Source organism: Kitasatospora sp. NPDC057015 (assembly GCF_042673745.1).
Taxonomy (GTDB): domain Bacteria; phylum Actinomycetota; class Actinomycetes; order Streptomycetales; family Streptomycetaceae; genus Kitasatospora.
The window spans coordinates 57,672-285,525 of record NZ_JBHUSG010000003.1 but is presented as its reverse complement, the minus strand read 5'-3'; the positions used below and the strand labels follow the sequence as shown (position 1 = coordinate 285,525).

General features: G+C 73.9%; 192 protein-coding genes, 2 tRNA genes and 1 riboswitch (2 of these 195 only partly in view). Of the genes, 117 read left to right on the top strand and 77 right to left on the bottom strand.

Annotated elements, in window-relative coordinates:
• From ACFTWP_RS04520 to ACFTWP_RS04510, 3 genes are all read left to right on the top strand, one after another.
• Positions 1-139: the 3' portion of an ATP-binding protein gene (locus ACFTWP_RS04520; protein ID WP_380262592.1), read on the top strand. Its footprint begins 320 nt before the window's first position; 139 of the gene's 459 nt are visible here — the last part of the coding sequence; the start codon falls outside the window, past its left edge; it ends in the stop codon at positions 137-139.
• A 259-nt stretch (positions 140-398) separates the two neighbouring features.
• Positions 399-1,355, top strand: coding sequence for an oxidoreductase (locus tag ACFTWP_RS04515; protein WP_380262590.1), 957 nt, complete (start codon positions 399-401; stop codon positions 1,353-1,355).
• Positions 1,356-1,592: 237 nt separating this feature from the next.
• On the top strand, positions 1,593-2,504 hold the full coding sequence (locus ACFTWP_RS04510) for a hypothetical protein (protein WP_380262588.1): 912 nt from the start codon (positions 1,593-1,595) through the stop codon (positions 2,502-2,504).
• Positions 2,505-2,594: 90 nt separating this feature from the next.
• On the opposite strand, the gene ACFTWP_RS04505 is transcribed toward ACFTWP_RS04510, so the two are convergent.
• Positions 2,595-3,317, bottom strand: coding sequence for a DUF998 domain-containing protein (locus tag ACFTWP_RS04505; RefSeq protein ID WP_380262586.1), 723 nt, complete (start codon positions 3,315-3,317; stop codon positions 2,595-2,597).
• Positions 3,318-4,583: 1,266 nt separating this feature from the next.
• On the opposite strand from ACFTWP_RS04505, the gene ACFTWP_RS04500 reads away from it, so the two are divergent.
• Together ACFTWP_RS04500 and ACFTWP_RS04495 are read left to right on the top strand one after the other, a co-directional pair.
• Entirely contained in the window at positions 4,584-5,804 is a 1,221-nt protein-coding gene (locus tag ACFTWP_RS04500; protein WP_380262584.1) for a hypothetical protein, read from the top strand.
• A gap of 137 nt (positions 5,805-5,941) precedes the next feature.
• Positions 5,942-8,032 (top strand): tetratricopeptide repeat protein, encoded by a 2,091-nt coding sequence (locus ACFTWP_RS04495; RefSeq protein WP_380262582.1) that lies wholly within the window; start codon positions 5,942-5,944, stop codon positions 8,030-8,032.
• A 138-nt stretch (positions 8,033-8,170) separates the two neighbouring features.
• On the opposite strand, the gene ACFTWP_RS04490 is transcribed toward ACFTWP_RS04495, so the two are convergent.
• The 4 genes from ACFTWP_RS04490 to ACFTWP_RS04475 all read right to left on the bottom strand — a co-directional run bounded on the left by ACFTWP_RS04490 (position 8,171) and on the right by ACFTWP_RS04475 (position 12,492).
• A complete protein-coding gene (locus ACFTWP_RS04490) occupies positions 8,171-9,217 on the bottom strand; it encodes a LacI family DNA-binding transcriptional regulator (protein ID WP_380262580.1) in 1,047 nt (348 codons plus the stop codon).
• Between the two features lie 55 nt (positions 9,218-9,272).
• Positions 9,273-10,178 carry a carbohydrate ABC transporter permease gene (locus tag ACFTWP_RS04485; RefSeq protein WP_380262578.1) on the bottom strand — a complete coding sequence of 302 codons (906 nt, stop codon included), beginning with the start codon at positions 10,176-10,178 and terminating at the stop codon, positions 9,273-9,275.
• Positions 10,179-10,181: 3 nt separating this feature from the next.
• Positions 10,182-11,096 carry a carbohydrate ABC transporter permease gene (locus ACFTWP_RS04480; RefSeq protein ID WP_380262576.1) on the bottom strand — a complete coding sequence of 305 codons (915 nt, stop codon included), beginning with the start codon at positions 11,094-11,096 and terminating at the stop codon, positions 10,182-10,184.
• A gap of 79 nt (positions 11,097-11,175) precedes the next feature.
• Positions 11,176-12,492, bottom strand: a complete 1,317-nt coding sequence (locus ACFTWP_RS04475; protein WP_380262574.1) for an extracellular solute-binding protein — start codon at positions 12,490-12,492, stop codon at positions 11,176-11,178.
• Between the two features lie 271 nt (positions 12,493-12,763).
• Here ACFTWP_RS04475 and ACFTWP_RS04470 point away from each other — a divergent pair, with 271 nt between their 5' ends.
• A complete protein-coding gene (locus ACFTWP_RS04470; RefSeq protein WP_380262572.1) occupies positions 12,764-14,827 on the top strand; it encodes a beta-galactosidase in 2,064 nt (687 codons plus the stop codon).
• A gap of 137 nt (positions 14,828-14,964) precedes the next feature.
• Positions 14,965-16,542 (top strand): arabinogalactan endo-beta-1,4-galactanase, encoded by a 1,578-nt coding sequence (locus tag ACFTWP_RS04465; protein WP_380262570.1) that lies wholly within the window; start codon positions 14,965-14,967, stop codon positions 16,540-16,542.
• A 95-nt stretch (positions 16,543-16,637) separates the two neighbouring features.
• Here the strand turns inward: ACFTWP_RS04465 and ACFTWP_RS04460 are convergent, their stop codons facing one another.
• Entirely contained in the window at positions 16,638-17,804 is a 1,167-nt protein-coding gene (locus ACFTWP_RS04460) for a damage-control phosphatase ARMT1 family protein (RefSeq protein ID WP_380262568.1), read from the bottom strand.
• A gap of 437 nt (positions 17,805-18,241) precedes the next feature.
• Complete coding sequence (locus tag ACFTWP_RS04455) at positions 18,242-21,439, bottom strand: M28 family peptidase (protein ID WP_380262566.1); 3,198 nt, start codon at positions 21,437-21,439, stop codon at positions 18,242-18,244.
• A 305-nt stretch (positions 21,440-21,744) separates the two neighbouring features.
• Between ACFTWP_RS04455 and ACFTWP_RS04450 the strand changes: the two genes are divergently transcribed.
• From ACFTWP_RS04450 to ACFTWP_RS04420, 7 genes are all read left to right on the top strand, one after another.
• Positions 21,745-23,286 carry a helix-turn-helix domain-containing protein gene (locus ACFTWP_RS04450; RefSeq protein WP_380262564.1) on the top strand — a complete coding sequence of 514 codons (1,542 nt, stop codon included), beginning with the start codon at positions 21,745-21,747 and terminating at the stop codon, positions 23,284-23,286.
• A 397-nt stretch (positions 23,287-23,683) separates the two neighbouring features.
• A complete protein-coding gene (gene folP, locus ACFTWP_RS04445) occupies positions 23,684-24,556 on the top strand; it encodes a dihydropteroate synthase (RefSeq protein WP_380262562.1) in 873 nt (290 codons plus the stop codon).
• A gap of 11 nt (positions 24,557-24,567) precedes the next feature.
• Entirely contained in the window at positions 24,568-25,080 is a 513-nt protein-coding gene (locus ACFTWP_RS04440; protein ID WP_380262560.1) for a nuclear transport factor 2 family protein, read from the top strand.
• A 220-nt stretch (positions 25,081-25,300) separates the two neighbouring features.
• On the top strand, positions 25,301-25,660 hold the full coding sequence (gene folB, locus ACFTWP_RS04435) for a dihydroneopterin aldolase (RefSeq protein ID WP_266327261.1): 360 nt from the start codon (positions 25,301-25,303) through the stop codon (positions 25,658-25,660).
• A gap of 42 nt (positions 25,661-25,702) precedes the next feature.
• Positions 25,703-26,302 carry a 2-amino-4-hydroxy-6-hydroxymethyldihydropteridine diphosphokinase gene (folK, locus tag ACFTWP_RS04430; RefSeq protein ID WP_380262558.1) on the top strand — a complete coding sequence of 200 codons (600 nt, stop codon included), beginning with the start codon at positions 25,703-25,705 and terminating at the stop codon, positions 26,300-26,302.
• A gap of 211 nt (positions 26,303-26,513) precedes the next feature.
• Entirely contained in the window at positions 26,514-27,002 is a 489-nt protein-coding gene (locus ACFTWP_RS04425) for a DUF3180 domain-containing protein (RefSeq protein WP_380262557.1), read from the top strand.
• Positions 27,003-27,130: 128 nt separating this feature from the next.
• Positions 27,131-28,417, top strand: a complete 1,287-nt coding sequence (locus tag ACFTWP_RS04420; RefSeq protein WP_380262555.1) for a hypothetical protein — start codon at positions 27,131-27,133, stop codon at positions 28,415-28,417.
• 88 nt (positions 28,418-28,505) lie between these two features.
• Here ACFTWP_RS04420 and ACFTWP_RS04415 read toward each other — a convergent pair whose 3' ends face one another.
• Complete coding sequence (locus ACFTWP_RS04415; protein ID WP_266321858.1) at positions 28,506-29,081, bottom strand: TerD family protein; 576 nt, start codon at positions 29,079-29,081, stop codon at positions 28,506-28,508.
• A gap of 188 nt (positions 29,082-29,269) precedes the next feature.
• Complete coding sequence (locus ACFTWP_RS04410) at positions 29,270-29,767, bottom strand: hypothetical protein (protein WP_380262553.1); 498 nt, start codon at positions 29,765-29,767, stop codon at positions 29,270-29,272.
• A gap of 180 nt (positions 29,768-29,947) precedes the next feature.
• Here ACFTWP_RS04410 and arfB point away from each other — a divergent pair, with 180 nt between their 5' ends.
• Positions 29,948-30,379 carry an alternative ribosome rescue aminoacyl-tRNA hydrolase ArfB gene (gene arfB, locus ACFTWP_RS04405; RefSeq protein ID WP_380262551.1) on the top strand — a complete coding sequence of 144 codons (432 nt, stop codon included), beginning with the start codon at positions 29,948-29,950 and terminating at the stop codon, positions 30,377-30,379.
• 30 nt (positions 30,380-30,409) lie between these two features.
• Here the strand turns inward: arfB and ACFTWP_RS04400 are convergent, their stop codons facing one another.
• Positions 30,410-30,946, bottom strand: a complete 537-nt coding sequence (locus tag ACFTWP_RS04400; RefSeq protein WP_380262549.1) for a flavin reductase family protein — start codon at positions 30,944-30,946, stop codon at positions 30,410-30,412.
• A 385-nt stretch (positions 30,947-31,331) separates the two neighbouring features.
• Here ACFTWP_RS04400 and ACFTWP_RS04395 point away from each other — a divergent pair, with 385 nt between their 5' ends.
• Positions 31,332-33,167, top strand: a complete 1,836-nt coding sequence (locus tag ACFTWP_RS04395) for a diguanylate cyclase domain-containing protein (RefSeq protein ID WP_380262547.1) — start codon at positions 31,332-31,334, stop codon at positions 33,165-33,167.
• Positions 33,168-33,395: 228 nt separating this feature from the next.
• Entirely contained in the window at positions 33,396-34,346 is a 951-nt protein-coding gene (locus ACFTWP_RS04390) for a carbohydrate-binding protein (RefSeq protein ID WP_380262545.1), read from the top strand.
• 141 nt (positions 34,347-34,487) lie between these two features.
• On the opposite strand, the gene nagA is transcribed toward ACFTWP_RS04390, so the two are convergent.
• A complete protein-coding gene (gene nagA / locus ACFTWP_RS04385) occupies positions 34,488-35,663 on the bottom strand; it encodes an N-acetylglucosamine-6-phosphate deacetylase (protein WP_380262543.1) in 1,176 nt (391 codons plus the stop codon).
• Positions 35,664-35,805: 142 nt separating this feature from the next.
• Positions 35,806-36,759, bottom strand: a complete 954-nt coding sequence (locus ACFTWP_RS04380; RefSeq protein ID WP_380262541.1) for an ROK family protein — start codon at positions 36,757-36,759, stop codon at positions 35,806-35,808.
• A 315-nt stretch (positions 36,760-37,074) separates the two neighbouring features.
• Between ACFTWP_RS04380 and ACFTWP_RS04375 the strand changes: the two genes are divergently transcribed.
• Positions 37,075-37,869: a DeoR/GlpR family DNA-binding transcription regulator gene (locus tag ACFTWP_RS04375; protein ID WP_380262539.1), complete on the top strand. Its 795-nt coding sequence runs from the start codon at positions 37,075-37,077 to the stop codon at positions 37,867-37,869.
• 167 nt (positions 37,870-38,036) lie between these two features.
• Positions 38,037-39,305, top strand: a complete 1,269-nt coding sequence (locus tag ACFTWP_RS04370; RefSeq protein WP_380262537.1) for an extracellular solute-binding protein — start codon at positions 38,037-38,039, stop codon at positions 39,303-39,305.
• Positions 39,306-39,408: 103 nt separating this feature from the next.
• Here ACFTWP_RS04370 and ACFTWP_RS04365 read toward each other — a convergent pair whose 3' ends face one another.
• Positions 39,409-39,756 carry a cupin domain-containing protein gene (locus ACFTWP_RS04365; RefSeq protein ID WP_380262535.1) on the bottom strand — a complete coding sequence of 116 codons (348 nt, stop codon included), beginning with the start codon at positions 39,754-39,756 and terminating at the stop codon, positions 39,409-39,411.
• A 119-nt stretch (positions 39,757-39,875) separates the two neighbouring features.
• Here ACFTWP_RS04365 and ACFTWP_RS04360 point away from each other — a divergent pair, with 119 nt between their 5' ends.
• Entirely contained in the window at positions 39,876-40,103 is a 228-nt protein-coding gene (locus tag ACFTWP_RS04360) for a DUF3263 domain-containing protein (protein ID WP_380262533.1), read from the top strand.
• Positions 40,104-40,180: 77 nt separating this feature from the next.
• The gene (otsB, locus tag ACFTWP_RS04355) at positions 40,181-41,041 is read left to right on the top strand and encodes a trehalose-phosphatase (protein WP_380262531.1); all 861 of its coding nucleotides are present in this window, start codon (positions 40,181-40,183) and stop codon (positions 41,039-41,041) included.
• Here the strand turns inward: otsB and ACFTWP_RS04350 are convergent.
• Together ACFTWP_RS04350 and ACFTWP_RS04345 are read right to left on the bottom strand one after the other, a co-directional pair.
• Complete coding sequence (locus ACFTWP_RS04350) at positions 41,025-42,494, bottom strand: trehalose-6-phosphate synthase (RefSeq protein WP_380262529.1); 1,470 nt, start codon at positions 42,492-42,494, stop codon at positions 41,025-41,027. The two genes, otsB and ACFTWP_RS04350, sit on opposite strands and share 17 nt — an antisense overlap.
• Positions 42,495-42,535: 41 nt before the next feature.
• Positions 42,536-43,555: a glucosyl-3-phosphoglycerate synthase gene (locus tag ACFTWP_RS04345; RefSeq protein WP_380262527.1), complete on the bottom strand. Its 1,020-nt coding sequence runs from the start codon at positions 43,553-43,555 to the stop codon at positions 42,536-42,538.
• A gap of 179 nt (positions 43,556-43,734) precedes the next feature.
• Positions 43,735-43,866, top strand: a riboswitch (SAM riboswitch).
• A gap of 17 nt (positions 43,867-43,883) precedes the next feature.
• On the opposite strand from ACFTWP_RS04345, the gene thrC reads away from it, so the two are divergent.
• The 5 genes from thrC to ACFTWP_RS04320 all read left to right on the top strand — a co-directional run bounded on the left by thrC (position 43,884) and on the right by ACFTWP_RS04320 (position 48,842).
• Entirely contained in the window at positions 43,884-45,185 is a 1,302-nt protein-coding gene (gene thrC, locus ACFTWP_RS04340) for a threonine synthase (RefSeq protein WP_380262525.1), read from the top strand.
• A gap of 29 nt (positions 45,186-45,214) precedes the next feature.
• The gene (locus ACFTWP_RS04335) at positions 45,215-45,493 is read left to right on the top strand and encodes a MoaD/ThiS family protein (RefSeq protein WP_073924017.1); all 279 of its coding nucleotides are present in this window, start codon (positions 45,215-45,217) and stop codon (positions 45,491-45,493) included.
• Between the two features lie 672 nt (positions 45,494-46,165).
• Complete coding sequence (locus ACFTWP_RS04330; RefSeq protein WP_030289665.1) at positions 46,166-46,369, top strand: cold-shock protein; 204 nt, start codon at positions 46,166-46,168, stop codon at positions 46,367-46,369.
• Between the two features lie 391 nt (positions 46,370-46,760).
• Entirely contained in the window at positions 46,761-48,383 is a 1,623-nt protein-coding gene (gene groL, locus ACFTWP_RS04325; RefSeq protein ID WP_380262523.1) for a chaperonin GroEL, read from the top strand.
• Between the two features lie 102 nt (positions 48,384-48,485).
• Positions 48,486-48,842, top strand: coding sequence for a hypothetical protein (locus ACFTWP_RS04320; RefSeq protein ID WP_380262521.1), 357 nt, complete (start codon positions 48,486-48,488; stop codon positions 48,840-48,842).
• A 43-nt stretch (positions 48,843-48,885) separates the two neighbouring features.
• Here ACFTWP_RS04320 and ACFTWP_RS04315 read toward each other — a convergent pair whose 3' ends face one another.
• Complete coding sequence (locus ACFTWP_RS04315) at positions 48,886-49,521, bottom strand: hypothetical protein (RefSeq protein WP_380262519.1); 636 nt, start codon at positions 49,519-49,521, stop codon at positions 48,886-48,888.
• 122 nt (positions 49,522-49,643) lie between these two features.
• On the opposite strand from ACFTWP_RS04315, the gene ACFTWP_RS04310 reads away from it, so the two are divergent.
• From ACFTWP_RS04310 to ACFTWP_RS04300, 3 genes are all read left to right on the top strand, one after another.
• Positions 49,644-49,991: a PadR family transcriptional regulator gene (locus ACFTWP_RS04310; RefSeq protein WP_380262517.1), complete on the top strand. Its 348-nt coding sequence runs from the start codon at positions 49,644-49,646 to the stop codon at positions 49,989-49,991.
• The gene (locus tag ACFTWP_RS04305; protein ID WP_380262515.1) at positions 49,988-50,929 is read left to right on the top strand and encodes a hypothetical protein; all 942 of its coding nucleotides are present in this window, start codon (positions 49,988-49,990) and stop codon (positions 50,927-50,929) included. The genes ACFTWP_RS04310 and ACFTWP_RS04305 overlap by 4 nt, the downstream gene beginning before the upstream one ends.
• Positions 50,930-51,047: 118 nt before the next feature.
• The gene (locus ACFTWP_RS04300) at positions 51,048-51,734 is read left to right on the top strand and encodes a copper homeostasis protein CutC (protein WP_380262513.1); all 687 of its coding nucleotides are present in this window, start codon (positions 51,048-51,050) and stop codon (positions 51,732-51,734) included.
• 157 nt (positions 51,735-51,891) lie between these two features.
• Here the strand turns inward: ACFTWP_RS04300 and ACFTWP_RS04295 are convergent, their stop codons facing one another.
• Positions 51,892-53,970, bottom strand: a complete 2,079-nt coding sequence (locus tag ACFTWP_RS04295; RefSeq protein WP_380262511.1) for a HelD family protein — start codon at positions 53,968-53,970, stop codon at positions 51,892-51,894.
• Positions 53,971-54,271: 301 nt separating this feature from the next.
• Here ACFTWP_RS04295 and ACFTWP_RS04290 point away from each other — a divergent pair, with 301 nt between their 5' ends.
• Positions 54,272-54,484 (top strand): hypothetical protein, encoded by a 213-nt coding sequence (locus tag ACFTWP_RS04290; RefSeq protein WP_380262509.1) that lies wholly within the window; start codon positions 54,272-54,274, stop codon positions 54,482-54,484.
• Between the two features lie 61 nt (positions 54,485-54,545).
• Here the strand turns inward: ACFTWP_RS04290 and ACFTWP_RS04285 are convergent, their stop codons facing one another.
• Positions 54,546-56,183, bottom strand: coding sequence for a DNA repair helicase XPB (locus ACFTWP_RS04285; protein WP_380262507.1), 1,638 nt, complete (start codon positions 56,181-56,183; stop codon positions 54,546-54,548).
• 125 nt (positions 56,184-56,308) lie between these two features.
• Here ACFTWP_RS04285 and ACFTWP_RS04280 point away from each other — a divergent pair, with 125 nt between their 5' ends.
• A complete protein-coding gene (locus tag ACFTWP_RS04280) occupies positions 56,309-56,575 on the top strand; it encodes a hypothetical protein (RefSeq protein WP_073924028.1) in 267 nt (88 codons plus the stop codon).
• A gap of 48 nt (positions 56,576-56,623) precedes the next feature.
• Here the strand turns inward: ACFTWP_RS04280 and ACFTWP_RS04275 are convergent, their stop codons facing one another.
• Positions 56,624-57,022, bottom strand: a complete 399-nt coding sequence (locus ACFTWP_RS04275) for a hypothetical protein (protein ID WP_380262505.1) — start codon at positions 57,020-57,022, stop codon at positions 56,624-56,626.
• Between the two features lie 107 nt (positions 57,023-57,129).
• Complete coding sequence (locus ACFTWP_RS04270) at positions 57,130-59,676, bottom strand: helicase-associated domain-containing protein (protein ID WP_380262503.1); 2,547 nt, start codon at positions 59,674-59,676, stop codon at positions 57,130-57,132.
• A gap of 178 nt (positions 59,677-59,854) precedes the next feature.
• Between ACFTWP_RS04270 and ACFTWP_RS04265 the strand changes: the two genes are divergently transcribed.
• Both ACFTWP_RS04265 and ACFTWP_RS04260 read left to right on the top strand, forming a co-directional pair.
• The gene (locus ACFTWP_RS04265; protein WP_380262501.1) at positions 59,855-60,721 is read left to right on the top strand and encodes a hypothetical protein; all 867 of its coding nucleotides are present in this window, start codon (positions 59,855-59,857) and stop codon (positions 60,719-60,721) included.
• A 130-nt stretch (positions 60,722-60,851) separates the two neighbouring features.
• On the top strand, positions 60,852-61,358 hold the full coding sequence (locus ACFTWP_RS04260; protein ID WP_380262499.1) for a hypothetical protein: 507 nt from the start codon (positions 60,852-60,854) through the stop codon (positions 61,356-61,358).
• A gap of 118 nt (positions 61,359-61,476) precedes the next feature.
• Here the strand turns inward: ACFTWP_RS04260 and ACFTWP_RS04255 are convergent, their stop codons facing one another.
• The 5 genes from ACFTWP_RS04255 to ACFTWP_RS04235 all read right to left on the bottom strand — a co-directional run bounded on the left by ACFTWP_RS04255 (position 61,477) and on the right by ACFTWP_RS04235 (position 65,637).
• Positions 61,477-61,641: a DUF397 domain-containing protein gene (locus ACFTWP_RS04255; RefSeq protein ID WP_380262497.1), complete on the bottom strand. Its 165-nt coding sequence runs from the start codon at positions 61,639-61,641 to the stop codon at positions 61,477-61,479.
• Positions 61,642-61,739: 98 nt separating this feature from the next.
• Positions 61,740-62,663, bottom strand: coding sequence for an ABC transporter substrate-binding protein (locus ACFTWP_RS04250; RefSeq protein ID WP_380262495.1), 924 nt, complete (start codon positions 62,661-62,663; stop codon positions 61,740-61,742).
• A 51-nt stretch (positions 62,664-62,714) separates the two neighbouring features.
• Positions 62,715-63,536, bottom strand: a complete 822-nt coding sequence (locus ACFTWP_RS04245) for an ABC transporter ATP-binding protein (protein WP_380262493.1) — start codon at positions 63,534-63,536, stop codon at positions 62,715-62,717.
• Positions 63,533-64,612 (bottom strand): FecCD family ABC transporter permease, encoded by a 1,080-nt coding sequence (locus tag ACFTWP_RS04240; RefSeq protein WP_380262491.1) that lies wholly within the window; start codon positions 64,610-64,612, stop codon positions 63,533-63,535. The genes ACFTWP_RS04245 and ACFTWP_RS04240 overlap by 4 nt, the downstream gene beginning before the upstream one ends.
• Positions 64,609-65,637, bottom strand: a complete 1,029-nt coding sequence (locus ACFTWP_RS04235; protein WP_380262489.1) for a FecCD family ABC transporter permease — start codon at positions 65,635-65,637, stop codon at positions 64,609-64,611. The genes ACFTWP_RS04240 and ACFTWP_RS04235 overlap by 4 nt, the downstream gene beginning before the upstream one ends.
• A gap of 176 nt (positions 65,638-65,813) precedes the next feature.
• On the opposite strand from ACFTWP_RS04235, the gene ACFTWP_RS04230 reads away from it, so the two are divergent.
• Positions 65,814-66,488 (top strand): HAD family hydrolase, encoded by a 675-nt coding sequence (locus ACFTWP_RS04230; RefSeq protein ID WP_380262487.1) that lies wholly within the window; start codon positions 65,814-65,816, stop codon positions 66,486-66,488.
• Between the two features lie 58 nt (positions 66,489-66,546).
• Here ACFTWP_RS04230 and ACFTWP_RS04225 read toward each other — a convergent pair whose 3' ends face one another.
• The gene (locus ACFTWP_RS04225; protein WP_380262485.1) at positions 66,547-66,783 is read right to left on the bottom strand and encodes a hypothetical protein; all 237 of its coding nucleotides are present in this window, start codon (positions 66,781-66,783) and stop codon (positions 66,547-66,549) included.
• A gap of 573 nt (positions 66,784-67,356) precedes the next feature.
• Here ACFTWP_RS04225 and ACFTWP_RS04220 point away from each other — a divergent pair.
• Positions 67,357-67,740, top strand: a complete 384-nt coding sequence (locus ACFTWP_RS04220; protein ID WP_380262483.1) for a cold-shock protein — start codon at positions 67,357-67,359, stop codon at positions 67,738-67,740.
• Positions 67,741-67,800: 60 nt separating this feature from the next.
• Here ACFTWP_RS04220 and ACFTWP_RS04215 read toward each other — a convergent pair whose 3' ends face one another.
• From ACFTWP_RS04215 to ACFTWP_RS04200, 4 genes are all read right to left on the bottom strand, one after another.
• A complete protein-coding gene (locus tag ACFTWP_RS04215) occupies positions 67,801-68,646 on the bottom strand; it encodes a 1,4-dihydroxy-6-naphthoate synthase (RefSeq protein WP_380262481.1) in 846 nt (281 codons plus the stop codon).
• Positions 68,639-69,400 (bottom strand): futalosine hydrolase, encoded by a 762-nt coding sequence (locus ACFTWP_RS04210; protein WP_380262479.1) that lies wholly within the window; start codon positions 69,398-69,400, stop codon positions 68,639-68,641. The genes ACFTWP_RS04215 and ACFTWP_RS04210 overlap by 8 nt, the downstream gene beginning before the upstream one ends.
• A gap of 11 nt (positions 69,401-69,411) precedes the next feature.
• Positions 69,412-69,936: a hypothetical protein gene (locus ACFTWP_RS04205; protein ID WP_380262477.1), complete on the bottom strand. Its 525-nt coding sequence runs from the start codon at positions 69,934-69,936 to the stop codon at positions 69,412-69,414.
• An 84-nt stretch (positions 69,937-70,020) separates the two neighbouring features.
• On the bottom strand, positions 70,021-71,403 hold the full coding sequence (locus ACFTWP_RS04200) for an MFS transporter (protein WP_380262733.1): 1,383 nt from the start codon (positions 71,401-71,403) through the stop codon (positions 70,021-70,023).
• A 710-nt stretch (positions 71,404-72,113) separates the two neighbouring features.
• Here ACFTWP_RS04200 and ACFTWP_RS04195 point away from each other — a divergent pair.
• Entirely contained in the window at positions 72,114-72,995 is an 882-nt protein-coding gene (locus ACFTWP_RS04195) for a DUF3027 domain-containing protein (protein ID WP_380262731.1), read from the top strand.
• Between the two features lie 234 nt (positions 72,996-73,229).
• A complete protein-coding gene (locus tag ACFTWP_RS04190; protein WP_380262475.1) occupies positions 73,230-76,535 on the top strand; it encodes a sacsin N-terminal ATP-binding-like domain-containing protein in 3,306 nt (1,101 codons plus the stop codon).
• 13 nt (positions 76,536-76,548) lie between these two features.
• Here the strand turns inward: ACFTWP_RS04190 and ACFTWP_RS04185 are convergent, their stop codons facing one another.
• Entirely contained in the window at positions 76,549-76,947 is a 399-nt protein-coding gene (locus tag ACFTWP_RS04185; RefSeq protein ID WP_380262473.1) for a MerR family transcriptional regulator, read from the bottom strand.
• Between the two features lie 65 nt (positions 76,948-77,012).
• Here ACFTWP_RS04185 and ACFTWP_RS04180 point away from each other — a divergent pair, with 65 nt between their 5' ends.
• A complete protein-coding gene (locus ACFTWP_RS04180; RefSeq protein WP_380262471.1) occupies positions 77,013-78,233 on the top strand; it encodes an MFS transporter in 1,221 nt (406 codons plus the stop codon).
• A gap of 73 nt (positions 78,234-78,306) precedes the next feature.
• On the opposite strand, the gene ACFTWP_RS04175 is transcribed toward ACFTWP_RS04180, so the two are convergent.
• Both ACFTWP_RS04175 and ACFTWP_RS04170 read right to left on the bottom strand, forming a co-directional pair.
• A complete protein-coding gene (locus ACFTWP_RS04175) occupies positions 78,307-80,811 on the bottom strand; it encodes an HAD-IC family P-type ATPase (protein ID WP_380262468.1) in 2,505 nt (834 codons plus the stop codon).
• Positions 80,812-80,975: 164 nt separating this feature from the next.
• On the bottom strand, positions 80,976-81,278 hold the full coding sequence (locus ACFTWP_RS04170) for a DUF2530 domain-containing protein (protein WP_380262466.1): 303 nt from the start codon (positions 81,276-81,278) through the stop codon (positions 80,976-80,978).
• Positions 81,279-81,590: 312 nt separating this feature from the next.
• Here ACFTWP_RS04170 and ACFTWP_RS04165 point away from each other — a divergent pair, with 312 nt between their 5' ends.
• Positions 81,591-83,006: an NCS2 family permease gene (locus tag ACFTWP_RS04165; protein WP_380262729.1), complete on the top strand. Its 1,416-nt coding sequence runs from the start codon at positions 81,591-81,593 to the stop codon at positions 83,004-83,006.
• A 218-nt stretch (positions 83,007-83,224) separates the two neighbouring features.
• Entirely contained in the window at positions 83,225-84,109 is an 885-nt protein-coding gene (gene sigJ / locus ACFTWP_RS04160; protein ID WP_380262464.1) for an RNA polymerase sigma factor SigJ, read from the top strand.
• Between the two features lie 86 nt (positions 84,110-84,195).
• Here sigJ and ACFTWP_RS04155 read toward each other — a convergent pair whose 3' ends face one another.
• Positions 84,196-84,960: a CDP-alcohol phosphatidyltransferase family protein gene (locus tag ACFTWP_RS04155; RefSeq protein WP_380262462.1), complete on the bottom strand. Its 765-nt coding sequence runs from the start codon at positions 84,958-84,960 to the stop codon at positions 84,196-84,198.
• 297 nt (positions 84,961-85,257) lie between these two features.
• Here ACFTWP_RS04155 and ACFTWP_RS04150 point away from each other — a divergent pair, with 297 nt between their 5' ends.
• Positions 85,258-86,181 carry a DUF4231 domain-containing protein gene (locus ACFTWP_RS04150; protein WP_380262460.1) on the top strand — a complete coding sequence of 308 codons (924 nt, stop codon included), beginning with the start codon at positions 85,258-85,260 and terminating at the stop codon, positions 86,179-86,181.
• Positions 86,182-86,689: 508 nt separating this feature from the next.
• On the top strand, positions 86,690-88,408 hold the full coding sequence (locus ACFTWP_RS04145; RefSeq protein ID WP_380262458.1) for an enoyl-CoA hydratase-related protein: 1,719 nt from the start codon (positions 86,690-86,692) through the stop codon (positions 88,406-88,408).
• Positions 88,409-88,539: 131 nt separating this feature from the next.
• Here the strand turns inward: ACFTWP_RS04145 and ACFTWP_RS04140 are convergent, their stop codons facing one another.
• Positions 88,540-89,361, bottom strand: a complete 822-nt coding sequence (locus ACFTWP_RS04140) for an MHYT domain-containing protein (protein ID WP_380262456.1) — start codon at positions 89,359-89,361, stop codon at positions 88,540-88,542.
• Between the two features lie 422 nt (positions 89,362-89,783).
• Positions 89,784-90,182: a VOC family protein gene (locus ACFTWP_RS04135; protein WP_380262454.1), complete on the bottom strand. Its 399-nt coding sequence runs from the start codon at positions 90,180-90,182 to the stop codon at positions 89,784-89,786.
• A 302-nt stretch (positions 90,183-90,484) separates the two neighbouring features.
• Here ACFTWP_RS04135 and ACFTWP_RS04130 point away from each other — a divergent pair, with 302 nt between their 5' ends.
• The 3 genes from ACFTWP_RS04130 to thpR all read left to right on the top strand — a co-directional run bounded on the left by ACFTWP_RS04130 (position 90,485) and on the right by thpR (position 93,516).
• On the top strand, positions 90,485-90,919 hold the full coding sequence (locus tag ACFTWP_RS04130) for a MarR family winged helix-turn-helix transcriptional regulator (RefSeq protein WP_380262452.1): 435 nt from the start codon (positions 90,485-90,487) through the stop codon (positions 90,917-90,919).
• 117 nt (positions 90,920-91,036) lie between these two features.
• Positions 91,037-92,620, top strand: a complete 1,584-nt coding sequence (locus ACFTWP_RS04125; protein ID WP_380262450.1) for an MFS transporter — start codon at positions 91,037-91,039, stop codon at positions 92,618-92,620.
• Positions 92,621-92,925: 305 nt separating this feature from the next.
• Positions 92,926-93,516 (top strand): RNA 2',3'-cyclic phosphodiesterase, encoded by a 591-nt coding sequence (gene thpR, locus ACFTWP_RS04120; RefSeq protein ID WP_380262448.1) that lies wholly within the window; start codon positions 92,926-92,928, stop codon positions 93,514-93,516.
• A 96-nt stretch (positions 93,517-93,612) separates the two neighbouring features.
• Here thpR and ACFTWP_RS04115 read toward each other — a convergent pair whose 3' ends face one another.
• Positions 93,613-94,236: a TetR/AcrR family transcriptional regulator gene (locus ACFTWP_RS04115; RefSeq protein WP_380262446.1), complete on the bottom strand. Its 624-nt coding sequence runs from the start codon at positions 94,234-94,236 to the stop codon at positions 93,613-93,615.
• 115 nt (positions 94,237-94,351) lie between these two features.
• On the opposite strand from ACFTWP_RS04115, the gene ACFTWP_RS04110 reads away from it, so the two are divergent.
• Positions 94,352-95,122 carry an SDR family oxidoreductase gene (locus ACFTWP_RS04110; RefSeq protein ID WP_380262444.1) on the top strand — a complete coding sequence of 257 codons (771 nt, stop codon included), beginning with the start codon at positions 94,352-94,354 and terminating at the stop codon, positions 95,120-95,122.
• A gap of 39 nt (positions 95,123-95,161) precedes the next feature.
• On the opposite strand, the gene ACFTWP_RS04105 is transcribed toward ACFTWP_RS04110, so the two are convergent.
• The 3 genes from ACFTWP_RS04105 to ACFTWP_RS04095 all read right to left on the bottom strand — a co-directional run bounded on the left by ACFTWP_RS04105 (position 95,162) and on the right by ACFTWP_RS04095 (position 99,825).
• On the bottom strand, positions 95,162-97,003 hold the full coding sequence (locus tag ACFTWP_RS04105; RefSeq protein WP_380262442.1) for a beta-galactosidase family protein: 1,842 nt from the start codon (positions 97,001-97,003) through the stop codon (positions 95,162-95,164).
• A 371-nt stretch (positions 97,004-97,374) separates the two neighbouring features.
• Positions 97,375-98,493 (bottom strand): phosphoserine transaminase, encoded by a 1,119-nt coding sequence (gene serC / locus ACFTWP_RS04100; protein WP_380262440.1) that lies wholly within the window; start codon positions 98,491-98,493, stop codon positions 97,375-97,377.
• 231 nt (positions 98,494-98,724) lie between these two features.
• Positions 98,725-99,825, bottom strand: coding sequence for a citrate synthase 2 (locus ACFTWP_RS04095; protein WP_380262438.1), 1,101 nt, complete (start codon positions 99,823-99,825; stop codon positions 98,725-98,727).
• Between the two features lie 387 nt (positions 99,826-100,212).
• Here ACFTWP_RS04095 and pdxH point away from each other — a divergent pair, with 387 nt between their 5' ends.
• The 14 genes from pdxH to ACFTWP_RS04025 all read left to right on the top strand — a co-directional run bounded on the left by pdxH (position 100,213) and on the right by ACFTWP_RS04025 (position 121,864).
• The gene (pdxH, locus tag ACFTWP_RS04090) at positions 100,213-100,836 is read left to right on the top strand and encodes a pyridoxamine 5'-phosphate oxidase (RefSeq protein WP_380262728.1); all 624 of its coding nucleotides are present in this window, start codon (positions 100,213-100,215) and stop codon (positions 100,834-100,836) included.
• Positions 100,837-101,025: 189 nt separating this feature from the next.
• Positions 101,026-101,211: an FxSxx-COOH cyclophane-containing RiPP peptide gene (gene fxsA, locus ACFTWP_RS04085; RefSeq protein WP_380262436.1), complete on the top strand. Its 186-nt coding sequence runs from the start codon at positions 101,026-101,028 to the stop codon at positions 101,209-101,211.
• A 328-nt stretch (positions 101,212-101,539) separates the two neighbouring features.
• Positions 101,540-102,916, top strand: a complete 1,377-nt coding sequence (locus ACFTWP_RS04080; protein ID WP_380262434.1) for a TIR-like protein FxsC — start codon at positions 101,540-101,542, stop codon at positions 102,914-102,916.
• The gene (gene fxsT, locus ACFTWP_RS04075) at positions 102,906-106,916 is read left to right on the top strand and encodes an FxSxx-COOH system tetratricopeptide repeat protein (protein WP_380262432.1); all 4,011 of its coding nucleotides are present in this window, start codon (positions 102,906-102,908) and stop codon (positions 106,914-106,916) included. The genes ACFTWP_RS04080 and fxsT (ACFTWP_RS04075) overlap by 11 nt, the downstream gene beginning before the upstream one ends.
• A gap of 42 nt (positions 106,917-106,958) precedes the next feature.
• Positions 106,959-108,218 carry an FxsB family cyclophane-forming radical SAM/SPASM peptide maturase gene (locus tag ACFTWP_RS04070; protein ID WP_380262430.1) on the top strand — a complete coding sequence of 420 codons (1,260 nt, stop codon included), beginning with the start codon at positions 106,959-106,961 and terminating at the stop codon, positions 108,216-108,218.
• Between the two features lie 134 nt (positions 108,219-108,352).
• The gene (locus ACFTWP_RS04065) at positions 108,353-109,552 is read left to right on the top strand and encodes an aKG-HExxH-type peptide beta-hydroxylase (RefSeq protein ID WP_380262428.1); all 1,200 of its coding nucleotides are present in this window, start codon (positions 108,353-108,355) and stop codon (positions 109,550-109,552) included.
• Between the two features lie 110 nt (positions 109,553-109,662).
• Positions 109,663-109,848, top strand: coding sequence for an FxSxx-COOH cyclophane-containing RiPP peptide (fxsA, locus tag ACFTWP_RS04060; protein ID WP_380262426.1), 186 nt, complete (start codon positions 109,663-109,665; stop codon positions 109,846-109,848).
• Between the two features lie 34 nt (positions 109,849-109,882).
• Positions 109,883-112,294, top strand: coding sequence for an FxsB family cyclophane-forming radical SAM/SPASM peptide maturase (locus tag ACFTWP_RS04055; protein WP_380262424.1), 2,412 nt, complete (start codon positions 109,883-109,885; stop codon positions 112,292-112,294).
• Positions 112,295-112,432: 138 nt separating this feature from the next.
• Positions 112,433-113,278: an aminoglycoside N(3)-acetyltransferase gene (locus ACFTWP_RS04050; protein ID WP_380262727.1), complete on the top strand. Its 846-nt coding sequence runs from the start codon at positions 112,433-112,435 to the stop codon at positions 113,276-113,278.
• Positions 113,279-113,431: 153 nt separating this feature from the next.
• The gene (locus ACFTWP_RS04045) at positions 113,432-114,799 is read left to right on the top strand and encodes a TIR-like protein FxsC (protein WP_380262422.1); all 1,368 of its coding nucleotides are present in this window, start codon (positions 113,432-113,434) and stop codon (positions 114,797-114,799) included.
• Positions 114,796-118,785 (top strand): FxSxx-COOH system tetratricopeptide repeat protein, encoded by a 3,990-nt coding sequence (gene fxsT / locus ACFTWP_RS04040; protein WP_380262420.1) that lies wholly within the window; start codon positions 114,796-114,798, stop codon positions 118,783-118,785. The genes ACFTWP_RS04045 and fxsT (ACFTWP_RS04040) overlap by 4 nt, the downstream gene beginning before the upstream one ends.
• Positions 118,786-118,883: 98 nt before the next feature.
• A complete protein-coding gene (locus ACFTWP_RS04035; protein WP_380262418.1) occupies positions 118,884-119,858 on the top strand; it encodes a 2-hydroxyacid dehydrogenase in 975 nt (324 codons plus the stop codon).
• Positions 119,859-120,183: 325 nt separating this feature from the next.
• A complete protein-coding gene (locus ACFTWP_RS04030) occupies positions 120,184-120,975 on the top strand; it encodes an aldolase (RefSeq protein ID WP_380262416.1) in 792 nt (263 codons plus the stop codon).
• A gap of 1 nt (position 120,976) precedes the next feature.
• Positions 120,977-121,864: a dihydrodipicolinate synthase family protein gene (locus ACFTWP_RS04025; RefSeq protein ID WP_380262414.1), complete on the top strand. Its 888-nt coding sequence runs from the start codon at positions 120,977-120,979 to the stop codon at positions 121,862-121,864.
• Positions 121,865-121,922: 58 nt separating this feature from the next.
• On the opposite strand, the gene ACFTWP_RS04020 is transcribed toward ACFTWP_RS04025, so the two are convergent.
• From ACFTWP_RS04020 to ACFTWP_RS04005, 4 genes are all read right to left on the bottom strand, one after another.
• A complete protein-coding gene (locus ACFTWP_RS04020) occupies positions 121,923-122,495 on the bottom strand; it encodes a helix-turn-helix domain-containing protein (RefSeq protein ID WP_380262412.1) in 573 nt (190 codons plus the stop codon).
• Between the two features lie 89 nt (positions 122,496-122,584).
• Complete coding sequence (locus ACFTWP_RS04015) at positions 122,585-123,451, bottom strand: alpha/beta fold hydrolase (protein WP_380262410.1); 867 nt, start codon at positions 123,449-123,451, stop codon at positions 122,585-122,587.
• A gap of 94 nt (positions 123,452-123,545) precedes the next feature.
• Positions 123,546-124,466 carry a DUF4231 domain-containing protein gene (locus tag ACFTWP_RS04010; protein WP_380262408.1) on the bottom strand — a complete coding sequence of 307 codons (921 nt, stop codon included), beginning with the start codon at positions 124,464-124,466 and terminating at the stop codon, positions 123,546-123,548.
• A 188-nt stretch (positions 124,467-124,654) separates the two neighbouring features.
• On the bottom strand, positions 124,655-125,404 hold the full coding sequence (locus ACFTWP_RS04005) for a sugar isomerase domain-containing protein (RefSeq protein WP_380262406.1): 750 nt from the start codon (positions 125,402-125,404) through the stop codon (positions 124,655-124,657).
• Between the two features lie 220 nt (positions 125,405-125,624).
• Here ACFTWP_RS04005 and ACFTWP_RS04000 point away from each other — a divergent pair, with 220 nt between their 5' ends.
• Positions 125,625-126,317 carry a metal-dependent transcriptional regulator gene (locus ACFTWP_RS04000; protein WP_380262404.1) on the top strand — a complete coding sequence of 231 codons (693 nt, stop codon included), beginning with the start codon at positions 125,625-125,627 and terminating at the stop codon, positions 126,315-126,317.
• A 710-nt stretch (positions 126,318-127,027) separates the two neighbouring features.
• Here ACFTWP_RS04000 and ACFTWP_RS03995 read toward each other — a convergent pair.
• Positions 127,028-127,744, bottom strand: a complete 717-nt coding sequence (locus ACFTWP_RS03995; RefSeq protein ID WP_380262402.1) for a bifunctional DNA primase/polymerase — start codon at positions 127,742-127,744, stop codon at positions 127,028-127,030.
• 307 nt (positions 127,745-128,051) lie between these two features.
• Here ACFTWP_RS03995 and ACFTWP_RS03990 point away from each other — a divergent pair, with 307 nt between their 5' ends.
• Positions 128,052-129,428, top strand: a complete 1,377-nt coding sequence (locus ACFTWP_RS03990; protein WP_380262400.1) for a transcriptional regulator — start codon at positions 128,052-128,054, stop codon at positions 129,426-129,428.
• A gap of 480 nt (positions 129,429-129,908) precedes the next feature.
• Entirely contained in the window at positions 129,909-131,108 is a 1,200-nt protein-coding gene (locus ACFTWP_RS03985; protein ID WP_380262398.1) for a hypothetical protein, read from the top strand.
• Positions 131,109-131,205: 97 nt separating this feature from the next.
• On the opposite strand, the gene ACFTWP_RS03980 is transcribed toward ACFTWP_RS03985, so the two are convergent.
• Positions 131,206-132,558, bottom strand: coding sequence for an ABC transporter substrate-binding protein (locus tag ACFTWP_RS03980; protein WP_380262396.1), 1,353 nt, complete (start codon positions 132,556-132,558; stop codon positions 131,206-131,208).
• 244 nt (positions 132,559-132,802) lie between these two features.
• Between ACFTWP_RS03980 and ACFTWP_RS03975 the strand changes: the two genes are divergently transcribed.
• Positions 132,803-133,246, top strand: coding sequence for a hypothetical protein (locus ACFTWP_RS03975; RefSeq protein ID WP_380262394.1), 444 nt, complete (start codon positions 132,803-132,805; stop codon positions 133,244-133,246).
• Positions 133,247-133,365: 119 nt separating this feature from the next.
• Entirely contained in the window at positions 133,366-134,232 is an 867-nt protein-coding gene (gene purU, locus ACFTWP_RS03970) for a formyltetrahydrofolate deformylase (protein WP_380262392.1), read from the top strand.
• A gap of 104 nt (positions 134,233-134,336) precedes the next feature.
• Here the strand turns inward: purU and ACFTWP_RS03965 are convergent, their stop codons facing one another.
• Positions 134,337-135,713: a sigma factor gene (locus tag ACFTWP_RS03965; RefSeq protein WP_380262390.1), complete on the bottom strand. Its 1,377-nt coding sequence runs from the start codon at positions 135,711-135,713 to the stop codon at positions 134,337-134,339.
• A gap of 563 nt (positions 135,714-136,276) precedes the next feature.
• Between ACFTWP_RS03965 and ACFTWP_RS03960 the strand changes: the two genes are divergently transcribed.
• Complete coding sequence (locus ACFTWP_RS03960; RefSeq protein ID WP_380262388.1) at positions 136,277-136,807, top strand: ATP-binding protein; 531 nt, start codon at positions 136,277-136,279, stop codon at positions 136,805-136,807.
• A 374-nt stretch (positions 136,808-137,181) separates the two neighbouring features.
• On the opposite strand, the gene ACFTWP_RS03955 is transcribed toward ACFTWP_RS03960, so the two are convergent.
• Positions 137,182-138,204 (bottom strand): GlxA family transcriptional regulator, encoded by a 1,023-nt coding sequence (locus ACFTWP_RS03955; protein WP_380262386.1) that lies wholly within the window; start codon positions 138,202-138,204, stop codon positions 137,182-137,184.
• Between the two features lie 146 nt (positions 138,205-138,350).
• On the opposite strand from ACFTWP_RS03955, the gene ACFTWP_RS03950 reads away from it, so the two are divergent.
• From ACFTWP_RS03950 to ACFTWP_RS03935, 4 genes are all read left to right on the top strand, one after another.
• The gene (locus ACFTWP_RS03950) at positions 138,351-139,730 is read left to right on the top strand and encodes an MFS transporter (RefSeq protein ID WP_380262384.1); all 1,380 of its coding nucleotides are present in this window, start codon (positions 138,351-138,353) and stop codon (positions 139,728-139,730) included.
• A 115-nt stretch (positions 139,731-139,845) separates the two neighbouring features.
• Complete coding sequence (locus ACFTWP_RS03945; RefSeq protein WP_380262382.1) at positions 139,846-140,373, top strand: GNAT family N-acetyltransferase; 528 nt, start codon at positions 139,846-139,848, stop codon at positions 140,371-140,373.
• A 124-nt stretch (positions 140,374-140,497) separates the two neighbouring features.
• Positions 140,498-140,923: a DUF4229 domain-containing protein gene (locus ACFTWP_RS03940; protein ID WP_380262380.1), complete on the top strand. Its 426-nt coding sequence runs from the start codon at positions 140,498-140,500 to the stop codon at positions 140,921-140,923.
• Between the two features lie 7 nt (positions 140,924-140,930).
• Complete coding sequence (locus ACFTWP_RS03935; RefSeq protein WP_380262378.1) at positions 140,931-141,971, top strand: LacI family DNA-binding transcriptional regulator; 1,041 nt, start codon at positions 140,931-140,933, stop codon at positions 141,969-141,971.
• A 10-nt stretch (positions 141,972-141,981) separates the two neighbouring features.
• On the opposite strand, the gene ACFTWP_RS03930 is transcribed toward ACFTWP_RS03935, so the two are convergent.
• The gene (locus ACFTWP_RS03930) at positions 141,982-144,243 is read right to left on the bottom strand and encodes a transglycosylase domain-containing protein (RefSeq protein WP_380262376.1); all 2,262 of its coding nucleotides are present in this window, start codon (positions 144,241-144,243) and stop codon (positions 141,982-141,984) included.
• A gap of 154 nt (positions 144,244-144,397) precedes the next feature.
• On the bottom strand, positions 144,398-145,603 hold the full coding sequence (locus ACFTWP_RS03925) for an MFS transporter (protein WP_380262374.1): 1,206 nt from the start codon (positions 145,601-145,603) through the stop codon (positions 144,398-144,400).
• Between the two features lie 383 nt (positions 145,604-145,986).
• Here ACFTWP_RS03925 and ACFTWP_RS03920 point away from each other — a divergent pair, with 383 nt between their 5' ends.
• The gene (locus ACFTWP_RS03920) at positions 145,987-147,330 is read left to right on the top strand and encodes a dicarboxylate/amino acid:cation symporter (RefSeq protein ID WP_380262372.1); all 1,344 of its coding nucleotides are present in this window, start codon (positions 145,987-145,989) and stop codon (positions 147,328-147,330) included.
• Between the two features lie 234 nt (positions 147,331-147,564).
• Here ACFTWP_RS03920 and ACFTWP_RS03915 read toward each other — a convergent pair whose 3' ends face one another.
• On the bottom strand, positions 147,565-147,768 hold the full coding sequence (locus ACFTWP_RS03915) for a cold-shock protein (RefSeq protein ID WP_057227626.1): 204 nt from the start codon (positions 147,766-147,768) through the stop codon (positions 147,565-147,567).
• A gap of 321 nt (positions 147,769-148,089) precedes the next feature.
• Between ACFTWP_RS03915 and ACFTWP_RS03910 the strand changes: the two genes are divergently transcribed.
• The 7 genes from ACFTWP_RS03910 (at position 148,090) to ACFTWP_RS03880 (ending at position 156,285) form a co-directional block, all read left to right on the top strand.
• Positions 148,090-148,983 (top strand): menaquinone biosynthetic enzyme MqnA/MqnD family protein, encoded by an 894-nt coding sequence (locus tag ACFTWP_RS03910; RefSeq protein ID WP_380262369.1) that lies wholly within the window; start codon positions 148,090-148,092, stop codon positions 148,981-148,983.
• A gap of 131 nt (positions 148,984-149,114) precedes the next feature.
• Entirely contained in the window at positions 149,115-150,833 is a 1,719-nt protein-coding gene (locus ACFTWP_RS03905) for a serine/threonine-protein kinase (protein WP_380262367.1), read from the top strand.
• A gap of 127 nt (positions 150,834-150,960) precedes the next feature.
• Positions 150,961-152,181: a cyclic dehypoxanthinyl futalosine synthase gene (mqnC, locus tag ACFTWP_RS03900; RefSeq protein WP_229928034.1), complete on the top strand. Its 1,221-nt coding sequence runs from the start codon at positions 150,961-150,963 to the stop codon at positions 152,179-152,181.
• Between the two features lie 15 nt (positions 152,182-152,196).
• On the top strand, positions 152,197-152,826 hold the full coding sequence (locus tag ACFTWP_RS03895) for a hypothetical protein (RefSeq protein ID WP_380262365.1): 630 nt from the start codon (positions 152,197-152,199) through the stop codon (positions 152,824-152,826).
• A gap of 571 nt (positions 152,827-153,397) precedes the next feature.
• Positions 153,398-153,991, top strand: a complete 594-nt coding sequence (locus tag ACFTWP_RS03890) for a hypothetical protein (RefSeq protein ID WP_380262363.1) — start codon at positions 153,398-153,400, stop codon at positions 153,989-153,991.
• A gap of 88 nt (positions 153,992-154,079) precedes the next feature.
• Positions 154,080-154,772 (top strand): demethylmenaquinone methyltransferase, encoded by a 693-nt coding sequence (locus tag ACFTWP_RS03885; RefSeq protein WP_380262361.1) that lies wholly within the window; start codon positions 154,080-154,082, stop codon positions 154,770-154,772.
• Positions 154,773-154,995: 223 nt separating this feature from the next.
• Positions 154,996-156,285 (top strand): geranylgeranyl reductase family protein, encoded by a 1,290-nt coding sequence (locus ACFTWP_RS03880; RefSeq protein WP_380262726.1) that lies wholly within the window; start codon positions 154,996-154,998, stop codon positions 156,283-156,285.
• 98 nt (positions 156,286-156,383) lie between these two features.
• On the opposite strand, the gene ACFTWP_RS03875 is transcribed toward ACFTWP_RS03880, so the two are convergent.
• The 3 genes from ACFTWP_RS03875 to ACFTWP_RS03865 all read right to left on the bottom strand — a co-directional run bounded on the left by ACFTWP_RS03875 (position 156,384) and on the right by ACFTWP_RS03865 (position 159,331).
• On the bottom strand, positions 156,384-157,022 hold the full coding sequence (locus ACFTWP_RS03875; protein ID WP_380262359.1) for a GNAT family N-acetyltransferase: 639 nt from the start codon (positions 157,020-157,022) through the stop codon (positions 156,384-156,386).
• Between the two features lie 119 nt (positions 157,023-157,141).
• The gene (locus ACFTWP_RS03870) at positions 157,142-157,531 is read right to left on the bottom strand and encodes a hypothetical protein (RefSeq protein WP_380262357.1); all 390 of its coding nucleotides are present in this window, start codon (positions 157,529-157,531) and stop codon (positions 157,142-157,144) included.
• Between the two features lie 264 nt (positions 157,532-157,795).
• Positions 157,796-159,331, bottom strand: a complete 1,536-nt coding sequence (locus tag ACFTWP_RS03865) for a DHA2 family efflux MFS transporter permease subunit (protein WP_380262355.1) — start codon at positions 159,329-159,331, stop codon at positions 157,796-157,798.
• A 134-nt stretch (positions 159,332-159,465) separates the two neighbouring features.
• Between ACFTWP_RS03865 and ACFTWP_RS03860 the strand changes: the two genes are divergently transcribed.
• A complete protein-coding gene (locus ACFTWP_RS03860; RefSeq protein ID WP_380262353.1) occupies positions 159,466-160,494 on the top strand; it encodes an Lrp/AsnC family transcriptional regulator in 1,029 nt (342 codons plus the stop codon).
• Positions 160,495-160,635: 141 nt separating this feature from the next.
• Here ACFTWP_RS03860 and ACFTWP_RS03855 read toward each other — a convergent pair whose 3' ends face one another.
• Complete coding sequence (locus tag ACFTWP_RS03855; protein ID WP_380262351.1) at positions 160,636-161,334, bottom strand: peptidylprolyl isomerase; 699 nt, start codon at positions 161,332-161,334, stop codon at positions 160,636-160,638.
• 147 nt (positions 161,335-161,481) lie between these two features.
• Positions 161,482-162,219 (bottom strand): DUF2278 family protein, encoded by a 738-nt coding sequence (locus ACFTWP_RS03850; RefSeq protein ID WP_380262349.1) that lies wholly within the window; start codon positions 162,217-162,219, stop codon positions 161,482-161,484.
• Positions 162,220-162,436: 217 nt separating this feature from the next.
• On the opposite strand from ACFTWP_RS03850, the gene ACFTWP_RS03845 reads away from it, so the two are divergent.
• The 20 genes from ACFTWP_RS03845 to ACFTWP_RS03750 all read left to right on the top strand — a co-directional run bounded on the left by ACFTWP_RS03845 (position 162,437) and on the right by ACFTWP_RS03750 (position 185,386).
• A complete protein-coding gene (locus ACFTWP_RS03845; RefSeq protein WP_380262347.1) occupies positions 162,437-162,571 on the top strand; it encodes a hypothetical protein in 135 nt (44 codons plus the stop codon).
• The gene (locus ACFTWP_RS03840) at positions 162,543-163,469 is read left to right on the top strand and encodes a DMT family transporter (RefSeq protein WP_380262345.1); all 927 of its coding nucleotides are present in this window, start codon (positions 162,543-162,545) and stop codon (positions 163,467-163,469) included. Before ACFTWP_RS03845 ends, ACFTWP_RS03840 begins: the two co-directional genes overlap by 29 nt.
• A 630-nt stretch (positions 163,470-164,099) precedes the next feature.
• Positions 164,100-164,459 (top strand): NADH-quinone oxidoreductase subunit A, encoded by a 360-nt coding sequence (locus ACFTWP_RS03835; protein WP_014137597.1) that lies wholly within the window; start codon positions 164,100-164,102, stop codon positions 164,457-164,459.
• 57 nt (positions 164,460-164,516) lie between these two features.
• On the top strand, positions 164,517-165,071 hold the full coding sequence (locus tag ACFTWP_RS03830; RefSeq protein ID WP_380262343.1) for a NuoB/complex I 20 kDa subunit family protein: 555 nt from the start codon (positions 164,517-164,519) through the stop codon (positions 165,069-165,071).
• Entirely contained in the window at positions 165,068-165,802 is a 735-nt protein-coding gene (locus tag ACFTWP_RS03825; RefSeq protein ID WP_380262341.1) for an NADH-quinone oxidoreductase subunit C, read from the top strand. The genes ACFTWP_RS03830 and ACFTWP_RS03825 overlap by 4 nt, the downstream gene beginning before the upstream one ends.
• A complete protein-coding gene (locus tag ACFTWP_RS03820) occupies positions 165,802-167,130 on the top strand; it encodes an NADH-quinone oxidoreductase subunit D (RefSeq protein WP_380262339.1) in 1,329 nt (442 codons plus the stop codon). Before ACFTWP_RS03825 ends, ACFTWP_RS03820 begins: the two co-directional genes overlap by 1 nt.
• Positions 167,131-167,162: 32 nt before the next feature.
• Entirely contained in the window at positions 167,163-167,882 is a 720-nt protein-coding gene (gene nuoE, locus ACFTWP_RS03815) for an NADH-quinone oxidoreductase subunit NuoE (protein WP_380262725.1), read from the top strand.
• Positions 167,882-169,243, top strand: coding sequence for an NADH-quinone oxidoreductase subunit NuoF (gene nuoF, locus ACFTWP_RS03810; protein WP_380262337.1), 1,362 nt, complete (start codon positions 167,882-167,884; stop codon positions 169,241-169,243). Before nuoE ends, nuoF begins: the two co-directional genes overlap by 1 nt.
• Positions 169,240-171,777 (top strand): NADH-quinone oxidoreductase subunit G, encoded by a 2,538-nt coding sequence (locus ACFTWP_RS03805; RefSeq protein WP_380262335.1) that lies wholly within the window; start codon positions 169,240-169,242, stop codon positions 171,775-171,777. Before nuoF ends, ACFTWP_RS03805 begins: the two co-directional genes overlap by 4 nt.
• Positions 171,774-173,111 carry an NADH-quinone oxidoreductase subunit NuoH gene (gene nuoH / locus ACFTWP_RS03800; RefSeq protein WP_380262333.1) on the top strand — a complete coding sequence of 446 codons (1,338 nt, stop codon included), beginning with the start codon at positions 171,774-171,776 and terminating at the stop codon, positions 173,109-173,111. Before ACFTWP_RS03805 ends, nuoH begins: the two co-directional genes overlap by 4 nt.
• 6 nt (positions 173,112-173,117) lie before the next feature.
• The gene (gene nuoI, locus ACFTWP_RS03795) at positions 173,118-173,708 is read left to right on the top strand and encodes an NADH-quinone oxidoreductase subunit NuoI (protein ID WP_380262331.1); all 591 of its coding nucleotides are present in this window, start codon (positions 173,118-173,120) and stop codon (positions 173,706-173,708) included.
• Positions 173,705-174,598 carry an NADH-quinone oxidoreductase subunit J gene (locus tag ACFTWP_RS03790; RefSeq protein WP_380262329.1) on the top strand — a complete coding sequence of 298 codons (894 nt, stop codon included), beginning with the start codon at positions 173,705-173,707 and terminating at the stop codon, positions 174,596-174,598. The genes nuoI and ACFTWP_RS03790 overlap by 4 nt, the downstream gene beginning before the upstream one ends.
• Complete coding sequence (nuoK, locus tag ACFTWP_RS03785) at positions 174,595-174,894, top strand: NADH-quinone oxidoreductase subunit NuoK (RefSeq protein WP_073924119.1); 300 nt, start codon at positions 174,595-174,597, stop codon at positions 174,892-174,894. Before ACFTWP_RS03790 ends, nuoK begins: the two co-directional genes overlap by 4 nt.
• A gap of 14 nt (positions 174,895-174,908) precedes the next feature.
• Positions 174,909-176,822 carry an NADH-quinone oxidoreductase subunit L gene (nuoL, locus tag ACFTWP_RS03780; protein ID WP_380262326.1) on the top strand — a complete coding sequence of 638 codons (1,914 nt, stop codon included), beginning with the start codon at positions 174,909-174,911 and terminating at the stop codon, positions 176,820-176,822.
• 40 nt (positions 176,823-176,862) lie between these two features.
• On the top strand, positions 176,863-178,500 hold the full coding sequence (locus ACFTWP_RS03775; protein ID WP_380262324.1) for an NADH-quinone oxidoreductase subunit M: 1,638 nt from the start codon (positions 176,863-176,865) through the stop codon (positions 178,498-178,500).
• Positions 178,500-180,131 carry an NADH-quinone oxidoreductase subunit NuoN gene (gene nuoN, locus ACFTWP_RS03770; RefSeq protein ID WP_380262322.1) on the top strand — a complete coding sequence of 544 codons (1,632 nt, stop codon included), beginning with the start codon at positions 178,500-178,502 and terminating at the stop codon, positions 180,129-180,131. Before ACFTWP_RS03775 ends, nuoN begins: the two co-directional genes overlap by 1 nt.
• Positions 180,132-180,348: 217 nt before the next feature.
• Positions 180,349-181,359, top strand: coding sequence for a polyprenyl synthetase family protein (locus ACFTWP_RS03765; RefSeq protein ID WP_380262320.1), 1,011 nt, complete (start codon positions 180,349-180,351; stop codon positions 181,357-181,359).
• A 107-nt stretch (positions 181,360-181,466) separates the two neighbouring features.
• Positions 181,467-182,129: a response regulator gene (locus ACFTWP_RS03760; RefSeq protein ID WP_380262318.1), complete on the top strand. Its 663-nt coding sequence runs from the start codon at positions 181,467-181,469 to the stop codon at positions 182,127-182,129.
• 225 nt (positions 182,130-182,354) lie between these two features.
• Complete coding sequence (locus tag ACFTWP_RS03755; RefSeq protein WP_380262316.1) at positions 182,355-184,346, top strand: 2-oxoacid:acceptor oxidoreductase subunit alpha; 1,992 nt, start codon at positions 182,355-182,357, stop codon at positions 184,344-184,346.
• Positions 184,343-185,386, top strand: a complete 1,044-nt coding sequence (locus ACFTWP_RS03750) for a 2-oxoacid:ferredoxin oxidoreductase subunit beta (RefSeq protein ID WP_380262314.1) — start codon at positions 184,343-184,345, stop codon at positions 185,384-185,386. Before ACFTWP_RS03755 ends, ACFTWP_RS03750 begins: the two co-directional genes overlap by 4 nt.
• Positions 185,387-185,494: 108 nt before the next feature.
• Here ACFTWP_RS03750 and ACFTWP_RS03745 read toward each other — a convergent pair whose 3' ends face one another.
• On the bottom strand, positions 185,495-185,887 hold the full coding sequence (locus ACFTWP_RS03745) for a winged helix-turn-helix transcriptional regulator (RefSeq protein WP_380262724.1): 393 nt from the start codon (positions 185,885-185,887) through the stop codon (positions 185,495-185,497).
• A gap of 105 nt (positions 185,888-185,992) precedes the next feature.
• Here ACFTWP_RS03745 and ACFTWP_RS03740 point away from each other — a divergent pair, with 105 nt between their 5' ends.
• On the top strand, positions 185,993-186,847 hold the full coding sequence (locus ACFTWP_RS03740; RefSeq protein WP_380262723.1) for an NAD(P)H-binding protein: 855 nt from the start codon (positions 185,993-185,995) through the stop codon (positions 186,845-186,847).
• 109 nt (positions 186,848-186,956) lie between these two features.
• Positions 186,957-187,958, top strand: coding sequence for an EamA family transporter RarD (gene rarD / locus ACFTWP_RS03735; RefSeq protein WP_380262312.1), 1,002 nt, complete (start codon positions 186,957-186,959; stop codon positions 187,956-187,958).
• A gap of 91 nt (positions 187,959-188,049) precedes the next feature.
• On the opposite strand, the gene ACFTWP_RS03730 is transcribed toward rarD, so the two are convergent.
• The 3 genes from ACFTWP_RS03730 to ACFTWP_RS03720 are packed head-to-tail and all read right to left on the bottom strand — an operon-like array spanning position 188,050 to position 191,295.
• Positions 188,050-188,970, bottom strand: a complete 921-nt coding sequence (locus tag ACFTWP_RS03730) for an ABC transporter permease (protein WP_380262310.1) — start codon at positions 188,968-188,970, stop codon at positions 188,050-188,052.
• Positions 188,957-190,042 (bottom strand): ABC transporter ATP-binding protein, encoded by a 1,086-nt coding sequence (locus ACFTWP_RS03725; RefSeq protein WP_380262308.1) that lies wholly within the window; start codon positions 190,040-190,042, stop codon positions 188,957-188,959. The genes ACFTWP_RS03730 and ACFTWP_RS03725 overlap by 14 nt, the downstream gene beginning before the upstream one ends.
• The gene (locus ACFTWP_RS03720; protein WP_380262306.1) at positions 190,042-191,295 is read right to left on the bottom strand and encodes an outer membrane lipoprotein carrier protein LolA; all 1,254 of its coding nucleotides are present in this window, start codon (positions 191,293-191,295) and stop codon (positions 190,042-190,044) included. The genes ACFTWP_RS03725 and ACFTWP_RS03720 overlap by 1 nt, the downstream gene beginning before the upstream one ends.
• Positions 191,296-191,488: 193 nt before the next feature.
• Here ACFTWP_RS03720 and ACFTWP_RS03715 point away from each other — a divergent pair, with 193 nt between their 5' ends.
• Together ACFTWP_RS03715 and ACFTWP_RS03710 are read left to right on the top strand one after the other, a co-directional pair.
• Complete coding sequence (locus tag ACFTWP_RS03715; protein WP_380262304.1) at positions 191,489-194,077, top strand: bifunctional FO biosynthesis protein CofGH; 2,589 nt, start codon at positions 191,489-191,491, stop codon at positions 194,075-194,077.
• A 482-nt stretch (positions 194,078-194,559) separates the two neighbouring features.
• Positions 194,560-195,063 carry a beta-class carbonic anhydrase gene (locus ACFTWP_RS03710; protein ID WP_380262302.1) on the top strand — a complete coding sequence of 168 codons (504 nt, stop codon included), beginning with the start codon at positions 194,560-194,562 and terminating at the stop codon, positions 195,061-195,063.
• A gap of 80 nt (positions 195,064-195,143) precedes the next feature.
• Here the strand turns inward: ACFTWP_RS03710 and ACFTWP_RS03705 are convergent, their stop codons facing one another.
• Complete coding sequence (locus ACFTWP_RS03705; protein WP_380262300.1) at positions 195,144-196,265, bottom strand: tyrosine-protein phosphatase; 1,122 nt, start codon at positions 196,263-196,265, stop codon at positions 195,144-195,146.
• A 243-nt stretch (positions 196,266-196,508) separates the two neighbouring features.
• Here ACFTWP_RS03705 and ACFTWP_RS03700 point away from each other — a divergent pair, with 243 nt between their 5' ends.
• Positions 196,509-197,624 carry an ADP-ribosylglycohydrolase family protein gene (locus ACFTWP_RS03700; RefSeq protein WP_380262298.1) on the top strand — a complete coding sequence of 372 codons (1,116 nt, stop codon included), beginning with the start codon at positions 196,509-196,511 and terminating at the stop codon, positions 197,622-197,624.
• 138 nt (positions 197,625-197,762) lie between these two features.
• Here ACFTWP_RS03700 and ACFTWP_RS03695 read toward each other — a convergent pair whose 3' ends face one another.
• The 3 genes from ACFTWP_RS03695 to ACFTWP_RS03685 form a co-directional block, all read right to left on the bottom strand.
• The gene (locus tag ACFTWP_RS03695; protein WP_380262296.1) at positions 197,763-197,972 is read right to left on the bottom strand and encodes a DUF397 domain-containing protein; all 210 of its coding nucleotides are present in this window, start codon (positions 197,970-197,972) and stop codon (positions 197,763-197,765) included.
• Complete coding sequence (locus tag ACFTWP_RS03690) at positions 197,969-198,826, bottom strand: helix-turn-helix domain-containing protein (RefSeq protein WP_380262294.1); 858 nt, start codon at positions 198,824-198,826, stop codon at positions 197,969-197,971. Before ACFTWP_RS03690 ends, ACFTWP_RS03695 begins: the two co-directional genes overlap by 4 nt.
• 338 nt (positions 198,827-199,164) lie before the next feature.
• Positions 199,165-199,920, bottom strand: coding sequence for a GPP34 family phosphoprotein (locus ACFTWP_RS03685; RefSeq protein ID WP_380262292.1), 756 nt, complete (start codon positions 199,918-199,920; stop codon positions 199,165-199,167).
• A gap of 300 nt (positions 199,921-200,220) precedes the next feature.
• On the opposite strand from ACFTWP_RS03685, the gene ACFTWP_RS03680 reads away from it, so the two are divergent.
• The gene (locus tag ACFTWP_RS03680; protein ID WP_380262290.1) at positions 200,221-202,692 is read left to right on the top strand and encodes a hypothetical protein; all 2,472 of its coding nucleotides are present in this window, start codon (positions 200,221-200,223) and stop codon (positions 202,690-202,692) included.
• Positions 202,693-202,900: 208 nt separating this feature from the next.
• Here the strand turns inward: ACFTWP_RS03680 and ACFTWP_RS03675 are convergent, their stop codons facing one another.
• From ACFTWP_RS03675 to ACFTWP_RS03650, 6 genes are all read right to left on the bottom strand, one after another.
• Positions 202,901-204,412: a glycosyltransferase family 39 protein gene (locus ACFTWP_RS03675; protein WP_380262288.1), complete on the bottom strand. Its 1,512-nt coding sequence runs from the start codon at positions 204,410-204,412 to the stop codon at positions 202,901-202,903.
• Between the two features lie 519 nt (positions 204,413-204,931).
• Positions 204,932-205,004, bottom strand: a tRNA-Arg gene (locus ACFTWP_RS03670).
• 463 nt (positions 205,005-205,467) lie between these two features.
• A complete protein-coding gene (locus ACFTWP_RS03665; protein ID WP_380262286.1) occupies positions 205,468-205,680 on the bottom strand; it encodes a hypothetical protein in 213 nt (70 codons plus the stop codon).
• Between the two features lie 77 nt (positions 205,681-205,757).
• On the bottom strand, positions 205,758-206,291 hold the full coding sequence (locus ACFTWP_RS03660) for a GNAT family N-acetyltransferase (RefSeq protein ID WP_380262284.1): 534 nt from the start codon (positions 206,289-206,291) through the stop codon (positions 205,758-205,760).
• A gap of 60 nt (positions 206,292-206,351) precedes the next feature.
• Positions 206,352-207,248, bottom strand: a complete 897-nt coding sequence (locus ACFTWP_RS03655) for a carbon-nitrogen hydrolase family protein (protein WP_380262282.1) — start codon at positions 207,246-207,248, stop codon at positions 206,352-206,354.
• Between the two features lie 184 nt (positions 207,249-207,432).
• On the bottom strand, positions 207,433-208,197 hold the full coding sequence (locus ACFTWP_RS03650) for a phosphatase PAP2 family protein (protein ID WP_380262280.1): 765 nt from the start codon (positions 208,195-208,197) through the stop codon (positions 207,433-207,435).
• 508 nt (positions 208,198-208,705) lie between these two features.
• On the opposite strand from ACFTWP_RS03650, the gene ACFTWP_RS03645 reads away from it, so the two are divergent.
• Together ACFTWP_RS03645 and ACFTWP_RS03640 are read left to right on the top strand one after the other, a co-directional pair.
• On the top strand, positions 208,706-209,677 hold the full coding sequence (locus ACFTWP_RS03645) for a sigma-70 family RNA polymerase sigma factor (protein WP_380262278.1): 972 nt from the start codon (positions 208,706-208,708) through the stop codon (positions 209,675-209,677).
• A gap of 158 nt (positions 209,678-209,835) precedes the next feature.
• Positions 209,836-210,153: a hypothetical protein gene (locus ACFTWP_RS03640; protein ID WP_380262276.1), complete on the top strand. Its 318-nt coding sequence runs from the start codon at positions 209,836-209,838 to the stop codon at positions 210,151-210,153.
• Positions 210,154-210,393: 240 nt separating this feature from the next.
• Here the strand turns inward: ACFTWP_RS03640 and mscL are convergent, their stop codons facing one another.
• From mscL to ACFTWP_RS03620, 4 genes are all read right to left on the bottom strand, one after another.
• Positions 210,394-210,810: a large conductance mechanosensitive channel protein MscL gene (gene mscL / locus ACFTWP_RS03635; protein ID WP_380262274.1), complete on the bottom strand. Its 417-nt coding sequence runs from the start codon at positions 210,808-210,810 to the stop codon at positions 210,394-210,396.
• Between the two features lie 1,023 nt (positions 210,811-211,833).
• Entirely contained in the window at positions 211,834-212,178 is a 345-nt protein-coding gene (locus ACFTWP_RS03630; protein ID WP_380262272.1) for an FmdB family zinc ribbon protein, read from the bottom strand.
• Positions 212,179-212,382: 204 nt separating this feature from the next.
• On the bottom strand, positions 212,383-213,786 hold the full coding sequence (locus ACFTWP_RS03625) for an MFS transporter (protein ID WP_380262270.1): 1,404 nt from the start codon (positions 213,784-213,786) through the stop codon (positions 212,383-212,385).
• Between the two features lie 419 nt (positions 213,787-214,205).
• The gene (locus ACFTWP_RS03620; protein WP_380262268.1) at positions 214,206-215,690 is read right to left on the bottom strand and encodes a potassium/proton antiporter; all 1,485 of its coding nucleotides are present in this window, start codon (positions 215,688-215,690) and stop codon (positions 214,206-214,208) included.
• Positions 215,691-216,100: 410 nt separating this feature from the next.
• On the opposite strand from ACFTWP_RS03620, the gene ACFTWP_RS03615 reads away from it, so the two are divergent.
• The gene (locus tag ACFTWP_RS03615; RefSeq protein ID WP_380262266.1) at positions 216,101-218,812 is read left to right on the top strand and encodes a penicillin acylase family protein; all 2,712 of its coding nucleotides are present in this window, start codon (positions 216,101-216,103) and stop codon (positions 218,810-218,812) included.
• Between the two features lie 58 nt (positions 218,813-218,870).
• Here ACFTWP_RS03615 and ACFTWP_RS03610 read toward each other — a convergent pair whose 3' ends face one another.
• Positions 218,871-219,467, bottom strand: coding sequence for a 5-formyltetrahydrofolate cyclo-ligase (locus ACFTWP_RS03610; RefSeq protein ID WP_380262264.1), 597 nt, complete (start codon positions 219,465-219,467; stop codon positions 218,871-218,873).
• 62 nt (positions 219,468-219,529) lie between these two features.
• Here ACFTWP_RS03610 and ACFTWP_RS03605 point away from each other — a divergent pair, with 62 nt between their 5' ends.
• From ACFTWP_RS03605 to ACFTWP_RS03570, 8 genes are all read left to right on the top strand, one after another.
• Complete coding sequence (locus ACFTWP_RS03605) at positions 219,530-220,588, top strand: GGDEF domain-containing protein (RefSeq protein ID WP_380262262.1); 1,059 nt, start codon at positions 219,530-219,532, stop codon at positions 220,586-220,588.
• Positions 220,589-220,641: 53 nt separating this feature from the next.
• The gene (gene galU, locus ACFTWP_RS03600) at positions 220,642-221,559 is read left to right on the top strand and encodes a UTP--glucose-1-phosphate uridylyltransferase GalU (protein ID WP_380262260.1); all 918 of its coding nucleotides are present in this window, start codon (positions 220,642-220,644) and stop codon (positions 221,557-221,559) included.
• A 111-nt stretch (positions 221,560-221,670) separates the two neighbouring features.
• On the top strand, positions 221,671-222,939 hold the full coding sequence (gene glp / locus ACFTWP_RS03595; protein WP_380262721.1) for a gephyrin-like molybdotransferase Glp: 1,269 nt from the start codon (positions 221,671-221,673) through the stop codon (positions 222,937-222,939).
• 150 nt (positions 222,940-223,089) lie between these two features.
• Complete coding sequence (gene moaC, locus ACFTWP_RS03590; protein ID WP_380262258.1) at positions 223,090-223,602, top strand: cyclic pyranopterin monophosphate synthase MoaC; 513 nt, start codon at positions 223,090-223,092, stop codon at positions 223,600-223,602.
• Positions 223,599-224,168 (top strand): molybdenum cofactor biosynthesis protein B, encoded by a 570-nt coding sequence (locus ACFTWP_RS03585; RefSeq protein ID WP_380262256.1) that lies wholly within the window; start codon positions 223,599-223,601, stop codon positions 224,166-224,168. Before moaC ends, ACFTWP_RS03585 begins: the two co-directional genes overlap by 4 nt.
• On the top strand, positions 224,165-224,791 hold the full coding sequence (locus ACFTWP_RS03580) for a GNAT family N-acetyltransferase (RefSeq protein WP_380262719.1): 627 nt from the start codon (positions 224,165-224,167) through the stop codon (positions 224,789-224,791). Before ACFTWP_RS03585 ends, ACFTWP_RS03580 begins: the two co-directional genes overlap by 4 nt.
• A 150-nt stretch (positions 224,792-224,941) precedes the next feature.
• Entirely contained in the window at positions 224,942-226,285 is a 1,344-nt protein-coding gene (gene glpR, locus ACFTWP_RS03575; protein ID WP_380262254.1) for a gephyrin-like molybdotransferase receptor GlpR, read from the top strand.
• 91 nt (positions 226,286-226,376) lie between these two features.
• Positions 226,377-226,450 (top strand) — tRNA-Ala (locus tag ACFTWP_RS03570).
• Positions 226,451-226,620: 170 nt separating this feature from the next.
• Here ACFTWP_RS03570 and ACFTWP_RS03565 read toward each other — a convergent pair.
• Both ACFTWP_RS03565 and ACFTWP_RS03560 read right to left on the bottom strand, forming a co-directional pair.
• Positions 226,621-227,130 (bottom strand): hypothetical protein, encoded by a 510-nt coding sequence (locus ACFTWP_RS03565; protein ID WP_380262252.1) that lies wholly within the window; start codon positions 227,128-227,130, stop codon positions 226,621-226,623.
• A gap of 158 nt (positions 227,131-227,288) precedes the next feature.
• On the bottom strand, positions 227,289-227,786 hold the full coding sequence (locus ACFTWP_RS03560) for a MarR family winged helix-turn-helix transcriptional regulator (protein WP_380262250.1): 498 nt from the start codon (positions 227,784-227,786) through the stop codon (positions 227,289-227,291).
• A gap of 45 nt (positions 227,787-227,831) precedes the next feature.
• Between ACFTWP_RS03560 and ACFTWP_RS03555 the strand changes: the two genes are divergently transcribed.
• On the top strand, positions 227,832-227,854 hold the start of the coding sequence (locus ACFTWP_RS03555) for an EamA family transporter (RefSeq protein ID WP_380262248.1). The gene runs 1,072 nt beyond the window's last position; the window shows 23 of its 1,095 coding nt (coding positions 1-23); the start codon lies at positions 227,832-227,834; its stop codon lies beyond the right edge, outside the window.

Below are 227,854 nucleotides of genomic sequence, written 5' to 3'. Positions count from 1 at the left end.
CGACGACTGGGAGGTCCGGGCCCAGGCGAGGGGCAAGACCGTCTCCGCCTGCTTCCGCCCGCCGGGCCGGTACGGCGAGGCGGATCCGGAGTCGACCCCGAGCGCGGACGGACGAGGGGAGACGCCCGACATGAGGTGATGTGCGGCCGGTGGCCCGCACCGCGTTCTCATCGTGTCCAACGGTGCTGCGGTGACCGGTCGTTCCCGTCCCCGGTGTGATCCTTCCCCGGCCGCTCACCCCTTCCCAGCCGGCCGACCCGGGCTCGATACTCCGTGGTCGGACCTGGTGGCGGTGACGTGGCGGGGCATCGGAGTCCGGTATCGGCGTCCTCGACCGGCACCGGTACGGCGCTTCGCACCGCAGGCCCGGGGACAGGTCCGCGGGCAGGTCGCCAGGCATGGCGGAGACGACGGAGACGACGGGAAGTGGTGCGGTAGTGGAGTCGGCGACGGTCACGGCAGCGGCAGCGGGTACGTGGATGCTGGGGGACCGGCAGGTGAACCGCCTCGGGTTCGGGGCGATGCGGCTCACCGGGAACGGGATGGGCGGCAACTCGGACGGTGCGCCGATCGACCGTGACCGGGCGGTCGGGATCCTGCGGAGCGCGGTCGAGCAGGGAGTGAACCACATCGACACCGCGGCGTTCTACTTCGCACCGCTGCGCTCCGCGAACGAGCTCATCAGTCGGGCCCTGACGCCCTACCCCGACGACCTGGTCATCGTCACCAAGGTCGGCCCCGGGCGCGATCCGTCGGGTGAGTGGCTGCCGATGGCCAGGCCCGACCAGTTGCGCGGGCAGGTCGAGGAGAACCTGCGCGAGCTCGGCCGGGACCACCTCGATGTCGTCAACCTGCGCAGGAACGGCATCAGTTCGATCGCCGAGCACGTCGGCGCCCTCGCGGACCTTCGTGCCGCCGGGCTGATCCGGCACCTGGGCCTCTCCAGCGTCACCCCGGATCAGCTCGCCGAGGCCCAGGCGGTCGCGCCGGTGGTCTGTGTGCAGAACTGGTACGGGCTGGACCGCCGACTCGCGGACGCCAACGGCCTGCTGGACAGCTGCCGGGACCAGGGCATCGCCTTCGTGCCGTTCTTCGCCATCTCCGGGGACCGGCGCGAGGCGGCCGCCGGGGACACCCACGACGAGCGGGTGCTCGCGGTCGCGCGCAGGCACGGGGCGTCACCGGCACAGGTACGGCTGGCCTGGACGCTGCACCGCGGGCCGCACATGCTGGCGATTCCGGGCACCTCCGACCCCGGCCACCTGACCGAGAACATCGCGGCAGGCGCGCTGCGGTTGTCGCCGGAGGACCTGGACCTGCTCGAACTCCGCCCGGAGAGCGCCGCCGTGGACTGACGGTACCCGCACCGGCGGCGGCCCCTCGGCCTCGGCCTCGCCCTCGCGCTTGGTGACGGGGACGGTTCGGCCGGCGGCACCGGCGCCGGTACTCCGCCGCCGCCACCTCCGGGGCGGCCGAATCCCTGGCGGACAAATGCGGTTGTCCGTCGCGCCGCCCGCTGCCAGACTTCGGGCGGCCCGCGTGGCAGGACGCCGCGGAGCCGACACCCGAATCGTCGACCACGGGGGAGACCTATGCATTCGACCGCGCCCACACGTGCCCTGGCACGCATCACCGCCGGCCTCGGGCCGGTGCTGGCCCTGACCGCGGCAACCGTCCTCGCCGGACCGGCCGCCCACGCCCAGCCCGTCGGCAACGGGACCCTCGCCTTCAGCGGCGATCCCGCCGACTGGATCACCGGAGGGCGCTCCTACAGCTACGCCGACGGCGCGCAGGACCACTTCGAGATCGGCGCGGACCCCGAGCACCGGCACGTCGTCCTCTGGGTCGAGGCCGCCGGCAACGTCAGCTGGACGCTCGACCTCACCGCGCCGGCCGGCCAGGAACTCACCGTGGGGCACTACACCGAACCGGCGGCCGAGCCGTCCGACGGTGGTGCCGACGTCTCCCTCTACGGCGACGGGCGCGGGTGCAACTCGCTGGGCGGGTCCTTCACCGTCTCCAAGCTCGTGTTCGGTCCGTACGGCTACGTACAGGCCTTCGACGCGAGCTTCGAGCAGCGCTGCCAGGGGAGTTCGGCGGCGCTGCGGGGCGAGGTCCACATCGTCAACCCGCCACCGCCGGCCCAACTCGCCCTCGGCGTCCGTACGGCGGTGCACGGCAGTGCGGGCACGGAGAGCGGCAAGGCGGCCGTGCACGGCACGGTGAAGTGCAACAAGCCCGCCACGGTGGCCGTTTCGGGTGAGGTCGTGCAGAGCGTGAACCGGGTCGAGGTCCGCGGGTCGTACCACACCTCGGTGCCGTGCGTCCCCGGTGCCCCGGTCGCGTGGCAGGCGCAGGCCGCCCCTGACGGGAGCGTGCCGTTCCAGCGGGGCCGGGCCGCGGTCACGACGCGGGTGGAGGCGTCCGACCTCGACTACGAGAACGCGCCGCAGGTCGTCGTCACGGGAACGGCCACCGTCCGGCTGGACCGCACCGCCGGCTGACACCGCCTGCGACCGCCCGCCCGGTGGACGCCCGCCACGACCCAGGTCGGGGCGGGCGTCCACCGGCGTGTGCGTCAGGTGGTGACGGTCTCAGGGGGTGAGGCCGACCGGTGCCGGGTGCGGGGTCTGCCGCGCGAGGCCGGCGGCGGACTCGCTCTTGACCAGCCAGGCGAGGCCGAAGGCGAGCACCGCCAGGGACTCGCCGAGGTACGGCAGTGTCAGGGGCGAGTCCCAGACGAGGTGGAGGGCCTCGGCGACGGCGATCAGCGCGATGCAGCCGACGATCACCCAGCCGCAGACGAGGTAGACCCAGTCCCGGCCGCGGCGCGGCCCGTCGGAGGGCCGGGAGTCGGCGAACAGTCGCAGGCAGAAGAACGCCAGGACGCCGAACAGGGCCGCGGCGAAGCAGAGATGAAGCACGCCGACGACCACCTGGACCCGGCTCGGGTCCGGTACCAGCGAATGCGGCGGTTCGGTGGGGAAGAGGGCGACCAGGACGGCGAACACGCCCGCGACGGTGCTCAGCCGGTCCTCGCGCCGATCGTAGCGGTAGCAGATCAGGAAGACGCCGATGGCGCACAGCCCGCCCACGAAGATGTTGCGCATGTGCGTGTAGTACGACGCGCTCATCGAGGCGAGCAGCGCCACCCGGGCGGAGGTGATGCTGTTGCCGATCGGCAGGACGATCGGCAACAGCGAGCCGATCACGCCGACGCCGAGGCGCAGGCGCTGCACCGTCCGCCGGTCCTGGTCGGGTGTCAGGTCGGATGTGACCCGACGCTGCGGGGTGTGGGGGGAAACCTGGTCGGCCATGTGCGGGCCCCTTCAACGAGCTGCGGCGTCGCCCCGCGTCGTCGGCCGAGTGGTGCGGCGGCACTGGTCGCGCCGTCAGAACGGTCGCTGACCTGCGATTTACCCTCGCCCGACGAGCGCGAAACCGCCCGGCCCCGGGCCGCTCCGGCCCGCCGCGCAGCACCGGGCCGCCCGGCCGGCGCTTCGTCCCCTCCGGTGCGGCGGCGGCCGGATCGCGATGGGCTCCGCCCGCCCGCCCGGTCGGGTCCCGATCCGGGTGCCTGGTCCGGGCGGGTGGTGTCGGTCGGCCCCGCCGCACGGGTGGTCGATCGACTGCTCGGGGTGGGGTGCCGGCGGAGCCGGTGGCGGACCACGGGCCCGCGGGACGGGGGCCCGCAGGGCACCCTCCGCGGCGGGGGTGGTTGTGAGCGGCGCGAATTTCGGCTCGACCGGTCGGCTCGGCCATTCCCGCCGACTTCCTGGCGAGTTCCTCCGACATGTCGTGACGGCCGCCTCGGTGGATGAGAAATGACACCTCCACACAGAGGAATGACGACATCATGCGGTATCGGGAATCGCTGTCGTACCACGCATCACAGTGACAACATCGGGGTGGTGCATCGCGCGAGCGGAGCGGTGCCCCGGAGCATGTCGGTGGGGGCGGAGGACTCCTGCGCGCACCGCTCGACGGGCTCTCACCAGCCAACTCGTCCGTGCCGGTGCGCCCGTCGTCTCGAACGCGGGGGGCGAACGGCCGCGGAGGGGCGCCCTCGACGATGTCGGAGCGCCGGGCGGCTGCGGATTCGGGTGGATCGCTGCGTCTGTTCCACCAGTTCGTATTCGGCCACTTTTAGCGGCCGGGCGCGGGTCCCTGGAAGAACACCTCGGGAACGGAAAATATTTTACCGTCAGTTCGCCGGAGAATTGCAGCAGCTCAGACGGATCGTGGCGGTCGGTTGGATCTCGTCGAACGAGCCGTGGCCGTGGCCCGGTGTCTTGACGTGCTCGACTCACGACGGGAGGTTTGGTCCCGCTCGGCCGCCGGCCGGGCTGCCATCGAACCCGGGAGGACCCATGAAGTCGACCGTCGCCATGAAGAAGGCCACCAAGAAGATCACCGTTCGCCGCACCGGCGACGTGCGTCTCACGTCGGCCGCTTGCCAGTGTCCGTACACCGCCGCCGCCTGACGGTGACGCGCTAGACCACTGCCCGGGTGCGCCGAGTATCGGCGCACCCGGGCAGTGCCGGGTGCCCACCGAATCAGGTCAGAGGATGCTGGGAGCGCTGTGAGCGGATCGACCCTTGCGGTACACGAGTTGAGCTTCGTCCCCGAGGGCGACGAGGTCGTGGTCGGCCGGCTGGACACCGGCTCCTACGCCGTCTTCCCCTCCGACGGAGCGGAGTTGCTCAAGCGGCTCACGGAGGGAATGCCGCTGGACGAGGCGGCGGCCTGGTACGAGGACACCTTCAGCGAACCCGTCGACGTCGAGGACTTCGTTGCCACGTTGCACGAGTTGGGCTTCCTCCGGGAGGACGACGCGGTGCCGGAGGCGCCCGCCGCGCCGGTCCGGTTCCGCCGGCTGGGGCGGGCGGCGTTCTCCCCGGTCGCCTGGGTCTGCTATCTCGCGGTGTTCGCAGGCTGGTCGGTCGCCGTCGGCATGAACCAGGACCTGCGCCCCGCCCCCTCGCAGATCTTCTTCGTCAAGTCACTGCTGATCGTCCAGCTCGTGATCACCTTCGGTCAGGTGCCGCTGCTGCTGGCCCACGAGGGATTCCACATCCTGGCCGGGCGGCGGCTGGGCCTGCCGACCAAACTGCGACTGAGCAACCGGCTCACCTACATCGTCGCCGAGACGCAGACCAACGGCCTGATGAGCGTGGAGCGGCGCAGGCGCTACCTGCCCTTCCTGGCGGGAATGGTCTGCGACGGCGTGGTGCTGGGAGCGCTCGGCCTGATCGCCGCGGCCGGCCGGCAGGGCGACGGCGGCCTCTCGCTGACCGGCCGGGTCTGTCTGGCGCTGGCCTTCACCGTGGTGATGCGGATCCTCTGGCAGTTCCAGCTGTACCTGCGGACCGACCTGTACTACGTCTTCGCCACCGCGCTGCGCTGCTACGACCTGCACGACGCGAGCAAGGCCGTCCTGCGGAACCGGGTCTGGCGCGTGCTGCGGCGCCCGGAACGCCAGGTCGACGAGGGGCAGTGGACCGAACAGGACCGCAGGGTCGGCGCGTTCTACGGGCCGTTCATCCTGCTGGGCTTCTGCGTCCTGGCCGGGATCACGATCTTCGCCAGCATCCCGGTCAGCGTCAGCTACTTCCGCATCGCCGGCCGCGCGATCGGATCCGGGCACCTCGACTCCCACTTCTGGGACTCGCTGCTCTCGCTCTGCCTGAACGCCGCCCAGGCGGTCGCGCTGATCGTGCTCGCCCGGCGCAAGCGGCGGGAGCAGCGGCCCACGGCTTCCCTCGCGCCGTCCGGCCCGACGGCCGCGCCGTCCACCTCCTGACCCCGCCCGTGTCGCGGGTCCGATCTCCCCGCTCCGAACTCCGCGCCCGTGACGCTGGTCCGGCCTCCCGCCTGAACTCCCCGCTCCCAGATCCCGAACTCCCCTCCCCGACCTACCCGAACGAAGGGTGAACTGACATGGCCGGTCATCACACGATCGTGGGCGCGAGCCCGGCGGCCCGGCTGCGGCCGGCCGGCGCCGACGGGGACCTCGCGGTGGTGGCCCGCTGCCATCGGCGGCTGCGCGGCCCCTACACCGGCGTCGACACGGTGCTGCGGGCCGTGCTGCCCGAGGCGGCCCGCCGGTGGCCGGCGCTGGTGGAACACCACCGAGTCGAACTCCTCTACGGAATACCCGAGTTGGAGGAGCTGATCGGTCCCGCGCCGCGGACCCTGGCGACCGAGGCCTCGTACCAGGAGCGCACCCGCTTCTTCGGCGCCGGCATGATCCGATGTATGAGTCAGGGGATCGTCTCGTTCCTGCTCGACTACGCCCGCCGGGTCCGGGCCTGCGGCGAGCTGCCGCCCTACCTGGTCTTCGACGAGGTGGACCAGGCGGAGCCCACCGCACAGGAGTTCATCGCCCTGCTGGTGCGCCGCGCCGACCCCGCGCTGTTGCGGGTGGTGGTCTGCACCGGGCCGGGTGAGCTCCCCGAGGAACTGGCCCGGGTGCTGGCCCGCTGCACCGAGCGGATCGAGACGGACGACACCGACGACGCGGCCGGCACCGGGCACGAGGGCGGCGCGCCGCGCAGCGCGTCCGAACTGGTGCAGGCGTACGTCCTCGGTGACGGCACCGGCCGCAGCCGGGCCGAGACGGCCGCCTACCGGGAGGCGGACCCCGCACTGCGGGCGCGCCTGCACGACCGCCGTGCCGAGGAGTTGGAGCGGAGCGCCCCGAGCTGGGGCGTCAGGGTCGGCGCCCTCGCCTACCACCGCGAGCACGGCAGTGACCCCGCCGGCGCCGGTCGGCTCGCCCTGATGGCGGCCCAGCGCCACTGCGTCCGGGTCGGGTTCTCGGCGGCGGTGATCGACCTCGGCCTGCGCGGCCGGGCCGTCACCGACCCGGTCGCGGAGCAGCACGACTTCTGGGAGTTCAGCCACCAGGCGGCGTCCGCCTGCATCCCGGTCGGCCTGACCGAGCAGTCGATGGAGCTGTACCTGGACGTCATCCAGCGTTTCACGGACCCCAAGGTCCACATGATGACCAGCTACTCGATCGCGATGCTGCACACCCGGTTCCTGCGGCCCCGCGACCACGACCTGGCGCTGCGCTGGCAGAACAACGCGGTGGCCATCGCGGGCATCCTGCCCGACCCGGCCGAGCGGCTCACCTTCAGCGTCTTCCACGACAACGGCCTGGCCCTGGTGGAGATGCACCGGGGCAACCTGACCCGGGCGCTGGAGCTCGTCCAGTCCTGCATGGCCCGACTGGACGCCGAACTGTCCGACGGGCAGTGGCAGTTGCACCGCTCGCAGCTGCTCTACAACCGGGCGCGGCTGCTGACGGCCACCGGCCGGCTGGACGAGGCGTTCGCCGACTACTCCACGCTGGTCGAGCTCGACCCGTACTACACCGACTACCTGTCCGAGCGGGCCCGGATCCACCGCTCCCGCGGGGACTTCGAGGCCACCCTCGCGGACTATGACCACGCCGTGCGGCTGGCTCCGCCGTTCCCCGAGCTGTACTACAACCGCGGAACGGCCCGGGTGGAGGTGGGGGACACCGCGGGAGCCCTGGCGGACTTCGGCTACGTCCTGGAGATGGAGCCCGACGACGTCGACACCCGCCTCGCGCGCGCCGAACTGCTGCTGGACTGCGAGGAGTTCGACGCCGCCGAGGCCGACGTCGCGGCCGGCCTGGCGCTGCGGCCCGAGGAGCCGCAGCTGCTCTGCATGCGCGGCACCATCGCGCTCCAGCGCGGGGCGCTCACCGAGGCGTACCAGGCGCTCAGTTCGGCCCTCGACCTGGATCCCGGCTACCCGGCCGCGCTGCTCAACCGTGCGGTGGTGCACTACCAGCAGGCCCAGTACCAGGCCGCCGTGCAGGACCTGACCGCCACCCTGGAGTTGGTCGGCGACGACCCCGACGTCCTGCTCAACCGGGGCATCGCCTACCAGGCGGAGGGCCGACTCGACCTGGCGCTCGCCGACTTCGACCACGCGCTCACCCTGCCGGGGGCGGACCAGGACGAGCTGCGGGAGCAGCGCGAGCGCTGCCTGGTCTAGGGCCTGTCCGGCGTCGCGCGCCCGGCAAGATCCGCCGGACAGGCCCTAGCGCCCGACGGGCCGGCCCGACGGACCCCGCCGCCCGGACCCGGTCCGGGCGGCGGGGCGGCTTCGGGTCGAACCGGACCGCGCGCCCGGCTACGCCGAGTCGCGGATCACCAGCTCGGTGGGGAGGATCACGGTCGGCTGGGTCTCGCCGGCGATCTGGGCGAGCAGCAGGCGCACCATCTCGTGGCTGATCCGGTCCCAGGGCTGGCGGACGGTGGTGAGGGCCGGGCGGGTGGTGAGGGCGGCGGGCGAGTCGTCGAAGCCGCCGAGCGCGACGTCCCCGGGGACGCTTCGACCGGCCCGGTCCAGGGCGGCCAGGGCGCCGTCCGCCATCAGGTCGGAGGCGACGAACAGGGCGTCGAGGTCGGGTGCGGTGGCCAGCAGCCGGTCGGCGGCCTGCTCGCCGCCGGCCCGGCTGTAGTCGCCGTACGCCACCAGGCGCTCGTCGAAGGGGATGCCGTACTCGTCGAGGACCTCGCGGTAGCCCAGCAGTCGCTCCACTCCGCCGGGGGTGTCCTGCGGGCCGGCCACGGTGGCGACCCGGCCCCGACCGGACTCGATGAGGTGGCGGACCATGTCCTTCGCCCCCTCGCGGTCGTCGGCCGCGACGTAGGTGACGCGGCCGCGCTGGCCGAGCGGCTTGCCGCAGGAGACCATCGGGATCTCGGCCTCCCGCAGGTGCTCGATCATCGGGTTGCCGCGGTGCGAGGAGACCAGCAGCACGCCGTCCACGTGCCCGGCGGCGAGGTAGCGGACGACCCGGCGCCGCTCGGCCTCGTCGCCGGCCGTCATCAGCAGCAGCGGGATGTCGTGCTCGCCCAGTGCTGCGGTGCAACCGCGCAGCAGGGTGGTGAAGTTGGGATCCTCGAAGAAGCGCTCCTGCGGTTCGGTCAGCAGGAAGGCCACCGAGTTGGAGCGCTGGGTGACCAGGTTCCGGGCGTGCCGGTTGACCACGTAGCCCAGTTTGGCGATGGCCGCGTTCACGGCCTCCAGGGAGGCGGGGCTGACGTTGTGGCCGCCCTGCAGCACCCGCGACACCGTGCCGCGCGAGACACCGGCCACCGCGGCGACGTCGTGGATGGTCGGCGCCCGCCTGGGCTTGGCGGCGGGCCGTCCGTGGGGTGCTGGTTCGGTCATGGTGCCAAGGGTTCCTTGAGGAGGGGCTGCCGACAAGCGCGGCAGCGGTGGTCGGTCAGGACTTTACGGCCCCGGAGAGCAGATCGATGCGCCAGAACCGCTGGAGTCCCACGAACAGCAGGATCAGCGGGATCACCGAGAGCAGCGCGCCGGTGATCACCAGGGTGTAGAGCGCGGGCGCGTTGGCGCCCTGCTGGAGCAGCGAGTACAGGCCGACCGTGACGGGGAACTTGTGGTCGTCGCCGAGCATGATGTACGGCAGCAGGAAGTTGTTCCAGATCGCCACGAACTGGAACAGGAAGACGGTGACCAGGCCGGGCACCATCATCGGCAGGGCCACGCTGCGGAACAGCCGGAACTCCTTCGCGCCGTCCACCCGGGCGGCCTCGACGACCTCGTCGGGGATCGCGGCGGCCGCGTAGATCCGGGCCAGGTAGATGCCGTACGGGCTGACGATGCTGGGCAGCAGGACCGACCAGTAGCTGTCCGCCAGGCCGGCCTGCGCCATCAGCAGGTACTGCGGGACGGCCAGCGTGATCGGCGGCATCAGCACGCCGGCGAGCAGGATGTTGAAGATCGCGGTGCGACCGCGGAACCGGTACTTGGCCAGGGCGTAGCCGGTGACTCCGGAGAGCGCGGCGGACAGCAGCGCGCCGACGCCGGCGTAGAGCGCGGAGTTGGCCATCCACTGCCAGTAGACGCCGTCGCGGTAGTGCGACAGCTCGGCGAGGTTGTCGAGCAGGCCGCTGCCCGGGGCGAAGGTGAAGGTGGTGAACAGTTCGCCGCTGCTCTTGGTGGAGGCCATCACCACCCAGAGGATCGGGATCAGGCAGTAGACCGCGCCCAGCAGCAGGACGAGGGTGGGGATCCACGCGGTGCGCCGGGGCGGTGCGACGGCGTTGCCGGGGGTGGTGCCCGGTGCGGGGGCGGTGCGGCGGCGGTCGGTGAGGGTGGTGCTCATGGCTCAGCTGCCTCCGTCGGAGCGGTTGTTGACCAGCTTGAGGAAGCTGAAGGACAGGACGAGGGTGGCGGCCGCGATGACCACCGAGGTGGCGGCGGCCGAGTGGATGTCGCCCTGGACGAAGGCGTCGCGGTAGACCTTCATCAGCGGGCTCCAGGTGGAGCTCATGCTGTTGGTCAGCGGCTTGAGGGTCATCGGCTCGCTGAACACCTGGAGGGTGGCGATCATCGAGAAGAAGAAGGTCAGCACCAGCGAGGGCAGCACCATCGGGATCTTGATCCGCAGGGCGATCTGCAGTTCGGAGGCGCCGTCGAGGCGGGCGGCCTCGTACAGCTCGGTCGGGACGGCCCGCAGCGAGGTGTAGATCACGATCATGTTGAAGCCGGTGCCGCCCCAGACCGCGATGTTGGCGAGCGCGACGAACAGCCCGTTGCCGTGCAGCAGGTCCGGGCCGCCGATGCCGGCGCGGTCGAGCAGGAAGTAGCCGGGGCTGACGGTCGGCAGGTAGAGGAAGCCCCAGAGCAGCGAGGCGACGATGCCGGGCACGGCGTACGGCAGGAAGATCGCCAGCCGGGACACGGCGCCGAGCCGCACCCGGGGGGTGTCCAGCAGCAGGGCGAGGAGCAGGGCCGCGCCGAGCATGGCCGGCACCAGCAGTGCGCCGTACAGCAGGGTCCGTCCGGATCCGGCCAGCAGCTCCGGGTCGCTGATCGCGGAGGTGTAGTTGGACAGGCCCGCCCAGATCTCGGTGCGGGCGTGCGAGCCGAGGCCCAGGCCCTTGACCTGGACGGCGCGGAAGCTCAGGTACAGCGCGTAGCCGATCGGCAGCGCGAAGAACAGCGCGAACAGGGCGACGGCGGGGGAGAGGAAGGCGTACGGGGCGAGGCGCCTGGAGGGGCGGGACTGGTGGGACGCCATGGCGGTCCTAGTCGGTGGGGTCGGCGCCCGGGGGCCGCGCCGTGCGGCGGCGGCCCCCGGGCCTGGGCTGGCGGGCGGGTCAGCCCTCGGTCTTGAAGCCGTTCTTCTTGAGGTCGGCGACGGTGGCCTGCTGCATCGCGGTCAGGGCGGCGGAGAAGTCGCCCTTGTCCTGGGCGGCCTTGCCGAAGGCGTCCTTGAAGGTGGAGTAGGCGACGTTGACGTTGGGACCCCAGGCGGCGGGGGCGGTGTTCTTCGCGATGGCGGCGGCCTGGGTGTAGAAGTCCGCCTGGTTGGCGAAGAACTCCGGCGCGGTGGCGAGCGCGCCGCCGCTCTGGGCGGCGGTCGCGGCCGGGTAGATGCCGGCCTCCTTGACCAGGGCGGCGACGGCCTCCGGGTCGGTGTTCAGCCAGGTGGCGAACTGCGCGGCGGCGTCGGCGTGGCCGGCCTTGGCGGCGCCGGTGGTGACTCCCGTGGTGGAGCCGCCCCAGCTGCCGGTCACGGACTCGCCGGCGTTCCACTGCGGCAGCGGGGCGATGGCCCACTTGCCCTTGGTGTCCGGGGCGGAGGAGGTGAAGACGCCGGGTGCCCAGACGGCGGAGACCCAGGCGATCTGGCTGCCGTCGTTCAGCGCCTTGCTCCAGGCCGGGGTGTACATCGGCTGGTTGTCGATCGCGCCCTCCTTCACCAGGCCGCCCCAGAAGTCGGCGACCTTCTTGCTGGCCGCGTCGTCGATGCCGACCTTCCAGGTCTCGCCGGAGGCGGTCCACCACTTGGCGCCGGCCTGCTGGGCGAGGCCCGCGAACAGGCCGGAGTCGTTCGCGGAGAAGGTGGTGAGCGCCTTGGCCGGGTCCTTCTGCTTGAGCTGGCGGGCGGCGTCGGCGAACTCGGCCCAGGTGGTGGGCACCTTGAGCCCGTACTGCTGGAAGAGGTCCTGCCGGTAGTAGAGGGCGAGCGGCGCGGTGTCCTCGGGCACGGCGTACACGGCGTCGGAGCCGAGGGTCACCTGCTGCCAGACGCCGGCGGCGAACTTGTCCTTGGCGCCGGCGGTCTGCTTGGCGATGTCGGCGAGCACGTCGTTGCTGACCAGGGTGGGCAGCGCCTGGTACTCGGCCTGGAGCAGGTCGGGGGCGTTGCCGGCCTTGGCGGCGGTGATGGTCTTGGTGACCAGGTCGTCTCCGGAGGCCTGCTTCTGGACGCTGACCTGGATGTCCGGGTGGGCGGCGTTCCAGATCGCGGCGACCTTGTCCATGTTCGGCGTCCAGGACCAGAAGGTCAGCTTGACCGGTCCGGATGCGGGCTTGGCGGCGTCGGAGGCGCTGCCGCTGCTGCCGCAGGCGGTCAGTGCCAGCGCGCCGCAGAGCGCGGCGGCCGAGGCGAGGGCAAGGCGACGGTGCATGGATCCTCCCGGGGATCACTGCTGGGGAGCGGGGGTGGGGGTGGGGGCGGACAGCGACGGCCGGCGGCGGGCTCTCCCCGGCGCGGGCCGGGGTGCACGACCGGCGCCGGGCGGTGCCGGGGGCTCCCGGAACCGTGGACCGTCGCTGTGCACGTTCACAGTACGGAAATCCGCCGGACACTTGTCAATCCCCAGCCTCATACGGTTATCTTGCCGAAACACAACGCCCTGGATGCTGTGTACGTTCACAGTCCTGCCCGATGGAGCATCGATGGATCACCCGCTGACTCGCGACAACACCCCGGACCCGGCCGCCGGCCCGGCCGACCAGGGCCGCAGGCCGGTCGGGCTGCCGGCGCTCGCCTTCGGCGGGGACTACAACCCCGAGCAGTGGCCCGAGGAGGTCTGGCAGGAGGACGTCCGGCTGATGCGCGAGGCCGGCGTCACCATGGTCAGCGTCGGGATCTTCTCCTGGGCGCTGCTGGAGACCGAGCGCGGCAGCTACGACTTCGGCTGGCTCGACCGGCTGCTCGACCTGCTGCACGCGAACGGCATCCGCGTCGACCTCGCCACCCCCACCGTCGTACCGCCCGCCTGGTTCTACCGCGAGCACCCCGAGGCGCTGCCCGTCACCCGCGAGGGCGTCCGGTACGAGTTCGGCTCCCGCGGCGCGATCTGCCACAGCTCCGCCGCCTACCGGCAGGCCGCCGCCGCCATCACCGAACAGCTCGGCCGGCGCTACGGCCGCCACCCCGCCGTCGCCCTGTGGCACGTCCACAACGAGTACGGGGTGCCGGTCAGCGCCTGCTACTGCGAGGCGTCCGCCGCGCACTTCCGCCGCTGGCTCGGCGAGCGCTACACCACCCTCAAGGAGCTCAACGAGGCCTGGGGGACGACCTTCTGGGGCCAGCAGTACACCACCTGGGAGGACGTCCGCCCGCCCCGGCTCACCCCCACCGCGGGCAACCCCGCCCAGCAGCTCGACTGGGCGCGGTTCACCAGCGACGCCCTGCTGGAGAACTTCGTCAGCGAACGCGACATCCTGCACCGCCTCTCGCCCGGCATCCCGGTCACCACCAACTTCATGACCGCGCTCTCGCAGTGCGAGTCGCTCGACTACTGGGCCTGGGGGCGCGAGGTCGACCTGGTCGCCAACGACCACTACCTGGTCGCCGAGGGCGAGCGGAACCACATCAACCTGGCGATGTCCGCCGACCTCACCCGCTCCGTCGCCGGCGGCCGGCCCTGGCTGCTGCTGGAGCACTCCACCGGCGCCGTCAACTGGCAGCCGCGCAACCTCGTCAAGCAGCCCGGCGAGATGGCCCGCAACAGCCTCGCGCACGTCGCCCGCGGCTCGGACGGCGCGATGTTCTTCCAGTGGCGGGCCTCGCGGCACGGCGCCGAGAAGTTCCACTCCGCGATGCTCCCGCACGCCGGCACGGAGAGCCGGATCTGGCGCGAGGTGGTCGAACTCGGCGCCGCCCTCGGCTCGCTGGGCTCCGTCCGGGGCAGCCGGGTGGTCGCGGACGCCGCCGTCCTCTGGGACTGGCAGTCCTGGTGGGCGCAGAAGCTCGAGTGGCGCCCCAGCGTCGACCTGGACGCCCGCGAGCGCGCCGACAGCTGGTACGCCGCCGCGTACGACCGCCACCTCACCGTGGACTTCGCCCACCCCGGGGCCGAACTGGACCGGTACCCGCTGGTGCTCGTCCCCGCGCTGTACCTGATGACCGAGGCCGCCGCCCGCAACCTGCGCCGCTACGTGGAGAACGGCGGCACCCTCGTCGTGTCCTGCTTCTCCGGCATCGTCGACGAGCACGACGCCGTGCACCCCGGCCCGCACCCCGGCGCCCTGCGCGACGTGCTCGGCCTCACCGTCGAGGAGTTCGCACCGCTGCGCGCCGGTCAGCAGGTCCGGCTGACCGGCGGCGAGGCGGAGCTCACCGGCGACGTGTGGTCCGAGTTCGTCGTGCCGCACGGCGCCGAGACCCTCTGGCGGTACGCCGACGGACCGGCCGCCGGACACCCCGCCGTCACCCGCCACGCACTCGGCGCCGGCTCGGCCTGGTACGTCTCCAGCCGCCTGGACGCCGCCGGCCTGGACACCGTGCTCGCCCGGGCGGCCGCCGAGGCCGGCCTGCCGGAGCGTGAACTGCCGCGCGACGTCGAGGTGGTGGAGCGGGCGGGAGAACACGGCCGCTACCTCTTCGCGGTCAACCACAGCGGCGCCGACGCCCGTGTCCCGCTGCCCGGCGACGGCGTCGAGCTGCTCACCGGCGCACCCGTGTCCGGCACCCTGGACGTCCCCGCGGGCACCACCCGCGTCGTCCTGCACTGACTCCTGCCCGGCCCGCCGAGGGTCGGTCCGGGCAGGTGCCCCGCCCCGGCCCGGCGGCCGTGTCCCCAGCGCACGGCCGCCGGGCCGCACCCCCACGGCTCCACCTCCCCCACCCCACCTCATCGCCAAGGACGACGATGCCCCAGGGAACCAGGCGCCTGCTCGCCAGCAGCGCCGCCTCGCTCGTGATCGCCGCCGCCACCACGGTCGCGCTCCCCACCACCGCCGCCCAGGCGGCCGTCACGGTCGCCAACCCCGGTTTCGAGACCGGCGGAGCCGGCACCGCGACCCCCGGCGGATGGTCCACCTACTCCGCCGGCGGCCAGAACGCCGCCTCCTACACCGAGGCCGGCGGCCACAGCGGCTCCTACCGGCTCACCCACTGGGCGGCCTCCGCCTACAAGGTGGAGACCTACCAGTACCTCTCCGGCCTCACCAACGGCAGCTACACGCTGACCGCCTGGGTCCGCTCCAGCGGCGGACAGAACGCCGCCTACCTCGCACTGAAGGGCTGCGGCGGCGCCGAACAGCGCACCGACCTCCCGGTCACCCCGAACGGCGGCTGGATCCGACTGGTCACCCCGGTCTCGGTCACCAACGGCCAGTGCACCATCAGCATCAACTCCGACGCCAACGCCGGGAACTGGCTCAACGTCGACGACGTCACCCTGACCTCGGGCAGCACCGGCGTGGCCGCCCGCGGCGTCGACGTCTCCACCCTGAAGAAGAGCGAGGACAAGGGCGGCACCTACGCGTACGCCGACGGCACCGCCGCCGACGCCCTGACCGTCCTGCACGCGGCCGGCGCCAACTACGCGCGGCTGAAGGTCTGGGTCAACCCCGCCGACGGCTACAACTCCAAGGCCAGGGTGCTGACCATGGCCGCCCGCGCCAAGGCGCTCGGCATGAAGGTCCTGATCGACTTCCACTACTCCGACGTCTGGGCCGACCCGGGCACCCAGAGCAAGCCCTCGCCCTGGGCCTCCTACACCGCGGCCCAGCTCGGCACCGCCGTCTACAACCACACCTACGACGTGCTCAACGCCCTGAAGGCGCAGGGCACCACCGCCGACATGGTGCAGATCGGCAACGAGATCAACGGCGGCATGCTCTGGCCGGAGGGCTCCACCGCCAACTGGACCAACCTCGCCGCCTTCCTCACCCAGGGCGCCACGGCGGCGAAGGCCGTCAGCTCCTCCACCCAGGTCATGCTGCACCTCGCCAAGGGCGGGGACGACGCGGGTGCCCGCACCTTCTTCGACAACGCGGTGTCGCGCGGCGTGCCGTTCGACGTCATCGGGCTCTCCTACTACAGCTACTGGCACGGCCCGCTGAACGACCTGCAGACGACCCTGGACGACATGGCCGCCCGGTACGGCAAGAAGGTCGCCGTCGCCGAGACGGCCTACGCCTTCACCCTGGCGAACAACGACTCGCTGGAGAACAACCTCGCCACCACCGCCCAGCTCACCACCGGCTACCCGGCCACCCAGGCCGGCCAGGCCGCCGCCCTGCGCGACGTGCTCAACGTGGTCGAGGCCGTGCCGGGCGGCAAGGGGCTCGGCGCCTTCTACTGGGAGCCGGCCTGGACGGCGGTACCCGGCAACGGCTGGGACCCGGCCGATCCCGCCTCCGGCAACGCCTGGGAGAACCAGGCCCTGTTCGACTACACCAACAGGCCGACCGCCGCGATGAGTTGGCTGAACCACCGCTGACCCTTCGGTGCTCACCCGCTGGTGCCCGGCCCCCGTTCGGGCCGGGCGCCAGCGGGCTGCGGATCCGCTCCGGGGCCGCGCGCGGCCCCGGCGGGCTACCCGGAGTGCACCTGGATCAGCGCGTGCGTCCCGGTGGTGCGCCACGGCAGCCCGCCGGCGTCCAGCTCGGCGACCACCCGGGCCTCCAGGCCGACCACCACGTCCGACTTCAGGGTGCGCAACGCCGCCACGGGGGAGGGGAAGTGACCGACCGCCCCGCCGAACGAGGTGGTGGCCGGCCACTGCCGGTCCCCGACCAGCCGGCGGTAGTTGAGGTCGCCCTTGAAGACGGTCAACGCGGCGCCGGCGAACTCGGCCCGCAGCCCGGCGGGCAGCTCGTGGTACAGCAGCGGCGCGCAGAAGAACGGGTCGGTGCGCAGCACGAGCCGCCCGGCGCCCAGCGCCTCCCAGAGCCGGTCGCCGATCCGCCCGGCCACCGGCTCGGCGGAGGTGCGCAGCCGCCGCAGGGCGGACAGGACGTCGGCGGTGGTCGCGTCCGACACGAAGTACGGGTACGGCTTGACGTAGAGGAGGACCTCGGCGGCCGGCCGGGTGGTGAGCAGGTGGTCGATCAGGACGAGGTCGGGCAGCAGTTCGCGGCCGGCGTTGTCCGCGACCAGGCAGACCGGGGCGTCCGGGGCCCCGGCGAGCACGGCCCACAGCAGGGCTCCGTCGTCCGCCACCAGCCCGGTCACCGGGGCCGCACCGGCCTCGGCGGTCATCCCGAAGCTGAGGTCCGCCCGGTTGCCCCAGAGGGCGGAGGAGAGCAGCGCCCGCTCCCGCTGCTCCGCGGGCAGGGCCGGCAGCCCGCCGAGTGCGGCGAGCTCGCCGTCGACGGCCGGGCCGGCCAACTCGGCGTCCTTGAAGGGCGCGAAGGGGTCCACGCCCTGCCAGGCCCCGGGCCCGAAGAAGCCGGTGGCCGCGAGCAGTCGGCGGTAGAACCAGTTCTCGGCCCAGAGGAAGGGGGCCTCGCTCCACGGCCGGCCCCACAGGCCCCGGCCCCACTCCAGCCACTGCCGGTGGTCGTGGGCCCCGGGGTCCGGCGGCTGCAGCACGCCGGTCGTGCTCTCGGCGAGCAGCGCCTCGACCGCCGCCCGCCGCGCGGGTTCGTACGGCAGCGCGTCCAGCACCTGCCGGACGAGCTGCGGGTGACGCTCGTGGAAGACGCTCCAGGGGAAGGATCCGGGGGCGTCGATGCGGATGACGGGCGGTGCGGGGAGCACGGGCGTGAGGGTCCTTCGGTACGTGGCCTGGGCCGCCGGCCGGGCAGCGGCGACCGCGCCCAGTCTCGCACCGACCGGCGCGCGAACGCCGGACCGTCCGCCGTCCGCCGGTCGGACCGTGCGCCGTGCCCGCCCGGGGCCCGGCGGAAGAGCGACGGGCGGGGGCGCCGCGTGTCGCCACGCCGCACCCCCGCCCGCCGCCTCCCCGGGACCGCCGCAGCGGCCGCTCACCCGTCCGTCCCCCTGAGGGCGGACGGGGCCGGGCCGCGGGCCTGCCCTCCCCTCCCCGGTGTGCCGCGGGGTCGCCGCGGGGCACCGGGGCCCTTGTCCGGCCCGCACCCGGTCGTCGGTCCCGGTCACCCGCCCACTGAACCCCTCTGGGGCGGGCGCCGTGCCGCGGCTCGTCCCCCAACGGGCCGCGGCACGCGCTCGGTCGGTCAGATCCGCTGCCAGAGGGCCGGCACGATGGGCGGCTCCCAGCCGGTCTGGGCCTGGTGGCCCTGGAGGCAGCGGTAGCTGAGCCCGCCGTAGGTCACGACGTCGCCCGCCTGGTAGACCGTGCCGGCCGCCCAGGTGCCGCCGCCCTGGCCGCCGCCGACGACCAGCGAGTAGGTCGTGCTGTGGGTGGCGGATCCGGTGCCGGTCACGGTGATGGTGTACGTGCCGGCGGCGGTGCCCGCGCCGACCGAGACGGTCATCGTGGCCGAGGAGCCGGACTGGACCGAGGACGGGCTGAACGACACCGTGGTGCCGCTCGGCTGGCCGGCGGCGGTGAGGTTCACCGTCTGGGCGCTGCCGCTGGTGGTGCTGGTGCCGACCGTGGCGGTGGTCGAGCCCCCGGCGGTGGTGCTGCCGGTCGCCGGGTTCACCGAGAGGGAGAAGTCGTTGGCCGGGGTGGTGCCGCCGACCGAGGTCTTCCACAGGGTGTACGCGACGCCGTCGGCGCTGCGGTCCAGCACGGTGGCGTTGATGTTGCTGCTGGTGTCGCAGGCCGAGTGGTAGCAGGAGTCGTAGGCCCGGTTGGCGGTGCCGCCCCACTTGGCCGCCTGGGCGCTGGTCTTGACGGCGCTGGCGCCGGCCGCGTAGCCGGAGGTGGGGATGCCCGCCTGCTGGAACGAGTAGTCGTCGGAGCGGCCCTGGCCCTCGACGTTCTCCTCGGGCTGGACGCCCAGCGAGTCCCAGTACGCCTTCATCGGCGTCGAGGCCGCGGAGTTGATGTTGTTGATGAAGTAGCCGGCGTTGGGCGAGCCGACCATGTCGAAGTTGTAGTACCCCTTGATGGCACTGCGCTGAGTGGAACTCAGCTGGCTCACGTAGTGGTTGGAGCCCTGCAGGCCCTGCTCCTCGCCCGTCCACCAGGCGAACCGGACATGCCGGGTGAGGGTCGGGTTCTGCTGCGCCAGGGCGAGCGCGTTCTCCAGCAGGACGGCCGATCCGGAGCCGTTGTCGTTGATGCCGGGCCCGGCGGAGACGCTGTCCAGGTGGGCGCCGAACATGGTCACCTGGTCGGCGGGGCCGCCCGGCCAGTCGGCGATCAGGTTGTTGGAGACGTAGGTGCAGCTGGTGCAGGACTGCTCGGTGACGGTGTAACCGGCCGCCTGCAGCTTGGCCTTGACGTAGGCGACGGACTGGGTGTGCCCGGCGGTGCCGGCCCGGCGGTTGCCGCCGTTCTGCGAGCCGATGGTGTTGAGCTGGCCGAGGTGCGCCTGCACGTTCGCGACGCTGATGTCCGGCGCGTTGCCACCGGGGTTGCCGCCGCCCACCGTCAGGGCGTACTGCGCGGTGTGGGTCGCGGTGCCGCTGCCGGTCACCGTGACGGTGTAGCTGCCGGCCACCGCCGCGGCGGACGCCGAGACGGTCATCGTGGCGGACGAACCCGCTTGGACGGAGGCCGGGTTGAAGGTGACGGTGACCCCGCCGGGCTGGCCGGAGGCGGTCAGGTTCACCGTCTGCGCGCTGCCCGAGGTGACGGCGGTGCTCACCGTGGACGTGGCCGAGCTGCCGGGCTGCACCGAGCCGGCGGCCGGGGCGAGGGTCAGCGAGAAGTCGTTGGTGCCGGAGGGCGTGCAGGTCGGGTCGCCGGCCTGGGCCGGCACGCTGACGGCGTCCCAGGCGGCCTTGGCGCGGGTGAACATGGTGCAGCCCGGGTCGAGGTTTTTGGCCGCCGTCAGGGTGGCCGTCCGGTACCGCTTGTACGTCATGCCGCTGGTCTTGAGCAGCATGCCGCCGTAGAAGACCCGACCGGCGTCGCGGATGCCGATCCCGGTCACCGAGGAGCTGTTGCAGGTCGGGCTGGAGGGCTTGCCGCCACCCGGGGCCGAGCCCTCGGCGAGGAGGTAGAACCAGTGGTTGAGCGGGCCCGCCGCGGCGTGCTCCTCCGTGTTGGGGATCGAGGCGGAGTAGCAGTTCGGGTTGTTGCCGACCAGCGAGGGGTTGTACATGTTCCGGATCGGCCCGCTGCCGACCAGGTTGATCATCTCGCCGACGGTGTAGTCCGGACTGTCGTACGGGGAGGGCTCGTTGGCGTACGCCTCGGTCAGCGCGCCCATGATGTCGCCGGTCGCCTCGCCGAGGCCCGCCTCGTTGTTGGCGCCGCCGGGCGTGTACTGGTCGATGCCGTGGCCGAACTCGTGGCCGACCACGTCGATCGAGGCGATCCACTCGTTGGCGTTGTTGTGCCCGATCGAGATGGAGGAGCCGTCCCAGTAGGCGTTGACGTCGTTCAGGCCGACCTTGACCGGCCAGCTGCCGCCGTTGCCGTTGTGCCCGCTGCGGCCGAGCCAGTCGCGGAGCATGTCCCACTCCTTCTGCGCCGCGAACATCACGTCGGCGCAGCCGGTCTCCTTGCTGGTCGGGCTGCCGTTGCCCCAGGAGTCGCTGGACTTGGAGAACACCTGGCCGGTGCCGTAGTCGGCGCAGCTCAGCCCGGAGCGGCTCGGGTCGCGCAGGGAGTAGGAACTCCCGGACCCGGTGGTGCTGATGGTCACCGGTGCGGGGCCGTTCCACTTGCTGTTGGCGGTGCCCGCCTTGACGTCGTCGTAGCTGTCGATCAGCGCGCCCGTCCGGGCGTCGACGAAGACGTGCTGGTGGCTGGGGGCGCTCGCGGTCCGGCCGCTGAGCACGGTCTCCCAGGCGAGCCGCCCCTTGCCGTCCTTGACCCGGACCACCAGGCGGTGCGAGTCGACGGAGTCGACCGCCGCCAGCCCGGCCCGGGAGGCGCGCTCGGCCTCCGCCGCGGTGACCACCGGGATGGTGGGGACCCCGACCGGCCCGGTGGAGGCCGACTGCGAGCCGCGTATCCGGCCCTGGCCGTCGGCTATCACGACGGCGTCCCCGCCGACCACCGGCAGCCCGCGGTAGGTGCGCTCGTAGGCCACCGAGTAGAGCCCGTTGAGCCACGGGGTCACGGTGTGCCGCTCGTAGCTCTCGCCCGGCCCCTTGGCGAGCGAGTCCAGTCCGGCTGCGGCCGCCTGGTCGGCGGCGGAGACGGCGGCGGCCAGTGCGCTGGGCGGGGTGGGGGTGGGCCCGCCGGGGGCTGCGGACACCGGTCCGGCGGTGGCTGCCGTGAGACCTGCCAGGAGGGCCAGGGTCGTTCCGGCCGTCAGCAGTCTTCCCTTGGTCAATCTGCGTTGCATCGAGGCTCCTCGAACGTGGGGGTCCTCGAACGCGGACGGCGCTCTGGTGGTGCGGTCGGCACGCCGCCGGGTAGGCGGTCGGGCCGGGAGTGTCCGCGCTCGGGTGCCGGAACCCTCACATGTCGTCATGTCCGGAGCAATGGTCTAGTCATGTCGGGCGGGCCATCGGCAAGTTCTGTCAAGCGACCGGCGCTGCAAAGTGGTTGAGACCACCTCATGTACGGGCCGCCGTTCCTCCAGTACCGTCCTGGCACGGAGGGCGTCGCCGGCGGCGCCCGTCGACCGAGCGACCGGGGAGGTCCGCCGTGCACCGGAGCCATGCCGCACCGACCCCCGCGGAGCCCGCCGGGACCGCGCCGCCCACCGCACCGGGTGCCCTTTCCGCGGCGGTCCCCGCACCCCGTGCCCCTGAGACCGTCCCCGCCCCTGGGGCGGTCCGCCCGCCGCGGCCGACCGCCGCTCCCGCCGGCCCGCGGCCGGCCTTCGGCACCCGGCTGCGGCACTGGCGCCGGCTCGCGGGCCTCACCCAGGCCCGGCTCGCCGCCGCCGTCGGCTACGACCACACGGCCATCAGCAAACTCGAACACGGCACCCGCCGGGCCACCCCGCGCCTCGCCACCCGACTCGACGGCCTGCTCGGCGCGAACGGCGACCTGCTCGCGGCCTTCCACGCGGCCGAGGAGTCCGTCGAGGGCGGTACGCCGGCCCCGGTGGTGTCCGTCCGGCCGCCGCTCCCCGGCAGTGCGACGGCCGAGCGGTCGCCCGTCGCACTGCCGCCCATGGACGGACTGCTGCCAGCCCGCCTGCCCGACTACGGACTGCTCTGCCCCCTGCACGGCGCCGCCGGCTGCGCCGTGCCCCGGGCCGCCGACATCTCCGCCCTGCACGCCGCGTTCTGCGCCGCCGACCCCGACGGGCCGCCCCGGCCGGACGGCGACACCGTGCACGCCCTGACCGGGCTCCTCGCCGTTCACCTGCGGGCCGGCGAGGAGGGCGCCTACCCGGGCATCGAGGCCGGGGTGGAGCACACCCTGCGGGTGATCGTCCGGCGCCTCGCCCTCGCCGCCGGCGACCCCGGCGGCCCGCTGGCCCGGCTCGCGGCCGAGTACGCGCACGCCGCGGGCGTCCTGCGGATGCAGCACGGTCGCAACGCCACCGCGATGGCCTGCTTCGACCGCGCGCTCACCTGGGCGGAACAGGCCGGCGACGCCGCGACCCAGGTGGCCGCGCTCAGCGACATGAGCACCCTGGCCCGGCTGGAGGGGGACGCCGCCTCGGCGCTCGGCTACGCCCGCGAGATCACCCGCGCTGCGCCCGGCCGCCACTGGGCCGGCGCGATGGGGCAGGCCTGCCAGGCTCGTGCGTACGCCCTGGCCGGGGACGTCCGCGAGACGGTCCGGCATGTCGGCAGGGCCCGGCTGCACCTGGACCACATCGGCGTGCGGGACGAGTCGGACGCGCCCTGGCTGACCATCGCTTCGATGCACCTGCGGGTGGAGTCCGCCGCGGCGGCGGCGCTGCGCGACCTCGCGGCCACCGTCGAGGACCCGAGGCTCGCCCTGCGTGCCGTCGACGCGGCCGAGACCTCGCTACGACTGCTGGCCCCCGATCAACTGCCTTCCACACGACTGTTGTTCACCCTACGGGTGGCTGACTGCCACCTGTGCGCGGGCGACCCGCAGGCCGCCGTCTCGCTGCTGAACCCGGCACTGGAGGAGGCCGTCGGGAGCATGCCGGCGCTGGTCGGCCACGAGCTGCGCGGGCTGCGGCGCAGGCTCGCGGCCCGCCGCGGCGGGCCGCCGGAGCTCGCCGCCACCGCCCGCCGGCTGGACGAACTCACCCGCTGAGCCGCCCCCGTGGCCCGCCGCGCCGCCGCCGGCCGGCTCCGGCAATCCCTGCGGCCCCTCCGGCCGTCCGGCGGTCCGGCCGAGGCCGGTGTGGGGGCGGGGGGGCCCCCCCCCGCCCCCCCCCCGGCCGGGGGGGCCCCCGCCGCCGTACCCGGCCCCGGCGGCCGGCACAAGCCACGGACCCCCACCCCGCCGCCACCCGTGCCACCGGCCCCCGCACCCGTACCCGTATCCCGTGCCCGGTGGTCCTGAGCGCACCCCCACCGGCGCCCCGAGCCGAAGGGCGCGCCGGTGCCGAAAGGGAGAGAGCGAGGAAGCGACGAAGGAGCGCGGGAGCGATGACCGTCGGCGCCGGGTCAAGCGCCACGGAGGCGAGGGGCGCCCGATAATAGACCCCATGAACAACCCGCTCCCCCGCTCCCTCCCGGCCGGCCTCCCGGACCTCGACCGCTGCGCCGTGATGGGCGTGGTCAACGTGACTCCCGACTCCTTCTCCGACGGCGGGCTGTGGCACGACCCGGCGCGGGCCATCGCGCACGGGCTCGCGCTGCGCGCCATGGGCGCGGACCTGATCGACGTCGGCGGTGAGTCCACCCGCCCCGGCGCCGACCGGGTGACCGAGGCGGAGGAGCTGGGCCGGGTCCTCCCGGTGGTGCGGGAGCTCGCCGAGGCGGGGGTGGTGGTCAGCATCGACACCATGCGGGCGACCGTCGCCGAGCAGGCCGTCGCGGCGGGTGCCCGGCTGGTCAACGACGTCTCCGGCGGCCTGGCCGACCCGGCGATGGCCGGTGTGGTGGCCGCCACCGGCGCCCCCTTCGTGGTGATGCACTGGCGGGGCCAGTCCGCGGACATGGAGAGCCTGGCGGTGTACGACGACGTGGTCGCGGACGTGGTGGCCGAGCTGACCGGGCGGGTGGAGGCCCTGCTGGCGGCCGGCGTCAAGGAGGAGCAGCTGATCCTCGACCCGGGCCTCGGCTTCGCGAAGACGGCCGAGCACAACTGGGCCCTGCTGGGCCGCCTGGACGCCCTGACCGCGCTCGGCAGGCCGGTGCTGGTGGCCGCTTCGCGCAAGCGGTTCCTGGGTACGCTGCTCGCCAACCCGGAAACCGGGGAGCTGCGCCCGGCCCGGCAGCGCGACGACGCGACCGCCGCGGTGTCGGTACTGTCGGCCCGGGCCGGAGCCTGGGCGGTGCGGGTGCACGACGTGGTCGGGACGGCGGACGCCGTGCGGGTGGTCGCGGCCTGGCAGCGCGCGGCCCGGCAGGGGTGAGGCCGGCATGAATGGGAGGGTCTGTGGCAGGTGACGGCAGGTTGAGCGGCGGAACATCGGGCCGGCAGGCGTCGGAGGCCGACCGGGAGGCCGTCCTGGCGGCGAACCAGGCACTCTACGAGGCGCTGGAGAACGGTGACCTGGAGGCGGTCGAACGGGCCTGGCTCGGCGCCGGAGAGGCGGACGACAAGGGCGGAGTGGTGTGCGTGCACCCCGGCTGGCCGGTGCTGCGCGGACGGGCCCAGGTCACCCGCTCGTACATGCTGATCATGATGAACACGGAGTACATCCAGTTCTTCCTGACCGACGTCGAGGCCGAGGTGCAGGGCGATGTGGCCCTTGTCACCTGTACGGAGAACATCCTCTCCGGCGGCGAGGCGGAGGAGGAGGGCGAGCTCGGTCCGCTGGTCGGGGGCAAGGTCGTCTCGACGAACCTGTTCCGCCGTACCGAGGGCGGCTGGAAGCTCTGGTCGCACCATGGTTCACCCGTGCTGACCAGCGGGGACGACGAGGACGAGGACTGAGGTCGGCGGGCCGCCGCGGCGCGGCCCGGGAATTGCGGGACCGGCACGGAACGTTCACGTCAATCGCCGGATCGGCGTGCGTGACGCCGTGCCGTGCCGGGTAGGACGGTCAGGCGTTGTCAGTGCTCGCGGGTAGATTCGATGACCGGCGGGCGACGATGCCCGCCTTCGCCCTGCCCAGGCAGGGCGGCCCGTCCGACTGGGAGCAGTGATTCGTTTGCTGGACCGCGTCACCCTTCGGGGTCTGCGTGCTCGGGGCCACCACGGGGTCTTCGAGCGTGAGCGCGTCGAGGGCCAGACCTTCGTGGTCGACCTCGTGCTGTTCCTGGACACCCGTCCGGCCGCGTCCGGCGACGACCTCACCCGCACGGCCCACTACGGCGTCATCGCCGAGGAGGTCACCGCGGTGATCGCCGGCGAGCCCGTCGACCTGATCGAGACGCTCGCGCAGCGCATCGCCGACCAGTGCCTCAAGCACGAACCGGTCGAGGAGGTCGAGGTGACGGTGCACAAGCCCGACGCCCCGATCACCGTCCCGTTCGACGACGTCACCGTCACCATCCACCGGGGCCGCGCATGACCTGCGCGCCTAGTCCCGCCGCCCAGCCGCAGAGGGAATCCGATGAGCACCAGTGACCCGACCGCCTCGCCGACCACGTTCGACCTGGAGCGCAGGGTCGACTCGGCGGACACCACCCTGCACAACCCGCGCTACGCCGTGATCGCCCTCGGCAGCAACCTGGGCAACCGGCTGGAGACCCTCCAGGGGGCCGTGGACGCGCTCGCGGACACCCCCGGGCTGCGGATCAAGGCCGTCTCCTCCGTCTACGAGACCGAGGCCCTGGGCGGCCCCGAGGAGCAGCCCAACTACTACAACGCCGTGGTCGTGCTCCGCACCACCCTGCCGCCGCACTCCCTGCTGGAGCGGGGCAACGCGGTGGAGGACGCCTTCGGCCGGGTCCGCACCGTCCGCTGGGGTCCGCGCACGCTGGACGTCGACATCCTCGCGTACGAGGGCGTCACCAGCGACGACCCCGAGCTGCTCCTGCCGCACCCGCGCTCGCACGAGCGGGCCTTCGTGCTCGCCCCGTGGCTGGACGCGGACCCGAAGGCCGAGCTGCCCGGCCTGGGCATGGTCGCCGACCTGCTGGACGACCTCGGCGGCGAGCAGGCCCAGGGCGTGCGTCGGCGCGAGGACATCCGCCTGCGGCTGCCGGAGTAGGCCGCCCGCCCGCCGCCCCCGCCGGGGCGCGGCGGGGCGGCGCCGACCCGGGCCGCGGCGAACGGCTTCGGTCCGGCAGGAACTAGGGCGGGCTCCCGGCCGTACGAGTAGGTGTCCGTACGGCCGGGCCCGATACGGTGGCCTGGCGCCGCCGCCGCGCCCTCCGGCGCGGCCGACCCTCTCTCCGGCATCCGGGAAGGACTCCGTCCGAGTGAAGCTGCTCCGCATCCGTCTGCTGGTCGCCATCACCGCCGTCACGACGGCGCTGTCCTGGGCCGGTGCGAGGTTGTGGGCCTCGCTGGACACCCTGCCGGGTGTGCCCACCGCGGCGCCCGTGGTGCTCGCGGCGGTCGCGGTGGTGCTGCTGGCCACCGCGATCTCGCTGCGGGGCCGGCTGAAGGCGGCCCGCGAGCGGCAGCCCGGTGCGAAGGGCGTCGACCCGCTGGGCGCCGCCCGGGCGCTGGTCCTGGGCCAGGCGAGCGCGCTGGTCTCGGCCGTGGTGACGGGCGTCTACGCGGGCATGGGCATCGAGTTGCTGACCGAGCTGGACGTCGCGGCCCGCCGCGGGCAGGCCGTCACGGCGGGCTTCGCGGTGCTCGCCGGGGTCGCCGTGATGGCCGCGGCGCTCTGGCTGCAGCACGTCTGCCGGCTGCCCGAGGACCACGACGACACGACCGGCACGGCGCCCTCGCCGCGCTGAGCCCGGCCGCCGCGGGAGGGCCGGCTCCGAGCACCCGGCCCCCGCGGCGCGGTGCGCGCGGGGGTACGCGCGGCCGTTAATGGCACCCTGGGCTGACACGGCCCCAATTCGCACGCTAGTTTCTTGGCATGTCTCGCGGACGTCATCGTCATTCCTCCGTCCTCGGCCGGGCCGTTCCCCCCACCGCCGCCACCGCTCTCGTCGTGGCCGCGGTGACCGCCCTGGTGTTCAGTCAGGACCCTCTCCTGGTCAGGTCGGTGGGCGTCGCCGCCGTGCTGGCCGCGCTGGGGATCGCCCTCCTGCTGCGCCAGCGCGACCGCGGGGCCCGGGCCGCCGCCGACGTCGCCGCCGCGCAGCGGCTGCGCGCCGAGGAGCGGTTCGAGGAGCAGCTCGCCGAGACCGAGTACGCGGCCGAGGTCGCCGAGGAGCGGGCCACCCGCTTCGGCCGCCGGCTCACCGCGGAGAAGTCGCGGCTGGCGAAGGCCGAGACCGAGATCGCCCGGCTGCTGCGCGAGCGTGCCGTGATGGTCGCCGAGCAGGCCCTCAAGGAGGCCGAGGCGACCCGGCGGGCGCTCGCGGCGGCGCGTCCCCGGCACCCGGTGAGCCCGGCGGCGTACGTCCGCGCGGCGGCCGTCCTGCGGCACCTGGAGCGGCGGGCGGCGGTGGCGGAGGCGCAGCGCGAGCAGGTGGCGGGCGCCCAGCTGTCGCTGCGGGCCCGCAACGTCCCGGCGGCTCCGGCCGCCCCGGTACCGGCCGCCCCCGTACCCGGCGCGCCCGCGGGACCGGCTGCGCCCGCCGTGACGGTCGCGCCCGCCGCGCCCTCGCTGGCCCGTACCGTCGCCGCGGCCGCCGTCGCGAAGCAGGCCCAGACGCCGGCGCCGATCGTGCCGGCGCAGGCCGTCCCCGGCACCTCGGTGCCCGCGGGCGACCCGGCGCGGCCCGCGGAGCCGGCTGCGGCCTCCGCGGGGGAGCGCCCCGCCCCCGGTGCCCGGGCGGTCGGTGCGGCGCCCGTACGGCCGGTCCTGACGGCCACCGTGGAGCAGCTGGGCGGAGCCCCGACCACCGCGGTGGTCCGCTCCGAGCGCCAGCGTCCGCGGCCGCCGCAGGCGGGTCGCGGGCAGAACTTCAGCTTCTTCGGTCGCGGCGGGGCCGCCGTCCGTGCGGCGGCCCCGGCGCCGGCCGTGGGCAGCGTCTCGGAGCTGGGCGACCGGGCGGACCTGGCGGACGTGCTGGGCGACGAGGCGGTGGCCGAGACCACCGGCTTCGGCCCGGCCGCCGCCGCGGCGCCCGCGCCGGCACCCGGGGCCGAGCCGGCCGGGCCGCAGCAGCGGCCGGGCGGGCCCGCGGTGGTCGACCTGTCGGCGGAGGACGAGACGGAGTGCATCGAGCTGCCCGAGCTGCGCGCCAGCCGCTGAGCGCGGGCGCGGTCATGCCGGAGGCCCGGCCCCGAGGGGGCCGGGCCTCCGGCATGACGTGCCTGTGCGGACAGGCCCTAGGGGCGGGTCAGAGCTGGACGCCGAAGTCCTGGGCGATGCCGGCGAGGCCCGAGGCGTAGCCCTGGCCGACGGCGCGGAACTTCCACTCGGCGCCGTTGCGGTAGAGCTCGCCGAAGATCATGGCGGTCTCGGTGGCCGCGTCCTCGGAGAGGTCGTAGCGGGCGATCTCGGCGCCGCCGGCCGCGTTGAGCACGCGGATGTAGGCGTTGCGGACCTGGCCGAAGCTCTGCGAGCGGGCGACCGCGTCGTAGATCGAGACCGGGAAGGTGATCTTCGTCGCCTCGGCGGGCAGGCCCGCGAGGTTCACGTTGATCGCCTCGTCGTCGCCGGCGCCCTCGCCGGTGCGGTTGTCACCGGTGTGCACCACGGTGCTGTCCGGGGTGCTGGTGTTGTTGAAGAACACGAAGTGGCTGTTGGACAGGACCTTGCCGTCCGCGTTCAGCACGATGGCGCTGGCGTCGAGGTCGAATTCCGCGCCGGTCGTGGTCCGGACGTCCCAGCCGAGGCCGACGGTGACCGCGGACAGGCCGGGGGCCTCCTTGGTCAGCGAGACGTTGCCACCCTTGGAGAGGCTCACTGGCATGGTGATTGCTGTCCCTTCGTTGCTTTTGCCGGAGATAACGCGAGAGTAGCGGGGCTTGGTTCCGCCACCGGAGCGTTGAATTCTTTTGGTCGAATGAAGTTTGAGCAATGGGCAGGGCAAAACCCGGTGCCGGCGGGTGGCCGGGCCGGGGTGTCCGGGCGAATTCCTTCGTGTCCGGGCCGTTCTGGTCAGACCCGGGGGAAGCGCCCCTGGACGGTCCAGATGTTCGGATTGTCGGCCAGTTCGGGGTGCATGTCGAAGAGGTCGGCCAGGGTGTCCTGGAGGAAGTCCCTGGCCTCGCGCCGGAGGTCGGAGTGGCGGATCACCGCCGGCGCCTCGTCGGGCAGCCAGGTCGCGCCGACCTCGACCCAGTTGAACCGGCGGGCGAACCGGAGCAGCTCGGTGTTCTGGGTGAAGTCCAGGTCGGCGGTCTGCACCCGGGCGGCCCTGCTGCCGTCGGGGTCGCGGTCGAGCTCCTCGGCGATGTCGCACAGGGCCCACGCGAAGTCGAGCACCGGCACCCATCCCCAGGCTGTGGACAACTCCGCGCCGTCTGCGTCGAGGTAGACGTCGCCGCAGAACAGGTCGTACCGCAGGGTGCGCACGGAGGCGTTGCGGTAGTCCGTCTGCGGGGGGTCGGGGAAGCGGTTGGACAGGGAGTAGCCGAGCTCGATCACGTACGCCATTGTCGGGGCTGCGGACGGCTGTGGATAACCGGCACCCGCCGGCCCGGGCCACCGGCCCGTCCGCGGTCCGTCGACGGCCCGTCCGCGGGCGGGTGAGCGGCCCGGCGGGCAGCGCGGTCGGGGTGCGCCCGGACCGGATAACCGCGTGACCGGGGGCGCCGGTCACGCGATGATGGGGCCATGCCTGAGCCCATCCGCGTACGGGGATCGGTGGTCGTCCCCGACGCCGAGCTCGTCTGGCGCTTCTCCCGTTCCTCCGGTCCCGGCGGACAGCACGTCAACACCTCGGACACCCAGGTCGAGCTGCGCTTCGACCTGGCCGCCACGGCGGCCCTGCCGGAGGTGTGGAAGCAGCGCGCCCTGGAGCGGCTGGCGAGCCGGCTGGTGGACGGCCGGGTGCTGGTGGTGAAGGCCTCCGAGCACCGTTCGCAGTGGCGCAACCGGGAGGTCGCGGCGGCCCGGCTGGCCTCGCTGCTGGGGGAGGCCACGGCCCCGCCGCCGAAGACCCGGCGGGCGACGAAGCCCAGCAAGGGCATGGTCGAGCGGCGCCTGTCCAACAAGCGGCACCGCGCGGAGCTCAAGCAGGGGCGGCGGCTGCAGCGCGGCGAGTAGCGCGCCGGCCGGCGGCCCGCGCCGGGCGGCTCAGCCGAGCCGGTGGTAGCCGCCGCGGAAGTACAGCAGCGGCCTGCCCCCGGGCTCGGCCACCCGCGCCTCCAGGACCCGGCCGAGCAGCAGGGTGTGGTCGCCGGCGGCTATCCGCTGCTCGGTGCGGCACTCGACGGTGGCCAGCGCCCGGTCGACCAGCGGTGCGCCGCTGAGCGGGCCGCGGTGGTGCGGGGTGTCCGCGAACAGCAGCCGGTCGCTGAGCCGGCCCTTCATCGCGAACCGCGAGCCGAGGGTCTTGTGCTCCTCGCCGAGCAGCGAGACGGCCCAGGTGTCGACCCGGGACAGCACCTCGTCCATCCGGGAGTCCTCGCGGACGGAGATCAGGACGAGCGGCGGCTCCAGCGACACGGACAGGAAGGACGTCGCGGTCATGCCGACGTCCTCGCCCCGCGCCCCTTCCTCCGGGTCGTGGGCGGTCACCAGCGTCACGCCGGAGGCGAGCTGGGACAGGGCGGCCCGGAACTCGTCGGGCGTCGCGAGGGGGGCAGCGGCGGGCTGCGGGGACGGGTACACGTACCGCACGGTAGCCGCCGGGCGGCCCCGGCGGCATCGGGCCCTGGTCGTAGGACCGCAGGACCGGGCCGCCGGCTGCCGCGCGCACCGGCCCGCAGGGGCCCGGCTCACTCCCAGGGGTGAACCGCAGGGCCTGCCGGAGGCGCCGGGGCTTCAGCGGGGGAGCGAAGCGGCCGACCATCTGAAAGGCCGCGATGTAGCGATATGTCCGGTTATTGGATGGATGAGCTGAATAAGGCCGCATAACGATCGTGTGATTTGGGTCACAAGTGGTGCCCTATTGCTGACCGAGAGTGCCGATCGTTGTGCTCCCTGTGATTCAGTTCTTCTGGCAATCGGACGATAACCAATCAAGAACTATCCGAAGCAGCCGGGGAGCCCCCGCATGGAAGCCGAGTCGGAGCCGTACGTCCGCCTGGCGACCCTCCGCACCTTGCACCGGGTCGTGGCGGACCTCAATGCTGCCCGCAGCCTGGCGGGCACCTTGCAGGCCGTGGTCGAGGGCGCGGTGCACGGACTCGGCTTCGACGCGGCCGCGGTGAGCCTGGTGCGCCCCGACGGCGACCTGGTGGTGGCGGCCGTCTGGGAGCTGGAGGAGAGCGCCCTCGGCGGCCCGGCCGTGCTGCTCGGCCAGGTCGGCTCCCGGGAGTCCTGGGACCGGCTGCTCGGCGTCAGCGACCACTGGGGCACCCTGCGCTTCCTGCCCTACGACCGGGGCTGGGCGGTCGGCAGTGACATCCCGCGCTGGACGGGCGACGGCCCGCTGCCCGTCTACACCAACGACTGGCACCCCAGCGACGGCCTGCTCGCCCCGATGTACAGCGCTGGCGGCGACCTGCTCGGCGTGCTCTCCGTCGACCGGCCGCGCAGCGGCAAGCGGCCCGGCGCGTGGACCCGCGAGGCCCTGGAGATGTTCTCCCTGCAGGCCTCCATCGCGATCGGCAACGCCCGTCTGCGGGCCGAGATGCAGCGGGCCCTGGCCCGGCTGGAGAAGGAGCAGCAGGCGCTGAGAGCCAGCGAGGAGAGCTTCCGGCAGGCCTTCGAGTACGCCCCCAGCGGCATGGCCATCACCGAGCTGCACGGTGTCGGCCGGGGCCAGCTGACCCGGGTCAACGACGCGCTCTGTCGGCTGCTCGGCCGCCCCCGCGCCGTCCTGCGCCAGCAGAGCTTCGCCGACCTGGTGCACCCCGAGGACCGCGGCCTGCTGGAGCGCACCAGCGCCGAGAGCGGCCGCGCCGAGCTGCGGCTGTCCCGGCGCGACGGCGGCTACCAGTGGGTCTGCCTGCGCAACTCGGTGGTCGCCGACGCGGCCGAGGGGCCGAGCTTCCTGCTCACGCACGTCGAGGACATCGAGGAGCGCAAGCGGCACGAGTTCCAGCTCGCGCACCGGGCCAGCCACGACGCCCTGACCGGCCTGCCCAACGGCGCCGAGCTCAAGGCCAGGCTGGGCCGCCGGCTGTGCGCCCAGCCGCAGGGGCCGGAGGCGCCGGCCCCGCACGAGGCGGTGGCGTACAGCGGCGCCGGCGCGATCGAGTCGGGGTACGCCGGGGTGATGGGCGCCGGTTCGTACAGCGCGCACAGTGCGTTCGACGGTCTGGAGGGGCTGGAGGGCCTGGGCTCCGGCGCCGCGCCGGCGCACGGCTACGGGCTGCCCGAGGGCCGCGGCGAGCACGCCGCGCACCGCGCCCCCGGCCGCGGCGGGCCCGAGCACGCGCACGCGGTGGTGCCGGCCGACGCGGGCTCCTCCAACGAGATGTGGGTCGGGGCCCTGCGCTCCGGCGGCGCGGCGCAGGGCGACAAGGGCCTCGCGGTGCTCTTCTGCGACCTGGACGGCTTCAAGTCGATCAACGACCGGTTCGGCCACAACGCGGGCGACGCGGTGCTGGTCGAGGTGGCCCGCCGGCTCCAGCAGGTCGTCCGGGAGGGCGACACGGTGGCCCGGCTCGGCGGCGACGAGTTCGTGGTGCTGGCCGACGGCATCGGCCGCGAGGAGGCCAAGGACCTCTCCAACCGGCTGCGGACCGCGATCATCCCGCCGATGCGGATCGACGGCCGGGCGATGCGGGTGGGGGTCAGCCTGGGGATCGGCTGGGCGGGCTGCGGGATGAGCATCGAAGAGGTGCTGCACACCGCAGACGAGCGGATGTACGACGAGAAGCGGGCGCGCGGCGGCGCCGTCCGCGGCGCCCGCGGGGAGCGCTCGCACCGCCGGGCGGGCTGACGCGGCCGGCTCCGTGGACCCGGCCGCACCCCGGCTCGGAGCGCGGCCCGGAGCGCGGCCGGCGGGGTGCCGCTCGGACCGGCCGGCTGCCCGGCCCCGATACCCGGTCGAGGGGCCGCCGTCCAGGGCCTTTTCCCCGCGTCACCTGCGGCAGGTAGGGTTCCCGGGTACGAGCGTCCAACTTTGCGCGCACGGCGTGCCTGCCGTGCGAGGCACTGCGATGGGGAGTTGACCACCGTGACGAGCGCCGGCAACAACGGTTTGCCCGAGGGCCCTGACAGCGGCGCCCCGCAGGACGACGACCCGTTCGGGTACCTCTACCGCCCTGCCGACGGCGCGCCCGCCCAGCAGAACGGCCAGCAGCCCGGTGTCCCGCGCACCTCGTACAACCGGCCGGTCGAGGTCGGTCGCACCCAGTACGGCCAGCCCGCGCACCGCCCGCAGCCGCAGTCCCGCCCGCAGCCCGAGCCGGCCCCGCAGGGCCAGTACCCGGGGCAGCAGCAGTACGGCGGCGAGCTGCCGACCCAGCAGAACCGCTACGCCGAGCGCTCCCGCCCGCAGCCGGGCGAGGAGCGGCCGAGCGGCGGCCGCAGCAAGGGCGCGGTGATCGGCGCGGTGGCCGTGGTCGCGGCGATCGCCGTCGGCGCCGGGATCGCCCTGTCCTCGGGTGATCCGGACGGGAAGGACAAGGCCAAGGGCGCCCAGACCTCGGCGCCGGCGAGCCCGGTGAGCACCGCCACCGCGAGCGCCTCGCCGACCGCCCCGGCGACGGTGGCCGGCGGCCCCACCACCACGGACGCCGGCCAGCTGCAGGGGCAGAACGCCCCGCTGGCCAGCACGGTGAAGGGCGCGAAGTCCGCGGACGGCAGCTACCTGACGCTCCAGCCCGGTGCCTCGGTGACCTGGAAGGGCGAGGTCCCGACCGCGGGCACCTACAAGTTCCTGGTGCACTTCAACAACCCGGGCTCCGACCTCAAGGGGACGGTGAACGTCAACGGCAAGGACCGCGACGGCGGGCTGGACTTCAAGAACTACGCGCCGGGCAACGACCCGACGCAGTCCTGGTACAGCACCTACATCCTGCCGCAGCTGACGGCCGGGTCGAACACCGTCACGGTGACCGCCCCGGCCGGGGGCACCGTCCTGGTCGACCAGATCACGGTCAGCCCCAACGGCTGAGCCGCCGTCGGGCGACGCCGCCGCCCCGAGGACGGGGCCGGCGGCGAGCCGGACGGCAGGGCCGGCGGGCGGTGCGACCGGACGCCGCTGCGCCCGGACCTAAGTGGGCCCGGACCGCAGCGTGCCCGGACGGCGGCGGGCTCAGACCGCGGCGACCGCGGTGAAGCGCTCGGCGCCGGTGACCCACGCGCCCCGGCGCATCACCGCGACCAGCTCGTGGCTCTCGGAGTCGAGGACGACGAGGTCGGCGTTCTTGCCGGCCTCCAGCGAGCCGATCGAGTCGGCGAGGCCCAGCAGGCGGGCCGGCACGGTGGAGAGCGACTCGACGGCCTGGTTCAGGCTCAGCCCGTTCACGGTGACCGAGCGCCGGAAGGCGACGTCCAGGGTGAGGGTGGAGCCGGCGATGGAGCCGCCCTCGACGAGGCGGGCGACGCCGTTCTCGACCCGCACCTGCAGCGGGCCGAGCGGGTAGAGGCCGTCGCCCATGCCGGCCGCGCCCATCGCGTCGGTGATCAGCGCGACCCGGGAGGCGCCGGCCGTGCCGTAGGCGAGGTCCAGCACCGAGGGGTGCAGGTGGATGCCGTCGTTGATCAGCTCGACGGTGACCCGCTCGTCCTCCAGCAGGGCGACGATCGGGCCCGGCGCGCGGTGCTGGATGCCGGGCATCGCGTTGAACAGGTGGGTGGCGACGGTGGCGCCGGCGTCGATGGCCTCCAGCGTCTTGGCGTAGTCGGAGTCGGTGTGCCCGACGGCGGCGATCACGCCGAGGTCGGTCAGCATCCGGACGGACTCCAGCCCGCCGGGCAGCTCCGGTGCCAGGGTGACCATCTTCGCGTGGCCGCGCGCGGCGTCGACCAGCTTGCGCACCAGCGCCGGGTCGGGGTCGCGCAGCAGGTCGGGGCGGTGGGCCCCGCACCGGTGGTGCGAGATGAACGGGCCCTCGAAGTGCACGCCGGCAAGGACGCCGTCCTCCACCAGCTCGGACAGCACGGCGGCCTGGCGGCAGACCTCGTCGATCTCCCCCGTGACGGTGCTGGCGACGGTGGTGGTGGTGCCGTGCGCCAGGTGGGTGCGGGCCGCCGTGAGCGCCTCCTCGGCGATCCCGGAGGCGTACGAGGCGCCGCCGCCGCCGTGCACGTGCAGGTCGACGAACCCGGGGACGACGGTGTAGCCCGTCAGGTCGAGGTCGCCCGGCTCGCGGTCGCCGCCGAAGGCCGACAGGATCGGCCCCTCGACGGTGATCCGGCCGTTGTCGACGACGCCACCGGGCAGGACCAGTCGGGCGCCGGCCAGTGCAGTACGGTCCGCGGCAGTCACGCGGTCACCTCCATGAGTCGGGACGCCTGGTCCCCTTGTTCGAATGCGCGAAGCGCCGTGCCGCCGCTGCCGGGGACCCGCCCGGGAACGGCCTGCGGGCCCCCCGCCGCCACCGGGCCCCGGGGATCGGCGGGGAGCCCGCTCATGCGCGGGCCGGAGGGGTCACCGAGAGCAGGTCCCAGGCGAGGAGGCCCGCGCCCAGTGACGCTGCCGTGTCCTTGAGCATGGCGGGTACCACCAGCGGGGGCATCTGGAAGGTCAGCCGCTCCGTCACCGCCGCGCGCAGCGGGGTGAACAGGGTGTCGCCGGCTTCGGCCAGGCCGCCGCCGACGATCACCGTGGACGGGTCGAGCAGGCTCTGGGCCAGCACGATGCCGTCGGCGAGGGCGTCGATCGCGCGCCGCCAGACCTCGGCCGCCCGCTCGTCCCCGCGGTCGACGGCGTCGGCGCAGGCCGCCGCGTCGGCCTGCGGGTCGCCGGTGGCCTCGGCCCAGGCCCGCGACACGGCGGAGGCCGAGGCGAGGGTCTCCAGACAGCCCCGGGCGCCGCAGCCGCAGGCGGGACCGCCGGGGCGGACCACCACGTGGCCGATCTCGCCGCCGTAGCCGTGGGCCCCGGCCTCGATCCGTCCGCCGATGCCGATGGCGCCGGCGATGCCGGTGCCGAGCGCGATGAACAGGAAGCGGTCGACGCCCCGGCCCGCGCCGAGCCGGCCCTCGGCCAGCCCGCCGGAGCGGACGTCGTGGCCGAGGGCGACCGGCATCGGGGCGCCGTCCGCTCCGGCCAGGCGTTCGCCGAGGAGTTTGCGCAGTGGGAGGTCGCGCCAACCGAGGTTGGCGGAGAACACGGCGATCCCGTTCTTCTCGTCGAGCGTCCCCGGGACGGCGACGCCCGCGGCGAGGGGGTCGCTGCCGAAACGGCTGCGCCCCTCGTCCGCCAGGTCGGCGGCGAAGTCGAGGATGGCGGTGACCACGGCGTCCGTGCCGTGCTCCCGCCCGGTCGGTCGGCGTGCTTCGAACAGCACGGAGCCGTCCTGGGCGAGCAGCGCGGCCTTCATGCCGGTGCCGCCTACATCGAGTGCGATGACGTGCTTCACGGTGGACAGTTTCCTTGGTCAGGTGGAAGAGGTCTAGTCCAGTTGGGCTATTGGTCCGGACCGGTACGAGTGAGATTTGTCGCTGTGGGGGGAGCTCGGGCGATTTGTGGTGACTTGGCGACCCCTTCGAACGCCCCCGGGCTTCGCCGAGCCCCCCGTGCGCCCCCGCCGGTCCGCGGTGCGCCCGTCGAACGGTCGGTGGCTGTCCAGTGAACGGTCGCACGCCCGGGCAGGTCCCGTCGGCGCCGGAATGTGCGAGGCTGGCCCCGCCCGCGTGATCGCGCGCGGCACGGGACGGAGGAGGGGCGGCGGCGCGTGTCCAGGTACGAGCGGTGGAACGCACTGTTGGAGCTGTTGGCCGAGAACGGCCGGCTGGACGTCGAGGAGGCCGCACAGACCCTGGACGTCTCGGCCGCCACCATCCGCCGCGACCTCGACGAGTTGGCCCGCCAGCAGATGGTCACCCGGACGAGGGGCGGCGCCGTGGCGCACAACGTCTCGTACGACCTTCCGCTGCGCTACAAGACGGCCCGGCACGCCGGGGCCAAGCAGCGGATCGGTGCGGCCGCCGCCGCCCTGATCGCGCCCGGCGAGGTGGTCGGGCTCAACGGCGGGACGACCACCACCGAGGTGGCGCGGGCGCTCGCGGTGCGGCCCGAACTGGTCGAGCGCTCCGAGGGGGCGCCGGGCCGGATGCTGACCATCGTCACCAACGCGCTGAACATCGCCAACGAGTTGACGGTCCGTCCCCAGGTGAAGATCGTCGTCACCGGCGGCGTGGCCCGGCCGCAGTCGTACGAGCTGATCGGCCCGCTCGCCCATGCCGTGCTGGACGAACTGACGCTGGACGTCACGGTGTTGGGCGTGGACGCGGTGGACCTTGCGCACGGTGCGACGGCCCATCACGAGGGTGAGGCGAGCGTCAACCGGCTGCTGGCCGAGAAGGCCCGCCGGGTGGTGGTGGTCGCCGACTCCTCCAAGCTGGGCCGCCGGGTCTTCGCCCGGATCTGCGGGTTGGAGCGGATCTCCACGCTGGTCACGGACACCGAGGTGGACGAGGAGCTGGCCGCGTCGTTCACGGAGGCCGGCGTACAGGTGATCACGGCCTGAACCCCGAACGGACGGACGGGTGTTCTGTCCACTATCACCTGATTGTCATTGCGCGTACTGCAACGTGATCCGACACTTCGATAACTACCTCGGGGAGGTCTGGACCTCTGTGAGTCCGGTTTGGGAGTGTTACCGCCAGTCTCCCCCATAGAAGGCGGTACATCGCGGTGAACAGGCGTGCCCACGGGTCCTTCCGGCTGATCGGTTCCGCGGTCGTCGGCGCGCTGCTGCTGAGCGGCTGCGGCGGGGCCTCGGGCTCCGATGTGACGCTGAAGCTGGTCGCCGCCGACTACGGCGACGACGAGGCCACGAGCTCCCGGCCGTACTGGGAGGACCTGGCCCGGCGGTTCGAGACCGCCAACCCCGGCATCAAGGTCAAGGTCGACGTGATCAGCTGGAACGACATCGACAAGCGGGTCGCCGAGCAGATCAAGAGCGGCTCCTCGCCCGACCTCGTGCAGACCGGCGGGTTCGCCGACCAGGTCGCCGCCAAGCGGCTCTACCCCGCCGCGGACGTGCTGTCGATGGAGACCCAGGCCAACATCAGCGAGGGGTTCGCCCACGCCGGCCAGGTGCTGGGCACCCAGTACGGCATCCCGTTCGTCTCGTCCTCGCGGGTGTTCTTCTACAACAAGACGATCTTCCAGAAGGCCGGCATCACCCAGCCGCCCGCCACCTGGTCCGAGCTCAAGGCGGACGCCGACAAGATCAAGGCCAAGGTGCCGGGGGTGACCCCGTACGGGCTGCCGCTCGGGCCCGAGGAGGCCCAGGGCGAGTCGATGATGTGGGCGATGAGCGGCGGCGGGGCGCTCTCCGACGACGTCGGCAACTACAGCATCGACAGCCCCCAGAACCTGGCCACCTTCAGCTGGCTGCGGGCCAACCTGGTCGAGTCCCACCTCACCTACCCGGACCCCGGCACGGTCGACCGCAAGACCGCGTTCGCCGACTTCGCGGCCGGCAAGGTGGCGATGCTCAACGGCCACCCGTCGCTGCTGGGCAAGGCCACCGCCGCCAAGGTCGACTTCGGTACCGCGGCCATCCCGCGCAAGGACGGCGTGGGCCGCACCGGCACCCTCGGGGTGGCCGACTGGATGATGGCCTTCAAGGCCAACGGCCACAAGCTGGAGATCAAGAAGCTGCTCAACTTCGTCTACGCGAAGGAGAACACGCTCGCGTTCGACGAGAAGTACAACCTGCTGCCGGTCACCCAGGACACCCTGGCCGAGATGAGCAGCAACGGTAAGCACGAGGACCTCAAGCAGTTCCTCGCGGTGCTCCCGAACGCCAGCTTCTACCCGCTCGGGGATCCCGCCTGGGAGCAGGTCAGCAGCAAGATCAAGAAGGAGATCGGGCACGCGGCCACGGGCGACGCCAAGCAGGTGCTCGGCGGGCTGCAGGAGGCCGCCGTCGCGGAGGCCAAGCGGGTGCGCTGACCCGGTGCACCGACCCGGTGCACCCACCCCGGGCGCCCGCGACCCCGGGCCCGTACCGGCACGGGTACGGGCCCGGGGCGCGTCAGCGGGGGAGCGGGGCGGGTCAGCCGAGGGTCAGGGCGTACGCCTTGCGCAGGGTCTCGTGCACCGTCCAGGTGGTCCGGTCGCCCGCGTGCAGCACGGCGCAGTCGCCGGGCCCCACCTCCAGCGTCGGGCCGTCCTCGAAGGCGATGGTGGCCCGGCCGCTGAGCACCACGAAGAGCTCGTCGGCCTCGGTGTCGGTGACCACCCCCGGGGTGATCTGCCAGATCCCGCGCAGCTGGCGGCCGTCCTCCGACTCCCAGAGCACCCTCCCGGACACCTCGGGGGTGCCGGAGACGATCTGGGCCGGGTCCAGCGGGTCGGGTTCGAGCTCGGCGGTCGGGATGTGCAGGGCGAAGCTGTCGGTCATGCCCCGACGCTAACCCGCCCGCCGGCCGCGACGGGGGCGCCACAGTGTGTCGGACCGGCGGGGGAGAATGACACCTCGTAGGGCCCGTACGGGCCCGGCCGGACACGGAGGTGAGGGCGATGGCCGAACTCGGAGCACGCGACCTGGCCGTCCTGGCGCTGGAGGCGCGGGCCTGGCGGACGGCGGGCGCCAAGGAACGGGCCATCCGCGAGGAGCTGGGCCTGTCCGGCACCCGCTACTACCAGCTGCTGAACGCCCTGCTCGACCGGCCCGAGGCCCTCGCGCGGGACCCTCTCCTGGTCAACCGGCTGCGCCGGATCCGCGAACGCAAGCGCGAGGCCCGCTGAGGCCGCGACCCGCCCGCCGGGGGAGCCCCCCGCGCGCTGGCCGGTGTGCCGGGCGCGGCCCTGGGTAGGGTCGGACCATGGCCATCACCGAGTTGCCGGAGCCGGTTACCGCTGCTGGACGCGAGGGGCTGGCGGCGCTGCTCGCCGACCCCGGCGGGGCGGTCGCCGCCTTCGACTTCGACGGGACGCTCGCCCCGATCGTGCCCGACCCCGCCCGGGCCCGCGCCCACCCCGGCGCGGCGCCCGCGCTGGCCGCACTGGCCGCCGCCGTGGGCTCGGTGGTCGTGGTGACCGGCCGGCCGGCCGGGCTGGCGGTCGAGTACGGCGGCTTCGCCCGGGTGCCCGGGCTGGTCGTGCTGGGCCAGTACGGCGTCGAGCGCTGGGACGCGGACAGCGGCGAGGTGCGGGCGCCCGAGCCGCACCCCGGTGTCGCGGCGGTCCGCGCACTGCTGCCGGCTCGGCTGGCGGACGCCGGTGCCCGCCCCGGCACCTGGGTGGAGGACAAGGGCCGGGCGCTGGCCGTGCACACCCGCCGCGCCGACACCCCCGAGGCGGCCCTGGAGCTGCTCCGGCAGCCGCTGGCCGCACTGGCCGCCGAGCACGGGCTGATGGTCGAGCCCGGGCGGCTGGTGCTGGAGCTGCGCCCGCCGGGCGTGGACAAGGGGGCGGCGCTGAGCGCCTTCCTGCGCGAGCGCGCGGCCCGCTCGGTGCTGTACGCCGGGGACGACCTGGGTGACCTGGCGGCCTTCGCGGCCGTGGAGAAGGGCCGCTCCGAGGGCGTGCCGGGCCTGCTGGTCTGCAGTGGCGCGGTGGGCGACGCGCCGGTGCGTGAACTCGCCGACCGGGCGGACCTGGTGGTCCCCGGCCCGGCCGGCGTGGTGGAGCTGTTGGAGCTGCTGGTGCGGCGGCTCGGCGGGAGCCTCAGCCCAGTGCGTTGAGCTGGTCGAGGAACCACTGCTGCGGCGGCAGCGCGGTGGCCGCCGCGGCCAGCCGCTTGGTGCGCTCGGTGCGCTCGGCGGCGGGCATGGTGAGGGCGGTGTGCAGTGCCTCGGCGGTGGCGATCACGTCGTACGGGTTGACGCTGATCGCGTCCTCGCCGAGTTCCGCGTGCGCGCCCGCCTCCCGGGACAGCACCAGGGCGCAGCCCGCGTCGGAGACCACGGGGACCTCCTTGGCGACCAGGTTCATGCCGTCCCGGATGGGGTTGACCAGCGCCACGTCGGCCAGCCGGTAGGCCGCCAGGGACCGCGGGAAGTCGTCGTTGACGTGCAGGATCAGCGGCTGCCAGGTGTCGGTGCCGAACTCCTCGTTGATCTCCCCGGCGATCCGCTCGACCGAGGCCGTGTACGCGCGGTACTCGGCCAGGTCGGTCCGCGAGGGGTAGGCGAAGGCGACGTGCACGACCCGGTCCAGCCACTCGGGCCTGGTCCGCAGCAGGTGCCGGTAGGCCAGCAGGCCGCGGACGATGTTCTTGCTCAGCTCGGTGCGGTCCACCCGGACGATCGTGCGGCGCTCGCCCACGGCCGCCCGCAGGGCGGTCAGCCGCTCCTCGACGTCGGGCCGGTGCGAGCGCTCGCGCAGGAAGTCGGCGTCGGCGCCCAGACCGTGCACGCCCAGCGCGGTGGTGCGGCCCGCGTGCGTGACGGTGAGCGCCTCGCGGTCGACCTCGGCGCCGAGCAGGTCGGCGCAGCAGTCCGCGAAGGCGAGCGCCCAGCGGCGGGTCAGGAAGCCGGCCCGGTCGGCGCCCAGGATGCCGGTGAGCACGGCCTCGGCGACGTCGTCCGGCAGCATCCGGTAGTAGTCCGGCGGCGCCCACGGGGTGTGCGAGAAGTGGCCGATCCGCAGGTCGGGGCGGCGGGCCCGGAGCAGCGCGGGCACCAGGGACAGGTGGTAGTCCTGCACCAGGACGGCGGCGCCCGGGGCGGCCTCGGCGGCGAGCGCGTCGGCGAAGGCGGTGTTGTACTCCTCGTACGCCTGCCACTCGGTGCGGAACCCGGCGTCGAAGGCCGGTTCGGTCGGTGTGGCGTAGAGCAGGTGGTGGACGAACCAGAGGGTCGAGTTGGCGACCCCGTTGTAGGCCCGGGCGAAGGTGTCGGGATCGATGTCCAGCATCCGGACGGCCTGTCCGCCGACGTCGTGCCCGGCGCGGTCGAGCCGGCCGTCCGGGGCCTGCCGGGCCGCCGTCCGGTCGGCGTCGCCGAGCGCCGCGCAGACCCAGACCGCCGAGGGGTCGTCGATGGCGGAGAGCCCGGAGACCAGGCCGCCGCCGCCGCGGCGCAGGTCCAGGCCGCCGTCCTCGCGTCGGCTGAAGGACACCGGACCGCGGTTGGACGCCACCAGGACGGGGGCGCTTCCGGTCGTACTCGAACGTGCCGTCGTGAGATCGCCCATGATGGGAACCTTGCCGTGGTCCGGCGCCCCCAAACGTCCCTTCACGCGGTGTGACGGCTCACATACTCCGCGACCGTGTGCATCGGCGGCCGCTCCAGCGCGCCGACCGGGTGGGTGCGGGCGGTGAAGCCCCCGCCGGTCCGGGTGAACTGGGTGAGCAGCGGGTGCACCAGGTCCGCGGAGGCCTTGAGCCGGTGGGTGCGGTCGAGGCGTTCCAGGGCGGTGCGGTAGATGGTCGCGGCCATCCTCCCCAGCGCCTGGCTGTCCTGGTGCCGGTGGTGGCGGACCCCCACGTCGACCTGGGCGAGCGCGTCCAGCCCGGCCGTCTCCAGGGCGTCCACCAGCAGGCCGAGTTCCACGCCGTAGCCGGTGGGGAAGGGCAGCCGCTCCAGCAGCGAGCGCCGGGCCGCGTACTCCCCGCCGAGCGGCTGCACGAAACCGGCGAGTTCCGGCCAGTGCAGGTTGAGCAGCGGGCGGGCGACCAGCTCGGTGACCCGGCCGCCGCCGATCGGGTCGACGGTGCCCTCGCCGGCGCCCGGCAGCTCGTACGGGCGGTCGTACATCGCCTTGACCAGCTGGATGCCCGGATCGGTCAGCAGCGGGCCGACGATCCCCGACACGAAGGCGGGGTCGAACTCGCGCAGGTCGGCGTCCACGAAGCAGACGATCTCGCCCGAGGTGACCAGCAGGGAGCGCCACAGCACCTCGCCCTTGCCGGGTTCGGCGGGCAGCCGGGGGAGTATCGCGTCCCGGTGCACCACCCGCGCGCCGGCGCCGGCGGCGACCTCGGCGGTGCGGTCCGCCGAACCGGAGTCGACCACGACCAGTTCGTCGACCAGCGGGAGACGCTCCATCAGCTCCCGGCGGATCGTCGAGACGATGGCGCCCACCGTGGACTCCTCGTCCAGGGCGGGCAGCACCACGCTGATCGTGCCGGCCCGGCCGGCCGCCTCCTTGGCGGCGAGCAGGTCGCGCACCGGTCGGTCGGCCGCGCTCCAGGACCGGCGGCGCAGCCAGGAGGCCACCTCCGGGAGAAGCGCGGGGGGCAGCTCGGCAGGCACGGCACACTCCTTGGTGGGCGCCCTCGATGGCGCGCGTCGGTGGGGCACTTCGCGTCGGTCGGGCATCTCGCGTGGCGGACGGACCGCTTCACGGTTGACGCCTTCGGATACAGTCTTCGTACAGCGCTTAGACCTTCGCACGCCGGGGTCGCCCGCTGCGCAGGACCACAACTTCACAGAGCTCATCCAGAGGGACTGAGGGAACGGCCCGTCGACGTCCCGGCAACCTTCTCGCACGGCCGTTTCGCGGCCCGGCGGGACAGGTGCCAATTCCGTCCTGTGGCGCGCCCGCGTCACGGGGAAGATGAGGAGAGAGGCCTCCGCCATCATGGCTATCACCGCGACCAACGCTTCCGGCGCCGCAGACGTGACCGACTCCGTCGACCTCGGCCCCGCCATCGCACTCTCCTGTCGCGAGTGCGGCACCCGCTTCCCGCTCGGCCCGAGTTTCGCGTGCCTGGAGTGCTTCGGCCCGCTGGAGATCGCGTACGACTTCGGCTCGGCCGGCGCGGACGAGCTGCGCAAGCGGATCGAGGCCGGCCCGGCGTCGATCTGGCGCTACGCCCCGCTGCTGCCCGTCCCCGCGGACGTCGCCTCCAAGCCGAACCTGAACCCGGGCTGGACCCCGCTGGTGAAGGCCGACAACCTGGGCCGCGAGCTCGGGTTCACCGCGCAGCTGCACGTCAAGGACGACTCGGGCAACCCGACGCACTCGTTCAAGGACCGCGTGGTGGCCTGCGCCATCGAGGCGGCCCGCGCGTTCGACTTCACCACCCTCTCGTGCTCGTCGACCGGCAACCTGGCCGGCGCGGTGGGCGCGGCGGCCGCCCGGGCCGGGTTCAAGTCCTGCGTGTTCATCCCGCACGACCTGGAGCAGGGCAAGGTCGTCATGGCCGGGGTGTACGGCGGCGAGCTGGTCGGCATCGAGGGCAACTACGACGACGTGAACCGCTTCTGCTCGGAGCTGATCGGCGACCCGGCCGGCGAGGGCTGGGGCTTCGTCAACGTCAACCTGCGGCCGTACTACGGCGAGGGTTCCAAGACCCTGGCGTACGAGATCTGCGAGCAGCTGGGCTGGCGCCTGCCGGAGCAGATCGTGATCCCGATCGCGTCGGGCTCGCAGCTCACCAAGATCGACAAGGGGCTGCAGGAGCTGATCAAGCTCGGCCTGGTCGAGGACCGCCCGTACCGGATCTTCGGCGCCCAGGCGGAGGGCTGCTCCCCGGTGTCGGCCGCCTTCAAGGCGGGCCGTGACGTGATCCGCCCGGTCAAGCCGAACACCATCGCCAAGTCGCTGGCCATCGGCAACCCGGCGGACGGCCCGTACGTGCTCGACATCGCCCGTCGCACCGGCGGCGCCGTCGAGGACGTCACCGACGCCGAGGTGGTCGAGGCGATCAAGCTGCTGGCCCGGACCGAGGGCATCTTCGCCGAGACCGCGGGCGGGGTGACCATCGGCGTGCTGAAGAAGCTGGTCGAGACCGGGCAGCTGGACCCGGCGAAGGAGACGGTCGCGATCAACACCGGCGACGGTCTCAAGACCCTGGACGCGGTGGCCGACGCCGGTCTGACCGTGACCATCCGCCCGACGCTGGAGTCCTTCCGGTCGGCCGGCCTCGCGTCCGCCTGATCCCCCATCACGCTAGGAGAGCCACCGCCATGAGCGCCAACGTCCGCATCCCGACCATCCTGCGCACCTACACCGGCGGCGCCGCCGAGGTGGCCGCCGAGGGCGCGACCCTCGCCGAGGTCATCGCCGACCTGGAGAAGAACCACGCGGGCATCGCCGCCCGCGTGCTCGACGACACCGGCAAGCTGCGCCGCTTCGTCAACATCTACGTCAACGACGACGACGTGCGCTTCGCCGAGGGCCTGGCAACCGAGATCAAGGACGGCGCCAGCGTGTCGATCATCCCCGCGGTGGCCGGCGGCTGCTGACCGCCCCCGCCGCCCGCGCCGGCACCCGCCGGCGCGGCCCCGCAGGTCCCGTCCGCCGGGCCGCTCCGTCCCGCCTTCCCCGGTCGCCCCGGGAGGGCCGGCGGGGCGCCGGTGGACCGAGCCGCCTTCGTGTCCGGAATTCAATTCTCCGGTCGTGAAGGCGGCTCGCCGCGTTGGGGTGGGAATTCGGCCGTCCGAGGCGGAGTAAAGTGTCGGACAGCTGATGACCGGGCCCCCTCCCCCGCCAGCCGATCGCCGCCCCCGTGGGCGCCCCGCACGTTCGTGTCCCGTCCGGCCGCTGAGACCGGCTCACATGTCGTGCCCGTGAAAGATGTCAGGCAGGCGTCAGAATTCCGGCCGCTATTTGCGGCATTCGTCCGCTATGCCCGGCGTGATATGCCGAATTTCTCCGCATGCATCCCGTATTGCGCCTCGACGGCTGCCGCGAATTCCCGCTGGCTGGGCCTGTTGCAGAGGGCTTCGATACGGATACATTCAGCCGCGATCGACGCATTCACCCGCTCGACGACCACCGTCCGGTGGCCCATGGCGGGCGGCTGCGGCGTGCACGGCTGCGCTCAGGGGGGGTTCCCCGGGCCGGCCTCAAACCAGACCCGGGCCCGCGACCTGCGGGATCCGTGAAGGGCCAGCACAGCACTAGGGGAGTTCGGAATGGCTCAGGGCACCGTCAAGTGGTTCAACGCGGAGAAGGGCTACGGCTTCATCGCGGTCGACGGTGGTGCGGACGTGTTCGTCCACTACAGCGCGATCCAGATGGACGGCTACCGCACCCTCGAGGAGGGCCAGCGGGTCGAGTTCGAGATCTCCCAGGGACAGAAGGGCCCGCAGGCGGACATGGTCCGCGCGGCGGTCTGACCCTTCCGGACCCAGGAGCCTCGGCTCGGCCCACGGGCTGGTGATCCGCTTCGACCGACGGGCCCGTACGACGTGAGTCGTACGGGCCCGTCGGCATGTCCGGCCCGGGTCGTGCGTATCGGAGGCGTCGGCGGGCGGCCCGGCGGGCGGCGGGGGCCGCGGGAGCGGCGCGGGCGGGGCGACGCGCCCGGCCGGATCGTGGGTGGGGCTTGCACTCGCCATGCCGGAGTGCTAATCATTGGCGTTAGCACTCACAGCTTGAGAGTGACAACGGACCGGGTCGGTGAGGCCCCCGGGAGCGGTAGGGGAAAGGACCCCCGCACACCAGGGCCGTCCGTCGCGGGCACCTTCCGGTCCGAGCATTCACCGCCGTCTCGGAGGACCACTTCACATGGCAAAGATCATCGCGTTTGACGAGGAAGCTCGCCGCGGCCTTGAGCGCGGGATGAACCAGCTTGCCGACGCTGTCAAGGTGACGCTCGGCCCCAAGGGTCGCAACGTCGTCCTTGAGAAGAAGTGGGGCGCCCCCACGATCACCAACGACGGTGTCTCCATCGCCAAGGAGATCGAGCTCGAGGACCCGTACGAGAAGATCGGTGCCGAGCTCGTCAAGGAGGTCGCCAAGAAGACGGACGACGTCGCTGGCGACGGCACCACCACCGCCACCGTCCTGGCCCAGGCCCTGGTCAAGGAAGGCCTTCGCAACGTCGCCGCCGGCGCCAACCCGATGGCCCTGAAGCGCGGTATCGAGAAGGCCGTCAAGGCCGTCTCGGACCAGCTGCTCGCCCAGGCCAAGGACGTGGAGACCAAGGAGCAGATCGCCTCCACCGCCTCCATCTCCGCCGCCGACACCCAGATCGGCGAGCTCATCGCCGAGGCGATGGACAAGGTCGGCAAGGAAGGCGTCATCACCGTCGAGGAGAGCAACACCTTCGGTCTGGAGCTCGAGCTCACCGAGGGCATGCGCTTCGACAAGGGCTACATCTCGGCGTACTTCGCCACCGACCTGGAGCGGATGGAGGCCTCCTTCGAGGACCCCTACATCCTGATCGCCAACTCCAAGATCGGTTCGGTCAAGGACCTCCTCCCGCTGCTGGAGAAGGTCATGCAGAGCGGCAAGCCGCTGGTCATCATCGCCGAGGACGTCGAGGGCGAGGCCCTGTCGACCCTGGTCGTGAACAAGATCCGTGGCACCTTCAAGTCCGTCGCCGTCAAGGCCCCGGGCTTCGGTGACCGCCGCAAGGCCATGCTCGGCGACATCGCCATCCTCACCGGTGGCACCGTCATCTCCGAGGAGGTCGGCCTCAAGCTGGAGAACGCCGGCGTCGACCTGCTGGGCACCGCCCGCAAGGTGGTCATCACCAAGGACGAGACCACCATCGTCGACGGTGGCGGCGACAGCGACCAGGTCGCCGGCCGGGTGAACCAGATCCGCGCCGAGATCGAGAACAGCGACTCGGACTACGACCGCGAGAAGCTCCAGGAGCGCCTCGCCAAGCTGGCCGGCGGCGTGGCCGTCATCAAGGCCGGCGCGGCCACCGAGGTGGAGCTCAAGGAGCGCAAGCACCGCATCGAGGACGCCGTCCGCAACGCGAAGGCCGCCGTCGAGGAGGGCATCGTCGCCGGTGGTGGCGTCGCGCTGCTGCAGGCTTCGGTCGCGTTCGACAAGCTGGAGCTCGAGGGCGACGAGGCCACCGGTGCCAACATCGTCCGCGTGGCGCTGGAGGCCCCGATCAAGCAGATCGCGATCAACGCCGGCCTCGAGGGCGGTGTCGTGGTGGAGAAGGTGCGCAACCTCCCCGCCGGTCACGGCCTGAACGCCGCCACCAACGAGTACGTCGACCTCATCGCCGCGGGCATCATCGACCCGGCGAAGGTCACCCGCTCGGCGCTGCAGAACGCCGCCTCCATCGCGGCGCTCTTCCTCACCACCGAGGCCGTCATCGCCGACAAGCCCGAGAAGGCCGGTGCCCCCGCGGGCGGCGGCATGCCGGGCGGCGACATGGACTTCTGATCCCTCCGAGGATCAGTCGCTCTTGAGCGAGGGCGGTTCCCTTCGGGGAGCCGCCCTCGCGGCGTTCCCGGGCCCGGGCGGCGGCTGCGGGAGAATGGACGGATGTCCAGCTCTGAAATCGAAGCAGCCCTGCACAAGGCGAGGGCGCTGATCCTCGCCGACCTCAGCGCCCGGGACGTGGCGGACGCCACCGTGGTCTCGCTCGTGGAGGACGCCGTGACCCACCGGCGCTGGTGGCTGGAGCAGTGGCCGGACGGCACGGACTTCGTGCTCGGACTGGTGGCCCAGGACGTCCAGGACGCGCTGCTGGAGGCCTACGGCCGCTGGCCGCTCTGCCCCTCCTGCGCGCAGGACGGCGATCCGCACGCGTTGAGCGTCGAGCCCGAGCTGGGGCCCGACCCGCACTGGGTCTGCGGCAAGGAGGCCACCGTGGTCGCGACGGTCGGGCAGCTGACCTGATCCCGAGCGCCCGCCCCGCCCGCCGACGGGCGGGCGGAGGCCGCTACCCCTCCAGGCGGCCGAGCTCCGCCGCCAGGTTGGCCCGGGCCGCGGCGTCGAAGCGCTCCAGGGCGGCCGGGGTGCGGTAGAGCGCGGGCAGGGCCAGCAGCTGCCGCAGGATCGCCGCCCGGCCGGCCCGGAAGTCCTCGTCCGGCACGAAGGCGTACTCCTCGCGGACGGCGGCGGCGTAGGCGGTGTACGCCTCGGGCGTTGCGCCGAGGACGGCCAGGTCGGCGTCGCAGAGCACCTCGCCGTCCCGGTCGCCGGGCTCCGGCCGGTGCGTGACGGTGAGCCGGACCAGCCGGGCGACCTGCGCCACCCGTGCGGCCGGGAGCCCCGCCTCGGTGAGCGCGCGGACGGCCAGCGCCGCGCTGCGCTCCTCGTTCTCGGAGCGGTCCGGCTTGTAGACGGCGTCGTGGAACCAGGCCGCCAGCCGGACGGCGTCGGGGTCGTCGGCGTACCCGGCCAGGGCGTCGACGTGGTCGAGCACCGCCCGCAGGTGGTCGGTGGTGTGGTACCTGCGCTGCGGCTCGGCCCAGCGCCCCAGCAGGTCGCGTCCGTACGGCTCGGGGTCGACGGTGGCGCCGCAGCGGCGCAGCAGGGCGGACCAGCGGTCGGTGAGGGCTTCGGGCGACGGCATGGGGACATTGTGGCCCGGCGGCCGGACGGGCCGTCGGGCGCCCCGGCGGCCCGCATCACGGGGCCCGGCGGCCTGCTGATTCTGCTGGACAGCATATGTAGTTCGCCGATATATATAGACCTATGACAGAACGCTCCATGCAGGAGCCGACGCTGCTTCTGCTCACCGCTCTCGCCGATGCCCCGAGGCACGGCTACGCGCTCATCCAGGAGATCGCCGCGATCTCTGGCGGCCGGGTCCGGATGCGCACCGGCACGCTCTACGGCGCCCTCGACCGGCTGCTCCAGCAGGGCCTGATCAGGGTCGAGAGCGAGGAGGTCGTCGACGGCCGGGCCCGCCGCACCTACGCGCTCTCCGACACCGGCCGCACCGCGCTCGCCGCCGAGGCCGACCGGCTGCGCGCGGTGGTCGCCGAGGCGGACCGCCGGCTGACCGTCATCCGTCCGAGGATCAAGGGGGCCTTCGCATGACCGACTCCGACACGGCGCTGCGCGCCGCACTGCGGTGCTACCCCGCCGGCTACCGCCGCGAGCGCGGCGAGGAACTGGCCGCCGTCTTCGCCGACTCCACCGCCGGGGCAGGGCGCGCCGCCACCCTGTGGGAGGCCTTCGATCTGGGCGCCTACGGGCTGCGGCTGCGTACCGGGCTGACCTCCACCGGGCTGCCCGGTCGGGCGCTGGCCGCGGTCGCGCCGTTCGCGGTCGGTGCGGCGGCCGGTCACGCGGCGCTCGTCCTGCTGGTCACGGCCGTCGGGGGGCTGCCCGACCCGCGTGCCGGCGGTGGGACCTGGCTGCTGCTCGCCCTGCTCGCGGTGCTGCCGGTGCTGGCGGTACTGGGTGTGCTGTTCGGCAGTTGGAAGCCGGCCCGGCTGCTGGCACTGCCGACCGCCACCGTGGCGCCGGTCGCGGTGGTGCTGGGGTACTGGGCGGTCACCCGGGAGATGCCGAACATCTCGCTGCTCGTCAGGATGTCGGCCTTCTCGGTGCCGGGCGTGCTCTGGGGGCTCAGCGTGCCGGCCGCGCCGGCGGAGCTGCTGGGCCGGGTGACCGGGCGTCAGCGCCTGATCGTCCTGGGGGGTTTCCTGTTCGGCGCGGTGCAGAGTGCGGCGCCCGGCCTGTCGCGTTTCGGGACGGCCGGTGGCGTCGCGCCGCTCCAGCTGCTGATGCTCGGGGCGGCCGTGCTGGCGTACGTCGGGATTCGGCGCGGGCAGGTGCTGCCGCTGGCGCTGCTGCTCGTACTGGCGCCCCCGGCGCTCGGGATCTTCGCCGTCGAGGCGGGCAACACCCTGGGGTCGAGCCGGGTCCTGTTGCCGTTCGCGCTGCTGGTGGCGGCCGGGGTGGCCGTCGCCCTGCGGCTGACCCGGCCGAAGGCGCCGGAGGTGACCGGCTCGCGGTCGGTGGCGGAGTAGGGGGCCGTCCCCCGGAACGCGGGTGTGCGGCGGGGGCGGGCACCCGTGCCGGTGGAGTGGCCGATCCGTCGGCCGTGGGGGCTCGCCGCCGGGCGGGGTGATGTGGCAGGCTACCGATATGTCTAGACCAATCTTCGAAGTCATCGCGCTGACCGCCCAGGATGCCCGGGCCGCCGTAGCCGGCGGAGCCGACCGGCTCGAACTGGTCACGGACATGGCCGCCGACGGACTCACTCCCTCGGTGGAGGACTTCGCCAAGATCCGCGCCGCCGTGGACATCCCGCTGCGGGTCATGCTGCGCATCCGGGACGGCTTCGCGCCCGGAAGCGTGGACGAGCTGCGGGCGCGCGCGGCCGAGCTGCGCGCCGAGGGGGCGGACGAGTTCGTCTTCGGCTTCCTGGACGCCCAGGGCGCACTCGACCCCGCGGCCACCGAGGCGGTGGCCGAGGCCGTCGCCGGCTGCCGCTGGACCTTCCACCGGGCGCTCGACCACAGCGCCGACCGGGCCGCCCTCCGGGCCGCCGTCGGCGACCTGCCCGGCCTGGACACCTTCCTCACCTCCGGCGCGCCCGCCGGGGTCGACGCCGGCCGGGAGATCCTGGCCGCCGAACTGGCCCGGGCCGGCGAGCCCGGCTACCGCCAGCGGATCCTGATCGGCGGCGGCCTGCGCGCCGAGCACGTCCCCGGCCTGCGGGCGGCCGGTTTCGACGCCTTCCACGTCGGCGGCGCGGTGCGGACCTCCGGCTGGGACTCCCCGGTGGACGCCGCCAAGGTCGCCGAGTGGCGGGCCCTGATCGACGCCTGAGCGCCCCTGACCGACGCCCGACGACCCGCCCGGACGGCCCCGGCACGAGCGAGCACCCGCGCCCGTACGTGCCGCCCGACCGCAGGCGTGACCGGTGGTGCCACCGCAGGGGGCGGCCGTGCGACGGCCGCCCCCTGCGCGCCGTCGGGCGCCCGGGTCAGCCCGCCGCGGCGACGGCGGCGCCGGCCGCCAGCTGCTCCGGCAGCGGCCGGGCGTGCAGCACGGTGAGACCGGAGACGGCACGGGTCAGCGCCACGTACAGCCGGCGCAGGCCGGTCCGCTCGTCCGGCTCGCCCGCCACCACCTCGGCGGGCTCGTCCAGCACCACGTAGTCGTACTCCAGGCCCTTGGCCAGCGAGGCCGGCACCAGCGTCAGCCGGGACTGCGAGGTCGTCTCGTCGCCGGGGGAGAGGTAGCCGAGGCCCGCCGCCTCCAGCGCCGCGGCCAGGGCCGGGATCCGGGCGTCGGCGGCGATCAGGCCGGTCGAACCCTCCCGGGTGAGCATCTCGCGGCAGGCCTCCAGCACGGCGCCGTCCAGGTCGTCCTCGACCCGGGCGACCACCAGCGAGCCGGGCGCGTCACGCACCGAGGTGGCCGGGGCCAGACCCGGGGCGATCGCCGGCAGCAGGCGCGAGGCGTACGCGATGACCTCCTCGGGGACCCGGAACCCCTTGGTCAGCTCCTCGACGTGGGCGCCGGCCTTGCCGAGGTGGCGCAGCGCCTCCGGCCAGTCGGCGGTGGCCCACGGGGTGGTGCCCTGGGCGAGGTCGCCGAGGACGGTGGCCGAGCCGGTGCTGCAGCGACGCCCGACCGCCCGGTACTGCATCGGGGAGAGGTCCTGGGCCTCGTCCAGCACCACGTGGCCCAGCGAGGGGGTGCGCTGCACCAGGTCCGTCGCCTCGTCGATCAGGACGGCGTCCGCCGGCGTCCACGGGGCCGTCCGCACCGAGCGGCCGGGCTTGGCCCGGAGCACCGCGCGCTGCTCCTCCTCGTCGAGGACGCCCTCCGCGCAGGCGGCCAGGAACTCCGGCTCGTTGAGCAGCCGGTGCACCAGCTTCGTCGGGTCGACGGGCGGCCAGCAGGCCTTCACCACGGCCTTGACCTGGGCGTTCCTGGCCACGGCGTCCTGCACCCGGTCGTCCGGGGCCTCGCCGCCCTGCTCCATCTTCAGCAGCACGGCGTGCGCGATCCGCTGCGGCATGGCCTCCCGCGCCGCGCCGTACCGGATGTCTCGGGACTTCAGCTCCTCGACGATCTCGGTGAGCTCGTGCACCGGGACCCGCCAGCGGCGCGAGCCGCGCACCACCACGCACGGCTCGACGGGCAGCGCGATCCCGGCGCGGACGGCGCGCCGCAGCACCTCGGCCATCCGGGCGTCGCCCTTCAGCCGGGCCGCCCCGGGGTCGTCCTCGGCGCGGACCTCCACGTGCGCCACCAGCTGCTGCACCGTGGACTGCGCCACCGCCACCTCCCCGAGGGCCGGGAGCACCTGCTCGATGTACGAGAGGAAGGCGTCGTTCGGGCCGATCACCAGGGTGCCGGTCCGGGCCAGGCGCTCGCGGTGCGCGTACAGCAGGTACGCCACCCGGTGCAGGCCCACGGCGGTCTTCCCGGTGCCGGGCGCGCCCTGGACGCAGACGGTGCCGCCGACGTCGGCCCGGACGATCGCGTCCTGTTCGGGCTGGATGGTCGCCACGATGTCGCGCATCGGCCCGACGCGCGGCTTCTCGATCTCGGCGGCGAGCAGGGCGGAGGCGGTGTCCTTCTCGGCCGGGTCGGACAGGTGCTCGTCCTCGTAGGCGGTCAGCTCGCCGCCGGTGTAGCCGAACCTGCGGCGGCGCTCGACGTCCAGCGGCTCGGTGCGGCTGGCCCGGTAGAACGGCTGCGAGACCGGGGCCCGCCAGTCGATCACCATCGGGTCGCCGACCGCGTCGTGGACGTGCCGGCGGCCGATGTAGAAGCTCTCGCCGCCGCCGCCCTCGGCCAGCTCTTCGCTGATCGCGTGCAGGTAGTCGAGGCGGCCGAAGAACAGCGGGGTGTGGGCGAGGTCGGCCAGTGCGGCGATCCGGGCCTCGATCTGCTTGTTCAGGACGATGGCGGTGACCCAGGTGCCGGTCACGTCGGTGGTGTCCAGCGACTCGACGTCCTCGCGCATCACGCGCAGCGCGGCGCGGGAGGCGGCGAGGTGGTCGCGCTCGTGCTGGAGGGGGTCGGTGGAGGGGGTGGTGGCGGGCACAGCGGACCTTCCCGGCTGACCCGTAGGGGGCAGCGGACTCGTCGAGCGGCACGTGAGGGGGACAGCCGGCCGGTTACCAAGCGGCGGGCGCCTCCCCCGGCTGCCTGCGCGAGTCGGCGGGCACCACGGTTCGGGAGGGGGCAGACGAAGAATCCTAGACCCGTCCGCCCCGGGGTGCTAACCGGTGGGACCCCGGGGTGGTCCCTGAGGCGCCCGTACACCTGGAGGACGACCGAAGTCCTGCCGGAGAGGGCCTTCCGGGTGATGCGCCGGGGGTGTCCGAAAACCTACCGTTGATGGCATGGGAACCGTTCACAGCACGACGCGCCGGGCAGCGGCCAAGGCCCCCCGGGCGCGCGCATCCAAGGAGACCAGGACCGCCCCCGGCGGCGCCACCGCCGCCGGGCCCGGCCGCCGCCGCAACCCGCTCACCACGGTGGTGCGCAACGTCGGCATCGCCCTCGACACCGTCGCCCGGGTGACGCTGCTCGGCCGCGACGGCGTCCGCTACTGACCGCCGCCGCGCACCGCGGACGAGCGCGGTGCGGCGGGCACCGCCACCCGGGCCCGGGCGGCTACAGCACGTCGTCCGCGTCGATGATGCGGTACGCGTAGCCCTGCTCGGCCAGGAAGCGCTGCCGGTGGGCGGCGAAGTCCTGGTCCACGGTGTCGCGGGCCACCACCGAGTAGAAGTGCGCCGAGTGCCCGTCCGCCTTCGGGCGCAGGACACGGCCCAGCCGCTGGGCCTCCTCCTGGCGGGAGCCGAAGGTCCCGGAGACCTGGATGGCGACCGTCGCCTCGGGCAGGTCGATCGAGAAGTTGGCGACCTTGGAGACCACCAGGACGCTGATCTCCTTGGTGCGGAAGGCCTCGAAGAGCTTCTCCCGCTGGGCGTTGCTGGTCTCGCCCTTGATCACCGGTGCGTTGAGCACCTCGCCGAGCTCGTCCAGCTGGTCGATGTACTGGCCGATGATCAGCGTCTGGTCCTTCTCGTGCTTCTTGACCAGCGCCTCCACCACCCGCCGCTTGGTCGCGGTGGTCGCGCAGAACCGGTAGCGCTCCTCCGGCTCGGCGGTGGCGTACGACAGCCGCTCGGAGTCGGTCAGCGTGACCCGGACCTCGCAGCAGTCGGCGGGCGCGATGTAGCCCTGCGCCTCGATCTCCTTCCACGGCGCGTCGAACCGCTTCGGCCCGATGAGGGAGAAGACGTCGCCCTCGCGGCCGTCCTCGCGGACGAGCGTCGCGGTCAGGCCGAGCCGGCGGCGGGCCTGCAGGTCGGCGGTGAACTTGAAGACCGGCGCGGGCAGCAGGTGCACCTCGTCGTAGACCACCAGGCCCCAGTTGCGGGCGTCGAACAGCTCCAGGTGCGCGTACGTGCCCTTCCGCTTGGTCGTCATCACCTGGTAGGTGGCGATGGTGACCGGGCGGATCTCCTTGCGGGTGCCGCTGTACTCGCCGATCTCGTCCTCGGTCAGCGTGGTCCGCTTGACCAGCTCGTGCTTCCACTGGCGGGCCGAGACGGTGTTGGTGACCAGGATCAGCGTGGTCGACTTGGCCTCGGCCATCGCCGCCGCGCCCACCAGCGTCTTGCCGGCGCCGCAGGGCAGCACGACCACGCCGGAGCCGCCGTGCCAGAAGCCCTCGACGGCCTGCTGCTGGTACGGGCGCAGCGTCCAGCCGTCCTGGTCCAGCTCGATCGGGTGCGCCTCGCCGTCCACGTACCCGGCGAAGTCCTCGGCGGGCCAGCCCAGCTTGAGCAGCACCTGCTTGATCTGGCCGCGCTCGGAGGGGTGCACCACGACGGTGTCCGGGTCGACCCGGGCGCCGACCAGCGGGATGATCTTCTTCGAGCGCAGCACCTCCTCCAGCACCGGGCGGTCGGTGGTGGTGAGCACCAGGCCGTGGGTCGGGTGCTTGCTGAGCTTCAGCCGCCCGTAGCGGGCCATGGTGTCGGCGATGTCCACCAGCAGGGCGTGCGGCACCGGGTAGCGCGAGTAGTTCACCAGGGCGTCGACCACCTGCTCGGCGTCGTGGCCGGCGGCGCGCGCGTTCCAGAGGCCGAGCGGCGTGACCCGGTAGGTGTGCACGTGCTCGGGCGCGCGCTCCAGCTCGGCGAAGGGGGCGATCACCCGGCGGCAGTCGGCGGCCTTGGGGTGGTCGATCTCCAGCAGGAGCGTCTTGTCACTTTGGACGATCAGCGGTCCGTCGTTCACGCGGGGAGGCCCTCCATCGGTTCGGCCGCGCCGGCCGGTTCGGCGCAGACCCTCCAGTGTCGCGCACTCCGGTGAATGCCCGCCCCGCCGGTGACCTCCGACCCGTCGGGGTCGTTGGGCAGCGCATGAACACGTCCAAGCGCGCCCTCCTCGCCCTCACCCTCGCCGGTGCCGCCCTCTCCGCCGCCGCCGGCTCCGCCCACGCCGTCGACGAGCAGCAGGCCTCCGAGCTGAGCAAGTCCGCGATGCCGGACATCAGCAAGGCCGGCGGCCCGCTGGGCCAGGTCGGCTCCGGCGCCGCGCTCACCATGGCCGGGCTGCTCGGCGGGGTGCCGGTGGGCCCCGACTCGATCGGCAAGCTGGCCGACGGGGCGATGAAGGCCAAGGGCTGATCCGCCGGGTGGACCGGGGCCCGTCCCGGGGGGACGGGCCGGTCGGTCCTACTTCCACTCCCAGTACTTGGCGGTGCCCTTCCCGCTGCCGTCGGTCTCGTACTCGAACAGGCCGACGGTGGAGTTGAGCCGGGCGAACCGCTCGGACGAGGTGTCGAAGAAGATCGATCCCCGCCAGCTCATGGCGCCCGGGGCGGTGCCGGTGAAGCGGCCGATGCCGTTGCCGTGCCAGACGACGACGTCGCCGTCGGCCGTCATGGTCACGCCCTGGCCCTCGCCGACCAGGATGCCGTGGGCGTCCATGGTGGACTCGTAGGTGGCGATCTCGGTGGTGGGGACGCCCAGGAGCTCCCCTTCGGCCTCGTACGAGACCTCGACGTCGCCGCCGGGGAGGACCCGCTTCGCGGTCTCCCGGCTCTGCAGCTCGCCCAACTGTTCGCCGAGCATGATGACTCCCTTCCCGGACCCCCCTGCTACCCCGCCCTTCCGGACTACGCCGGGGTGGGGGCGGCGTCAACCGGGGGCGCTCGCGGGCGGGACCCGGGCGGGCCTGCTCAGGCGTTGTCGTCGAGTTCGGCGACGCCGGTGATCCGGTGCAGGGCGAAGGTGCGCAACTCGTCCGAGTGGTGGTCGAAGGCGGTCACGAAGCCGCCCTCGACCTTCACCGGGTCGATCACCCGCTGGGAGGCCAGGCCCTCGGCGTTGACGTAGCCGATCCACATCCGCTCGCCCAGCAGCACCGCCGTCTGCAGTGCGGCCAGCGTGTCCGCGGCCTGCGAGCGGGGCAGCCGGCGGGTGTCGACCTGGGCCGGGCCGCGCTGCTGCGGCGTCGAGGCCGGGCCGGTGACGGTCTCCCGGCGGACGGCGGTGGCCGCCCGGTCGCCGGCCCGGATCGCCTTGACGGCGGCGCCGAGCAGCGCGTCGTCCGGGGTCGGCGGGCCGTCCGGGACGGGCGTCGGCGCGCTGCGCGGCGCCGTCCGGTGGCTGCCCGGGCGGGTGATCAGCACATCGCCCTCCGCGGACTCGGCGGCCGGCGCGTAGCCCATGCCGCGCAGGGCGGCCAGCAGCGCCTCCGGGCCGGCCTGCGCGGCCAGCACGGTGGGCGCGAGCAGCCGCAGCCGCAGGTCGGCGGAGCGGCGGTCGGCCAGCACCTCGGCGAGCAGCGCCGGGTCGTCGCAGCGCAGGTACGAGGAGGCGGCGCCGACCCGCAGCACGCCGTGCCGGCGGGCCACGTCGTCGACCAGGTAGCTGAGCGGCTGCGGGACGGGCGTGCGGGAGTGCTGCTCCAGGAAGGCGTGCAGGTCGGCGGCGCTGCGCCCGGCGTCCAGCGCGCGCCGCACGGAGTCGGTGGTGAAGCGGTAGACCGTCGCCCCGCCCTTGGACTCCACGTCGGCGCAGAGCGCGAGGGCCTGGGCGAGCGGGGTGAGCAGCGGGCCGGGGGCGATGGCGGTGAGGTCCGGCTGGAGGATCACGTGGTCCAGCGGGCGGGGGAGCAGCGGGGCGAGTACGGCGGCCGGGCTCCGGCCCTCCAGCAGGGCGCGGGCCGGCGAGGACAGGGCGCCGCGGCCGGTGATGCCCAGCTGCTCGGCCTCGGCGAGGGTCCAGCCGGCGAGGTCGTCGCGCAGGTCCCGCCCGTCGGCGGTGGCCGGGCCGCCGCGCAGCGGGCGGTGCCAGCGCATCGTGGGCAGCAGGTCCTCGGCGGTGGCGGTGGAGCCAGGCGGCAGGCCGGCGAGTGCGGTCAGCGCGGCCCGCCGCACGGTGGGCGCCAGGGTGCGGTCCAGTTCGGGGCCGAGCGCCGCGCGGGTCTTGCCCTTGCCGTCCGGGGTGCCGGTGAGCGCGGCCACCCTCGTGCCGGCGAGCCAGCTGCCGGCGAGCAGGGCCCAGCGTTCGGCGGTGGGCTGCTGGAGCCAGGTGTCGTACGCGGGGGTGGGGGCCCAGCGCTCGTCGGCCTCGCCGTCGGGGGCGAGCAGGCCGGCGCCGTAGGCGAGTTCGAGCCAGAACGCGGCGGTCGACTCGGTGGTTTCCAGGGTCTGGGCGGCCCGTTTGAGGTCGCGGACGCCGACCCCGCTGGCCCGCAGGGTGGCGGGCGACTGCAGGCCCCAGAGGTCGAGCAGCTCCTCGACGGTGCGGACGGCGGTGTACGCCTGGCCGGCCGCGGCGCCGTCCACCGCCTGCGGTTCACGGACGGTGGGCTGGGCGGGGACGGCGGGCGGCGCCGGCTCCACCGTGCGGTGGCTGCGTCCGCCGCGCAGGTGCAGGGCGAGCTCGCGGGGCAGCACGACGCTGCCGGGCGAGGAGGGCAGCAGCAGGCCGCGGGCGATCAGCCACTCGACGGGACTCCGGGCGTCGGCGGCCGTGACCGGCCGGGTGGCGTCCGGGACGGTGCCGTTGGGCGGCCCCCAGACCAGCCGGTCCAGCAGCCGTAGCGAGGCCTCCGGGGCCTGGTCGAGCAGCGCGGTGCACTGCTTGCGGTCGGCGAGCAGGGCCGCGAGGGCCGCGACGGCGGTCACCGGGTCGGGGGTGGGCGGCAGGCCCGCGGAGGCCAGCAGTTGCTGGAGCCGGGCCGGCGACATCCCGGTGGTGGCCTCGGAGAGGGTCGGTCCGAGACCGGTGCGGCCGGGGTTGGCGGCGGTCGGCGCCAGTGCCTCCCGGGCGGCGATCACCAGGTGCAGCGCGCTGTCCGGGCCCCAGAGCAGCGCGCGCTCGCGCAGGGTGGCGAGCGCGCCGGGGAGGGCCTCGGTGACGGCGGTGCGCTCGGCCGGGCCGATCGGGGTGGCGCCGGGGTGGGGTTTGACCCGGGCCGGGCCGGTGAGCAGGTTCCGTACGGCGGTGTGCGCACTGCCGTCGGGCAGGGCGGCCAGGGCCTCGGCCACCTGCAGCGTGAAGCGGTCCAGCCGCTCCAGGGCGCGCAGGGCGGAGGCCCGGGAGGAGAGCCGGGCGGCGAGCTGGGTGAGGTCGCCGGGCACCGGGTTGAGCAGGTCGGGACGGGACCGGAGCAGGGCCGCGAGGGCCGCGTCGGGGCGGCTTCGGAGCTCCTCGGCGAGGGTGCGGGGGCCTGCGGCGGTGGCGCCGGGGCGTTGCTCGCCCTGCTGTGCGGTCATCCGGCCTAGGTTAGTCGGCTTCGGGCGAGGGTGGCGGCGTCGTGTGCCGCGGGCCTCGGCGGTCGGTGGCGGGTGATGGCCGGTGAGGGCGGGTGGCGGGTGGCGGGTGGTGGTGGGTGGCACCGGATGGGTAGCGTCGCGGTCGGCGGGGTCGGGTGGTCGATCGGGGTGGTGGGCGATGGTGGACGGCGAGTGGTGGCGGCTGGGCGGGCCGCGGCGGGGCGACGGTGGCGAGCGGGCACCGGAGGGCCCGGAGGAGCCGGGCGAGGGCGTGTACCTGCCGCCGCCCGCCGCGGTCCCGGCTCCCGCGCCCCCGTCCGATCCACCGGCCCCGCGCGTGCCGGCACCGGCACCGCCGCCGCCGTCCTCGCGGCCGTCAGCCGGCCCGTCGGCCCGCCGGGCCGGGGCGCAGTGGCAGGCGGGTGGCGGGTTCGCCGACTGGGACGCCGTGCACATCGACTTCTCGGCGGTCGACGACCCCGAGGCCGCGAGCGTGCCGGAGCCGCGGGAGGGCGACCGGGCACCGGACGCCGCCGACCTGACCGTGGCGAAGGACGGTACGGCGAAGGGCGGTGTGGCGGGCGAGGCGAGCGGGGAGCGGGCGACCGCCGCCAAGCCGGCCGGCCGGGGCCGCGCCGCACGCAAGGCGGCCGAGAAGCAGGCGGCGAAGGACGAGGCCGCATCCGCCGCCCGCCCGGGCCTGCTCGCCGGCCGCCGGCCCGCACCGCTGCTGTTGCTCGCCTCGGCCCTGCTGGTGGGCGGCGCGGTGACCCGGACCGTGTTGGTGATGCTGGTCGGGTGGGCGCTGGCCTACCTCTCCCGCGGAATCGCCGACCGCAGCAGGAAGTTCGCCGTCCTGGGGATCCCGCTGCTGGCCATGGGCGGACTGGTGCTCTGGTTCTGGGGCCGCGGCCAGGGCAAGTGGGGCCCGGCCCTGCAACCGGGCGAGCAGCTCTGGGGCGCGGCGCCGGGGCTGCTGCGGCTGGCCGCGGTGCTGTCGGCGCTGTTCCTGCTGTGGACGACGCTGCGGCGGCGCGGGGCGTGACCTGGAACTGCCACGCGCAGGATCGCGTCTCGATCATCAGGCCACGACGGCGAGTCGAAGGCGAATCGAAGGGGAGTCCCGAGTGCAACGGCAGACTCGACGTCGTGTCGAGGGGGCAGCCCGGACAGCGTTGGCCGCGTGCGCAGCCGTCTCCCTCGCCGGCTGCTTCCCCGCCGGCGGGGAGCCCGAGAAGCGCAGCCCCGGTGCTGCCGCCGGGGAGGTCACCGTGGTGCGCGGCGACAAGGCGTACCCCCTCACCGTCAGGATCACGGACTGGCGGATCGAGCCTCATCCGCAGGTCCCGGACCGGGGAAACGCGGTACACGTCAGTTACCGCAAGACCGCCACGAGCGACCTGCCCGAGGTCAACGTGGAAATTGCCGTCTGCGCAGTGAACGCAGCGAACGTCGTGCTGCTGTGCGGCACCGTCGACGCGCGACAGGCGGATCCCCGGACCGAGGACGCCGACTCCTGGATCGGCCCCGCCGACCTCCCCCGCAGTCTGTCCGACACGGCCCGTGTCGTCCTCCTGCCTGACCAACTGCTCCCAGGACTGCACGCCGGTGACCCCAAGGACGGCGACGGTTACGTTCCCCCCGGCGTCCCGCTACCCGGCGACCAACTGCGTACCGCCTGAGCCGCACACCGATGATCGGGCGACCTTGGCCGTAGGCGCTCTCGAACCCCTTCCCGGCAGACCGGATCAGGTCTCGTGACTCGTCCTCCGGTGCCGGGGTACCTGAGGGCGGTAGTCGTCAGGCGTCGAAGTCGGCGTATCCGTCGAACTCGCCGGCTTTGACGCCCAGGAGGAACGTGGCGAACTTGGCGGGGGTGGTGCGGACGACGACCTCGCCGTCGTCGGACTCGCGGAGCTCGACCAGGCCGTCGACGGTGCGGACCTCGACGCGCTCGCCGCGCACCTGGGCACCCGCATCATCCGGCTGCACCGATGAGGAGCGGGACCGCCGGGTTCACGGCATGCCCACCCGAACCCCGGCCGCCCGTATCGCCGTACGGCCTAGGCCCCCAGCAGGCGCTGCAGCTCGTCCAGGACGGCGTTGGCGCCGGTGTAGCCGATCCCCTGGAACCAGAGCCGGTCGTTGACCGGGAAGGCGCGGTGGGCCCTGACCGCGCCGAGGGCCTGCCAGCCGGGGCTCGCCAGGGTGGCGGTGGCGCCGGCCGCGTCCGGGTCGCCGTAGACGGCGTAGAACAGGTGGTCGCCGTCCGCCCTGGCGATCTGGTCGGCGGGGATCTCCACCGCGAACTGGGCGGCGTTCTGCTGGTCGGGGCGGGCGAGCCGGACGTCGTCGAGCAGCGTGGCGAGGAAGTTCTGCCGGGCGTACAGGCGGATCGGGGCGTTCGCCACGAAGCGCACGATGCTGATCCGGTGGCCGGAGAGCCCGGCCGAGGCGAGCTGCTGGGCGACCGCGGCGGCGTGCCGCTGGTAGGCGCCGACGACGGCCTCGGCGGCGGCCTGCCGGCCGAGGGCCTGGGCGTGCTGCTGGAAGTTGGCCTTCCAGGGGTGGCCGGTGGTCGGAGTGAGGACGGTCGGGGCGATCCGGCGCAGGGTCTCGAAGTGGGCGCCGTCGCGGGTCTGGTTGCCGAGGATCAGCTCGGGCTTCAGGTGCCGGATCACCGCGCCGTCGGGGGAGCCGATCTCCCCGACGTGGGTGATCTCCGCCAGTCGGGAGGCCGGCCAGTAGTCGGGCAGGCCGGCGTCGGCCGGGGCCCGGGCCGCGCCGACGGGCGTGATGCCGAGGGTCATCGCGGAGTCGAGTTCGGCGGTGTCGAGGGTGATCACCCGGGGGCCGTCCGCCGGCGGGATCGCCGCGGCCGTGTCGGTGGCGCTGTCGGTGGTCGGGGCGGGGTTGCCGGCGCAGGCCGTGAGGGCCGTGCCGCCGAGTCCGGCCAGCAGGGCCCGGCGGGAGAGCTGACGCGGCATCGGGACCTCCCGGACGTGGTCGACGGTTCGTCGATTATGTCCGGAATGTCATCATGCGTCTGCCTTTACCGCCCAGGGCGCGCCCGGGACCACCAGCGGAGTCCCCGTCACCGGGTCCGGGACGACCACCGAGTGGAGGCCGAACACCTCGTGCACCAGCTCGGCCGTGACGATCTCGGCCGGCGGGCCCTGCGCGACGATCCGCCCGCCGCGCATCGCGACCAGGTGGTCGGCGTACCGGGCGGCCTGGTTGAGATCGTGCAGGACGGCCACCACCGTCCGGCCCTTCTCCACGTTCAGGCGCCGGACCAGGTCGAGCACCTCCACCTGGTGGGCGATGTCCAGGAAGGTCGTGGGTTCGTCCAGCAGCAGGATGTCGGTGCCCTGGGCGAGCGCCATCGCGATCCACGCCCGCTGGCGCTGACCGCCCGAGAGCTCGTCCATGCCCCGGTCGGCCAGCTCGGCGGTGGAGGTGCGCAGCATCGCCTCGGAGACCGCCTCCTCGTCCTCGGCCGACCACTGCTGCCACCAGCTCTGGTGCGGCTGGCGCCCGCGCGCCACCAGGTCGGCCACCGAGATGCCCTCGGGGGCCACCGGCGACTGCGGCAGCAGGCCGATCCGCCGGGCGACCTGCCGGGTGGGGATCCGGGCCAGCTCGGCGCCGTCCAGCAGGACGGCCCCCCGGGTCGGCCTCAGCAGCCGGCCGAGCGCCCGCAGCAGGGTGGACTTGCCGCAGGCGTTCGGGCCGACGATCACCGTGACCCGCCCGTCCGGGATGGTCAGGTCCAGGCCCTCGACGACCGTCCGGGCCTCGTAGGCGAGGGTCAGCTCCCGGGTCTCCAGGCGGTGCGGGGCGGCGGGGTGCGGGGTCATCGGGAGCCTCCACGGTGGATGGGGGTCCCCCCGGACGGAGTCTGGGGGAGGAGCAGCAGCCACATCAGGTACGGCGCGCCCACCAGGCCGGTCACCACACCGACCGGCAGTTCGACGGGTGCCAGCATCCGGCGCGCCAGCAGGTCGGCCAGGACGACGACCACCGCACCGGTGAGCGCCGAGCAGAACAGCGGGATCTGCGCCGAGCGGGCCAGCCGGACGGCGATCTGCGGCGCCATCAGCGCGACGAAGTCCACCGGCCCGGTGGCGCCCGCCGCGCAGGAGGCCAGCACGATGCCGAGCAGCGCCATGCCCAGCCGGATCCGGTTCAGGCGCAGGCCGAGCCCCACGGCGGTGGCGTCGTCGAAGGAGATGCCGCGCTGGGCCCGGGCCGCCCACAGCGCCGCCGGTACGGCGGCCAGCAGCACCCAGACCAGCCAGTCGGACTGGGCGTGCCCGGCGCCGTTCAGACTGCCGGTCATCCAGACCTTCGCCTGCTGCGCCTGCAGGCCGTCGCCCTTGGTCAGGAACACGGTGGTGAGCGAGGACAGCGCCACGCTGATGCCGATGCCGATCAGCACGAAGCGCTGCGCGTGCATGCCGCCCCGCCACGCCAGCGCGTAGACCAGCAGCCCGGCGACCAGGCCGCCGCCCACCGCGGCGTACGGCACCTGGCCGGTGGAGTCGACCACGCCGTACGCCAGCAGGCCCACCACCAGCGCGGACGCGCCGTGCGAGACGCCGACCACGTCCGGGCTGGCCAGCGGGTTGCGGGCGACCGTCTGGATCAGCGCGCCGGCCAGCCCGAGGGCGAGGCCCACCAGCACGCCGACCTCCACCCGGGGCAGCCGGAACTCGCCGACCACCAGCTGGTGCGCGCTGGGCCGGCCGGTGACGACCTTCAGCACCTCGGCCGGCGAGACGGTGGACTCGCCCAGGCACAGCGAGGCGACCACGGCGGCGGCGAGGAGCAGCAGCAGACCGGCGGCGACCAGCACCGAGCGGCGGTGCAGCAGGAAGGAGGCGCGCCCGGCCCGCAGCACGCTGTAGCCGAGCGGCACGGTGGCGGCGCTCATGCGGCCACTACCCGGCGACGGCGCACCAGCACGACCAGGACGGGCACGCCGACCAGGGCGGTCATCACCCCGGCGGGCACCTCGGACGGTGGGAAGAGCACCCGGCCCAGGGCGTCCGCGAGCAGCAGCAGCGCGGGCCCGAGCACGGCGGAGAGGGTGAGCACCCAGCGGTGGTCGGCGCCGACCAGGGCGCGGGCGGCGTGCGGGACGGCGAGGCCCACGAAGGCGATCGGGCCGGCCGCGGCGACCGCCGACCCGGTCAGCACGGTGGCGCCGAGCGCGCCGGTGGCCCGGACCAGGCCGGTCCTGGCGCCGAGGCCCTTGGCGGTGTCGTCGCCGAGCGCCAGCGCATCCAGCCCGCGGGCGACGGCGAACACCAGGACGGCGCCGACCAGCAGGAACGGCAGCAGTTGCCAGGCCACGTCGGAGGTCCGTCCGGAGAGCGAGCCGACCTGCCAGAACCGGAACTGGTCCATGGTGGCGGCGTCGGTGGTGAGCACCAGGGTGTTGAGCGAGGCGATGAACGCGGACATCGCCGACCCGGCCAGCGCCAGCTTGATCGGGGTGGCGCCGCCCCGGCCGCGTCCGGCCAGGGTGTAGACCAGCACGGTGGCCAGCGCCGCCCCGGCGAAGCCGAACCAGACGTACCCGGTGAGCGAGCCCACGCCGAAGGCGGAGATGGCGACCACCACGCCGGCCGCGGCGCCCTGGCTGACGCCGAGGATGCCGGGGTCGGCGATCGGGTTGCGGGTGATGCCCTGCATCACCGTGCCGGCCATGCCGAGCGCCGCGCCGACGGCGAGGCCGACGACCGTGCGGGGCACCCGCAGCTCCCGGACGACGACGGCGTCGGTGGTGTCCCCGCCGTACAGCAGGGCGTGCACGGTCTCGCCGAAGGGGATGGTGCGGCTGCCCACCGCCAGGCTCAGCAGCACCGCGGCGACCAGGACGGTCAGCGCGGCGGCGAGCCACAGGACGCGGCGGCGCAGCAGGCGCAGCCTGCCGGGCGCGGTGGTGTCGGTCATGGGTCCCTTCCTGCTCCCCGCCCCGGACCTCGGGGCGCCCCCCGGCCACGGCCGGGGCGGCCCGCCCGGGCGTGGGGCTCGGGGAAGAGGGGCCGCTATGAGCTTAGGCAATGCTAAGTTCCGGCCCGGAGCCGGGGCGGATCAGCCCCCCGACCGGCCTGGAATAGCCTGGCGGCATGCCCTCCACGCCCGCCGCAGTCCCTGCTCCCTCGCCCGCCGCCGCCCCGGCCCCGGTGCCCGTCCGCCCGTTCACCGTCGGGTTCGACCTCGACATGACGCTGCTGGACACCCGGCCCGGCATCAAGGCCACCTACCGGGCGCTGTCGGCCGAGACCGGGACCTTCGTGGACGGCGACCTGGTGATCACCCGGCTCGGCCCGCCGCTGACCCACGAGCTGCGCAACTGGTTCCCCGAGGCGGAGGTGGAGCAGGTCGCCGTCCGCTACCGGGAGCTGTACCGCGAGCTGGCCTTCGCCCCGACCGTCGCCCTGCCGGGCGCCCACGCGGCGGTCGACGCCGTCCGGGCAGCGGGTGGCCGGGTGGCCGTGATCACCGGCAAGTACGAGCCGAACGCCCGGCTGCACCTGGAGCACGCGGGCCTGCACGCCGACGTCCTGGTCGGCGACCTCTGGGCGGAGAGCAAGGGCGACGCGCTGCGCGAGCACGGCGCCACCGTGTACGTCGGCGACCACCTGGGCGACATCGTCGGTGCGATCCGGGCCGAGGCGGTGGCGATCGGCGTCACCACCGGCCCGTACGACGCGGACGAGCTGCGCGCGGCCGGCGCGGACGTGGTGCTGGCCGACCTCACGGAGTTCCCCGCCTGGCTGGACCGGCACCTGGACCGCTAGGGCCCGCCCGGGCCGGTCGGCCCCTCGTGGTCGGCCCCTCGCGGTCGGTCCCCCGCGGTCAGTCCGTCGCGGCGGCCCGGCGGCGCTGGGCCCGGGCCGAGGAGAGCATCCCGACGAGGGCGAGCAGGAAGCCGAGCGGCATCAGCATGCTGAGCCAGTAGGCGGCCGTCGGCAGCGGAGTCAGGTCGAGGAACAGCGGGACGAAGGTCACCAGTGTGGCGACCGCGCCCGCGGCGAAGACGATCGCGCCGGCCCGGACGTACAGGTCGCCGCGGTCGGCGCTCTGGCTGCTCACTGTGTGCTCCTCGGACGGGACGTGGCGGTGGGGCGCCCCCAGTGTCGCAGAGCGCGCCGGCCGGTCGCGGGGCGCCCGCCGGGCGGCCCGGCGAACGGGCCCGGGTGTGCCCCGTCACGTTGCGCAGTTTCGCGGGCGCTCGGAGTTTTGATCGCTGCTGGGCAGGGGTATGCAGCCACTGCACGGGGCACGGCAGGTGTGCCCCGCCTTCGGACCGGGGGTGTGAGCCAGTGGACAGCGCCATGTCGCGGTCCGGCCGTGCCCGACCCGGTCCGGCCCCGGACGCCAGATCCGCGGCGGGGCCCGCCCGACGAGAACGGGCCCGCGGTACGGGATCGTGCCCACGGCAGGGTTCGAGGCCGTGACCGACCGTTAGTCTGCTCCGGCGGAGAACCGACGCGGGTGTCCGCCCGGTTCGGGCCGGGATCCCGGCCCGCCGTCACCCGGAGCCTGCGGCGCCGTTCGAAGGCGTCCGCCGGAGCCGCCCGCCGGAGCCGTTCACCAGAGCCATCCACCCAGAGATCCCCGGCCCGGGCCGGGGTCCCGACACACCCACACCGAGGACTGTTCGAGATGCCCACCGGCCAGGTCAAGTGGTTCAACGAGACGAAGGGCTACGGCTTCCTGTCGCGCGACGACGGTGGCGAGGTCTTCGTCCACACCAAGGCGCTGCCCAACGGTGTCACCGTGCTCAAGCCGGGTCAGCGGGTGGAGTTCGGCGTGGTCGCCGGCCACCGCGGTGACCAGGCGATGTCCGTGACGCTGCTGGACGCGCTGCCCTCGGTGGCCGCCGCCCAGCGCAAGAGCGCCGACGACATGGCGCCGATCGTCCAGGACCTCATCACCACGCTGGACGCGGTGCTCCCGGGCCTTCAGCACGGCCGCTACCCGGCCAAGCCGACCGGTCAGAAGCTGGCCTCGCTGCTGCGCGCGGTGGCCGACCAGTTCGACGTCTGACCGGCCGGGGTTCGCGGGGCCCCGCGAACCCCGCCCCGTGGTCTCCGCCCCCGGGCGGGCTCAGAGGTCGAGCGCGCCCGGGCCGAGCGGAGGGACGAGTCCCTCGGCGGCGGCCCGGGCGAGCAGGCCCCGGACGGCCGCGTAGCCGGCCTCGCCGAGCTCCTCGGTGAACTCGTTGACGTACAGCCCGATGTGCTGGTCGGCGACCGCCGGGTCCATCTCCTGCGCGTGCGCCAGCACGTACCCGCGGCTCGCCTCCGGGTCCGCCCAGGCCTGCCGGACGGAGGCCCGGATGGTCTCGGAGATCTCCCGCAGCCGCTGCTCGCCGAGCGAGCGCCGGGCCACGATCGCGCCCAGCGGGATCGGCAGGCCGGTGTCCTGCTCCCAGGCCTCGCCCATGTCGGCGAGCTTGCGCAGACCGTAGTCCTGGTAGGTGAAGCGGGCCTCGTGGATCACCAGACCGGCGTCCACCCGGCCGTCCCGGACGGCGGGCATGATCTCGTGGAACGGCAGCACCACCACCTCGCCGAGGCCCCCGGGCACCGCCTTCGCGGCCCAGACGCGGAACAGCAGGTACGCGGTGGAGCGCTCGGACGGCACCGCGACCGTCCGACCGCTCAGGTCGTCGCCGGCACCCGGCCGGGTCAGCACCAGCGGGCCGCAGCCGCGGCCCAGCGCCCCGCCGCAGGGCAGCAGCGCGTACTCGTCCAGCACCCACGGCAGCGCGCCGTAGCTGATCTTCAGGACGTCGAGCTCCCCGCGCTCGGCCAGGCCGTTGGTGACGTCGATGTCCGCGAAGGTGACCTCGGGCGCGTCGGCGCCGGGCACCAGGCCGTGGGCCCAGGCGTGGAAGACGAAGGTGTCGTTCGGGCAGGGCGAGTAGGCGACGCGCAGGGGCTCAGCCATGGTGGACCTCCTTGAGCAGCTCCGGGTACGGCAGGGCCCCGAAGGCCCGCTCCAGCGCGGCCAGGGCCTCGCCGATCCGCCAGGCCGAGCGGTCGCGCGGGCCCACGGCGTTGGAGACGGTGCGGATCTCCAGCACCGGCAGCCCGTGCCGGGCGGCGGCCTCGGCCACGCCGAAGCCCTCCATCGCCTCGGCGGCCGCCCCCGGGTGCCGGGCGCCCAGCTCGGCGGCCCGAGCGGCGCTGCCGGTCACGGTGGAGACGGTCAGCACGGCGCCGGTGGCGACCGCCAGGCCGGCGGCCCGCAGGGCGTCGGCGGCGGCCCGGACGGCGGCGGGCGGCGGAGCGTGCCGGACGGTGCCGAAACCCAGCTCGGTGACGTCGGCGAAGCCCTCGGGCGTCTGCGCGCCCAGGTCGGCGGCGACGACCGCGTCCGCGACCACGACCGAGCCGACCGGCGCCTGCGGCGCGAAGCCGCCGGCGATCCCGGCCGAGACCACCAGGTCGTAGCGGTGCGCCGCGAGCGCGCCGGCGGCGCCGGCGGCTGCCGCTGCGGGCCCCACCCCGGCCGCCAGCACGTCGATCCCGGCGGCGGCGCCCGAAGTGCGGTGCAGCGTGCCGCCGGGCAGCGGCAGCGGGCGCACGTCGCCCCCGAGGCCGCGCAGGACGGCGTCCGCCTCGGCCGCGACGGCGACGACGACGAGCAGCCGGGCCTGCGGGAGGCCCGGCTGCTCGCCGTCGTTCGTACGGGAGGTCACCGGCGGGGCGGTCAGGCGTTCTGGGTCTTCAGCTGGAAGTACCAGACGGCGTAGATGTCCTGGGTCTTCGGGTCGGACTCGACCACGGTGAGCAGCGTCTGGCCGGTGGCCGAGAGCGCGGTCGCCGCGGGCACCGAGCCGGACCAGGTCTGGCCGATGTTGGCGGTCGCCAGGCTGAACTGGCCCTGCTGGCCGCCGTTGGTGAAGGCGAACCAGCCCTTGTCGGCGACCTGCGGGGTCACGCCGACACCGATGCGGTCGCTGGCGACCACGTCGGAGGAGGGGATCTTGCCGTCGGCGAGCGCCTCCTTGGCCTTGGCCTGGCACTGCGCCTGCTGGTCCTCCGTCATGACGGCGCCGGTGCCGCCGCAGAACGGGCGGTCGATCTCCTGCGAGGAGCGGCCGACGGTCACCGTGACCCGCCGGTCGGTGGGCTGGTCCTGGCCGGACGCGTACGCGATGGACCCGCCGACCGTGCCGGCGCCGATCACGACGACGGCGCCCACGGCGGCGATGACACGGGTGCTGAGGCTCATGGCAGAGAGGCTACCGGGCTTTGCCGATCACGCTACGCCGGGGTCGGCCACCGCGTGTTGTCGCCGCTCGGGCCGCGCCGCCGCTCAGGCCACCTTGGCGGTGGCGGGCCGGCGCCGCACCCCGACCCTGAACAGCGCCCGGACGGTCCACAGCAGCATCAGGCCGACCACGCCCGTCGCCACCCACAGGCCCAGCGCGCCGTCCAGCGGCAGGGTGATGCCGAGTGCGCCGCCCGCCACCCAGCTCAGCTGGAGCAGGGTCTCCGAACGGGCGAACGCGGAGGTCCGGACCGCCTCGGGGACGTCGCGCTGGATCAGCGCGTCCAGCGCCAGCTTGCCCAGCGAGGCCGCCATCCCGGCGCAGGCGGCGACCAGCACCACCGTCAGCACCCCGTACCAGAGCGCGGCGGCGCCGGCGGCCAGCGTGGCCACCAGCAGCATCGCCGTGACGATCGTCTCCGAGCGCCGGGTGCGCAGCACCGAGCCGAGCACCGAGCCGAGCGCGTTGCCGGCGCCGGCCGCCACCGCCACCAGGCCCAGGGCGACGGTCGGCTGGAGTCCGCCGATCGGGTCGTCCCGGAGCAGGAAGGCCAGGAACATCACCAGGAACCCCACCAGCCAGCGCAGCGTGGCCACCGCCCGCAGCGCGAGGATCACCGACGGCCCCACCGTGCGGAGGTTCGCCTTCGGGGCCTGGGCCGGTCGCTGCGGTGGCGGCTGCGACTGCGGATGCAGGTGCAGGTGCGGGTGCGGGTGCGGCTGGTCGTCCGCGTGCAGGACGGCCCGCTGCTCGCCCTTCGCGGAGTCCACCTTGTGCGGCAGGTGGAACGCCATCATGGTGCCGACGACGAAGACCAGGAACGCGCCGCGCAGCGGCCAGCCCGGACCGATCAGGTGCAGCAGGGCGCCGATCGGCGCGCCGACGAAGGTGGCCACCAGGCCGGCCAGGGTGACCCGGGAGTTCGCCTTCACCAGCGACAGCCGGCTCGGCAGCAGCCGGGGCACCACGACGCTGCGCACCACCCCGTACGCCTTGGAGGCCACCAGGACGCCCAGCGCCTCCGGATAGAGCGCGATGCCGCCGCCGACCACCGTGCCCGCCATCGTCCAGGCGAGCACGGCGCGGGCCAGCATCGAGGTCGCCATGGCGGCGCGGCGGCCGTGCGGCAGCCGGTCCAGCAGCGGGCCGATCACCGGGGCCAGCAGCGCGAACGGCGCCATGGTGATCAGCAGGTAGAGCGCGACCCGGCCGCGGGCCTCGCCGGTCGGCACCGAGAAGAAGATCGTGGACGCCAGGGCGATGGTGATCAGCATGTCGCCGAAGGAGTTCAGGGCGTGCAACTCGATCAGCTTGGCGAGCCCGGACTCGCCCGCGCCCTCGGCGGACGTGGCCCGGCGGATCCGCCGGCCGGTGCCGTGCACCACCCGGCCGGTCCGCAGTCCGGCGGCGGAGGCGCCCCGGACCAGGAAGTTGCGGGTGTCGGGGAGTTCGTCCTCGTCCTCGTCGTCGCCCTGGCCGGCCTCGCCCGCTCCGACGGCTTGATCCGCACCCCCGGCGCTCGCGCCGCCCGGATCGCCCGGCAGGGCGCCGGTCGATCGCCCGGCCGAGTCCCCGGCTGGATCCCCGGCCGGGTTTCCGGCCGGATCCCCGTCCCCGGCCGTCGCGTCACCGGAACCGGGCGGCGGAGAGCCGTCCGCCGGCCACGGCTCGTCGCCGTCCGCGGTGGGGACCTGGGGCTTCTGTCGCGGCACGGCGGCCGGCTCGTCGGGGCTGCCGGCCTGCGAGGCGTGCAGTGCGTGCCGCGACGGGTTCTCTTCCGCCACATAGGCCATCCTGCCCGAGAAACCGGCCCGCGACGAGCGATTGGGGCCTGCGCGGCGCGGCCGGTGCGCCACCGGGCCGGGCCCGCCGCCGGTGCGCCTCGGGCCCCGGGCTGTCCCCGGTGGCTGAGCGGCGGGTAGCCTGCCCTGAGCGTCACCACCCCGGGCGTTCGCGACACGCACCGCGGGGCCGCCGGCGGGCCGAGGGGGATCCGGGCGGGGCGAGCGGCGCGGTCGGTACCCGGAGGGGCTCGTGGTCGCGCAGAATGGACGAGAGACACCTGGCCGCGACGGAACAGGCAACACGCCGTAGGCAACAGAAGAACTGGGAGAGAATCGACGCCGTGAGCGCTGCGATGCGAAGCCGTACCCCCGATCGGCTCTGTGCCGAGGCCGTCGAACTCGCCCGGCAGGCAGCGGCCGAGGCGGTCGGAGCAGAGGCCGTGGGCGCACACCTCGGTGCCCAGGCCGACGCCGAGCGGGTCGTCACCCACACCTTCGAGTGTCTTGACGCCGCCTACCGCGGCTGGCACTGGGCCGTCACCGTGGCCCGTGCCCCCCGGGCCAAGAACGTCACGCTGGACGAGGTCGTGCTGCTGCCCGGCGACGACGCCGTCCTCGCCCCGCAGTGGGTGCCGTGGAGCGAGCGGCTGCGCCCCGGGGACATGGGCCCCGGCGACCTGCTGCCCACCGACGCGGACGACCTGCGCCTGGAGCCGGGTTGGACGGGCGAGGACGAGCCCGCGCCCAACTCGATCGTGGCGCTGGCCGACGCCGACGACCTGGAGATCACCGACCCGACCATCCAGCCCGCCCCCGCGCGGGCCCGGATCGGCGCCATCGCCGAAGAGCTCGGCCTGGGCCGCCCCCGGGTGCTCTCCCGGCTCGGCCTGCACCTGGCCGCGGACCGTTGGGAGCAGTCCCACGGCCCGCAGACCCCGATGGCCCAGGCGGCCCCCGCCTCCTGCAACAGCTGCGGGTTCCTGATCCCGATCGGCGGCTCGCTGGGCCAGGCCTTCGGCGTCTGCGGCAACGAGTTCGGCCCGGCCGACGGCCAGATCGTCTCCTTCGCCTATGGCTGCGGCGGGCACTCCGAGGCCGCCGTCATCCCGGCGCCGCCGGCCCCGTCCGAGTTGATCCTCGACGAGCTGGTGATCGAGCCGCTCCAGCTCCACCCGGACCGCTCCGGCGGCTCCGTGGAGCCCGACGCCCCGGCCGAGGAGCTCGGCCACGCCTGAGCGCCGGCCACCGCCGAACCCGTCCGCCCCCGCGAGGGGCCGGACGGGTTCGGCGCTTCGGCGCGGTGATCGCCCGGGCGCGCGGACGGCCCGCGGTGCTCACGGCGGTTCGACCGGCCGGGCACGCGGCCGGACCAGCACCCGGGCCCCGGCCGCGGCCCCTGGTCCGCCACCGGGCCCGGCGCAGGGAAGAATGCCCCCGTACGAAGTACAGGGCGGCGGAAGGCAGGTCCAGTGGAGCCTCGCATCATCGGCAGTGGTTCGGAGGAGCAGGCCGCGGACCCGTTCGGCACCACGGCGCTGCGGCGACGGGTGCTCGACGCGTGGTCGGCCTCCCCGGCCCGGTTCCGGGAGGACGCCAACGCCGAGGAGGAACTGGCCCTCGGCGGCTACCGCGACCGGCTGGTGGTCGAGCTGGCGCAGAACGCCGCCGACGCGGCCGCCCGGGCCGGCAGCGCACCCGGCCGCCTCCGGCTGACCCTGCAGGGCGGCGTGCTCGCCGCCGCCAACACCGGCGCCCCGCTGGACGCCGCCGCCGTGGAGTCGCTCTCCACCCTGCGGGCCTCCTCCAAGCGCGCCGACGAGACCCCGACCGTCGGCCGGTTCGGCGTCGGCTTCGCCGCCGTGCTCGCCGTCACCGACGAGCCGGCCGTGCTCGGCGCCGCCGGCGGCGTGCGCTGGTCGCTGGCCGAGGCGCAGGCGCTCGCCGCGGCCGAGCCCGCGCTGGCCGAGGAACTGCGCCGCCGCGACGGCCACGTGCCGCTGCTGCGGCTGCCGTTCGCCGCCGAGGGCGAGGCGCCCGACGCCTACGACACGGTCGTCGTGCTGCCGCTGCGGGACGCCGCCGCGGAGGACCTCGCCCGCCGCCTGCTCACCGAGATCGACGACGCCCTGCTGCTCACCCTGCCGGGCCTGGCCGAGATCGTCGTCGAGACCCCGGACGGCACCCGCACCCTGACCCGCTCGGCCGGCGAGCAGAGCCCCGACGGCCTCACCCTCGTCACCCTCACCGACGACGCCGGCGGGCAGCCGGCCCGCACCACCTGGCAGATCTCCGGCTCCTCCGGCACCATCGCGCCCGGGCTGCTCGCCGACCGGCCCACCGAGGAGCGGGCCCGCCCGTACTGGACGGTGACCTGGGCCGTCCCGGTCGGCGCCGACGGCACCCCGCAGCCGCTGCGCACCACGCCCGTGGTGCACGCCCCCACGCCGAGCGACGAGCCGCTCGGCGTGCCCGCCCTGCTGATCGCCTCGTACCCGCTGGACCCGACCCGCCGGCACGTGGCGCCCGGCCCGCTCACCGACTTCCTCACCGAGCGCGCCGCCGACACCTACGCCGACCTGCTGCGGGCCCGCGGCGGCGACCTGGGCTCGCTCGGCCTCGTCCCCGGCCCGCTGGGCCAGGGCGCGCTGGACAACGCGGTGCGCGGGGCGGTGCTCGGCCGGCTGCCCGGCATCCCGTTCCTGCCGCACCCCGCCCCGGTGGAGGAGGGCACGCCCGCCCTGCGCCCCCGGGACGCCACCCTGCTGGAGGGCGCCGACACCTCGGTGGTCGAGGCGCTCGCGCCGATCTTCCCCGGCCTGCTGCCGGCCGGGCTGGAGCGCCGCAGCGAGCTGCGGGTGCTGAACGTCCGCCGGATCCCGCTCGCCGAGGTGGTCGACCAGCTCGGCGGCCTGGAGCGCGAGCCCGCCTGGTGGCGCAACCTGTACGCGGCGCTGGCCGCCGCCGACCCGGAGTCGCTCGGCGCGCTGCCCGTCCCGCTCGCCGACGGCCGGACGGTGACCGGTCCGCGCCGGGTCCTGCTGCCCTCCGACGCCGCCGACTGGGCCGCCTACCCGGGCTACCCCGACACGCTGGCCGGCGCCCTCGCGCTGCTGGACCTGCGGCTCGCCCACCCGGAGGCCGCGCACCCGCTGCTGGCCAAGCTCGGCGCCGGCACGGCCACCCCGGCCGGGGTGCTGGACACCCCCGAGGTGCGCGCCGCCGTCGCCCGCTCCTACGACGTCGCCGAGGACGACCTGGACGCCGCCGTGGACCTCGCGGACGCCGTCCTGGCCCTGGTCAAGGCGGCCGGGACGACCCCCGGCGAGCACCCCTGGCTGTCCCGCCTGGCCCTGCTGGACGACGAGGGCGAGGCCAGCCGGGCCGGCGAGCTGGTGCTGCCGGACAGCCCGCTGGCCGAGCTGGCCCGCGAGGACGACGCCGGCTACCCGGACGAGGACCTGCTGGAGCGCTGGGGCCCCGAGGTGCTGGCCGCCGTCGGCGTGCTCACCGGCTTCGTGCTGGTGCGCGCCGAGGACGTCCCGCTCGACCCGGACGACCTGGAGCGCCTCGACCCCACCGTCCCCGCCGACCGAGCCGCCGGCGGCGCCCCGACCGGCCTGATCGACGAGGCGCCGGACGGCCTGGCCGACTGGTGCGAGGACGCGCTGGAGGCCCTGCACGCCGACGACGACGGGGGCCTGGGCGTACCGCCGGTGGCCGCCGAACTGCTCGCCGTCCGCGACCTGGACCTGGTGGACGACCGGGCCTGGCCGCAGGCGCTCGCCCTGCTGGCCCGCCCGCCCTACCGGGAGGCCGTGGTCAACCCGGTGCGCACGCTGCTGCCGGACGGCGGCTACGTCGACCTGCCGCCGTACACCGCCTGGTGGCTGCGCGACCACCCGGTGCTGGACGGCCGCGAGCCGGCCGGCCTGCGCGCGGCCGGCGCCGACCCGCTGCTGCGCGGCCTGTACGACGAGGCCAGGACGACCCTGGACGAGCAGTTCCTGCACGCGCTCGGGGTGCGGACCACGCTCGCCGCGCTGCTCGCCGAACCGCACGGCCCGGACGAGCTGCTGGACCGGCTCACCGACCCCGCCTCGGTCGTCGGCCACCGCCAGCTGCACGGCGTCCACAGCGCGCTGGCCGGGGTGCCGGTCGAGCGGGTCGAGCCGCTGGACCTCGTCCGCGCGGTACCGCCGATGGATCCGGAGACGGGGCGACGCCCGGCCGGCACCGTCCTGGTGGACGCCACCGAGGCGGTCGTCGCGGACGCCCCCGACCTCGTCCAGCTGCTGCACCCCTACCCGCTGCTGCCGGTGGCCCCGGCGCTGGCCGCCGCGCTCGCCGAGCGGCTGCACGTCTCGCTCGCCAGCGAGGTGGTCGGCGGCCGGGTGCTCTCCGAGGGCACCCTGCACCGGGTGCCGGCCGTGGTCAGGGAGCTGCTGCCCGGCTGCCCGGTCGCCTACGAGGAGCACGAGGAGCTGCTGGTGGTCGGCCCGGACGGGCAGGACGCCGCGGTGGACTGGCGCTGGGACACCTCCGCCGAGACCCCCGAGGCGCCGTACGACCCCGAGACGGCCGAGGAGTCCGACGAGGACGACGAGTTCGAGGTGCCGCCGGTGCCCGGCCTGCTGCACGCCGCCACCCCGGAGGGCCTGGCGGCCGGGCTCGCCTGGTCGGTGGGCCAGTGGCACCGCCGCTTCGAGGTGCTGGCCGCGCTCGCCGAGCCGGACCGCGCCTACGAGCTCTCCGCCGCCCGGGACTTCGAGGGCTGAGCGCCGGGGGCCGTCACCGGCCGGACGCCGCCCGTGCGGCGGTGTCCGGCGCGCGCCCGGTGCGCACCACGGCCAGGTACTCCGCCACGGCGTCCCGGTTGCGGGTCAGGCAGCGGATGCGCTCGGTCATCCGGTCGCGTTCGCGTTCGAGGGTGGCGAGCATCTCCGGGGTGGCGTCGGGGAAGTGGATGACCCGGGGCTTGTCGAGGCAGGGCAGGATCTGCTTGATGATCCGGGTCGGCAATCCGGCGTCGAGCAGCCCCCTGACCTGGAGGACCCGGTCCACGGAGCTCTCGTCGTACTCGCGGTAGCCGTTGGCGGCCCGGTCGGAGACGATCAGCGACTGCTCCTCGTAGTAGCGCAGCAGCCGGCGGGGCGTGCCGGTGCGCTCGGACAGCTCCCCGATCCTCATGTGGCCCACCTCACAGTCGCCCTGATTGACCCTCACATCAATGTGAGGCTTTGAGCATATCGGCCATGGACACCCAGACCACGCGATCGTCACCTCCCCGCACCGGAGCCGGGGAGCCGGGACTGCGACTGCCCGCGCTGCTGGCCCTGGCCACGGCCGTCTTCATCACCAGCCTGACCGAGACCCTGCCCGCCGGGCTGCTGCCCGCGATGAGCGCCGGCCTCGGCGTCGGCGAGTCCGCGGCCGGCCAGACCGTCACCGTCTACGCCGTCGGCACCGCCCTCACGGCGATCCCGCTCTCCTCGGCCACGGCCCGGTGGCCGCGCCGGCGCCTGCTGCTCGCCGCGATGGCCGGGTTCGCCGTGGCGAACACCGTCACGGCGGCCTCCGCGAGCTATCCGCTGACCATGGCCGCCCGGTTCCTCGCCGGGGTGGCCGCGGGACTCGCCTGGGCACTGCTGGCCGGATTCGCCCGCCGGCTGGCGCCCGCCCACCTCCAGGGCCGGGCCGTCGCGGTCGCCATGGCGGGCATCCCGCTCGCGCTGTCGGTGGGCGTGCCCGCGGGGACGTTCCTCGGCCGGGCCGCCGGCTGGCGGACGGCCTTCCTGGTGGTCAGCCTGCTGACGGTGGCCCTGCTCGGCTGGATCGCGGCCGCCGTCCCCGAGCACCCGGGCCGGCCGCGGGAGGGCGGCGCCCCGATGCTGCGGGCCCTGCGCGTCCCGGGCGTGGCACCGGTGCTGTTCGTCACCTTCGTCCTGGTGCTGGCGCACACCGTGCTCTACACCTTCATCGCCCCGCTGCTCGACCGGATCGGCCTCGGCGGCGCCGCCGACCGGGTCCTGCTGGTCTTCGGCGCCGCGTCCCTGCTGAGCATCTGGATCGTCGGGTCCCGGATCAACGGGCGGCTGCGGGCCCTCACCGTCGCCGGTGTGCTGCTGATCGCGGTGGCCGCCGCCGTGCTGGCCGCCCTCGCCGGCAGCCCCGCCCTGGTCTACGCCGCGGTCGCGCTCTGGGGCCTCGGCTGGGGCGGGGTGCCGACCCTGCTGCAGACGGCGGTGGCCGAGGCGGGGGGCGAGTCGGCGGACGCCGCGCAGGCCATGCTGGTCACCCTGTGGAACGTGGCGATGGCCGGCGGCGGGGTCGCCGGCGGGATCCTGCTGGACCTGCTCGGGCCGCGCTCGCTGCCGTGGAGCGTGCCGGTGCTCCTGGTGCCCGTCCTGGCCGTGGTGGTCGCCGCCCGGACCCACGGCTTCCCCGCGCCGGGCGGCCGGCCGGCGCGGGCCTGATCCCGGCGGGGCGGCGCTCCGCCCGGCCGCCCCGCCGCTGCCCCGGGCGCCCCCCGTCGCCCGCTCGGGGCGGTCAGCTCCGCGGGGCCTCGCCCTGGTCGCCGACGACCCGCCAGACCACCTCCAGCGCGACCCCGGCGATCATCGCGATCGCCACCCCCACCCACGGGTCCCGGGTGCCGGCCAGCGAGAGCTGGAAGAAGTCCGACAGCCACGGCACCAGCAGGACCAGCGCGAACGCCCCGCCCATCGCGGCGATCAGCAGCAGCCGCCACCAGTTGTAGGGCCGCGCGACGATCGCCAGCACCCAGATCGCCACCAGGAACAGCGTCAGGGTGGCCACGCTGGTGTCCGCCTCCAGGTCGGTGGTGTGGTTGGCGCGGGCCAGTGCGTACGCGGTGAACGTCGCGGTGCCCGCGATCAGCCCGCCCGGCACGGCCAGCCGCAGCACCCGCCGGACGAAGCCCCGCCGGGCCCGCTCGTTGTTCGGGGCCAGCGCCAGGAAGAAGGCCGGCACGCCGATGGTCAGGGTGGACAGCACCGTGGAGTGCCGGGGCAGGAACGGGTACGGCGAGTGGGTGCAGATCACCAGGATCGCCAGCAGCACCGAGTAGACCGTCTTCACCAGGAAGAGGGTGGCCACCCGCTCGATGTTGCCGATCACCCGGCGGCCCTCCGCCACCACCGAGGGCAGGGTGGCGAAGCTGTCGTCCAGCAGCACGATCTGCGCCACCGCCCGGGTGGCCTCGCTGCCCGAGCCCATCGCCACGCCGATGTCGGCGTCCTTGAGGGCGAGCACGTCGTTGACGCCGTCGCCGGTCATCGCGACGGTGTGCCCGCGCGACTGCAGGGCGCCCACCAGCTCGCGCTTCTGCTGCGGGGTGACCCGGCCGAAGACCGACGTCCGGTCGGCGGTGTCGGCCAGCTCCTCGGGGTCGGCCGGCAGCGTCCGGGCGTCCACCGGGTGCTCGGCGCCGGGCAGCCCCAGGTGGGTGGCGACCGCGCCGACCGAGACGGCCGCGTCGCCGGAGATCACCTTCGCCCGGACCTGCTGGGCCTCGAAGTAGCGCAGGGTGTCGGCCGCGTCCCCGCGCAACCGCTGCTCCAGCACCACCAGGGCGAGCGGCCGCAGGCCGGCGGCCGGATCGGGGGCGTCCAGCGGGACGAGGGTGCGGCCGAGCAGCAGCACCCGCAGGCCCTTGGCGCCCAGCTCGTCCACCTCGGCCAGCGCCGGATGCCCCTCGTCCAGCAGCACGTCGGGTGCGCCGAGCAGCCAGCTGGCCTCGGCGCCCTGCGGCTCCAGCAGCTGCACCCCGCTCCACTTGCGGGCCGAGGAGAACGGCATCGCCTCGATCACCCGCCACTCGCCGTCGGCTCCGGCGGCGCTGCCGTAGGCGTCGATGATCGCCTGCATGCTGGGGTTCGGGCGGGAGTCCGCGCCGGCCAGCACCCCGAGCGCGGTGCGCAGCACCTGCGGGGCCGCGGGGCCCGCGTCGCCGCCCGGCCCCGGCAGGCCGTCCGGGCCGGTGTCCGACCCGTCCGAGGCCAGCGGCCGGAGCTCGACCACGTCCATGCCGCCCTCGGTGAGGGTGCCGGTCTTGTCCAGGCAGACGGTGTCGACCCGGGCCAGCCCCTCGATCGCGGGCAGCTCCTGCACCAGGCACTGCTTGCGGCCCAGGCGCACCACGCCGATGGCGAAGGCCACCGAGGTCAGCAGCACCAGCCCCTCGGGCACCATCGGCACGATGCCCGCGACCATCCGCCGCACGGCCTCGCGCCAGTCGCTGCCCTCCACCGCCAGCTGGCTGATGATCAGACCGATCGCGGTGGGGACGAGCAGCCAGGTGATGAACTTCAGGATGCTGTCGATCCCGCTCCGCAGTTCCGAGCTGACCAGGGTGAACCGGCTGGCCTCCTCGGCGAGCTGGGCGGCGTACGCCTCGCGGCCGACCCGGGTCGCGCGGAACGCGCCGGCGCCGGCCACCACGAAGCTGCCCGACATCACCTGGTCGCCGGGCTGCTTGAGGACGGGGTCGGGCTCGCCGGTCAGCAGCGACTCGTCGATCTCCAGGCCGTCCGCCTCGGTGACCTCGCCGTCGACGATCACCTTGTCGCCGATGCCCAGCAGGACGACGTCGTCCAGCACGATCCCGGCGACCGCCACCTGCTCGGTCCGGCCGTCCCGGCGGACCTGGGGCCTGGCCTCGCCGATCAGCGCGAGGCTGTCCAGGGTCCGCTTGGCGCGCATCTCCTGGACGATGCCGATCGCCGTGTTCGCCACGATGACCAGGCCGAACAGGCCGTCCTGGATCGGTCCGACCACCAGGATGATGCCGAACATGACGCCGATGATCGCGTTGAACCGGGTGAAGACGTTCGCCCGGACGATCTCCTTCACCGAACGGCTGGAGCGCACCGGTACGTCGTTGACCTCGCCCCGCGCGACCCGCTCGGCGACCTCCGCCGCCGTCAGCCCGCCGCGCCCGCCGGGGGCGAGCCCGAGCGGACGGGCACCGGGGACGGACTCCGGGGCGTTGCCGCGCCCGTCGCCGGCCGTGTCTTCCGCGGGGTGCGTCATGGCACCGACTGTACGGGCGCGATATGTCCGGTGCGTGGTGCTGACGGCCGATTCGGTCCGACCGGGTGGCGGGGTCGCGGGCGGCCGGTCGCGGCCGGCCGAGGTGCCGACGGGCCGGGGTGGGGCCGGGCCTGCGGGTCGGGTGGGGAGCCGCGGTCCGGCGGCTAGCCGTTCGTCGGGCGCCGGTCGTCGGTCTCGGGCTGCGCGGTGCCGGCGGCGGCGTCGGCCGCGCGGTCCCGGGCGATGGCGGCCCGTCGGGCCCGGCAGTACCAGAGGCCGATCAGGCCGAGGCCCGCGCCGGCCAGGCAGATCCACTGCCAGTCGCCGCGGCCCTGCTCGGCGAGGGTGGAGTGGAAGGGCAGCAGCACCAGGAAGGCCAGGAACCACACCGCCGTGCCGCCGCCGACGATGGCGACGTCGTTGGCCTCCAGGGGCGGGGGCGAGGGGCGCAGGGCGGTCTTCGGCATGGGCCCTAGAGTACGGCCGGCACGGCTGTGGTGTGCAGCACCCATTCGGCGGATGGTGATCGCCAAGGTGGCGGGGGTGATCGTTCACCGGGTGTCAGGTGCGCGTTCTACGCGCGAAGATAGCGCGTGCACGACCAAGGAACTCATACTTGGATTTCCGGACCCGGCCCGGCGCGTCGCCTTGACCACCCCACGGCCGTCCGGAACGCCCGGCCACCGACGCTCGGGTGGACACCCTCTCCTCCGCCCCCACCCGAGGATGCACGTATGCCAGTGGCCCAGCCGACCACCGAGTCGCCCGAGCCCTCCCCGATGGCGCCGAAGACCCCCGCCGGCCCCCTCGACCGCTTCTTCAGGATCTCCGAGCGGGGCTCCAGCCTCAGCCGCGAGGTCCGCGGCGGTGTCGCCACCTTCTTCACCATGGCGTACATCCTGGTGCTGAACCCGATCATCCTGTCGAGCGCCGTCGACATGAACGGGCAGCACCTCGACAGCGCCCAGCTGGTCACCGCGACCGCCCTCACCGCGGCGCTGACCACCCTGCTGATGGGCGTCATCGGGAACGTCCCCATCGCGCTGGCCGCCGGCCTCGGCGTCAACACCATCGTCGCGCTCCAGCTCGCCCCCAGGATGACCTGGCCGGACGCCATGGGCATGGTCGTCCTGGCCGGCTTCGCGATCATGCTGCTGGTCGCCACCGGCCTGCGCGAGCGGGTCATGAACGCCGTACCGCTCGGGCTGCGCAAGGCCATCGCCATCGGCATCGGCCTCTTCATCGCGCTGGTCGGCCTGGTCGACTCGGGCTTCGTCACCCGGATCCCGGACGCCGCCCACACCACCGTCCCGCTCCAGCTCGGCAGCAACGGGCACCTCAACGGCTGGCCCGTCCTGGTCTTCATCCTCGGCCTGCTGCTGACCCTCGTCCTGCTGGTGCGCAAGGTGCCCGGCGCGATCCTGATCAGCATCGTGGCGATGACCGGCCTCGCGCTCGTGATCGACACCCTCGCCGACATCCCCGCCATGGACTGGGGCCTGACCGTCCCGGCCTGGCCGGGCAACCCCGTCGCCGCGCCCGACTTCGGGCTGGTCGGCCAGGTCAGCCTCTTCGGCGGCTTCGGCAAGGTCGGCGTCCTGACCGGCGTGCTGTTCGTCTTCACCGTCCTGATGAGCTGCTTCTTCGACGCGATGGGCACCATCCTCGGCGTCGCCGACGAGGCCCACCTGCTCGACGCGAAGGGCGACCTGCCCGGCATCAACAAGATCCTGATGGTGGACGGCATCGCCACCGCCGCCGGCGGCGCCACCTCGTCCTCGGCCAACACCTGCTTCGTCGAGTCCACCGCCGGCGTCGGCGAGGGCGCCCGCACCGGCTTCGCCTCGATCGTCACCGGCGCGCTCTTCGCCGTGGCGCTCTTCCTGACCCCGCTGGCCACCATGGTGCCCGCCCAGGCGGCCACCCCCGCGCTGGTCACCGTCGGCTTCCTGATCCTCGCGAACTCCATCCGCGAGATCGACTGGAGCGACTACACCATCGCCATCCCGGCCTTCCTCACCATGGTGATGATGCCGTTCACGTACTCCATCACCAACGGCCTGGGCTTCGGGTTCATCACCTTCTGCGTCCTGCGGGTGGCGGCCGGCCGGGCGCGGTCGGTGCCGGTGGCGCTGTACTGCGTCGCGGCGGTCTTCGCCTTCTACTACCTGATGCCGGCCCTCGGGCTGCTCTGACGCCTGCCGGCACCCCGCCCCGAGCCCCGGCGCCGGGGCGGGCGATGGTCGCAGGAACGGGTCCCACCGCGGGTCGCGCGGTGGGACCCGTTCGCGTGGGCGGGCCGGCGGGTGTCCGCGGGGCAGGCAGGCAGGCGTCCGCGGGCGGGCGGAACTCCCTCGCGCCGCCGGCCTTCGGTGGTCTACTGCACTGACCGGCGCGCGGAGGGAACCGACAGGTGGACGAGAGCGATGTGCTGGCCAGGCGGTTCCAGGTGCACCGGACGCACCTGCGGGCGGTGGCCTACCGGATGCTCGGCTCGCTCGCGGAGGCCGACGACGCCGTCCAGGAGACCTGGCTGCGGCTCGGCCGCAACGGCGCCGCCGACGTGGAGAACCTCGGCGGCTGGCTGACCACCGTGGTGGCCCGGATCTGCCTGGACGGCCTGCGCACACGCGAGCAGCGCCGCGAGGACCCGCTCGACCTGCGGATGCCCGATCCGATCGTCGACCGGGAGGACGCGGTCGACCCCGAGCACCAGGTGATGCTGGCCGACTCGGTCGGGCTGGCCCTGCTGGTGGTCCTGGAGTCGCTGTCGCCGGTGGAGCGGACCGCCTTCGTGCTGCACGACATGTTCGCCGTGCCCTTCGACGAGATCGCCCTGATGATCGAGAGGTCGCCGGTGGCGACCCGCCAGCTCGCCAGCCGGGCCCGCCGCCGGGTCCACGGGCAGGCGCCGGCGCCGGACCCCGATCCCGCCCGCCAGCGCGAGGCGGTCGCCGCCTTCTTCGCGGCCTCCCGGGACGGCGACTTCGACGCGCTCCTCGCCGTGCTCCACCCCGACGTGGTGCTGCGCTCGGACGGCGGGGCGCTGCGCCCCCGCCACACCGTCCGTCTGGACGGCGCGCGGACGGTGGCCTCGCAGGCGCTCACCTTCCGCAAGCTGTCCCCGTTCGTCCGCCCGGCGCTGGTCAACGGGGTGGCAGGGGTCGTGGTCGCGGTCAACGGACGGCCGATGTCCGTGATGGCCTTCACCGTCACCGGCGGGGTGATCGTCGCGATCGACACCGTCGCCGATCCGGAGCGCCTCGGCCGGCTGGACCTGGCCGGCCTCGACGCCTGAGCGCCGCTCGGGCGCAACGGCCCCTGCGCACCGCGGCGGGACGGCGACGGCGTGGCGCCGCCGCCGTCCCGCCGGAGTGCACGCGGCTACTTCTTCAGCCGGGAGGAGGCGACGATCGACACGATGTGCGCGGGCACCAGGACCCACACGACGGCCGTCACGGCGACGACCGCGATCCGGGTGATCGTCAGGCCGCCGAGCGCGGCGTCGGCCAGGGCCGCGACGAGCAGCAGCAGCGTGCACTCGATCCCGTTGCACAGCCGGTGGATGCCGACGGCCGAGGCCAGCCGGCGGACCCGGGCGAGCCCGGAGGAGCGGGGGACGACCGACGCGTCGGTGGCCTTGGCCAGGCCGCTGTCGGCGCGGGCCACGTGGACGAGGTCGGAGGAGGCCTTGAGGATCAGCACGCCGATGGCCGCGGCCAGCCCGGCCACCAGGTAGAGGTCGAGACCGAGCGAGGCGGCCCGGCACCCCATGCCGATCATGACCGCGGCGTCCGCCAGGTAGGCGCCGAGCCGGTCCAGGTAGACCCCGAGCGGGCTGAACTGCTTGCGCCAGCGGGCGACTTCGCCGTCCACGCAGTCGAGCAGCAGGTACAGCTGCATGAGCAGGACGGAGAGTACGGCCCCGGCCGGCCCCGGGACGAGCAGGGCCGCCCCGGAGAGCACGCCGGCGACGACCATCACGCCGGTGATCTGGTTGGGGGACCAGCGGGTGTCGACCAGCAGGCGGGTGATCCGCAACGAGACGGAGCGCATGTAGAGCCGCCCGGCCCAGTGCTCGGCCCGGCTGTCGAGCTTGCCGGCCGGGTGGATCACATCGCGCAGTTCTTCGAGTTGGACCCTGGTCATGCTGTCTCCGTGGCTTGCTCCGGCACACCCCCGCGACCGGTTCGGCCGTCTGTGCGATCACACGCAAGCGCAAGGGGCGGGTCCGGCGCAACTGCGGCGCCCGGCGGCCGTCCGCCGGGCGCCGCGTCCACCGGGGCCGGGCACGGACGCGGGCGTGCCCCGCTGCCCGAGGCAGGCCGCTGACCAGGGTCGGCCGGATCGGCGCGGGTGCCCGGGGCGTTCTCCAACACATGTTCTGTGTAGCCCAGTTGGTGGTGGGCATACTGCCTGGACGGGAGACGGGGAGGGGCCTGGGCGATGGTGCAAGAGGATCCACCGGGAACGGACGAGGCCCGGCTGCTGCCGGAGCCGTTCTGGACGGCGGACAAGGCGTCGTTGCGGGGGCAACGGCAGACGCTGCGCTGGTACCGCGGGCAGATCGTGATGCTCGTCCTCGCGGCGGTGGTCAGCACCGTGCCGGGGCCGAGCCGGCGCGGGGACGCGGACGTCACACCGCTGTTCTCGGTCGCGGCGTTCCTCGCGGCGGGCTACTTCTGGTACCGGCTGCGGCAGGGCAACCCGCAGGGCCGCTGGTACGAGGCCCGGGCGGCGGCGGAGTCGGTGAAGACGCTGGCGTGGAAGTACACGGTGCGGGCCTGGCCCTTCGACGGTCCGGCGGACTCCGCCGAGGTCGAGCGCGGCTACCTGCTCCAGGTCGCCGACGTGCTGAAGGCCTTCGAGGACCCGTCCGTGGTGCCGCCGGGCACGGTGCCCGAGATCACTCCGGAGATGCGCCGGGTGCGCGCCGCCGGGCTGGTCGAGCGCCGCACGCTGTACCTGCGGGCCCGGGTGGAGGGCCAGCGCACCTGGTACCGGGCGCGGGCCGACGCCTGCGAGTCCCAGTCGGTGTCCTGGGGGCTGGCCACGGCGGCGCTGATCATCATCGGCGGGGCGGCGGCGGTGGCGCAGGCGATGGGCGCACTGCCGGTGCACGCCTTCGGGGCCTGCTCGGCGGCGGCCGCGTCGGTGATCGCCTGGACCCAGCTGAAGCAGCTCCGGCCGCTGGCCGCCGCCTACCAGCTGGCCGCTCGGGAGCTGGAGAACGTCGGGAACCAGCTCTCCGACCTCGACCTGAAGGGCCCGGACGCGGAGAGCCGCTGGGCCTCGCTGGCCGCCGAGGCGGAGGACGCCGTGTCCCGGGAGCACACCACCTGGCGGGCCCGCCGGGCCTTCCCGCGCTGAGCCGGTGCTCCGCCGGCCGCCCGGTCCGGTCGCCGGACGCCCTCGCGTCCGGGCCCGGGCCCGGGCCCGGACGGGCCGTCGGGAGCGCGGGCGTGCGGGAGCGGCGCCGTGAGGGAGGGCTCCTGAGCGTGGTGCCGTGAGCGTGGTGCCTGAGCGCGCCGCCCGGACCGAGGACGCTCCGGGCGGCGCGGCTCCACCGGGCGGGCGCCCGGCCCCCGGTGGCGATGCGGGGGAGATTCGGCCGGGGACGCGGCCGTTCGGTCGCGCCGGTGTGCAGGGACGGTGAGGGTCGGGCGAGGGCTTGCCTCCGACATCCCTAGCGTGTGCATGCCCATGATTGGATCGGGGCGTTCGGACCCGGGGAAGACCCGGGCGCCCGATCCGCGCCGGGGGGCCCGGCCGTTCACGGGCCTCGCCGCCGGCTCCGCCGCGTCGGCCACCGTGCGCACCCCCGGCCGGCCCCTCGCGCGGCCGCGACACCACTTCAGGTACCTGGCCGGAGGGCACCTTGCGCATTCTGCTGATCGCCAGCGCGTTCAACAGCCTGACCCAGCGCGTCCACACCGAACTGCGCGAGCGCGGGCACACGGTGGCCGTCGAGCTGGCCCTCGGGGACGACGCCGTCCGGGCGGCCGTCGCCCGGACCGACCCCGACCTGATCGTCTGTCCGATGCTCACCAAGGCCGTCCCGCAGGACGTCTGGTCGAGCCGGACCGTCCTGATCGTGCACCCCGGGCCCAAGGGCGACCGGGGCCCGTCCGCACTCGACTGGGCGATCCACGAGGACGCCGAGCAGTGGGGCGTCACCGTGCTGCAGGCCGTCGAGGAGATGGACGCCGGCGACATCTGGGCCTCGGTGGACTTCGCCGTGGAACGCTGCGGCAAGAGCGAGCTGTACCGCAACGAGGTCGCCGACGCGGCGGTCGACGCCGTCCTGCTCGCGGTGCAGCGCCACGCGGGGGGACTGTTCACCCCCGACCCGCTGGACTACGCCCGCCCGGACGTCCGGGGGCGCCTGCGCCCTTACCACGCACAGGAGTTCCGCCGGATCGACTGGGCCGCCGACGACACCGCGACGGTGCTGCGCAAACTGCGCTCCGCCGACTCGCAGCCCGGCGTCCTGGACGAGCTGTACGGCCGGGAGTACTTCCTGCACGGCGGCCACCCCGAGGACCGGCTGCGCGGCCGGGTGCCCGGCGCGGTGATCGCCACCCGCGACGGCGCGATCTGCCGGGCCACGCTCGACGGGGCGGTGTGGATCCCGCAGCTGCGCCCCCGCCGGACCCCGGGCGGCCCGGCCACCTTCAAGCTGCCCGCCGCCACCGTGCTCCGTGGCCACCTCGCCGCCGTCCGCGAGGTGCCGGTGAGCCCGGCCGACGCGGCCGACCGGGACACCTGGGCGGAGATCCGCTACCGGGAGCGGGGCGACGCCGGATTCCTCGAATTCTCCTTCGCCGGCGGTGCGATGAGCACCGGGCAGTGCCGCCGGCTCCTGGCGGCCTACCAGGAGGCCGCCGAGCGGCCGACCTCGGTGCTCGTCCTCGGCCCCGCCCGGGACTTCTTCTCCAACGGCATCCACCTCAACGTGATCGAGGCCGCGCCGTTCCCCGCACTGGAGTCCTGGGACAACATCAACGCGATGGACGACCTGGTCGAGGCGGTGCTCACCACCACCGACAAGATCACCGTCTCGGCGCTGGCCGGCAACGCCGCGGCCGGCGGGCTGATGCTGGCCGTCGCCGCCGACGAGGTCTGGTGCCGCGACTCGGCCGTCCTCAACCCGCACTACCGCCTGATGGGGCTGCACGGCTCCGAGTACTGGACGTACACGCTGCCGCGCCGGGTCGGCGCCGAGCAGGCGGAGCGGCTCACCTCGGGGGCGCTGCCGGTGGGCGCGGCCGAGGCCGAACGGCTCGGCCTGGTCGACCGGACGGCCGGCGGCGACGCGGCCGGGTTCCGCCGCTGGGTGCTGCGCGAGGCCGCCGCGCTGGCCGGTTCGGCCGAACTCACCGGCCGGCTGATGGAGAAGAAGCGCCGGCGGGCCGAGGACGAGGAGACCAAGCCGCTCGCGGAGTACCGATCCGAGGAACTGCGGGAGATGCACCGCAACTTCTACGGCCGGGGCGAGTCGTACCACGAGCTGCGTCGGGCCTTCGTGCACAAGCTCTGCCCGTCCCGCACCCCGGAGCACCTGGGCGAACCGGTCGGGCCCGCGTCCACCTCCTGAGCCCGTCCTCCCCTGGGTCCGTCCTCCCCTTGGGTCCGTTCTCCTCCTGAGCCCGTCCGGGTCGGCCCCTGCGCCGGCGGGCCGCCGCCCGACCGGGACACCGGGTCCCGGCCGGACGGCGGCCCGCGCGTTCAGCGACCGGTGGCCGCCCGCTGCCTGGGCATCAGGCGGGGGGCCGGCCCCGCGATCACCGGCTGCGCGCCGCCGGGTCGGCCCGCCGCGCCGGGCCGACCCGGCTTGCTCGGCGCCGCCGCGAAGGCCAGCGCGCTGAAGAACACGTAGCAGCCGAGCCCGACCGCCAGCGGGAAGACGAACTGCAGGGCCAGCACCCCGTCGGGCGCCTCCTTGGCGCCGGTCAGGTGCACCGAGACCGCGGCCATGCCGGTGTAGTGCATCGCGCAGACCGCGACGCCCATCACCGGGGCCGCCGCCAGCACCGCGAGCGTGCCCTTGATGTTGAGGGCGGCCCACAGCGCGGCCGTCGCGGCCAGCACGGCGATCACCACCGACGCTCCCACGGTGGCGTGCTGGTAGCCGATGTGGCCGGGCACCTCGACGGCGGCCATGCCGAGGTAGTGCATGGCCGCCACGCCCAGACCGGTGGCGGTGCCGCCGGCGAGCAGCGACCCGATCGGGTTGCGGCTGTAGCCGACGGTGAAGATGCCGAGGCCCACCACCGCGATCGCGACGATCAGACTGAGCACCGTGAGCGGCACGTCGTAGCGGATCTGGACCCCGGAGACGGAGAAGCCCAGCATCGCGATGAAGTGCATGGACCAGATGCCCGCGCCCAGTGACGTCGACGCGAACAGCAGCCAGTTGGCCTTGGTGCGCCCTTCGGAGAGCAGCGCCCAGCGGGTGCCGCGCAGGGCCACGAAGGCTCCCAGGCAGGCGGTGAAGTACGAGATTGCCGGTGTCACCCAGCCGTAGACGGCATGGTGGATCTCACCCAAGAGGATCTCCCTGGACGGAGTGGGGAGCAGCGGCAGCCAGGTCTCGGGCGGGCCGGCGGGAGGGATCCGCTCGGCAGGTGCGTCAAGCGTGAGGGGGCGCGGAGGTGCGCGTGAGCGGGCCGGGCCCGGGCAGGGAGCCTGGCTGTGGTGCCCCTGACAAGAAGGACCCTAGTCACTGCCGCTGGGTCGCACAACGACCGCGTTCGGGGCGAAATGCCTGGTCAGGGGCGTTCTTCACGGGAGGATCAAGATGTCGGCACCAAGTTCTGACGCTGCCTCCGCAGCGCCCCCGTCCCACCGGGGCGGGGTGTCGGCTGCGAATCCGCGAGCCCGGGCGGCCCGGGGCGGGGCGTCGGACGCCGGGCGGGGCCGGGTCGCGCGGACGGGGCGGCGGGCGGACCGGGGCTGGACGGGCAGCGCCCTCAGCGGTCCAGGGGGGCCAGCCCGAAGGGGTGCCCGGCGGGGTCGATCAGCACCTTGAGCTGCCGGCCGTGCTGGTACGCGGGCTCGGTGGCACCCAGGGCGAGTGCCCGGGCGGTGGCGTCGCCGAGGTCGTCGACGTAGAAGTCCAGGTGGAAGTGCTTGCTGCCGTCCGGGTTCCCCGCCGGCGGGGGCTGGTAACCCTCGACCCGGCCGAAGGCCAGCGGGGTGCCGCCCTCGGGGTTGTCGAGGATCGCGAAGCGGTCGTCGACGTGCCGGGGCTCCCAGCCCAGCAGTCCGCCGTAGAAGGCGGCCAGCGCGGCCGGGTCGGCGCAGTCGATGGTGACCATGGCGAGGCGGGCGAAGCCGTCGGCGTTCTGCTCGGACGGGAGGTCGGACATGCGATCGGCCCTTCTCTGCTGGCTCGGGTGGTGCGGGCGGGGCCGCTGGGGCTGATGGTGCCGGCCGTGCGGGGTGCCGCCTGTCGTCGAGTGGCGGGGTGGTCCTTCCAGCATCCCCCGTGGGGTCCCGTTCGGCGCCGCCAAGCCGCCGGTTGCGGCCCGGCGTGTCTCGGCGGCGCACTCCCGGTCGGGGCCTTCGCCGGGGCCGCGGCCGACCGCCTGTGGCCGGGGTGACGGTGGTGGCCCCAGGAGCGGGCGGATATCAATTTTCCTTAGCGAGAGTAATGACGTAATCTAAATACATGCCCGAAACCTCCGAGCAGGACCTCGCAGCGATCAGTCAGCTGCGGTCGTCCACCATGCGCCTGGCCCGCCGTCTGAGACACCAGCGTGTCGAGGAGTCGCTCAGCCCCACCGAGATGGGGGTGCTCGGCACCCTCGCGCGCTGCGGGCAGGCCACGCCCGGCGAGCTCGCCCGGCGCGAGCACGTCCAGCCGCCGTCCATGACCAGGATCGTCGCGATGCTGGAGGAGAAGGGCCTGGTGCGACGCGAGCCGCACCCGGAGGACCGCCGCCAGGTGGTCGTCAGCAGCACCGAGGAGGCCGAGGCGATCCTCGCCGAGAGCCGGCGGCGCCGGAACGTCTGGCTCGCCGAGCTGGCCCAGGGGCTGAGCGAGGAGGAGTGGGCCGTCCTGCGGGAGGCCGCTCCGGTGCTCTACAAGCTCGCGCACCTCTAGTCGCGCCCCGGCCCGCCAGGGCCGAACCGCCGCCGCCCGCGGGCGGCGGCCCGCCCCGGGCCGCAGCACGCCCTGACCGCACCGCAGAAGGAGTACCGCATCACCGCAGCACCGATCATGCACACCAGTAGCGCGACGGCGGCCCTGCCGTCCGTCGTGCGCCGAGGGGAGACCGCAGTGACACCGCCGGCCGCAGCCGCCGCCATCCGTACCGACGATCCGAGCACCGATCTCGCGGCGACCGCCGCCACCGCCGAGGGCTGGGTGTCCAGCCCCGCGGGCCTGCCCGGCACCGGCGACGACGACCCCGAGGAACGCACCGCGGCGGCCTCCCCCGCCGCGTCCGACCCGGGCCGTGCCGGCCCGCGCGCCACCGGGCCCACCGGTGCGGAGTTCACCCGCCCGTGCGGCATGTTCTCCTCGCTGCGGATCCGCAACTACCGCTACTTCTTCCTCGGCCAGGTCGTCTCCAACACCGGGACGTGGATGCAGCGGATCGCCCAGGACTGGCTGGTGCTCAGCCTCACCGGCAGCCCGCTGGCCGTCGGCATCACCACCGCGATGCAGTTCCTGCCGATGCTGCTGCTGGGCCTGTTCGGCGGCGTCCTCGCCGACCGGATGCCCAAGCGCCGACTGCTGATCGCCACCCAGGGCGCCATGGGCCTGCTCGCCGCCGGCCTCGCCGCGATGACCATCGGCGGCGTCGTGACGCCGACCTTCGTCTACGCCTTCGCCCTGCTGCTCGGCCTGGTCACCGTGGTCGACAACCCGACCCGGCAGGCCTTCGTCTCCGAGATGGTCGGCCCGAAGGACCTCGCGAACGCCGTCAGCCTGAACGCCGCGAACTTCCAGACCGCCCGGCTGGTCGGCCCCGCCGTGGCCGGTCTGCTGATCGCGGCGGTCGGCAGCGGCTGGGCCTTCGCCGTCAACGCGCTGTCCTTCGCGGCGGTCATCGGCGGCCTGCTCGCGATGCGGACCGCCGAACTGCGCCCGACCGCGCCGATCGCCCGTGAGAAGGGCCAGCTCCGCGAGGGGCTGCGGTACGTCAGGGAGCGTCCGGAGCTGCTCTGGCCGATGGTGCTGGCCGGCTTCATCGGCACCTTCGGGTTCAACTTCCCGACCCTGCTCTCCGGCTTCGCCTACGACACCTTCGAGGTCGGCGCCGGGCAGTACGGGTTGCTGAACACCGCGATGGCGGTCGGCTCGCTGGCCGGCGCGCTGCTGGCGGCCCGGCGCGGCGCGCCCCGGCTGCGCTGGCTCGTCGGTGCGGCGCTCGGCTTCGGCGCCCTGGAGGTGCTGGCCGCCTTCGCGCCCGGCTACTGGTCCTTCGCGGTGCTGCTGACCCTGATCGGGATCTTCGGGCTGAGCTTCAACACCTCGGTCAACTCGATGCTGCAGCTGGCCACCGATCCCGCCATGCGGGGCCGGGTGATGGGCCTGCTGGTGCTGGTGTTCACCGGTGGCACGCCGATCGGCGCCCCGGTGGTCGGCTGGGTCACGGACGTGTACGGGCCCCGACTGGGCCTGCTCGCCTGCGGCGCGGTCTCGGCCCTGGCGGCCCTGGTGGTCGGCCTGGTGCTGGCCCGCAGCGCGGACCTGCGCCTGCGGCTGGACCTGCACCCCGGGCGCGGCGGCCGGGTGGTCGCCTTCGTGCCGCGCGCCGGTGCGCGCGAGCGGTCGGAGCTGGCCGCGGCCTGCTGACCGACCGTCGGGCGGGGTGCTGCGGCTGACTGCTCCGACCCGGGGCACCCGGGCCGAGCGCTCCGGCCGAGCGCGCCGGCCCGGTGCCGGGTCGGATCCGGATCCCCAGGATCTGCCCCGGCCAGGGGCCGCCGGGCCGCTGGACCACGGCCGGTCGCCCCACCGGCCGGTCCGGCCCCGCGCGGCGAGCCGGGCGATCGCGGTGTCGAGCAGGGCGATGACGGCGGCCGCGTCCTCGGGGCCACCCGTGCGGATCTCCGTCGGACCGTTCCAGCCCGACCGGCCCCGCGAGGGAAGATGGCTTCGTGAGGCTCTTCGTGGCGGTGCTGCCACCGGTCGAAGCGGTGCAGGAGCTGGTCGACGCGGTCGCGCCGGTCCGCGGGCTGCCGGGCGCGGACCGGTTGCGGTGGACGGGCGTCGAGGCCTGGCACCTCACCCTGGCCTTCCTCGGCGAGGTGCCCGTCGAGCGGCTGCCGGAGCTGGAGTCGGCGCTGGCCGGGGCACTCGACGGACACGGCGCGCACCGCCTGCGGCTGGCCGGGGCGGGCCGCTTCGGGGACAGGGTGCTCTGGGCCGGGGTGGACGGCGAGACCTGGGCCCTGCGGCGGCTGGCGGAGGCGGTCGCCGCGGCGGCCGCCGAGGTGCTGGGCGAGGGCGACGCGTTCCGTTTCCACCCGCACCTGACGCTGGCCCGGGCCGGGTCCGCGCACGGGCGGCGCCGGGCCGTGCGACGGCACGCGGTGGAGGAGCTGGAGGGGCTGGAGGCCGCCCTGGAGGGGTTCCGCGGCATCGAGTGGGAGGCCGCCGCGGTGCACCTGATGAAGAGCGGGCACGACGGCGGCGCCGTGCACTACGAGAGCCTCCGCCACTGGCCCCTGGTGCACTGGACGGCCTGACCGCCGGCGCCACCGGCCCGGCCGTCGCCGCTCGTCCCGGGGCCACCTCGGGCCCGGCCGTCGCCGCTCGTCCCGGGGCCACCTCGGGCCGGCCGGTCAGGGCCAGGCCCGCATCGCGAACGCGGCGACCTGCTCCAGCTCCGCCCGGGTGGCGCCGTCGCGGGCCCGCTGGGACATGCCCTGGAGGACCGTCCCGACGAAGACGGCCAGCGCGGCGGCGTCGGTGCCGGGCGGCTCGTTCCCGGCCGCGATGTCGGCCCGGATCCTGGACTCCAGCGCGTCGACGTTGCCGTTGCGGACGCCGCGCAGCTCCTGCTCCACCTCGTCGGACGTGCAGTTGACCGTCGAGCTGGCCACCAGACAGCCCCACGGGTGGTCCGGGTCGCTGTACTCCGCCGCCGCCGTGAACAGCATCCGCTCGACGCCGGCGCGGACGGTGGGGCCCTCGTCCAGCGCCTCGGGCAGGACCGAACCGTGGGTGCGCCGGTAGCTGGCCACCACCTCCTCGAACAGCGAGCGCTTGTCCCCGAAGGCCGCGTAGAGGCTCGGCGGTCGGATGCCCATGGCAGCCGTCAGATCGGCGACCGAGGTCGCCTCGTAGCCGTGCTCCCAGAAGAGGTCGACGGCCTGGGCGAGGGCGGCCTCCCGGTCGAAGGAGCGGGGGCGTCCGCGCTGCTTGTTGAGCCGTTCGGGTGATTCTGCGGGCTGCTCGATGGCCATGGGCCGATTCTATATCGGGCACTACAGAACCGTGCTACGGTTCCTTTCAGTAGCGACCGCTACAGAACATGCGTGCGGCGGCAGAGCGGCGCGCGGCAGAAGTGGGGGCGGAGCCATGGGCACGCTGGCAGGCAGGACGGCACTGGTCACCGGAGGCAGCCGGGGCATCGGCAGGGGAATCGCCGAGCGGCTGGCGCGCGAGGGGGCCCTGGTCGCGGTGCACTACGGCAGCAACCGGGAGGCCGCCGAGCTGACCGTCAAGACGATCGAGGCGGAGGGCGGCCGGGCCTTCGCCATCGGGGCCGAGCTGGGCGTGCCCGGCGACGCCCGGGCCCTCTGGGAGGCCTTCGACACCGCACTGGCCGGGTACGAGGAGGGGGCGACGGGGCTGGACATCCTGGTGAACAACGCCGGCATCAACGCCCACGGCCGGATCCACGAGGTCACCGAGGAGGACTACGACCGGGTCTTCGCGGTCAACGTCAAGGCGCCCTTCTTCATCATCCGGGAGGGTCTCGGCCGGCTGCGCGACGGCGGCCGGATCGTCAACATCTCCTCCGGTGTCACCCGGATCGCCTTCCCTGCGATCTCCGCGTACTCGATGACGAAGGGCGCCCTCGACAACCTGACGCTGACGCTCGCCCAGGACCTCGGCCCGCGCGGGATCACCGTGAACTCCGTGAGCCCGGGGGTCGTGGCCACCGACATCAACCCCTGGCTCTCCGATCCGGAGGCCCGTGCCGGGGTGGCGGCCTACTCGGTCTTCGGGCGGGTCGGGGAGCCCGCGGACATCGCCGATGTGGTGGCCTTCGTGGCCTCCGACGATGCCCGCTGGGTCACCGGGCACGCGCTGGACGCCACCGGCGGCTCGATGCTCGGGGTGTGAGCCGGCCGGGGCTCGCCCGCCGCGCGCGGGGCGCCGTGGTCAGCCCAGCTCCGCTGCCGAGCGGAGCTCGATCACGGCCGGGGCGGCGTCGCCGAGTTCGAGCAGGGTGATCTCGTTGGCGCCCTCCTGGAGCAGTGGCTGCGGGCAGTAGAGGGTGGTCTGCGGTCCGCGTTCGTCGTAGCGCCCGAGGTGGAACCCGTTGACCCAGAGGTGGCCGTGGCGACCGCCGGGTACGGCGAGGTAGGTGTCACCGGTGCTGTCGAGCGGGAGCGAGCCGCGGGCGAAATGCGGCCGGGCGGAGGGGGGTTCGGGTTGGAAGTCCAGACCGGAGAGGTCGTCCAGGCGGACGGCCTCGGCCCGGCAGCCGTGCAGGTACTGGCGCTCGTGGCGAACACCGCCGGTGATGCCCTTGGTCTCGCCGACCTGCGGGCCGTAGTTCACCCGTCCGAGGGACTCCACCAACAGCTCGACCGTCGCCCCGGCGGGCACCTGGAGGGGTTCGCCCTCCACCCCGCGGACCAACTCGGCGACGCGCTCACCGTCGATCCACAGCGTGGCGCGGTCGCGCAGGCCCTCGACCGTGAGCACGGCGCCGGCCCGCCTGGCCGGCGGCGGGGCGTCCGTCCCCTCCGGGGAGTCGTCGGCGGACTCCGGGGGCACGGGTGCGGGGCGCGTCCCGGGGACGCGGAGGGTGTAGCGGACGAGACCGTGCTCCAGGCCCAGCTCCTCGAAGGTGGGCGGGACGGGGGAGTGCACCGGGTCCTCCGGGCTCAGCGGGGCGTAGGAGTCGACGGTGACCTCCCGGGGTGCCAGCAGGGGCGCGGGGGCGGGGAGCGCGGGCGGGGCGTCCGAGAGGTATCGCGCCTCCTCGGGGTGTTCGGCGGCGAACTCGGCGAGGACGGCACGCAGTGCCTCGAACTTGGGGGTGGGAGTACCGCGCTCGTCCAGCGGGGCGTCGTAGTCGTAGGAGGTGACGGCGGGCTGGAACGGCGAGTCCGTCCAGTCGGTGGAGTTGAACGGCGGGTCGGCGTGGTTGGCACCGGCGGTGGTGCCGAAGTTGGTGCCGCCGTGCGCCATGTAGAGGTTGACCGAACCGCCGGCGGCGAGGATCCGGCGCAGGCTGTCCGCGGCGTCCTCGGGGGTGCGGGTGTGGTGCTTCTCGCCCCAGTGGTCGAACCAGCCGTTCCAGAACTCCATGCAGAAGGGCGGGTCCTCGGGGCGGTGGCGCCGCAGCTCGGCGAAGGCGGCCTCCGGCTCGGAGCCGAAGTTGACGGTGGCCAGCAGCCCGGGGACGCTGCCGGCGTTCAGCAGGTGCTCCTCGGGCCCGTCCGAGGTGAAGAGCGGCACGCTCACCCCGCGCCTGGCCAGGCCGTCGGCGAGATGGCGCAGGTAGTCGGCGTCACTGCCGTGCGAGCCGTACTCGTTCTCCACCTGGACCATCAGGACGTTGCCGCCCCGGTCGCACTGCCGCTCCACCACGGCGGGCATCACCACGTCCAGGTAGGCGTCCACGGCGGCCAGGTACGTCGGGTCGCTGGTCCGGGCCCGGCGCCCGACCCGGGCGGTCAGCCAGCCGGGGAGCCCTCCGTTGTCCCACTCCGCGCAGATGTACGGGCCGGGCCGGACGATCGCCCACAGCCCCTGCCGGGCGGCCTCGTCGAGGAAGGCCGGCAGCTCCGTCAGTCGTCGGAAGTCCCCCTGGGCGGGTTCGTGCAGATTCCAGGGGATGTAGGTCTCGACCGTGTTCAGACCCATCGCGCGGAGCGCGGCCAGCCGCTGCGGCCACTGCCTGGGGTGGGTGCGGAAGTAGTGGGCGGCACCGGAGAGGATGCGCAGGGGGCTGCCGTCGAGCTGGAACCCGGTGCAGTCGTAGGTCAGCATGGGCCCAGCCTGCCGGGCCGGCGGCCCGGGCGCCAGGACCGGCCGGGCCGGGAGTACGCTCGTTCACCGTGGACCCGAAGACTCGCATGCGTATCGTGACCGGTGCCCTGGTGCTGCTGCTGGCAGTCGTGGTGATCAGCTCGCTGGTCACCAGGTAGCGGCGCACTGGGCCGTTCGGCCCCGGCGCGCCCGGCCGCCGGCGAAGCCGCCGCGGCAACGGCGACGGCGGAACGGGCCCGAGGCACGAAACGGAGAGGGCCACCGCCCGCGGGCGGTGGCCCTCTCCGTTTCGTTCATGGGCCCGTTCGTTCATGGGCCCGTTCGTTCATGGGCCCGTTCGTTCATGGGCCCGTTCGTGCGGGGAGCTGCGGTCAGAGCTGGCCGACGACGTGGTCGATGCAGGCCGTGAGAGCCTCGACGTCCGCCGGGTCGATCGCCGGGAACATCGCGACCCGCAGCTGGTTGCGGCCCAGCTTGCGGTACGGCTCGGTGTCCACGATGCCGTTGGCGCGCAGCGCCTTGGCGATCGCGGCGGCGTCGATCGACTCGTCGAAGTCGATCGTGCCGACCACCTGCGAGCGCTCGGCCGGGTTGGTGACGAACGGCTGCGCGAAGGAGGACTTCTCGGCCCAGGTGTACAGGCGGGACGAGGAGTCGGCCGTACGGGCGACGGCCCAGTCGAGCCCGCCGTTGCCGTTCAGCCACTCCAGCTGGTCGGCCAGCAGGAACAGCGTCGAGATCGACGGGGTGTTGTACGTCTGGTCCTTCGACGAGTTGTCGATGGCCGTCGGCAGGTCGAAGAACGGCGGGATGTACCGGCCGGAGGCGGCGATCTCGGCGGCGCGCTCCAGTGCGGCCGGGGAGAAGGACGCCAGCCAGAGGCCGCCCTCGGAGGCGAAGGACTTCTGCGGCGCGAAGTAGTAGACGTCGGTCTCGGTGATGTCCACCGGCAGGCCGCCGGCGCCCGAGGTCGCGTCGACCAGCACCAGGGAGCCCTCGTCGCCGCCCACCGGGCGGTTGATCGGCATCGCGACGCCGGTCGAGGTCTCGTTGTGGGTGAGGGCGTAGACGTCCACGCCCGCCTCGGCGACCGGCAGCGGGTGGGTGCCCGGCTCGGTCTTGATCACCGACGGGTCGGCCAGCCAGGGGGCGGCCTTCACCGAGGAGGCGAACTTGGAGGAGAACTCGCCGAAGTTGAGGTGCTGGGACTTCTCACGCACCAGGCCGAAGGCCGCGATGTCCCAGAAGGCGGTGGAGCCGCCGTTGCCGAGTACCACCTCGTACCCCTCGGGGAGGGAGAAGAGGCTGCTCACGCCCTCGCGCACGCGCTTCACCAGGTCCTTGACGGGAGCCTGGCGGTGCGAGGTGCCCAGCAGGGCGGAGCCGGTCGCGGCGAGGGCACTCAGGGCCTCGGGGCGCACCTTGGACGGGCCGCAGCCGAAACGGCCGTCTGCGGGCTTGATGTCAGCGGGGATCTGGATCTGAGCCACAGGCGCAGCCTACTGGCTCGGATTGCGGAGTTGTTACGGTCGTCCGCCCGCTGAGATGTGATCTTTGCGGCGGAGGGCGGGCAGGACGGCGAAAACGGGCCCGGGGAGCATCGCTCCCCGGGCCCGCCCCGGCGTGTCGGCCCTCCGCCCGGTCAGGGGACGCCCCCTGACCGGTGAGCCGGTGGCCGCCCGGGCCCGGCCCGAAGGCGCGGGCCCGGGCGGCCGGGTGGATCAGTGCGCGATCGACTCGTAGCCGGCCACGTCGCGCGGGCTGCGCGGGCCGGGGCCGATGTAGCGGGCGGCCGGGCGGACCAGCCGGCCGGTCCGCTTCTGCTCCAGGATGTGGGCCGACCAGCCGGCGGTGCGGGCACAGGTGAACATCGAGGTGAACATGTGCGCGGGGACCTCGGCGAAGTCCAGCATGATCGCGGCCCAGAACTCCACGTTGGTGGCCAGCACGCGGTCGGGGCGGCGGTTGTGCAGCTCCTCCAGCGCGGCCTTCTCCAGCGCCTCGGCGATCTCGAAGCGCGGCGCGCCGAGCTCCTTGGCGGTGCGGCGCAGCACGCGGGCGCGCGGGTCCTCGGCGCGGTAGACGCGGTGGCCGAAGCCCATCAGCCGCTCGCCCTTGTCCAGGGCCTGCTTGACCCAGGCGGTGGCGTCGCCGGTGCGCTCGATCTCCTCGATCATGCCGAGCACGCGGGACGGCGCGCCGCCGTGCAGCGGGCCGGACATCGCGCCCACCGCGCCGGAGAGCGCGGCCGCGACGTCGGCGCCGGTGGAGGCGATCACGCGGGCGGTGAAGGTGGAGGCGTTCATGCCGTGCTCGGCGGCCGAGGTCCAGTACGCGTCGATGGCCTTGACGTGCTTCGGGTCGGGCTCGCCGCGCCAGCGGATCATGAAGCGCTCGACGACCGTCTCGGCCTTGTCGATCTCGCTCTGCGGCACCATCGGCAGACCCTGGCCGCGGGCGGACTGCGCCACGTACGACAGGGCCATCACGGCGGCGCGGGCGAGGTCGTCGCGGGCCTGCTCGGCGGAGATGTCGAGCAGCGGCTTGAGGCCCCAGACCGGCGCCAGCATGGCCAGCGCGGACTGCACGTCGACCCGGATGTCACCGGAGTGCACCGGGATCGGGAACGGCTCGGCGGCGGGCAGGCCGGGGTTGAACTTGCCGTCGACCAGCAGGCCCCAGACGTGGCCGAAGGAGACGTGGCCGACCAGCTCGTCGATGTCGACGCCGCGGTACCGCAGGGCGCCGCCTTCCCGGTCGGGCTCGGCGATCTCGCTCTCGAAAGCGACGACTCCCTCAAGCCCGGGTACGAAGTCGGACATGCGACGGCTCCTTCAGTTCTGCGATCGGCGGGCGGCCGTGGTGGGGCAGCACGCCTGTGACCGATGGTGGTTGGCACTCGGTGCCAGAATCTCAGGCACCGGGTGCATTACGCCATACACCACCGAGGTGATGTTTCCCGGAGGCCGCCCCACATGGCGCCCGTCCTTGTTCCGGATGCCCGGTCCGGCCGTGGTTCCTGCGGAACCAACCGGTCTGATCAGGACAATCCCCCGTAGGACGGGCAGTGAAGCGGTGGCGAGACACCTTATCTCCCACCGGGGTTTGTCCGGACGTAGCGGTGCCCGTTGCTTGTCGTACGGGATGATGTTGCCGTGCAGACCCCGGAAAGCGACCACCCAACGCCCCCGAGCCCGGACCTCGCCGCGATGCGCGAGCACTACACCCACGAGGGCCTGGCCGAGACGGACCTCGCCGGCGACCCGGTGACCCAGTTCACCCGCTGGTTCCACGACGCGGGCCGGGCCGGGGGAGCCGAGCCCAACGCGATGGTGCTGTCCACCGCGGACGCCGACGGGCGGCCCAGCTCGCGGACCGTCCTGCTGAAGGGCTACGACCGGCGCGGATTCGTCTTCTACACCAACTACGGCTCCCGCAAGGGCGCGGAGCTCGCCGCCAACCCGTACGCCTCGCTGCTCTTCCCCTGGATCACGCTCGCCCGCCAGGTGATCGTCCAGGGCCGGGTGGAGAAGGTCGGCCGGGACGAGACCGCCGCGTACTTCCGCACCCGCCCGCACGGCTCCCAGCTGGGCGCCTGGGCCAGCGAGCAGTCCAGCCCGGTCGACGGCCGCGAGGTGCTGGAGCAGCGCTACGCCGAGCTGGAGCGCCGCTACCCCGAGGGGGAGGGCGTGCCGGTGCCGCCGTTCTGGGGCGGTTACCGGGTGGTGCCGGAGGTCGTCGAGTTCTGGCAGGGCCGGGCGAACCGCCTGCACGACCGCCTGCGGTACGTCGCCGAGGGCGCCGACTGGCGGGTGGAGCGGCTCTGCCCGTGAGGGGCGGGGCGGCTGCCCCCGAGGGCTGCGCGGCGGGCCGCGCGGCCCCGTCGTGGTGGGGCCGTACGGCTGACAGCCGCGCGGCGCAGCACGAGGTCTGAGAAGGTGTCAGGTGTAGGATGCGCGACGCGGACCGGGTCTGATCCCCTATCCCCAGCCCGCTCCGCCGAGAGATCGAATGAGGGACTGATGAGCGTCACAGGTGCGGACGTCGGCGCTGGCCTCTGCTCTGATCTGGTCGACGTCGCCGACCTTTCCCTCGACGAGCTCGACGACCTCCCGGACACCGTGCTCGGCGACCTGCTGCGCCGGATCGTCGCGGACGCGGTCACGCCCGGCGCCGAGCCGGTGGCCGCCTTCCAGTCCGCGCTCTGAGCCGGTCCGCGCTCTGAGCTGGTCCGCGGCCTGAGTCGGTCCGCGCTCCGGGCCGGCCGGCACGTCGAGCCGCCCGACCGCCCCCGACCGCCAGTCTCGCCCGGCCCGCGCCCCGCTCCCGCCGGCGCGCGCCCCGCGCCGCCCCGGCCGCCGCAGGCCCGCCCGCGGCGCCGTCCCCGCCGGCCAGGCGATGTCACGGTTCCGGTCGGATTCCGTCCGCAAGCCGACCCGATATCGACGAACTCCCTTACGGCACAGGCTGAGTTCACGACAATCTGGGTATGACAGCAGGAAAAAGTCGCGGCTCTTGCGGGCCCTGGGGGGTGCAGTGCGGCCGTATTTCTTCTTCAGCTACGCGCGGCAGGACTACGAGAACGGCGGGGTGTTCGTCGACCGCTTCTTCCGGGACCTGCGGGACGAGCTGAGCCGGATCGAGCCCGCCGCGGCCTTCGAGGAGCTCAGCTACCGGGACACCGACGTCCTGCGGCTGGGCGACAACTGGGAGCAGCAGCTCGCCCAGATGCTCGGCACCTGCCGGACGATGGTCGCGCTCTACTCCCCGGCCTACTTCGCCAGCCTGTACTGCGGCAAGGAGTGGACGGCGTTCCGCGGCCGGGTGCGCCGGCACCAGGAGCTCACCGGTGACGTCGTGCCCGCCCTGATACCGGTGCTCTGGGACTCCCTGCCGGGCGAGCTGGCCTCCGAGGTGCAGAAGATCCAGTACGTCCAGCAGGGGATGGGCGACACCTACGTCCGCTCCGGACTGCGCGACCTGCTGCGCACCGACCCCGGCGGGCCCGACTACCGCAAGGTCGTCGAGGTGGTGGCCGCCCGGATCAGGGACGCCGCCGCCCGCCCGCTCAGCGAGCTGCCCGAGTTCGACCTGGGCGCCGTCCGCGGCTACTTCCCCGTCCCGGTGCAGGCCGCCGCCCCGCAGCCGGCCTCGGCGGGCATGGTGCGGATCTTCGTCGCGGCCGGGCGTTCCGCCGACGGACCGCCGGCCGCCTCCGGCCTCGCCGTCGCGGCCGGGGCCGGCGCCGCCGGTGGCGCGTCCGGCGGCGGGTGGTACGGCAGCCGCCCCTGGCAGTGGGCGCCCTACCACCCGCCGACCAGCCCCTCGTTGGTCGTCCGCGCCCAGCAGGTGATCACCGCGGCCGGCCACATCACCACCTGGGACGAGGTCCGGCCGGGCCTCGGGGCCCAGCTCGACCAGGCCCGCGAGGACAGCCAGGTGAGCGTCCTGCTGGTGGACCCGTGGGTGGCGGGCGCCGAACCGTACCGGGAGGCGCTGCGCGAGTACGACGGCCAGAACCACCCCGTCACGGGCGTCCTGGTGCCGGCCGGCACCGGCGACCCGGCCGGCGGGCCGGAGCGGGACGCGCTCTGGGCCGGTGTGCGCGGCGTGTTCCAGCGCAACTGGCTGCGCCGCAGCGATCCCGAACAGCTCTTCCGCGTCCGGGTGCCCAGGGAGAGCTTCGACACCGAGCTCGCCATCATGGTGACGGTCGCTCAGAACAAGCTCATGGACGACAACTTCGATTGGGGGGACGATGACGACGGCGCCGCCTTCGGCTTCGGCCCCGGTGGTGCGGACGGCGGCCCGGTGATGCCCGGGCTGTCGATCCCGGCGGGGCCGCCCGGCCCGCGCCGCAGCCCCGACGGGCCGGCCGTCGACACGAGGGGGGACCAGGACGATGACCGCTGAGCCCGGAGCGGGCACCGGGGTGACGGGCCGGGGTTCGGTCGTCACCTTCTACTCCTTCAAGGGCGGCACCGGCCGCACCATGGCCCTGGCCAACGTGGGGTGGATCCTCGCCAGCCGGGGCCTGCGCGTCCTGGTCGTCGACTGGGACCTGGAGGCGCCGGGCCTGCACCGCTACTACCACCCGCTGCTGGTCGACCCGGAGTTGCACGCCACCGACGGGCTGATCGACCTGCTGCGGGCGTACGTCCGGCAGTCGCTGCCCTCCACCGGCGGCCCGGCCGGGCGGGGCCCCGAGGAGTGGCTCGACGAGCCGGGCCGGCTGGACGGCTACACCTGCGGCCTCGCCCTGGACCTGCCCCCGGGCGGGAAGCTGGACTTCCTGCCCGCCGGCCGGCAGAACGCCGCCTACTCGGCGGCCGTCACCAGCTTCAACTGGCGCAGTTTCTACCACGGCCGCGACATCCGCGGCGGCGAGTTCCTGCGCGCGCTGCGCGAGCGCTGGGCGCAGGCCTACGACTACGTGCTGATCGACAGCCGCACCGGTGTCAGCGACACCTCGGGCATCTGCACCGTGCTGATGCCCGACACCGTGGTGGACTGCTTCACCTTCAGCGCCCAGAACATCCGCGGCGGCGTGGACGCCGCCCGCACCATCGCGGAGGCCGAGGAGCGCGCGATCCGGGTCATGCCGGTGCCGATGCGGGTCGAGGACGCCGAGCAGGAACGGCTGGAGGCCGGGCGGGACTTCGCCCGCGAGTCCTTCGCCCCCTACCTGGGCCGCTGGCTGCCCGCCGAGCGCCGGGCCGGCTACTGGAGCGACGTCGAAGTCCCGTACAAGCCCTTCTACGCGTACGAGGAGGTGCCCGCCACCGTCGCCGACCGCCCGCAGGAGGCCCGCAGCCTGCTCAACGCCTTCGAGCGGCTGGCCGGCTGGATCACCGACGGCAGGGTCCGCGCGCTGCGCCCGCTCTCCGGCGAGGCCCGGCGCCGGCTCTACGGCGCGTACCTGCGCTCCAGCCGTTCGGTGCCCCGCCAGGTGTACGTCAGCTACGCCCCCGAGGACCGGATCTGGGCCGAGTGGGCCGCCTCGGTGCTCACCGGGTTCGGCTACCAGACCTCGCTGCACAGCGCCGCCGAACCCTCCGCCGGGCTGCCCCCGGAGGCGGCCGGACCGCTGGAGGGGCAGGGCAGGCTGCTGGCCCTGCTCTCGCCCGAGTACACCGCGCTGCCCCGGGCGGCCGAGGTCTGGCAGCTCCTCAGCGGGCAGGAACTCGCCACCGGCGCACCGCTGGTGGTCGCGCTGCGGCTGCAGGAGTCGGACGACCCGGTGCCCAGGCCGTTCGTCGGGCGGGCGGCGGCGGAGCTGGTCCGCTCCTCGGCGGTGCTGGCCGAGTCGCAGCTCTACGGCGAGCTCGGCCCCGCCCCCGGTTCGAGCCGCCAACTGGGCACGGACAGCGGTGAGTTCGCCACGCCGTCGCGCTTCCCCGGAACGACCCCGCAGGTGCAGGACGCGCCCTCGCGCAACGCCTCCTTCACCGGCCGCGGTCGGCTGCTGGAGTTGCTGCGCAACCGCTTCACCGCGGGCTCCAGTGCCGTCCTGAGCCAGGTCCTGTACGGCATCGGCGGGGTGGGCAAGTCGCAGACCGCCGCCGAGTACGCGCACCGGTTCAAGGCCGCGTACGAGGTGATCTGGTGGGTGCCCGCCGAGGAGCCCGCCAACATTCCGCAGAAGCTGGCCGAACTCGCCCCCCGGCTGGGCATCCAGGGCAGCGACGACGTGGCGCACACCGCCGCCGCGGTGCTGGACGCGCTGCGCCGGGGCCAGCCCTACCGGCGCTGGCTGCTGGTCTTCGACAACGCGGGCACCCCCGAGGAACTCGCCCCCTGGCTGCCCGCGGGCTCGCCGGGCGGCCACGTCCTGATCACCTCCCGCAACCAGGGCTGGTCCAAGCACGCCGGGCTGGTGGAGGTGGACGTGTTCAGCCGCGAGGAGAGCGTCGGGCTGCTCCGGCGCTCCAACGCGGGCCTCGCCCCGGAGGACGCGGACCAGGTCGCGCACCTGCTGGGCGACCTGCCGCTGGCGGTCGGGCAGGCGGCGGTCTGGCTGCAGGAGACCCCGATGCCGGTCGCCACCTACCTGGAGCTGCTGGACGACGCGCTGACCGAGATGCTGGAGCGGACCAGGCTGCGACCGGCGGAGTACCCGCACTCGGCCGCCGCCACCTGGCGCATCTCGGTGGAGGAACTGCGCGGCGTCAACGGGCCGGCCGCGCAGATCCTGGAGATCTGCGCGTTCTTCGGGCCGGACGCCATCCCGATGCGGCTGCTCTACAGCCGGGCGGTCACGCACGCCCTGACGCTGCCGCCGTTCGCACCCCGCGACAAGCTCGCGATCGGCGAGTTCCTGCGCGCCATCAACCGGTTCGGCCTGGCCAGGACCGACCAGGGCAGCGAGACCCTCACCGTGCACCGGCTCGTCCAGGCGGTGCTGCGCGACCAGGTCGACGAGGGGCGCAAGGCGGAGATCCGGGCCGTCGTGCACGACGCGCTGGCCGCCGCCAACCCGGGCGACCCCGACATCCCGACCAACTGGCCGCAGTACGCCGAACTGCTGCCGCACCTCGGGCCGTCCGGCGCGGCCGGCAGCCCGGACGAGCGGGTCCGCCAGTGGATCATCGACTCGGTCCGCTACCAGTGGAAGCGCAGCCTGCACGAGTCCGGCCGCGAGCTGGCCGAACGCACCCTGGAGCACTGGCGCGAGGACACCTTCGGCGGCCCCGGCTTCGACGTGGAGAACGACGCCCAGACCCTGATGCTGCGCACCCAGCTGAGCAACATCCGCCGCTCCCAGGGCGCGCTGCAGGAGGCGTACGAGATGGACAAGGACATCCTGGAGCGGTTCCGGGCGACGCTGGGCCCCGAGCACTCGCACACCCTCGCCGTCGCCAACAGCCTCGGCGCCGACCTGCGCTTCCTCGGCCGCTACCAGGAGGCCCGGGCGATGGACCGGCAGACCCTGGACGCGGCCCGGCGCACGCTCGGCCCCGACCACCCGCGCACCCTCATGATCACCAACAACCTGGCCGTCTCCGACTACCTGGCGGGGGACCGCAGGGCCGCGCTGGAGCGCCACCGCCGCAACTACCACCAGCAGCGCGACGCGCTCGGCGCGCACAGCCTGTACGCGCTCTCCTCCGCCAGCAACTACGCCCGCGACCTGCGCGAGACCGGCCGGCTGCGGGAGGCCCTGGACCTGCTGGAGGACACCGTCCGCACCTACCAGCAGACCATCGGCGACTCGCACACCGACACCCTGCGCGCCCGCAAGAACCTCGCGGTCGCGCTGCGCCGGGCCGGCCGCTACGTCGAGGCGGTGGAGATCGACGAGGACATCTACCAGCGCTACCTCGACATCAACGGCGCCGAGCACCCCGACACCCTCGCCGCCGCCTCCAACCTGGCCAGCGACTACAACGCGCTCGGCGACACCGAGCGGGCGATCCCGCTCGCCGAACGCGCCCTCGCCCGCTACCGGGACTACCTCGGCGAGGACCACCCGGTCACGCTGGCCGCCGCCAACAACCTCTCGGTGTACCTGCGGCTGGTCGGGCGGGTCGCCGAGTCCCGCGACCTGTCCGGCCGCACCCTCGCCCAGTTCCGGGCCGTCCTCGGGGACGACCACCTCTACATCCCGATCGCCATGATGAACCACGCCAACGACCTCGTCCTGGCCGGCGAGGCCGCCGAGGCGCTGGCCCTGGAGGAGCAGGCCGCGCCGCTGATGGCCGAGACCCTCGGCCCCGACCACTACGACACCATCGGGATCGTCTCCAACCTGGCGCTGAGCCTCGCCGCCGCCGGGCACCGGGAGCGGGCCGCGCAGTTGCGGGAGGACTGCGTGCGCCGGGCGCGGCAGACGCTCGGCGAGGAGCATCCGACGACGGTGGCGGTGAAGGCCGCGACCAGGCTCGACTCCGACATCGAACCGCCGTCCGTGTGACGCCGACCTGACGCAGGGTCAAGTCTTCAGTAGTCTCGGCCCATGGCCGGCGAACCCGCGAGCACGGAGGCGCGGTCCGCGCTGCCGTTCCGCCAGTACCTGTTGAAGATCCACAGTCGCTGCAACCTCGCCTGCGACTACTGCTACATGTACGAGGCGGCCGACCAGAGTTGGCGCTCGCGCCCGCGGCGGATGGAGCTCGCCACCGTCCGCAGGACGGCCGCGCTGATCGCCCGGCACGCCGCCGAGCACGGCCTCGACGAGGTCGCGGTGATCCTGCACGGCGGCGAGCCGCTGCTGGTCGGCGCCGCCCACCTGGACGCCCTGCTCGGCGAACTGGCCGCCGCGCTGGACGGTCGCACCGCCGTCCGCTTCAGCCTGCAGACCAACGGCCTGCGGCTGCTCGACGAACCGGCCCTGCTCGACGTCCTGCACCGCCACCGGGTCGCCGTCGGCGTCTCGCTGGACGGCACGCCGGCCGACCACGACCGCCACCGCAGGTTCCCCGACGGGCGCGGCAGCCACGCCCGGACGGCCGAGGCGCTGCGGCTGCTGGGCTCGCCCGAGCACCGCGCGCTCTTCGCCGGCCTGCTGTGCGTGGTCGACCCGGCCGCCGATCCCGTCGCCACCTACGAGGCGCTGCTCGCCTTCGCGCCGCCGCGCGTGGACCTGCTGCTGCCGCACGGCACCTGGGAGGCCCAGCCGCCGGGCGTCCTGCGGGTCCGGCCGACCGCGCCGCCGACCCTCCCGCACCCGGCCGGGCCCGGCGGGCCCCCGGTGACGCCCTACGCCGACTGGCTGCGCGCCGTCTTCGACCGCTGGTACGACGCCCCCCGGCGGGAGACCGGGATCCGGCTGTTCGAGGAGCTGGCCGTCCTGCTGCTCGGCGGTCGCGCCGCCAGCGAGGCCGTCGGGCTGGCCCCGGTGGACCTCGTGGTGGTCGAGGCGGACGGCACGATCGAACAGGCGGACAGCCTGAAGGCCGCCTACGACGGCGCCCCGGGCACCGGCCTGGACGTTTTCCGGCACGACTTCACCGCCGCCGCCGCCCACCCCGCCTTCCGTGCCCGCCAGCGCGGCCGCGCCGGGCTGGGCCCGGTCTGCGCGGCCTGCCCGCTGGCCCGGGTCTGCGGCGGCGGCCTGTACGCCCACCGGTACGCGGACGGCGGTTTCGCGCACCCGTCGGTGTACTGCGCCGACCTGGCGGTCCTGATCGGCCACATCGGCAACCGACTGCGCCACGACCTCGCCCGGCCGGGCGGTCCGGCGCCGGCCGGCCGCGCGGTGGCGGGCGCCCGGTAGCGGCGGTGGGCCGGGTGCGGGGCGGCCGGTGGCCGCGGACGGATGACGGCGCCCGGGCCGGCCCCCGGCGGCAGGCGGTGGCCGGAGGCGGGCGAACGACGGCGGACGAACGACGGTGGACGGCGGGTACGGGCATGACGGAGGGCGCGGTGGCGGGCGGTACGACGGGAAGCGGTGCGACGAGGGGCACGGCGGGGCCGGGCGGCGTGCCCGGGGCCCGGGCCCAGGTCTCCGAGGGGCTCCGGCGGCACGGGGTCGACCGGGCGACCTTCACCGCCCTGGCACGGGCCCGGGGCGGCGCCGGGGCCGTCCGGCTGCTGCGGGCCGGGCAGCTCAGCAAGCGGACGCTGCTGCTGGTCGCGCTGCGCCGCGCGGTGCCGGCGCCGGAGCGCGACGCGTTCGAGCGCGCGTACGCCGAGGTGTGCGCCCTCCAGCGCGCCGAGCGGGCCCGCTGGGAGCGGCTGCTGCTCCGGCCCGAGTTCGACGCCTGGGCGGCCGGCTGCCTGCACCGACTGGCGGCCGGCCGCGAGGCCCCGCTTGACCGCCTCGCCGGCTTCCTGCGCGAGCCCGGGCCGGTCGCGGTGCCCGTCCGCTTGGAGTGCGACGGGCTGCGCTGGGAGCCGCTGATCGCCGAACCCGGACCGTACCGGGAGCTCTTCGGCCACCCGGTCGGCGGTCCGCCGACGGCGGCCGAACTCGACGCCTGGCACGGCCTGCTGGCCGGGGCCTGGGAGGTCCTGGTGCGGCGCCACCGCTGGCACGCCGAGGCCGTGAGCGCCTGCGTGTCCACCCTGGTGCCGCTGCGCCCGGCCCCGGACGGCTCGGCCGTCAGCGCGGCCGCCAGGCGGGCGTACGGCGCGGTGGCGGCCTCCCGCCCGGCCGAGCCGGTGCTGCTGGCCCTGGCCCTGGTGCACGAGTTCCTGCACGTCCAACTCGGGGCGCTGCTCGACCTGGTGCCGCTGCACCGGCCGAACGGCGCGGCGCGCTACCACGCGCCCTGGCGGCCGGACCCACGGCCGGTCGGCGCCCTGCTCCAGGGCACGTACGCGCACCTGGGGGTGACCGACTTCTGGCGCGGCGAGCTGGCCGCGGGCGCGCCCGCCCAGGCCCGGGCGGGGCGCGAGCACCGGCGCTGGCGCACCCACACCGGGGCCGCCGCCGCCACCCTGCTGGCGGGCGGAGAACTGACCCGGGCCGGGGCGGAGTTCACCAGGGTGCTGGCGGAGGCCGCCGAGCTCGGGCCGGATTGCTCCGGGGGAGGAGGCGCCACAGCAGCCGAACGGGTGGATTTCGCCGCAGAAGGTGCAGCTGCGGGGCCGTGGTCGTCAACGTGATTCGCGGCATCCTACGCGGCCGGGTCGCCGTGCCAGTACATTGTCAGTCAGCTGTAATACCCGTTATCAGCCATCTCAACCGCCCCGGCGCACAGCAGAGAGACATCGACATGACTCCCGCACTCGCTACCAGGCCCACCGACGACCTGACGGACCCTCAGTCGACGGCAGGCCGCGCCTCACTTGCCGAACTCGCCTCGCTGGGTGCCGAGGAGATCACCGCGCGACTGCACCGCGCCCTGCCGGGCGCTGGCTCGGGCCAGGTCCCGGTCGCCGCGTTCAATTCCTCGATCTGAGAGGCCGAAGGCCCCACGGTTCCGTCGATACGAAATGGCGCGCATTCTGCTGCCCTTTACGCAATTCGTTGTGAAAGTGCACAGTCGCTGCGATCTTGCCTGTGATCACTGCTATATCTACGAGCACGCCGACACGTCGTGGCGGGCCCGTCCGAAAACGATCAGTGACCAGGTGCTGGCCAGGATCGCCGAGCGCATCGGCGAACACGCGGCCACCCACCGGCTGCCCGTCGTCCGGGTCGTCCTGCACGGGGGAGAACCCCTGCTCGCCGGCCCGGAACGGCTGCGCCGCACCGCGGAGGCGATCCGGGCCGCCCTGCCGCCCGGCTGCACCCTCGACCTGCGGATCCACACCAACGGGGTGCTGCTCGACCGCCGCTTCTGCGAGCTCTTCGACGAGCTCGACGTCCGGGTCGGCATCTCGCTGGACGGCGACCGCGCGGCCAACGACCGCCACCGGCGGTACGCCGACGGCCGCAGCAGCCACCCCCAGGTGCTCCGGGCGGTCGCGCTGCTGCGCCGCCCCGAGTTCCGGCACCTGTACGCCGGCCTGCTGTGCACGATCGACATCGAGAACGACCCGGTCGCGGTCTTTCGCGCGCTGGCCGAACTCGCCCCGCCCGCAGTCGACTTCCTGCTTCCGCATGCCACCTGGGAGGCACCTCCCAAGCGGTTGCCCGGCGGGGGGGAGGCGCCGTACGCGCAATGGCTGCTGGCGGTCTACGACCACTGGGAGGCGGCCGGGCGGCCGTTCGCGGTCCGGACCTTCGAGTCCGTGCACCGGACGGCCCGCGGACTCTCCAGCCTCACCGAGTCCCTCGGCCTGGACCCGGCCGACCTCGTCGTCCTGGAGACCGACGGCAGTTTCGAGCAGGCCGACAGCCTCAAGACCGCCTTCGACGGCGCCCCCGCCACGGGCCTCGACGTCCACACCCACACCCTTGACGAAGTCGCCCGCCACCCCGGCATGATGGACCGCCAGGCCGGCCTCGCCGGGCTCAGCGCCACCTGCAGGGCATGCCCCGTGGTGCGCTCCTGCGGCGGCGGTCTGTACGCACACCGTTATCGGAGCGACAGTGGTTTCGACAATCCCTCCGTCTACTGCGGGGACCTCATGAGCCTCATCAACGGGATCACCGACCGGGGGGCACCGGCGCCCGCCACCGACCCCGCCCTGCTGCCCGGCCAGGCCACCGAGCCCGCCGTACCCGTCCTCACCGACCGCCAGCTCGGCGAACTGGCGGCCGGGCACGGCGCGGCGGACACCGTACGGGTGCTGGCCCGGGCCCAGCTCGGCATCACCCGCGGCCTGCTCGCCGCCGTCTGGGACGCCACCGGACAGCGCACCTCGGCCGGTTGGGAGCTGCTCGCCGAACTCGACGCGGCGGCGCCGTCCGCCGTGGACGCCGTGCTGGGGCACCCGTACGTCCGCGCCTGGGCCGCCCGGCGGCTCGGGGGCGACCCCGCGGCCGGGCCCGGCACCCTCGCCGAACTCGCCGCCGCGGCGGCCGTCCGGGCCGGGCGCGGCGACCGCCTCACCCTGAACGTCCGGGGCGGCGCCCTGCACCTGCCCACCCTCGGCAGCCTCGACGTCCCCGACGGCGACACCGAACTCACCGGCGGGCCGGACGGGTTCACCGTGCGCACCGCCGGGCACGGCGTGATCACCGTCCACGAACGGACCGTCGACCCCCGCTGGCACCCGGTGCGCCGGATCCGGCTGGCGGACGGCTGGACGGCCGTGCTGGAGGACACCGATCCGCAGCGCGACAGTCACCAGTGGCCGGTGGAGCCCCGCCTCGCCGAGCCGGAACTGCTCGCCTGGACGGGCGCGCTGCGCGAGGCCTGGGAGCTGCTCGGGCGCGATCTGCCGCAGTACGCCGAGGGTGTCCGGGCCGGGCTCACCGTGATCACCCCGCTGCGCCCGGGCCCCGACGGTCGGGACGTCAGCGCCGCCGCCCGGCAGGCCTTCGGCGCCGTGGGCATCGCCAGGCCCGCCACCGCCCCCGTCCTCGGCCTGCTGGTCGCGCACGAGTTCCAGCACGTCAAGCTCGGCGCCGTACTGGACCTCTGGGACCTCCATGACCGGGCCGACACCCGGCTCTACCACGCACCCTGGCGACCCGACCCGCGACCGCTGGAGGGCCTGCTCCAGGGGACGTACGCCCACCTCGCGGTCACCGAGTTCTGGGGCACCCGGACGCTCGCCTACGACGGGCTGCCCGGCGCCGCCGCCGACCACGCCCGGCTGCAGTTCGCGATCTGGCGCGCCCACACGGCGCAGGCCGTCGAGCGGCTGGCCGACTCCGGCTCGCTCACCGCCCTCGGGCTGCGGTTCGCCGACGGGATGCGTGCGACGGTCGCGCCGTGGCTGGCGCTCGCGCTGCCCGGCGAGGTGGAGCGGGCGGCCGACCGGGCCCGGGAGGAGGCCGTGGTGAGCGGCTGATCCGCACGCCCCCGCGGTGACCCCGCGCGCCCGCGCGCACTCCCACAGGCCCGTGCACTCCCGCAGGCCCGCGCACGACACGGCCACTTCGACCACGACCCCGGCCGACCCGGGGTCCACCTCCATCAGGGACCAGCCATCCTCGCCCTCGACCCCCGCTCCCGCCGCGCCGCCGGGCACCACACCCGCGCAGGCCTCGCCGCCGACCTGTACGACCTGGGCGTACGGCCCGGTGACCTGCTGTTCGTCCAGGCCTCGCTCCGCTCCCTCGGCCCGGTGCCCGGCGGGCCCGCCACCGTGGTCGGCGCCCTGCAGGACGCACTCGGCGGCCCCGGAGAGGGCACCCTGGTGGGCTACACCGGGACCCCGGAGAACTCCGACACCTCGCGGCTGGCCGCCCGGCTCACCGAGGGGCTCTCCCCGGCCGAGGCCGAGGCCCACCGCGCCCGGATGCCCGCCTTCGACCCGGAGCGCACCGCCAGCTCACCGACCATGGGCGCGCTCTCGGAGCAGATCCGCACCACCCCGGGCGCCCGGCGCAGCAACCACCCGCAGACCTCCTTCGCCGCCGTCGGCCCGCTGGCCCGCGAGGTGACCCGGACCCACGACCTCGACTGTCACCTCGGTCAGGCCTCGCCGCTGGGCCGGATGCACGACCTGGACGCCAAGGTGCTGATGCTCGGCGTCCCGCTCGCCCGCTTCACCGCCTTCCACCTCGCCGACCTGCGGATGCCCGGCGTGCCGAACAGGCGATACGGCTGCGTGGTCAAGGACGGCGCCGAGGGCCGCCGCTGGGTCCACTTCGAGGCGCCCGACCTCGACGACCTGCACTTCCCGGCACTCGGCGAGGCCCTGCTGGCGGAGGCCGCGGGCCTGCGCCGGGGCCGGGTCGGCGACGCGGACGGACTGCTCGTCCCGATGGCCGAGGCGGTGGGGGTGGCGACCCGCCACCTGCTGCGCCGGCGGAGCCCGCAGCCGGCCTGACACCGCTCCCGGCAAGGCCCGTACGCCTGCGATCGTCCGGGACATGACGAGTGATCAACCCCGTTGCGCTATTCCATTGGAGTGCAAGTCGTTCCTACACTGAAGCCCCCGTCCGCGGGGGTTCAGTGGTGGACGGGCCAGGGGGAGGCGCGTGTGTACGACCCTGGGGGCTGGGACGAGGATGCGTCCCGTCCTTACTTCTTCCTCAGCTACGCCCACACGCCGAAGGCGGGCGCGCGCGGGGCCGGGGACCCGAACCACTGGGTCCGCCAGCTCTACCGCGACCTCTGCGAGGCGGTGCTCCAGCTCACCACGCTGCCGGCCGGCGCGCCGGTCGGGTTCATGGACGAGAGCATGCACCAGGGCGAGCTGTGGGCCGACCGGCTCTCCCAGGAGCTCGCCGCCTGCCGGGTGTTCGTACCGCTGTACTCGCCGCGCTACTTCAGCAGCGTCGCCTGCGGCCAGGAGTGGCACTCCTTCACCCAGCGGCCGGTGTACCCCGCCAACCGCGACTCGGAGCGCACCAGCGGCGTCGTCCCGGTGCTGTGGGTGGCGATGGGCCAGTACAAGCTGCCCGAGGTGGCCAGCCAACTCCAGTTCAACCACGCCAGTTTCGGGCCCGACTACGCCGCCGAGGGCCTCTACGCGCTGATGAAGCTCAGCTACTTCCGGTCCGCCTACGAGCTGGCCGTGCACCGGCTGGCCCGGCGGATCGTCGAGGTGGCGGAGGAGACCGTGATCCCGGTCGGGCGCAAGCTCGACTTCCAGGCCCAGCCGAGCGCGTTCAACGTGGCCGCGCCCACCAAGCAGCTGCGGATCTCGGTGCTCTCCTACCACCGGGCCGAACTGCCGCCGGGCCGCAACGCCGACTACTACGGCACCCGCCGCACCGACTGGCACCCCTACCGGCCGGCCGCGGAGCGGCCCCTGGCCGAGCACGCGGTCCGACTGGCACGGCAGTTGGGGTTCCAGCCGAGCGTGCACGAGTTCGACGAGGAGGTCGAGGAGCTGACCGGCGGCGGCCAGCCCACCGCCCCCGGCCTGCTGCTGCTCGACCGCTGGGCGCTGCGCGACGAGCAGCGCCGCGAGCTGGTCCGCCGCTTCGACCGCAGCAACGCCGCCTGGGTCGGCGTGCTGGAGCCGTGGAACCGGGACGACCCCGACTGCGTCGAGCACGAGGGCCCGTTCGGGGAGCTCAGCGACCAGGCCCTGCGGCTCACCCACCGGGTGGCCCGCCCCAGCTTCCAGGGACTGGGCGCCGGGCCGACCGGCCTGGCCAGCCTGGAGGACTTCGACGACGCCCTGCCCAGAGCGGCGATGAAGGCCAAGTACGCCTTCGAGGACCGGACCAGAACGGGGCCGGGCGAGAGCGCCGCGCCCCGGCCGAGCCTGCGCGACGCGTTCCGCGGCGGGCGCGGACGCGAAGCCGCGGGCCTCGCACCCGACACGGACCACCACCCAGCCAGTGCCGACAGCGACAGCCCTCAGGACGGGGCCGAGCCCGGGGGAGGACACGCATGAGCGAGAGCCGGACCAGGAACCTCCGGGTGGCGGGCCGCGAGGCGGCCAGAGGACCCAAGCCGCAGGCGGAGGAGGACCGCAACGGCCGGATCGTCACCTTCTACTCCTACAAGGGCGGCACCGGGCGGACGATGGCGCTCGCCAACACCGCCTGGATCCTGGCCGCCAACGGCTTCCGGGTGCTCACCGTCGACTGGGACCTGGAGGCGCCGGGCCTCGCCAAGTTCTTCCACCCGTTCATCGACCAGGCGGCCCTGGCCGGCACCACCGGCATGATGGACCTGATCGCCGAGTACCGGGAGGAGGCCCTGCGCCCGGTCGAGCACGCCCCCGACTGGCACCTCGACTTCGCCCGGGTGCACCCGCACGCCCTCTCGCTGGCCTGGCCGCTCTTCCCGAGCGGCGGCAGCCTCGACTTCCTCTCGGCCGGCCAGTTCAACCGCGACTACTCCGAGTCGGTCGGCCGCCTCGACTGGGACATCTTCTACGACCGCTTCGACGGGGGGCAGTTCTTCGACGCGCTCCGCGCCGACATGCGCAAGCGCTACGACTACGTCCTGATCGACAGCCGGACCGGCCTGTCCGACATCGCCGAGATCTGCACCGTGCAGATGCCCGACGACCTGGTGGTCTGCTTCACCCTCAGCGACCAGTCCATCGACGGCGCCTCCCGGATCGCCCAGCACATCCACGACCGCTACCGGGACCGCGGCATCCGGATCCTGCCGGTGCCGATGCGCATCGACGAGGGCGAGAAGGAGAAGGCGGACGCCGGCCGGGCGCTCGCGCGGATCCGCTTCGACGGCCTCCCCGCCGGCCTCGACGGGGACCAACTGGCCCACTACTGGGGTGCGGTGGAGATCCCGTACCGGCCGTTCTACGCCTACGAGGAGATCCTCGCCACCTTCGGCGACCAGGGCGGCAGCCCCACCTCGATGCTGGCCGCCTGCGAGCGGCTCACCGGCATGCTCACCGAGGGCCGGGTCGGTTCGCTGCCGGCGGTCGACGAGGAGGTCCGGCTGCGGTACGTGGACGCCTTCACCCGGCGCCGCCCGTCCGTGCCCGCCGACCTCTACCTGTCCTACGTGCCCGAGGACCGGATGTGGGCCGACTGGATCGAGTCGGTCCTCAGCCGGGCCGGGTTCCGGGTGCTGCCGCGGGACCTCAGCGCGGGATCGGACCCGCGGCACGAGACCGAGCGCGGCATCGACGCGGCGTACCGCACGGTCGCGGTGCTCTCGCCCGCCTACCTGCGGTCGCCGCAGGCCCGCGCGCTCTGGGAGTCCGTGGTCAGTTCCGACCCGTCCGGCACCCGGCGCCAGCTGGTGCCGGTCCGGGTCGGCGACGTGCGCCTCACCGCGCCGTTCAGCAACCGCAACCCGGTCGACCTGGTCGGCCGGGACGAGGCGCAGTCCGTGCAGACGCTGCTGCGCGCGCTCGGCCGCGGCGACATCCCGCTGGAGGAGGCCCCCGGCACCGGCCCGCGGTTCCCGGGCAGCAAGCCGCAGGTCTGGGACGTGCCGCCGCGCAACCCGTCCTTCACCGGCCGCGCGACGGTGCTGGAGCAGCTGCGCAACCAGCTGCGCGGCGGGATGGCCGCCGTCCTGCCCACCCCGCAGACCCTGTACGGGCTCGGCGGCGTCGGCAAGACGCAGGTCGCGCTGGAGTACGCGCACCGGTTCATGTCCGACTACGACCTGGTCTGGTGGATCGACGCCGAGCAGACCGAACTGGTCGCCCCCGCACTGGCCGAGCTCGCCCGCCGGCTGGGCCTGCGGGTCGGCGACTCGGTGACCGAGGCGGCCGAGGCGGCCCGCGAGGCGCTGCGGCGCGGCACCCCGACCTCGCGCTGGCTGCTGATCTTCGACAACGCCGACGAGCCGTCCGAGATCCGCCGGTTCTTCCCCGGCGGCTCCGGCCACATCCTGGTCACCTCGCGCAACCAGGCCTGGTCCGGGCACGCCGAGGCGCTGGAGGTGGACGTCTTCACCCGCGGCGAGAGCATCGAGCACCTCTGCCGCCGGGCCCGCGGCCTGTCGCGGACCGACGCCGACCGGGTCGCGGAAGCCGTCGGCGACCTGCCGCTCGCCGTGGAGGTCGCCGCCGCCTGGCTGGACACCACCGGCACCCCCGTGGACACCTACGTCTCCCAGCTCCAGGCCGAGGCCGCCCGCGCCCTGGCGGTCGCCCGACCGACCGACTACCCGACGCCGGTCGGCGCCACCTGGAACGTCTCGATCGGCCGGCTGCGGGTGCAGTCCCCGGCGGCGGTGCGGCTCCTGCAGCTCTGCGCGTTCTTCGCGCCCGAGCCGATCTCGATGAACCTCTTCTACAGCGACCAGATGATCCGCGCGCTGGTGAAGTACGACCAGGACCTCAGCGACAAGTTCATGCTCGGCAAGGTCATCCAGGCGATCGGCCGGTACGCGCTCGCCAAGGTCGACGCCGGCAGCAACAGCTTCCAGGTGCACCGCCTCGTCCAGGCGGTGATCCGCTCGGAGATGTCCGAGGACGACCAGGAGGTCGCGGTGCACGAGGTGCACCGCATCCTCACCGGCGCCCGGCCCGTCCTCGGCGACACCGACGACCCGGCCAACTGGCCGGCGTTCGACGAGATCTGGCCGCACCTGTCGCCGTCCAGGGCGCACAACTGCGACGAGCCCGACACCCGCCAGCTGCTCATCGACCGGGTCCGCTACCTCTGGAAGCGCGGCGAGCTGGAGCGCGCCCGGGACCTCGGACACGCCCTGGACGAGGCCTGGACGGGCAAGCTCGGCGAGGACGACCGGCAGACCCTGCTGCTGCGCTTCCAGCTCGCCAACGTCCTGCGCTCGCAGGGCTCGTACGCCGAGGCGTTGGCCCTGGACGAGTCCACGCTGGCCCGCCAGCGGCGGCTGCTCGGCGAGCACCACCCGTACACCCTGATGACCGCCGGCTCGCTCGGGGCCGACCGGCGGGCGCTCGGCCTGTTCCAGTCCGCGCTCGACATGGACCGCGAGATCCTGGAGCAGTTCCGGGAGTTGTTCGGCGACGACAATCCGCGCACGCTGTCCATGGCGAACAACCTGGCGATCGACTACCGGCTGGTCGGCGACAGCGAGGCCGCCCGCGACCTGGACCAGGAGACCCTGGACCGCCGGACCTCGGTGCTCGGCCCCAAGCACCCGTACACGCTCTCCACCAAGTCCGCGCTCGCCCGGGACCTGCGCGAACTGGGCGACTACAAGGGCTCGGCGGAGCTCGCCCGGGAGGTCATGAACGACCTCATGGACGTGCTCGAACCCGACCTCCCGGAGAACCTGCGCAACGCCAAGTCGCTCGCCGTCTCGCTGCGCAAGGCCGGCAGCCTGGCCGAGGCCCGCCGGATCACCAAGGAGACCTACGAGCGCTACCTGGAGCGGTACGGCGCCGACGCCCCCGACGCGCTCGCCTGCGCGCTCAACCTGGCCGCCGACTACAGCGCCTCCGGCGACAAGGAGGCCGCCCGCGACCTCGCGGTCACCGTCTACGACGGCCACCGGCGGCTGTTCGGCGCCGAGCACCCCTTCACCCTCGCCTGCGCCAACAACCTGGGCATCTACCTGCGCGGCAGCGGTGAGACCCAGGAGGCCATCGCGCGCGGCCGGGAGACCGTCGAGGCGCTGCGCAGGACGGTCGGCAACGAGCACCCGTACACCCTCAGCGCGATGATCAACCTGGCCAACGCCTACGGCGACGACGGCCAGTACGACCGGGCCGAGGCACTGGAGCGGGCCGCCCACACCGGCCTCTGCAACCGCTACAGCCCGCGCCACCCGGACGCCATCGCCTGCGAGGCCAACCTCGCGGTCACCCTGCGCGGGGCCGGCCGGCACACCCAGGCGGCCGAGCTGCGCGCCCGGGCGGTCGCCGAGCTGATCCGCCAGCTCGGCGAGGAGCACCCCAACACGGTCTCCGCGCGCGGCTGGAAGCGGATCAACCGCGACCTCGAACCGCAGCCCGTCTAGGCCCCGGTCCCGCCGCGGCCCGCCGCGGCCCGCCACGGCCCGCTGCGAGTCCCCGCCGGGGGCCCGCGCCGGACCGTGGCGGGTACGCTGCGGGCGTGATGAGCGACAGCCCCCTGCCCCCCGTCCTGGTCACCCGCCGGCTCGCCCCCGGGGTGATCGAGCGGCTGACGCCCTCCTTCGAGGTCACCCTGCACGACGACGAGCGGCCGATGGACCGGGCGGAGCTGCTGAAGGCCGTGCACGGCCGGTCGGCGGTGATCACCACCCTGGACGACGTGGTGGACGCCGAGTTCCTGGACGCGGCGGGGCCCGGCCTGCGCATCGTCGCCAACCACGCGGTGGGGACGCACAACATCGACGTGGCCGCCTGCGCCGCCCGCGGCGTGCTGGTCAGCAACACCCCCGGCGTGCTCACCGCCGCCACCGCCGACATGGCCTGGGCCCTACTGCTGGCCGCCACCAGGCGGCTCGGCGAGGGCGAGCGGCTGCTGCGTTCGGGGCGGCCCTGGGCCTGGGCTCCCACCTTCATGCTCGGCACGGAGCTGGCCGGCACCCCGCTGGGTGTCCTCGGCATGGGCCGGATCGGGCAGGCGGTGGCCCGCCGGGCGGCGGCCTTCGACATGCCCGTCAGCTACCACAACCGCACCCCGCTCCCGGCGGCCGGCCCGGACGGCGGACCCCGCTGGCTGCCGCTGGAGGAGCTGCTCGCGCAGTCCACCGTGCTGGTGGTCACCTGCCCGCTGACGGACGGCACCCGGCACCTGCTGGACGCCGACCGGCTGGCCCTGCTCCCCGCCGGCGCCGTGGTGGTCAGCATGACCGCCGGGGTGGTCGACGAGCTCGCGCTGGCCGCCGCACTGGAGTCCGGCGCGCTGTTCGCCGCCGCGGTGGACAACTTCGAGCACGAGCCCGCGGTGCCGGCCGAGCTGCTGGCCCAGGAGCGGGCCGTCCTGGTGCCGCACCTGGGCAGCTCCACCGTCCGCACCCGGCAGGCGATGGGCGGCCTGGCCGTGGACAACGTCCTCGCCGTGCTGGCCGGCGGCGAGCCGGTGACGCCGGTGACGCCGCGCTGAGACCGGATTCCCCTGCGTACCGCCCCCGACGCCGCTTGGTGGCCGTGAGCCGGTGAGGCGGGGCGCCGGCCTGCCTGCTCGCGCTTCCCGCCGCGTCCCCGCCCGACCTCCCCGCCGGGCCTTCCCCTCCCGCGTCCCGGGCCCTCCCCTCCCGCCCCGCGCCCGCCCCGCCAGGGCCTTCCGCGGGCTGCGCCCGTACGCCCGCGTGCTTTCGGGATCGACAAAGGACACAAGGTGTCCTAATGTCAACGTTGTGTCCTAGCGGGGGTGATCGCCCCCCGCCAGGCCGTTTCCCGTGACCGCCCGGTTCCAAGGAGGCCCTTCCGTGGCAGAGACGTTCGGTGCGACGAAACAGGAGCTGGTGGATCTCGCCCACCGCCGGATGGGCTCCGCGATCCCCGACAGCGACTGGACCATCCGGCAGAAGGTGGCACTCACCTGTCGGATCCTGTTCGACGCCGGCCACGACTCCGGGCTGGCCGGCCAGATCACCGCTCGGGCCGAACGGCCCGGGACGTACTGGACCCAGCGCCTCGGGCTGGGCTTCGACGAGATCACCGCGGACAACCTGCTCCTGGTGGACGAGGACCTCGACGTCCTCGAAGGCAGCGGGATGGCGAACCCGGCCAACCGGTTCCACAGCTGGGTGTACCGGGCCCGGCCGGACGTGAACTGCATCATCCACACCCACCCCCTGCACATCGCGGCACTGTCGATGCTGGAGGTGCCGCTGGTGGTGTCCCAGATGGACCTGTGCCCTCTCTACGACGACTGCGCGTTCCTCCCGCTCTGGCCGGGCATCCCGGTCGGCAACGAGGAGGGCGAACTCATCTCGGCGGCCCTCGGCGACAAGCGCGCACTGCTGATGGCCCACCACGGCCAGCTGGTGGCCGGGGCGTCGGTCGAGGAGGCCTGCTCGCTGGCGGTGCTGATCGAGCGCGCCGCGAAGCTCCAGCTGCTGGCGATGTCGGCCGGAACCGTCCGGGAGATCCCCGACGCGCTCGCCCGCGAGGCGCACGACTGGATCTCGACGCCCCGGCGCGACCAGGCCGCGTTCTCCTACTACGCCCGCCGGGCGCTGACCACCCACCAGGACTGTCTCACCGGAGGTGCCTGAGATGACCGGGACCGTACTCGAAGGAATCATCGCCTACCCGGTGACGCCGTTCGCGGCGGCCGACGGCCGGGTGGACACCGGGCGGCTGGCCGCCCTGGTCGACCGCCTGGTCGGGGCCGGCTGCCACGCCGTCGCCCCGCTCGGCTCCACCGGCGAGAGCGCCTACCTGGACGACGAGGAGTGGTACGAGGCCGCCGAGGCGTCGGTCGCCGCGGTGGCCGGCCGGGTGCCGACGGTGGTCGGGGTCGCGGACCTCACCACCCGCAGCGCCGTCCGCCGGGCGCGGTTCGCCGAACGCGCCGGGGCCGACGTGGTGATGGTGCTGCCGCTGTCCTACTGGAAGCTCGACGAACGCGAGGTGGTCCGGCACTTCAGCACCGTCGCGGACGCGGTCGGCATCCCGGTGATGATCTACAACAACCCGGCCACCAGCGGGATCGACCTGTCACCCGAGCTGATGGTCTCCCTGGTGGAGCGGGTCGACAACATCACCATGGTCAAGGAGAGCAGCGGCGACGTGCAGCGGATGCACCGCCTCGCCCAACTCTCCGAGGGCCGGCTGCCGTTCTACAACGGCAGCAACCCGCTGGCGCTGGAGGCCTTCGCGGCCGGGGCGGCCGGCTGGTGCACGGCGGCGCCCTGCCTGATCCCGGAGCTGGCCCTGGAGCTCTACCGCGCGGTCCGGGCCGGGGACCTGCCGGCGGCCCGGGCGGCGTTCTACCGCCAGCTGCCCGTCCTGCAGTTCATCCTGAAGGGCGGCCTGCCCACCACCGTCAAGGCGGGCCTGGCGCTGGACGGGTTCCCGGTCGGTGATCCCCGGCAGCCGCTGCTCCCCCTGGACGCGGGCCGGACCGGGGAGCTCGCGGAGCTGCTGGCGGCCGCGCGCTGAACCGCCGGGCACCCCACCGGACACCCATCCACCGGACACGCCGCCGTCCGGGCCCGGCTCAGGGCAGCGCCGGGACCCGGTCGGCGGGCTGCCCGGGATCGTCGTGGATCACGATCAGGACGGTGGCGGGCGTCGGCCCCAGCCGCCGCGAGCGGTGCGGCAGACCGGCGTTGAAGTACACGCTGTCACCGGTGCCGAGGGTGATGGTCCGCTCCGGGAACTCCAGCTCGACCTCGCCCGCGTGGACGAAGAAGAACTCCTCGCCCGCGTGCGACTTGTACGGCGAGCCGGCCGGGTCCTCGGGCGGGTACATCACGAACGGCACCATCCGCTTGCCGCTCAGCCCGGTCGCGATCCCCTCGTACTGCGGCCCGCCGGCGGTGTCGGTGCCGATCGGGGTCCGCTCCCCGGCCCGCACCACGGTGACCAGTTCGGGTTCGACCTCCTCGGAGAAGAGCCGCCCGACGTCGACCCGCAGGGCCCGGGCCAGCTTGAGCGCGGTCGAGATCGAGGGCACGCTCAGGCCGCGCTCGACCTTGGACAGGTAGCTCTTGGTCACCCCGACCTGCTCGGCGAGAGCGTCCAGGCTGAGGCGGTTCTGCTTCCTCAGCACCCTCAGACGGCTGGTCATGCGGCACCCCTCACCTGGAACGTTCCGGGGACCGAGTATTCCACCCGGCGGGCCCGGGGCGGGCCGCCCGCGGGGGCCCGGGCGGCCGCTCAGCCGGCCGCCCACTTCAGGGCGGCGGTCATCACCCGGAAGGCGCCGAAGTGCGCGGCGCCGGGCTCCAGGAAGAGGCTCGCCCCGGGGATCCGGTCGGCCAGCCAGCGGGAGTGCTCGACCGGGGAGAACTGGTCGTCGGCGCCGTGCCAGAGCCAGGCCGGCACGGCGACGTCCTCGACCTTGAAGCCCCAGTCGGCGGTGAACGCCAGCACGTCGTCGATCCAGCCGTCGGCGTTGTGCCGGAACGCCTCCCGGTAGGTGCTCTGGAGCATGTGGCGGATCCCCGCGTCGCCGACCACCGTCCGGTCCGTGGCGGGCAGTTCGGGGGCCAGGCCCTTGAGCAGCCGGACCGGGTCGTCCTTGATCTGGCGGGACCTGAACTGCATGCTGTCGACGATCCGGTGGTGCCCGCGCTCGGCCTCCCGGTACGCGTGCACGTTGGAGGGGGTCATCCCCGCGTACCAGTCCAGGCCGGCCGCGTCCCGGGGGGCGAGGCTGACCAGCGCGGCCACCCGGCTCACCCGGTCGGGCAGCAGGGCGGCGCAGGCCAGCGCGTGCGGCGCGCCGCCGGAGCGGCCCAGCACGGCGAACTCGGCCAGCCCGAACTCGTCCGCGATGGTGCGCACGTCCACGGCCGCCGCCGAGACCCGTCGGCCCGGCAGCCGGTCGGAGTCGCCGTAGCCGGGCCGGTCGAAGGCGATCAGCCGCACTCCCAGGCGGTACAGCACGGTGCTGCGCGGAGCCGGGCCCGAGCGGCTGCCGGGGGTGCCGTGCAGCAGGAACACCGGGCGCCCGCGGGGGTCGCCGAGGGTCTCCACCGCCAGCGTGCGGCCGTCCGCCGTCTTCACCACGCGTGACGCCACGCGGGATCCTTCCGTAGTCAGGGTGTCGGGTCCTTCGCCGGTGCGTTCCACCGGTTCGTGCGCCGGGTCGCCCGCGTCCCGCGGCCGGCCGGGCTCAGTGCTCGTGGCCGCGCACCTCCCGGCGTGCCTGCCAGGTGGTGTGCTCGCGGGAGACCGCGTCCTCGGCGTCCCTGGCGAGCCGGGCCCAGAGCTCCTCGGCGTCCGGCGAGCGCACGTCCAGCTGGGTCAACTGGCGGCGGATCAGTTCCAGTTCGTCGGCGGCCAGCGCGTACGCGGCGGCCAGCGGCCGGTACTGGCGCAGCTGCGCCCAGGCCGCCACCGAGGCGGCGACGGCCGAGACGGTGCCCAGCGCGTCGTAGCCGAAGCCGTCCAGCGCCCGCAGCACGGCGAGGACCAGCCCGAGGGCCGGCAGCACGATGCCCAGCACGCCCGTCCAGAACCCGGCCCGGGCGCACCGGCGGGCCTTGGCGGCGTACCAGTCGTGCTGGACCTTCACCCGCTCCTGCAGGTAGACCTCGCGGCGCACGGTCAGCGGCTGCTCGCGCAGGCCGCGCATCGCCTCGGTGACCTCGGCGGTGGCCTCCTCGCGCACCGCGCGGCTGTTCCGGAAGGCGTGCAGGACCCGGGTGAGCTGGAAGCGGTAGAGGCCCTCGGCGTCCGGCAGGGTGGTGGGCGGCGGCTGGTAGGCGTCGGCCCGGACGGCGAACTTCCAGGCCAGCGTCTTGACCGACTCCGCGGCGGCCCGGCCCTCGTACCAGAGGCCCTGCGGGTTCTGCCGGCCGGTGATCACCGCGAAGCAGATCGCGCCGAGGTAGGCCAGCGCCGCCGCCCAGGCCCACAGCGAGCCGTCGGCGGAGCCGGCCGCGGCGGCCGCGACCAGCAGCAGCAGTTCCCAGCGGGCCAGCGCCACCGAGCGCCGCTGGCCCTGCTGGGAGGCGGAGTCGGCGGCCCAGAACAGCTCGGGCAGCAGCTCGTGCTCACGGACCCGCCCCATCGAACCCGCCCCCGTCGCCATGCTCGGCCCCCACCCGTCGCTCAGGTCGCAGGGCCGTCATGCCCGCTCCGGCGGCCGGTACGCCCGGCTCCGCCCGGGGATGGCCAAGAAGCCCCGAAGGTTGTCTCAGACCGGCCCGGCGGTCCCGGCCCGGCCGGGAGGTGCGCCGGTGGCTCCCTCCGCCGCCGTCGCGCGCCCGGCCGCGGGGCTCAGAAGGTGTAGAAGATCCGGTCCGCGTTGTCCGCCATCAGCTTGGCGTTCCACTCCGTCCCGCCGTCGACGTTGCCGGAGCGGAACAGCGGCGGCTCGATGCCCCGGTCCGCGAGCCGGCCGACCGCGGAGGCGACCACCGCCTGCATCAGCGCGCTGGTCACGATGGTGGAGACCGGCCCGAAGGTGGTCGCCGCACCCGGGTGGGTGAGCTCGCCGTCGCCGACCGCGATCTTGTTGTCCAGCACCACGTCGCAGTGGTCCTTGAGGTACGTCCCGGACGGGTGCTGCGAGCTGACCTCGGCCGGGTAGGCCAGCGAGGTCAGGCCGATCACGTGCAGGCCCCGCGAGCGGGCGTGCGCGGCCAGCTCGACCGGCATCACCTGGCGCCCGGAGAGCGAGATGACGAAGAGCAGGTCGCCGGCCCGGGCCGGGGTGTGGTCCAGCGTCGTGGTGGCCAGGCCGGAGACCCGCTCCAGCGCGCTGGCGAGCGGGGCCGGGCGCACCGTGACGCCGGCCATGCCGGGGACGTCCAGCAGGTTCACCGGGACGAGGCCGCCGGCCCGGTACACCACGTCCTGGGCGGCCAGCGAGGAGTGTCCGGCGCCGTAGGTGAAGACCCGCCGACCGCCGGAGAGGGCGTCCGCGAGCAGTTCCGCGGCGCGCTCGATGTTGTCCGCCTCCTCGGCCCGGACCCGCTGCAGGTGGCTGATCGCGGCGTCGAAGTACTGTCCGACCAGGTCACTCATCGGGGCCTGCGCTCTCTGCCGGGTGGGGGCGCCCGGCCGCTGGGGCGGCCGGGTGGTCCAGACCGCCAGTGGAGAAAGCTACGGCGAGCACCGTGGTGCCTGGGGGCGCCGGCTGTCAACAGGGACGAAAACCGGCCGGGAACAACCTCGGGTGGGCCCGGTTGTCATTGCCGTACGTCAGAATTGGCGGTGAGGACACCGAGGAACGGAGCCAGCGGCGATGTCTGGGCTGATCGACACGACCGAGATGTACCTTCGCACCATTCTGGAGCTGGAGGAAGAAGGCATCACCCCGATGCGCGCCCGGATCGCCGAGCGCCTGGAGCAGAGCGGCCCCACCGTCAGTCAGACCGTCGGCCGGATGGAGCGGGACGGCCTGCTGCAGGTCGCCGGCGACCGGCACCTCGAACTCACCGAGGAGGGCCGTCGGCTCGCCGTCCGGGTGATGCGCAAGCACCGCATCGCCGAGTGCCTGCTGGTCGACGTGATCGGCCTGGAGTGGGAGCAGGTGCACGAGGAGGCCTGTCGCTGGGAGCACGTGATGAGCGAGACGGTCGAGCGCAAGGTGCTCGCCATGCTCGGCCACCCCACCCAGTCCCCGTACGGCAACCCGATCCCGGGCCTGGACGAGCTCGGCGACACCAAGGCGGAGGGGGAGGGCTTCGACGCCGCCCTCGTCACCCTGGACGCGCTGCGGCCCGGTGACGGCGGGGCCAGCGTGGTCGTGCGCCGGATCGGCGAGCCGATCCAGACCGACGGCGACCTGATGCGCACGCTGCGTCGGGCCGGCATCCGCCCGGGCGCGACCGTGCAGGTGGCCGTCGGCGCCGGCGGCGTCCTGGTGGGCAGCGGTGCCGACGCGGCCGAGCTGGGCAAGGAGATCGCGGCGCACGTGTTCGTCGCCCTGGCGTAGTACGGCCCGCCGTACTGCCGCCCGGGCGGGTGACCGGCCCGGGTGCTTCGGCATGTCCGCCTCCCGACGTCCGGCCCGGCCCGCGCGGTCACGGGGCCGGCTGCCGTGGGACGCCGAACGCCGTGAGGCCTCCGTCGCCGTGGGGTGTCGCCCGCCGTGGGCCGGAGCAGCGCGGTGGCCCGGTACGTCCCCACGTACCGGGCCCCGCGCTCCCACCCCGTCCCTCCCGTCCCCTCCTGCCCCCCTGTCCCGTGCCACCAGGCCACCCCGAGCCCGGCCGGTGCCACGCCCCCCACCGGCCCCCCGTGTCCCCACCCGGTTCCCCCCGGCCCCCCGGTCGCCGCGCCCGGCTTCCCCGTCCGAGCGCCCCTCCCGACTGTTCCCCGATCCGCTTCCCCGTGCGGCTCCCTCACTCTCGGCCCTGAGTCCCGGCCCGCTGCTCCCTTCCGTCCGGCGGCGTCCCCTCTCGGAGGAAATCCTCCCCTCGGCAGATCCCGGCAATCCTTGAGCGTTGTCACTCGTACGAGGGGCTTTCGCCTGTGACCAGCGGGTACACCGGTCTTTTGGCCGAACATGCGTCTGACGGGCCCCGACTCCGGTGGGAGAAGGGGCCCGCCACTCGCGCGCGGGGTGTCGCGCGGCGCCCGCCCTCACCCGATAGGAGTAGGGCGGCAGTTCACGGGGTGGGGCGGTGCACCCGGACGGGTGCCTCAGGAATGCTGGTGCACCACCGGCCGGCTCGGCCGGGCCGCCACCGCGGGGGCCTCACGGCCGCAGGCGTACGCCAGCGGGTTGATCAGCTCGGCGGCGTCCGGCAGCAGCCAGCGGTTGGCGGAGGACGGCGGCCGGGCCCACTGGGCGAAGCTGTACGGGCCGACCCGCGAGGGCGGGGCGACGATCCAGTCGCCCTCGCCGCGGGCCACCAGGTCGAGCCTGCCCGGTGCCCAGCCCAGCATCCGGAGCATCCCCGGGAGCTTGGCCAGCACGCCGGGCAGGACCAGGAAGAGCAGCCGCCGGCCGACCTGGCCGGCCGCGGCGGGCACCGCCACCACCGGGCCGAGCTGCAGGCCCATCCGCTCCATCCGGGCCAGCGCCAGGCAGCCGGCCACCTCCGGCACGTCCAGCACGTCGAAGGAGCGCCCGGTCGGCAGCAGGATCGACGCCTGCGGGTTCTCGGTCCACCACCGGCGCACCACACCCGGGCCCGCGCTGGCCTTGCCGCGCCAGTCGTCGCCGATCGGGTGCGCGCCGGGGGCGGCGCAGCGCGGGTCGCCGCACGAGCAGCGGGCCGGTCCGTCGCCGTCGATCAGCCAGGCGCCCTGGGCGACCTCCCAGTGGCGGTCCTCGGCGTAGCTGACGGCTTCGATGAGCAGTGGGGGCAGCTCGCTGCTGCTGCCCTGCTCGGGGGCTCCTGGGGTGTCTTCCACGCGCTGCTCAACTACCGTCCGTGAGGCTGGTTACGGCCCGGCGGGGGGCGGCCTGCGATCGGGCCGCAATGTCACCCGAAACGGTGACGGCTCCCCTCCGGAGCTGCGGCGGGCCGGGCGCAGTGGGGGCGCACGGGGGCATTGTCCCGGGCGCGCGGGGGGTGAGCACGGTCACCGTGGGTATCCCGCTGGCGTTGCTGATCGCTAACCTGGTGTCAGATTCCTTGGACCGTCGGACAGTCGGCAACAGATCAGCAGAATCGTCGTCCGCCGGCCGGGACCGGAGGGCGTTGGGGAGGCGAAGCCCATGGCCGCGAGACCACTTGTCGCACGACAGCCCAACGAGCGCCTGCAGCAACTCATCCAGGAGGCGAGCTGTTCGAACGCGGGCCTCGCCCGGCGGGTGAACCTGTGCGGCGCCGAGCACGGCCTCGACCTGCGGTACGACAAGACCTCGGTCGCCCGCTGGCTGCGCGGCCAGCAACCGCGCGGCCAGGCGCCCGCCGTGATCGCCGAGGCGATCGGCCGCAAACTCGGCCGCGGGGTCTCCGTCGAGGAGATCGGGATGGCCGACGGCAAGAACCTCAGCTCCGCCATCGGGCTGCAGTTCTCGGCGACGCTCAGCGGCGCCCTGGAGCAGGTCTGCGAGTTGTGGCGCAGCGACGTCGGCCGGCGGGACTTCCTGACCGGTGCCACGGTGGCCGCCTCGGCGCTGGTGGAGCCCAGCCGGGACTGGCTGATCACACCGCCCGACCCGGTGGTCGCCCGCAGCGGAGCCGTCCGGGTCGGCCCGTCCGACGTCGCGGCGATCAAGGCCACCACCCAGATGCTGGTCGACCTCGACCACCGCTTCGGCAGCGGGCACGTCCGCCCGGTCGTCGTGCACTACCTCAACAGCGTCGTCTCCGGCCTGCTCAGCGGCGGGTACCGGGACGAGACCGGCCGCCAGCTCTTCGCTGCGGTCGCCCGACTGACCGAGCTGGCCGGCTACATGGCGGTCGACACCGGGCAGCCCGGCCTCGCCCAGCGGTACTACATCCAGGCCCTGCGGCTCGCCCAGGCCGCCGACGACCGCGGCTACGGCGGCTACGTGCTGGCCGCCTCGATGAGCCACCTCGCGGCCACCCTCGGCAACCCGCGGGAGATCGCCCAACTCGCCCGCGCCGCCCAGGAGGGGGCCCGTTCGGTCGCCACCCCGACCGCGATGGCGATGTTCTACGCGGCCGAGGCCCGCGGCCACGCCCTGCTCGGCGACGCCCGGGCCTGCGAGGCGGTGGCGGCCAAGGCGCTGGCGGCGATGGAGCGCCGCAACCCCGAGGACGACCCGGACTGGATCGTCCACTTCGACGACGCCTACCTCGCGGACGAACTGGCGCACTGTCACCGGGACCTGGAGCAGGCCGGGCAGGCCGAGCGGTACGCCCGCCGGGCGCTCGACCTGCACCCGCCCACCCGGGTGCGGCGGCGCGCGGTGGACCTCGTCCTGCTGGCGACGGCCCAGTTGCAGCAGCGCGAGGTCGAACGGGCCTGCGAGACGGGCACCCAGGCGGTTCGGCTGCTCAGCGGGCTGCGCTCGAACCGGGGTGTGGAGTACCTGGACGAGTTCCGCCGCCGGCTGGAGCCGTACCGGGAGCACCGGGTGGTCCGCGAGTTCCAGGCCAGGGCGGAGGCCGAGGCGGCCTGAGCGTCCGCCGGGCCCGGGGCGCACCTCCGGGCCGGGCGCGGCCGACCGTCACCGGCACGCCCGGCGGGCCGGGCCCGCCGGAGCGGCCCCACCTTGGCCCCGAGCGCCGCGTGCGCCGGGGCCGGCGGTGCGTGACCGGGCCCGTGGTCCCGCCCCCGGGGGCCGGCGCCGGCGCACTCCCGGCGGGGGCGAACGGCCGCCCGCACCGGCCCGACCTGCCTCGTGTCGGTGGCGGCACATCGACGGACGGCACTCCCGATAGTCACCCGTCCGGGTGACCCGGTACCGTGGGCCCGATGTTCACGGGCAATTGACGCCCAGGAGAACCGCCCAGATGTGGTCCGCCGTCAACGAGGGCGCGGAACAACCGAGGAAGGCCCGGGTGCGCGTACGGGAGACAGGGCACGGGTGGCCGCCGGCCGCGCGGTCGCTGTCGGCTGTCCCGGCGTGCCCGGAGTCACGCACAGGTGAGGAATCGCGTTGAACCAGCGCCGCTCGTACCCCAACTCCGGTGACTTCAATCTGGATGACCTCTTCCGGCCGGAGCCCGGCCAGCAGACCGGTCAGCAGCAGGGGCAGCAGCAGGGCCAGCCGGCCGGTCAGCAGCCGGGCCAGCCGGGTCAGCAGCCCGGCCCGCAGGGGCAGCCCGGCCTGCCGCAGCAGCCCGGCCAGCCCGAGTACCTGGGCGGCGGCCAGGGCCAGGCCGCACCGGCCCCCGGCGGGTCCTGGGGCGGCCAGCAGCAGTACGCGCCGCAGCAGGCCGCCGCGCCGGGCGTGCCCGCCCCCGAGACCCAGTACCTGCCGCCCTACCCCACCGCGGACCCGCAGGGCGGCGGCTACCCGGCCCAGGGCGGCGCGCAGGCCTACCCGCCCGCGCCGGCGGCCTACGGCGCCCCCGACCCTGGCTACGCGCCGACCGAGCACGGCTACCAGCAGGCCGGGTACCCGCCCGCCGCTCCCGCCGCGCCGGCCGGGTCCGGCTACCCCGCCCAGGCCGAGCCGGCGTACCCGACCGCCTACTCCTCGCCCGGCGCGGGCGGCCGCCGGCCGTCCTCGAAGCTGATCATCGGCGGGGTGGTGGCCGGCTGCGCCGCCGCCGGGATCCTGGTCGCGGTGCTGATGAGCGGCGGCGACACCGCCGACAAGGGCCGCAGCCCGGGCACGCCGGTGGCGGCCGACAGCAGCGCCGCGGGCTCCGGCAGCGCGGCGGCCACCGCCGGGGCGCTGACCCCGGAGGCGAAGGAGCAGGCGAAGGCGCTGTCCGACCTGCTGGGCACCGCCAACGACAGCCGCCAGGCGGTGATCGGCGCGGTCGCCTCCGTCCAGAAGTGCGACAAGCTCCCCGAGTCGCAGCAGGCCCTGGCCGCGGCGGCCGGCCAGCGCAACGACCTCAAGACGAAGCTGGCGGCGCTGAAGACGGACAAGCTGGCCACCGGCCCGCAGCTGGTCGAACAGCTCAACCAGGCCTGGGGCGCCTCGGCCACCGCCGACACCGAGTACGCGGCCTGGGCCGGGGACGCACAGGCGGCCTGCGACCCGAAGAAGCAGGACAATCCGCACTACCGCGCCGCGGTGCAGGCCAGTGGCAGCGCCACCTCGGCGAAGAAGCAGGCCGCCGCGCTGTGGAACGCCATCGCGGGCCAGGCCGGCCTGCCGACCAAGGGCGACGGCGACCTCTAGGGCCGGGGGCAGGGCCGGGTCCGGCGCCGGAGCCCGGAACGACCGAGCGGGCCGGGCCGCCAGGCCCGACCCGCTCCCCACAAGCCGTCCGGCCGGCCTACGGCTTCTTGCCGCCGGTCAGCACCCAGCGCACGTCCACGAAGCCGGGCTGCTGGAGCGCCAGCCGTCCGGCCTTGGCCTGCTGGTAGGTCACCCAGGTGTTCACCAGTCGCGGCGACTCCGCGCTGGCCAGCATGTTGGTGGCGCCCCAGGCCAGCGGCGGGGTCAGGCCGTTGGTGTCGATCGGGTCGCCGCTGTCGAGCACCGAGCTGATCGCCTTGGCGGTGACCGGGCGACCGGCCGAGTTGAGCCGCTGGCCGACCTGCCGCAGCACCTCGTAGGCGACCCAGGTGGTCTGCACCCCGGAGTCCGCGACGTCGATCGTCCTGCCGTCGGCGGTGTTGGCCCGGACCACCGAGCGCAGGGCGTCCCAGACACCCGAGGACTCCGGCGGGTACCAGCCGGCGACGTACGCGCCGGCCAGCGGGCCGCTGTCGCCGCCGGTGGAGTCGACCACCGACTGCTGGACGCTGCCGATCACCGAGGCCAGGCGGGTGTTCTTGGAGCCGAGCCGGCGGTAGGAGTCGAGCAGGTTGCCGGTCGGCTCGGTGCCCAGGGCGACGGTCACGCAGTTGCCGGCGTCGTCCTTGCCGATGGCCTTGCGGGCGACCTCGGTGTAGTCGGTCGACTTCTCCGGCGCCTTGACGTCGACCAGCTTGGTCCCGGCCGGCTTGAGCGCGTTGGCGAGGTAGCCGAGCAGGCTGTCGCCGGCGGGGGTGTCCGGGCGGACCAGGGCGACCGAGCGGCAGCCGGTGTCGACCAGCTGGCGACCGCTGCCGGCGATCAGCGACGGCATGCCGCCGGCCACGGGGTAGGACAGCGGGCTGCTGAACTCGGCCCCGGAGAGGCCGTAGCCGCCGATGTACGGGATGCCGGCCCGCTCCAGGGTGGTCATGAAGCTCTCGCCGAACTGGCTGTACGAGCCGACCACGGCGATCGCCTTGGCGTCCACCGCCTGCTGCGCGCACTGGGCGACGGCGGCCGCCTCGTTGTGCTCGTTGCAGGTCAGCACCCGCACGTGGTGCCCGCCCAGGCCGCCCTTGGCGTTGATGTCGCGGCCCACGGCCTCGGCCAGCGCGGTCATGCCAGGCCGGTCGGTGGAGCCGGTGCCGGACGGGGCCCAGGTCATCACGGTGAGCTCGGCGCCGCCGGTGGAGGCGTCGGCGGGGCCTCCGCAGGCGGAGGCGCCGAACAGTGCGGGGAGCAGGGCTGCCGCCGCGGCCGCGGTCACCACCGGCCGGCGGCCGCCGGCGCGGGCTCCCGGTCGGTCGGAAGCGTCCTGACGGCGCCGAGCCGGCCGCCGATCGGCCGCCGACTGCTGGTCATCGGGCGATGCGGTCTGCCTGAACATGGCTTTCCCTCCCTGGGCAACCCTGCTGCTCACTCGCACCAGCCAAGCCGCCATGCCACAAGCACAGAGGGCTGAAAAGCGAACAGGCGGCCAACGGGGATGGAACACCGGGTGGGGTGGGTCGGGGACGCGTGTAGAACGCGAACGGTAGGGGAACGTACGATCACTCCCCATGTCCGCCAGCACAGATTCTTCGTATCGGTCTGCCCGAAACCCTTCTCGTCCGGGGCACCGCTCCAGCACGATGGGCGGCATGCCGCTCAACGACCTGCCCTGGTGGCGCTGGCGTGCCCGACTGCGCTCGGCGCTGCACATGCTGTCCGACCCCGCGTTCCAGCAGGAGACCTGGCTGGCCGGCCACGAGGGCTTCGGTGACGTGACCGACGCCGTCTACCGGCTGGTCGAGGACACCTGGCTGGACCGCTGGTCCGCCGAGAAGTACGTCGGGACGATCTTCCGCGACTCCGCCGAGGCCGCCCTGGTGGACGTCGCGGTGCTGCGCGTCGTGCGGATCCTCCACCAGGTGGGCGCGGACGCACCGGTCTCCGAGTACCTCGCCCACCACGGCTGGCCGGAGGCCCTGCGGGCCTGCCGCGAGGCCCACGTCCGGCTGGCCCAGAACGACGGCGAGGACCCGGACGCCGCACCGCGCTCGCTGGAGGTCCTGCGGATCGTGACGCAGATCTGAGGGCGGTCGCCGGGCCGTCCGGCCGGCGTCCCGCAGTTCGGGCAGGGCCGCGGGCACCGTCCGGAATATGACACGCTTGACCGTCCACGCCGAACGATCTTCAGGACAGGACCCCCACCGTGGAACAGCAGACGGCCAGCGCCCAGTACGTCCTCACGCTGTCCTGCCCGGACAAGCAGGGGATCGTGCACGCGGTCTCCAGCTACCTCTTCATGACCGGCTGCAACATCATCGACAGCCAGCAGTTCGGCGACGGGGACAGCGGGCTGTTCTTCATGCGGGTGCACTTCTCCGCCGAGGAGCCGGTCACGGTGGACAAGCTGCGGGCCAGCTTCGCGGCCATCGGCGCCTCGTTCCGGATGGACTGGCGGATCCACCCCAGCGCGGAGCGGATGCGGATCGTCCTGATGGTCAGCAAGTTCGGGCACTGCCTCAACGACCTGCTGTTCCGGACCAGCATCGGCGCGCTGCCGGTGGAGATCGCCGCGGTGGTCTCCAACCACTCCGACTTCGAGGAACTCACCGAGTCGTACGGCATCCCGTTCGTGCACATCCCGGTCACCAGGGACACCAAGGCCGACGCCGAGCGGCAGCTGCTCGACCTGGTGGAGCGGGAGAGCGTCGACCTGGTGGTGCTGGCCCGCTACATGCAGGTGCTCTCGGACGACCTGTGCAAGGCGCTGTCCGGGCGGGTCATCAACATCCACCACTCCTTCCTGCCGAGCTTCAAGGGCGCCAAGCCGTACCACCAGGCGCACACCCGGGGCGTGAAGCTGATCGGCGCCACCGCGCACTACGTCACGGCGGACCTGGACGAGGGCCCGATCATCGAGCAGGAGGTGGCCCGGGTCACCCACGACGTGACGCCGGACCAGCTGGTCGCCCTCGGTCGGGACGTCGAGTGCCAGGCGCTGGCGCGGGCCGTCAAGTGGCACAGCGAGCACCGCGTGCTGCTCAACGGGACCCGTACCGTCGTCTTCGCCTGAGCGGGTTCCTCCGGTCCGCGGCCGTCCGACCGGGGTCGTCCGGTCCGCGGCCGTCCGACCGGGGTCGTCCGGTCCGCGGGCGCCCGACCGGTGACCGACGTCGGTCACGGCCGGGAGAGCAGCGGCGCGGCCCGCAGCACCTCGCGGATCGCGGCCCGGTCGCCGTGCTCGCCGACCGGCAGCCGGTCCGGGTCGCGGTGGGCGGCGGCCAGCTGGCAGAACTCCAGGCCGTCCAGGACCATCGCCGCCACCGGCTCCGAGCACCGTCCGTACCCCGGCCCCCGGCCCGCCGGGGCCGGCCCGTCCAGCGGGATCAGCCACTCGCCGGCCGCCGGGCCGTCGATCACCAGCCTGAGCACCCGGCCCGGCCGGTCGCCGGGGGCGCCGCCCGGCCCGATCCGGCCGGCGCGCCGCAGCGCGGCCACCGCCTCTGGGAGCATCCGGGCGGCCAGATCGACCATCTGCCGCAGGTGCGGAGCCGCGGGCGGCGGGTACGGGTAGGCCACCGCGCGGGCCACGTCCTCACCGTGCACGTAGCACTCGAAGGCCCGGTCCACGAAGGCGTCCCGCAGCGGCAGGGCGGCGAAGCCGTAGTCGACCGGGAGTCCGCCCCCGGGCGCCAGCGCGGCGCCCCGCACCAGCGCCCGGCTCTGCCGGCGCCAGAGCGTGCGGACGGCGCCGGGCGGGTGGCCGGCCTGGGCGGCGGCGAGCCGGCCGCTGCGATCGACGATCCCGGCGAACGGCGAGACCCCCTGCGGCGGCACCCGCGGCGCGGGCCGCGCCGCCGGGCCCGGCACCCGTGGGCCGGGGGCGCCCGCCGCAGTCGAGCCGGGCTTGCGGGCCGGTCCGGAGTCGTCCGGGACGGGATCGGGGAGTCCGAGGGCCAGGGCGAGGTAGCCGTCCACCGCCGTCAGGTGGCTCAGCACCTCGGCCGGCCGCAGGCGGTCCGTCCCGCCGTGCCAGGGCAGTTCGACCACCTCCTGCCATTCCTCGGGGCCGAGGTCGCGCAGCAGCGCGTCGAGTTTGGCGCTCTCGGCGCCGTACGGCGCTCCCCAGGCGGGGAGGGGCAGTTCGGCCGGGCGCCGGGCCAGGCACCAGTCGAGGACCTGCTGGCGCAGCGCGCCGGACGGATCCAGCGGCTCCTCGTCGGCGGCCCCGGGCGGCGCGCCCGGGGGCGGGTCGGGATCCGGCCCGCGGCCCGGCCGTCGCCGCTGCGCCGCCCGTCGCCGGGTCAGGGCGTCCAGCCAGGAGCGCAGCGAGCCCCCGGCGGGGTCGAAGGCCTCCGGGTGGGTCCACGCCTGGGCGAAGACCTCGCGGGTGAGGCGTTCGGCCGCGGACTGGTCGTCAAGGAGTCGGCCGGCCAGGCCGTGCACCAGCGGCGCGAGTCGGTCGTAGAGCTCGCCGAGCGCCGGTTCCTCGCCCCGGGCCAGGTGTCGGTGGAGTCGTTCGTCCCGGGAGGGAGTCCGTCCGGGCGTGGTCATCCGCGCGCCCTCCCGGTCGGGTCCGGTCCGGCTGCCGCCGGCCTGCTGGCCCCACGGTATCCCGCGGGCTTTCCGGCCCGGGGGTGAATCCTCCGAAGAGCGACGCCGAACTGTCGGACCGTCAGATCGTTCGGGGCCGGGTGCGCGGGCGCCGTGGGGGAGGCGTTCGAAGGCATTCGGATATGTGTCGGAAGGGTTGTTCCAGAGTGGCGACCGTGGTGTCCCGGGTATCGGGGAGTAGTTTCGCTACCCTCGTTCCCAGCAGACCCGGCCGGGCCGAGGGAGGGTCGCCGGCCGGTCATCGGCGCGAGGATCGCCAGAGTGAGCGGGACAGTATGCACTGCCCTGTCCCCCGATCGCTGGAATATGCCCGAAGCGCTTGCTGCGGTCGACGCGCCGAATCATCCTGAGGCGTATTCGTGCCGCAGCCAGGGCGTGACGAACAGGTTGTGTGACGGACCAGAGTGCGGGGCCGCCCGGTTCGAGGGCGGGCGGCCCGGACCGGCCGGACGAACCGGCCCGATCGAGAAGACGGCCGAACTGCGAGTGCGGGTGGTGGAGCGGTGCAGGTACTTCAAGTACAGCTGGCGGTGCAGGCGGACCCCGCCGAGGTCGGCCGGGCCCGCAGGTGGGTGCGCTCACGGCTGCTGAACCAGGGGGTCGACCCGGACGCGCCGATCGCCGAGACGCTGGTGCTGGTGGTCTCCGAGCTGGTCACCAACGCGGTGGTGCACACCGGTTGTCCGGCGGTCCTGCGACTCCTGATGCCGGTGGACTGCACCACCGCCGCGGGCCCGTCGCCGGCCGGCGGGGCGCGGCTGTTCGCGATGGTCGGCCCGCTGCGGGTCGAGGTGGCCGACGCCAGCCAGGCGGCGCCCGCGCCCAGGCGGGCTGGCGACGACGAGGACGCGACCAACGGCCGGGGGCTGGAGCTGGTCGAGCTGCTCTGCGACCGTTGGGGCTGGTACCCGGACGGGTCGGGCAAGCGGGTCTGGTGCGAGATCGACGCCGCGGCCGGCGCCGCCCGGCCGGAGGCCGATGTCCCGGGCGCGCTGCTGCCCGACTCCCTGGAGCGGGTGACGGTCGCGCCCTGATCGCACCGTTCCGGGTACGGCCGAAACACAGCGCAACCATTCCGAATTTCGGACAACCCATTGACGTGAAGTATTCAGCTGATCACTCTTGGGTGCAGCTCTCCGTTGCGAGGGGACGCCGAGGAACCGCCGACCGTCACCGCGGCGCTGCTGTCCCAGGGGGAACTCAGCAGGCGGGCCGTGTGGCGCCGGTCGTGCGAACGTGCCTTGGCGAGTGCGGAGGGCTCGGTGCGGGTTCAGGGCCCGCGCGTCGCCGTTGGACGGCGGCCGGCCGTGCCGTGCTCGGGGTGCGCACGGCGTGCCGCCGTCCAACCGTCGGCCGGAACCCTCCGGTGCCCCGGGGCGTGCTCCCGGTCTCCGCCCCCGGTCGCGGCTCAGGCCCGGTCCGGCCCCGTGACCTCGCGGAACGTCCGCCGGTAGGTGCTGGGCGCCACGTCCAGCCGCCCGCGCAGCCGCAGGCGCAGTGAGGCCGCCGTGCCGAAACCCGACTCGCGCGCCACCTGGTCGATCGTCAGGTCGGTCCGCTCCAGCAGTTGCCGGGCCCGCTCGGTGCGCTGGACCGTCAGCCAGTTGCCGGGGCTGCTCCCGGTCTCCTCGCGGAAGCGCCGGGTGAAGGTCCGCACGCTCATGCCGGCCCGGGCGGCGAGGTCGCGCAGCGCCAGCGGCTCGTCCAGGTGTTCGACGGCCCAGGCCCGGACGGCGGTGGTGCCCGGCGCGCCCGCGCCGGTCGCGGGCCTGGGCAGCTCGATGTACTGCTTCTGGCCACCCTCGCGCCAGGGCGGCACGATGCAGGTCCGGGCGACGGCGTTGGCCACCGTGCTGCCGTGGTCGCGCCGCACCAGGTACAGGCAGAGGTCGACCCCGGCGGCCACTCCGCCGGAGGTGAGGACGTCGCCGTCGTCGGTGAACAGCACGTCGGGGTCGAGCCGGACCTGCGGGAACAGGGCCGCGAACGGCGCGGTGTGCCGCCAGTGGGTGGTCGCCGGGCGGCCGTCCAGGAGTCCGGCCGCGGCCAGCACGAAGGCGCCGGTGCAGATCGACACCAGTCGTGTGCCGGGTCGGATCCGGGCCAGTGCGGCGGCCGTGTCGGGCACCGCCCGGCCGGCCGCGTACGCCTCGGCCAGTCCGGCCGCGGCCGGTACCACCACGGTGTCGGCCTGTTCCAGGAGTTCGGGCCCGTGGTCGACGCTGATCCGGAAGTCCGAGCTGGTCGCGACCGGGCCGCCGTCCAGGGTGCAGGTGGCCACCCGGTAGAGCGGGGTGCCGTCCGGGGCCTTGGCGGACTCGAAGATCCGCGCGGGGATGCCGAGTTCGAAGGCGATGACGTGGTCCAGGGCCAGCACCGCGACCCGGTGCGGGGCCGCTCCACGGGCGGTCTGTCGGTGTACGTCCGGCATGCCGGCTCCCCTCGTCGAGGCCACCGATGCTGCCACACCCGGGCCGGGGCCGGCCGGAGCGTGGGCGGACCCGATGGCCCGATCCTGACGAAACATGGCAGTCAGGCCACTCGTGGGGGCGGCGGGCCTTCGGGACACTCGGCTCTGTGACCGAACCGACCACCCGGCCCACCGCCGCCCCCGCCGACCGTCCCCCCGGCCCGCCCGTACCCACCCCGGCCCCCCTTGCCGCCCCCGGCCCCGGGCCGGCCGCCGCGCCGGCGACCCGCCGGTCCGCCCGGCCGCACTACGCCTGGGTGGTCGCGGGCGTGGCCCTGCTCGTGCTGGTCGGTTCGGCCGGGTTCCGGTCCACGCCCGGCCTGATGATGGACGCGCTGAACGCCGAGTTCGGCTGGTCGCACGCGACCGTGGCGAGCGCCGTCTCCGTCAACCTCACGCTCTACGGCCTGACCGCGCCCTTCGCCGCCGCGCTGATGGACCGCTTCGGCGTCCGGCTGGTGGTGGTCTGCGCGCTGCTGACCATCTCGACCGGCGCCGGTCTGACCATCCTGATGACGCAGAGCTGGCAGCTGATCCTCTGCTGGGGCGTGCTGGTCGGCCTCGGCAGCGGTTCGATGGCCGGGGCCTTCGCGACCACCGTCTCGGGCCGCTGGTTCAAGGCCCGGCAGGGGCTGGTCACCGGGGTGCTGACGGCCGGCGGCGCGGCCGGCAACCTGATCTTCATGCCGCTGCTGGCGGCGCTGGTGGAGCGCCAGGGCTGGCGTACGGCGGTGGTGGTGGTCTCGCTCGCGTCGACCGCCGTGGCCGTCCCCGTGCTGCTGCTGATGCGCGAGCGTCCGGCCGACATCGGCCTCTTCCCGTACGGCGCGACCGAGCACCCGCCGGCGCCGGTGACGAACGGCAGCGCGCTGGCCCGCTCGCTGCGGGTGCTGCGGGACGCCGCCCGGCGCAGGGCGTTCTGGCTGCTGGCCGGGTCCTTCGCGATCTGCGGCGCGACCACCGCCGGCCTGGTCGGCACCCACTTCATCCCGGCCGCGCACGACCACGGCATGCCGGTGACCACGGCGGCGAGTCTGCTGGCGCTGGTGGGCGTCTTCGACGTGGTGGGCACGATAGCCAGCGGCTGGTTCACCGACCGCTTCGACTCGCGGCGGCTGCTGGTCGTCTACTACGCGCTGCGCGGGCTCTCCCTGCTGTTCCTGCCGCAGCTGTTCGCCGGGTCGCTGAAGCCGCCGATCCTGGCCTTCGTGATCTTCTACGGACTGGACTGGGTGGCCACCGTCCCGCCGACCGTCGCGCTCTGCCGCCAGCACTTCGGGTCGGACGCGCCGATCGTGTTCGGCTGGGTGCTGGCGGCCCACCAGATCGGGGCGGCCGTCGTGGCCGGGCTGGCGGGCCTGTCCAGGGACGCCTTCGGTGACTACGACCTGGCCTGGTACGCGGCCGGCGGGCTCTGCGCGGTGGCGGTGCTGCTCTGCCTGGCCCTGCGTCATCGCCCGGCCGGAGCGCTGCCTGCGGCGGCCTGAGCGGCGCCCCGGGAGACCCGGGGGCCCCCGACGGGTGCGGGGCGGGGAGCGCCGGGCCGTCGTGGCAGCCGGTCGGCAACAGTGCTGTCGTAATGGGCTCATAGGATGAGTGGCTATGACACTCAGCTTCGTGCTCGACCCCGACCCGACCCCCGAACTGCGCACCGAGATCGTCCGGCTGTGGGCGGACGTCACCAACGCCGGCGGCGCCGTGGGCTTCGTCCCGCCGGTCACGGCGGACGACGTCCGGGCCACCGCCGACCGGCAGTTCGCCGGGGTCGCACCCGAGGGTCCGGACCGGCTGCTGGTGGCCCGGGAGAGCGCGAGCGGGCGGATCGTCGGGGTGCTCTTCTTCGAGTCCATGCGGTTCGCACTGATGGAGCACTGGCGGATGCTCAAGCGGGTCATGGTCCACCCGGACTTCCAGGGCCGCGGCCACGGCGTCGAGCTGATGGCCGAGGCCGAGCGGATCGCCCGCGACTGGGGGCTGGACGGCCTTCGGCTGACGGCCCGCGGCGGCCTCGGCCTGGAGGCCTTCTACCTGCGCTGCGGCTACAAGGAGGTGGGGCGGGTGCCGGGCGCGATCCGGGTCGCCCCCGGCGACGACCGCGACGACATCACCTTCTGGCTCGGCCTGGACTGACCCGCCCCGGGCGCCGACCGCCGGGCCGGCGGGGAACGGGCGGGGCCGTACCCCGCACGCCCGGCCCGGCATGCTTCACTGGGAGACCGGACCGGACCCTCCCGTGTAGTAAGGATGTCCCCTCGTGAGCAGCAAGCCGCTGAGCAGCCAGGCGCAGAGCAGCCCGTCGCCGAGCAGCCAGTCGCCGAGCGGCCGGCCGGCGGCCGCCGCCGCGCCGATCGGCACCGCGCACGCCACCCTGCGCTACACCTCCATGCGCGCCAGCATCTTCCTCGGGTGCCTGCTGGTCACCCTGCTGCTGGGCCACTTCGGGATCATCCCGGTGGTCGGCGCGACCGGCTTCGTCTTCCTGGTGCTCATCGCCGCCCTGGTGTCGGCCCCGCTCAGCTACGTGCTGCTGAGCCGCCAGCGGGACGCGATGTCCGCGCAGATCGCGGACCGGGTGGGCGCCAAGCTGCGCACCCGCACCGGCGACCGGATCGCGGCCCAGAACGCCGAGGAGGACGCCGCCGACGACGCGGCGCGCGCGGCCTCCGCCCAGCAGAACTGACCGACCCGTGGCCGCGGACGCGACCCCCGGGAGCGGCCGGCCGGCGGCGGCCCCGCGCCGGCCCACCGGCCGCGACGTGGCACGGCTCGCCGGTGTCTCGCAGGCGACCGTCTCGCTGGTGTTCTCCGGCTCGCAGACCGGCCACCGGGTCTCGGAGGCCACCCGGCAGCGGGTCCTGGAGGCGGCCGGCGGCCTCGGGTACCGGCCGCAGGCGGCGGGGCGCCAACTGCGGCTCGGTCGCAGCGGGATGATCCTGCTGGCCGTGCCGAACATCCTCGGCCCGTTCTTCGGCCGGGTGCTGACGGGCGTGCACGAGGAGGCAGGCCGGTACGGTCTGGCCGTGGTGGTGAGCTCCGGGTGGGGCAGCGCGACGCTCGCCGAGGTCGCGGGCACCAGCCGCTTCGACGGCCTGCTGATCTGCTCGCCGGACGACAGCCAGCTCGGTGAGCTGCCGGCCGACACCCCCGTGGTCTTCCTGGACGCCGACCCGGACGCCGACCGGACCCGGCCGACCGTCGAACTGGACGTCGCCGGCGGGATGCGGGACGCCGTCGGCCACCTCGCCGTGCTCGGCCACCGCCGGATCGGACACCTGCGCTCGATCCACTCCGCCCACACCTTCCGGGTCCGGCAGCAGGCCTTCGAGCGGGTCGCCGGGGAGCTCGGCCTCGACGTGCTGGAGCTCGGGGTCAGCCTCAACGAGGGCCAGGCCGCCGCCCGGGCCGCCGCGCACGAGCTGCTGGGCCGGGCCGACCGCCCGCACGCGGTCGTCTGCGACGACGACGTGGTGGCCTCCGGGGTCTACCAGGCGGCGGCCGAACTCGGCCTGCGGATCCCGGCCGACGTCTCCGTGGTCGGCATCGACAACATCCCGGTGGCCGGGCTGCTGGCGCCGCCGCTGACGACGGTCGATCTGCCCGGCGAGGAGCTCGGCCGGGTCGGCCTGGCCGCCCTGGCCGGCCTGCTGCGCGGCGAGCCGTTCAGCCCGGTGGCCCCGCTGGCCACCGGGCTGGTGGTGCGTTCCTCCACGGCCGGGGCCGTGGGCTGATCCGGTCGCGCTACGGCTGGTCGGTGCGCCCGGGCTGCTCGGTGGGCTTCCCGGTGCCGCGCGGCCGGCGGGTGTTGCCGGGGGCGGGCGTCCCGTCGGTGGCGCCCGGGCTCGCTCCGGGTGTCGCGGTCGACTTGGGGTCCCGGGGCGCCGGGTCGGGGATGTGGATCATCTGCAGGGGCTCCTTGGACGTGCCCCGCAGCGCCTCGTTCATGGCCTGCCGCCAGATCGGACCGGGGCCGGTGGCGCCGAACACCTCGTCGAAGTAGTCCCCGTTGATCCGGATGTCGCGCATCTCGACGCCGCCGGCGGGGCCGCCGAGCCAGACCGAGGTGGCGAGCTGCGGGGTGTAGCCGCTGAACCAGGCGGCCTTCTTCTGGTCCGAGGTGCCGGTCTTGCCGGCGATCTGGCGGCGCCCCTCCAGGCCGAGGTCCGCGCCGGTGCCCTTCTCGGTGACCCCGTTCAGGACGGTGGTGAGGGTGTCGGCGGTGAGCTGCGATATCGCCTGGTTGCAGGAGGCGGGCGGGACGGGGACGTCCTTGCCGTCCACCGTGGTGATCTTGCTGAGCGCGAGCGGGGTGCAGTAGACACCGCGGGCGGCGAAGGTCGCGTAGACGTTCGCCATGGTGAGCGGGCTCATCTCCTCGACGCCCAGGGCCATCGCGGGCACCTCCTCCAGGGGCTTGCCGCTGGCCTTGGCGTTGATGCCGAGCTTGTTGGCCATCTGCTTCACCGGGCAGAGCCCGATCTGCTGTTCCATCTGCACGAAGTAGGTGTTGACCGACTTGGCCATCGCCTCCTTCAGCTCGTACGGGCCGACCTCGCTCGCCGACTCGTTGGGCACGCTGCGCTCCTTGCCGGTGGCGAGGTTCTTCCAGGTGCCGTCGCAGGTCTTCATCGTCGGGTAGTCGATCCGGTTCGGCGCCGGGTACGACTGGGTGGACGGCAGCCCCGCCTCCAGCGCCGCGGCCGCGACGACCGGCTTGAAGGTGGACCCGGGCTGGAACCCGTTGCCGCCGCCCATCGCCGCGTCCACGTTGTAGTTGACGACCGTCTCGTTCTTCTCCTTCTCCAGGCCGTACGGGCGGGTCTGGGCCATCGCGAGGATCCGGCCGGTGCCCGGCTCGATCATGGTGGCGGCGGCCGAGACGCTGTCGGTGACCCGCACGTTGTCGCTCACCGCGTGCTGGGCGGCGGCCTGCTTGTCCGGGTCGAGGGTGGTGTAGATGTTCAGGCCGCCCTGGTCCCAGAGCCTCTTGCGGTCGGCCGCGCTCTTGCCGAAGACCGGGTCCTGCTTGACCACGTGCCGGACGTAGTCGCAGAAGAAGCCCATGCCGGCGCCGGCGGTGATGCAGCCGTTGCGCGGCGGCCGGAAGGCGAGCCCGAGCGGGGCGGCCTTGGCCTCCTTGGCCTGGGCGGCGGTGATGTGCTTGTTCTCCAGCAGCTTGTCGATCACCACGTCACGGCGCTTCTGCGCGGCCTGCGGGTGCAGTTTGGGGTCGTACTGCGAGGGGTTCTGCACCAGCCCGGCCAGCGTGGCGGCCTCGGGGACGGTCAGGTCCTTGTTGCTCTTGCCGAAGTACCGCTGGGCGGCGGCCTCGACGCCGTACGCGCCGTTCCCGTAGTACGTGATGTTGAGGTAGTTGGTGAGGATCTGGTCCTTGGTCAGGTCCTCCTCCAGCTTGATCGCGTACTTCAGCTCCTGGATCTTGCGGCCCAGGGTCTTGCGCTGCGCCTCCCGGACGGCCGCCACGTCGTCGCCGGCCTTCTCGACGTTGACGTTCTTCACGTACTGCTGGGTCAGCGTGGACGCGCCCTGCACGGTGGCGCCGCTCTCGGCGTTCTTGCTCACCGCGCGCAGCACGCCCTTGAGGTCGACGGCGCCGTGCTCGTAGAAGCGGGCGTCCTCGATGTCGACCTGGGCCTGGCGCATGATCGGCGCCATCTGCTCGGCGGTGAGCACGGTGCGGTCGCGCTCGTAGACCTTGGCGATCAGGCCGCCCTTGGCGTCGAAGATCTGGGTCGCCTGCGAGAGGGCCGGGGTCTTGAACTCGTCGGGGATGCTGTCGAAGCTGTCGGCGGTGTTCTTGGCCGTCAGCCCGAGCGCGCCGACGGCGGGCAGCGCCATGCCGGCCAGCAGCACGCCGGACAGCACGCTGACACCGAGGAAGGTGGTTCCGTAGCGGACCGAGCGGAGCGCTGAGCTCCCGCGGCCGCGCCGGACGGGGGGTGTGGGGGAGGGCTCGGGCTTCGGGGGGCGCGTCGGTGCCATGTCCGAACACTATGTCCACCCCCGTGGCACAGTGAGACAGGTGTTCGCACACGGCTGTCACAAATCTGCGACAACTTCACCGGGTCAACCTTCCCCGCGGGCGCGGCGGCTGACCGTCCCTCACCCGCGCCGGCCCCCGCGGCGGCGGGCGGGCTCAGCCCACCGGGACGGCTCGTGCACGCACCGGCGCGGCGGCCGGCCGGAACCAGCCCCGGGCGGCGAGGAGCAGCAGCCCGCCGAGCCCGATCCCGCCGACGGCGCACAGGGCGACCGCGCGCAGCGAGGTGTCCACCAGCCCGCCCGAGACGGCGTAGCCGAGCGCGTTGCCGGTCGCGAACAGGGTGATCAGCCAGGCGAACGCCTCGGTGACCGTACCGGTCGGGGCCAGCTCGGCGATCAGCACGAAGGCCGCGGCCAGCAGCGGGGCCAGCCCGATGCCCGAGATCAGCGCCAGGGCGCAGAACGCGGCCGGGCCGGGGAGCAGCAGCAGCGGCAGGTACGCGACGGCCATCCCCAGGGCCATCACCCAGGTGCGGGTGGCGGTGCTGCTGCGCCACTTCACCGCTCCGTACACCAGGGCTCCGACCAGGCCGCCGACGGCGGCCAGTGCGAGCAGGGTGCCCGCACCGCCGGGGACGCCGCCCCGCTGCTCGGCGTACGCGATGAAGAGGACGTTCTGGGCGCCGACCGTCCAGCCGGCGCCGGCCAGGCCGATCAGCAGCAGGACGAGCCCGGGGGAGCGCAGCGGCCCGAGCAGCCCGGCGGACTTCTCGCGCGGCGGGGCCTGCCAGGCGCGGGCCGGCGCGGCGGTGGCGACCACCAGGGCGCCGGCGAGGCCGAGCCCGGCGGCCGTCCAGAGGGCGGTGACCGGGCCGAAGGCGGCGGCGATGCCCGCGACGGCGAGCGGTCCGGCGACGTAGAGCACCTGCTGGGCGGCGGAGTCGAAGGCGTACGCGGTGTCCAGCTGCTCCTCCTCGACCACGGCGGGCCACAGGGCGCGCAGGCAGGGTTCGAGCGGGGGCATGGCGAGGCCCGCGATCGCGGCGCCGAGCGGGGCGGTGACGGGGGAGCCGGGGGCGAGCGCCAGCAGGGCGTAGCCGAGCCCGGCGACCACGGCGGCGCTGAGCAGGACGCGCGGCTGGCCGGTGCGGTCGACGATCCGGCCGAGGACGGGCCCGCCGACGGCGGCGGCGACGGCGTAGGCGGCGGTGGCCAGGCCGATCCGGCTGTAGGGGGCGCCGGCCTCGCGCAGGGCGAGGGCGATGACGAGGGCGGTCATGCCGGCCGGGAGGCGCCCGAGCAGCGTGCCGAGCAGGAGTCGGGAGACGTGCGGGGCACGGAGCAGGGCGAGGTAGCCCATGGGGTGGTTCTCCGGTGGGCAGGGGGCGGTGGGACTGTTATCAAGTTATACGTATAACTACCGCCGGTCAACCGGCGTCGCCCGTGCGATGTGATGGGGCGTCAGCTTCGTTCGTGCCCGCATCTCAAACAAGTACTTTGAACATCTCAAACCTTTACTGCTAACGTGTCGGCCATGACCACCTCAGGCGCACCCCGAATGCAGGGCCAGGGCACCACGCCCGCGGCCGGCATGCGCCTGCCCGGTGCTGTGGACAGCCCGCGCGCCTGTCGCGCCATCAGCTGTATCTAGGCGGCACGCCCCCGAGGTTCCCGGCTCCGCGCCGTGCCGCCCTTCCCGTCCAGCCCCCCGTTCAGCACTCCCTCCCCCGGAGCCGCACAGCCATGTCCGCAGTGCCCGAGGCGACCGCGTCGCCGTCCTTCCTCGCCCGAGTCCGCAAGACCCCGTTCTGGGCCCAGATCGTCGCCGGCCTGGTGCTCGGCGTCGCCCTCGGCTACCTCGCCCGGACCGCCGACATCTCCTGGCTCGCCACCACCCTGGAGACCATCGGCAAGACCTTCGTCCAGCTGCTCAAGCTGGCCGTCCCGCCGCTGGTCTTCACCGCGATCGTGGTCAGCGTCGCGAACCTGCGCAACGTCACCAACGCCGCCCGGCTGGCCGGCCGCACGCTGCTCTGGTTCCTGATCACCTCGCTGATCGCCGTCGCGATCGGCCTGGGCCTGGGCCTGCTCACCAACCCCGGCAAGGGCACCGAGCTCACCACCGAGGGCCTCAAGGCGCCCAAGTCCTCCGGCACCTGGGTCGACTTCCTGACCGGCATCATCCCGACCAACATCGTCACCTCCTTCACCGAGGTGAACGTCCTGCAGATCGTCTTCCTGGCGGTCGTGGTCGGCGCCGCGATCATCAAGCTCGGCGAGAAGGCCGCACCGGTCCTCAAGCTGAACGAGACCGTCCTGGAGCTGACCCAGACCGCCCTGTGGTGGGTCATCCGGCTCTCCCCGCTCGGCACCCTCGGCCTGATCGGCAAGTCCGTCGCCAAGTACGGCTGGGACCTGCTGAAGCCGTTCGCGACGCTGACCGCGGACGTCTACGTCGGCTGCGCCCTGGTGCTGTTCGTGGTCTACTCCCTGCTCCTGAAGTTCGTCGGCGGCCTCAACCCGCTCAACTTCTTCAAGGGCGCCTGGCCCGCCATCCAGCTGGCCTTCGTCTCCCGCTCCTCGGTCGGCACCCTGCCGGTCACCCGCCGGGTCACCGAGCGCCTGGGCGTCCCGAGCGACTACGCCAGCTTCGCCGTCCCGTTCGGCGCCACCACCAAGATGGACGGCTGCGCCGCGATCTACCCCTCGCTGGCCGCGATCTTCGTCGCCCAGGTCTACGGGGTGCAGCTCGGCATCGGCGACTACCTGCTGATCGCCTTCGTCTCGGTGATCGGCTCCGCCGCCACCGCCGGCCTCACCGGCGCCATCGTGATGCTGACGCTGACCCTCTCCACCCTGGGCCTGCCGCTGGAGGGCGTCGGCCTGCTGCTGGCGATCGACCCCATCCTGGACATGGTGCGGACGGCGACGAACGTGGCCGGTCAGGCGGTCGTGCCGATCCTGGTCTCGGCCCGCGAGAAGACCCTGGACCTGGTGGCCTACAACAACCCCCGGGGCGACCTGCTGGACGACGCCCCGGTCGTCATCCCGGCCCAGGCCGGCGAGAAGGTCCCGGCCGCGGCCTGACCCCGCACCTGCGGTGACCGCACCGTGCCCGCGAGCCCGCTCCCCCCGCCGGGGAGCGGGCTCGCGGGCTGTCGTCCGCGGGCGCCCGGCGGGCCGGGAACGAGGCAGGGGGCCCGCCGCGTCCAGGACGTGGCGAGCCCCCTTGGGTGCTGCTCGTTGTGCTCATGGTGGCGGCAGTGAGGGCCACCGTCGGACCCAGTCGGGTCCCGAGCGATCAGATCATCATGAGGATGGTCAGATAGCGGTGACGTTCTCCGCCTGCGGGCCCTTCGGGCCCTGAGTGACGTCGAAGCTGACCGCCTGGTTCTCCTCCAGCGAGCGGAAACCGTTCGCGTTGATGGCGGAGTAGTGGACGAAGACGTCGGGGCCGCCGCCCTCCTGGGCGATGAAGCCGAAGCCCTTCTCAGCGTTGAACCACTTGACGGTTCCCTGAGCCATGCCGTTCTCCTTGCGAGGGACGTATTGGGTGCCACACCGTGTGGCACCCGGTCCGCTGCGCTGATCGCCCCGCCTCCGGAGTGGGCCCGGAGTTTTTCGATATTGCTGAAAAACTACAAAAAGCCTGCGGTTACATGCTCCGCAGGCTTCAAGTACTGCAAGGGGAATCAAACTGCAACTGAGGGCAACGCTAGCACGCAGGCGGGACGGCGACCAGGGGTGACTTGAGGTGCGGACAGGGCGTGTCGGACGGCCGGTGAAGGCTCCACGGAGCCCCGGGCATACCCTGCGGGGAGAGTACGAACAGCAGAGGAGCGAGCAGTGGCAGTGCGGGATGGGAGTGCCCCGGCGACGCCGGCTACGCCGGTCAGGCCCCGGGTCGGACATATTCAGTTCCTGAACTGCCTCCCCCTCTACTGGGGCCTGGCCAGGACCGGCAACCTGCTCGACCTCGACCTCACCAAGGACACCCCGGAGAAGCTCAGCGACCTCCTGGTGGCCGGCTCGCTGGACCTCGGCCCGATCACCTGCGTCGAGTACCTCCGGCACGCGGACGAACTGGTGGTGCTGCCCGACATCGCGGTGGGCAGCGACGGACCGGTGATGTCCTGCGTGATCGTGAGCAAGGTGCCGCTCGCCGAACTGGACGGCCGCCGGGTCGCGCTCGGCTCCACCAGCCGCACCTCCGTCCGGCTGGCCCAGCTGCTGCTGGAGGAGCGCGAGGGCGTGCGCCCCGAGTACTTCAGCAGTCCGCCGGACCTGGACGCGATGCTCGCCCGGGCCGACGCCGCCGTCCTGATCGGCGACCCCGCGCTGCGCGCCTCCCTGGAGCAGGCGCCCTCCCAGGGGCTGGCCGTGCACGACCTCGGCGAGATGTGGAAGGAGTGGACCGGCCTGCCCTTCGTCTTCGCCGTCTGGGCCGCCCGCCGGGACTTCGTCGAGGCCCGGCCGGAGGCGGTCGCCGCCGTCCACCGCGCTTTCCTGGAGTCCCGTGACCTCTCCCTGGCCGAGGCCGGCCAGGTCGCCGCCCAGGCCGCCCGCTGGGAGGAGTTCGACGCCGACCTGCTGGAGCGCTACTTCACCGAGGCCCTGGACTACTCGCTGGGCGAGCGCCAGCTGGCGGGCATCGCCGAGTTCGCCCGCCGGGTCGGCCACGACAGCGGCTTCGCCCCCGACGTCACCGTCCGCCTGCTGGAGGCCGTCCCGACGGCCTGAGGCCGCCCGGCGGGCCCGCGCCCGGCCGTCGACCCGCGGACCCGAACCGGCCGGACGCCGCCGACGGTGGCGCCGCGCCCCGCCACCGGTACGGTCATGCTGTCGACCGGCCGTTGAGGGGAGCGCGGGGGATGGAACCACTGGGATCCGACGATCCGGCACGGATCGGCGAGTACCGGCTGCTGCGGCGGCTCGGCGCCGGCGGCATGGGCCGGGTCTACCTGGGCCGCACGGCCGGCGGCCGGACGGTCGCCGTCAAGGTGGTGCGCGGCGAGCTGGCCGAGGACGCGGAGTTCCGCGCCCGGTTCCGCCAGGAGGTCGCGGCGGCCAGGCTGGTGGGCGGCGCCTGGACGGCCCCCGTGCTGGACGCCGACACCGAGGGCCCGCACCCCTGGGTCGCCACCGGCTACGTGGCGGGGCCGGCGCTCGGCGCCGCCGTCCGGGACTTCGGCCCGCTGCCCGCGCCCGCCGTCCGGGCGATGGGCGCGGGACTGGCCGAGGCCCTGGCGCACGTGCACGGCCGCGGGCTGGTGCACCGGGACGTCAAGCCGTCGAACGTGCTGCTCACCCTGGACGGCCCGCGCCTGATCGACTTCGGCATCGCCCGCGCGCTGGACGCCGCGACCGGTCTCACCCAGTCCGGCTTCGTGGTCGGCTCGCCCGGCTACATGTCGCCCGAGCAGGCCCGGGGCGTGCCGGCCGGGCCGCCCAGCGACGTCTTCTCGCTCGGCGCGGTGCTCGCCTTCGCGGCCACCGGCGTACCGCCCTTCGGCGACGGGGTGAGCGCCGCCGTCCTGCTCTACCGGGTGCTGCACGAGGAGCCCGAGCTCTCGGCGCTCGACCCGGGACTGCGCGCGATCGTCCGCGACTGCCTGGCCAAGGAACCGGCCGCCCGCCCGACCCCCGCCCGGCTGCGCGACCTGCTCGCGGCCGGCGAGGCGGGCACCGTACGGCTGCGGCAGGGTGCCTGGCTGCCGCCGGCGATGGCCGAGGCAGTCGGCCGGAGCGCGGTCGAGCTGCTGGAGCTGGACTCGGAGGAGCCGGCCGGGGCCGCGCCCGCCGCCGGTCCGGTGCCGGCGGACGCGGTGCCGGCGGACCTCCGGCCGGCCGGCCCGCCGCCGGGTACCGTACGACTGGGCGCCGCTCCGGCCGCCACCGCATCGCCGGGCACCGCACCGTCGGGCACTGCATCGCCCGGCGCCGAACCGGTCGACGACCGGCCCGCCGCCGGGAGGGCGAAGCGGACGGCGCTGCTGGTGGCCCTCGCCGTGCTGGCCGCACCCCTCCTGGTCTACGGCGGCGTCAGGCTCCGCGACTCGCTGGACGGCGGGACGCCGCAGAGCGGCGGCACCCCCACCACGACCACCCGCGTGACCACCGGCGTCACCTCCTTCACCACCGGCTGGTCGACCTCGTGGACCACCGGGCCGAGCCCCTCGGCCCCGGCCGCGACCCAGCCGCCGCCGTCCGCGAGCCCGGCGCCGGGCGGGCCGAGCGCCGTGCCGGCGGGCTTCCTGGGCAGCTGGGAGGGCGACATCACCACCAAGATCGTCCCGCTGGCCAGCACCTTCCGGGTGGAGTTCGTGGCCGGCGCGGTCGGCCAGGTGGTGGCCCGCACCAGCAACGCCTCGCACTTCAGCAGCACCGTCTGCCGGGGCACCGGCACGCTGGTGTCGGCCGAGCCCCGCACGCTGGTGATCCAGGAGGCCCCCGCCGAGGCCACCCCGGAGTGCACCGGGCAGCCCGAACGCCAGACCTACACCCTCTCGGCGGACGGCCGGCTGCACCTGGAGGTGACCGGCGCCGCGATGGGCTCCGACCCCTCCGGCGACCTGTCGCGCAAGGGCTGACCGGGCGCCGGAAACCTCTGGCGTAGGCTGGTCCGGTCGTCCCGGGTGCGGCTCAGTCCGCACCTTCCCGCAGTACCGAAGTGCACGTACCGCAGCGCAGTACCACCGAGAGAGAGAAGGCCGCCAGGTGTCCGAGCTCGCAGCGATCCTCGATGCGCCCAGCACCGACCTGCAGGCCGTCCTCGACCGGGCGGCCGCCGGCGGGAGGATCAGCCCCGAGGAGGCCCTGGCGCTGTACCGCTCCGCGCCGCTGCACGCCCTGGGCTCGGCCGCCGACGCCGTCCGCCGGCGTCGCTACGCCGGTACCGAGCACATCGCGACGTACATCATCGAACGCAACATCAACTACACCAACGTCTGCGTGACGGCGTGCAAGTTCTGCGCCTTCTACGTGGCGCCGAAGAGCGACAAGGGCTGGTCCCGCGACCTCGACGAGATCCTGCGCCGCTGCGCGGAGACCGTCGAGCTGGGCGGCACCCAGATCATGTTCCAGGGCGGCCACCACCCGGACTACGGCGTCGAGTACTACGAGACGGCGTTCGCGGCCATCAAGGCGGACTTCCCGCAGCTGGTGATCCACTCGCTGGGCGCCTCCGAGGTCGAGCACATGGCCCGGATCTCCAAGGTCTCCGTGGAGGAGGCGATCACCCGGATCCACCGCGCGGGCCTGGACTCCTTCGCCGGTGCCGGCGCCGAACTGCTGCCCGAGCGGCCGCGCAAGGCGATCGCCCCGCTCAAGGAGTCCGGCGAGCGCTGGCTGGAGATCATGGAGACCTCGCACAAGCTGGGCGTCGAGTCCACCTCCACCATGCTGATGGGCACCGGCGAGACCAACGCCGAGCGGATCGAGCACCTGCGGATGATCCGCGACGTGCAGGACCGCACGGGCGGGTTCCGGGCCTTCATCCCGTACACCTACCAGCCGCAGAACAACCACCTCAAGGGCTCCACCCAGGCCACCGTCTTCGAGTACCTCCGGATGATCGCCATCGCCCGGCTCTTCCTCGACAACGTGGCCCACATCCAGGGCTCCTGGCTGACCACCGGCAAGGAGGCCGGCCAGCTGTCGCTGCACTACGGCGCCGACGACCTGGGCTCGGTCATGCTGGAGGAGAACGTCGTCTCCGCGGCCGGCGCCAAGCACCGCTCCAACCTCACCGAGCTGATCCACCTCATCCGGGCCGCCGACCGCACCCCCGCGCAGCGCTCCACCACGTACGAGCACCTGCGGGTGCTGGACGACCCGGCGAACGACCCGGTGGACCCGCGGGTCGCCTCGCACATCGCCTCCACCGCGATCGAGGGCGGCACCGCGCACCCCGAGCTGAAGATCCTCTCCACCAACTGACCGGCGCCCGCACCGATGCTGACCCTGCACCGGGCCACCCGACTGCTGGCCGCCCCGGCGGACCCGACCGCCCCGCCGATCGACGACGGGGCGGTCGTGGTGCAGGGCGACCGGATCGCCGGCCTCGGCCCGTACCGGGACCTCGCCGCCGCCTTCCCCTCCGCCCGCACCCGGGAGTGGACGGGCCTGCTGACGCCGGGTCTGCGCAACCCGTACGGCCACTGGCTGCTGGAGTGCGCCTACCACCCCGACCCGCGCGAGGAACTCGGCGTCGAGCCGCTGTACGGCCCCGGGCTGGAGCAACTGGGCCGCCTCGACGAGGCCCGCTGGGGCGGCAGCGCCCGGCGCGGCCTGCAGCGGATGCTCGGCCACGGCGTCACGGCGGTGGCCGGCCCGTTCGAGCGCGCCCCGGTACGGACCGCGGTGGCCCGCTCCGGCCTGCTGGCGCTGCCGGGTGACGGTACGAGGGGCCCGCTGGACCCGCTCGCGCCCCGGACCGGACTCACCCTCGCCGAGGCCGCCCACGGCTCGCTGACGACCGGCGGACGGGCCGACCTCGCCGTCCTGGAACTCGACGCCGAGGGCACCCCGACGGGCGGCTGCCTCGCCACCGTGCTGGCCGGCCGGATGCTGTACCGCTCATAAGGCTCGGCTCGCCTCCGGGGCGCTCTGATCCGGCGCCGACGGTCATCGCTCTCCCCCAGCCTCCGGCCGGGGGTACCCCCAGCGCTCCTTCGTCGGTCGCTTCCTCGCTCCCTCTCCCCCAGCCTTCGGCCGGGGGTGCCCCCATTACGGCACCGGCGCGCCCCTTCGGCTCGCTCGCGGGTGGGGCTCGGCTCGCCTCCGGGGGCTTTGACCCGCTGCTGACGGTTCTCGCGTCCTCGCGTCCTCGCGGGTCCCGCTCGTCGTCCGGGCTGTGCTGCCCGGTGGTTTTCGGTGCCGGCCGGTGTTGTGCGGCACGGTCGGGGGTGCCGGGTGCGCGGTGCCGTCGAAAGCCCCGCAGAACCCGCCGCGAACCTTCGCAATCCGGGCGGAACCTTCGTGGGCGCCCTAACTCCAGTACTGGTCAGAGCCCCTGATTACCCCTTCGCCGTGACCTGAGGGCCCGCCAGCGGATACGATCCCGGACAGCTCACTCCGTACCCTCAGCACACCGCCCGGCCCGGGCGGCGGGGGCCCGTCCCGGGTCCAGCTCAGGCAAGCCAGGACAGGAACCATGCGACCCGCGACCGTCCACCCGCCGCGCTCCCCGCGGTTGGGCCGTGGTTGGTATCTGGCGGCGGTGCTCAGCGCCGTGCTGGCCGTCGGCATGTGCCTGCTCGGCTGGCGCCAGGCCGAGCAGGCCGACCGGATCGGTGCCAACCCGGTCCAGGTCCAGGGCACCGTCACCCAGCTCTCCACCGGCAGCGGCTCCTACAGCTCCGTGACCTACCGGGCCGGCGGGCAGCAGCACACCGCCGCGGCCCTCCCGTTGCAGGACTCGGCCGCGGTCGGCGACTCCGTCTGCCTGGAGCACGCCGCCGACGATCCGGGCGCCGTCCGCCTCTGCGGGGACCGCTACCCGCAGCCGGCCGGTGTCGGCCTGGCCCGCGCCAGCGTGCCGGTCGCGGTGGTGCTGTTCCTGCTCTGCGTGCTGCGGATCGTCCGTGACCGCCGGGCCCGGGCGGCCCAGGCCGCCCACTTCGGCTCCGGCCGGGTGCGCACCACGGTGGCCTTCGCGACCGAGGCGCTGGCGGAGGGCATGCCCGCGATAACCCACGGCAAGCGCTCCCGGCGCCGCCGCAAGGGCGGCCGGCGGGCCCTGCACTGACGGGTCCGGTCCGGGCCGTTCGGCCGGGTCGGGCGCCGCACGGTGCCCCCTGGCCAGGGCCGTCGGCCGGAGGGTGAACAATGGGTGCGTGACCCGAGCCTCTCTGGACAAGCAGCCGCACGAAGTCGCCGCGATGTTCGACGACGTCGCGGCCAAGTACGACCGTACGAACGATGTGCTCTCCCTGGGCCAGGCCCGCGCCTGGCGGCGCGCGGTGGCCGAGGCCGTCGGCGCCGGGCCGGGGGACACCGTCCTCGACCTCGGGGCCGGTACCGGCACCTCCTCCCTGCCCTTCCAGGAGTCCGGCGCCAGGGTCGTGCCCTGCGACTTCTCCGTCGGGATGCTCAGCGAGGGCAAGCGCCGTCACCCCGAGCTCGCGCTCACCGCCGGCGACGCCACCAGGCTGCCGTTCGCCGACGCCTCCTTCGACGCCGTGACGATCTCCTTCGCGCTGCGCAACGTCCAGGACACCGGGGTCGCGCTGCGCGAGATGCAGCGGGTCACCAAGCCCGGCGGAAAGATCGTCATCTGTGAGTTCTCCACGCCGACCTGGACGCCGTTCCGCACGGTCTACACCGAGTACCTGATGCGGGCACTGCCGCCGGTCGCCACGGCCGTCAGCAGCAACCCCGACGCGTACGTCTACCTCGCCGAGTCCATCCGCGCCTGGCCCGACCAGCCCGGTCTGGCCTCGCTGCTGCAGGAGGCCGGCTGGTCGAAGGTCGCCTGGCGGAACCTGACCGGCGGCATCGTGGCCCTCCACCGGGGCTTCAAGGCCTGAGCCACGCGCGGGCCCGGCCACCGGCGGGTGCGGTCCGCGGCCGTCGTCACGGGTGCGAACGATCCGCGCGGTTCCGGCCGGCCGGCGGCGCCCCGGGTGAACCACCGGGCGCCGCCCTCCGGAGTCCACCGGAGGGCGGCAACTACACTGCGGTGGACAGGCAGCCCGTGCCACCGCCGCAGTTCCCAGGAGAGTGCCCGCCGTGACCGACACCGCAGCCGATCTGACGAAGCCGGACAGCCCCGTGGAGAGCACGGCGGACGTCATCGTGGTCGGCGCCGGGCCGGCTGGCTCCACCACCGCGTACTACCTGGCCCAGGCCGGCCTGGACGTGCTGCTGCTGGAGAAGACCGAGTTCCCGCGCGAGAAGGTCTGCGGCGACGGCCTCACCCCGCGCGCCACCAAGCAGCTCGTCGACATGGGCATCGACGTCTCCACCGACAACGGCTGGCTGCACAACAAGGGCCTGCGGATCATCGGCGGCGGCGTCCGGCTGGAGCTGGACTGGCCCGAGCTGTCGTCCTTCCCCGACTACGGACTCGTCCGCAAGCGCGCCGACTTCGACGAGCTGCTGGCCCGTCAGGCCCAGAAGGCCGGTGCCCGGCTGTACGAGCGCTGCAACGTCAGCGGGCCGGTCCTGGACGAGCGCACCGGCCGCATCGTCGGCGTCACCGCCAAGCTCGGCGAGGAGAAGCGCGCGGTCACCTTCCGCGCCCCGCTGGTGGTGGCCGCCGACGGCAACTCCACCCGGCTCTCCCTCGCGATGGGCCTGCACCGCCGCGAGGACCGCCCGATGGGCGTCGCCTACCGGACGTACTTCACCTCGCCGCGCCACGACGACGACTACCTGGAGTCGTGGCTGGAGCTGTGGGACACCCGCAACGGCGGCAAGCAGCAGCTGCCCGGCTACGGCTGGGTGTTCGGCATGGGCGACGGCACCTCCAACGTCGGCCTCGGCATCCTCAACTCCTCGCCCGCCTTCGGCGAGCTGGACTGGCGCGAGGTGCTCAAGGCCTGGTGCGCGGGCATGCCCGAGGAGTGGGGCTACACGCCGGAGAACATGACCGACCCGATCCGCGGCGCGGCCCTGCCGATGGCCTTCAACCGTCAGCCGCACTACACCCGCGGCCTGCTGCTGGTCGGCGACGCCGGCGGCATGGTCAACCCCTTCAACGGCGAGGGCATCGCCTACGCGATGGAGTCCGGCCAGCTCGCCGCCGGTGTCGTCGTCCAGGCCCACGCCCGCCTCACCCCGGCCGGCCGGGAGCGGGCGCTGGAGGCGTACCCGCGCGTCCTCAAGGACGTCTACGGCGGCTACTACACGCTCGGCCGGGCCTTCGTGAAGCTGATCGGCAACCCGAAGATCATGCAGCTCGCCACCCAGCGCGGCCTGACCCACCCGATGCTGATGAAGTTCACCCTCAAGATGCTCGCCAACCTGACGGACCCGCAGGGCGGCGACGCGATGGACCGCATCATCAACGGCCTGGCGAAGGTGGCCCCGAACGCCTGAGGCGGCCCCGCCGCCGTCCGAACCGCGCCGCCCCGTCGATCCGACGGGGGCGGCGCGGTCGTTCGGCGGGCGGCGGGCGGGGTGGCTCCCGGCGGGCCTCAGTCGGCGGCGGCCCGGTAGACGAAGCCGCTGAGCGGCGCCCGGACGGTCCAGCCCAGCGACTCGTACAGGGCCCGGCCCTCGGTCGTGGCACCGAGGACGCCGGTGCCGGCGCCCTGCTCGGCGGCGGCGGTGGCGAGGGTCCGCATCACGAGGGTTCCCAGGCCGCGGCGCCGGTGGGCGGGGTCGGTCTCGACCTGGTCGACGACGGCGGTCGGGCCGGTGGGGGCGATCTGGCCGCGGGCGGCGAGGGAGCCGTCGGGGCCGAGGACCCGCACTCTGGTCACGCCGTCGACGCTCTCGCCGGTGAGGCGGTAGCTGTCGGGGGCGCGGACGGCGGCCGGGCGCAGGGCGGCGGACATCAGGAAGCCGGCGCTGTCGGGGGTCCAGTCCTCGGGGGAGAGCAGCGGGGCGAGGGCCTCCGGCTCCACGAAGGCCTTGATCGAGGTGGTCGGGGCGCTGATGCGCCCGGCCAGTGCGCGGACGGTGGCCTGCCGGGTGTCGAACAGGACGTGCCTGGTGACCTGCCGGGGGTGGCCGACCTCGATCCGCAGGCCCCAGGGCTCCTCGACCGGCGCTGCCGTCGCCCGGGAGGCGACCCAGCCCCGTACCCATGCCCGTGCCAGTTCCGATGCCATTCCGACCACCCCGTGTAATAGGTCTTTATTTGATTGGCATCTTACCGGCTGGGGACGGGGTTCGGCCGGGGAACGGAGGTGCGGAGGCGGGCGAAGGGAGGGCGGGGGCGAGGGAGAGGTCAGGCGACCGTGGGCCAGGGCGAGGCCCGGGGCGGCCGCCAGGAGGCCGAACAGGCCTCGTCCGCGCCGGGGCGCGGCGGGTTGGTGGCCCGGATCCGTACGGTGTGGGCGTCGATGCCGAGGAAGGCGAGGGTCCGGGTCTCGCCCGTGCCGATCAGGTGCCGCGCGATCCGGCGCCGCCCGGCGGGGGAGAGGAACTCCCGCAGGGCCTCGTGGTCCTGCGCGGAGAGCGGCAGGGCGAGCAGGGAGTGCTGGAGGGCGTCCAGCGCCAGGTCGAGTCTGGGGTAGGTGGCCGGTCCGGTCAGGCCCTTGATCTCGACCGTGGCCAGGCCGATGTAGTCCGTCGGCCGGCCGCCGTCCGGAGGGGTGTCGGGATCGTCGAAGGGCATGGTCGTGCACTACCTCGCATCGGGGCGCCGGTTCGGCCCGGATGGGGCCACGCTAGCGCCGTGCCCGCCGCAGGTCACCCGTGGCCTCCGGTGACGGAATGTCGGCCATGCGCCCCGACGGGCGAGTTGCGACGGCCGGCGACGGCGCGATCCGGGCGCCGGAGGGGCCGGGGAACGGCATGAGGGGCGCGAGCAACCGCTCGCGCCCCTCATGACCCTCGCATCCCGCGGGCCGTTCCCCCGTACGCCCCGCCGTCCGGCGCGCTACAGCTTGGCGTCCGCCCGGGCCGTGGCCTGGGCGGGCACTGCGGCCGGTCCGTCGGCCGGTGCGGCGGCCGGCCCGGCCGACGGCCTGACCAGCAGCAGGACCGCGACCCCGCCCAGCAGGCCCAGCACGCCCGAGACCAGGAAGGTGTCCCGCAGGCCGTCCGCGAAGGCCGCGTGCACCAGGTGCGCGGACTGCGGGGCCCGGGCGATCACCGCGGCCGCCTGGCCGCCGGTCAGGGCGTCGGCGGTGCCCTGCGGGTCGGGCACCGCGTGGGCGGAGCGGATCGAGTCCACCAGCCCGGCCTGGAAGACCGCGCCGAGGACGGCGATGCCGAGCGCGTTGCCCAGCTGGCGGGCGGTGTTGAGCGCGCCGCCCGCCATGCCGGCCCGGGCCGGCGGCACGGCGGCCATCGCCGCGGCTGCCATCGCGGGGGTCGCCAGTCCCACGCCCGCGCCGGTGACGGCGAGGCCGGCCGCCAGCGCCGCCCAGGTCGATTCGGCGCCGATCACCATCTGCAGCAGCGCGCCCGCGCCGATCAGCAGCAGGCCGCCGCCGATGGTCAGCCGCGGCGGCGCGCCGTGCAGCTTCTTGCCGGCGACCGCGGCCGCCACGAAGGCCACCACGCTCATCGGCAGCATCGCCAGACCGGCCGTCACCGGTCCCATGCCGCGGACGGTCTGCAGCCAGAGCGAGGAGTACACCAGGTAGGAGAAGGCGGCGACGGAGAGCAGCAGACCACCGGTCATGATGCCGACGAAGGCCGGGCTGCGGAACAGCCCGAGGTCCAGCATCGGCCGGCTGCTGCGGAGTTCGACCAGGACGAAGGCGAGCAGCGACACCGCGCTCAGCGCGAACAGGCCCAGCGTGGCGGTGGAGGTCCAGCCGTTGTCCCCGACCCGGATCAGGGCGTACGTCAGGGCGCCGGCGAACACCGTGAAGCTGACCATGCCGGGCAGGTCGACGCCGCTGGCCTGCGGGTTGCGGGACTCCTTGACCACCCGCAGGGTGACCAGCACCGCCAGCACGCTGACCGGCAGGTTGACGTAGAAGATCCAGCGCCAGTCGAGGTGTTCGGTGAGCAGGCCGCCGAGCACCGGGCCGGCCGCCGCCGCGGCGCCGTTGACCGCGCCCCACACGCCGAAGGCGATGCCGCGGTCCCGGCCCTGGTAGGCGCCGCTGAGCAGGGCCATCGTGGTGGCGAACATCGCGGCGCCGCCCACGCCCTGCAGGCCCCGGAAGGCGATCAGCATGCCCGGCCCGGTGGCCAGGCCGCAGGCCAGCGAGGCGAGTGCGAACAGGCCGAGTCCGGCCAGGTAGACCTTGCGGCGGCCGATCTGGTCGGCCAGCGAGCCGGCGCCCAGCAGCAGTGCGGCCAGGGCGAGGGCGTAGAGGTCCATCACCCACTGCAGGTCGGCGAACGTGGTGTGCAGGCTGGTGGCCATGTCCGGCAGGGCGACGGTCACGATGGTGACGTCCACCAGCAGCATGAACGCACCCAGGCACACCGCGGTCAGCGGTAGCCACTTGCGCATCGGGGTCTCCTCGGTGATGGTGCGGGGCGCTCTGCCCGGCCGCTCCAAGATGGCAGTCGCCGAACGGATCGATCCATCCCGGCGGCCGGTACCGGTGGATTCCGACGTCCGATGGGCCTGTGATGATGGAAACCATGAAGAGCCGTGAGCCGGATCCCGACCTGGACGACCTCGACCGGGCCGTCGTACAGGCCCTGATGGTGGACGGCCGGGCCCCCTTCAGCCGGATCGCCGAGGTGCTGGGCGTCTCCGACCAGACGGTGATCCGCCGCTACCGCCGGCTGCGCACCGCCGGTGTGCTGCGCGTCCTCGGACTGCCGGTGGGCCACCGGGTGGGCCTGTACGAGTCCTGGTTGCGGATCCAGTGCACCCCCGACGCGGCGGTCGCGGTGGCGGACGCGCTGGCCCGTCGACCGGACATCGCCTGGGTGACGCTGGTCGCCGGCGGCACCGAGATCCACTGCATCACCAGGGCCAGGACCAGGCAGGACCGGGACGCCCTGCTGCTGCAGAAGCTGCCCGGCACCCGCCGGGTCACCGGGATCTCCGCCTACAGCATCCTGCGGATGTACATGGGCGGGCCCCGGCGCTGGGGCGGCGTGGACGTGCTGACCGCCGAGCAGCTGGCGGCGCTGGAGCGCCCCGCGCCGCCGCTCGACCCGGGCGGCCGGATCGAGCTGGACGAGGCGGAGCTCGCGATGCTGGCGGTGCTGGCCACCGACGGCCGGGCCGGCTATCCCGAGCTCGCGCGGGCGGCCGGGCTCTCCGAGTCGACCGCCCGGCGCCGGCTCGACCAGCTGCGGGACAGTGGCGCGATCTACTACGACATCGAGGTCGACCCGGCGCTGTTCGGCTTCCGGGCCCAGGCGGTGCTGCTGGCCACCGTCGCCCCCGCCGACCTGGCCGCCGTGGGCGCCGCTCTGAACAGCCACCCGGAGGTGCCCTTCGCGGCCGCCATCACGGGTGCGGCGAACCTGGTGGCGGTGGTGATCTGCAAGGACAACGACGCGCTGTACGAGTACCTCACCGAGCGGATCGGCGCCCTCCCGCAGGTGCGCCAGGTGGAACTGATCACGGTGATCCGCACGGTGAAGCGGGCCGGCATGCTGATGGACGGCCTGCGGCTGGTCGATCCGCCCGGCGCCGGTCGTCCGGAGGTCTGAACGGCTGGTCTGAACGGCTGGTCTGAGCGGACGGTCTGAGCGGATGGGCTGAGCGGGAGCGCGGGCCGGGTGCGCCCGGCGCGGTGGGCGGTCCGGCCGCAGGGCCGGCGCGGACCGCCCCTGCGCGGGCGACCGCACGGGTCAGCGGCCGGCGATCCGCACCCGCTTGAACTCCACCGGCAGGGTGGGGAAGCCGTCGCCGGGGCCGTTCTGGTCGTCCTCGCCGCCGGCCGCGATCCGCTGCAGGACGTCGAGGCCGCCGGTCACCCGGCCGAACGGGGTGTAGGCCGGGGAGAGCTTGGTGTCCTTCCAGACGAAGAAGAACTGGCTCCCGTTGGTGTTCGGTCCGGCGTTGGCCATCGCGACGGTGCCGGCGGGGTAGGTGGCGCCCTCCAGGTTCTCGTCCGGGAAGGAGTAGCCGGGCCCGCCGCTGCCGGTGCCGGTCGGGTCGCCGCACTGCAGCACGTACAGGCGCTGGGTGGTGAGCCGGTGGCAGTGGCTGCGGTCGAAGTAGTCGTGCTCGGCGAGGAACCGGAACGACCAGGTCGTGCACGGCGCCTTGTCGGTCAGCGCCTGGAAGGTGACGGCGCCCTGGGAGGTCTTGAGGGTGGCGCTGTAGGGCTTGGCGGCCTTCCTGGCGTCGAAGACCGGGATCCCCTTGAAGTTGTCGGCGGGGACGGCCGGGGTGTACGTGCAGGTGACGGCGCCCGCCGCGCCCTGTTCCGGGGTCTCGGCGGCGGCGCCGGTGGTCACGGCCAGTGGGAGGGTGGTCGCTGCGACGAGCAGTGCCCAGTGTTTGCGCTTCACTTGACGGGCCTTCCTGGACGGGATGGTTGTCATGGATGCATCATCCATGCCCGCGCACAGGCCTGTCATGCGGCCCCGGGGCCGGGTCCGCGTCGGGCCCCATCGGGTCGATCGGGTCGGTCGGGCCGATCCGACCGACCGGCCCCGGGAGCCGGGAGCCGGGAGCCGGGCCCCGGGAGCTCAGGGCAGCTTCGGGTTCCCGTGCTCGTCCGTCGAGAGCGTCTGGGTGTTGAACTTCAGCTGCCAGACGATGATGCGGCCGTCCGGATGCTCGCAGACCACCGCGCCGTCCTGCCAGATCCCGTTCGCCGCGTAGTGCTCGCCGGGCGGGTCGCCCTGGTTCTGGTGGACGTCGTGCACCCCGAGGCCCTCCTGGAAGGCCTGGCCGAAGACGTAGATCCGGCTCGCCGCGCGCAGATGCGGTTCCAGCACGTCCAGCGCGTTGTCGCCGTTGCTGGCCACCCAGGGGAAGAACCGGACGCCCGCCGCGCGCCCGCCGAGCCACCCGCCGACCAGGTCGATCAGGTCGGGACCGAAGGCCGGTGCGCCGATCGCCGGCCGCTGCAGGGTGCGGGACACCGCCCGGCCCGCCGTCCGGGCGCGGTCCACCCAGCGCGGGGTCCGCAGCTGCGGGCTGCGGGCGTAGTCCAGCGCCCCCGAGCTCGACGAGGACTCCAGCGGGTGGAACCCGTCCGGGAACGCCCGGACGAGGGCCAGGTCGGCCGCCCGCAGGTCGTCCACCAGCCGGTAACTGACCCCGGTGACGGCCGGGGCGTCCACGTCGAGCGCCGCCTCGTACACCCCCTGGGGCGTGTCGAGCCGGACGTGCCCGTGGTACCAGTGGCCGTACTGGTGGCTGGAGTCCCGGTAGAAGTCGTTGAACGTTCCGATGGTCACGCCGTAGTGGGCCAGTGGCATGTCTCTCCTCCTCGGCTGCCGAGATGATCACAGCAGGCCAAGGGTTCCGTTCCCGTGCCGTCCGCCGCCAGCCACCGAACGGGTGCCTTCGGCCCGCCTGCCACCGAACGGGTGTCGCGGCGGAGCCGGCGCCGTCCGTCGGGTCACCGTCCGTCGGGCAGGCGGCCGGCGGACGTGACGCAAAAGATGTTGATCGGGCGCCCCGGGGTGGGCGAGCATGGCACGCCCGCTCCCCGCACCCGCGCTCTCCCCGCACCACGCGATGCCGTCCGACGCCGCACGGGATCCCCTCGCCGACCCGTACGCCCGGAAGGACCCCGCCCATGCGCACCTCCCCGCCCCTGCTCCGTGATCTGCCCGTCCTGCTCGTCGCCGTGGTGTGGGGGTCGAGCTTCCTCGCGGTGAAGCAGGTCGCCGAGCCCGACACGGTGATCGCCATGCTGGTGGTCCGCTTCGGACTGGTGCTGCCGGTGCTCGGCCTCGCCGCCCACCGGGCGCTGCGCCGGCTCGGCCGCCGGGAGTGGCTCGGCGGGGCGCTGCTCGGGCTGATCCTCGGCGGGATCTTCCTGCTGGAGACGTACGGCGCGGTGCACACCTCGGCCACCAACGCCGGCCTGGTGATCAGCTTGACGATGGTCTTCACCCCGCTCGCGGAGAGCGCCCTCAGCCGCACCCGGCTGCCCCGCGCCTTCCTGGCGGCGGCCCTGCTCTCGCTGTTGGGGGTCGCGCTGCTCACCGGCGACGGCGGCTTCGCGGCGCTGTCCGGCGGTGACCTGCTGGTGCTCGGCGCAGCCGTCGTCCGGACGGTGCACGTGCTCGCGATGTCACGGACCAGGGCCATCGAGGGCACCGACTCGCTCGCCCTCACCTGGGTCCAACTCGCCTCGGCGACGCTGGTGTTCGCGCTCGCGGCGCCCTTCGCCGGCCCCTCGCCGTGGTCCGTGGCGGCCTCCTGGGGCCCGGCCCAGTGGGCCTGGTTGCTGCATCTGACGGTGTTCTGCACGCTGTTCGCCTTCTTCGTGCAGATGTGGGCGGTCCGGGCGACCTCGCCCTCCCGGGTGAGCCTGCTGCTCGGCACCGAGCCGCTCTGGGCCGCGGTCTTCGGGATCACCGTCGCCGGCGACCGGTTCGGCCTGCCGGCCCTCTGCGGGGTGGTCCTCATCCTGGCCGGCACCGAGTGGGGCCGCCGCGCGGTCGCCCCGGCGGCGGTCCGCGAGCCCGAGCCCGCCCGGGTGTCGCAGCCCGCCTGATCCCGCCCGCCGAGGGCCCGGAGCGCGAGCCGCTCCGGGCCCTTCGTCGTGCCCGGGCCGGGGTCGTCCGGTGTCCGCGCCGGGGGCCGGAAGGCGTCCGCGCGGGGGCGGGGAGGCGTCCGCGCGGGGGCGGGGAGGCGTCCGCGCGGGGGTCGTTCCGGGCCCGCCCGCGGTCGCCCTCCGGGCACCGCCCGGCCGGGTTCGCGCGCTTGTGAACGAAAGGTCAAGCGGGTGTTCGGAAGGGTCCACCCTGGAGGGTGAGTTCCTATAACACGTCAACCTGGCGCTCAGAAATTTGCGATGAGCGTCGCATAGTTGATATAGGACCGAAGCCCTGACCAGCCAGTTCATAGATGAATGCGACTGGTTGTGACCATTTGGCGGCTTTGGGTTGATGAATAGCGACTTGATGCCGTTGGGTGCCATTCACGAGGTGGCGTAGATCACAAAGATCGTCCCGAACTGCGTGTCGCAGATCACAAGCCGACGGGCATAGGATGCGCTCGATCCTGGCTTTGTGAACTGCCTCACATGGGGTGGATCTCAGGAGTTGGATCACGGGTTCACCTCAGCGTGACCCGTCGGTTCCGATCTGCAGTCAACGACGACTGGACGGAGGGAGCGGGGGCTATGAATGCCTACGCGCCGATCCTCGTACTCGGTGCCATCGCGGCGGCGTTCGCGGTCGGTTCCGTCGTGATGGCCTCACTCACCGGCCCGAAGCGCTACAACCGGGCCAAGTTGGAGGCGTACGAGTGCGGTATCGAACCGACCCCGCAGCCCGTGGGCGGCGGCCGGTTCCCGATCAAGTACTACCTGACGGCGATGCTCTTCATCGTCTTCGACATCGAGATCGTCTTCCTCTACCCCTGGGCGGTCAGCTTCGACGCCCTGGGGATCTTCGGGCTGGTCGAGATGCTCCTGTTCATCGCCACCGTCTTCGTCGCGTACGCCTACGTGTGGCGTCGCGGCGGTCTGGAGTGGGACTGACCTCTGCTTGTGAACGCGAGGACAAACCACCGGACTTGAGAGACTGAGAGGGATCTGATGGGAATCGAGGAGAAGCTGCCGAGCGGCTTTCTGCTCACCAGCGTGGAGACCGCCGCGGGGTGGGTGCGCAAGTCGTCGCTGTTCCCGGCCACCTTCGGGCTCGCCTGCTGCGCGATCGAGATGATGACCACCGGCGCCGGTCGCTACGACCTGGCCCGGTTCGGCATGGAGGTCTTCCGGGGCTCGCCCCGGCAGGCCGATCTGATGATCGTGGCAGGGCGGGTGAGCCAGAAGATGGCGCCGGTGCTGCGCCAGGTCTACGACCAGATGGCGAACCCCAAGTGGGTCATCTCGATGGGCGTCTGCGCCTCGTCGGGCGGCATGTTCAACAACTACGCGATCGTCCAGGGCGTGGACCACATCGTCCCCGTCGACATCTACCTGCCGGGCTGTCCGCCCCGCCCGGAGATGCTGATGGACGCGATCCTGAAGCTGCACGACAAGATCCAGCACGAGCCGCTCGGCGTGAACAAGCGGCGCGCCGAGGAGCTGGGCGAGGCCCTGGCCCTGCAGGCCACCCCGATCAGCGAGATGCGGGGGCTGCTGCGATGACGAACCAGAACGGCTCTGCGAACGGTTCGGCGAACGGCGCCGCCGTCCCCGCCACCCGCACGGAGATCCCGGTCGAGGTGGTCGGCCGCCGCCAGGGCATGTTCGGCGCCAAGGGCAGCGGCGACACCTCCGGCTTCGGCGGCCTCGCCGCACCGATCGCGCTGCCGCCGGCCAGCGTCCGCCCGTACGGCGGCTGGTTCGACGAGGTGGCCGACGAGCTGGAGGGCGCGCTGGAGGAGCAGGGCCTCGACCCGGTCGACGTGATCGAGAAGACCGTCGTCGACCGCGGCGAACTGACCTTCCACGTCGACCGCGAGCACCTGCTGCGCACCGCCCGCACCCTGCGGGACGACCCGGCGCTGCGCTTCGAGCTCTGTCTCGGCGTGAGCGGCGTGCACTACCCCTCCGACACCGGCCGGGAACTGCACGCGGTCTACCACCTGCGCTCGCTCACCCACGGCCGGCTGATCCGGATCGAGGTGACCGCCCCGGACGCCGACCCGCACATCCCGTCCGTGGTGAGCGTCTACCCGACGAACGACTGGCACGAGCGCGAGGCGTACGACTTCTTCGGCCTGGTCTTCGACGGCCACCCCGGGCTCACCCGGATCATGATGCCGGACGACTGGCTGGGCCACCCGCAGCGCAAGGACTACCCGCTCGGCGGCATCCCCGTCGAGTACAAGGGCGCCCAGATCCCGGCGCCCGACCAGCGGAGGTCGTACTCCTGATGACCACTCACTACGAAGAAGCAGGTGCCCGGGAGACCACCGAGGGGCGGGTCTTCACCGTCACCGGCGGCGACTGGGGCGAGGTGGTGGAGGCCGTCGGCCGGGTCGACGACGAACGCATCATCGTCAACATGGGCCCCCAGCACCCGTCCACCCACGGCGTGCTGCGGCTGATCCTGGAGATCGACGGCGAGACCGTCACGGAGGCCCGCTGCGGCATCGGCTACCTCCACACCGGCATCGAGAAGAACATGGAGTTCAGGAACTGGGTCCAGGGCACCACCTTCGTGACCCGGATGGACTACCTGACCCCGCTGTTCAACGAGACCGCGTACTGCCTGGCGGTCGAGAAGCTGCTCGGCATCACCGACCAGATCCCGGACCGGGCCAGCGTCATCCGGGTGCTGATGATGGAGCTCAACCGGATCTCCTCGCACCTGGTGTGCCTCGCCACCGGCGGGATGGAGATCGGCTCCACCACCCTGATGATCTACGGGTTCCGGGACCGCGAGCTCATCCTGGACATCTTCGAACTCGTCACCGGCCTGCGGATGAACCACGCGTACGTCCGCCCCGGCGGCCTCGCCCAGGACCTCCCGCCGGGCGCGGTCGACCAGGTCCGCGAGGCCGTCCGGCTGCTCCGCTCGCGGATGCACGAGTACGACAAACTGGCGACCGGCAACCCGGTGTTCAAGGCCCGGCTGGTCGACGTCGGCTTCCTCGACCTGGCCGGCTGCCTCGCGCTCGGTGCCACCGGCCCGATCCTGCGCGCCACCGGCCTGCCGAACGACCTGCGCAAGTCCGACCCGTACTGCGGCTACGAGAACTACGACTTCGAGGTCGCGATCGCCGACACCGCCGACTCCTACGGCCGGTTCCTGATCCGGCTGGAGGAGATGCGCCAGTCGCTGCGGATCGTCGAGCAGTGCCTGGACCGGCTGAAGCCGGGCCCGGTGATGGTCGCCGACAAGAAGATCGCCTGGCCGGCCCAGCTGGCCATCGGACCGGACGGGATGGGCAACTCGCTCGACCACATCCGGAAGATCATGGGCACCTCGATGGAAGCCCTGATCCACCACTTCAAGCTGGTCACCGAGGGCTTCCGGGTCCCGGTCGGGCAGGCGTACGCGGCGGTCGAGTCGCCCAAGGGCGAGCTCGGGGTGCACGTGGTGAGCGACGGCGGCACGCGGCCCTACCGCGTCCACTTCCGCGACCCCTCGTTCACCAACCTGCAGTCGATGGCGGCGATGTGCGAGGGCGGCCAGGTCGCCGACGTGATCGTCGCGGTGGCCGGGATCGACCCGGTGATGGGAGGCGTGGACCGTTGAGTGCCGATTCACAGACGGGCGTCGGGCTCGGGATGCCGGCCCTGCCCGCCAAGCCGTACCCGGCGGAGGTGCACGCCAGGCTGGCCGCGGACGCGGCCGAGCTGATCGGCCGCTACCCGGTGGCCCGCAGCGCCCTGCTGCCGCTGCTGCACCTCGTCCAGGCGGAGGAGGGCTGCGTCACGCCGACCGGGATCCGGTTCTGCGCCGAGCAGTTGGAACTGACCACCGCCGAGGTCACCGCCGTCGCCACCTTCTACACCATGTACCGGCGCAGGCCCGCAGGTAAGTACCACGTGGGGGTCTGCACCAACACCCTCTGCGCGGTGCTCGGCGGGGACCAGATCTTCGACGACCTCCAGCAGCACCTGGGGATCGGGAACAACGAGACCACCGCCGACGGCGAGATCTCGATCGAGCACATCGAGTGCAACGCGGCCTGCGACTACGCCCCCGTGGTGATGGTCAACTGGGAGTTCTTCGACAACCAGACCCCCGAGAGCGCCCGGCAGCTGGTCGACGACCTGCGCGCGGGCGCCGAGGTGCAGCCCACCCGCGGGGCCAGGCTCTGCTCCTTCAAGGAGAGTTCGCGCATCCTGGCGGGCTTCCCCGACGAGCGCCCCGGCGCGGTCGACGCCTCCGGCGCGGGTGGCGCGCCCTCGCTCGCCGGCCTGCGGCTGGCCCGGGGCGAGGCACTGCCCGGCACGGCGGGGACGAAGGTCGTCTCGCCCCGGCACGAAGGGACGGAAGCGTGATGACCTCCGCAGAGCCGGCCGAGAAGCTGCTCACCCCCGTACTGTCCGCCTCCTGGGACGACGACCGCCCCTGGACGCTCGCCACCTACCGCCGGCACGCCGGGTACGAGGGCCTGCAGGCCGCCCTCGCGATGCCGCCGGACGACCTGATCGCCCTGGTCAAGGACTCCGGACTGCGCGGTCGCGGCGGCGCCGGCTTCCCGACCGGGATGAAGTGGCAGTTCATCCCGCAGAACGACGGCAAGCCGCACTACCTGGTGGTCAACGCGGACGAGTCCGAGCCGGGCACCTGCAAGGACATCCCGCTGCTCTTCGCCAACCCGCACTCGCTGATCGAGGGCATGATCATCGCCTCGTACGCGATCCGCTGCGACCACGCCTTCATCTACCTGCGCGGCGAGGTCGTCCCGGTGCTGCGCCGGCTGCAGGCCGCCGTCGCCGAGGCCTACGAGGCCGGCTACCTCGGCAAGGACATCCTCGGCTCCGGGATCGACCTGGACATCACCGTCCACGCCGGCGCCGGCGCGTACATCTGCGGCGAGGAGACCGCGCTGCTCGACTCGCTGGAGGGCCGGCGCGGCCAACCCCGGCTGCGCCCGCCGTTCCCGGCCATCGCGGGCCTCTACGCCTGCCCGACGGTGGTCAACAACGTCGAGTCGATCGCCTCGGTGCCGCCGATCCTGGCCCGCGGCAAGGAGTGGTTCAAGTCGCTGGGGACGGAGAAGTCCCCCGGCTTCACCCTCTACTCGCTGTCCGGGCACGTCACCAACCCCGGCCAGTACGAGGCCCCGCTCGGCGTCACGCTGCGCCAGCTGCTGGACATCAGCGGCGGCGTCCGGGCCGGCCACCGGCTCAAGTTCTGGACCCCGGGCGGCTCCTCCACCCCGATGTTCACCGACGAGCACCTCGACGTACCCCTCGACTACGAGGGCGTCGGCGCGGCCGGCTCGATGCTCGGCACCAAGGCGCTGCAGGTCTTCGACGAGACCACCTGCGTGGTGCGGGCGGTGACCCGGTGGACCGAGTTCTACGCCCACGAGTCCTGCGGCAAGTGCACCCCCTGCCGTGAGGGGACGTACTGGCTCGTCCAGCTGCTGCGCCGGATCGAGGCGGGCCAGGGCTCCGCCGGCGACCTGGAGAAGCTGCTCGACATCGCCGACAACATCAACGGCAAGTCCTTCTGCGCGCTCGGCGACGGCGCCGCCAGCCCGATCGTCTCCTCGCTCCAGCACTTCCGGGCCGAGTACGAGCAGCACCTCACCGAGCGCCGCTGCCCCTTCGACCCGGCGGCCTCCACCGTCTGGGCCGACGCGCACCGCAACGGCCACCCGTCCGCCACCGAAAGGGAGGTGCACGCATGACCATCACAGAGCCGACCGCCTCCAGGGCGGCGGTGGAGCTGGTCACGCTCACCATCGACGGCGTCGAGGTCCAGGTCCCCAAGGGCACCCTGGTCATCCGCGCCGCCGAGCAGATCGGCACCCAGATCCCGCGTTTCTGCGACCACCCGCTGCTCGCCCCGGCCGGCGCCTGCCGGCAGTGCATCGTGGAGGTCGAGGGCCAGCGCAAGCCGGTCGCCTCCTGCACCATCCCGGTCGCCGAGGGCATGGTGGTCCGCACCCAGGTCTCCTCGCCGGTCGCGGAGAAGGCCCAGCGCGGGGTGATGGAGCTGCTGCTCATCAACCACCCGCTGGACTGCCCGGTCTGCGACAAGGGCGGCGAGTGCCCGCTGCAGAACCAGGCGATGTCCACCGGCGGCGCCGACTCCCGCTTCGACGGCATGAAGCGCACCTACCAGAAGCCGGTGCCGATCAGCAGCCAGGTGCTGCTGGACCGCGAGCGCTGCGTGCTCTGCGCCCGCTGCACCCGGTTCTCCCAGGAGATCGCCGGCGACCCGTTCATCGACCTGGTCGAGCGCGGCGCGCTCCAGCAGGTCGGCACCGGCGAGGGCGACGACTTCCAGTCGTACTACTCCGGCAACACCATCCAGATCTGTCCGGTCGGCGCCCTCACCTCGGCCGCCTACCGGTTCCGCTCGCGGCCCTTCGACCTGGTCTCCTCGCCCAGCGTCTGCGAGCACTGCTCGTCCGGCTGCGCGCAGCGCACCGACCACCGGCGCGGCAAGGTGCTGCGGCGCCTCGCCGGCGAGGACCCGGCGGTGAACGAGGAGTGGAACTGCGACAAGGGCCGCTTCGCGTTCCGCTACGCCCAGCAGCGCGACCGGCTCACCACCCCGCTGGTCCGCGACGCCGCCACCGGCGAACTCGTCGCCGCCTCCTGGCCGGAGGCGCTGGCCGCGGCGGCCGCCGGGCTCACCGGCGCCCGCGCGGCGGTGCTGGCCGGCGGCCGGGTCACCGTCGAGGACGCCTACGGCTACGCGAAGTTCGCCCGGTCGGTGCTCGGCACCAACGACGTCGACTTCCGGTCCCGCCCGCACAGCGGCGAGGAGGCGGACTTCCTGGCCGCCGCCGTCGCCGGGCGCGGGGTCGACCTCGGGGGCACCTCCCGCCCGGAGGGTGGGGGAGGCGAGGGCGTCACGTACGAAGAGTTGGAGGCGGCGCCGGCCGTGCTGCTCGCGGGCTTCGAGCCCGAGGAGGAGTCGCCGATCGTCTTCCTGCGGCTGCGCAAGGCCAACCGGGCGAGCGGCCTCAAGGTCTTCTCGGTCGCCAGCCACGCCTCCCGCGGGCTCGCCAAGCTGCACGGCGCGCTGCTGCCCGCCGCCCCCGGCACCGAGGCCGAGTGGCTGTCGGCGCTGGCCGCCGACGAGGCGCTCGGCGACGACGCCGGCCGCGCGGCGCTGCTGCTCAGGGAGCCCGGCGCGGTGATCCTGGTCGGCGAGCGGCTGGCCGGTACGGCCGGGGCGCTCACCGCCGCGCTGCGCCTCGCGCACAGCACCGGCGCCCGGCTGGCGTGGATCCCGCGCCGGGCCGGGGAGCGCGGCGCCGTCGAGGCCGGCGCGCTGCCCGGGCTGCTGCCCGGCGGCCGTCCCGCCTCGGTGCCCGCGGCCCGGGCGGAGACCGCAGCCGTCTGGGGCGTCGCCGAACTGCCGACCCGGCTCGGCCGGGACACCGACCAGATCCTCGCGGCGGCCGCCCACGGCGACCTGGACGCGCTGGTGGTCGGCGGCGTCGACCCGGGGGACCTCGCGGACCCGGCGCTGGCCGAGGAGGCGCTGGCCCGGGTGCCGTTCCTGGTCTCGCTCGAACTGCGGCCCTCGGCCGTCACCGCGCACGCGCACGTCGTGCTGCCGGTGGCCGCCGTCGCGGAGAAGGCCGGCACCTTCCTGGACTGGGAGGGCCGGGTCCGGATGTTCGAGCCGGCCCTCAAGCCGGACCAGCAGATGGGACGCCACCTGTACTCGGACGTCCGGGTGCTGAACATGCTGGCCGACGCGCTCGGCCACCGGCTCGGTCTGCCCGACGTCCGGGCCGCCCGGCTGGAGCTGGACGCCTTCACCCCGTGGGCCGGCGACCGCCCGGCCGCCCCCGCCGCGCACCCCGCCCCGCTGCCCCGGCCGGCCACCGGCCAGGCGGTGCTGGCCGGTTGGCGGCAGCTGCTGGACAACGGTTCGCTGCAGCAGGGCGACGTCCACCTGGCGGGCACCCGGCACCCGGCCGTCGCCCGGCTCTCGCCGGCCACCGCCGAGGAGATCGGCGCCACCGAGGCGCTGCGGCTGACCGGCCCGGCCGGGTCGGTGGTGCTGCCGCTGGAGATCACCAAGGAGCTCCCGGACCGCACGGTCTGGATCCCGCTCAACTCCACTCCGGGCGGCGCCCACCGGGCGCTCGGCACCACGGTCGGCCACCTGGTCACCATCGCCCCGGCCGCGCCCGGGGCCCTCGCGCCCGCCGAGGCCGCGGCCCCCGCCGGAGCCGAAACGGAGGAGGCCCGATGAACCACCTCGCCGCCTACGAGACCCTGGGCTTCTTCGGCCGCGACCCCTGGTGGCTGGTCCTGCTCAAGGCCGTGTTCGTGTTCGCGTTCCTGGTCGGGACGGTGCTGATCGCCATCGTCTGGGAGCGCAAGGTGGTGGCCTGGATGCAGTTGCGCATCGGGCCCAACCGGCACGGCCCCTGGGGCCTGCTGCAGTCCCTCGCGGACGGCATCAAGCTGGCCCTGAAGGAGGACCTGGTCGTCACCGGGGCCGACAAGGTGGTCTACATCCTGGCCCCGATCGTCTGCGCCGTCCCGGCGTTCATGGCCTTCGCGGTGATCCCGTTCGGCCCGGCCGGCGACGAGATCTCGATCTTCGGCACCCGGACCCCGATGCAGCTGACCGACTTCCCGGTGGCGCTGCTCTACATCCTGGCGACCGCGTCGATCGGGATCTACGGCATCGTGCTCGCCGGCTGGTCCTCCGGCTCGACGTACCCGCTGCTCGGCGGCATCCGCTCGGCCGCGCAGATGGTCAGCTACGAGATCGCGATGGGCCTGTCCTTCGCGGCGGTGTTCATCTACTCGGGGTCGATGTCGACCTCGGAGATCGTCGCCTCGCAGCAGCCGACCTGGTTCGCGGTGCTGCTCCCGGTGTCGTTCATCGTCTACGTCATCGCGATGGTCGGCGAGACCAACCGGGCGCCGTTCGACCTCCCGGAGGCCGAGGGCGAGCTGGTCGGCGGCTTCAACACCGAGTACAGCTCGCTGAAGTTCGCGATGTTCATGCTGGCGGAGTACGTCAACATGGTCACCGTCTCGGCGGTCGCCTCCACGCTGTTCCTCGGCGGCTGGCGGGCCCCCTGGCCGGTGTCGGCCTTCTGGGAGGGCGCCAACCACGGCTGGTGGCCGATGCTGTGGCTCACGCTGAAGATCCAGCTGCTGCTGTTCTTCTTCATCTGGCTGCGCGGCACCCTGCCCCGGCTGCGCTACGACCAGTTCATGAAGCTGGGCTGGAAGGTCCTGATCCCGGTCTCGCTGGTCTGGCTGGTCATGGTCGCCAGCGTCCGCGCCCTGCGCAACGAGGGCTACGGGTTCGGCGAGGTGGTGCTGTACGTCGGAGCCCCGGTGGGCGCCCTGCTGCTGCTCGCGCTGCTGCGGGACGTCCTGCGGCGCAAGCCCGAACCGGACGGCGAGGGCCGCCCGGCCGACGGCGGGGCCTTCGACCCGATGGCCGGCGGCTACCCCGTACCGCCGCTGCCCGGGCAGGAGTTGCCGCCCGTCCCGCGCCGGCGCAGCCGGGCCCCGCAACTCCAGGACGCGCTGAACGGCGCCGACCATTCCGAAGGGAGCTGAACCGAGATGTCGGACGACACCGAGAAGTCATCGATTCTGGGCCCGGCCGCAGGCTTCGGCGTGACCTTCCAGGCCATGTTCAAGAAGCGGCTGACCGAGCAGTACCCGGAGCAGAAGAAGCCCACCGCTCCGCGCTTCCACGGCCGCCACCAGCTCAACCGGCACCCGGACGGCCTGGAGAAGTGCGTCGGCTGCGAGCTGTGCGCCTGGGCCTGCCCGGCCGACGCCATCTACGTCGAGGGCGCCGACAACACCGACGAGGAGCGCTACTCCCCGGGGGAGCGCTACGGCGCGGTCTACCAGATCAACTACGCCCGCTGCATCCTCTGCGGGCTCTGCATCGAGGCGTGCCCGACCCGGGCGCTGACCATGACGAACGAGTACGAGCTGGCCGACTCCTCCCGGCAGGACCTGATCTTCACCAAGGAGCAGCTGCTGGCCGGGCTCACCGAGGGCATGGTCGACTCGCCGCACGCGATCTACCCCGGCGCCGACGAGGGCGCCTACTACCGCGGTGAGATCACCGCGGCGGCGCCCGGGACGGAGCCGCAGGTGCCCGCCTCGCGCCGGACCGCGGACGAGGAGGTGGCCGGGTGAACGCCCTCGCCGTGACCGGCGCCGCCTCCACCGGCGAGGCGGTGCAGTTCTGGATCCTCGCGGTGATCGCGGTGGGCGGCGCGCTCGGCATGCTGCTGATGCGCAAGGCCGTGCACAGCGCGCTCTGCCTGGCCGCCACCATGATCGCGCTGGCGGTCTGTTACATGGCCCAGGGCGCGGTGTTCCTGGGCGTCGTGCAGATCGTCGTCTACACCGGCGCGATCATGATGCTCTTCCTGTTCGTGATGATGCTGGTCGGCGTCACCTCCGAGGACTCCCTCAAGGAGCAGTTGAAGGGCCAGCGGATCGCCGCGGTGCTCTGCGGCCTCGGCTTCGGGGTGCTGCTGATCACCGGCATCGCCCACGCGAAGCTCGACCACTTCACCGGCCTCGCCGACGCCAACGCCGAGGGCAACGTGCAGGGCCTGGCCCGGCTGATCTTCACCAGGTACGTCTGGGCCTTCGAGGTCACCGGCGCCCTGCTGATCACGGCCGCGATCGGCGCCATGGTGCTCACCCACCGCGAGCACGTGAAGGCCCCCAGCACCCAGCGCGAGCTGGCCGCCCAGCGGGTCAGGGACAACATCCAGGTGCCGCCGATGCCGGCGCCCGGCGTGTACGCCCGGCACAACGCGGTCGACGTCCCGGGCCTGCTGCCGGACGGCTCGATCGCCGAGGACTCGGTGATGGCCACCCTGCGCGAGCGCGGCCAGATCCGCGACGTCAGCCAGGAGATGCTGGAGCGGATGGCCGAGCTGGAGGAGACCACCGCCGACTGGCTGGGCCGGCCCTCCTCCGCGCGGCCCCCGGTGGCGGCCCCGGAGCAGCGCCGGGCGCTGGAGAAGGTACCGACCGCGAAGTCCCAGTCCGCAGAGGAGGGTTCGCAGTGAACCCCGTCAACTACCTCTACCTGGCAGGCCTGCTGTTCACCATCGGGGCCAGCGGGGTGCTGATCCGGCGCAACGCGATCGTGCTGTTCATGTGCGTCGAGCTGATGCTCAACGCCTCGAACCTGGCCCTGGTCACCTTCTCCCGGCTGCACGGCAACCTGGACGGCCAGATCATCGCGTTCTTCACCATGGTGGTCGCGGCGGCCGAGGTCGTCGTCGGCCTCGCCATCATCGTGTCCATCTTCCGGACCAGGCACTCGGCTTCGGTCGATGACAGCAACCTGATGAAGCTGTAGGCGGAGGGCCCACGGTGAACTCTCTCATTCCGCTGCTCGTGGCGGCCCCGCTGGCCGGCGCCGCCCTGCTGCTGCTCGGCGGGCGCCGACTGGACCGGTTCGGCCACTGGCTGGGCACGGCCGTCGCCGCGCTCTCGTTCGGCTTCGCACTGGCGCTGTTCGCGTCGATGCTGGGCCGTGCCACCGCCGAACGCCAGGTCGACGTCCGGCTGTTCAGCTGGATCCCGGTGAACGGCTTCCAGGCCGACATGGCGTTCCAGCTCGACCAGCTCTCGATCACCTTCGTCCTGCTGATCACGGGTGTCGGCACGCTGATCCACCTCTACTCGGTGGGTTACATGGCGCACGACGAGCGCAGGCGACGCTTCTTCGCCTACCTCAACCTGTTCCTGGCGGCCATGCTGCTGCTGGTGCTGGCGGACAACTACCTCCTGCTGTACGTCGGCTGGGAGGGCGTGGGCCTCGCCTCGTACCTGCTGATCGGGTTCTGGCAGCACAAGCCGAGCGCCGCGACGGCCGCCAAGAAGGCGTTCCTGGTCAACCGGGTCGGCGACCTGGGGCTGTCGATCGCGATCATGCTGATGTTCGCCGAGTTCGGCAGCTTCGCCTTCGGGCCGCTGCTCGGCTCGGAGGGCTCGGCCGGTGCGGTCGGCGACGCGAGCGAGGGCAAGCTGACGGCGATCGCGCTGATGCTGCTGCTCGCCGCCTGCGGCAAGTCGGCCCAGGTGCCGCTGCAGTCCTGGCTCGGCGACGCGATGGAGGGCCCGACCCCGGTCTCGGCCCTCATCCACGCCGCCACCATGGTCACCGCCGGCGTCTACCTGATCACCCGGTCCGCCCCGATCTTCAACCTGGCGCCGGACGCGCAGACCGCCGTCGTGGTGGTGGGCGCGGTCACGCTGATCTTCGGTGCGATCGTCGGTTGCGCCAAGGACGACATCAAGAAGGCGCTGGCCGGCTCGACCATGTCGCAGATCGGCTACATGATCCTGGCGGCCGGTCTCGGTCCGATCGGCTACGCGTTCGCGATCATGCACCTGGTGACCCACGGGTTCTTCAAGGCCGGGCTCTTCCTCGGCGCCGGATCGGTCATGCACGGCATGAACGACGAGGTGAACATGCGGTACTACGGCGGCCTGCGCAAGTACATGCCGGTCACCTTCGTCACCTTCGGCCTCGGGTACCTGTCGATCATCGGGTTCCCCGGCCTGTCGGGCTTCTTCTCCAAGGACAAGATCATCGAGGCGGCCTTCGCGAAGGGCGGCACCGAGGGCTGGATCCTCGGCCTGTGCACCCTGCTCGGCGCCGCCGTCACCGCGTTCTACATGACCCGCGTGATGATCCTGACCTTCTTCGGCGAGAAGCGCTGGCAGCCGGACGCCGAGGGCAACGAGCCGCACCCGCACGAGTCGCCGCGGACGATGACCCTCCCGATGATCGTGCTGGCCTTCGGCTCGGTCTTCGCCGGCGGGCTGTTCACCCTCAACAGCTCCTTCCTGCACTGGCTGGAGCCCGTCACCGGCCACGCGGAGGGCGACTCCCCGCTGAGCCCGCTCACCGTCACCCTGCTCGCCACCGTGTGCATGCTGGTCGGCGTCGGGATCGCCTACCTCATGTACGCGCGCTCGCAGGTGCCCGTCGTCCCGCCGGTCGGCTCCCCGCTGACCCGCGCCGCCCGCCGCGACCTGCTCCAGGACGAGTTCAACCACGCCGTCCTGGTCCGCCCCGGCTCGGCCCTGGCGGCGGCGCTGGTCTTCTTCGACAGCAGGGGCCTGGACGGCTTCGTGAACGGCCTCGCCGCCACCATCGGCGGGGTCTCCAGCCGTCTGCGCCGCGTCCAGAACGGCTACGTCCGCTCGTACGCGCTCTCCATGTTCGGCGGCACGCTGGTGCTGGTCGCCACCACTCTCCTGATGAGGTCGGTCTGATGATGGGCAGCCAGTACTCCACACGTCAGGAGGTCCGGCCATGAGCTACCTGCTGACCGCCACCTGCGCCGTCCCGGCGGCCGGCGCGGTGCTCACCGCCGCACTGCCCGCCGGGTCGGACGAGGGGCGCCGGCGCGTCACCAAGCTGGTGGCGCTGGGCGTCTCGCTCGCCACCCTCCTCCTCGCGGCCGTCGTCGCGGTGCGGTTCGAGCCCGGTGGGGCGCGCTACCAGTTCACCGAGTCGCACAGCTGGATCAGGTCCTTCGGGATCACCTTCTCGCTGGGCGCCGACGGCATCGGCACCGTGCTGGTGCTGCTGACGGCGGTGCTGGTCCCAGTGGTGCTGCTGGCCTCCTGGCACGACGCCGATCCGGCGCCGGCGCCCGAGGGGGCCTCGGCCGCCGCCCCCGGCACCTTCGAGAACCGGCGCCGGACCCAGGCCTTCTTCGCGCTGATCCTGGCCGTCGAGGCGATGGTGGTCGTCTCGTTCCTGGCCACCGACGTCTTCGTGTTCTACGTCTTCTTCGAAGCCATGCTGATCCCGATGTACTTCCTGATCGGCGGCTTCGGCGACCGCGCCGGGGGCCCGGAGTCGGCGCGCCAGCGCAGCTACGCCGCGGTGAAGTTCCTGCTCTACAACCTGCTCGGCGGCCTGGTCATGCTGGCCGCGGTGATCGGGCTGTACGTGATCGCGCAGGGCCAGGGCTTCGCCACCTTCGACCTGCCGACGCTGACCGGCGCGATCGCCGACGGCAAGCTGGTCGTCAACCCCACCGCCGAGAAGGCGCTCTTCCTGGGCTTCTTCTTCGCGTTCGCGGTGAAGGCGCCGCTGTGGCCGCTGCACACCTGGCTGCCCAACGCGATGGGGGAGTCGACCGCCGGGACGGCGGTGCTGATCACGGCCGTCGTCGACAAGGTCGGCACCTTCGCGATGCTCCGCTTCTGCCTGGGCCTGTTCCCGGACGCCTCGAAGACCTTCGCCCCGGCGATCCTCGTCCTCGCGGTGATCGGCATCATGTACGGCGCGCTGCTGGCCGTCGGCCAGAAGGACATCAAGCGGCTGATCGCGTACGCCTCGATCTCGCACTTCGGCTTCATCATCATGGGCATCTTCGCGATGACCAGCCAGGGGCAGAGCGGCGCGACCCTCTACATGGTCAACCACGGCATCTCCACCGCCGCGTTGATGCTGGTCGCGGGGTTCCTGATCTCGCGGCGCGGGTCGCGGCTGATCGCCGACTACGGCGGCGTGCAGAAGGTCGCCCCGGTGCTGGCCGGCACCTTCCTGATCGGTGGCCTGGCGACGCTGTCGCTGCCGGGCCTGGCACCGTTCGTGAGCGAGTTCCTCGTCCTGGTCGGCACGTTCACCCGGTACCCGGTGATCGGCGTCATCGCCACCTTCGGCATCGTGCTGGCCGCGCTGTACGTCCTGGTGCTCTACCAGCGCACCATGACCGGCCCGGTCAAGGCCGGCATCGGCGGGATGCCCGACCTCAAGGTCCGCGAACTCGCCGTGGTGGCGCCGCTGGTGGCGCTCACCATCCTGCTGGGCGTCTACCCGAAGCCGCTCACCGACATCGTCAACCCGGCGGTGGACGCCACCCTCTCCCAGGTCCACGAGACCGACCCGGCGCCGGCCCACCCGGTGGCCGCCACCCCAGGAGGTGAGCACAAGTGATGAGCCAGTGGCTCGCCGCCGCGGGCGGCAACAGCCCCAGCATCCCGGCGCCGCACGTCGAGTACGGGCAGCTCTCCCCGATGCTGGTGGTGTTCGGTGCCGCCATCGCCGGGATCCTCGCCGAGGCCTTCCTGCCCCGGCGGGCCCGGTACTGGTCGCAGATCGCGATCGCCCTGCTCGGCCTCGCCGGCGCGTTCACCGCGGTGGTCGTGCTCGCCGCGCAGGGCTACGGCTCCACCAAGGTCGACCTGCTGGCGATGGGCGCGGTGGCCCTCGACGGGCCGGCGCTGTTCCTGCAGGGCGTGATCCTGCTGATCGCGGTGGTCGCGGTGTTCACCTACGCGGAGCGCAGGCTGGAGCCGAGGGCCGGCGGGGTCCCGGTGGACGCCTTCGTCGCGCAGGCCGCGGCCACCCCCGGCGGGGAGCACGAGCGGGCCGCGATCCGGGCCGGCTTCGCCAGCACCGAGGTCTTCCCGCTCACCATGTTCGCGGTCGGCGGCATGCTGCTCTTCCCGGCCGCCAACGACCTGCTGACCATGTTCGTGGCGCTGGAGGTCCTCTCCCTCCCGCTCTACCTGCTCTGCGCGCTCGCCCGCCGCCGCCGGCTGCTCTCCCAGGAGGCCGCCGTCAAGTACTTCCTGCTGGGCGCGTTCGCCTCGGCGTTCTTCCTGTTCGGCACGGCGCTGCTGTACGGCTACGCGGGCAGCGTCCGGCTCGGTGACATCGCCGACGTCATCTCGGGCGAGGCGCCGGCCACCCAGGCGCTGCTGAGCACCACCCAGAACGACTCCCTGCTGCTGATCGGCCTGGCGCTGCTCTCGGTCGGCCTGCTCTTCAAGATCGGCGCGGTGCCGTTCCACTCCTGGACCCCGGACGTCTACCAGGGCGCCCCGACGCCGGTCACCGGCTTCATGGCGGCGGCGACCAAGGTGGCCGCGTTCGGCGCCCTGATGCGGCTGTTCTACGTGGCCTTCCCCGGACTGCGCTGGGACTGGCGGCCGGTGATGTGGGGGGTCGCGATCCTCACCATGGTGGTCGGCGCCGTCCTGGCGGTCACCCAGCAGGACGTGAAGCGCCTGCTGGCGTACTCCTCGATCGCGCACGCCGGCTTCATCCTGACCGGCGTGATCGCCACCAACAAGCAGGGCCTGAGCGCGGTGCTCTTCTACCTGCTGGCGTACTCCTTCGTGACGCTCGGCGCCTTCGCCGTCGTCACGCTGGTCCGCGACTCCAAGGGCGAGGCCACCCACCTCTCCAGCTGGGCCGGGCTGGGCCGGCGCTCGCCGCTGCTGGCGGCGGTCTTCGCGCTCTTCCTGCTGGCCTTCGCGGGCATCCCGCTCACCTCGGGCTTCACCGGTAAGTTCGCGGTCTTCCAGGCCGCGGCGGCGGGCGGCGCCACGCCGCTGGTCATCGTGGGTGTGCTGAGCTCGGCGGTGGCGGCGTTCTTCTACATCAGGGTCATCGTGCTGATGTTCTTCTCCGACCCGCAGCCGGGCGGTCCGACGGTGGCCGTGCCGAGCGCGTTCACGGCGACCGCCATCGGTGTCGGTGTGCTGGTCACGCTGGGTCTGGGGCTGCTCCCGCAGTACTTCCTCGACCTCGCGTCGAAGGTCTCGCCGTTCGTCCGCTAGCGGCCCCGCACCGAGGTCCGGGACGTGCCCGTCGGCGCGTCCCGGACCCTCGCGCTCTTCCCGCCCGTGCCGTCCGGCCCGGGCCCGGTCGGCCCGACCATGACAGACCCGCACGCCCGTGCAGTGATCCACTCGTGACCGGATACCCTGCCTGTATGGCCAGCGGCGGCACTCAGGGACCAGGCCGCTAGATCGACCAGGGACAGGAGTGGTCTTCGTGACCGTCGTGGGACCCTTCGGGCTCAGCGTGCAGGACCGCGATCTGACCCGCGACGTCCAGACCGGCATGGACGCGGTGGAAGCCGCGCTCGCCGAGACCGTCAAGAGCGACGTCCCCTTCATCACCATCACCGCCAGCCATCTCATCGAGGCCGGCGGCAAGCGCTTCCGCCCGCTGCTCGTGATGCTGGCCGCGCAGTTCGGCGACCCGTACGCCCCCGGCGTCGTCCCGGCGGCCGTGGTGGTCGAGCTGACCCACCTGGCCACGCTCTACCACGACGACGTCATGGACGAGGCGCCGGTGCGCCGCGGCGCCCCCAGTGCCAACTCGCGCTGGGACAACTCGGTCGCCATCCTCACCGGCGACTTCCTGTTCTCCCGCGCCTCGCAGGTGCTCGCCGACCTCGGCCCGGAGGCCGTCCGGCTGCAGGCCGACGCCTTCGAGCGGCTGGTCACCGGCCAGATCCTGGAGACGGCCGGCCCCGGCCCCGAGGACGACGCACTGCGGCACTACCTCGACGTGATCGCCGGCAAGACCGGCTCGCTGGTCGCGGTCTCCTGTCGCTTCGGCGCCCTGATGTCCGGCGCGGAGCCGTGGATGGTCGACATCCTGACCCAGTACGGCGAGCGGATGGGCACCGCCTTCCAGCTGGCCGACGACGTCCTCGACATCGCCAGCGACGGCCACGAGTCGGGCAAGACCCCCGGCACCGACCTGCGCGAGGGCGTCCCCACCCTGCCGATCCTGCTGCTCCAGCAGATGCCCGCGGACGACGCCGACCCGGCGGACGCCCGGCTGCGCGAGCTGCTCCAGCTCGACCTCGCCGACGACGACCTGCACGGCGAGGCGCTGCGCCTGCTGCGCAAGCACCCCGCGCTGGAGCGCGCCCGCCGCGAGACGCTGCGCTACGCCGAGGAGGCGCGCGCGCTGCTCGACCCGCTGCCGGAGTGTCCGGCCAAGTCCGCCCTGCAGGGCCTGTGCGACGCGGTGGCGATCCGGACCATGTGAGGTCCGGTGCCGGCGCCCGGCCCGGTGCCGGGTTCGGGTCCGGGCGCCGGCACCGATAGGGAAGACTGAGGCTCCGTACCGTCAGTCCGCCCAGCCGGAAGGCCGCCATGCTTCGCGTCGTCATCGCCGAGGACTCCGTACTGCTGCGGGAGGGCCTCACCCGGCTGCTCACCGACCGCGGGCTGGAGGTCGTCGCGGGCGTCGGGGACGGCGAGGCGCTGCTGAAGACGATCCACGAACTGGCCGCCGCCGACGCCCTGCCGGACGTGGTGGTCGCCGACGTCCGGATGCCGCCGACCCACACCGACGAGGGCGTCCGGGCGTGCGTCACCCTGCGCGGCCTGTACCCGGCGCTGGGCGTGCTGGTGCTCTCCCAGTACGTCGAGGAGCAGTACGCCTCCGAGCTGCTGGCGGGCTCCACCCGGGGCGTGGGCTACCTGCTCAAGGACCGGGTGGCCGAGGTCCGTGAGTTCGTGGACGCGGTGGTCCGGGTGGCCGCCGGCGGCACGGCGCTGGACCCGGAGGTGGTGCAGCAGCTGCTCAGCCGCAGCCGCAAGGGCGACGTCCTGGCCGGTCTCACCCCGCGCGAGCGGGAGGTGCTGGGGCTGATGGCCGAGGGCCGGACCAACACCGCGGTGGCCAAGCAGCTGGTGGTCTCCGACGGCGCGGTGGAGAAGCACGTCAGCAACATCTTCCTCAAGCTGGGTCTGGCCCAGAGCCCCGAGGACCACCGCCGGGTGCTCGCGGTGCTCACCTATCTGAACTCCTGATATCCGCACTTCCCGGCCGGATCCCCGGCCGGGTGGCGGGAGTGTCCGGATTCCGGATTCCGGTGGGGGCGTGGCGGAGTTCCGGGGCCGCCGCGCGTGCGGAAAGAAGACATCGATGATGCAGTTCCCGCCGCACGTCGAAGTTCCGGCCTACGGATTACCCGCGCGCATAGGATGCGAAGGGTGCACCAGGCGGACGGGGCACACGGCTCACGCCCGCGGCTGATGCCCACGAGGAGGTCCGCCGCAGTGACCAGTCAGGTCGATCAGTCGGAGGCAGTGGACGGCTCGGACGGACACGAGGGAGCCTCGGGTCCGGTACCGCCGTCCGGGCCGCGGCCCAGGCGCCCCAAGCCGGTCAGACGGCTGGACCGGGTGATCATCCGGTTCGCGGGCGATTCGGGTGACGGAATGCAGCTCACCGGCGACCGGTTCACCTCGGAGACGGCGTCGTTCGGCAACGACCTGTCGACGCTGCCGAATTTCCCCGCGGAGATCCGGGCCCCCGCCGGAACCCTGCCGGGAGTGTCGAGTTTCCAGCTGCACTTCGCGGACCATGACATCCTCACGCCGGGGGACGCGCCGAATGTCCTGGTGGCGATGAATCCGGCCGCTCTCAAGGCCAATCTCGCCGACCTTCCGCGCGGCGCGGAGATCATCGTGAATACCGACGAGTTCACGAAACGCGCACTGGCGAAGGTGGGCTATTCGGCGGACCCCCTGGTGGACGGGTCACTGGAGGCCTTCCACCTGCACCGGGTGCCGCTGACCTCCATGACGCTGGAGGCGCTGAAGGACAGCGGGCTGGCGCGCAAGGACGCCGAGCGGGCGAAGAACATGTTCGCGCTGGGCCTGCTGTCCTGGATGTACCACCGGCCCACGCACGGGACGGAGGCGTTCCTGCGGACGAAGTTCGCCAAGAAGCCCGCGATCGCCGAGGCCAACGTCAGCGCCTTCCGGGCGGGGTGGAACTTCGGCGAGACCACGGAGGACTTCGCGGTCTCGTACGAGATCGCGCCGGCGGCGCTGCCCGCGGGCCGGTACCGCAACATCTCCGGGAACCTGGCACTGTCCTACGGCCTGATCGCGGCGGCGGAGCGGGCCGGGCTGCCGCTCTTCCTCGGCTCGTACCCGATCACACCGGCCTCGGACATCCTGCACGAGCTGAGCCGGCACAAGGACTTCGGCGTGCGGACCTTCCAGGCGGAGGACGAGATCGCCGGGATCGGCGCGGCGCTCGGGGCCGCCTTCGGGGGCGCGCTGGGGGTGACGACCACCTCGGGGCCCGGGGTGGCGCTGAAGTCGGAGGCGATCGGCCTGGCGGTCTCGCTGGAGCTGCCGCTGCTGGTGGTGGACATCCAGCGCGGCGGGCCGTCGACCGGCCTGCCGACCAAGACCGAGCAGGCGGACCTGCTGCAGGCGATGTTCGGGCGCAACGGCGAGGCGCCGGTGCCGATCGTGGCCCCGGCGACGCCGGCGGAGTGCTTCGCCGCGGCCCTGGAGGCGGCGCGGATCGCGGTGACCTACCGGACGCCGGTGTTCCTGCTCTCGGACGGCTACCTGGCGAACGGCTCGGAGCCCTGGCGGATCCCCGAGGTGGACGAACTCCCGGAGATCGCGCCGGACTTCGCACAGGGGCCGAACCACGTGCTGCCGGACGGCTCGGAGGCCTTCTGGCCGTACAAGCGGGACCCGCAGACCCTGGCCAGGCCGTGGGCGGTGCCCGGCACGGCGGGGCTGGAGCACCGGATCGGCGGGATCGAGAAGCAGGACGGCACCGGCAACATCTCCTACGATCCGGCCAACCACGACTTCATGGTCCGCACCCGGCAGGCCAAGATCGACGGCATCGCCGTCCCCGACGTCGAGGTCGACGATCCCGACGGCCGGGCCCGGGTGCTGGTGCTGGGCTGGGGCTCCACGTACGGTCCCATCGCCGCCGCGGTGCGCCGGGTGCGGGCCGACGGCGGCAGCGTGGCCCAGGCCCACCTGCGCCACCTCAACCCGTTCCCGGCGAACCTCGGCGCGGCGCTGAAGGCGTACGAGCGGGTGATCGTGCCGGAGATGAACCTCGGGCAGCTGGCGCTGCTGCTGCGGGCGAGGTACCTGGTGGACGCGCAGTCCTACAACCAGGTCCGCGGCCTGCCGTTCAAGGCGGCGCAGCTGGCGGACGTGCTCCTCGCCGCGATCGGAACCCTCGAAGGAGACCAGCAGTGACCGAACCGTTCCGCTCCCTCCACCTGGTTCCGAAAGCGGACGGCCCGCAGACCGCCAGGGACTTCAAGACCGACCAGGAGGTGCGCTGGTGCCCGGGCTGCGGGGACTACGCGATCCTCGCCGCCGTGCAGGCCTTCATGCCCGAGCTGGGCATCCGCCGGGAGAACACGGTGTTCGTCTCGGGGATCGGCTGCTCCTCGCGGTTCCCGTACTACATGAACACCTACGGGATGCACTCCATCCACGGGCGGGCGCCGGCGATCGCGACCGGCCTGGCCGCGTCCCGCCCGGACCTTTCGGTCTGGGTGGTGACGGGCGACGGCGACGCGCTGTCGATCGGCGGGAACCACCTGATCCACGCGCTGCGGCGGAACGTGAACCTGAAGATCCTGCTGTTCAACAACCGGATCTACGGGTTGACCAAGGGCCAGTACTCGCCGACCAGCGAGCTGGGGAAGGTCACCAAGTCCACGCCGATGGGCTCGCTGGACGCGCCGTTCAACCCGCTGTCGCTGGCGATCGGGGCGGAGGCCACCTTCGTCGCCCGGACCATCGACTCGGACCGCCAGCACCTCCAGTCGGTGTTGCGGGCGGCGGCCGAGCACGAGGGCACGGCCCTGGTGGAGATCTACCAGAACTGCAACATCTTCAACGACGGCGCCTTCGAGGTCCTGAAGGAGCCGGGGACGCGGGACGAGGCGCTGATCCGGCTGGAGCACGGCCGGCCGGTGACCTTCGCCGGCAAGGGCGTGCTGCGCGGCGCGGACGGCGAGCTCACGGTCGCCGAGCTGACGCCGGAGAACGAGGCCCGGGTACTGGTGCACGACGCGCACGCGGCGGGCCCCTCCACGGCCTTCGCGCTGTCGCGGATCGCGGACGCGGACACCCTGCACCACACGCCGATCGGGGTCCTGCGCAGCGTCCGGCGGCCGGTCTACGACGTGCTGATGGCGGAGCAGCTGGCCGCCGCCGAGGCGCAGCGCGGGCGGGGCGACCTGGCCGCCCTGCTGGCCGGCAACGACACCTGGACGGTCGGCTGAGCGAGCGGTCCCGACGGCGCCCCCGGAGCGGCCTCCGGGGGCGCCGTCGGCTGTGCCGGTCGACGGCGGGCGGGCGCTCCGGCCGGGGCGGGACCGGCGCGGGTGGGGTCAGCCGGTCCGGCCGTCGTACTGCTCGCGGGCCCGCTGGACGGCCGGCACGCGGCGCTCGGACCAGTGCGCCAGGGCGGCGACCAGTTCGGCGGCCTCCTCGCCCAGCGGGGTGAGGCTGTAGTCGACCCGCGGCGGGATCACCGGACGGGCCTCGCGCAGGACGAAGCCGTCGCGCTCCAGGGTCTGCAGGGTCTGGGCGAGCATCTTCTCGCTGACGCCGGAGACCCGGCGGCGCAGCTCGCTGAAGCGGTAGCCGCGCTCGCTCAGCGCGCCCAGGACGAGGACGCCCCAGCGGCTGGTGACGTGCTCCAGCACGCCCCGGGAGGGGCACATCCGGTCGTAGACGTCGGGGGCGCGGTCGAGCGCCGGGTTCTCCACGGGCACCTTCATGCTTACCTTCACATCAGTACCCTACTTCAAAGTGCGTACTTTCGAATAGTTAGTGCAGTCCTTAGGGTGAGTGTCGAAGCCAGCGACACCACCGAGGAGCACCACATGATCGTCGTCACCGCCGCCACCGGACAGCTCGGCCGCCTCGTCGTCGAGGGGCTGCTGGACGCCGTCCCCGCCACCGAGATCGCCGTCGCCGTGCGCTCGCCCGAGAAGGCCGCCGACTGGGCCGCCCGCGGCGTCGAGGTCCGGACCGCCGACTACAGCCGTCCCGAGACGCTGGCCGCCGCCTTCCGCGAGGGCGACCGGGTGCTGCTGATCTCCGGCAGCGAGGTCGGGCAGCGCGTCCCGCAGCACCTCGCGGTGGTGGCCGCCGCCAAGGCCGCCGGAGTCTCGCTGCTCGCGTACACCGGCGTGCTCGGCGGGGACGACGCCGGCTTCCGGCTCGCGGACGAGCACAAGGCGACCGAGGCCGCGGTCCGCGAGTCCGGCCTGCCGTTCGTGCTGCTGCGCAACGGCTGGTACACCGACAACTACACCGCCGACCTGGCGGGCACCGTGGAGCGCGGCGGCCCGGTGGGCAGCAGCGGCGACGGCCGGGTGGCCTCCGCCGCCCGCCGGGACTACGCGGCGGCGGCCGTGGCGGTGCTCACCGGCGAGGGCCACGAGGGTCGGGTGTACGAGCTGTCCGGCGACGTGGCCTGGAGCTTCGAGGAGTTCGCCGCGGAGCTGGCCGAGCAGACCGGCCGGCCGGTGGCCTTCCGCAACGTGACGGCCGACGAGCACCTGGGGGCGCTGCTCGGCGCCGGCCTGCCGCAGGCCTTCGCGGAGATCCTGGTGGACGTCGACGCGGCGATCGCCAGGGGCGAGCTGGCCCGCTCCAACGGCGACCTGGCCCGGCTGATCGGCCGTCCGACCACCCCGCTCGCCGAGACGCTGAAGGCCGCGCTGGCGCGCTGACCGCCCGGCCTCCGGGCTGTCATGACCAAAAACCTGATACGGAGATGACATCCTGCCCGCCGACCGCTACCGTCGGCTCGACATCGGTGCGCGCGGAGGGCAGGCGGTCATGCCAGAGACATCCCCACAGGAGGCCACCCGAGGCTTCTGGTTCGGAGTCGCCTCGTACGGGATGTGGGGGCTCTTCCCACTCTTCTGGCCCCTGTTGGAGCCCAGCCCCGCCGACGAGATCCTGGTCAACCGGATGGTCTGGTCGCTGCTCGCCGTCGTGGTGCTGCTGCTCCTCCAGCGCCACTGGGGCTGGATCAGGCCACTGCTGCGCCAGCCCCGCCGGCTCGCCATGTCGGCGGGGGCGGCCGCCGTCGTCTCCATCAACTGGGGCGTCTACATCTGGGGCGTCAACAGCGGGCACGTCGTCGAGACCAGCCTCGGCTACTTCATCAACCCGCTGGTCACCATCGCCTTCGGCGTCCTGCTGCTGCACGAGCGGCTGCGCCCGGCCCAGTGGGCGGCGGTCGGGATCGGCGCCCTCGCGGTCGCCGTCCTGAGCGTCGGCTACGGGCGGCTGCCGTGGATCGCGCTCACCCTCGCCTTCTCCTTCGCCGTCTACGGGCTGCTGAAGAAGAAGGTCGCGCTCAGCGGGCTGGAGAGCCTCGCGGTCGAGAGCGCCTTCATGTTCCCCTTCGCCCTCGGCTACCTGGTCTACCTCGCCGTCCGGGGCCAGGGCACCTTCGGCCACACCGTCCCCGGCTCGTACGGCTGGGGCCACTCGGGGCTGCTGGTGCTGAGCGGCCTGATCACCGCCGTCCCGCTGCTCTGCTTCGGTGCCGCGGCGGTACGCGTTCCGCTGACCATGCTCGGGCTGCTGCAGTACCTCGCGCCGGTGTTCCAGTTCCTGATCGGCATCGCGGTGTTCCACGAGACCATGGAGCCCGCCCGCTGGGCCGGCTTCGCCCTCGTCTGGGCCGCGCTCGCGCTGCTGACCTGGGACGCGCTGCGCCGGCTGCGGGCGGACCGGGCCGCGATCCTGGCCGCCACGACAGCTCCGGGCGCCAAGGCCGCCCCGACGCCGGTCGACGCCCCGGTCGCCGCGCCGGCCACCTCCGGCTGAGGGTGCGCCGGCCGGCGCGTTCGCCACCACGGCGGGCGCCGGCCGGACCGCTCCGACCGGCCCCGCTCCGACCCGGCCGCGCGGACGGGCCTCAGGCCGTGATGTCCCGGCTGGTGAAGCGGGACCACGCGGCGGAGCCGAAGACGGCCACGTAGAGCGCCTGCAGCCCGAGGTTCTTCAGGACGCCGTCCCAGTACATCGGCTCCCGCAGCAGGTCCCCGAAGCTCAGCCAGTGATGGCTGAAGAGGAACGGCTGGATCGCGTGCAGCTGCGGGAAGCTGTCCAGGATCTGCACCGTGATCACCAGGCCGACCGTGGTCGCCATCGCGGCGATGCCGCTGCCCGTCAGGGTCGACACGAACAGGCCGATCGCCACCAGCCCGGCGAGCGAGACCGCCACCACCCCGGCCACCAGCACGGCCCGCAGCAGCGCCTCGCCCAGGCCGATGGTGTCGCCCGAGATCAGCGTCACCTCGCCGAGCGGGAACAGCGCCGCCCCGGTGGCCAGCGCGGCCAGCCCGACCGTCACCGTCGCCGCCAGGCAGAACACCATCCCGGCCGCGAACTTGGCCACCAGCAGGCGGGTGCGCCCCGCCGGGGCGACCAGCAGGTAGCGCAGCGTCCCGGTGCTCGCCTCGCCCGCGATCGAGTCGCCGGCGACCACGCCGACCGTCATCGGCAGGAAGACCGGCAGCGCCACGGCCAGCGCGGTGAACACCAGGAACAGGCCGTTCTGGGTCACCTGCGCGATGAAGGCCGGGCCCTCGCCGCCGCGCGCACCCCCGGTCTCGATCCGCACCACGGTGCCGATCAGCACCGGCAGCAGCGCCAGCAGGCCCAGCAGGGCGATCGTCCTGGTCCGACGGAAGGTCAGCACCAGCTCGCTGCGCAGCAGCGCCAGGCTGCCCGCCGCCGTCCGCGGACGGCGGCCGGCGGCCGGAGCGGTGGCCGCCCGGGCCGTCCGTCCGGCGCCGCCCGGCGCCTCGGCGGCCGTCGTCTCAGCCCGCGACATCGAAGCCCTCCCCGGTCATCGCCACGAAGGCGTCCTCCAACGTGCCGCGCTCCACTCCGAAGCCCCGCACCCGCACCCCGGCCTCGACCAGCGCCGTGCAGAGCTTGGGCAGGGCGTCCTCCGACCCCGGGCCCGCCTCCGCCTCGACCCGGTCGGCGGCGGTGCGGATGCCGTCCAGCCCGTGGGCGGCCAGCACACCGGCCGCCTGCTCGACGTCCGCCGTACGGACCACCAGCCGGCCCTGGGCGCGGGCCGCCAGCTCCGCGACGGTGCCCTGCACCAGCAGCCGGCCGCGCGACATCACGGCGGCGTGCGTGCAGACCTGCTCGATCTCGTCCAGCAGGTGCGAGGAGAGGAACACCGTGGTGCCCTCCGCCGCCACCTCGCGGACCAGCGCCCGGATCTCCCGCATCCCCTGCGGGTCCAGGCCGTTGGTCGGCTCGTCCAGCACCAGCAGCTCGCGCGGCTGGAGCAGGGCGGCCGCCAGGCCCAGCCGCTGCTTCATGCCGAGCGAGTACGCCCGGGCCTTCTTGCCGGCCGCCGCCGTCAGCCCGACCCGCTCCAGCGCCTCGCGGACCCGGGCGTCCCGGCTGCGCGGGTCGGCCGTCGGGTCGGCGGCGTCGTACCGGGCGAGGTTGTCCCGCCCGGACAGGAAGCCGTACAGCGCGGGCCCCTCGATCAGGGCGCCGACCCGGGGCAGCACGGTGCCCGTCGACTGCGGCATGGACTCGCCGAGCACCGTCGCGCGTCCGGAGGTCGGGGCGATCAGGCCCATCAGCATCCGGATCGTGGTGGTCTTGCCGGAGCCGTTGGGGCCGAGGAACCCGAAGACGCTGCCCCGGGGCACCGTCAGGTCGAGTCCGTCCACGGCGAGCTGGCCGCCGCGGAAGCGCTTGGTGAGCCCGCTGGTGCTGATCACCGGGTCGGCCACCGGGTCGGCCACCGGGTCGGCCACCGGGTCGGCCGCCGGTCCGGAGGCTGCCGCGGGCCGGGCGGAGGGAGCCGCCACGGGGGCCGGACGCGCCTGCGGCGTCCGGCCCCCGGCGGGCTCCGTGGAGGGAGCCTGGGTCATCAGCGCACTCCGGCCGCACTCTGCAGGACGGGCAGCGTCACCGCGCCGGCGAACAGCCGGCCGTCCTCGGTGACCAGCGCGTTCAGCACCTTGGTGCTGATCAGCGTGCCGCCCTTGACCGGCTTGCCCAGCGCCTTGGCCAGCGACTGGACGCTCTGCCCGCCGAGCCTGTCGGCGGGCCCGCCCGTGCCGGCCGCGGGGAGCGTCCCGGTGGGGAGCTTCACCCCGACCACCGTCGTCCAGCCCTCGCCGGTCACGTTGACGGCGTCCTCGCCCACCCCGGCGCCCGGGGCGTCGCCCTGCCCGGCGGCGCCCTTCGGCTCGCCGGCCTTCGACTCGCCGCCTTCCCGGCCGGCCTTCGGCTCGGTGACCTTCGCCCCCTTGGGGAGGGTGAAGTCGAAGGTCTTCGGGTCCGGCTTGGCGAAGGAGACGTCCTGGAAGTGCGCGTCGAACACGGTGTCGCCAACCGCGGCCTTCACCAGCACGGACAGCGGAACGCCGGTGCCGGCGTCCACCGCGATCCGCACCTCGCCGAGCGTCGAGCCGGACTGCGTCGGCTTCACGCTCAGCCGGTAGGCCTTCCGGCCGGCCACCGTGGTGGTGCCGTCCGCCGTGACGGAGGTGCTGCCGGCGCTCAGCGCGAGGAACTGCTTCGCGGCCTCCTGCGGGGTGGTCGGCACGCCGGCCGGCAGGCCCGGCACCGGCGCGCGGCGCTCGGCGGCCTGCGGCCGGGCCAGGTGGAACGCCTGGTTGGAGGCGCTGTCCCAGGCCCAGGCCTCGTCGCCGTTGCGGACCAGCTCGTACTCGGCGAGCTTCTCGATCAGTCCGACCCGCTGGTGGTCCGGGCCGTCCACCGCGACCCGCAGGGTGTGCTCGCCGCCCAGCAGCCCGGCCAGCTTCGACTCCGGCGAGGCCGCCGACGGGTCGAAGCCCTGCGCGCCGCCGCCCTGGCCGCCGGTGCCGAGGCCGCCGACGGAGCCGAGCAGCTGGGCCGGTACGCCGAGGTCGGCGCTGATCCGCACGGTGCCCGAGAGCGTCGTGGTCTCGGCGCCGAGGGCCTTGGCCACCAGCTGCTCCGCCGTCAGGGCCGGCAGCTTCGGCCCGCCGTCGTCGGCGAGCGCCGGCACCAGGCCGATCCCGGCGGCGGCCACCCCGGCCACCACCACCGGCACCAGGACCCGCACCGCCGTCCGCCGCCCGGACCGGTACGCCGTGCCGCTCTCCCCGGGCCCGTCGCTCGTCTCGTCCCTCATCGCGTCATCCCCTCCGTCGTCAGGTGGCCGATCGCCCCGTCCTGCTCCATTAGACGCGCCCGGCGGCCCACGGGCATCGCTCTGCAGGGCCAGATCCGCGTACGTCTCACGGACCATCGGGCGGTGGGGGCGACCCTGATCCCGCCTCAGGGTTCCGTCCTCCTGCGGTCGAGTGCTGGCGTATCGTCGCGACATGGACGCAACCGACGCCTCCCCCGGAACACCAGCCCCCACCAGCAACGGAATGCGGCGGGCGCTGCGCAGAGCGCGTGACGGCGTGGCCCTCGACCTGGCCGAGGCCGCCGTGCTGCTGCAGGCCCGGGGGGAGGACCTGCGGGACCTCTGTGCCAGTGCGGCGAAGGTCCGCGACGCGGGCCTGGAGGCGGCGGGCCGGCCGGGCGTGGTCACGTACTCCAAGAAGGTCTTCATCCCGCTGACCCGGCTCTGCCGCGACAAGTGCCACTACTGCACCTTCGTCACGGTGCCGGGCAAGCTGCGCCGGGCGGGGCACGGCATGTACCTCTCGCCGGACGAGGTGCTGGAGATCGCCCGTCAGGGGGCCGCGCTGGGCTGCAAGGAGGCCCTGTTCACGCTGGGCGACCGCCCCGAGACCCGCTGGCCCGAGGCCCGCGAGTGGCTGGACGCGCACGGCTACGACGACACCCTCGCGTACGTCCGGGCGATGGCGATCCGGGTGCTGGAGGAGACCGGGCTGCTGCCGCACCTCAACCCGGGCGTGCTCACCTGGACGGACTTCCAGCGGCTGAAGCCGGTCGCCCCGTCCATGGGCATGATGCTGGAGACCACCGCCACCCGCCTGTGGTCCGAGCCGGGCGGCCCGCACTTCGGCTCGCCCGACAAGGAGCCGGCGGTGCGGCTGCGGGTGCTGGAGGACGCCGGGCGCAGCGCCGTGCCGTTCACCACCGGCGTGCTGATCGGCATCGGCGAGACGTACGAGGAGCGGGCCGACGCGCTGTTCGCGATCCGGCGCACCGCCCGGCAGTACCACGCCGTCCAGGAGGTGATCGTGCAGAACTTCCGGGCCAAGCCGGACACCGCGATGCGCGCGATGCCCGACGCCGAGCTGGAGGAGCTGGCCGCCGCCATCGCCGTCACCCGGCTGGTGCTCGGGCCGTCCGCCCGGATCCAGGCGCCGCCGAACCTCGTCGACTCCGAGTTCGCGCTGATCATCGGCGCGGGCATCGACGACTGGGGCGGCGTCTCCCCCCTGACGCCCGACCACGTCAACCCCGAACGCCCCTGGCCGCACATCGACGACCTGGCCGCCCGCACCGCCGAGTCCGGCTTCGAGCTGCGTGAGCGCCTCACCGTCTACCCCGAGTACCTGCTGCGCGGCGAGCCCTGGCTGGACCCGCGGATCCTGCCGCACGTGAACGCGCTCGCCGACCCGGTCACCGGCCTGGCACGGGAGGGCGCGATGCCCGTCGGTCTGCCGTGGCAGGAGCCCGAGGACCTGCCCGCCTCCTACGGGCGCACGGACCTGCACCGCACCATCGACACCGACGGCCGCACCGGCGACCGCCGGGCCGACTTCGAGGACGTGTACGGGGACTGGGAGGCGCTGCGCGAGCAGGTGGCCGGCGCGGCCCCGGAGCGGCTGAGCGGCGACGTCCGCGAGGCGCTGGCGGTGGCCGCCGACGATCCGACCCGGCTGACCGACGACCAGGCACTGGCGCTGTTCCACGCGGACGGCCCGGCGCTGGACGCGCTCTGCCGGATCGCCGACGACGTCCGCCGTGACGCCGTGGGCGACACCGTCACCTACTGCGTCACCCGGAACATCAACTTCACCAACGTCTGCTACACCGGCTGCCGGTTCTGCGCCTTCGCGCAGCGCCGCACCGACGCCGACGCCTACACCCTCTCGCTGGAGCAGGTCGCCGACCGCGCGGCCCAGGCCTGGGACGTCGGCGCCACCGAGGTCTGCATGCAGGGCGGCATCCACCCCGACCTGCCCGGCACCGCGTACTTCGACATCGCGCGCGCGGTGAAGGCCCGGGTGCCCGGCATCCACGTGCACGCCTTCTCCCCGATGGAGGTCGTCAACGGCGCCACCAGGACGGGCCTGTCGATCCGCGACTGGCTCCAGCAGGCCCGGGAGGCCGGCCTGGACACCATCCCGGGCACGGCGGCGGAGATCCTGGACGACGAGGTCCGCTGGGTGCTGACCAAGGGCAAGCTGCCCGCCGCCACCTGGGTCGAGGTCGTCAGCACCGCGCACGAGCTGGGCATCCGCTCCTCGTCCACGATGATGTACGGCCACGTGGACACCCCGGCGCACTGGCTGGGCCACCTGCGACTGCTCGCCGGGATCCAGCAGCGCACCGGCGGCTTCACCGAGTTCGTCACGCTGCCGTTCATCCACACCAACGCGCCGGTCTACCTGGCCGGCATCGCCCGGCCGGGGCCGACCGCCCGGGACAACCGGGTGGTGGTCGCGATGGCCCGGCTGCTGCTGCACACCCACATCCCCAACATCCAGACCAGCTGGGTGAAGCTGGGGGCCGAGGGCGCCGCCGAGATGCTCCGCTCGGGCGCCAACGACCTCGGCGGGACGCTCATGGAGGAGACCATCTCGCGGATGGCGGGCTCGGCGTACGGGAGCTACAAGTCCGTCCGCGACCTCCAGGCGATCGCCGAGGCCGCCGGGCGTCCGCACCGCCAGCGCACCACCACCTACGGCGAGGTGCCGGCCGAGCGCCGGGCCGCCGCGCTGGCCTCGGACGGCCACCTGCCGGAGCTGCTGCCGGTCCTGGAGTAGCGGCGGCGAAGGGCGGGGGCCTCCGGGGGCCTCGGGGATCGGCGGTGCCGAGGCCTCGGCACCGGCCGTGGCCGTGGGGCGCGCGGGCGGGACCGGGCGCTGCCCCGGTGCGTCCGTACGCCCACGATCCCCGCCGCGGGGCGTGGCCCCGCCGCCACGGCCCGCGCTAGGTTGGGGACATGACCGTGCTCGTGCGGCGTCGACACGTCGACCACTGCCGCGTATCCAGCACCGGCTGTCGCGGCTGACCCCACCGGGGTCGCCCCGGGCCGGGCCGGGGCGACCCGCCCCCGCACGCTCGTCCCTCCCTGCCGGGTCCGGCCGCGTCGTCCGACGCCGTCCGGCCCCGTGCCCGGTCCGCCGCCGCTCCGCGGCCGCGCCACCTCAGCCCGTCGGTGACCCGCCGCGTCCTCCCCGCCGGGGAGCGCTCCCGGCGGGCCGCCCGCCCCCGTGTGCTCCAGCCAGTGAATCCGGAGTCGGTCATGACCGAGAACCCCCGTGCCGTCGAGCAGTACCTCGCCAACAACGCGGACTACGCCGCCTCCTTCGCCGGACCGCTCCCGCTGCCGCCGGCCCGCCGGACCGCCGTCCTCGCCTGCATGGACGCCCGGCTCAACGTCTACGGCGTCCTCGGGCTGGCCGAGGGCGACTCGCACGTGATCCGCAATGCGGGCGGGGTCGCGACCGACGATGCGATCCGCTCGCTGGCGATCAGTCAGCGGCTGCTCGGGACGACGGAGATCATCCTGATCCACCACACCGACTGCGGCATGCTGACCTTCTCCGACGACGCCTTCCGGGAGTCGATCCGGGAGGAGACCGGCATCAAGCCGCCGTGGGCCGCCGAGGCCTTCGCCGACCTCGACACCGACGTGCGGCAGTCCGTCGCGCGGATCAGGAACAGCCCGTTCGTCCCGCACACCGACGCGGTGCGCGGCTTCGTGCTGGACGTCGCCACCGGCAAGCTCCAGGAGGTCGTGGTCTGACCCGCGGGCCCGCCGCCCGACGGCGGGGGCCGGCTCGCCCGGACCGCCGGGCGGGCGCCGGCCCCCGCCGTCCGCCGTCCTCAGCCCACCAGCAGCTGGCTGCGCAGGTCGCGCAGGTCCCGCTTGTCCAGGCCGAGGCCGGACCTGAGGTAGTCGTCGAAGGAGCCGAACTTCTGCTGGACCTCGTCGAAGCCGGCGTTGAGGTACTCCGCCCTGACGTCCAGCAGCGGCTTGTAGACGGCCTGGTAGGCCGGCGGGAGCTGGGCGAGCGTGGCGGCGTTCTCGGCGGCCCGGTAGGTGTTGCTGGCCAGGTAGTCGGCCTCGACCGTGGCGCGCGGCACGCCGAGGGCGGTGAGCAGCGCGGCGGAGGCCCAGCCGGTGCGGTCCTTGCCGGCGGTGCAGTGGAAGAGGACGCCCTCGTCGTCGCGCTCCACCAGGGATTCGAACACCGAGTGGTAGGCGGCCTTGGCGCTGTCGGCGGAGACCATGGTGCGCTCGGCGTCGATCATCACCTGGACGGCGGCCTGCGGGCTGGCCACGCTGAACTGGCCGGTGTCGGCGACGCCCAGGACGTTCGCGTCGTGGGCGGTGGCGCCGGCCGGGAGGCGGTCCGGCGCGGCCTTCCGCTCGGCGGGGGTGCGCAGGTCGAAGACCTCCTGGACGCCGAGCCGGCGCAGCTTGGCGAGGTCCTGGTCGGTGAGCCTGCTGAGGTCGCCGGAGCGGTAGACGACGCCCATCCGGACCCAGCTGCCGTCGGCGGTGCGGTAGCCGCCGGCGTCGCGGAAGTTGGGCGCCGAGGCGAGGTGCAACGAGCGGTCGGCGACGACCAGCGACTCGCCGCGGTCCGGCACCAGTTCGAAGAACCAGCGGTCGGCCGCCGGGAGGCCGGTGACCGTCACGGTGGCCGAGCCGGCGCCCTTGGCGACGGGCTTGCGGTGGCGGACGTCCTCCCGGTCGGTGCCGGCGTAGACGGTCACGCCCCGGGTGCCGGGGGCGGTCCAGGTCAGGGTGAAGCTGCCGTCGGCCTGCTGGACGGCGCTCGCGGCGGTGAAGGGGATGGCGTGCCGGGCGGCGGCCCGGGAGGCGGCGGGCGCGTCCTGGGCGGTGGCGGGGGCGGCGACGGCCAGGGCGGCGGGGGAGCCGAGGGTCAGCGCGCCGGTGAGGGTCAGCGCGGCGGCCAGGCGGGTGCGGGTGCGGGTCATGATCGGGACGGTAGGCAGCTCCGGGTGGTCGCCCGTGTCCGCCGGATGACGTGACGGCAACAGTTTGTTGAAGAGCGGCTGTCCGAGGGAACCCGTCAACCCGTCCGGCAATTCGAATACAGTGCGGGGGCGCGCGAACTGCCGTCGGGCGCGGTTGCCCGCCCCCGGTCCGGGGGCACCTCGCGGCCGAAGGCTGGTGGAGGGGATCCCCGCGACCCCTGGACGAAAGGGTTCCGACTCGTGATGCCTCTGTGGTCGCGCGCGCAGCAGCAGGACTTCCGCAGCCGGGTACGGGGCTGCCTGCTCGGCGGGGCGATCGGCGACGCGCTCGGGGCCGGCATCGAGTTCGAGTCGCTGGAGAAGATCCAGGCCGCGCACGGCCCGCAGGGCGTCACCGGCTACGTGCCCGCGTACGGCCGGACCGGTGCGATAACCGACGACACCCAGATGTCCCTGTTCACCGTCGACGGCCTGATCCGGGCCCACATCCGCCGCGACAGCGGCGGCTGGCACCCGCCCACCGACGTCCACCTCGCCTACCTGCGCTGGGCCGCCACCCAGCGCGACTGGGGCCCCGACGAGCGCCGCCCCGACCTCGGCTGGCTCGGCCGCGAGGAGTGGCTCTACGCCCAGCGCGCCCCCGGCCAGGCCTGCCTGTCCGGGCTCTCCGGGCCGCAGGCGGACCGGCTGGGCACCGTGGAGGCGCCGAAGAACCCGCACTCCAAGGGCTGCGGCACGGTGATGCGGGCCGCGCCGTTCGGGCTGCTCACCTCCTGGGAGCCGGGCCTGGTCTTCCAGCTGGCCGTGGAGTGCTCGGTGCTGACCCACGGCCACCCCTCCGGCTACCTCTCGGCGGGCGCCCTCGCCGTGATCGTCCACACCGTGGCCCGGGGCGGCACCCTGGAGGAGGGCGTGCACCTCGCGCTCGCCCTGCTCTCCGAACGGCCCTCGCACGAGGAGACGACCGCGGCGCTGCGCGGAGCGCTGGACGCCGTCCGCGCCGGGGAGCCGTCCGCGGAGCGGGTCGAGGCGCTCGGCGAGGGCTGGGTGGCCGAGGAGGCGCTGGCCATCGGCGTGTACTGCGCGCTGGTGGCGTACGACGTGAAGTCCGGACTGCTGCTCGCCGTCAACCACTCCGGGGACAGCGACTCGACCGGCGCGATCTGCGGCAACCTGCTCGGCGCCCTGCACGGGGACACCGCCCTGCCGCCGGAGCTGCTGGCCGCCCTGGAGGGCCGGGGGACGATCCTCGAACTCGCCGACGACTTCGTGCTGGAGCTGATGCACGGGCCGGAACTGCACGGCCAGGACGCGGGGGAGGGAGCGGCCTGGGCGGTGCGCTACCCGGTGGCCCGCTGACGGGGCCCACCGGCCGGCCCGCCGTCGTGGCAACGCGCCCGAGCCGGGGCGGGGCGGTGCGCGAGGGGGATCCGGTGCCCGCCGCCGGACGACGGCGGGCACCGGGACGGGCGGACTGTCTCAAGAGGTGAGGGCGGGTCAGAGCTCGCCGAAGGACCCGGCGCCGGCCGCCGCGGCGAACGCTGCCCAGGCCTCCTTGGAGAAGTGCAGCTGCGGACCGTGCGGGTCCTTGGAGTCGCGTACCGCGACGGCGGCCGCGCTCGGGACGGCGATCTCCACGCAGGCACCGTTGCCACCGCTGTGGCTGCTCTTGCGCCAGGTGAGGCCGTTCTCGAACTTGGTGGTCATGGTTGGTACCCCTCTGCGATCTTGGCTATCAGTGACCGGCTCTCCGCGACACTGAGGGCTGCGGCCATCAGGTGGTCGTACAGTCCGGTATAGCGGCGCACGTCGGCGTCCTTCTCCAGGTAGAGGTCGCTTGTCACCCCTTCGAAGTAGACAACGGTCGAATCCGCTGACTCGGGGAACTCCATCAGGGAGAATGTCCCGGTCATGCCGGGATGCGCGCCGTGCGAGAACGGGATCACCTGCAGATTGATGTTGGAGCGGGCGCTCAGGTCGAGCAGTTGCTGCAGCTGCTGGAACATCACCGCCCGGCTCCCGACCTCGCGGCGCAGGACGGCCTCGTCTATCACCGCCCAGAGGCTCCCCAGCTGGTTCTCGCCGTAGATCCGGCTCTGCCGCTTGATGCGCACCTCCACCCGCCGCCGCACCGCCGTGGCGTCGGTGTCCGGCTGGGTGCCCAGCACGACCGCCTCGGCGTACTCCTGGGTCTGCAGCAGCCCGGGGACGAAGGAGGACTCGTACGCGCGGATCGAGGAGGCCTCCGCCTCCAGCCCGATGTAGACGCTGTACGGGATGTCGCTGAACTCGTGCCACCAGCCGCGCTGCCGGGACTCCCTGGCCATCTCCATCAGCCCGGCACGGACCCGCTCGTCGTCGACGTTGTAGACGTCGCAGAGGTCCCTGACGTCCCGTTGGCTGATGCTGCGACGGCCGTTCTCCAGGCGGCTGATCTTGGACTGGGAGACCATCAGCCGCCCGGCCACCTCCTCCGCCGTCATTCCCAGGGTCTCGCGCAGTCGCCGCAACTCGGCGCCCAGCCTTCGGCGGCGCACTGTGGGATTGATGCTCGCGGACACATCGACCTCCGGCCGGACCTCTGGTGATCGTTGGACCGGCAATCCTCGGAACAGTGTGGAAATTGGTACCAACCCCCCTGACTTGGAGCAGCATGTCACCTTGGATCAGGTCGGCGCCGGGGAATCGCGGGAGCGCACTAGAACAGATCATCGGAAAAGCGCTTCGGCGAGACGGCGGCCGTCCCTGGGTGGTAAGAGCGACACTACGGCCGGATACACGGCAGAGGGGCGGCCACCCGGCGACTTCCGTGCCGGGCGACCGCCCCTCGGTACCTGCTGGTTGCTCACTCGCCACTAGTGGCGCGCGCCGCTCGCCGCGCGCCGTCCGGACCATCCGGTCACCGGACGCCGACCCGGGTCGGCACCGCCCGGCCCCCGGGGGCCGGAACCCGGCTCGCGGGCCGTGCGGCCGGACGACCGCCCGGAGCCGGCGCGGCGGCCGGCTGGGCGGCGTTACGGCCCTGCTGGGACGGAAGGCCGTTCTGCACGTCCATCACGGCGTGCGCGACCATCCCACCGAGCGGGTCGTAGCGGATCAGGTCGCGCAGTCGCGACCGCGACGACCTGCCCTCGTTGCCCGGATACAGATGTTTGCCGAGGCCCACGGCGTGGGCCAGGGCGGCCAGTGCGGCCGTCCTCGGGTCCGGCGGTACGCCGGTGCGGATCGACGTGTCGAGACGCTGCTTGATCGCGGCGTTCGAGCAGTCGTCCGACGCCTGGTAGCGCGTCGTCGGAAGGACCCCGCACACCTGTCCCGGCACCGCAGTCACCATGCCGCACCGTTCCAGGTGCGCCAGGTAGGTCTGCCGCAGCCCCAGTCGGGGCCCGCCGATCCAGTGCGCCGCACGCACCGGGCTGCCGCGACGGCGCAGCAGCTCCAGGGCGTGGTCCAGAGTGGGGTCGCCGGTCGGTCGTGGCAGCACCACGGCGATCCGGTCCCCATCCGGGACTATCCGTCCGGCCAGGGACAGCTCGACGAGCTGTGCCCCGGCGAGTCCGAGGTCGAGGGTCTGCGGCTGCGCCGTGGTACCCGTGGTCGGGTCCAGTGCGAGCAACAAGAGTTCCTCGGGAATTGTTCTGCGGCTCTTGCCCATCCAAGCCTCCCCGCGTGGATGAATGACAGAGTGACGCCTCTCACACGGCCTTGTCGAGTACGCCTCCGAATCGTGACCTTGCGGTCCGAACGGGGAACCGGCGGCACCGGGCCCGGCGTCTGAACACCGGACGGGCGGGGGAACGGCCGTGCGACCGCAATAACCGCCGGTCGGACGGGGTGTGGGTGGCCGGATCGGGCGCCCGGTGGCGGAGACTGTACAGGTACATGGGGCGGGGCGGCGGCTTCCCGAAATCGGGACGGCCGGTGCCCCGCCAGGCGTATGAGGAGGCTGGGTTACGTGGGTGAGTCCCCCGACAGAGTGCTGCGCGACGGGGAGCGGGAGCAGGAGCGGGAGGCCCCGCGGGCCCGGCCGGAGGTCGGCGTCGCCGGTGCGGACGGTGTCGCCGGTACGAACGGTGTCGCCGGTGCGGACGGGTCCGCCGGCACCACCGCGCCCCCGGCCCCGGCCGGTTCGACGGTCCAGCTGCGCCTCCGGGCGGACGGCGACGACGGTCCGGCCGCCGGCGGGGCCACCGCCGCCGCCGGGGCGGCCACCGCGGCCGAGGGCCGGGAGGCCCGCGCCGAGGCCGGCGAGCCCGCCCCCGGGGGCCCGGACGGCCGCTCGGGCGACGGCCCGGACGGTCCGGACGGCGCTCGGGGCCGGGCCCCGGGCGGAGGTCCGGCCCCGGACGGGCGCCCCGACCTGCCGGCCGACCTCACGCTGGAACTGACGGTTCCGCCGGCGGACGCACCGTCAGTCGGCGCCGCCAAGGCCGGCCCCACCGTGCAGTTGCGTGTCCGCGAAGTGGACAACCGGACCACTGCCCTGCGACTGCCGGCCGACAACGCGACCACGGCGCTGCGCCTGCCCGACCGGGTGACGAACCCCGCCGCGACCGCAGACTCCGCGAACAGTGCTGGTGACAGGCCTGCGGCGGACCTCGCCGCGAGCGCCGGCGCCGAGCCGGTCGCCGAACCCGCCGCCGTCGGCGCGTCCGTCGTCGAAGCGGCCGCCCGGTCGGCGGCGGTCGATCCGCGTCTCGCCATCCGGGACGGCGCCCCCGTGGCCCCGCGCACCGGAGCCGCCGGACGGGCTCGCACCACCGGCCCGGACCGGCAGTCCGAGCCGGCCACCGGATCGGCCGCCCGGCCGGTGACCGAGCCCGTCGCAGAGCCCGTCGCAGAGCCCGTCGCCGGGCCCGCCGTCGAGTCGGCCGCCGAGCCGGTCGCCGACTCGCTGTCGACCCGGAAGCTGGAGAAGCCCCAGGCGCTGCGCGCGCCCCGCCCCGGGGCGCCCGACGACGGCGGGGTGCCGGAGCCGCCCGGGCCCGCCCCCGTACCGGAGCCCGAACCGCAGCCCGAGCCGCTCCCGGCCCCCAAGCCCGTCCCCAAGCCCGTCCCCAAGCCCGTCCCCGAGCCGGCTCCCGAGCCGCTTCCGGCGCCGGAGCCGCAGCCCCTGCCGACCCCCGAGCCGCTGCCCGCCCCCGAGCCGCTGCCGGAGAGCACCTCCGAGGCGATGCAGGTCCTGGCGGCGCTGAGCGCCCGCCCGGTCTCGCCGCTGCGCCGCGCGCTCAGGCGGATCACCGTCTGGACGGTCTTCCTGTCCCTGGTGCTCGGCGTCGTGGTGGCGGCCCAGCTGCTGCGTCCGCTGCCCAGGCCCACTGTCGGCCTGGGTCTGGCGACCTCCGTCGTCTTCACCGGCAGCCCGCTGGACATGCCCTGGCCGGCCAAGGGGCAGTCGGCGGCCACGGTGGTCGGAGTGGGCAGCATGGGCAGCTCCGGGCCGGAGACGCCGGCGCCGATCGCCAGCGTCACCAAGGTGATGAACGCCTACCTGATCCTGCGCGACCACCCGCTGAAGAAGGGTGAGACGGGGCCCAAGCTCACCGTCGACAAGCAGGCCGCCCAGGAGTCGAGCGACGCCGACCAGTCCAAGATCACCCTCGCCGAGGGCCAGCAGCTCACCCAGTACGAGGCGCTGGAGATGCTGATGCTGCCGTCGGCCAACAACGTGGCGCGGCTGCTGGCCCGCTGGGACTCCGGCACGGAGGAGGCCTTCGTCCGGAAGATGAACGAGGCGGCCGCCGGGTTCGGCATGACCAACACCAGCTACGTCGACCCGGCCGGGTTCAACGCCGAGACCAAGAGCACCGCCAAGGACCAGCTGAAGCTGGCCGAGCAGGTCATGAAGAACGAGATCTTCCGGCAGGTCGTGGCCGAGGCCGACACCAACTTCAACGGGCAGAAGGTGTACAACACCAACACCCTGCTCAGCCCGAAGAACGGCGTCATCGGTGTCAAGACGGGCTCCAGCACCCCGGCCGGCGGCTGCCTGATGTGGGCGGCCGTCAAGGACGTCGGCGGCGTCCGGCGGATGATCCTCGGCGTCACCCTGGGCCAGCCGGCAACGGCCACCGAGCCCATCCTCAAGGCCGTCCAGACCGCGAGCGCCAAGCAGATCGCGGCGGCTCAGGGCGCCCTCGCCGGGCAGACCCTGGCGAAGGAGGGCGAGACCGTCGGGTACGTCGACGACGGGCTCGGCGGCCGGGTCCCGGTGGTGGCGGCCAAGGACGTCACCGTCGCCGGCTGGGACGGCGTCACCGCCACCCTCGCCCTGGAGTCGGCCACGGTCGGCCACCGGGCCAAGGCCGGCACCCAGGTCGGCGTGCTCCGGGTCGGCTCGGGCGACGGCAGGGTCGAGGTCCCGCTGGTCCTGAAGTCGGACCTGGCACCGCCGTCGATCCTGTCGCGGCTGACCCGCCTGCTCTGACCCGTCTGCTCTGATCCGCCCGACCTGACGGGCCGCCACCCCGGGCCCATCAGGCCTTGGGGCGGGCGGGAACGACGAAGGGACGTACGGTCCGCGACCGTACGTCCCTTCGTCGTTCTCGCTCGTTCCCGCTCGTTCTCGTCCGGCCCGATCCGGCCCGATCCGGAGGTCCGACGCCGGCGGCCGGCGGCGGCCCCGTCCGGCGGGGTCAGCCCCTGCGCTCCAGCAGGGACACCGTGAGCCCGCGGACCTGCCGGACCTCGGTGGCCCGGTACTGCGACAGCAGCGCGTTCGCCTGGTCGCCCGGCAGGCTCTGCAGCGGGTCCGCGCCGGCGCCCTCGAAGGTCACCACCCAGATCCGGCCGCCCTGGCCGACGCACTGGACGGCCACCGGGCACTCGACCGGGTACAGGTCCCCCGCCTGGGCCGCGGTGTTCTGCAGGAAGACCGGGTACGGGCGGACGTGCTGCGGCAGGTAGAAGTCCAGGCCGGGCCCGATCATCGCCCAGTTCTTGTCGCCGTGCGGGGCGACCACGCCGTCCCCGGGGCGGTAGCCGGCCGCTATCACCGCCGCCGCGCTCCGGTAGTCGCTGTACCGCTCGTGCGAGAACATGCCGCGGATCGCCCGCTGCTGCGGCAGGGTCTGGAAGGCCGGTACGGCGATCACGGCGAGCGCCAGCACCGCGCAGAGCCGGGCGGGCGCCCAGCGGCGCGCGGTCGCGTACAGGGCGCCGATGCCGCCGCCCGCCAGTGCGGCCCAGGCCGGCAGCGTGAAGAGCAGGTAGCGGTCGATGAAGTAGGAGGTGTCGCCGAGCGAGATGATCCAGACGCCGACCACCGGGACCTCGGCCAGCAGCAGCAACTGCAGCGCGGGCAGCCGCCGCCCGGACCACAGCAGGGTGGCCAGCGCCAGCACCACGAAGACGTGGTAGACGTCGACCGAGGCGAAGAGCTGGTGGCCGAAGGTCCGCAGCACGTACGGGGTGGGGGTCGGGATCCAGCCGAGCTGGCGGTCGACCTGGCTGCTGCCCAGCGCTATCAACGGCGCCACCGGCGCCAGCGCGGCCCCCACCGCCAGCGGGTAGTGCCAGAGCAGGCGCCGGTCGAGCGCGGCGCGGGTGCGCCACAGGTGCAGCAGCACCAGCGCCAGCTGCCCGCCCACCGTACTGAGGGAGATCAGGTGCGCGCCCCCGGCCAGGGCCAGGCAGGCGCTGTACCCGGCCCAGCGGGCGAGCCCGGGGCGCTCCAGGGCCAGCAGCAGCAGCCAGGTGGCGGCCGCCACGGCGCAGGTGACCAGCGCGTACGAGCGGGCCTCCTGGGCGTACCGGGAGATGCTCGGCACGACGGCGAAGAGCAGTCCGGCGGCCAGTCCGGCCACCCGGCTGTCGAACATCCGCTGCGCGGTGAGGGAGGAGAAGGCGGCGGCGCCGGCCATGGCGAGCACGGAGGGCAGTCGCAGGGCGACGGGGGAGTCGCCGAAGACGGTGGTCCACCCGTGCATCAGCACGTAGTAGACGCCGTTGCTGGCGTCGACGTTCTCCAGCATCCGCAGCAGGGCGCCGAGGCCGCGGGTGGAGGCGGTCCAGGTGGACACCTCGTCCCGCCAGAGCTCGGGGGTGGTGAGCCGGTAGCCGCCGACGCAGAGCATCACCAACGCGGGCCATATCCACACACTGCCCGTCAGCCTGGAGAGGGTACGGGCGGGCGCGGATGGCGTCATGGAGCGGAGCCTCGTGCTGGAAGAGAGCGTCATAGGGCAGCCCCGGAGGACTGGCGACCGGAGCGGCTCCCAGGCTACTGGAGATCGGCACTGACGATTCGTCCGGTTTCATGAAAATGTTCGTCCGGGCACCGTCAGTACCCGGACGACCCCCGTACCCCGACCTCGGTGCCCCGGCCCTGTACCCCGTGCCCGGCCGCGTTCCGGCGTCCGGACGTCGACCTGTCCGCGCGCATCGTCCGCGCGCAGGACGCGCCGAGGCCGGCACCCGGGAACTCATGACGTGGACGGGGGCGCAGCACCACCCGGGCCGCGCTGATCCACCAGCACACGACCGGCCACCGAGACCGGGCCGTCGCCGACAGGACGGGTGGGGCCGCCCGCGGCACGCTCGGCGAGCAGGACCCGCCAGGGGGTACGGGCACGGCTGGGGCACGAGCGGACCAGCCGTCCGGAACGAAAGAGGCCCGGGCCGGAGGGTTTCCCCTCTGGCCCGGGCCTCTTCGCGTTTCCGCGTCGTGCCCCAGGCAGGATTCGAACCTGCGACACCGGCTTTAGGAGAGCCGTGCTCTATCCCCTGAGCTACTGAGGCGGGGTGTCTCGCGACCCGCTGCCGTACGCCCGGGGGCGTACTCGGCGTGGACCGACAGACGTCCTGGTCGGCCGGCGTGGCGCTGCGTTCGGTGGTGCCCTGTGGCGCCGTCCGGCCGAATGCGCAGCGGGTGGCCTGCTGACCCCTGACAGACTAGCGGATGGTGCCTGTGGAGATCGCCCCAGTTCCGCTCATTGCGGTGAGGGCGTCCCGGCTGCCGTCCGGGGCCCACGGTGTGGCAGGTGGGGCGGGGAGGCCGAGGGGCGGGGCCGCGGTTGAGGGGTGACCGGACGCGGTTGTGCGAGGTGGCCTGACGGCGCGGCGGTGTGGAGTTGTGACGCAGGGTCAGTCCCTTGGTCCTCCGGGTCGTTGGGGGATCCGGTTGCCCGGCTGCCCGGGGGCGCCGAGCGGTGGTGGGGCCGGGGGCGGCGGAGCCCGGTCGTGGGCGCGCGCCGGGGTCGGCCTACCGGCGCGGCCAGGGGGCGCGGGTCACGAGGGCCGTCCACTCGTTGTCGGGGTGTCCCGGGACGGCCCGACCGGCACTCGTCCACCGGTGGACGAGCTCGTCGAAGATCGGCTCGTCCGGTCGGTCCGCCCGGGCCGGTCCGTCGGGGTGCAGAAGCGTTTCGGCGTCCGCCAGCGTGGGGGGCCGCCACTGCGCAGGTATCACTCTCATGGTCCATCAACGCCATCCGGCGCCGGGAGGTTACCGAGTGGCGCCCGAGCGGGGGCGCCCGAGGGGCGGGCGGCGCGTCAGGGCGTCGGCCCCGCGGGGTCGGCGAGCTCCTCCGCGAGCAGGTCCATCAGGAGGTTGTCGTGCCAGCTGCCGTCCGGACCGCGCTCGTAGCGGCGCATGACGCCGACCGGGCGGAATCCGACCTTGGTGTAGCAGTGGATCGCGGCCCGGTTGTCGACCGCCGGGTCGATCACCAGGCGGTGGTGTCCCTGCTCCGAGCAGAGATGCCGGGCGAGCGTGCGGACGGCGTCGGTGCCCAGGCCGCGACCGTGCACCGCCGGGTCGAGGAAGACGTCGATACCGGCGTGCCGGTAGTCCGGCTCCTCCTCGGGGGACCACTGGATCGCGCCGACCACCCGGCCCCGGTGCACCACCGCGAGCGTGTGGGTGCCGGGGTCGCGCAGGTCCTCGGCGATCTCCCCGGACAGGTCGGACCCGCCGCGCCACCACCGGCGGACCTCGGGCGTGGCGCGGATGGCGGCGAGCACCGGGACGTCGGCCGTGGTGGCCGGGCGCAGGGTGACCAGGGTGCCGTGCAGGGTGCTCCGCATGCGCCGGAGCGTAGTCCGGTCCGACCGTCCGGGCCCGCCGTCGTGGCCGGCCCGGCCGCGTCAGCCCAACCGGTGCAGCACCCGCCCGGTCGCGGCCGGCCGGTTCCGGAGGTCGTGGAGCAGCGGCTCGGACGTCCGGGTGGCGCTCAGGACGTCCGGGTCCAGGTCCGCCAGGACGAGATCGGTCCGGTCCGGTCCGGCCTCGGCGAGCAGGCGACCGTCGGGGCCCCAGACGGCGCTCGCGCCGCAGGTGTGCCAGCCGCCGGTCTCGCCGATGTGGTTGGCGAGCACGGTGTAGACGGTGTTGTCGAGGGCGCGGGCGGGGAACCAGGTCCGGGACTCGTGGTGGCCGTGGCCGACGCTGAAGAGCGCGCCGACCAGGTACGCGTGGCAGTCGTCCAGCGCGGCGGCCCGGGCGTGTTCGGGGAAGCCGCTGTCGTAACAGATGCCGAGCCCGAGCCGCCAGCCGTCCAGGACGAGGGTGCAGCCGGCGGTGCCGGGGCGGTAGAGCTCGCGCTCGCTCTTGAACAGGTACTGCTTGTCGTACCGGGTGACCAGGACCCCGTCGGGGCCGATGACCAGAGCCGAGACGCGCAGGTCACCCGCCTCGTCCCGGACGGCGGCGCCGACCACGGCGGTGGTGGCGCCCTCGCGGCAGGCGTCCGCGATCGGCGCCAGTCGGTCGTCGTCGGGCTGGACGGCGTGCCGCAGCGGATCGGCCCTGATCAGGGTCGGTTCGTAGCCCGAGAGGAACTTCTCGGCGAAGAGCACGAGCCGGGCGCCCGCCGCTGCCGCCTCGCGGATCACGGCGGCGGCCGTCGCGGCGTTGGCGGGGATGTCACCCGGGACGACCGGGGCCTGGGCGGTCGCGATCCGCAGCGTGCTGGTGGGCAGGCGGCCGGCGAGATGGTGCTCGGCGGGGCGCGGGATCCGGTCGGCGGGAGCTGTCGGGAGCATGGTTGAACGCTAGCCAAGCCGATCCCGGCCGCCTCGGCGGGGTGGTGCGACGGCCGGGCACACCGGGAGGAGGCACCGGGTACTCCGGGAGGACGAGTGGGCGCCGGCGCGACCGTCTGCGGCCCGGCCGGCCGACTTCCCGCGGCCTGCGGAGCCCCCTGCCGGTCGCGGCCTGCGGAGTCCGCTACCCGTCGCGGCCGGGAGCGGACGGCTCGCCGACCAGGACGCGCTGCACGCGCGGTCGGGTGCGCCAGTTGACCCGCCGTACGTCGCGGGCGAGGTCGCCGGGTCGCCAGATCTCCACGGCCACGGTCACCGCGCCCAGGACGACCCCGGCGGCCAGCCAGCCGGCCAGGATGTCGCTCGGCCAGTGCAGGCCGAGCACGATCCTGGTCCAGCCGACCGCCAGCACGGTCACCGCCGCGGCGCCGGCGGCCACCGCGCGGCCCGCCCGGTTGGCGTGCGGGCGGACCAGCCAGAGCAGGATCACGCAGGTGATCGCGGAGGCCATCGCGTGCCCGGCGGGGAATCCGGGACCGGAGGCGTGCGCCACCGGGTCGGTGAAGTGCGGGCGGGGCCGGTCGACGGCGACTTCGAGCACCCGCAGGGCCGCCCAGCCGACCAGTGCCTGGGCGGCCGCCCAGCAGGCCAGCACCCGGGCGCCGATCAGCCAGAGCCAGACGGCCGCCAGCCCGAGCAGGGTCCGCATGGTGACGGTGCCGCCGATGTTGCTGAGGGTCTGCACGGCGGCCGTCCAGGCGGCGTGGCCGCGGGCGTAGGCGTGCTCGCTGTCGGTCCAGCCGCGGTCGAGTCCGGCCAGGGGAGCCCAGCGCACCTCGACGACCGTCAACAGCACCGCGAACAGCCCGGCACAGCCGGCGGCCAGCGTCCCGTACCGCAACAGATGGCGGTCGGTGGCGGCGGGAGGCGAGCCATTGGTCAGGTGCATGGCTGACACCTTCCCAGCGGCCCGTGCCGATCCCGCGGTGGACGCATAGCGATTCGGCATCTTTTGTGCGGAGAAGCTGAGCGGGTTCCCGAATGGGGGTGTTCTTTCGCGCCATCGGGAGGTGCGGCGGGGCGCGGGGTCGGGGCCCTCGGGTTCGAGTACCGTCCGACGGCCCGGATTTCGGTGCGGGGAACGCGGGGGGCGTCCTGGTGGTTTATCCAGGAGGGCTGGTTCGTGCGTGAATCGTCGAACGCGGGTTCCCATTGCATGGGGTGTTCCGCGGCACCAGGCCGGGATCAGGCACCCGCGGTGCTCTTCCGCTCACCCTCTGTCCGAAATCGGGGTGAAAACCGGCAGGATACTGCATCCGGCGAAGAATCTGAGCGACTTGGGAATGTTGTCCGGATTCTGTGCGTTGGATCGTTACGTGTGAGCCCCGAAGGGGCCCGCATTCTTGCCCTCTCGGGCAGGCAGGCAGACTTCGGCAACACCCAGTAAGGGAGCAAGCATGGCCACCCGTGCCGTCGTTCGCGACAGGGCCGACCGGACTCGCGCGGCCCGCCCGACCAACTTCGAAGCCGACCGCGATCTGGTCGGGATGTACCTCGACGAGATCGCCAGGACGCCCCTGCTCGATGCCGCCGAAGAGGTCGAGCTATCGCTGCGGATCGAGGCCGGCGTGTACGCCCAGCACCTGCTGGAGGAGGGCACGCTCCCCAAGGGTGCCAAGCGTGCCGAACTGGAGGCGATAGCCGAGGACGCGGAGCGTGCCAAGGACGTCTTCATCCGCTCCAACCTCCGTCTGGTCGTCGCGGTGGCCCGGCGCTACCCCCGTAGCGGCCTGCCGCTGCTCGACCTCATCCAGGAGGGCAATGCCGGCCTGGTCCGAGCGGTCGAGAAGTTCGACTACGCCAAGGGTTTCAAGTTCTCCACCTACGCGACCTGGTGGATCCGGCAGGCGATCACCCGCTCGATCGCCGACCAGTCGCGCACCATCCGGCTCCCCGTCCACCTGGTCGAGGAGCTCGGACGGATCCGCCGAGTGCAGCGCGAGAAGGCGAAGGAGCTCGGGCGCGAGCCCGAGCCGTCCGAGATCGCCGCGGAGCTCGACACCACCGAGACGCGCATCAAGGACGTGCTCGACTGGGCCCGTGACCCGGTCAGCCTGAACATGTCGGTCGACGACGAGGGCGAGACCCAGTTCGGCGACCTCGTCGAGGACACCGGTGCGACCTCTCCCGAGGACGCGGTGATGGTGATGCTCCGCCGCGAGGAGCTGGACGGCCTGATCGGGCGGCTGGACGACCGTACGGCCTCGATCATCCGGTCCCGCTACGGGATGGAGGACGGCCGCGAGCGCACCCTCACCGAGGTGGGCAAGCAGCACGGTCTGACGCGTGAGCGGATCCGCCAGATCGAGAAGCACGCACTGGCGGAGCTGAAGAAGATCGCCGACCACGCGGGCTTCGAGGCCGCCTGACGCGGGCGGTCGCGAGGCCGACGGAAGCCCCCCGGGGTGGCCAGTGGCCGCGCCGGGGCTCCGGCGTGCCCGGGGGCGCCCTGGAGCGGGTGGGCGGCGTGACCGGGGGCGGCTCGTAGGCTGGTGGCGGATCGGTCGGAGCGGCTGGAGGCAGGACGATGGGCGAGCAGGAACCGGATCGGACCGGCGGAGCCGGCAGCGGTACAGGGGCGGCGGCCACGGGTGCCGGGGTGGAGCGGGACGCACCCGGCCAGGGCGGGGCGGCGAAGGCCTCGAAGGCGCCGGGAGGCGCTCCGGCGGTCGCACCCGGGCCCGGCGCGGCGGGAAGGGCCAAGCTGGTCTTCGGCGACCCCCTGGACCAGCAGTCCGGGGACGACACCGATCGTGGCTGGGGCGAGCGGCCCGGGGCGGGGGAGAGCGCCGGCCGGAACCTGGACTGGTACCTGAGCCAGCGCCCGCCCCACCACGGCGGCTGAGCGGCGGGACAGGGGCTGAAGCGGGGGTAGGGAGTAGGGGCGCCGTCGGGGCGTCGGCGGGCGCTCTCGCACGACTCGGGGGAGCTGAGCCCCGGTGCTCGCAGGGCGGGGCTCAGCTCCGCGTCCGCCCGGGCGGGCCGGGCTGGGAGCAGGGGTAGCGGTCGACGGGCGGCAGGGGATGGGCAGCGGGCGATCGCGGTCACCGGCTGGTGCCGGCGGGGGCGGAGATGCCCTGTCGGGTCAGGCCCGGCTGACCAGGGCGTCGCGGATCTCGGTGAGCAGGGCCACCTCCTTGGCCTCCGCCTCGGTCTGGATCTCCTGCAGGGTCTTGCGCCGCGCCGCGAGCCTGTTCATGGGGACGATCAGGACGAAGTAGACGACGGCGGCGGTGATCACGAACTGCAGGACCGCGCTGAGCACCGACCCCCAGAGGATGAGGATGCCGCTGGTGACCTCGCCGGTCGCGCTGAGCTCGCACGGCCCCTTGAGGCAGGAACTGTAGGCGGCCAGGTCCTTGGCGCCGAAGGCGCCGACGATGGGGTTGATGACGCCCTTCACGAAGGCGTTGATGATGTTGGTGAACGCGGCGCCGATCACGACGGCGACGGCCAGTTCGACGACGTTGCCGCGGAGCAGGAATTCCTTGAAGCCCTTCATGTCGCGTGAACGACCGGACGCCGGATGAGTTACGGGTGAATTGTCCTGAATTCGGTGGTCGCAGCCATCCGAGGACCGTGGCCCCGGGCTGCGCCGGACCCGGGTCGTGCCTACGGCGCACCGCCGCCCGGTGTGCAGCGCGGGGCACCGGCGGGCTCGGGGGCACCCGGGGAGGTGGCGGAGGTGGCGGCGGGCGGCGGGGGCCCCGGCCGCAGGGGCCCGGCGGCCAGTGCGGTGGCAACGGCGAGGAGTCCGGCGGCCACGACCCCCGGCCGGTGCCGGACGGCCTGCTGGAGCCGGTGCCGGCCGCCTCCGCCGCGTCTGATCGGTGCGAAGGCCGGGACGGCACGCCGGGGCGGGACGGCGGACGTGGAGGCCGGCACGGTGCGTCGGGCCGCCGCCCGGTGCCCCGGGCCGCCGGGCGGATCCGAGGAGCGTCCGCCACCCGGGGGCGGCGGACCGATCCGGTCGCAGGCCGTCGCCGGCGGCGGTTGGGCACGGGAGGGCGGCCCGAGCGGCGTCCGGCCGCAGGCGGGAGCGGGGAGCCCGTGCTGGTCGCCGACGGGCGCGGCGAACGGAGTCCGACCGCAGGCGGGCGTGGGGAGTGCACTCTGGACGCCGACGGGCGCGGCGAACGGATGCCGGCCGCAGGTGGAGGACAGCAGGGGCCGGGTCGGACCGGTCATGACGGGCACCGCCTCGATTCGGGGAACGGGGGGCGTCGCCGGCCGGGCCCGCGGCCCGCGAGCTTCACCGTGCTCGCGGGCCGAGGGCCGGGGGCGACCTCGCCCGCTCAGCCTGCCTCCGCCCGCGTGTTCGTGGAATCCCCGGCCGTACCCCTGTGGACAACCCGGGGCTGTGGATAACTTCGTACACCCGTGAGGATGACGGGAGGCCGACGGCGAGGCTGCCGCTCCGGGCCGGGGACGCGCAAGGGCCCGGTCCCACCGCAACACGCGGTGGGGCCGGGCCCTCGAAAGTCGGTGTCCGCCCCGGGGCGGTACGTGATGCGCTGCCGGAGGCTCAGCTCGCCGAGGCGCTGCCGGTCGACTTGGCGGCGGCCGGGGCCGGGCTCGTCGAGGTGGCGGCGCCGCTGCCGGAGGAGGAACCGCCGGTCGAGGAGCCGCTGCCGGTCGAGGAGCCGCCGGACGACCCGGTGGCCGCACCGGCGCCCACCGAGCTGCTGGAGGACGAACGGCTGTCCGTCCGGTAGAAGCCAGAGCCCTTGAAGACCACGCCGACGGCCGAGAAGACCTTGCGGAGCCGCCCCTCGCAGCTGGGGCACGTGGTCAGCGCGTCGTCGGTGAACTTCTGCACCGCCTCCAGGCCGTTGCCGCACTCGGTGCACTGGTACTGGTACGTGGGCACTTGTCTTCCTCCTGCACTTCCCCCTGGCACTCTCGCCTGATGAGTGCTAACGACGGTCAATGATGCGGCATTCCGCCTGATCAGTCCAGCGCCGCAGGTGTGAGATACCACCGGCGGCGCGCCCGACCGCCCGAACGGGCGGGTACGGACGATCGCACGGTCGCACGCGGACGGCCTCGTCCGGTGGCTGCGGCGGCCCCCGGTTCAGCCCTTCGCGGCGCCCACCAGCCGTGCCCGGCCACCGCCGTGGGCGGCCGGGGTCCGGTCCGGCGCGGCGGCAGCCGCACTCTCGGAGGAGGCCCGGCCGACCGCCGCGGCGACGGCGCCCGCGGTGACCGCGGCGCCCGCCGTGCCGTCGCCGGCCGCGGTGGTCGGGCCGCCCGTCGCGGGGGCGACCAGCAGCCGTCGCAGGACGACCAGGGCGAGCAGCCCCAGGCCGGCGCCGGCCACCGGCACCAGGAATCCGGCGGAGGGTCCGTGGCCGTCGATCAGGCGGCCCGCGACCGTCGAGCCGGTGGCGAGGCCGAGGCCGATCGCACCGGTGAGCCAGGTGAAGGCCTCGGTCTTCGCGCCGTCCGGGACCAGCGTCTCGACCAGCGTGTAGCCGGTGATCAGGGTCGGCGCGATGGCCAGGCCGCAGACCAGCCCGGCGAGCGTGAGCGAGGTCAGGTCGGGCATCGCCCACAGCGTGGAGCAGCCCAGGACCAGCAGGGCGTAGCTGCCGAGCATCCGCCCGCGGGCCGAGCGGCGCCAGGCGACCATGCCGTAGAGCACGCCGGCCAGCATCGAGCCGCCGGCGAACACGCCGTACACCAGGCCGCTGGCGCCGGGGCGTCCGGCGGCCTCGGCGAAGGCGGTGACCGAGACCTGCATGGCACCGAACACGGTGCCGACGCCGAGGAACGCGCCGGCCAGCAGCCGGACGCCGGGGGAGGCGAGGGCGGAGACCCGCCGGGCGCCCGGAACCCGGGGGTGGCGGGCCGGTGCGGTGCCCCGCCGGGCGGCGAAGGCGAGCCCGCCGACGACGGTCAGTGCGGCCTCGGCCACCAGACCGGCGGCGGGCGTGACGCCGGTGGCGATGGCGGTGGCGAGCACCGGGCCGACCACGAAGGTGAACTCGTCCGTCACGGACTCGAAGGCGAAGGCGGTGTTGAGGGTGCCGGGCGAGGAGTCGGCCAGCCTGGCCACCCAGCGGGCCCGGACCATCGCGCCGATCTGCGGCACGCTGGCGCCGGCCGGGGCGGCGGCGAGGAGGAGCGCCCAGACCGGGGCGTGCCCGAGGGCCAGCGCGATCAGCGCGCCGACCGAGAGGGCGTGCACCAGGACGCTCGGGAGCAGTACGGCGGACTGGCCGTAGCGGTCGGCGAGCCGACCGGTCTGCGGGCCGACGAGGGCCTGGGCGACGGCGGAGACCGCCGCGACCACGCCGGCCGTGCCGTACGAGCCGTGGGTGTCGAGGACCAGCAGCACGATGCCCAGGCTGAGCATGGCGTAGGGCAGGCGGGCCGCGAAGGCGGGTACCAGGAACCCCCGGGCGCCCGGGGTGCGCAGCAGCGTTCCGTACCCGACGCGTGCGGGGGTTTTGTCGACCGTTCGGCGGGCCGTCACGGTCGGTCCTTCCTGCTGCCTGGTAGCGCAGCAGGGGTACGGGTGGCCCCGACGGCGCCGAGAGTCGTCCTCTCGCGCGTCGACCGGGGTAGATACCGGGCCCGGCGGTGGGTGCTGCGGGCCGCGGCCGCCGAGCGGTCGCGCCAACTCTGCTTCAGGCAGATGTTGCGGATGTGTCAGTCATCGTTCGCGTTGCTTATACGCGCGTAGACACGCGCTTTCCTCCACAGTACAGGCTCGCCGCCCCGTCGCCCTGTCGAATCGAGGTGAACACCTGGCGACAGGGCGGCATTCCAGGGGAGGCCGAGCACGTGGGGGGCGCCTGCCCGGCGCCCCGCGGCCCGTGACCCGGCCGCGGCCCGCCCTGCGGCCGCCGCCCCCGCCCCCGCTCCCGCTCCCGCGGGCCGTCGGTCGGAGCCCTATCGCCCGTTCAGCCAGCCGGCCAGCTTGCCGCCCTTGTCGACCGCCCGCAGCCGCTTCTCCGCGGCCTCGCCGACGGCGTCGGTGGTGACCACGAGCAGTTCGTCCCCGCCGCGCAGCACGGTGGCCTTGTCCGGCACGAAGCTCGCGCCCTCGCGGACCACCAGGGTCACCGCGGCCCCGGTGGGCAGGCGCAGCTCGCTCACCTCGACCCCGGACATCCGCGAGGTGGGCGAGAGCGTCACCGACAGCAGCTGGCCGTGCAGCTTCTCCAGCGGGGCGGACTCGATGCCGAGGTCCTGGCCCATCGCGCCCTCGGAGACCTTCAGCCACTTGGCCACCCAGGGCAGGGTGGGCCCCTGGATCAGGGTGAAGACCACCACCAGGATGAAGACGATGTTGAAGATCTCCTGGGCCCTGGGCGCGCCCGACACCAGCGGGATGGTGGCCAGGACGATCGGCACCGCCCCGCGCAGCCCGGCCCAGCTCAGCAGCGCCTGCTCGCGCAGCGGCAGCCCGAAGGGGGTGAGGGTCAGCACCACCGAGAGCGGGCGGGCGAGCAGCACCAGGACGGAGCCGATGACCAGTGCGGGGACGACCGCGGAGCCCATGCTCGACGGCGTGCAGAGCAGGCCGAGCAGGACGAACATGCCGATCTGCCCGATCCAGGCCAGCCCGTCCGCGAAGCCGCGTACCGCCGGGCCGTGCGGCAGCTTGGCGTTGCCGAGGATGACCGCGCAGACGTAGACGGCCAGGAAGCCCGAGCCGTGCAGCAGGGCGCCGCCCGCATAGGCGAGCACGGTGAGCGCCAGGACGGCGATCGGGTAGAGCCCGGAGGAGGGCAGGGCGACCTGCTTGACCGCGTAGGCGCCCAGCTTGCCGACGGTGAGGCCGACGGCGGCGCCGATCGCCAGCTCGGCGACGATGACGCCGGTCAGGACGTACCAGGAGTCCGCCTCGCCGGTGGTGGCGAAGGCGACGACCAGGATGACCACCGGGGCGTCGTTGAAGCCCGACTCGGCCTCCAGCAGGCCGGTCAGCCGGTGCGGCAGCGGAACCATCCGCAGGACGGAGAAGACGGCGGCGGCGTCGGTGGAGGAGACGATCGCGCCGAGGAGCAGGGCGGCCCGCCAGTCCAGGCCGACCAGGTAGTGCGCGCCGGCCGCGGTGACGAAGACGCTGATCGCGACCCCGACGGTGGCCAGCACGACGGCGGCCGGCATGACCGGTCTGACCTCGCGCCAGCTGGTCTTCAGGCCGCCCTCGGCGAGGATCACGACCAGGGCCGCGTAGCCGAGCACCTGGGTGAGCTCGGCGTTGTTGAAGGTGATGCCCAGGCCGTTCTGACCCAGTGCCACCCCGATGCCGAGGTAGATCAGCAGGCTGGGGAGTCCGGACCGGGTGGAGATGCGCACCGCGACCACCGCGACCAGCAGGATCACGGAGAACTCGAGCAGGAAGTGGTTCAGGTGGTCAACAGTCACGCAGGGGCACCTCGGGCAGCGGGTGGACGGGGTGGCTGACGGATCGTCACGGGGGGATCGTTACTCAGTCTAACATTTTACCCGCTCTTTAGTTTGGGGCCTTTTCCGCGGCCTCCCCGGCCCGGCCCGCCGGCGCCGCTGCGGTCCGGTGGCCGCCCCGACCCCGGGCAGCCGCCCGTGCGTCCCCGGCCCGCCCGGTCCGTCGGTGCCGGCGCGCCCCGGCGCCCTGCCCGGCCGGCCCGGCCGGGGCCCCGGATTCCACGGTGGGCGTCCCCCGTGCACGGCCGCCACCGGAGTCGGCCTAATGTGGTGACCTGTCACGGCCGCAACCCGAGACCCGCCCGCCCGTCGCCCACCGTCACCCTGCGAGGACGCCCTCCGGGCGACAACGTTTGATGCCAAGGACCCAGATGCCCCGCTCGAAGAAGTTCCGGCGCGCCCGTCTGATCGTGCTCACGCTGGCCGTGCTCCTGGTGGCCGGAGTCGGATACGGCGGCTACCGGGGGGTGGCCGCGGTCCGCGCGTCCTTCCCCGACGTCAACGGCAGCGTCAAGGTGGCGGGGCTCTCCGCGCCGGTGGACGTCGAGCGGGACGCCAACGGCATCCCCCAGCTCTACGCCGACACCCCCGTCGACCTGTTCCGCGCCCAGGGCTACGTGCAGGCCCAGGACCGGTTCTGGGAGATGGACGTACGACGGCACATCACCTCCGGGCGGCTCGCCGAGATGTTCGGCGCCGGCCAGGTCGAGACGGACACCTTCCTGCGCACCATGGGCTGGCGCCAGGTGGCGCAGAAGGAGTACGACACCCAGCTGGAGCCGGAGACCAAGAAGTACCTCGACGCCTACGCCGAGGGCGTCAACGCCTGGCTCGCCGAGCACCCGGGCGGTGAGAGCGCCTCGTTGGAGTACGCCCTGCTCGGCGTCGCCAACGCCGACTACAAGCCCGAGAAGTGGACGCCCGTCGACTCGGTGGCCTGGCTGAAGGCGATGGCCTGGAACCTCTCCGGCAACCTGCAGGAGGAGATCGACCGCTCGCTGCTGAGCCAGGACTTCTCCGCGGACAAGATCGCCCAGCTGTACCCGGAGTACCCGTACGCCCGAAACGGCACCATCGTGAAGACCGGCAGCGTCAGCGGCGACACCTACAAGCCGGCCGACGGCTCCTCGGCGCCGCCCGCCGCCCCCACCGCGCAGGGTGCGGTGGCCGCCCAGGGCCTGCTCAAGGACGTCGCCGACCGCATCGACGCGATGCCGCAGCTGCTCGGCCGCCAGGGCCAGGGCATCGGTTCCAACTCCTGGGTGGTGGCCGGCAGCCACACCACCACCGGCAAGCCGCTGCTCGCCAACGACCCGCACCTCGGCCCCGGGATGCCCTCGGTCTGGTACCAGATGGGCCTGCACTGCCGCTCGGTCTCGCCGACCTGCGCCTTCGACACCGCCGGGTTCACCTTCGCCGGCATGCCGGGCGTCGTCATCGGCCACAACGCCAACATCACCTGGGGCTTCACCAACCTCGGCGCCGACGTGACCGACCTGTACCTGGAGAAGGTCACCGCGCCCGACAGCTACCTGGTGGACGGCAAGGAGGTGAAGTTCGAGCTGCGCAAGGAGACCATCAGGGTCGCCGGCGGCGAGGACCGCACCATCACCGTCCGCACCACCCAGAGCGGCGCGCCGCTGATCTCCGACGCCAGCTCCGAGCAGCGCAACGTGGGCACCTACGCCCCCAACGGCAACGCCGCCCCGGACCGCGGCACCACCGGCTACGGCGTCGCCCTGCAGTGGACCGCCCTGACCCCCGGCAAGACCATGGACGCCGTCTTCAAGCTCGACCGCGCCGCCGGCTGGGACGACTTCCGGGCCGCCGCCAAGGACTTCGCCGTCCCCGCGCAGAACCTCATCTACGCCGACACCAAGAACAACATCGGCTACCAGGCCCCCGGCAACATCCCGGTCCGCGGCTCCGGCGACGGCACCTACCCCTCGCTCGGCTGGGACTCCTCGTACGGCTGGAAGGGCTCCATCCCCTTCACCGCGCTGCCCTACAGCTTCAACCCGGCGTCCGGCTTCATCGTCACCGCCAACCAGGCCGTGGTCGATCCGACGTACAAGTACCCGCTCACCAAGGACTGGGAGTACGGCACCCGGGCCAAGGAGATCACCGACCAGATCGAGGCCAGGCTCAAGAACGGCGGCAAGATCTCCCCGAACGACATGCAGTCCGTCCAGCTGGACAACACCAGCGTGATGGCCCAGACGCTCGTCCCGCTGCTGCTCAAGGTCCAGATCGACGACCCCTACGTGCGTGAGGCCCAGGACCTGCTGAAGGACTGGAACTTCCACCAGGACGCCGACTCGGCCGCCGCCGCGTACTACAACAGCGTCTGGCGCCAGCTGCTGAACCTCGGCTTCGGCCAGAAGTTCCCCGCCGCCCTGCGCGCCGAGGACAACTGCCTGCTGGTGCACGCGCCGACCGACCCGACCAAGCCCGACACCACCACCTCGATCGTCACCGAGTGCGGCACCCGGGACCCGGGCAAGGCCCAGCCCGACGGCGGCGACCGGTGGATGGAGGTCGTCCGCCAGCAGCTGACCCAGCCCGAGAGCGACTGGTGGACGTACATCGACGCCGAGCACCACGAGCAGAAGGGCCTGAACAACCTGCTCGCCGAGGCCCTGAAGGACGCCCGCCAGGACCTCACCTCGCTGCTCAGCAAGGACATCTCCACCTGGAGCTGGGGCCGTCTGCACACCCTGACCCTGCGCGAGCAGACCATGGGCACCGACGACTCCTCGATCGCCTCCGGGCTGGTCCACAAGATGCTCAACCGGGGGCCGTACGAGCTCTCCGGCGGCACCGCCGCGGTGGACGCGGCCGGGTGGAACGCGGCGGCCGGCTACCAGGTCGACTGGATCCCCTCGATGCGGATGGTGGTCGACCTGAGCGACTTCGACGCGTCGCGCTGGATCAACGTCGGCGGCGCCTCCGGACACGCCTTCCACCAGAACTACAACGACCAGACCGACCTGTGGGCCAAGGGCCAGCTGCTGCCCTGGGCGTACTCCAAGGACGCGGTCGCCAAGGCGACGAAGAACAAGCTGGTCCTCACCACCGGCTGACCGCCGCCGCTGTCACCCCCCCGGCCGTCACCGCCCCCGGCCCGCACCGCCCCGGCCGTCACCCGGCCGCCCGCCCGCGCGGGCCCAGGCGGTGCACCCCGGAGGGGGTGACGGCCGCGTCCACCGGCAGGTCGTGCGGCTCGGCCGGCACGTGGTCCAGCAGCTCGTCCTCGTAGAGCAGGGTGGCCAGCAGCGGGTGCGCCCCGGCCCCGGCCAGCCGGGCCAGCACCCGGTCGTAGCTGCCGCCGCCCCGGCCCAGTCGCAGGCCGCGGCGGTCCACCGCCAGGCCCGGCAGCAGGACCACCGCCGCCGCGGTGACGGCCTCCGGGCCCAGCCGCGGTCCGGTCGGCTCCAGCAGCCCGCGTGTCGCCGGGGCCAGCGCCCCCGCGCCCTCGTACGATGCCCAGTCCAGGTCGTTGTCGGCCAGCAGGACGGGCAGCAGCACCCGCACCCCGCGCCCGGCCAGCGCGTCCAGCAGCGGCCGGGTGCCCGGCTCGGCGCCCACCGAGACGTACGCGGCCACGGTCTGCCCCGGCGCGGCCAGCAGCCCCGCGTGACCCGCCAGGGCGGCCGCGGCGCTCTCCCGCGACTGCGCGGAGGCGGCCCGCCGCGCGGCCAGCAGCCGTGTCCTCAGTTCCGCCTTCTCGTTGTGCAAGGGATCCTCCACAGCTCTGTGTCCGGTGACGGTCAGAGCCTGACATGCGGAAGGCGCCCCGAATGTCCACCGCGCTGCTGGTCCAGGCCATGGCCGTCCTGAGCGTTCCGGCGCTCGCCGGCGCCTCCCTGCTCGGGGTCCGGCTACGCTGCGGCGACTCGGGCGCCTCCCTCCGCGAGGCGGGTCTGCGCGGGCGGATCACCGAACTGGAGGAGCGCTGCGCCGAGCTGGAGCGCACCGCCTCCTGCGACCCGCTCACCGGGGCCTGGAACTACCGGCACCTGCAGCTCACCCTCGGCCGGGAGATCGAGCGGGCCCGCCGCGCCGACCAGCGGGCCGACCGGCAGGACCAGCCGCACCCGCTGGCCCTGCTGATGCTGGAGATCTCCGGCTTCGACGCGATCATCACCGAGCAGGGGCGCGGGCGCGGCAACGCCATACTGCGCGACCTCGTCCAGCGCCTGGGCATGGAGATCCGCCGCTCGGACACCCTCGGCCGGTACGGCGGCCAGGAGTTCCTGGTGCTGCTGCCGGACACCGGGGTCGAGGGCGCCGTCCAGGTGGCCGAGCGGCTGATCTGGTCGGTGCGCCGGCACCGCCTGCTGGAGTGGTCCACCGGCCCCCGCGAGCCGCGCCCGGCGCCCGGCAACGGCCTCACGGCCGCCGTCGGCATCGCCGTCCTGCCCAGGGACGGCGCCCACGCCGCGCTGCTGCTGCGGGCCGCCGACCGGGCGCTCACCGAGGCCAAGCAGGCCGGCGGCGACTGCTGGCGCGGAGCGAGCCCGCCGCGGCCCGCCGTGGCGCCCCCGCGGCACGGGTCCCCGCCCGGCGCGCCCGGGCGGCCCGCCGCGGCGGCCCCGGTCGTCGACGCGCCCGCGCCCGAAGCCCCCGCGCCCGACGCCGCCACGGCTGCCGCCCCCGCCGCCGATGCCGAGGTCCAGGGCCCGCCGGCCGGGGAGGCCCCCCGGGAGGACGGCGGACACCCGCGTCCGGAGGCGGTGCACGATCGGCCCCGGGACCCGGGTAGCCTGTCGCCAAGTAACGGAGAGGGGACCCTCACCCCCGCCGTCGAGCCGGCCCCGCCGAGTACTGTCGCCGCAGGCCGCGATGGTTGTTCATAGCGACTTCATCCTGCTCACAGCTCGGTCTAAACACACCTTAGTAAGGTAAACGAATGACGACGACCTCCCGCACTCCTGTGACCAAGGCCGTGGTGCCCGCAGCCGGCCTGGGGACACGGTTCCTGCCGGCCACCAAGGCCACACCCAAGGAGATGCTGCCGGTCGTGGACAAGCCCGCCATCCAGTACGTCGTCGAGGAGGCCTCCTCCGCGGGCCTGTCCGACATACTGATGGTGACCGGCCGCAACAAGCGCGCCCTGGAGGACCACTTCGACCGCGCCTACGAGCTGGAGGAGCTGCTCGTCCGCAAGGGCGACCAGGACCGCCTGCGCCGGGTACGGGAGTCCGTCGAGCTGGCCAACATGCACTACGTGCGCCAGGGGGACCCGAAGGGCCTCGGCCACGCCGTCCTGGTCGCGGAACAGCACGTCGCCGGCCAGCCGTTCGCCGTCCTGCTCGGTGACGACCTGATCGACCCGCGCGACCCGCTGCTCTCCCGCATGATCGAGGTGCAGCAGGAACTCGGCGGTTCCGTCGTCGCGTTGATGGAGGTCGAGCCCTCCCAGATCCACCTCTACGGCTGCGCCGCGGTCAAGGCGAACGGCTTCGGCGACGACGTCTTCCGGGTGACCGACCTGGTCGAGAAGCCGGACACCGCCGACGCCCCCTCCAACTACGCCGTGATCGGCCGTTACATCCTCGACCCGGCCGTCTTCGACGTCCTGCGCGACACCCCGCCCGGCCGCGGCGGCGAGATCCAGCTGACCGACGCGCTGCGCGTCCTCGCCGGCCACGACGAGGACAACGGCGGCCCGGTGCACGGCGTGCTCTTCAAGGGCCGCCGCTACGACACCGGCGACCGCGCCGACTACCTGCGCGCTATCGTCCGACTGGCGTCCGAGCGCGAGGACCTGGGCCCGGAGTTCCGCTCCTGGCTGAAGAGCTTCGTCCGCGACGAGATGCAGGACTGACCCACGACTGAGAGCGAGTGAGCGATGACCGGGCCCACGGAGCGTGCCACCCAACCCGCAGCCTGCTGCGACGCCCCCGCGGACCAGGCATCGCCCGTCGCCGCCCCCCGCATGTGGACGGTCGACGAACACCTCGCGGACGTCCTGGCCGCCGTCGCCCCGCTGCCCGCCATCGAGCTGCAGCTGCTCGACGCCCAGGGCTGCCGGCTCGACGAGGACGTGGTCGCCACCGGTGACCTGCCGCCCTTCGACAACAGCTCGATGGACGGCTACGCGGTCCGCACCGCCGACACGGCCGGCGCCACCGGGGAGTACCCCTCGGTGCTGGCCGTGGTCGGCGACATCGCGGCCGGCGCCGGGGACCTGCCCAAGGTCGGCCCCGGCCAGTCCGCCCGGATCATGACCGGCGCCCCGGTGCCCCCCGGCGCCGAGGCCGTCGCACCGGTCGAGTGGACCGACGGCGGCACCGGCACCGGCCAGGCCGCCGAGGCGATGACCGCCGCGGTGCCCGACGAGGAGGTCCGGGTGCTGCGCCCCGTCCCGGCGGGCGCCCACATCCGCCGTCGGGGCAGCGACATCGCCGCCGGCGACGAGATCCTCACCAGCGGCACCCTGCTCGGCCCCACCCAGCTCGGCCTGCTCGCCGCGATCGGCCGGGCCACCGTGCGGGTCCGCCCGCGCCCGCGGGTGGTGGTCCTCTCCACCGGCAGCGAGCTGGTGCAGCCCGGCGAGCCCGTCGGCCCCGGCCGGATCTCCGACTCCAACAGCTTCACCCTCACCGCCGCCGCGCGGGACGCCGGCGCGATCGCCTACCGGGTCGGCGGCGTGCCCGACGACGCCGCCGTCCTGCGGGGCGTGCTGGCGGACCAGCTCGGCCGCGCCGACCTCATCGTCACCAGCGGCGGCGTCAGCGTCGGCGCCTACGACGTGGTCAAGGAGGCCCTGCAGGACGGCGACGGGGCCGGCACCGTCGACTTCCGCAAGCTGCGGATGCAGCCCGGCAAGCCCCAGGGCTTCGGCCGGATCGGGGGCCCCGGCGACCCGGGCGTCCCGCTGCTGGCCCTGCCGGGCAACCCGGTCAGCGCGTACATCTCCTTCGAGCTCTTCGTCCGCCCGGTCATCCGGACCATGCTCGGCGCCCCCGACATCCACCGCCCGGTGGTCCGCGCGCTCTGCCCGGTCGAGCTGCGCTCGCCGGCCGGCCGCCGGCAGTTCCTGCGCGGGTGGTACACGCCCGACGGCCGGGTGGAGCCGGTGGGCGGCGAGGGATCGCACCTGGTCGGCGCGCTGGCCAGGGCGAACTGCCTGATCACCGTCCCGGAGGAGGTCACCGCCCTGCCGGCCGGCGCCGAGGTCGACGTCGTCCTGCTGACCGCCTGACGGCACCCGGCGCGAGCGGAGCGGGCACCGGGCCGGGGGCCGCCGCGGGCGAGCGGGCGAAAGTACCGCCCAGCCTGCGGCCCCTCCCACCCGGCGGCCGGGCCTGGGGGTACGGTAGCGCGGTATTCGACCCGTCATCCTGGAGCACCCGTGACGACCACACCACCCGGCGACCGCCTCACCCACGTCGACGACAGCGGCGCCGCCCGCATGGTCGACGTCTCCGAGAAGGCCGCCACCGTGCGCACGGCGGTCGCCGCCGGACGGGTACGGGTCTCCGCCCGGGTCGTCGAACTGCTGCGCGGCGAGGGAGTGCCCAAGGGCGACGCCATCGCGGTGGCCCGGATCGCCGGGATCATGGGGGCGAAGAAGACCCCCGAGCTGATCCCGCTCTGCCACCCGATCGCGATCTCCGGCGTCGAGGTCGACCTCACCGTCGCCGACGAGGCGGTCGAGATCACCGCCACCGTGCGGACCGCCGACCGCACCGGCGTCGAGATGGAGGCCCTGACGGCGGTCGCCGTCGCCGGCCTCGCCGTCATCGACATGGTCAAGGCCGTCGACAAGGGCGCCGCCATCGAGAACGTCCGGGTGCTCAGCAAGACCGGTGGCAAGAGCGGCGACTGGCACAGCGGTGAACAGCCCACGGGGAGCGCCAAATGAAGGCGCTCGCCGTGACCGTCTCCAACCGCGCCTCGGCGGGCGTGTACGAGGACAGGGGCGGCCCGCTGCTGGTGGCGGGCCTGCGGGAGATGGGCTTCGAGGCGGACGGCCCCCGGGTGGTGCCCGACGGCGACCCGGTCGAGGCCGCCCTGCGCGAGGCCGTGGCGGCCGGCTACGACGTGGTGCTGACCACCGGCGGCACCGGCATCTCGCCGATGGACCTGACCCCGGAGATGACCGCCCGCGTGATCGACCGGCAGATCCCCGGGATCGCCGAGGCGATCCGCGCCCACGGCCGGGAGAAGGTCCCCACCTCGGCACTCTCCCGCGGTCTCGCGGGCCTCGCCGGACGGACCCTGGTGGTCAACCTCCCCGGTTCGACCGGCGGGGTCCGGGACGGCCTGGCCGTCCTGCGACCGCTGCTCGCGCACGCCGTCGACCAACTGGCCGGCGGTGACCACGCCCGGCCCGACGCCTCCCGTCCACCGGGCCCGGGCGGCGCGTCCGCGACCGCCGGCACGCCGGTGCCCGGAGGGTCCGACGCCGCGGACGGGAGCGGGCACTGAACGCCGGCTGGCCGGTCGAACTCCACGAGGGGGATGTCACGCTGCGCCCGATCAGGGCACGTGACCAGCGGGACTGGCAGGAGGTCAGCCGCCGCAACCGGGACTGGCTGCGCCGCTGGGAGGCGACCGTTCCGCCGTCCCCCGCCGGCCGCCCCGCCGGGCCCCGGCCCACCTACCGGCAGATGGTGCGCTACCTGCGCGGCGAGGCCTCGGCCGGGCGGATGCTGCCCTTCGTGGTGCTCCACCGGGGGGAGCTGGTCGGTCAGCTGACCGTCGGCGGCATCACCTGGGGTTCGATGTGCTCGGCGAACGTCGGCTACTGGATCGACGAGGCCGTGGCCGGGCAGGGCATCATGCCGACGGCGGTGGCGCTTTCGGTGGAGCACTGTTTCGAGGTGCTCGGCCTGCACCGCATCGAGGTCTGCATCAGGCCGGAGAACATGCCGAGCCGCCGCGTGGTCGAAAAGCTCGGGTTCCGTTCGGAGGGAATGCGCCCCCGGTATCTCCACATCGACGGCGACTGGCGGGACCACCTGGTCTACGCGCTCACCGCGGAGGAGGTCCCGGAGGGGATGCTGGAGCGCTGGCGGGCGATCAGGTCGGGCCGGGACCATGGGAATTGAATACATGTTCGAAACAAATATCGATATGGCATCGCTGCCCCCGCGGACGGGCACAAATACCGGCAAAATAGTCGGAGAATCAGCTTGATCACACGACACGCCGCGCCAAATTGCTGCCGCGCCTTCCCCGACGCCCGTACGGTGTGAAACGTGAGCAGTAGCGGCCTTATCTACGCGGTCATCGTAGGGGCCTGGGCCGCCTATCTGGTGCCGATGTGGCTCCGCAGGCAGGACGAGCTCAACGAGGCGCGCCCGACGGAACGCTTCAGTACCGCCATCCGCCTGCTGGCCGGGCGTTCGGCGATGGAGCGGCGGGCATCCCGGGCCCTTGGCGACGACGCGCGCGACGAGCAGAGCACCGACGACCCGGGTGCCGACGGCCCGGACGCCGACGACGAGATCGCCGGCGAGCGGGTGGGGGACGAGCGCGGCCCCGGCGACCTGTCCGGCCCGGGCGGCGACCCGGCCGACCGGTCGCCCTCCGGCATGCCCGCCGGGGTCACCCCCGCGCCGCGGGCCCCGTCCGGGCCCGCCACGTCCGAGCCCGTCCCGTCCGGCCCGGCCTCCTCCGGCCCGGCGCCGGGCTGGGAGCGGTCGGACGCGCAGCGGCCCGACGGGCACACCGACCGGAACACCGACCGCGGCCCCGAGCGCACCGCCGACCGGGGGGCCGAGCCCCTCGCCGGCCGGCGGGCCGGGGTCGAGCGCAGGGCCAGGCTGCTGGCGCGCCGGCGCCGGATGGTCACCGTGCTCTTCCTGGCCTTCGCGCTGGGCGCGATCGTCGCGGCGGTGCTCGGGTTGGCCTTCCTGTGGGCCCCGGCGGTTCCGGCCGCCCTCCTGACCCTCTACATCGGCCACCTGCGCAAGCTGGAGCGCCAGCGCTTCGAGGTCAAGCTCGACCGGGACCGCGCCGCCCAGGCCGCCGAGCGGCTCCGGCAGCGGGAGAGCCGCCGCTCCGAGGGCGGCCGACCCGAGGCCGCCGGGGAGGACCGCGGTCGCCGCGACGGCGCCCGCCACGAGGACGGCCGGACCGAGCGCCGCCCGGCGGAGGCCCGTACCGAGGCCGTCCGTCCGGAGCTCCGCGCACCGGCCCATCGGCCGGCCCCGCACGACGCGGCGCACGCCGCCGACCGCGGCCGCCCGCACCTGCGGATCGCCACGGACCCGGCGCCGCACGAGGCCCGCCCCGGCACGGCGGCCTCGGCCCTGGTCGAGGCGACCGACCACGAGGAGTGGGTGGACGGCATGCGCGAGCGCGGCGCGGCCGGCCCCGACTCCTGGGAGCCCGTCCCCGTCCCGCTCCCCACCTACGTCACCGCCCCGGTGGCACCCCGCGTCACCCGCGACCTCGACCTGGGCGCCCCCGGCACCTGGAACGCCGGCCGCCCGACCGACGCCCGCAGCACCCCGCTCTTCGACCAGTACGCCGAGCCCCCCGCGGGTGCCCCCGCGGAGGACGGCTTCGACAGCCGCCCCAGGGCCGCCAACGAGTGACCGCCTCCGGAGCGCCCCACGTCCCACCAGGGCGCTCCGGGCGGGGGTGGTCACGAGCGGCCTGCGAAAGGTGCTAAAGTTTCTTCTCGTTGGGGCTGTGGCGCAGTCCGGTAGCGCACCTCGTTCGCATCGAGGGGGTCAGGGGTTCGAATCCCCTCAGCTCCACCCAATGTCAAAGGCCCTCCCGGGAAATCCGGGAGGGCCTTTGTCGTTCCTGCGGCGGTGGGGCGCGGCACCTGCCCCGGTTCGCCTCTGACGTTGCGTGGGGGCGGGGTTGACCTTCCCTCAGCTCGGGCGCGGCGCGTCTCGCGCCCCGGGGCCGACCGGCCGAGTGATCATCGCGAGCCGGACAGGTCGCCCCGCGGTGCGGTTGCGCGCCGTTCGCCCGTCCGGCCGGGTCGGGGTCCGGGCTCGGGGCGGTCCGTCAGGCGGCGGTCGAGCGACCGCTGGCCGGCGGCGATGCCGCGGACCGGCCAGTGCAGCAGGACGGCGAGGCAGAGCAGCCAGCCGATCGCGTGCACGGCCCAGACTCCGGCCATGGTCGGGCCGCCCCAGGCCTGGTGGTAGTCCGTGCCGGCGTACCAGAGGGGGTAGCCGAGGTTGCGGACGGTGTTGAAGGCGGCGTAGGCCGTCAGGGCGAGGCCCGCCAGGTCGAGCGGCAGGCCGAGCAGGGTCCGGGCGAGGACGCGGGGCCCGGTCCACCCCTCGACGCCGCTGGCGCGGGCCTGGAGCCGGGCGGCTCGCCGGCCCTGCCCGGCCGCCGCCAGGGCCAGGGCCGCGAGGGCGGCGGGCAGGGTCAGGAGGACACGGGTGGCGCGGCGGACGTCACTGCTGACGGGGGACACGGCGGGCTCCTCGCACTCGATCGGCTGGTGGTCCCAGCCTCGCCCGCGAGCCCGCCCGGGGCGTCACCCCGGGGAGCCGCATCCGGCGTCGTACCCCGGTATGACGGGCCGGCCCCCGCCAGGCCCCGGACGGGTCCCCTCGGGCGGCACCGGGCGGGTCAGTCGGTCTTGTCGCCGAGGGATTCCAGCAGGTCCCGCAGGGTGTCGGCGAGGGTGTCGCGCTGCGGTGCGGTGAGGCCGGAGAGCAGGCGGTGCTCGGTGTCGACGTGGTCGGGCAGGGCCTCGTCGATCAGGGCGCGGCCGTCGGCGGTCAGGGCGACGAACACCACCCGGCCGTCGGACTCGCTGGGTGTGCGGGTCACCAGGCCGCGGGCCTCCAGGCGGTCCAGCCGCTGGGTGACGGCGCCGGAGGTCACCATCGACGTCCGCATCAGCTCGGCCGGGGTCAGCCGGTGGGGCGGCCCGCTGCGGCGCAGGGTGGCGAGCACGTCGAAGGAGGCCGGGTCGAGTCCGTGCGCCGCGAAGGTCTTGCGGGTTTCGACGTCGAGCAGCCGGTAGAGCCGCTTGAGGCGTCCGATCACCGCCATCGGCGACACGTCGAGGTCGGGGCGCTCGCGGCCCCACTGCTCCAGCACCTTGTCCACGTGATCCGTCACCGGTCCAGTCTAGTCAATCTCTTAGCGGTGAGTTACTTTGTCTTAGTGCTAAGGAATCGAATCGGGAT

Excerpts from the sequence above, each read along its gene's own strand:
- ACFTWP_RS04515 (WP_380262590.1), top strand. The coding sequence starts at position 399 with ATGGCGGAGACGACGGAGACGACGGGAAGTGGTGCGGTAGTGGAGTCG.
- ACFTWP_RS04510 (WP_380262588.1), top strand. The coding sequence starts at position 1,593 with ATGCATTCGACCGCGCCCACACGTGCCCTGGCACGCATCACCGCCGGC.
- ACFTWP_RS04505 (WP_380262586.1), bottom strand. The coding sequence starts at position 3,317 with ATGGCCGACCAGGTTTCCCCCCACACCCCGCAGCGTCGGGTCACATCC.
- ACFTWP_RS04495 (WP_380262582.1), top strand. The coding sequence starts at position 5,942 with ATGGCCGGTCATCACACGATCGTGGGCGCGAGCCCGGCGGCCCGGCTG.
- ACFTWP_RS04490 (WP_380262580.1), bottom strand. The coding sequence starts at position 9,217 with ATGACCGAACCAGCACCCCACGGACGGCCCGCCGCCAAGCCCAGGCGG.
- ACFTWP_RS04485 (WP_380262578.1), bottom strand. The coding sequence starts at position 10,178 with ATGAGCACCACCCTCACCGACCGCCGCCGCACCGCCCCCGCACCGGGC.
- ACFTWP_RS04480 (WP_380262576.1), bottom strand. The coding sequence starts at position 11,096 with ATGGCGTCCCACCAGTCCCGCCCCTCCAGGCGCCTCGCCCCGTACGCC.
- ACFTWP_RS04475 (WP_380262574.1), bottom strand. The coding sequence starts at position 12,492 with ATGCACCGTCGCCTTGCCCTCGCCTCGGCCGCCGCGCTCTGCGGCGCG.
- ACFTWP_RS04470 (WP_380262572.1), top strand. The coding sequence starts at position 12,764 with ATGGATCACCCGCTGACTCGCGACAACACCCCGGACCCGGCCGCCGGC.
- ACFTWP_RS04465 (WP_380262570.1), top strand. The coding sequence starts at position 14,965 with ATGCCCCAGGGAACCAGGCGCCTGCTCGCCAGCAGCGCCGCCTCGCTC.
- ACFTWP_RS04455 (WP_380262566.1), bottom strand. The coding sequence starts at position 21,439 with ATGCAACGCAGATTGACCAAGGGAAGACTGCTGACGGCCGGAACGACC.
- folP (WP_380262562.1), top strand. The coding sequence starts at position 23,684 with ATGAACAACCCGCTCCCCCGCTCCCTCCCGGCCGGCCTCCCGGACCTC.
- ACFTWP_RS04440 (WP_380262560.1), top strand. The coding sequence starts at position 24,568 with ATGGGAGGGTCTGTGGCAGGTGACGGCAGGTTGAGCGGCGGAACATCG.
- folK (WP_380262558.1), top strand. The coding sequence starts at position 25,703 with ATGAGCACCAGTGACCCGACCGCCTCGCCGACCACGTTCGACCTGGAG.
- ACFTWP_RS04420 (WP_380262555.1), top strand. The coding sequence starts at position 27,131 with ATGTCTCGCGGACGTCATCGTCATTCCTCCGTCCTCGGCCGGGCCGTT.
- ACFTWP_RS04415 (WP_266321858.1), bottom strand. The coding sequence starts at position 29,081 with ATGCCAGTGAGCCTCTCCAAGGGTGGCAACGTCTCGCTGACCAAGGAG.
- ACFTWP_RS04410 (WP_380262553.1), bottom strand. The coding sequence starts at position 29,767 with ATGGCGTACGTGATCGAGCTCGGCTACTCCCTGTCCAACCGCTTCCCC.
- arfB (WP_380262551.1), top strand. The coding sequence starts at position 29,948 with ATGCCTGAGCCCATCCGCGTACGGGGATCGGTGGTCGTCCCCGACGCC.
- ACFTWP_RS04395 (WP_380262547.1), top strand. The coding sequence starts at position 31,332 with ATGGAAGCCGAGTCGGAGCCGTACGTCCGCCTGGCGACCCTCCGCACC.
- ACFTWP_RS04365 (WP_380262535.1), bottom strand. The coding sequence starts at position 39,756 with ATGACCGACAGCTTCGCCCTGCACATCCCGACCGCCGAGCTCGAACCC.
- ACFTWP_RS04360 (WP_380262533.1), top strand. The coding sequence starts at position 39,876 with ATGGCCGAACTCGGAGCACGCGACCTGGCCGTCCTGGCGCTGGAGGCG.
- otsB (WP_380262531.1), top strand. The coding sequence starts at position 40,181 with ATGGCCATCACCGAGTTGCCGGAGCCGGTTACCGCTGCTGGACGCGAG.
- ACFTWP_RS04350 (WP_380262529.1), bottom strand. The coding sequence starts at position 42,494 with ATGGGCGATCTCACGACGGCACGTTCGAGTACGACCGGAAGCGCCCCC.
- thrC (WP_380262525.1), top strand. The coding sequence starts at position 43,884 with ATGGCTATCACCGCGACCAACGCTTCCGGCGCCGCAGACGTGACCGAC.
- ACFTWP_RS04335 (WP_073924017.1), top strand. The coding sequence starts at position 45,215 with ATGAGCGCCAACGTCCGCATCCCGACCATCCTGCGCACCTACACCGGC.
- ACFTWP_RS04330 (WP_030289665.1), top strand. The coding sequence starts at position 46,166 with ATGGCTCAGGGCACCGTCAAGTGGTTCAACGCGGAGAAGGGCTACGGC.
- groL (WP_380262523.1), top strand. The coding sequence starts at position 46,761 with ATGGCAAAGATCATCGCGTTTGACGAGGAAGCTCGCCGCGGCCTTGAG.
- ACFTWP_RS04320 (WP_380262521.1), top strand. The coding sequence starts at position 48,486 with ATGTCCAGCTCTGAAATCGAAGCAGCCCTGCACAAGGCGAGGGCGCTG.
- ACFTWP_RS04315 (WP_380262519.1), bottom strand. The coding sequence starts at position 49,521 with ATGCCGTCGCCCGAAGCCCTCACCGACCGCTGGTCCGCCCTGCTGCGC.
- ACFTWP_RS04310 (WP_380262517.1), top strand. The coding sequence starts at position 49,644 with ATGACAGAACGCTCCATGCAGGAGCCGACGCTGCTTCTGCTCACCGCT.
- ACFTWP_RS04305 (WP_380262515.1), top strand. The coding sequence starts at position 49,988 with ATGACCGACTCCGACACGGCGCTGCGCGCCGCACTGCGGTGCTACCCC.
- ACFTWP_RS04300 (WP_380262513.1), top strand. The coding sequence starts at position 51,048 with ATGTCTAGACCAATCTTCGAAGTCATCGCGCTGACCGCCCAGGATGCC.
- ACFTWP_RS04290 (WP_380262509.1), top strand. The coding sequence starts at position 54,272 with ATGGGAACCGTTCACAGCACGACGCGCCGGGCAGCGGCCAAGGCCCCC.
- ACFTWP_RS04280 (WP_073924028.1), top strand. The coding sequence starts at position 56,309 with ATGAACACGTCCAAGCGCGCCCTCCTCGCCCTCACCCTCGCCGGTGCC.
- ACFTWP_RS04275 (WP_380262505.1), bottom strand. The coding sequence starts at position 57,022 with ATGCTCGGCGAACAGTTGGGCGAGCTGCAGAGCCGGGAGACCGCGAAG.
- ACFTWP_RS04270 (WP_380262503.1), bottom strand. The coding sequence starts at position 59,676 with ATGACCGCACAGCAGGGCGAGCAACGCCCCGGCGCCACCGCCGCAGGC.
- ACFTWP_RS04265 (WP_380262501.1), top strand. The coding sequence starts at position 59,855 with ATGGTGGACGGCGAGTGGTGGCGGCTGGGCGGGCCGCGGCGGGGCGAC.
- ACFTWP_RS04250 (WP_380262495.1), bottom strand. The coding sequence starts at position 62,663 with ATGCCGCGTCAGCTCTCCCGCCGGGCCCTGCTGGCCGGACTCGGCGGC.
- ACFTWP_RS04245 (WP_380262493.1), bottom strand. The coding sequence starts at position 63,536 with ATGACCCCGCACCCCGCCGCCCCGCACCGCCTGGAGACCCGGGAGCTG.
- ACFTWP_RS04240 (WP_380262491.1), bottom strand. The coding sequence starts at position 64,612 with ATGAGCGCCGCCACCGTGCCGCTCGGCTACAGCGTGCTGCGGGCCGGG.
- ACFTWP_RS04235 (WP_380262489.1), bottom strand. The coding sequence starts at position 65,637 with ATGACCGACACCACCGCGCCCGGCAGGCTGCGCCTGCTGCGCCGCCGC.
- ACFTWP_RS04230 (WP_380262487.1), top strand. The coding sequence starts at position 65,814 with ATGCCCTCCACGCCCGCCGCAGTCCCTGCTCCCTCGCCCGCCGCCGCC.
- ACFTWP_RS04220 (WP_380262483.1), top strand. The coding sequence starts at position 67,357 with ATGCCCACCGGCCAGGTCAAGTGGTTCAACGAGACGAAGGGCTACGGC.
- ACFTWP_RS04215 (WP_380262481.1), bottom strand. The coding sequence starts at position 68,646 with ATGGCTGAGCCCCTGCGCGTCGCCTACTCGCCCTGCCCGAACGACACC.
- ACFTWP_RS04205 (WP_380262477.1), bottom strand. The coding sequence starts at position 69,936 with ATGAGCCTCAGCACCCGTGTCATCGCCGCCGTGGGCGCCGTCGTCGTG.
- ACFTWP_RS04195 (WP_380262731.1), top strand. The coding sequence starts at position 72,114 with ATGCGAAGCCGTACCCCCGATCGGCTCTGTGCCGAGGCCGTCGAACTC.
- ACFTWP_RS04185 (WP_380262473.1), bottom strand. The coding sequence starts at position 76,947 with ATGAGGATCGGGGAGCTGTCCGAGCGCACCGGCACGCCCCGCCGGCTG.
- ACFTWP_RS04180 (WP_380262471.1), top strand. The coding sequence starts at position 77,013 with ATGGACACCCAGACCACGCGATCGTCACCTCCCCGCACCGGAGCCGGG.
- ACFTWP_RS04175 (WP_380262468.1), bottom strand. The coding sequence starts at position 80,811 with ATGACGCACCCCGCGGAAGACACGGCCGGCGACGGGCGCGGCAACGCC.
- ACFTWP_RS04170 (WP_380262466.1), bottom strand. The coding sequence starts at position 81,278 with ATGCCGAAGACCGCCCTGCGCCCCTCGCCCCCGCCCCTGGAGGCCAAC.
- ACFTWP_RS04165 (WP_380262729.1), top strand. The coding sequence starts at position 81,591 with ATGGCGCCGAAGACCCCCGCCGGCCCCCTCGACCGCTTCTTCAGGATC.
- ACFTWP_RS04155 (WP_380262462.1), bottom strand. The coding sequence starts at position 84,960 with ATGACCAGGGTCCAACTCGAAGAACTGCGCGATGTGATCCACCCGGCC.
- ACFTWP_RS04150 (WP_380262460.1), top strand. The coding sequence starts at position 85,258 with ATGGTGCAAGAGGATCCACCGGGAACGGACGAGGCCCGGCTGCTGCCG.
- ACFTWP_RS04135 (WP_380262454.1), bottom strand. The coding sequence starts at position 90,182 with ATGTCCGACCTCCCGTCCGAGCAGAACGCCGACGGCTTCGCCCGCCTC.
- ACFTWP_RS04130 (WP_380262452.1), top strand. The coding sequence starts at position 90,485 with ATGCCCGAAACCTCCGAGCAGGACCTCGCAGCGATCAGTCAGCTGCGG.
- ACFTWP_RS04125 (WP_380262450.1), top strand. The coding sequence starts at position 91,037 with ATGCACACCAGTAGCGCGACGGCGGCCCTGCCGTCCGTCGTGCGCCGA.
- ACFTWP_RS04115 (WP_380262446.1), bottom strand. The coding sequence starts at position 94,236 with ATGGCCATCGAGCAGCCCGCAGAATCACCCGAACGGCTCAACAAGCAG.
- ACFTWP_RS04110 (WP_380262444.1), top strand. The coding sequence starts at position 94,352 with ATGGGCACGCTGGCAGGCAGGACGGCACTGGTCACCGGAGGCAGCCGG.
- ACFTWP_RS04105 (WP_380262442.1), bottom strand. The coding sequence starts at position 97,003 with ATGCTGACCTACGACTGCACCGGGTTCCAGCTCGACGGCAGCCCCCTG.
- ACFTWP_RS04095 (WP_380262438.1), bottom strand. The coding sequence starts at position 99,825 with ATGTCCGACTTCGTACCCGGGCTTGAGGGAGTCGTCGCTTTCGAGAGC.
- pdxH (WP_380262728.1), top strand. The coding sequence starts at position 100,213 with ATGCGCGAGCACTACACCCACGAGGGCCTGGCCGAGACGGACCTCGCC.
- fxsA (WP_380262436.1), top strand. The coding sequence starts at position 101,026 with ATGAGCGTCACAGGTGCGGACGTCGGCGCTGGCCTCTGCTCTGATCTG.
- fxsT (WP_380262432.1), top strand. The coding sequence starts at position 102,906 with ATGACCGCTGAGCCCGGAGCGGGCACCGGGGTGACGGGCCGGGGTTCG.
- ACFTWP_RS04070 (WP_380262430.1), top strand. The coding sequence starts at position 106,959 with ATGGCCGGCGAACCCGCGAGCACGGAGGCGCGGTCCGCGCTGCCGTTC.
- ACFTWP_RS04065 (WP_380262428.1), top strand. The coding sequence starts at position 108,353 with ATGACGGAGGGCGCGGTGGCGGGCGGTACGACGGGAAGCGGTGCGACG.
- fxsA (WP_380262426.1), top strand. The coding sequence starts at position 109,663 with ATGACTCCCGCACTCGCTACCAGGCCCACCGACGACCTGACGGACCCT.
- ACFTWP_RS04055 (WP_380262424.1), top strand. The coding sequence starts at position 109,883 with ATGGCGCGCATTCTGCTGCCCTTTACGCAATTCGTTGTGAAAGTGCAC.
- fxsT (WP_380262420.1), top strand. The coding sequence starts at position 114,796 with ATGAGCGAGAGCCGGACCAGGAACCTCCGGGTGGCGGGCCGCGAGGCG.
- ACFTWP_RS04035 (WP_380262418.1), top strand. The coding sequence starts at position 118,884 with ATGAGCGACAGCCCCCTGCCCCCCGTCCTGGTCACCCGCCGGCTCGCC.
- ACFTWP_RS04025 (WP_380262414.1), top strand. The coding sequence starts at position 120,977 with ATGACCGGGACCGTACTCGAAGGAATCATCGCCTACCCGGTGACGCCG.
- ACFTWP_RS04020 (WP_380262412.1), bottom strand. The coding sequence starts at position 122,495 with ATGACCAGCCGTCTGAGGGTGCTGAGGAAGCAGAACCGCCTCAGCCTG.
- ACFTWP_RS04010 (WP_380262408.1), bottom strand. The coding sequence starts at position 124,466 with ATGGCGACGGGGGCGGGTTCGATGGGGCGGGTCCGTGAGCACGAGCTG.
- ACFTWP_RS04005 (WP_380262406.1), bottom strand. The coding sequence starts at position 125,404 with ATGAGTGACCTGGTCGGACAGTACTTCGACGCCGCGATCAGCCACCTG.
- ACFTWP_RS04000 (WP_380262404.1), top strand. The coding sequence starts at position 125,625 with ATGTCTGGGCTGATCGACACGACCGAGATGTACCTTCGCACCATTCTG.
- ACFTWP_RS03990 (WP_380262400.1), top strand. The coding sequence starts at position 128,052 with ATGGCCGCGAGACCACTTGTCGCACGACAGCCCAACGAGCGCCTGCAG.
- ACFTWP_RS03980 (WP_380262396.1), bottom strand. The coding sequence starts at position 132,558 with ATGTTCAGGCAGACCGCATCGCCCGATGACCAGCAGTCGGCGGCCGAT.
- ACFTWP_RS03975 (WP_380262394.1), top strand. The coding sequence starts at position 132,803 with ATGGGCGGCATGCCGCTCAACGACCTGCCCTGGTGGCGCTGGCGTGCC.
- ACFTWP_RS03965 (WP_380262390.1), bottom strand. The coding sequence starts at position 135,713 with ATGACCACGCCCGGACGGACTCCCTCCCGGGACGAACGACTCCACCGA.
- ACFTWP_RS03955 (WP_380262386.1), bottom strand. The coding sequence starts at position 138,204 with ATGCCGGACGTACACCGACAGACCGCCCGTGGAGCGGCCCCGCACCGG.
- ACFTWP_RS03945 (WP_380262382.1), top strand. The coding sequence starts at position 139,846 with ATGACACTCAGCTTCGTGCTCGACCCCGACCCGACCCCCGAACTGCGC.
- ACFTWP_RS03930 (WP_380262376.1), bottom strand. The coding sequence starts at position 144,243 with ATGGCACCGACGCGCCCCCCGAAGCCCGAGCCCTCCCCCACACCCCCC.
- ACFTWP_RS03925 (WP_380262374.1), bottom strand. The coding sequence starts at position 145,603 with ATGGGCTACCTCGCCCTGCTCCGTGCCCCGCACGTCTCCCGACTCCTG.
- ACFTWP_RS03920 (WP_380262372.1), top strand. The coding sequence starts at position 145,987 with ATGTCCGCAGTGCCCGAGGCGACCGCGTCGCCGTCCTTCCTCGCCCGA.
- ACFTWP_RS03915 (WP_057227626.1), bottom strand. The coding sequence starts at position 147,768 with ATGGCTCAGGGAACCGTCAAGTGGTTCAACGCTGAGAAGGGCTTCGGC.
- ACFTWP_RS03905 (WP_380262367.1), top strand. The coding sequence starts at position 149,115 with ATGGAACCACTGGGATCCGACGATCCGGCACGGATCGGCGAGTACCGG.
- ACFTWP_RS03895 (WP_380262365.1), top strand. The coding sequence starts at position 152,197 with ATGCTGACCCTGCACCGGGCCACCCGACTGCTGGCCGCCCCGGCGGAC.
- ACFTWP_RS03890 (WP_380262363.1), top strand. The coding sequence starts at position 153,398 with ATGCGACCCGCGACCGTCCACCCGCCGCGCTCCCCGCGGTTGGGCCGT.
- ACFTWP_RS03875 (WP_380262359.1), bottom strand. The coding sequence starts at position 157,022 with ATGGCATCGGAACTGGCACGGGCATGGGTACGGGGCTGGGTCGCCTCC.
- ACFTWP_RS03870 (WP_380262357.1), bottom strand. The coding sequence starts at position 157,531 with ATGCCCTTCGACGATCCCGACACCCCTCCGGACGGCGGCCGGCCGACG.
- ACFTWP_RS03865 (WP_380262355.1), bottom strand. The coding sequence starts at position 159,331 with ATGCGCAAGTGGCTACCGCTGACCGCGGTGTGCCTGGGTGCGTTCATG.
- ACFTWP_RS03860 (WP_380262353.1), top strand. The coding sequence starts at position 159,466 with ATGAAGAGCCGTGAGCCGGATCCCGACCTGGACGACCTCGACCGGGCC.
- ACFTWP_RS03855 (WP_380262351.1), bottom strand. The coding sequence starts at position 161,334 with ATGACAACCATCCCGTCCAGGAAGGCCCGTCAAGTGAAGCGCAAACAC.
- ACFTWP_RS03850 (WP_380262349.1), bottom strand. The coding sequence starts at position 162,219 with ATGCCACTGGCCCACTACGGCGTGACCATCGGAACGTTCAACGACTTC.
- ACFTWP_RS03845 (WP_380262347.1), top strand. The coding sequence starts at position 162,437 with ATGGCACGCCCGCTCCCCGCACCCGCGCTCTCCCCGCACCACGCGATG.
- ACFTWP_RS03840 (WP_380262345.1), top strand. The coding sequence starts at position 162,543 with ATGCGCACCTCCCCGCCCCTGCTCCGTGATCTGCCCGTCCTGCTCGTC.
- ACFTWP_RS03835 (WP_014137597.1), top strand. The coding sequence starts at position 164,100 with ATGAATGCCTACGCGCCGATCCTCGTACTCGGTGCCATCGCGGCGGCG.
- ACFTWP_RS03830 (WP_380262343.1), top strand. The coding sequence starts at position 164,517 with ATGGGAATCGAGGAGAAGCTGCCGAGCGGCTTTCTGCTCACCAGCGTG.
- ACFTWP_RS03825 (WP_380262341.1), top strand. The coding sequence starts at position 165,068 with ATGACGAACCAGAACGGCTCTGCGAACGGTTCGGCGAACGGCGCCGCC.
- ACFTWP_RS03820 (WP_380262339.1), top strand. The coding sequence starts at position 165,802 with ATGACCACTCACTACGAAGAAGCAGGTGCCCGGGAGACCACCGAGGGG.
- nuoE (WP_380262725.1), top strand. The coding sequence starts at position 167,163 with ATGCCGGCCCTGCCCGCCAAGCCGTACCCGGCGGAGGTGCACGCCAGG.
- nuoF (WP_380262337.1), top strand. The coding sequence starts at position 167,882 with ATGACCTCCGCAGAGCCGGCCGAGAAGCTGCTCACCCCCGTACTGTCC.
- ACFTWP_RS03805 (WP_380262335.1), top strand. The coding sequence starts at position 169,240 with ATGACCATCACAGAGCCGACCGCCTCCAGGGCGGCGGTGGAGCTGGTC.
- nuoH (WP_380262333.1), top strand. The coding sequence starts at position 171,774 with ATGAACCACCTCGCCGCCTACGAGACCCTGGGCTTCTTCGGCCGCGAC.
- nuoI (WP_380262331.1), top strand. The coding sequence starts at position 173,118 with ATGTCGGACGACACCGAGAAGTCATCGATTCTGGGCCCGGCCGCAGGC.
- ACFTWP_RS03775 (WP_380262324.1), top strand. The coding sequence starts at position 176,863 with ATGAGCTACCTGCTGACCGCCACCTGCGCCGTCCCGGCGGCCGGCGCG.
- nuoN (WP_380262322.1), top strand. The coding sequence starts at position 178,500 with ATGAGCCAGTGGCTCGCCGCCGCGGGCGGCAACAGCCCCAGCATCCCG.
- ACFTWP_RS03760 (WP_380262318.1), top strand. The coding sequence starts at position 181,467 with ATGCTTCGCGTCGTCATCGCCGAGGACTCCGTACTGCTGCGGGAGGGC.
- ACFTWP_RS03755 (WP_380262316.1), top strand. The coding sequence starts at position 182,355 with ATGCCCACGAGGAGGTCCGCCGCAGTGACCAGTCAGGTCGATCAGTCG.
- ACFTWP_RS03745 (WP_380262724.1), bottom strand. The coding sequence starts at position 185,887 with ATGAAGGTGCCCGTGGAGAACCCGGCGCTCGACCGCGCCCCCGACGTC.
- ACFTWP_RS03740 (WP_380262723.1), top strand. The coding sequence starts at position 185,993 with ATGATCGTCGTCACCGCCGCCACCGGACAGCTCGGCCGCCTCGTCGTC.
- rarD (WP_380262312.1), top strand. The coding sequence starts at position 186,957 with ATGCCAGAGACATCCCCACAGGAGGCCACCCGAGGCTTCTGGTTCGGA.
- ACFTWP_RS03730 (WP_380262310.1), bottom strand. The coding sequence starts at position 188,970 with ATGTCGCGGGCTGAGACGACGGCCGCCGAGGCGCCGGGCGGCGCCGGA.
- ACFTWP_RS03725 (WP_380262308.1), bottom strand. The coding sequence starts at position 190,042 with ATGACCCAGGCTCCCTCCACGGAGCCCGCCGGGGGCCGGACGCCGCAG.
- ACFTWP_RS03720 (WP_380262306.1), bottom strand. The coding sequence starts at position 191,295 with ATGAGGGACGAGACGAGCGACGGGCCCGGGGAGAGCGGCACGGCGTAC.
- ACFTWP_RS03715 (WP_380262304.1), top strand. The coding sequence starts at position 191,489 with ATGGACGCAACCGACGCCTCCCCCGGAACACCAGCCCCCACCAGCAAC.
- ACFTWP_RS03710 (WP_380262302.1), top strand. The coding sequence starts at position 194,560 with ATGACCGAGAACCCCCGTGCCGTCGAGCAGTACCTCGCCAACAACGCG.
- ACFTWP_RS03705 (WP_380262300.1), bottom strand. The coding sequence starts at position 196,265 with ATGACCCGCACCCGCACCCGCCTGGCCGCCGCGCTGACCCTCACCGGC.
- ACFTWP_RS03700 (WP_380262298.1), top strand. The coding sequence starts at position 196,509 with ATGCCTCTGTGGTCGCGCGCGCAGCAGCAGGACTTCCGCAGCCGGGTA.
- ACFTWP_RS03695 (WP_380262296.1), bottom strand. The coding sequence starts at position 197,972 with ATGACCACCAAGTTCGAGAACGGCCTCACCTGGCGCAAGAGCAGCCAC.
- ACFTWP_RS03685 (WP_380262292.1), bottom strand. The coding sequence starts at position 199,920 with ATGGGCAAGAGCCGCAGAACAATTCCCGAGGAACTCTTGTTGCTCGCA.
- ACFTWP_RS03675 (WP_380262288.1), bottom strand. The coding sequence starts at position 204,412 with ATGACGCCATCCGCGCCCGCCCGTACCCTCTCCAGGCTGACGGGCAGT.
- ACFTWP_RS03665 (WP_380262286.1), bottom strand. The coding sequence starts at position 205,680 with ATGAGAGTGATACCTGCGCAGTGGCGGCCCCCCACGCTGGCGGACGCC.
- ACFTWP_RS03660 (WP_380262284.1), bottom strand. The coding sequence starts at position 206,291 with ATGCGGAGCACCCTGCACGGCACCCTGGTCACCCTGCGCCCGGCCACC.
- ACFTWP_RS03655 (WP_380262282.1), bottom strand. The coding sequence starts at position 207,248 with ATGCTCCCGACAGCTCCCGCCGACCGGATCCCGCGCCCCGCCGAGCAC.
- ACFTWP_RS03650 (WP_380262280.1), bottom strand. The coding sequence starts at position 208,197 with ATGCACCTGACCAATGGCTCGCCTCCCGCCGCCACCGACCGCCATCTG.
- ACFTWP_RS03645 (WP_380262278.1), top strand. The coding sequence starts at position 208,706 with ATGGCCACCCGTGCCGTCGTTCGCGACAGGGCCGACCGGACTCGCGCG.
- ACFTWP_RS03640 (WP_380262276.1), top strand. The coding sequence starts at position 209,836 with ATGGGCGAGCAGGAACCGGATCGGACCGGCGGAGCCGGCAGCGGTACA.
- mscL (WP_380262274.1), bottom strand. The coding sequence starts at position 210,810 with ATGAAGGGCTTCAAGGAATTCCTGCTCCGCGGCAACGTCGTCGAACTG.
- ACFTWP_RS03615 (WP_380262266.1), top strand. The coding sequence starts at position 216,101 with ATGCCCCGCTCGAAGAAGTTCCGGCGCGCCCGTCTGATCGTGCTCACG.
- ACFTWP_RS03605 (WP_380262262.1), top strand. The coding sequence starts at position 219,530 with ATGTCCACCGCGCTGCTGGTCCAGGCCATGGCCGTCCTGAGCGTTCCG.
- galU (WP_380262260.1), top strand. The coding sequence starts at position 220,642 with ATGACGACGACCTCCCGCACTCCTGTGACCAAGGCCGTGGTGCCCGCA.
- glp (WP_380262721.1), top strand. The coding sequence starts at position 221,671 with ATGTGGACGGTCGACGAACACCTCGCGGACGTCCTGGCCGCCGTCGCC.
- ACFTWP_RS03585 (WP_380262256.1), top strand. The coding sequence starts at position 223,599 with ATGAAGGCGCTCGCCGTGACCGTCTCCAACCGCGCCTCGGCGGGCGTG.